Origin of the sequence: Sinorhizobium fredii USDA 257, from assembly GCF_000265205.3 — a bacterium.
Classification (GTDB): Bacteria; Pseudomonadota; Alphaproteobacteria; order Rhizobiales; family Rhizobiaceae; genus Sinorhizobium; species Sinorhizobium fredii_B.
Map to the genome: position 1 here is coordinate 4486503 of NC_018000.1, position 226195 is coordinate 4712697.

212 protein-coding genes, 1 tRNA gene, 2 other RNA genes and 6 pseudogenes (2 of these 221 only partly in view) are annotated in these 226195 nt (G+C 62.5%); 92 read left to right on the forward strand and 129 right to left on the reverse strand.

Going from position 1 to position 226195, the window contains the following annotated elements; translation table 11 throughout:
- Positions 1-690 (reverse strand): annotated as a pseudogene (locus USDA257_RS36795) (portal protein); it reaches 1363 nt to the left of the window's first position.
- On the reverse strand, positions 690-2120 hold the full coding sequence (locus USDA257_RS20990) for a terminase large subunit domain-containing protein (protein WP_014764976.1): 1431 nt from the start codon (positions 2118-2120) through the stop codon (positions 690-692). Before USDA257_RS20990 ends, USDA257_RS36795 begins: the two are co-directional and overlap by 1 nt.
- A gap of 149 nt (positions 2121-2269) precedes the next feature.
- On the opposite strand from USDA257_RS20990, the gene USDA257_RS20995 reads away from it, so the two are divergent.
- Complete coding sequence (locus USDA257_RS20995; RefSeq protein ID WP_014764977.1) at positions 2270-2611, forward strand: GFA family protein; 342 nt, start codon at positions 2270-2272, stop codon at positions 2609-2611.
- Positions 2612-2646: 35 nt separating this feature from the next.
- On the opposite strand, the gene USDA257_RS34420 is transcribed toward USDA257_RS20995, so the two are convergent.
- Positions 2647-2802, reverse strand: coding sequence for a DUF3309 family protein (locus tag USDA257_RS34420; RefSeq protein WP_014764978.1), 156 nt, complete (start codon positions 2800-2802; stop codon positions 2647-2649).
- A gap of 297 nt (positions 2803-3099) precedes the next feature.
- Between USDA257_RS34420 and USDA257_RS21005 the strand changes: the two genes are divergently transcribed.
- Complete coding sequence (locus USDA257_RS21005) at positions 3100-3504, forward strand: hypothetical protein (RefSeq protein WP_041414483.1); 405 nt, start codon at positions 3100-3102, stop codon at positions 3502-3504.
- A 43-nt stretch (positions 3505-3547) separates the two neighbouring features.
- Here the strand turns inward: USDA257_RS21005 and USDA257_RS21010 are convergent, their stop codons facing one another.
- Positions 3548-3985, reverse strand: coding sequence for a hypothetical protein (locus USDA257_RS21010; RefSeq protein ID WP_332908277.1), 438 nt, complete (start codon positions 3983-3985; stop codon positions 3548-3550).
- Between the two features lie 198 nt (positions 3986-4183).
- Between USDA257_RS21010 and USDA257_RS21015 the strand changes: the two genes are divergently transcribed.
- From USDA257_RS21015 to USDA257_RS21025, 3 genes are all read left to right on the forward strand, one after another.
- The gene (locus tag USDA257_RS21015; protein WP_014764981.1) at positions 4184-4441 is read left to right on the forward strand and encodes a hypothetical protein; all 258 of its coding nucleotides are present in this window, start codon (positions 4184-4186) and stop codon (positions 4439-4441) included.
- Positions 4442-5453: 1012 nt separating this feature from the next.
- Entirely contained in the window at positions 5454-5648 is a 195-nt protein-coding gene (locus USDA257_RS21020; RefSeq protein ID WP_014764983.1) for a hypothetical protein, read from the forward strand.
- A 106-nt stretch (positions 5649-5754) separates the two neighbouring features.
- A complete protein-coding gene (locus USDA257_RS21025) occupies positions 5755-5934 on the forward strand; it encodes a hypothetical protein (RefSeq protein WP_014764984.1) in 180 nt (59 codons plus the stop codon).
- A 33-nt stretch (positions 5935-5967) separates the two neighbouring features.
- Here USDA257_RS21025 and USDA257_RS21030 read toward each other — a convergent pair whose 3' ends face one another.
- From USDA257_RS21030 to USDA257_RS21045, 4 genes are all read right to left on the reverse strand, one after another.
- Positions 5968-6372 carry a BA14K family protein gene (locus tag USDA257_RS21030; RefSeq protein ID WP_041414484.1) on the reverse strand — a complete coding sequence of 135 codons (405 nt, stop codon included), beginning with the start codon at positions 6370-6372 and terminating at the stop codon, positions 5968-5970.
- A 203-nt stretch (positions 6373-6575) separates the two neighbouring features.
- Positions 6576-7082 carry a BA14K family protein gene (locus USDA257_RS34425; RefSeq protein WP_080605655.1) on the reverse strand — a complete coding sequence of 169 codons (507 nt, stop codon included), beginning with the start codon at positions 7080-7082 and terminating at the stop codon, positions 6576-6578.
- Positions 7083-7254: 172 nt separating this feature from the next.
- Positions 7255-7875 (reverse strand): hypothetical protein, encoded by a 621-nt coding sequence (locus USDA257_RS21040; RefSeq protein WP_014764988.1) that lies wholly within the window; start codon positions 7873-7875, stop codon positions 7255-7257.
- A gap of 135 nt (positions 7876-8010) precedes the next feature.
- Positions 8011-8511 carry a helix-turn-helix domain-containing protein gene (locus USDA257_RS21045; RefSeq protein ID WP_014764989.1) on the reverse strand — a complete coding sequence of 167 codons (501 nt, stop codon included), beginning with the start codon at positions 8509-8511 and terminating at the stop codon, positions 8011-8013.
- Positions 8512-8829: 318 nt separating this feature from the next.
- Between USDA257_RS21045 and USDA257_RS21050 the strand changes: the two genes are divergently transcribed.
- The 4 genes from USDA257_RS21050 to USDA257_RS21065 all read left to right on the forward strand — a co-directional run bounded on the left by USDA257_RS21050 (position 8830) and on the right by USDA257_RS21065 (position 10865).
- Entirely contained in the window at positions 8830-9519 is a 690-nt protein-coding gene (locus tag USDA257_RS21050; RefSeq protein ID WP_041415481.1) for a LexA family transcriptional regulator, read from the forward strand.
- 216 nt (positions 9520-9735) lie between these two features.
- Positions 9736-10062, forward strand: a complete 327-nt coding sequence (locus USDA257_RS21055) for a hypothetical protein (protein WP_014764991.1) — start codon at positions 9736-9738, stop codon at positions 10060-10062.
- Positions 10059-10325, forward strand: coding sequence for a hypothetical protein (locus USDA257_RS21060; RefSeq protein WP_041414486.1), 267 nt, complete (start codon positions 10059-10061; stop codon positions 10323-10325). The genes USDA257_RS21055 and USDA257_RS21060 overlap by 4 nt, the downstream gene beginning before the upstream one ends.
- 102 nt (positions 10326-10427) lie before the next feature.
- Entirely contained in the window at positions 10428-10865 is a 438-nt protein-coding gene (locus USDA257_RS21065) for a hypothetical protein (protein WP_223843352.1), read from the forward strand.
- Positions 10866-10967: 102 nt separating this feature from the next.
- Here USDA257_RS21065 and USDA257_RS21070 read toward each other — a convergent pair whose 3' ends face one another.
- The 5 genes from USDA257_RS21070 to USDA257_RS21090 all read right to left on the reverse strand — a co-directional run bounded on the left by USDA257_RS21070 (position 10968) and on the right by USDA257_RS21090 (position 15445).
- Positions 10968-11648 carry a pentapeptide repeat-containing protein gene (locus USDA257_RS21070; protein ID WP_041414488.1) on the reverse strand — a complete coding sequence of 227 codons (681 nt, stop codon included), beginning with the start codon at positions 11646-11648 and terminating at the stop codon, positions 10968-10970.
- Between the two features lie 238 nt (positions 11649-11886).
- Positions 11887-12885, reverse strand: a complete 999-nt coding sequence (locus USDA257_RS21075) for a Tim44 domain-containing protein (RefSeq protein WP_080605828.1) — start codon at positions 12883-12885, stop codon at positions 11887-11889.
- A gap of 210 nt (positions 12886-13095) precedes the next feature.
- Entirely contained in the window at positions 13096-14106 is a 1011-nt protein-coding gene (locus tag USDA257_RS21080) for a glycosyltransferase family 2 protein (RefSeq protein WP_048657422.1), read from the reverse strand.
- 185 nt (positions 14107-14291) lie between these two features.
- On the reverse strand, positions 14292-15062 hold the full coding sequence (locus USDA257_RS21085; RefSeq protein WP_014764997.1) for a Stf0 family sulfotransferase: 771 nt from the start codon (positions 15060-15062) through the stop codon (positions 14292-14294).
- Positions 15063-15163: 101 nt separating this feature from the next.
- Positions 15164-15445: a hypothetical protein gene (locus USDA257_RS21090; protein ID WP_041414491.1), complete on the reverse strand. Its 282-nt coding sequence runs from the start codon at positions 15443-15445 to the stop codon at positions 15164-15166.
- 1132 nt (positions 15446-16577) lie between these two features.
- Between USDA257_RS21090 and USDA257_RS21105 the strand changes: the two genes are divergently transcribed.
- From USDA257_RS21105 to USDA257_RS21130, 6 genes are all read left to right on the forward strand, one after another.
- On the forward strand, positions 16578-17789 hold the full coding sequence (locus USDA257_RS21105) for a tyrosine-type recombinase/integrase (protein ID WP_014765001.1): 1212 nt from the start codon (positions 16578-16580) through the stop codon (positions 17787-17789).
- A 306-nt stretch (positions 17790-18095) separates the two neighbouring features.
- Entirely contained in the window at positions 18096-18263 is a 168-nt protein-coding gene (locus tag USDA257_RS36655; protein WP_014765002.1) for a hypothetical protein, read from the forward strand.
- A 253-nt stretch (positions 18264-18516) separates the two neighbouring features.
- Positions 18517-19755: an AAA family ATPase gene (locus USDA257_RS21115; RefSeq protein WP_048657423.1), complete on the forward strand. Its 1239-nt coding sequence runs from the start codon at positions 18517-18519 to the stop codon at positions 19753-19755.
- A 218-nt stretch (positions 19756-19973) separates the two neighbouring features.
- Complete coding sequence (locus tag USDA257_RS21120; protein ID WP_014765004.1) at positions 19974-20216, forward strand: hypothetical protein; 243 nt, start codon at positions 19974-19976, stop codon at positions 20214-20216.
- 22 nt (positions 20217-20238) lie between these two features.
- Positions 20239-20502, forward strand: a complete 264-nt coding sequence (locus USDA257_RS21125) for a hypothetical protein (RefSeq protein WP_014765005.1) — start codon at positions 20239-20241, stop codon at positions 20500-20502.
- Complete coding sequence (locus USDA257_RS21130) at positions 20499-20840, forward strand: DUF4326 domain-containing protein (protein ID WP_014765006.1); 342 nt, start codon at positions 20499-20501, stop codon at positions 20838-20840. The genes USDA257_RS21125 and USDA257_RS21130 overlap by 4 nt, the downstream gene beginning before the upstream one ends.
- A gap of 117 nt (positions 20841-20957) precedes the next feature.
- Here USDA257_RS21130 and USDA257_RS36660 read toward each other — a convergent pair whose 3' ends face one another.
- Positions 20958-21122, reverse strand: a complete 165-nt coding sequence (locus USDA257_RS36660; RefSeq protein WP_014765007.1) for a hypothetical protein — start codon at positions 21120-21122, stop codon at positions 20958-20960.
- Positions 21123-21350: 228 nt separating this feature from the next.
- Between USDA257_RS36660 and USDA257_RS21135 the strand changes: the two genes are divergently transcribed.
- The 5 genes from USDA257_RS21135 (at position 21351) to USDA257_RS33065 (ending at position 26262) form a co-directional block, all read left to right on the forward strand.
- Positions 21351-21650, forward strand: a complete 300-nt coding sequence (locus USDA257_RS21135; protein ID WP_223843353.1) for a helix-turn-helix domain-containing transcriptional regulator — start codon at positions 21351-21353, stop codon at positions 21648-21650.
- A gap of 386 nt (positions 21651-22036) precedes the next feature.
- Entirely contained in the window at positions 22037-23152 is a 1116-nt protein-coding gene (locus USDA257_RS21140; RefSeq protein WP_014765010.1) for a hypothetical protein, read from the forward strand.
- Positions 23146-23547 (forward strand): hypothetical protein, encoded by a 402-nt coding sequence (locus USDA257_RS21145; RefSeq protein ID WP_014765011.1) that lies wholly within the window; start codon positions 23146-23148, stop codon positions 23545-23547. The genes USDA257_RS21140 and USDA257_RS21145 overlap by 7 nt, the downstream gene beginning before the upstream one ends.
- Positions 23544-23759: a hypothetical protein gene (locus USDA257_RS21150; protein WP_014764295.1), complete on the forward strand. Its 216-nt coding sequence runs from the start codon at positions 23544-23546 to the stop codon at positions 23757-23759. The genes USDA257_RS21145 and USDA257_RS21150 overlap by 4 nt, the downstream gene beginning before the upstream one ends.
- A gap of 130 nt (positions 23760-23889) precedes the next feature.
- A complete protein-coding gene (locus USDA257_RS33065; RefSeq protein WP_014765012.1) occupies positions 23890-26262 on the forward strand; it encodes a D-alanyl-D-alanine carboxypeptidase family protein in 2373 nt (790 codons plus the stop codon).
- A 129-nt stretch (positions 26263-26391) separates the two neighbouring features.
- Here USDA257_RS33065 and USDA257_RS21160 read toward each other — a convergent pair whose 3' ends face one another.
- The 3 genes from USDA257_RS21160 to USDA257_RS21170 all read right to left on the reverse strand — a co-directional run bounded on the left by USDA257_RS21160 (position 26392) and on the right by USDA257_RS21170 (position 28067).
- Entirely contained in the window at positions 26392-26586 is a 195-nt protein-coding gene (locus USDA257_RS21160) for a helix-turn-helix domain-containing protein (protein WP_223843354.1), read from the reverse strand.
- Between the two features lie 258 nt (positions 26587-26844).
- Positions 26845-26920 (reverse strand) — tRNA-Lys (locus USDA257_RS21165).
- A 229-nt stretch (positions 26921-27149) separates the two neighbouring features.
- A complete protein-coding gene (locus tag USDA257_RS21170) occupies positions 27150-28067 on the reverse strand; it encodes a PhzF family phenazine biosynthesis protein (RefSeq protein WP_041414496.1) in 918 nt (305 codons plus the stop codon).
- A gap of 488 nt (positions 28068-28555) precedes the next feature.
- Between USDA257_RS21170 and USDA257_RS21175 the strand changes: the two genes are divergently transcribed.
- On the forward strand, positions 28556-29761 hold the full coding sequence (locus USDA257_RS21175; protein WP_014765015.1) for an MFS transporter: 1206 nt from the start codon (positions 28556-28558) through the stop codon (positions 29759-29761).
- Between the two features lie 81 nt (positions 29762-29842).
- Here USDA257_RS21175 and USDA257_RS21180 read toward each other — a convergent pair whose 3' ends face one another.
- The 5 genes from USDA257_RS21180 to USDA257_RS21205 form a co-directional block, all read right to left on the reverse strand.
- Positions 29843-30571, reverse strand: a complete 729-nt coding sequence (locus USDA257_RS21180) for an NUDIX hydrolase (RefSeq protein ID WP_014765016.1) — start codon at positions 30569-30571, stop codon at positions 29843-29845.
- Positions 30572-30573: 2 nt separating this feature from the next.
- The gene (locus tag USDA257_RS21185) at positions 30574-31680 is read right to left on the reverse strand and encodes an endonuclease/exonuclease/phosphatase family protein (RefSeq protein ID WP_014765017.1); all 1107 of its coding nucleotides are present in this window, start codon (positions 31678-31680) and stop codon (positions 30574-30576) included.
- 114 nt (positions 31681-31794) lie between these two features.
- Positions 31795-32238, reverse strand: a complete 444-nt coding sequence (locus USDA257_RS21190; RefSeq protein ID WP_014765018.1) for an NlpC/P60 family protein — start codon at positions 32236-32238, stop codon at positions 31795-31797.
- 683 nt (positions 32239-32921) lie between these two features.
- On the reverse strand, positions 32922-33497 hold the full coding sequence (gfa, locus tag USDA257_RS21200; RefSeq protein ID WP_014765019.1) for an S-(hydroxymethyl)glutathione synthase: 576 nt from the start codon (positions 33495-33497) through the stop codon (positions 32922-32924).
- Between the two features lie 239 nt (positions 33498-33736).
- A complete protein-coding gene (locus USDA257_RS21205; RefSeq protein WP_014765020.1) occupies positions 33737-36655 on the reverse strand; it encodes a calcium-binding protein in 2919 nt (972 codons plus the stop codon).
- Positions 36656-37175: 520 nt separating this feature from the next.
- Between USDA257_RS21205 and USDA257_RS21210 the strand changes: the two genes are divergently transcribed.
- Both USDA257_RS21210 and USDA257_RS21215 read left to right on the forward strand, forming a co-directional pair.
- Positions 37176-39200: a BTAD domain-containing putative transcriptional regulator gene (locus USDA257_RS21210; RefSeq protein WP_014765022.1), complete on the forward strand. Its 2025-nt coding sequence runs from the start codon at positions 37176-37178 to the stop codon at positions 39198-39200.
- A 479-nt stretch (positions 39201-39679) separates the two neighbouring features.
- Entirely contained in the window at positions 39680-40804 is a 1125-nt protein-coding gene (locus tag USDA257_RS21215; protein ID WP_014765023.1) for a helix-turn-helix transcriptional regulator, read from the forward strand.
- Positions 40805-40843: 39 nt separating this feature from the next.
- Here USDA257_RS21215 and csgH read toward each other — a convergent pair whose 3' ends face one another.
- Entirely contained in the window at positions 40844-41146 is a 303-nt protein-coding gene (csgH, locus tag USDA257_RS21220) for a curli-like amyloid fiber formation chaperone CsgH (RefSeq protein WP_041414499.1), read from the reverse strand.
- A gap of 170 nt (positions 41147-41316) precedes the next feature.
- The gene (locus USDA257_RS21225; protein ID WP_014765025.1) at positions 41317-41676 is read right to left on the reverse strand and encodes a hypothetical protein; all 360 of its coding nucleotides are present in this window, start codon (positions 41674-41676) and stop codon (positions 41317-41319) included.
- Positions 41677-42266: 590 nt separating this feature from the next.
- Here USDA257_RS21225 and USDA257_RS21230 point away from each other — a divergent pair.
- Complete coding sequence (locus USDA257_RS21230) at positions 42267-43445, forward strand: hypothetical protein (protein ID WP_041415491.1); 1179 nt, start codon at positions 42267-42269, stop codon at positions 43443-43445.
- A gap of 471 nt (positions 43446-43916) precedes the next feature.
- On the opposite strand, the gene USDA257_RS21235 is transcribed toward USDA257_RS21230, so the two are convergent.
- From USDA257_RS21235 to USDA257_RS21245, 3 genes are all read right to left on the reverse strand, one after another.
- Entirely contained in the window at positions 43917-45656 is a 1740-nt protein-coding gene (locus USDA257_RS21235) for a TRAP transporter large permease (RefSeq protein WP_014765027.1), read from the reverse strand.
- Complete coding sequence (locus USDA257_RS21240) at positions 45653-46321, reverse strand: TRAP transporter small permease subunit (protein WP_014765028.1); 669 nt, start codon at positions 46319-46321, stop codon at positions 45653-45655. Before USDA257_RS21240 ends, USDA257_RS21235 begins: the two co-directional genes overlap by 4 nt.
- Positions 46322-46397: 76 nt before the next feature.
- Positions 46398-47540: a TRAP transporter substrate-binding protein gene (locus USDA257_RS21245; protein ID WP_014765029.1), complete on the reverse strand. Its 1143-nt coding sequence runs from the start codon at positions 47538-47540 to the stop codon at positions 46398-46400.
- A gap of 256 nt (positions 47541-47796) precedes the next feature.
- On the opposite strand from USDA257_RS21245, the gene USDA257_RS21250 reads away from it, so the two are divergent.
- Positions 47797-49137 carry a PQQ-dependent sugar dehydrogenase gene (locus tag USDA257_RS21250; protein ID WP_014765030.1) on the forward strand — a complete coding sequence of 447 codons (1341 nt, stop codon included), beginning with the start codon at positions 47797-47799 and terminating at the stop codon, positions 49135-49137.
- 226 nt (positions 49138-49363) lie between these two features.
- Positions 49364-51136 (forward strand): tetratricopeptide repeat protein, encoded by a 1773-nt coding sequence (locus tag USDA257_RS21255; protein WP_014765031.1) that lies wholly within the window; start codon positions 49364-49366, stop codon positions 51134-51136.
- Positions 51137-51267: 131 nt separating this feature from the next.
- Here USDA257_RS21255 and ftsZ (USDA257_RS21260) read toward each other — a convergent pair whose 3' ends face one another.
- Positions 51268-52308 carry a cell division protein FtsZ gene (ftsZ, locus tag USDA257_RS21260; RefSeq protein WP_014765032.1) on the reverse strand — a complete coding sequence of 347 codons (1041 nt, stop codon included), beginning with the start codon at positions 52306-52308 and terminating at the stop codon, positions 51268-51270.
- 324 nt (positions 52309-52632) lie between these two features.
- Here ftsZ (USDA257_RS21260) and USDA257_RS21265 point away from each other — a divergent pair, with 324 nt between their 5' ends.
- A complete protein-coding gene (locus USDA257_RS21265; RefSeq protein WP_014765034.1) occupies positions 52633-52827 on the forward strand; it encodes a hypothetical protein in 195 nt (64 codons plus the stop codon).
- Between the two features lie 54 nt (positions 52828-52881).
- Here USDA257_RS21265 and USDA257_RS21270 read toward each other — a convergent pair whose 3' ends face one another.
- The 7 genes and pseudogenes from USDA257_RS21270 to USDA257_RS21300 form a co-directional block, all read right to left on the reverse strand.
- Entirely contained in the window at positions 52882-54594 is a 1713-nt protein-coding gene (locus USDA257_RS21270; protein ID WP_014765035.1) for an HAD family hydrolase, read from the reverse strand.
- Positions 54595-54775: 181 nt separating this feature from the next.
- Positions 54776-55384 (reverse strand): glutathione S-transferase family protein, encoded by a 609-nt coding sequence (locus tag USDA257_RS21275; protein WP_014765036.1) that lies wholly within the window; start codon positions 55382-55384, stop codon positions 54776-54778.
- Between the two features lie 273 nt (positions 55385-55657).
- Positions 55658-56701 (reverse strand): ABC transporter ATP-binding protein, encoded by a 1044-nt coding sequence (locus tag USDA257_RS21280; RefSeq protein WP_041414501.1) that lies wholly within the window; start codon positions 56699-56701, stop codon positions 55658-55660.
- Positions 56689-58714 (reverse strand): annotated as a pseudogene (locus USDA257_RS21285) (ABC transporter permease). Before USDA257_RS21285 ends, USDA257_RS21280 begins: the two are co-directional and overlap by 13 nt.
- A gap of 7 nt (positions 58715-58721) precedes the next feature.
- Positions 58722-59692, reverse strand: a pseudogene (locus USDA257_RS21290) (ABC transporter substrate-binding protein).
- Between the two features lie 244 nt (positions 59693-59936).
- Positions 59937-60410, reverse strand: a complete 474-nt coding sequence (locus USDA257_RS21295; RefSeq protein ID WP_014765039.1) for a methyltransferase family protein — start codon at positions 60408-60410, stop codon at positions 59937-59939.
- Positions 60411-60431: 21 nt separating this feature from the next.
- Entirely contained in the window at positions 60432-61325 is an 894-nt protein-coding gene (locus USDA257_RS21300) for an NAD(P)/FAD-dependent oxidoreductase (protein WP_014765040.1), read from the reverse strand.
- Positions 61326-61493: 168 nt separating this feature from the next.
- Here USDA257_RS21300 and USDA257_RS21305 point away from each other — a divergent pair, with 168 nt between their 5' ends.
- Positions 61494-62141 (forward strand): TetR/AcrR family transcriptional regulator, encoded by a 648-nt coding sequence (locus USDA257_RS21305; protein WP_014765041.1) that lies wholly within the window; start codon positions 61494-61496, stop codon positions 62139-62141.
- 401 nt (positions 62142-62542) lie between these two features.
- Positions 62543-63411, forward strand: a pseudogene (locus USDA257_RS21310) (AI-2E family transporter); the annotation flags it as partial.
- A gap of 14 nt (positions 63412-63425) precedes the next feature.
- Here USDA257_RS21310 and USDA257_RS21315 read toward each other — a convergent pair.
- A complete protein-coding gene (locus USDA257_RS21315) occupies positions 63426-64238 on the reverse strand; it encodes a class I SAM-dependent methyltransferase (RefSeq protein WP_014765043.1) in 813 nt (270 codons plus the stop codon).
- A 305-nt stretch (positions 64239-64543) separates the two neighbouring features.
- The gene (locus USDA257_RS21320; protein WP_014765044.1) at positions 64544-65452 is read right to left on the reverse strand and encodes an SDR family oxidoreductase; all 909 of its coding nucleotides are present in this window, start codon (positions 65450-65452) and stop codon (positions 64544-64546) included.
- Positions 65453-65535: 83 nt separating this feature from the next.
- Between USDA257_RS21320 and USDA257_RS21325 the strand changes: the two genes are divergently transcribed.
- The 3 genes from USDA257_RS21325 (at position 65536) to USDA257_RS21335 (ending at position 68173) form a co-directional block, all read left to right on the forward strand.
- Positions 65536-66123 carry a TetR family transcriptional regulator gene (locus tag USDA257_RS21325; RefSeq protein WP_014765045.1) on the forward strand — a complete coding sequence of 196 codons (588 nt, stop codon included), beginning with the start codon at positions 65536-65538 and terminating at the stop codon, positions 66121-66123.
- A gap of 245 nt (positions 66124-66368) precedes the next feature.
- Positions 66369-67043 (forward strand): glutathione S-transferase family protein, encoded by a 675-nt coding sequence (locus USDA257_RS21330; RefSeq protein WP_014765046.1) that lies wholly within the window; start codon positions 66369-66371, stop codon positions 67041-67043.
- Positions 67044-67123: 80 nt separating this feature from the next.
- Positions 67124-68173 (forward strand): aldo/keto reductase, encoded by a 1050-nt coding sequence (locus tag USDA257_RS21335; protein ID WP_014765047.1) that lies wholly within the window; start codon positions 67124-67126, stop codon positions 68171-68173.
- Positions 68174-68232: 59 nt separating this feature from the next.
- Here the strand turns inward: USDA257_RS21335 and USDA257_RS21340 are convergent, their stop codons facing one another.
- The 3 genes from USDA257_RS21340 to USDA257_RS21350 all read right to left on the reverse strand — a co-directional run bounded on the left by USDA257_RS21340 (position 68233) and on the right by USDA257_RS21350 (position 72964).
- The gene (locus USDA257_RS21340) at positions 68233-70218 is read right to left on the reverse strand and encodes an acyltransferase family protein (protein ID WP_014765048.1); all 1986 of its coding nucleotides are present in this window, start codon (positions 70216-70218) and stop codon (positions 68233-68235) included.
- Between the two features lie 354 nt (positions 70219-70572).
- The gene (locus tag USDA257_RS21345; RefSeq protein WP_014765049.1) at positions 70573-71799 is read right to left on the reverse strand and encodes an aminotransferase-like domain-containing protein; all 1227 of its coding nucleotides are present in this window, start codon (positions 71797-71799) and stop codon (positions 70573-70575) included.
- A 247-nt stretch (positions 71800-72046) separates the two neighbouring features.
- Positions 72047-72964 (reverse strand): adenylate/guanylate cyclase domain-containing protein, encoded by a 918-nt coding sequence (locus tag USDA257_RS21350; protein WP_014765050.1) that lies wholly within the window; start codon positions 72962-72964, stop codon positions 72047-72049.
- Between the two features lie 245 nt (positions 72965-73209).
- On the opposite strand from USDA257_RS21350, the gene USDA257_RS21355 reads away from it, so the two are divergent.
- Both USDA257_RS21355 and USDA257_RS21360 read left to right on the forward strand, forming a co-directional pair.
- Entirely contained in the window at positions 73210-73812 is a 603-nt protein-coding gene (locus tag USDA257_RS21355; RefSeq protein WP_014765051.1) for a class I SAM-dependent methyltransferase, read from the forward strand.
- Between the two features lie 335 nt (positions 73813-74147).
- Positions 74148-74402 (forward strand): hypothetical protein, encoded by a 255-nt coding sequence (locus tag USDA257_RS21360; protein WP_014765052.1) that lies wholly within the window; start codon positions 74148-74150, stop codon positions 74400-74402.
- 75 nt (positions 74403-74477) lie between these two features.
- Here USDA257_RS21360 and ilvC read toward each other — a convergent pair whose 3' ends face one another.
- Complete coding sequence (gene ilvC / locus USDA257_RS21365; RefSeq protein WP_014765053.1) at positions 74478-75497, reverse strand: ketol-acid reductoisomerase; 1020 nt, start codon at positions 75495-75497, stop codon at positions 74478-74480.
- Positions 75498-75557: 60 nt separating this feature from the next.
- On the reverse strand, positions 75558-76205 hold the full coding sequence (locus USDA257_RS21370; RefSeq protein ID WP_014765054.1) for a TetR/AcrR family transcriptional regulator C-terminal domain-containing protein: 648 nt from the start codon (positions 76203-76205) through the stop codon (positions 75558-75560).
- A 449-nt stretch (positions 76206-76654) separates the two neighbouring features.
- Between USDA257_RS21370 and macA the strand changes: the two genes are divergently transcribed.
- Together macA and USDA257_RS21380 are read left to right on the forward strand one after the other, a co-directional pair.
- On the forward strand, positions 76655-77923 hold the full coding sequence (gene macA / locus USDA257_RS21375; RefSeq protein WP_014765055.1) for a macrolide transporter subunit MacA: 1269 nt from the start codon (positions 76655-76657) through the stop codon (positions 77921-77923).
- A gap of 8 nt (positions 77924-77931) precedes the next feature.
- Positions 77932-79875, forward strand: coding sequence for a MacB family efflux pump subunit (locus USDA257_RS21380; RefSeq protein WP_014765056.1), 1944 nt, complete (start codon positions 77932-77934; stop codon positions 79873-79875).
- 202 nt (positions 79876-80077) lie between these two features.
- Here the strand turns inward: USDA257_RS21380 and USDA257_RS21385 are convergent, their stop codons facing one another.
- Positions 80078-80641, reverse strand: a complete 564-nt coding sequence (locus USDA257_RS21385) for a transglutaminase-like cysteine peptidase (RefSeq protein WP_014765057.1) — start codon at positions 80639-80641, stop codon at positions 80078-80080.
- Between the two features lie 555 nt (positions 80642-81196).
- On the opposite strand from USDA257_RS21385, the gene USDA257_RS38575 reads away from it, so the two are divergent.
- Both USDA257_RS38575 and USDA257_RS38580 read left to right on the forward strand, forming a co-directional pair.
- The gene (locus USDA257_RS38575) at positions 81197-82453 is read left to right on the forward strand and encodes a hypothetical protein (protein ID WP_052316348.1); all 1257 of its coding nucleotides are present in this window, start codon (positions 81197-81199) and stop codon (positions 82451-82453) included.
- A gap of 191 nt (positions 82454-82644) precedes the next feature.
- Positions 82645-83355: a thermonuclease family protein gene (locus USDA257_RS38580; RefSeq protein WP_041414503.1), complete on the forward strand. Its 711-nt coding sequence runs from the start codon at positions 82645-82647 to the stop codon at positions 83353-83355.
- A gap of 16 nt (positions 83356-83371) precedes the next feature.
- Here USDA257_RS38580 and USDA257_RS21400 read toward each other — a convergent pair whose 3' ends face one another.
- From USDA257_RS21400 to USDA257_RS21410, 3 genes are all read right to left on the reverse strand, one after another.
- Positions 83372-84274, reverse strand: a complete 903-nt coding sequence (locus tag USDA257_RS21400) for an aminoglycoside phosphotransferase family protein (RefSeq protein ID WP_014765062.1) — start codon at positions 84272-84274, stop codon at positions 83372-83374.
- A gap of 170 nt (positions 84275-84444) precedes the next feature.
- Positions 84445-85713, reverse strand: a complete 1269-nt coding sequence (locus USDA257_RS21405) for an NAD(P)/FAD-dependent oxidoreductase (protein WP_041414504.1) — start codon at positions 85711-85713, stop codon at positions 84445-84447.
- Between the two features lie 104 nt (positions 85714-85817).
- A complete protein-coding gene (locus tag USDA257_RS21410; protein WP_014765064.1) occupies positions 85818-86282 on the reverse strand; it encodes an Lrp/AsnC family transcriptional regulator in 465 nt (154 codons plus the stop codon).
- Between the two features lie 222 nt (positions 86283-86504).
- Here USDA257_RS21410 and USDA257_RS21415 point away from each other — a divergent pair, with 222 nt between their 5' ends.
- Positions 86505-87224: an aspartate/glutamate racemase family protein gene (locus USDA257_RS21415; RefSeq protein ID WP_041415495.1), complete on the forward strand. Its 720-nt coding sequence runs from the start codon at positions 86505-86507 to the stop codon at positions 87222-87224.
- 273 nt (positions 87225-87497) lie between these two features.
- Here USDA257_RS21415 and USDA257_RS21420 read toward each other — a convergent pair whose 3' ends face one another.
- Positions 87498-87902, reverse strand: coding sequence for a winged helix-turn-helix transcriptional regulator (locus tag USDA257_RS21420; RefSeq protein WP_014765066.1), 405 nt, complete (start codon positions 87900-87902; stop codon positions 87498-87500).
- A 152-nt stretch (positions 87903-88054) separates the two neighbouring features.
- Here USDA257_RS21420 and USDA257_RS21425 point away from each other — a divergent pair, with 152 nt between their 5' ends.
- Positions 88055-88942, forward strand: coding sequence for an SDR family oxidoreductase (locus tag USDA257_RS21425; RefSeq protein WP_014765067.1), 888 nt, complete (start codon positions 88055-88057; stop codon positions 88940-88942).
- Between the two features lie 59 nt (positions 88943-89001).
- Positions 89002-89139: pseudogene (locus USDA257_RS38025) on the forward strand (DsbA family protein); the annotation flags it as partial.
- Positions 89140-89146: 7 nt separating this feature from the next.
- Here the strand turns inward: USDA257_RS38025 and USDA257_RS21430 are convergent.
- The 4 genes from USDA257_RS21430 to USDA257_RS21445 form a co-directional block, all read right to left on the reverse strand.
- Entirely contained in the window at positions 89147-89566 is a 420-nt protein-coding gene (locus tag USDA257_RS21430; protein ID WP_041415497.1) for a DoxX family protein, read from the reverse strand.
- Positions 89567-89650: 84 nt separating this feature from the next.
- Positions 89651-90442, reverse strand: a complete 792-nt coding sequence (locus USDA257_RS21435; RefSeq protein WP_014765069.1) for an HvfC/BufC N-terminal domain-containing protein — start codon at positions 90440-90442, stop codon at positions 89651-89653.
- Positions 90429-91355: an MNIO family bufferin maturase gene (bufB, locus tag USDA257_RS21440; protein ID WP_014765070.1), complete on the reverse strand. Its 927-nt coding sequence runs from the start codon at positions 91353-91355 to the stop codon at positions 90429-90431. Before bufB ends, USDA257_RS21435 begins: the two co-directional genes overlap by 14 nt.
- A 38-nt stretch (positions 91356-91393) precedes the next feature.
- Complete coding sequence (locus USDA257_RS21445) at positions 91394-91717, reverse strand: BufA1 family periplasmic bufferin-type metallophore (RefSeq protein ID WP_014765071.1); 324 nt, start codon at positions 91715-91717, stop codon at positions 91394-91396.
- A gap of 271 nt (positions 91718-91988) precedes the next feature.
- On the opposite strand from USDA257_RS21445, the gene USDA257_RS21450 reads away from it, so the two are divergent.
- Positions 91989-92516: a sigma-70 family RNA polymerase sigma factor gene (locus tag USDA257_RS21450; RefSeq protein ID WP_041414506.1), complete on the forward strand. Its 528-nt coding sequence runs from the start codon at positions 91989-91991 to the stop codon at positions 92514-92516.
- Between the two features lies 1 nt (position 92517).
- Positions 92518-93156 carry an NrsF family protein gene (locus USDA257_RS21455; RefSeq protein ID WP_041414507.1) on the forward strand — a complete coding sequence of 213 codons (639 nt, stop codon included), beginning with the start codon at positions 92518-92520 and terminating at the stop codon, positions 93154-93156.
- Positions 93157-93312: 156 nt separating this feature from the next.
- Here USDA257_RS21455 and USDA257_RS21460 read toward each other — a convergent pair.
- A pseudogene (locus tag USDA257_RS21460) lies at positions 93313-93504 on the reverse strand (DUF983 domain-containing protein); the annotation flags it as partial.
- A 97-nt stretch (positions 93505-93601) separates the two neighbouring features.
- On the reverse strand, positions 93602-94354 hold the full coding sequence (locus USDA257_RS21465) for a pyridoxine 5'-phosphate synthase (RefSeq protein WP_014765075.1): 753 nt from the start codon (positions 94352-94354) through the stop codon (positions 93602-93604).
- 189 nt (positions 94355-94543) lie between these two features.
- On the opposite strand from USDA257_RS21465, the gene USDA257_RS21470 reads away from it, so the two are divergent.
- The 4 genes from USDA257_RS21470 to USDA257_RS21485 all read left to right on the forward strand — a co-directional run bounded on the left by USDA257_RS21470 (position 94544) and on the right by USDA257_RS21485 (position 97659).
- Positions 94544-95254: a DUF899 family protein gene (locus USDA257_RS21470; protein WP_014765076.1), complete on the forward strand. Its 711-nt coding sequence runs from the start codon at positions 94544-94546 to the stop codon at positions 95252-95254.
- A gap of 214 nt (positions 95255-95468) precedes the next feature.
- Positions 95469-96572, forward strand: coding sequence for a hypothetical protein (locus USDA257_RS21475; protein WP_014765077.1), 1104 nt, complete (start codon positions 95469-95471; stop codon positions 96570-96572).
- Between the two features lie 475 nt (positions 96573-97047).
- A complete protein-coding gene (locus tag USDA257_RS21480) occupies positions 97048-97290 on the forward strand; it encodes a glycine zipper 2TM domain-containing protein (protein ID WP_014765078.1) in 243 nt (80 codons plus the stop codon).
- A gap of 12 nt (positions 97291-97302) precedes the next feature.
- On the forward strand, positions 97303-97659 hold the full coding sequence (locus USDA257_RS21485; protein WP_014765079.1) for a hypothetical protein: 357 nt from the start codon (positions 97303-97305) through the stop codon (positions 97657-97659).
- Positions 97660-97842: 183 nt separating this feature from the next.
- Here USDA257_RS21485 and USDA257_RS21490 read toward each other — a convergent pair whose 3' ends face one another.
- From USDA257_RS21490 to USDA257_RS21520, 7 genes are all read right to left on the reverse strand, one after another.
- Positions 97843-98529: a hypothetical protein gene (locus USDA257_RS21490; RefSeq protein ID WP_014765080.1), complete on the reverse strand. Its 687-nt coding sequence runs from the start codon at positions 98527-98529 to the stop codon at positions 97843-97845.
- 22 nt (positions 98530-98551) lie between these two features.
- Entirely contained in the window at positions 98552-99736 is a 1185-nt protein-coding gene (locus tag USDA257_RS21495; RefSeq protein WP_014765081.1) for a hypothetical protein, read from the reverse strand.
- Positions 99737-99771: 35 nt separating this feature from the next.
- A complete protein-coding gene (locus USDA257_RS21500) occupies positions 99772-100578 on the reverse strand; it encodes a TfuA-like protein (protein ID WP_014765082.1) in 807 nt (268 codons plus the stop codon).
- A 4-nt stretch (positions 100579-100582) separates the two neighbouring features.
- Positions 100583-101818: a YcaO-like family protein gene (locus tag USDA257_RS21505; RefSeq protein ID WP_223843358.1), complete on the reverse strand. Its 1236-nt coding sequence runs from the start codon at positions 101816-101818 to the stop codon at positions 100583-100585.
- Positions 101802-104876, reverse strand: coding sequence for an ATP-binding protein (locus tag USDA257_RS38030; protein ID WP_014765084.1), 3075 nt, complete (start codon positions 104874-104876; stop codon positions 101802-101804). The genes USDA257_RS21505 and USDA257_RS38030 overlap by 17 nt, the downstream gene beginning before the upstream one ends.
- 281 nt (positions 104877-105157) lie before the next feature.
- Complete coding sequence (locus tag USDA257_RS21515) at positions 105158-105790, reverse strand: LysE family translocator (protein ID WP_014765085.1); 633 nt, start codon at positions 105788-105790, stop codon at positions 105158-105160.
- A 36-nt stretch (positions 105791-105826) separates the two neighbouring features.
- Positions 105827-106954 (reverse strand): ATP-dependent DNA helicase, encoded by a 1128-nt coding sequence (locus USDA257_RS21520; protein ID WP_014765086.1) that lies wholly within the window; start codon positions 106952-106954, stop codon positions 105827-105829.
- Positions 106955-107249: 295 nt separating this feature from the next.
- On the opposite strand from USDA257_RS21520, the gene USDA257_RS21525 reads away from it, so the two are divergent.
- From USDA257_RS21525 to USDA257_RS21540, 4 genes are all read left to right on the forward strand, one after another.
- Positions 107250-108338: an AbrB family transcriptional regulator gene (locus tag USDA257_RS21525; RefSeq protein WP_014765088.1), complete on the forward strand. Its 1089-nt coding sequence runs from the start codon at positions 107250-107252 to the stop codon at positions 108336-108338.
- A gap of 189 nt (positions 108339-108527) precedes the next feature.
- Positions 108528-108902, forward strand: a complete 375-nt coding sequence (locus USDA257_RS21530) for a COG4315 family predicted lipoprotein (protein ID WP_014765089.1) — start codon at positions 108528-108530, stop codon at positions 108900-108902.
- Positions 108886-109440: an RNA polymerase sigma factor gene (locus tag USDA257_RS21535; RefSeq protein ID WP_014765090.1), complete on the forward strand. Its 555-nt coding sequence runs from the start codon at positions 108886-108888 to the stop codon at positions 109438-109440. The genes USDA257_RS21530 and USDA257_RS21535 overlap by 17 nt, the downstream gene beginning before the upstream one ends.
- Positions 109437-110249 (forward strand): anti-sigma factor family protein, encoded by an 813-nt coding sequence (locus USDA257_RS21540; RefSeq protein ID WP_014765091.1) that lies wholly within the window; start codon positions 109437-109439, stop codon positions 110247-110249. Before USDA257_RS21535 ends, USDA257_RS21540 begins: the two co-directional genes overlap by 4 nt.
- Before the next feature lie 14 nt (positions 110250-110263).
- On the opposite strand, the gene USDA257_RS21545 is transcribed toward USDA257_RS21540, so the two are convergent.
- From USDA257_RS21545 to USDA257_RS21560, 4 genes are all read right to left on the reverse strand, one after another.
- Positions 110264-110659, reverse strand: a complete 396-nt coding sequence (locus USDA257_RS21545; RefSeq protein WP_161623539.1) for a nitrile hydratase accessory protein — start codon at positions 110657-110659, stop codon at positions 110264-110266.
- On the reverse strand, positions 110628-111287 hold the full coding sequence (nthB, locus tag USDA257_RS21550; RefSeq protein ID WP_014765093.1) for a nitrile hydratase subunit beta: 660 nt from the start codon (positions 111285-111287) through the stop codon (positions 110628-110630). The genes USDA257_RS21545 and nthB overlap by 32 nt, the downstream gene beginning before the upstream one ends.
- Positions 111284-111928 (reverse strand): nitrile hydratase subunit alpha, encoded by a 645-nt coding sequence (nthA, locus tag USDA257_RS21555; protein WP_014765094.1) that lies wholly within the window; start codon positions 111926-111928, stop codon positions 111284-111286. The genes nthB and nthA overlap by 4 nt, the downstream gene beginning before the upstream one ends.
- 91 nt (positions 111929-112019) lie before the next feature.
- Positions 112020-112613, reverse strand: a complete 594-nt coding sequence (locus tag USDA257_RS21560; protein ID WP_014765095.1) for a LysE family translocator — start codon at positions 112611-112613, stop codon at positions 112020-112022.
- A gap of 447 nt (positions 112614-113060) precedes the next feature.
- Between USDA257_RS21560 and USDA257_RS21565 the strand changes: the two genes are divergently transcribed.
- Positions 113061-113735 carry a hypothetical protein gene (locus USDA257_RS21565; protein WP_014765096.1) on the forward strand — a complete coding sequence of 225 codons (675 nt, stop codon included), beginning with the start codon at positions 113061-113063 and terminating at the stop codon, positions 113733-113735.
- A gap of 82 nt (positions 113736-113817) precedes the next feature.
- Here the strand turns inward: USDA257_RS21565 and USDA257_RS21570 are convergent, their stop codons facing one another.
- Entirely contained in the window at positions 113818-114045 is a 228-nt protein-coding gene (locus USDA257_RS21570) for a hypothetical protein (RefSeq protein WP_014765097.1), read from the reverse strand.
- Positions 114046-114196: 151 nt separating this feature from the next.
- A complete protein-coding gene (locus tag USDA257_RS21575) occupies positions 114197-114406 on the reverse strand; it encodes a cold-shock protein (protein WP_014765098.1) in 210 nt (69 codons plus the stop codon).
- Positions 114407-114711: 305 nt separating this feature from the next.
- Between USDA257_RS21575 and USDA257_RS21580 the strand changes: the two genes are divergently transcribed.
- The gene (locus USDA257_RS21580) at positions 114712-115557 is read left to right on the forward strand and encodes an aldo/keto reductase (protein ID WP_014765099.1); all 846 of its coding nucleotides are present in this window, start codon (positions 114712-114714) and stop codon (positions 115555-115557) included.
- 160 nt (positions 115558-115717) lie between these two features.
- Here the strand turns inward: USDA257_RS21580 and ilvN are convergent, their stop codons facing one another.
- Together ilvN and USDA257_RS21590 are read right to left on the reverse strand one after the other, a co-directional pair.
- On the reverse strand, positions 115718-116290 hold the full coding sequence (gene ilvN / locus USDA257_RS21585; RefSeq protein WP_012708543.1) for an acetolactate synthase small subunit: 573 nt from the start codon (positions 116288-116290) through the stop codon (positions 115718-115720).
- A 21-nt stretch (positions 116291-116311) separates the two neighbouring features.
- Positions 116312-118090, reverse strand: coding sequence for an acetolactate synthase 3 large subunit (locus tag USDA257_RS21590; RefSeq protein WP_014765100.1), 1779 nt, complete (start codon positions 118088-118090; stop codon positions 116312-116314).
- Between the two features lie 383 nt (positions 118091-118473).
- Between USDA257_RS21590 and USDA257_RS21595 the strand changes: the two genes are divergently transcribed.
- Together USDA257_RS21595 and USDA257_RS38585 are read left to right on the forward strand one after the other, a co-directional pair.
- Positions 118474-120456, forward strand: coding sequence for an ATP-binding protein (locus USDA257_RS21595; protein WP_161623558.1), 1983 nt, complete (start codon positions 118474-118476; stop codon positions 120454-120456).
- Positions 120457-120899: 443 nt separating this feature from the next.
- A complete protein-coding gene (locus tag USDA257_RS38585) occupies positions 120900-121331 on the forward strand; it encodes a hypothetical protein (RefSeq protein ID WP_041415502.1) in 432 nt (143 codons plus the stop codon).
- A 13-nt stretch (positions 121332-121344) separates the two neighbouring features.
- Here the strand turns inward: USDA257_RS38585 and miaA are convergent, their stop codons facing one another.
- Positions 121345-122256 (reverse strand): tRNA (adenosine(37)-N6)-dimethylallyltransferase MiaA, encoded by a 912-nt coding sequence (miaA, locus tag USDA257_RS21605; RefSeq protein WP_086018022.1) that lies wholly within the window; start codon positions 122254-122256, stop codon positions 121345-121347.
- On the opposite strand from miaA, the gene serB reads away from it, so the two are divergent.
- Complete coding sequence (gene serB / locus USDA257_RS21610) at positions 122255-123142, forward strand: phosphoserine phosphatase SerB (protein ID WP_041414514.1); 888 nt, start codon at positions 122255-122257, stop codon at positions 123140-123142. The two genes, miaA and serB, sit on opposite strands and share 2 nt — an antisense overlap.
- Complete coding sequence (locus USDA257_RS21615) at positions 123139-123699, forward strand: GNAT family N-acetyltransferase (protein WP_014765104.1); 561 nt, start codon at positions 123139-123141, stop codon at positions 123697-123699. The genes serB and USDA257_RS21615 overlap by 4 nt, the downstream gene beginning before the upstream one ends.
- A gap of 109 nt (positions 123700-123808) precedes the next feature.
- On the opposite strand, the gene USDA257_RS21620 is transcribed toward USDA257_RS21615, so the two are convergent.
- From USDA257_RS21620 to USDA257_RS21655, 8 genes are all read right to left on the reverse strand, one after another.
- Positions 123809-125314: a Do family serine endopeptidase gene (locus tag USDA257_RS21620; RefSeq protein ID WP_014765105.1), complete on the reverse strand. Its 1506-nt coding sequence runs from the start codon at positions 125312-125314 to the stop codon at positions 123809-123811.
- A gap of 201 nt (positions 125315-125515) precedes the next feature.
- Positions 125516-125902 (reverse strand): ACT domain-containing protein, encoded by a 387-nt coding sequence (locus tag USDA257_RS21625; protein ID WP_014765106.1) that lies wholly within the window; start codon positions 125900-125902, stop codon positions 125516-125518.
- A gap of 6 nt (positions 125903-125908) precedes the next feature.
- Positions 125909-126094: a DUF2065 domain-containing protein gene (locus USDA257_RS21630; protein WP_012708553.1), complete on the reverse strand. Its 186-nt coding sequence runs from the start codon at positions 126092-126094 to the stop codon at positions 125909-125911.
- A gap of 7 nt (positions 126095-126101) precedes the next feature.
- Entirely contained in the window at positions 126102-127034 is a 933-nt protein-coding gene (gene hflC / locus USDA257_RS21635) for a protease modulator HflC (RefSeq protein ID WP_014765107.1), read from the reverse strand.
- Complete coding sequence (gene hflK, locus USDA257_RS21640) at positions 127031-128113, reverse strand: FtsH protease activity modulator HflK (RefSeq protein ID WP_041414515.1); 1083 nt, start codon at positions 128111-128113, stop codon at positions 127031-127033. The genes hflC and hflK overlap by 4 nt, the downstream gene beginning before the upstream one ends.
- A gap of 204 nt (positions 128114-128317) precedes the next feature.
- A complete protein-coding gene (locus USDA257_RS21645; protein ID WP_014765109.1) occupies positions 128318-128857 on the reverse strand; it encodes a dihydrofolate reductase in 540 nt (179 codons plus the stop codon).
- Positions 128850-129455 (reverse strand): glutathione S-transferase family protein, encoded by a 606-nt coding sequence (locus USDA257_RS21650; protein WP_014765110.1) that lies wholly within the window; start codon positions 129453-129455, stop codon positions 128850-128852. Before USDA257_RS21650 ends, USDA257_RS21645 begins: the two co-directional genes overlap by 8 nt.
- Before the next feature lie 148 nt (positions 129456-129603).
- A complete protein-coding gene (locus USDA257_RS21655) occupies positions 129604-130398 on the reverse strand; it encodes a thymidylate synthase (RefSeq protein ID WP_014765111.1) in 795 nt (264 codons plus the stop codon).
- Positions 130399-130576: 178 nt separating this feature from the next.
- Here USDA257_RS21655 and USDA257_RS21660 point away from each other — a divergent pair, with 178 nt between their 5' ends.
- On the forward strand, positions 130577-131008 hold the full coding sequence (locus USDA257_RS21660; RefSeq protein ID WP_041414517.1) for a gamma-glutamylcyclotransferase family protein: 432 nt from the start codon (positions 130577-130579) through the stop codon (positions 131006-131008).
- 39 nt (positions 131009-131047) lie between these two features.
- Here the strand turns inward: USDA257_RS21660 and USDA257_RS21665 are convergent, their stop codons facing one another.
- From USDA257_RS21665 to USDA257_RS21675, 3 genes are read right to left on the reverse strand one after another with little or no spacing between them, the layout of a single operon-like run.
- Positions 131048-131266 (reverse strand): hypothetical protein, encoded by a 219-nt coding sequence (locus tag USDA257_RS21665; RefSeq protein ID WP_014765113.1) that lies wholly within the window; start codon positions 131264-131266, stop codon positions 131048-131050.
- Positions 131267-131316: 50 nt separating this feature from the next.
- Complete coding sequence (locus USDA257_RS21670) at positions 131317-131559, reverse strand: hypothetical protein (protein ID WP_014765114.1); 243 nt, start codon at positions 131557-131559, stop codon at positions 131317-131319.
- A gap of 19 nt (positions 131560-131578) precedes the next feature.
- Complete coding sequence (locus tag USDA257_RS21675) at positions 131579-131785, reverse strand: hypothetical protein (RefSeq protein WP_041415503.1); 207 nt, start codon at positions 131783-131785, stop codon at positions 131579-131581.
- Between the two features lie 399 nt (positions 131786-132184).
- On the opposite strand from USDA257_RS21675, the gene ssrA reads away from it, so the two are divergent.
- From ssrA to USDA257_RS21690, 4 genes are all read left to right on the forward strand, one after another.
- Positions 132185-132542, forward strand: a transfer-messenger RNA (tmRNA) gene (ssrA, locus tag USDA257_RS34455).
- 198 nt (positions 132543-132740) lie between these two features.
- Positions 132741-133259: an SspB family protein gene (locus USDA257_RS21680; RefSeq protein ID WP_014765116.1), complete on the forward strand. Its 519-nt coding sequence runs from the start codon at positions 132741-132743 to the stop codon at positions 133257-133259.
- Between the two features lie 16 nt (positions 133260-133275).
- Complete coding sequence (locus tag USDA257_RS21685; protein ID WP_014765117.1) at positions 133276-133485, forward strand: DUF4169 family protein; 210 nt, start codon at positions 133276-133278, stop codon at positions 133483-133485.
- A 95-nt stretch (positions 133486-133580) separates the two neighbouring features.
- On the forward strand, positions 133581-133811 hold the full coding sequence (locus tag USDA257_RS21690; RefSeq protein ID WP_014765118.1) for a ribbon-helix-helix domain-containing protein: 231 nt from the start codon (positions 133581-133583) through the stop codon (positions 133809-133811).
- A 40-nt stretch (positions 133812-133851) separates the two neighbouring features.
- On the opposite strand, the gene USDA257_RS21695 is transcribed toward USDA257_RS21690, so the two are convergent.
- Complete coding sequence (locus USDA257_RS21695) at positions 133852-137583, reverse strand: AsmA family protein (protein ID WP_014765119.1); 3732 nt, start codon at positions 137581-137583, stop codon at positions 133852-133854.
- A 63-nt stretch (positions 137584-137646) separates the two neighbouring features.
- Positions 137647-139053 carry an FAD-binding oxidoreductase gene (locus tag USDA257_RS21700; RefSeq protein ID WP_014765120.1) on the reverse strand — a complete coding sequence of 469 codons (1407 nt, stop codon included), beginning with the start codon at positions 139051-139053 and terminating at the stop codon, positions 137647-137649.
- 483 nt (positions 139054-139536) lie between these two features.
- Here USDA257_RS21700 and USDA257_RS21705 point away from each other — a divergent pair, with 483 nt between their 5' ends.
- The 8 genes from USDA257_RS21705 (at position 139537) to USDA257_RS21740 (ending at position 146494) form a co-directional block, all read left to right on the forward strand.
- A complete protein-coding gene (locus USDA257_RS21705; RefSeq protein ID WP_014765121.1) occupies positions 139537-139977 on the forward strand; it encodes a DUF1772 domain-containing protein in 441 nt (146 codons plus the stop codon).
- Between the two features lie 225 nt (positions 139978-140202).
- Positions 140203-141402, forward strand: a complete 1200-nt coding sequence (locus USDA257_RS21710) for an ABC transporter substrate-binding protein (RefSeq protein WP_014765122.1) — start codon at positions 140203-140205, stop codon at positions 141400-141402.
- 119 nt (positions 141403-141521) lie between these two features.
- Positions 141522-142388, forward strand: a complete 867-nt coding sequence (locus USDA257_RS21715) for a branched-chain amino acid ABC transporter permease (RefSeq protein ID WP_014765123.1) — start codon at positions 141522-141524, stop codon at positions 142386-142388.
- A gap of 4 nt (positions 142389-142392) precedes the next feature.
- A complete protein-coding gene (locus USDA257_RS21720) occupies positions 142393-143379 on the forward strand; it encodes a branched-chain amino acid ABC transporter permease (protein ID WP_014765124.1) in 987 nt (328 codons plus the stop codon).
- A gap of 2 nt (positions 143380-143381) precedes the next feature.
- Positions 143382-144161 (forward strand): ABC transporter ATP-binding protein, encoded by a 780-nt coding sequence (locus tag USDA257_RS21725; RefSeq protein ID WP_014765125.1) that lies wholly within the window; start codon positions 143382-143384, stop codon positions 144159-144161.
- Positions 144162-144164: 3 nt separating this feature from the next.
- Entirely contained in the window at positions 144165-144887 is a 723-nt protein-coding gene (locus USDA257_RS21730) for an ABC transporter ATP-binding protein (protein ID WP_014765126.1), read from the forward strand.
- A 9-nt stretch (positions 144888-144896) separates the two neighbouring features.
- A complete protein-coding gene (locus tag USDA257_RS21735) occupies positions 144897-145652 on the forward strand; it encodes an aspartate/glutamate racemase family protein (RefSeq protein ID WP_014765127.1) in 756 nt (251 codons plus the stop codon).
- Between the two features lie 137 nt (positions 145653-145789).
- Entirely contained in the window at positions 145790-146494 is a 705-nt protein-coding gene (locus tag USDA257_RS21740; RefSeq protein WP_041415505.1) for a GntR family transcriptional regulator, read from the forward strand.
- 18 nt (positions 146495-146512) lie between these two features.
- Here USDA257_RS21740 and USDA257_RS21745 read toward each other — a convergent pair whose 3' ends face one another.
- Together USDA257_RS21745 and USDA257_RS21750 are read right to left on the reverse strand one after the other, a co-directional pair.
- A complete protein-coding gene (locus USDA257_RS21745; RefSeq protein WP_014765129.1) occupies positions 146513-149653 on the reverse strand; it encodes an efflux RND transporter permease subunit in 3141 nt (1046 codons plus the stop codon).
- The gene (locus USDA257_RS21750; protein ID WP_014765130.1) at positions 149650-150843 is read right to left on the reverse strand and encodes an efflux RND transporter periplasmic adaptor subunit; all 1194 of its coding nucleotides are present in this window, start codon (positions 150841-150843) and stop codon (positions 149650-149652) included. Before USDA257_RS21750 ends, USDA257_RS21745 begins: the two co-directional genes overlap by 4 nt.
- Positions 150844-151100: 257 nt before the next feature.
- On the opposite strand from USDA257_RS21750, the gene USDA257_RS21755 reads away from it, so the two are divergent.
- The 3 genes from USDA257_RS21755 to USDA257_RS21765 all read left to right on the forward strand — a co-directional run bounded on the left by USDA257_RS21755 (position 151101) and on the right by USDA257_RS21765 (position 155118).
- Complete coding sequence (locus USDA257_RS21755) at positions 151101-151913, forward strand: cyclase family protein (RefSeq protein WP_014765131.1); 813 nt, start codon at positions 151101-151103, stop codon at positions 151911-151913.
- A 22-nt stretch (positions 151914-151935) separates the two neighbouring features.
- On the forward strand, positions 151936-152346 hold the full coding sequence (locus tag USDA257_RS21760; RefSeq protein WP_014765132.1) for a carboxymuconolactone decarboxylase family protein: 411 nt from the start codon (positions 151936-151938) through the stop codon (positions 152344-152346).
- A 126-nt stretch (positions 152347-152472) separates the two neighbouring features.
- Positions 152473-155118 (forward strand): ATP-dependent helicase, encoded by a 2646-nt coding sequence (locus USDA257_RS21765; RefSeq protein ID WP_014765133.1) that lies wholly within the window; start codon positions 152473-152475, stop codon positions 155116-155118.
- A gap of 10 nt (positions 155119-155128) precedes the next feature.
- On the opposite strand, the gene USDA257_RS21770 is transcribed toward USDA257_RS21765, so the two are convergent.
- A complete protein-coding gene (locus USDA257_RS21770; protein WP_014765134.1) occupies positions 155129-155590 on the reverse strand; it encodes a GNAT family N-acetyltransferase in 462 nt (153 codons plus the stop codon).
- 86 nt (positions 155591-155676) lie between these two features.
- Positions 155677-156387: a phosphoribosyltransferase gene (locus tag USDA257_RS21775; protein WP_014765135.1), complete on the reverse strand. Its 711-nt coding sequence runs from the start codon at positions 156385-156387 to the stop codon at positions 155677-155679.
- A gap of 283 nt (positions 156388-156670) precedes the next feature.
- Between USDA257_RS21775 and USDA257_RS21780 the strand changes: the two genes are divergently transcribed.
- Positions 156671-157906, forward strand: a complete 1236-nt coding sequence (locus tag USDA257_RS21780; protein WP_014765136.1) for a GGDEF domain-containing protein — start codon at positions 156671-156673, stop codon at positions 157904-157906.
- Between the two features lie 83 nt (positions 157907-157989).
- Complete coding sequence (locus USDA257_RS21785) at positions 157990-158490, forward strand: CreA family protein (RefSeq protein WP_014765137.1); 501 nt, start codon at positions 157990-157992, stop codon at positions 158488-158490.
- Positions 158491-158590: 100 nt separating this feature from the next.
- Here USDA257_RS21785 and USDA257_RS38040 read toward each other — a convergent pair whose 3' ends face one another.
- The 4 genes from USDA257_RS38040 to USDA257_RS21800 all read right to left on the reverse strand — a co-directional run bounded on the left by USDA257_RS38040 (position 158591) and on the right by USDA257_RS21800 (position 162378).
- A complete protein-coding gene (locus USDA257_RS38040) occupies positions 158591-158893 on the reverse strand; it encodes a hypothetical protein (protein WP_080605664.1) in 303 nt (100 codons plus the stop codon).
- A gap of 289 nt (positions 158894-159182) precedes the next feature.
- The gene (locus tag USDA257_RS21790) at positions 159183-159566 is read right to left on the reverse strand and encodes a hypothetical protein (protein WP_014765138.1); all 384 of its coding nucleotides are present in this window, start codon (positions 159564-159566) and stop codon (positions 159183-159185) included.
- A gap of 266 nt (positions 159567-159832) precedes the next feature.
- Positions 159833-160297 carry a chemotaxis protein CheW gene (locus USDA257_RS21795; RefSeq protein ID WP_014765140.1) on the reverse strand — a complete coding sequence of 155 codons (465 nt, stop codon included), beginning with the start codon at positions 160295-160297 and terminating at the stop codon, positions 159833-159835.
- Positions 160298-160299: 2 nt separating this feature from the next.
- Positions 160300-162378, reverse strand: coding sequence for a methyl-accepting chemotaxis protein (locus USDA257_RS21800; RefSeq protein ID WP_014765141.1), 2079 nt, complete (start codon positions 162376-162378; stop codon positions 160300-160302).
- Between the two features lie 242 nt (positions 162379-162620).
- Here USDA257_RS21800 and USDA257_RS37225 point away from each other — a divergent pair, with 242 nt between their 5' ends.
- From USDA257_RS37225 to USDA257_RS21820, 4 genes are all read left to right on the forward strand, one after another.
- Positions 162621-162779: a hypothetical protein gene (locus USDA257_RS37225; protein ID WP_014765142.1), complete on the forward strand. Its 159-nt coding sequence runs from the start codon at positions 162621-162623 to the stop codon at positions 162777-162779.
- Positions 162780-162929: 150 nt separating this feature from the next.
- A complete protein-coding gene (locus tag USDA257_RS21810; RefSeq protein WP_014765143.1) occupies positions 162930-163529 on the forward strand; it encodes an SCO family protein in 600 nt (199 codons plus the stop codon).
- A 131-nt stretch (positions 163530-163660) separates the two neighbouring features.
- On the forward strand, positions 163661-164536 hold the full coding sequence (locus USDA257_RS21815; RefSeq protein WP_014765144.1) for a 50S ribosomal protein L11 methyltransferase: 876 nt from the start codon (positions 163661-163663) through the stop codon (positions 164534-164536).
- 553 nt (positions 164537-165089) lie between these two features.
- Positions 165090-166925 carry an aminopeptidase P family protein gene (locus USDA257_RS21820; protein WP_041414518.1) on the forward strand — a complete coding sequence of 612 codons (1836 nt, stop codon included), beginning with the start codon at positions 165090-165092 and terminating at the stop codon, positions 166923-166925.
- Between the two features lie 237 nt (positions 166926-167162).
- On the opposite strand, the gene USDA257_RS21825 is transcribed toward USDA257_RS21820, so the two are convergent.
- The 5 genes from USDA257_RS21825 to panC form a co-directional block, all read right to left on the reverse strand.
- Positions 167163-167402 (reverse strand): hypothetical protein, encoded by a 240-nt coding sequence (locus USDA257_RS21825; RefSeq protein WP_041414520.1) that lies wholly within the window; start codon positions 167400-167402, stop codon positions 167163-167165.
- A gap of 108 nt (positions 167403-167510) precedes the next feature.
- Complete coding sequence (locus tag USDA257_RS21830; RefSeq protein ID WP_014765149.1) at positions 167511-167819, reverse strand: AzlD family protein; 309 nt, start codon at positions 167817-167819, stop codon at positions 167511-167513.
- Between the two features lie 3 nt (positions 167820-167822).
- Entirely contained in the window at positions 167823-168539 is a 717-nt protein-coding gene (locus tag USDA257_RS21835) for an AzlC family ABC transporter permease (protein WP_014765150.1), read from the reverse strand.
- A 275-nt stretch (positions 168540-168814) separates the two neighbouring features.
- A complete protein-coding gene (gene panB / locus USDA257_RS21840; RefSeq protein WP_014765151.1) occupies positions 168815-169636 on the reverse strand; it encodes a 3-methyl-2-oxobutanoate hydroxymethyltransferase in 822 nt (273 codons plus the stop codon).
- Positions 169637-169638: 2 nt separating this feature from the next.
- Positions 169639-170514: a pantoate--beta-alanine ligase gene (panC, locus tag USDA257_RS21845; RefSeq protein WP_014765152.1), complete on the reverse strand. Its 876-nt coding sequence runs from the start codon at positions 170512-170514 to the stop codon at positions 169639-169641.
- A 369-nt stretch (positions 170515-170883) separates the two neighbouring features.
- Here panC and USDA257_RS21850 point away from each other — a divergent pair, with 369 nt between their 5' ends.
- On the forward strand, positions 170884-171288 hold the full coding sequence (locus USDA257_RS21850) for a VOC family protein (protein ID WP_014765153.1): 405 nt from the start codon (positions 170884-170886) through the stop codon (positions 171286-171288).
- Positions 171289-171396: 108 nt separating this feature from the next.
- Here USDA257_RS21850 and ligA read toward each other — a convergent pair whose 3' ends face one another.
- The 25 genes from ligA to USDA257_RS21970 all read right to left on the reverse strand — a co-directional run bounded on the left by ligA (position 171397) and on the right by USDA257_RS21970 (position 201741).
- A complete protein-coding gene (ligA, locus tag USDA257_RS21855) occupies positions 171397-173550 on the reverse strand; it encodes an NAD-dependent DNA ligase LigA (RefSeq protein ID WP_014765154.1) in 2154 nt (717 codons plus the stop codon).
- 168 nt (positions 173551-173718) lie between these two features.
- Entirely contained in the window at positions 173719-175392 is a 1674-nt protein-coding gene (recN, locus tag USDA257_RS21860; RefSeq protein WP_014765155.1) for a DNA repair protein RecN, read from the reverse strand.
- A gap of 35 nt (positions 175393-175427) precedes the next feature.
- Positions 175428-176294: an outer membrane protein assembly factor BamD gene (locus tag USDA257_RS21865; RefSeq protein ID WP_014765156.1), complete on the reverse strand. Its 867-nt coding sequence runs from the start codon at positions 176292-176294 to the stop codon at positions 175428-175430.
- Positions 176295-176631: 337 nt separating this feature from the next.
- Positions 176632-177585 carry a UDP-3-O-acyl-N-acetylglucosamine deacetylase gene (lpxC, locus tag USDA257_RS21870; protein WP_014765157.1) on the reverse strand — a complete coding sequence of 318 codons (954 nt, stop codon included), beginning with the start codon at positions 177583-177585 and terminating at the stop codon, positions 176632-176634.
- A gap of 328 nt (positions 177586-177913) precedes the next feature.
- Complete coding sequence (gene ftsZ / locus USDA257_RS21875; RefSeq protein ID WP_014765158.1) at positions 177914-179683, reverse strand: cell division protein FtsZ; 1770 nt, start codon at positions 179681-179683, stop codon at positions 177914-177916.
- 101 nt (positions 179684-179784) lie between these two features.
- Positions 179785-181116, reverse strand: coding sequence for a cell division protein FtsA (gene ftsA, locus USDA257_RS21880; RefSeq protein WP_014765159.1), 1332 nt, complete (start codon positions 181114-181116; stop codon positions 179785-179787).
- The gene (gene ftsQ, locus USDA257_RS21885) at positions 181113-182042 is read right to left on the reverse strand and encodes a cell division protein FtsQ (RefSeq protein ID WP_014765160.1); all 930 of its coding nucleotides are present in this window, start codon (positions 182040-182042) and stop codon (positions 181113-181115) included. The genes ftsA and ftsQ overlap by 4 nt, the downstream gene beginning before the upstream one ends.
- On the reverse strand, positions 182030-182956 hold the full coding sequence (locus USDA257_RS21890; RefSeq protein ID WP_014765161.1) for a D-alanine--D-alanine ligase: 927 nt from the start codon (positions 182954-182956) through the stop codon (positions 182030-182032). Before USDA257_RS21890 ends, ftsQ begins: the two co-directional genes overlap by 13 nt.
- Positions 182957-183302: 346 nt before the next feature.
- Positions 183303-184277 (reverse strand): UDP-N-acetylmuramate dehydrogenase, encoded by a 975-nt coding sequence (gene murB, locus USDA257_RS21895; RefSeq protein WP_014765162.1) that lies wholly within the window; start codon positions 184275-184277, stop codon positions 183303-183305.
- A 3-nt stretch (positions 184278-184280) separates the two neighbouring features.
- Positions 184281-185690: a UDP-N-acetylmuramate--L-alanine ligase gene (gene murC / locus USDA257_RS21900; RefSeq protein WP_014765163.1), complete on the reverse strand. Its 1410-nt coding sequence runs from the start codon at positions 185688-185690 to the stop codon at positions 184281-184283.
- A complete protein-coding gene (gene murG, locus USDA257_RS21905) occupies positions 185687-186808 on the reverse strand; it encodes an undecaprenyldiphospho-muramoylpentapeptide beta-N-acetylglucosaminyltransferase (RefSeq protein WP_014765164.1) in 1122 nt (373 codons plus the stop codon). Before murG ends, murC begins: the two co-directional genes overlap by 4 nt.
- 3 nt (positions 186809-186811) lie before the next feature.
- A complete protein-coding gene (ftsW, locus tag USDA257_RS21910; protein ID WP_014765165.1) occupies positions 186812-187966 on the reverse strand; it encodes a putative lipid II flippase FtsW in 1155 nt (384 codons plus the stop codon).
- Between the two features lie 85 nt (positions 187967-188051).
- Complete coding sequence (murD, locus tag USDA257_RS21915) at positions 188052-189443, reverse strand: UDP-N-acetylmuramoyl-L-alanine--D-glutamate ligase (protein WP_014765166.1); 1392 nt, start codon at positions 189441-189443, stop codon at positions 188052-188054.
- Positions 189444-189448: 5 nt separating this feature from the next.
- On the reverse strand, positions 189449-190549 hold the full coding sequence (mraY, locus tag USDA257_RS21920) for a phospho-N-acetylmuramoyl-pentapeptide-transferase (protein ID WP_014765167.1): 1101 nt from the start codon (positions 190547-190549) through the stop codon (positions 189449-189451).
- A 138-nt stretch (positions 190550-190687) separates the two neighbouring features.
- Positions 190688-192136 (reverse strand): UDP-N-acetylmuramoylalanyl-D-glutamyl-2,6-diaminopimelate--D-alanyl-D-alanine ligase, encoded by a 1449-nt coding sequence (locus USDA257_RS21925; RefSeq protein ID WP_014765168.1) that lies wholly within the window; start codon positions 192134-192136, stop codon positions 190688-190690.
- Between the two features lies 1 nt (position 192137).
- Positions 192138-193598 carry a UDP-N-acetylmuramoyl-L-alanyl-D-glutamate--2,6-diaminopimelate ligase gene (locus tag USDA257_RS21930; protein WP_014765169.1) on the reverse strand — a complete coding sequence of 487 codons (1461 nt, stop codon included), beginning with the start codon at positions 193596-193598 and terminating at the stop codon, positions 192138-192140.
- A gap of 67 nt (positions 193599-193665) precedes the next feature.
- Positions 193666-195414, reverse strand: coding sequence for a peptidoglycan D,D-transpeptidase FtsI family protein (locus USDA257_RS21935; protein ID WP_014765170.1), 1749 nt, complete (start codon positions 195412-195414; stop codon positions 193666-193668).
- Positions 195414-195815: a cell division protein FtsL gene (ftsL, locus tag USDA257_RS21940; RefSeq protein ID WP_014765171.1), complete on the reverse strand. Its 402-nt coding sequence runs from the start codon at positions 195813-195815 to the stop codon at positions 195414-195416. The genes USDA257_RS21935 and ftsL overlap by 1 nt, the downstream gene beginning before the upstream one ends.
- 6 nt (positions 195816-195821) lie before the next feature.
- Positions 195822-196847, reverse strand: a complete 1026-nt coding sequence (gene rsmH / locus USDA257_RS21945) for a 16S rRNA (cytosine(1402)-N(4))-methyltransferase RsmH (RefSeq protein ID WP_014765172.1) — start codon at positions 196845-196847, stop codon at positions 195822-195824.
- 14 nt (positions 196848-196861) lie between these two features.
- Positions 196862-197302, reverse strand: coding sequence for a division/cell wall cluster transcriptional repressor MraZ (mraZ, locus tag USDA257_RS21950; protein WP_014765173.1), 441 nt, complete (start codon positions 197300-197302; stop codon positions 196862-196864).
- Between the two features lie 381 nt (positions 197303-197683).
- An RNA gene (gene rnpB / locus USDA257_RS33275) (RNase P RNA component class A) lies at positions 197684-198081 on the reverse strand.
- A 72-nt stretch (positions 198082-198153) separates the two neighbouring features.
- Positions 198154-199335 carry an NAD(P)/FAD-dependent oxidoreductase gene (locus USDA257_RS21955; RefSeq protein WP_014765174.1) on the reverse strand — a complete coding sequence of 394 codons (1182 nt, stop codon included), beginning with the start codon at positions 199333-199335 and terminating at the stop codon, positions 198154-198156.
- Positions 199336-199512: 177 nt separating this feature from the next.
- On the reverse strand, positions 199513-200046 hold the full coding sequence (locus USDA257_RS21960) for a lytic transglycosylase domain-containing protein (RefSeq protein ID WP_014765175.1): 534 nt from the start codon (positions 200044-200046) through the stop codon (positions 199513-199515).
- A gap of 226 nt (positions 200047-200272) precedes the next feature.
- Entirely contained in the window at positions 200273-201037 is a 765-nt protein-coding gene (locus USDA257_RS21965; protein WP_014765176.1) for an N-acetylmuramoyl-L-alanine amidase, read from the reverse strand.
- Positions 201034-201741 (reverse strand): J domain-containing protein, encoded by a 708-nt coding sequence (locus tag USDA257_RS21970; protein WP_014765177.1) that lies wholly within the window; start codon positions 201739-201741, stop codon positions 201034-201036. The genes USDA257_RS21965 and USDA257_RS21970 overlap by 4 nt, the downstream gene beginning before the upstream one ends.
- A gap of 317 nt (positions 201742-202058) precedes the next feature.
- Here USDA257_RS21970 and USDA257_RS21975 point away from each other — a divergent pair, with 317 nt between their 5' ends.
- From USDA257_RS21975 to USDA257_RS21985, 3 genes are all read left to right on the forward strand, one after another.
- Entirely contained in the window at positions 202059-203273 is a 1215-nt protein-coding gene (locus USDA257_RS21975; RefSeq protein WP_014765178.1) for a pyrophosphate--fructose-6-phosphate 1-phosphotransferase, read from the forward strand.
- Between the two features lie 103 nt (positions 203274-203376).
- A complete protein-coding gene (locus USDA257_RS21980) occupies positions 203377-204018 on the forward strand; it encodes a LysE family translocator (protein ID WP_014765179.1) in 642 nt (213 codons plus the stop codon).
- A gap of 117 nt (positions 204019-204135) precedes the next feature.
- Positions 204136-205143: a lytic transglycosylase domain-containing protein gene (locus USDA257_RS21985; protein WP_014765180.1), complete on the forward strand. Its 1008-nt coding sequence runs from the start codon at positions 204136-204138 to the stop codon at positions 205141-205143.
- A gap of 48 nt (positions 205144-205191) precedes the next feature.
- Here USDA257_RS21985 and USDA257_RS21990 read toward each other — a convergent pair whose 3' ends face one another.
- Positions 205192-206559 (reverse strand): serine hydrolase domain-containing protein, encoded by a 1368-nt coding sequence (locus USDA257_RS21990; RefSeq protein WP_014765181.1) that lies wholly within the window; start codon positions 206557-206559, stop codon positions 205192-205194.
- A 214-nt stretch (positions 206560-206773) separates the two neighbouring features.
- Here USDA257_RS21990 and USDA257_RS21995 point away from each other — a divergent pair, with 214 nt between their 5' ends.
- From USDA257_RS21995 to USDA257_RS22015, 5 genes are all read left to right on the forward strand, one after another.
- Entirely contained in the window at positions 206774-208024 is a 1251-nt protein-coding gene (locus tag USDA257_RS21995; protein ID WP_041414522.1) for a DUF3419 family protein, read from the forward strand.
- Positions 208021-208698, forward strand: a complete 678-nt coding sequence (locus USDA257_RS22000; protein ID WP_014765183.1) for a class I SAM-dependent methyltransferase — start codon at positions 208021-208023, stop codon at positions 208696-208698. The genes USDA257_RS21995 and USDA257_RS22000 overlap by 4 nt, the downstream gene beginning before the upstream one ends.
- Positions 208699-208866: 168 nt before the next feature.
- Positions 208867-209646, forward strand: coding sequence for a glycoside hydrolase family 25 protein (locus USDA257_RS22005; RefSeq protein ID WP_041414523.1), 780 nt, complete (start codon positions 208867-208869; stop codon positions 209644-209646).
- 147 nt (positions 209647-209793) lie between these two features.
- Entirely contained in the window at positions 209794-211011 is a 1218-nt protein-coding gene (locus USDA257_RS22010) for a lytic murein transglycosylase (RefSeq protein ID WP_014765185.1), read from the forward strand.
- Between the two features lie 141 nt (positions 211012-211152).
- Positions 211153-212091: a DMT family transporter gene (locus USDA257_RS22015; RefSeq protein ID WP_014765186.1), complete on the forward strand. Its 939-nt coding sequence runs from the start codon at positions 211153-211155 to the stop codon at positions 212089-212091.
- A gap of 497 nt (positions 212092-212588) precedes the next feature.
- Here USDA257_RS22015 and metF read toward each other — a convergent pair whose 3' ends face one another.
- The 4 genes from metF to USDA257_RS22035 form a co-directional block, all read right to left on the reverse strand.
- Positions 212589-213521 carry a methylenetetrahydrofolate reductase [NAD(P)H] gene (gene metF / locus USDA257_RS22020; protein ID WP_014765187.1) on the reverse strand — a complete coding sequence of 311 codons (933 nt, stop codon included), beginning with the start codon at positions 213519-213521 and terminating at the stop codon, positions 212589-212591.
- A gap of 2 nt (positions 213522-213523) precedes the next feature.
- Complete coding sequence (locus USDA257_RS22025) at positions 213524-214543, reverse strand: ArsR/SmtB family transcription factor (protein WP_014765188.1); 1020 nt, start codon at positions 214541-214543, stop codon at positions 213524-213526.
- Positions 214544-214851: 308 nt separating this feature from the next.
- The gene (gene ettA / locus USDA257_RS22030; RefSeq protein WP_014765189.1) at positions 214852-216501 is read right to left on the reverse strand and encodes an energy-dependent translational throttle protein EttA; all 1650 of its coding nucleotides are present in this window, start codon (positions 216499-216501) and stop codon (positions 214852-214854) included.
- A 117-nt stretch (positions 216502-216618) separates the two neighbouring features.
- Positions 216619-217392, reverse strand: a complete 774-nt coding sequence (locus tag USDA257_RS22035; RefSeq protein WP_014765190.1) for a ribonuclease T2 — start codon at positions 217390-217392, stop codon at positions 216619-216621.
- Between the two features lie 257 nt (positions 217393-217649).
- On the opposite strand from USDA257_RS22035, the gene USDA257_RS22040 reads away from it, so the two are divergent.
- On the forward strand, positions 217650-218603 hold the full coding sequence (locus USDA257_RS22040; RefSeq protein ID WP_014765191.1) for an alpha/beta fold hydrolase: 954 nt from the start codon (positions 217650-217652) through the stop codon (positions 218601-218603).
- Positions 218604-218685: 82 nt separating this feature from the next.
- Positions 218686-220332: a thiamine pyrophosphate-binding protein gene (locus USDA257_RS22045; protein ID WP_014765192.1), complete on the forward strand. Its 1647-nt coding sequence runs from the start codon at positions 218686-218688 to the stop codon at positions 220330-220332.
- An 87-nt stretch (positions 220333-220419) separates the two neighbouring features.
- On the opposite strand, the gene USDA257_RS22050 is transcribed toward USDA257_RS22045, so the two are convergent.
- The 3 genes from USDA257_RS22050 to USDA257_RS22060 form a co-directional block, all read right to left on the reverse strand.
- Positions 220420-220626: a hypothetical protein gene (locus USDA257_RS22050; protein WP_014765193.1), complete on the reverse strand. Its 207-nt coding sequence runs from the start codon at positions 220624-220626 to the stop codon at positions 220420-220422.
- Positions 220627-220985: 359 nt separating this feature from the next.
- Positions 220986-221324 carry a TIGR01244 family sulfur transferase gene (locus USDA257_RS22055; protein WP_014765194.1) on the reverse strand — a complete coding sequence of 113 codons (339 nt, stop codon included), beginning with the start codon at positions 221322-221324 and terminating at the stop codon, positions 220986-220988.
- Positions 221325-221397: 73 nt separating this feature from the next.
- Positions 221398-222240: a DUF4432 family protein gene (locus USDA257_RS22060; RefSeq protein ID WP_014765195.1), complete on the reverse strand. Its 843-nt coding sequence runs from the start codon at positions 222238-222240 to the stop codon at positions 221398-221400.
- Between the two features lie 249 nt (positions 222241-222489).
- Here USDA257_RS22060 and USDA257_RS22065 point away from each other — a divergent pair, with 249 nt between their 5' ends.
- Positions 222490-223947 (forward strand): L,D-transpeptidase family protein, encoded by a 1458-nt coding sequence (locus USDA257_RS22065; RefSeq protein WP_014765196.1) that lies wholly within the window; start codon positions 222490-222492, stop codon positions 223945-223947.
- A 175-nt stretch (positions 223948-224122) separates the two neighbouring features.
- Entirely contained in the window at positions 224123-225412 is a 1290-nt protein-coding gene (locus USDA257_RS22070; protein WP_014765197.1) for an NAD(P)/FAD-dependent oxidoreductase, read from the forward strand.
- A gap of 69 nt (positions 225413-225481) precedes the next feature.
- Here USDA257_RS22070 and USDA257_RS22075 read toward each other — a convergent pair whose 3' ends face one another.
- A protein-coding gene (locus tag USDA257_RS22075; RefSeq protein ID WP_014765198.1) for a ParA family protein crosses the window boundary here: on the reverse strand, positions 225482-226195 show its 3' portion. Its footprint extends 3 nt past the window's final position; 714 of the gene's 717 nt are visible here — the last part of the coding sequence; its start codon lies beyond the right edge, outside the window; the stop codon is at positions 225482-225484.

A 226195-nucleotide genomic window follows, 5' to 3' on the forward strand; every position in this document is an offset into this window, starting at 1 on the left:
CGCATGCGCGTGGCAATGCCGGTGATCGGGCTGTCCCCGATCGAGATCGCATCCGGATGGATCAGGAATTCCTCGAGCGGAACCGCCGCCAGCCGTGGCATCCCCCGCTCCGCGCGCCGTCTGATCTTGACACCATAGCTGGGCTGATCGATCACGCCCTGCGGCGTTTCCACCTTTTCGATCGTCCGCGATTGCTCCAGCACTTCGACTTCGTCGTCGCCGACGAGTTGAACGAGCGCCGCCTCGTCGAGACCGGTATGGGTCGAGACGGCCACCGACGTGTGCTTCTCATACCACCAGCGGATCACGCCATTCCGGAGCTTCAGCGCGTCATGTGCCGCGTCCTGCACGGCGTCGTAACCGTCGCTTTCGGGAAAGACGACATAGTTGATGTAGTCGGTCGCTTGGCTTGCCGCGGCCTCGTCGCCCTCGTTGACAGGCGCATATTCCACCACTTTGTCGTTGCCGAGAATCGTGCGGATCAGCGAAGGCAGCACCTTCTTGATCGCCGCGCACGTCGCGCGAGACCACCTTGGATCGGTTCGCATCCGTCGGCACGTCCTTCATCGTGCCGTCGTAGTATTCCATTGCCTTGATGCGCTCGATCGCGAGTTCGTCGCGATAGTTTTCGCAGTCCTTCACCAGCTCGGTGACAAGGGCGCACAGGCGTTCATCGGTCATTGCGGCCATCAGAGAACCTTTCGGGCGGTGAAATTCCAGTTGGTGTTGCCGTTGTTCGCTCTCGCGTATCGCTTCATCATCAGCGCGTAGCGCGAGGCGGAGATCAGGTCGTCGCGTTCCTTGACGATCCGGCCGTCCTTGCGGTGATAGAGGCGGAATTCCTCGAACCATTCCGTACAGATGGAAAACACCTTCCAGCGGCCGGTCTGCATCCGCTGCAGCATGTCGGAGAGCCCCGCCTCGACCCCATTGGTGCCGTCGTCGAAGGTCGCCCGCTCGCTAAGAAGCGCCAGTCCCTGCGCGCGATATTGCGCCGCAAGCTGCTCGCCGCTTCCCTTGTCGTGCTGCAGGCCGTCATGCGGCCAGGCGAAGGGAAGCCAGGCGCCCCAAGGTTTCAGCGCCGCGGCGTGGATGATCGGCGTCGCCTCCCGCTCCCGATAGATCCTGGTCACGTAGAAGACGTCGGCGTCGCGATCCCAGGCGCAGCCGGCAGAAGCGAAAGGGTGGTCCCAGCCGAAGTCGAGCCCGCCAATCTGCACCCAATGTTTCGGGACATCGAAAGGATCGACGCGAATGCTTTCTTCCGTCACCGGAAAGATCCGGCCCGAGCCGAGTGCCGGGACGCCCTTGGTGCGGGCCTCCCGCTCGTGTGCGGGATAGCTCGAGATGATCCGCTGCCGCTCCTCGGCCGTATAGTGTTCCGCATCCTCGATCGTCATGTTGATGACCTCGCGATCCGGCGACTTTTCCATCAGATATCGCGTCACAACGCTGCTCAGGCCCTTGAGCGGCGTGAAGGTCACGGCAATAGAGCCACGCGTTGCGTTGGTGCGGGTGATGCCCTCGAAATAGACATCCTCCGGCGGCTCTTCGTCGAACCAGACAAAATCGACCGTGTTCGCCTGCCATTTGCCGCGCCCCTGCTCATAGGCCTTGAAGAGCAGCGTCGAAACGCCGCCGGCGACATGCCGGACCGTCACGCTGTCGAGTGCCCCGGAGGCGCCGGAGCGCCGGCTGGTGGCATTGATCGCCGCCTTCGGAATGAAGCCTGTGCCCCAGTCCTCCTCGGTAAGCGGCGGCCCGACGAGTAGCCGCTGCACGCCGTCGCGCGTCAGTTCGTAGGACTCCGAACCGGCGAGCATGACAATCGGCTTGTCGAAGCGTCTTCCTTGCCACCAACCGGGATACCGCCCGGTCAGATGCATAGCTGCTTCTGCCGCTCCGGCCAGGGTCTTGCCGAGCTGATTGCCGGCCATGAACAGCCGCTCTCGATAGCTGGCACCCGCCGCATGAAATTCCCGTTGCTTTGCGTAGGGCCGATAACGCGCCAGAATGTCGGTCCGCCGACGCCGGTCGAGCTCCGCCATGAGCATGACCTGCTCTTTCAGCAACGCCGAGATCTCAAGCGTAGGCGCCCCGGATGTGCTCGGTGGTGTCATCCGCGGGGAGGTCCTGTTTTCTGGACAAGCGCGAGCAGCAGTAGAGGCCGGCCGATGATGTCGGCGCTGGACTGCGATGGAATAAGTTCAATAATGGGTCAGGCGATTATGCCCGTTGATTACTCGGGCGCCGACCAGGAGACGCAATCATGATCGAAGGCCATTGTCATTGCAGGTCGGTCCGCATCGTCGTACCGGTCCGCCCCGAGACGCTTGGGGACTGCAATTGTTCGCTCTGTAGTCGGCTCGGCGCGCTCTGGGGCTATTACACCCCGAGCGAGGTTACGGTAAGTGACGAGAACAAGCGCCTCGTCGGCTATGTCCAGGGTGACAAGTCGCTGACTGCATTCCATTGCAGCAACTGCGGCTGTACCACTCACTGGTCGCCGATTGGTCGCGGTTCGACAAAGATGGGCGTGAACTTGCGGATGTTCGACCGCGCTGTGTGGGAAGATATCCCGCACCGCCTGATCGATGGGGTGAGTTGGTGAAGCCGGCGGGTGCCTCCGGGGGCTCCCGCCGAGCGTCATATCCTGCCCATCAACAACAGAACCAACAGCACTACGACAAGCACTCCAAGGAGTCCGGAAGGGCCATAACCCCAGCTGGCCGAATAGGGCCAGGCCGGAACGGCGCCGATCAGGAGCAGGATCAGAATAATGAGAAGGACAGTTCCAAGCATATCGCGATCCTCCGCTGCACGACTCGCTGCTCTGGCAACTAAATCATGCAGCAATGTAAGTTACTGCAGCGTTTTTATCGCGTCTTAGAGAACGAGGGCGCTGCAAACTGCATTCACATCCTATCGAATGCCGAAAGGTCTCGGTTGGTTCCGTTTTCGATATCGGCCGGAACGTCCGGAGCGAATGACGGATGTGCCGAAGGGAACAGCATGCAAGCTGCAAAGGCGTTTTTATCAGCTCGTTCTCAGCAGTTGGAGAACATGCTAAAATTCCACCGGCAACAGGGGGGAAACCAAATGCCACGTATTGCAAATCTCTATTTCAAAACAGCCATTATCTTCTTGATCCTGGGCATTTCGATCGGCCTGCATATGTCCATCGCCGGGGACCACAGTGCCACCGGTGCGCATGCTCATGCCAACTTGCTGGGCTGGGTAACGATGGCGATCTTCGGCGGCTATCACGCACTCAATCCGCAAAAGGCGGCAAGACGCCTGGCGATGATCCAGTACGCCGTCTACACCTTCGGCGTGGCCGTCCTGATCCCGTCGCTCTACCTGATGCTCTCGGGCAATGCCGCAATGGAACCGGTTGTCGCCATTTCGTCGCTCATCGCCTTTGCAGGCGTTCTCCTGTTCGCCGTGATCATCTTCTCGAGCAGCGAACCGGCTGTGGCAACCGCACCTTCGCCGGCGCGCTGAGCCATTCTCTGGAAATGGGGAAGGCGGTCGGCTCTCGCCCCGGTCATACTGTGTCCTGAGCGCTCGCCACCTGCCCATCACCGTCGTCCTCGGGCTTGACCCGCGGACGCAAACTTAAGCCACCAGCGCGCGCCGGCCGTCCTGGCCGCCGCGAGCGGGTTTTCTTTGGTTCGAGCAACGGCCGGATGACCGCATCCAGCGCGCGGATCCGCTCGATCAGCTCCTCATCGGACAGGCCATCCATGCACCCGGGAGCGGTGTTCATAACCTTTGGCAGGATCGATGAGACGAGCTTCAGGTAGGCCTCCGGCTTCTCCTCGCGGATGCGCGCGACCACAGCGGCACCATGCGCCCCGAAATCCGCTTGCACCGCGTCCAGGAATGTGCCGCCCAAACGGCCGCGGCCGTCCCTCACCCGCAGTGCCGGAACCCCATCCTCGTTGATATCCTCGGCCTCGCGCACCGTGCTTTCATCGTCCAGCATTGATCGGTCCTTCTGTTCACGTATCAGGCGCTCGCAGGGTCATTGGGCGCGCGGCGTGTGTATAGCCGCAATCGCAATCCATGATTGCACCGGAATCGCGATTCAGATTGAATCCGAGACGCGACCGGCTGCGACCCCGCGGCCCGACATTGGTAGATCGAAACATGCGTTCTGTATTTCCGTCAGCTTTTCTCATTGCCGCTTCACTTTCGCCCGCGTTCGCGGCGGGCCAGAGCGGCGAACCGCGCTACCTTTTTAAGGCTTGGCAACAGCTATCGCCTCAGTGTCTACGCCGATCCGGACGATCCCGCCCCTTGGTGTGTCTTCGCCGACAAGGTGGAAACAGCCTTCATTAATGGCGGAAATCCGCACGCCGAGCTTCTCTACTATCGACTACCCACCGGCCGCGTCGAATTCGGCACCATTTACATCGCGTTGGAAGATCTGCGGTAAACGCCGTCGCTCAACCCAACACCGGCTCCACGCCTGTAAGCACAACCCAACACGAATGATAGCAGCCGTGCGTCTGCTGCCGTCGTGCTCTCTTTTGTCGGATCTGAACAGCGCACCTCTAAGCTTTCCATATAGGCTCTTGCTTCCGCCGGACTCATGCATCCAGGCCTCGGGGCAAGCAGGGTATGTCTCTCGGCTTTGCCCGCGACCTCACTCCGACAATCCGGAGCGGCCGGCGATGCCGTCACGCTCGCATGCCATGCCGTTGTCGGCGTTGCATCGTGCGAGCATGGGGTCGACGCGTCGTGCCTCCGAGCCCCTTGCGGGTTCAGATCGACGCGAAGGCGCATCGCCGGCCGCATACAGCGCCGCGGCGTCGTGAGACGCGCAGGCCGCCGTAAGCCATGAAAGGAGAAACTGCAAAAGCCGCCGGTGATCATCGGGGCCTCGCTTAATCAGAGCTGTCTGTGCGGAAACCGGAGCAGCCGACTTGAGGACAAAATTCCTATCGTTGGTTTATGGAATACTCCACCTGCCCTCATCACGCAAGCGCCGCGCATAGACTGGAAGGTCAAATTCCCGTTTAGCCACAGATTTGTGCGAGCGGTCTGCACGGCGGAACCCATCACGTCTGTGGAAACTGTTATACAAACGTATATTATAAACTTCTTGCATAATACATTAGGCTCTGTTTCAATCCTCAAAGGGTTGATGCAGAAGGGCTGGGCCTAGATCTTTTGAAGGATGCTTTAAACCGGATAATACCACCCGATAGCCCGGCATTGCACAATTTGCGGATGCTGGGCTCATGCTCGCGCCGGGCGCGCCGTATTATGATCTGAGTGCCGGCAGTCAGCACCATTTAAGCTGACGGCCTTATTTAAACAGACTGCCAAAAACGCGGTGCGAACCGCATCTATTTTAGAACCTAAACATATTACCCGCGTCCCGGCCGCGCCGGGAACCAGAAAGGCCCCCACGCATTGCCTTCGCGGGAGAAGGAGTTGATCACATGCGCAATCATTGGATCTATGTCGCCATCGGATTTGTCGCCGGCGCTGCATTGTTTCTCTCCACCGCCTGGCAGCGCACGCCGCCGGTCCAGGAAGTCACCCTCAAGCTCGAAAAAACCAGCCGCCTGCAAGCCCCCTCCATCCAGACCTCGTTCGTAATGGAGCGCTTCGGCCCTGCCAAGGCGATAGAATAGCAACTCGACAGCTCCCTCGACCTCTCACCCCTTGCCTTTCGTCAGCGGATGAGCAAGGTACTCGCGCCGAGCCATTCGGCCGACACGAGAAGCGAGGGAGTCTGCCTTGAATTCTGACAAGAAGGCCGCTGCGACGATAACGGTCGAAAAGCGGATGAATGGCCGCTGGGCCTTCGTGCTCACCTATCGCGGCGTGACCTACCCTGCCCAAGGCCAATTTGGCAGCCAGCTTCAGGCGCAAGCCGCGGCCCAGGCCGCGATGAAGCTGCTTGAGAAGCGGGGCTGAAACGATCCGGACCCGCCGGTTTGCCTTCCGTGGTCAGTCGTAGGGCGAGTTGCACTGACGGCGGCGGCCGTTGAACGGCTGATAGCTATTGTCGTCCAGGCGATACGAGGCATAGCGCTCGAGACACCAGCGCAGATGGGCATTCAAGTCGAGGCGAATCTCGCGGCGCGGCTCCAGCACGCGCGACCCGGGTCTCCCCGGCAGAGGCCCGCCAACCGTCGCCCCTGGGCCTACTCCGATGTCCGGCCTTCGTCCCTGGTAGCGCGAGCCATAACTCGGATACCGTGGCAGGATAAATTCCCGGTATTGTCGTTCGTTAAAAAGCTCATGCTTGGTCATGCCCCCGCAGGCGCCCCCGATGCATGTCTGTGCCTCCGTCGGCACAGCACTCACCAGCGTGCTCGCAAGCGACAAAGCGATGATCGATGGTGTTTTCACTGGCTCGCTATCTTCTCGCGCAACAGTGCTGCGCGTGTGTCTTTAAGAGATCGCGCGAAGCGCGTCGTCACTCATCTTAGCAGGGTATCAACCGCACTGCGCTTCAATTTCTCGCGCCAGTAGCACCGAAAACGGCAGATCGCCTGCCCGCCTCTTTCCCGAGGCGGGCAACGACAATGGCGGGGACTTCGGCTACAGCTTGCTCACAGATAAGGTGAAACGCAGAGTCGACGCGGGCCGTAGTAGGGCTGATACGTGTTGTCGTATGCCCTATACGATCGATAGCGCGAATAGCACCACCGCGTATGGGCACTGCCCCCGGCATAGTACGCCGGTGGAGCATAGTATGGCCGGGGTGCGTAGTATCGGGGCTGTGCTAGCAGCCCGCCGATGATTGCGCCTGCCGCAAAACCGCCGAGGGCTGCACCGAAATCGTCATCGCGATCGCGGTAGCGACGATGGCGGTAATACCCACCTCGGTTCCGATACGAGCCGTACCTCGGCCAGCGGTCGCGGTCCCGCCCGCGAAAACAGGGATATCGGCATCCGCGCCCTTTGAATTGTTCACCCCGTTCGTAGGAAAACTGCACCCGCTGAACATCGGCGGTCTCCGCCCTTATCGTGGGCATTGTGGGAAACGCCTCTGCGGGCGGCGGAACGCTGCTCATCGCCGTCGCCAGCGACAGGGCAATGATTGCTAGCCTTTTCATTGCCTACACCTTTCGTAGGATATTAATCCCTTCAAAAGAGAGAATGGCCGAATTCTGTTTTTGTGCCAGCACTTAGAGACTGATCACGAAGTATTGATCGCGTTAGGCCAAGCGCTTGGCCGGCTGGTTGCAGCTCACCCTCTGCCAGCCAAACTGTTATAGGATATTTTTCCTACCGGTGATTAAATGAATACTCTCTCTCACCGTAGTCGCGCAAGCCCTTATCGAAGACAAGAGCGTTCAAGCCACGCTTCAGCCACAGCAATTGTGCCTCGGGCATCATCCGCAAGCCCTCATAGTCCATGACGCAGACATTGAAGACCGTGGTCTTGACCTGCCGCCCCTCGTCGCATCCGAGCAACAGGCCTTCGAGCCGCATCATTCTTTCCGTCGCTCGGTTGATTTGATGGTGCCGTTCCCCGTTCGTCTCGGGGGGATGCCCGTGCACCCGATCGATCGCCTGGGCGCGTACGCTCGGAAAAGGAATGCCAGTAAGGTGATAGTATCGCGCCATCACGGCCGCGTAGTCGTCGCCCGCCTCCCGCTGCGCTTCCGTGATCCGCCCATCCAGGAACAGGCGCCCAAGCGTATAGCCGGCAAAGTTGCTGCTCGTTGCTAGCCCGTGCATGCGCTTCCGCGCCGCGAGCGCCACGGCCATGACCTCCTTCTCGCTCTCGCGCTTCGACCAGTCCGGCTTGATCTTGCCGCAGGCGAAGCGCTCGGCATTCATTTTGCGCGGACGTCCGAGTTGGGCTTTGCGCTTTGCGCGGAGCTTCTGGGCTTTGCTCATCATGTTTATCCTTTCGACAATGGAGGGAGAAAAATGGCAGCGGTTTTCCGCCTCTGCCGGCTCGCGCCGTCGCGCGGCCGGCGAGGCATCAGCTTGCGCCGTGGTTGGCAGAACGAAACTGTCCTGAGCGGACGCGCGTTAAGGCACCCGGCCTTTCACCGCGGCAAGTACGGTCGTGTGATCGCGGTGGAAAATGCGACCGATCCGAGGCAGCGATAGATCCCTTCGTTTCTCGTAGACCGCGCGCATACAAGCGTGCCGGGGCTCGACCAGCCGACGATCGCGCCGGACGCTGATGACGTCCGCCCAGGTCACCCCCGGAAAGTCCACAAGCACGGCGGCCACGATCTCCTCGATCGTGGCTCGGTCGTCCTCCGGCTCCTCGTCGCCTCCCTCCGCTCGCCGACCGGAAAGCAGCGTTTGCGCCTGCGCGAGCAACCGCGCCTCCGCATCGGCCAGGTCGTCCTCAAGTGCAACGATCCGGCGTGTTTTTGCGACATTCTCCGCGGCGAGTTCAGCTACTTGCGCCTCGAGTTCGGCAATTGCCGCCGATCGGCCTGCCTCTCTCATCGCGCCGACCAGCCGCTCGCGAACGTCACGATAGTGCCGATGTTGCCTTGCGAGTTGCGAATTCGTCATACATCCCTCCCCGCTGCAGTCCCGAGCGCCGCTTGACGTTCCTCCCCGCTCCGATCCCCGGCCTCCGCAGAAACACGCGGCCACTTCAAGAGCATACGTAGGAACCAAGTCCCGCAGGGCCAGACTCGGTCGCTCCTTCTACGCTCCCATTCAGCCCGTTGCTCGATCGCACGTTGGGCGATTGCGTCCTTTCCTTCGGAGATCGGATATGGATGGTTCATAGGCGCTCGTCTCCCTTGCTGACTCACCCATAAATGCCATCATGCATGTTGCAATGTCAACATGATTGATGTTATGCGTGTTGCTATGTTCCATGTTATGAATGAAAAAGCTGAACGACTGCGGCGGGCGCGCATCAAGGCGGGATACCGCTTTGCCTCCGATGCGGCGAACGCCCTTGGCATCGTCGCCTCGACCTATCGCGCCCACGAGAATGGCCAGAACGAATTTGAGTTTGCCGAGGCCAAGATCTACGCGCGCAAGTTTAATGTCGATCCTGTTTGGCTCATGGGTGACGCAGCGGGCGCAGAGATCAGCGCTCCGATCCCAGTCCCCGAGCCGGGAGTGGTCGACCCACCGAACGCTGGCCCTCCCACCAAGGTGGTCGGACGGGGGAAGAAAATCCCTGTCTTCGGCCAAGCCGTCGGCGGTGTAGATGGTGAGTTTCTGATGAATGGTACTGTGTTGTATGAAGTCCTGGCGCCGCCCATTCTCTCGGAAATTACTGGCGCTTACGCGGTGTCAATATCTGGGGATTCCATGTATCCGCGATACGAGGACGGCGAAGTTTGCTTCGTCGACCCCGAACGCCGCGTGAGGAAGGGCGACTATGTGATCGCGCAGATCCGCTTGGAAGAGGGCGGCGCCCTGCTCGCCTACGTGAAGAAATTCGTCCGGCACAACAGTTCCGAACTGGTGCTTGAGCAGTTCAATCCCCAGAAAGAATTGCGCTTCGAGGCGCACACAGTACACTCCGTCCACTACATCGCTCTAGCCGGCAACGCCTGAAGACCTCGTCAGGAGGTACCACATCCCAAAGAACATCTTGGGCATGCCCTGCCATTGCCTGCCGTTTCGAAACCGGAGCACACGACTCCTTCCGTGATACACGCATCAACACGATTCGTGTTGACACTAAACATGTTGAGTGTCATGTTGTAGGGGCGACACACACCGCAGCCGCGGCGGGGACGCTGCCGGCTTGAGAAAACGAGGGACCCACGGATGTCCATACCAGTCATAAAATCCAATCTACACGGTCACGTGGAAGAACTCTTCTCGGCCGATCTCCTGTTATCGAGCGACGCTGAAAACCAGACGGCGCTGAAGACATTTCTCTCCTCCACCTACTCCAGTCTCGCCTCGCTGGCTTGGCATCTCGGCGCCGACGGTGACGTTTTTCAGCGCGAAGCCGTACCCGCGTCCGAAATCACCGACGATGCCTACTTCGAAAGAAATCTCGAGCACGAGTTTGCTGGCGCGCGAGACGATCAATCGCAGAATTCCCACGGAACACACAACCATCGCCAGCAGTTCGGGGGATCCTTGTGATGCGCGCCGAGACCTATGCCGTCGTCAATCTCGCTGCCTTGAACCTCATCGAGGCGGTAAGCGCCGCCTATTATGTCACGGAGGAGGAAGTTGCGGCCCGCCACGAGTTCCGTGCTCACGAGATGCTGAAGAAAATCGCGGCATCATTGGGTTACCAAGTGGCCACGGTTGTCTCCAGCGGGAAACCCGGAGAAGATCCGGATGGCAGCCCTCCCTCTACCCATCGTGGCTTGAGGCTCGTGTCCAACGCATGCGTCGAATGACTGGTATACAGTTATCCGACCTCCAAATTCGCGGCTGGAGCAAATATGACCGGCGCAGTCTCGGAAAGATCTTACGAACCTCTGGGCCCGGGGGACCTTCGAATGATCGCCTCTGTCGCTATGCGCAGCCTTCGCGCTGTTTTTGATCGCGCACCAGTGGCCGGCCTTTATCGCAAGCGTCTGCTCCTGCTGGCCCTCGCCCAAGGGAGCGCGCTCCACTATCTCAATGGAAAAAACGGCATAAAGGACGTCGACGTTTGGGCGTTCTTCGAGGCCGGTCCTGCAAAGCCGTTTCCGCATCGGAAACGATGGTGCACCGACCTCGGTCCGTCACGTTTCGGCAAGCATCCCGACGATGCCGGTTATTCCGGCCGCCGCCTCGATCTCATGGGGCGATCGATCGATGTGGTCAGCGGCGAAAACCCCGAGGACGCTGTGCGGCGATGGTTGGCTTCCGATGCGAAATCGGCCGTCGCTCTACGGCAGAAGCCGGTATTCTGCCTGTTTCCAGAGTGTTCCTTCGGCAAACGGATCAACTGATCCCTACAAGGAATTGCGGTTGTCGTCGAATTGATTCGATTTCAAGAAACATGCGTCGGTGTAACACCTGTACCCGCACTCTTTCGCGGGAGCCTGTGCCACTCAGTCGTCATCGGGAGGGCACGGCCATTTGGACGGCGCCGTAAGGCCAGCGGGAAGTTTCGTTGCAGCATCGCCGCAAGCGAGATCGACTTGGTCCTGAGTAAGACCCTTCGCAGCCGAAAGGTCCAGCCCCTCGATCCTCGTCAGGAACAGGAAGGCCCGGTCGAAGTCGAGTGGCCCTTCGAAAAGGGCGCCGCTCAAGTTGGCGCGCGAGAGATTGGCCACGGAAAAACGCGTTCCAGTCAAAACGGCCTTGCCGAAATTGGCGCGGCCGAGTTCGGCCTTTTCGAAGTCGGCCCCCGTCAGCCGCGCGCCGGTGAAATCGGCGCGCTGCAGCTCGGAACTGACGAATAACGCACCCTCGGCGGAAATACCGGAGAAGTCGCCACGATAGGCCTCGACCCTGGAGAAGTTCGCTTTGTCAGCCTTGGCGCCGGCGAGCGAGGCGCGCACCAACGTGGCCTTCTCCAGATTTGCCGCAGTAAGCTCGGCACCACTCAGGTCCGTGGAGGCAAAATCCGTATCGACCAGATGGCTGCCTTTCAGATCGCTCCCACCGAGCATCAATTGCCTCTTGTTGCACTCCCGCCAGTCCGCCCCCGGTCCCGGCAAGCTCTTGCAATCCGCCGCTGCCGCGCTGCAGGCAAAGCTCGAGGCGATAGCGACAAGACATACAGCCATGGCGCGCCGTTTAAAGCCCTTGCTTAAAGCCGCTCCGTGCTCGGCCAATGTTGGTGCCCACAAGGCCATGTCAGTCCGCCCCCGAGAGGAATGTCCATTTTATTATCCAACGCGCCGGGACGAAAGCCGGCGGTCGCTTCGAATATCTTCTCCGCCGAGCGCTGTCTTCCTACGAAGGAAAATATGACAAGCCAGCGTCTCGACGGGTTGGCAGCACCGTCCGGCCTTTGCCGCTTCCCTATTCCTCAACCGCCTGTATCGCGGAGACCTGCCAGTCGCCGCCTGCCTTGCGCACAAAGGTCCACAATTCCACGGCTTCGGTCGGACGTTCGGCATCGCCACTGACCACTCGGCCGGTCGCGCGGTCGAGCATCACGTCGATGCTTTCGTAGCGCATTGCGACCGTTGCGTAATCGGTGCCGCTCTCGTTCCAGGCCTCGGCGACATCGCCTTGGACAAGGTGAACGTCGCGGACTTCGTTCCTGATGCCCTTCGTCGCGTTCTCGCCGAGCTCTTCGGCGAGATAGGACATGGCCTCCGGCGTCGTCAGCCGCCGCAAGGCCGCGTAATCTTCGGCCGCATAGGCTCCCTGCAACTCCTTCAACATCGCTTCAAACCGGTCGCGGTCGCGTTGCTCGATTCCGATCTCGTCCGTCCGTCCACCCCCGGCGGCCGCAGACGCTGTTGCTGAGGCAGCGGCGGCGCTCGCGCCGAGCCCCTCACCGATCCGCGGCATGCGGAAGGATGCAGGCGCGGTTGCGGATGCGGAAGACTGCGCCGACGGAGATGGCGTCGAATAGGCAGGGCGTTGGCCGCGGCCAAAGAACCGCATCGCCAAGGAAACGACCAGGAAGATCAGGCCAAGCTGCAGCAGCAAACCAAGGAAACCGATGCCACCTCCAAAACCGTGGCCGAGCAGCATGCCGAACAGTCCGCCCATGAGCAGGCCGCCCAGCATCGACCCGCCGAAACTGTTGAAGAAGCCGGGACGGTTTGCCGTCCGGTTCTGCGTCGTCGGGTTGGTCGCGTTCGGTGCATTCTGCCGTGGCGTCATGGTCCGCTCGATCGGCGCGGCCGGGGTCGGCGCGGTGCGCGTTACAGGCGCCGTAGAAAAGGTCCGGCTGCCACGCGAGCCGAAGCCGCCGCCCGCCCGCCGTGCCTCGGCAGCATCAACCACCGTTAACATGACAACAAGGCCAACCGCCATTACCGACAGAACCCGTCCAAAACCGTGCATTTCCATCTCTTCTCTTTTTTACTTCCCGCCGCCCGCGCGCGGCCACGCAAGGCGCATATAGAGTTTATGTCGCGGGAGTTTAAGGGTTTGGGCCGAATTATAAGGAGCCCCAGCGTGCAATGCTGAAGCACTCCCCGGATGTCGCTCGAATTCCCTGAAGTCCTACTGCATGTTTCCTTAAATCGTAGCCGATTCCTGCCAATCGCTGCGTCATCTCTGCTTCGTTGCTTCCCGCGCCCCGTTTTGCTCAAGTGCGAAGGGGATGGGCGCGATGAAACCGAGGTCAAGCAATTGCCTTGATCCGCAAAACCGCACGGAATGCTCGTACGCAAAATCGAATTCGCCGGTTTTCTCCAGGTCGATCAACATCTTGCGGTAGATGGCAGCCCCGTCGAAATACTGCCCGTCGCTTACCGCCTGCTCGATCTTCTCACGGTAGTCTGAAAAGAATTTGAAGTGCAGGAGCACCCCGGAAATCTCCAGGAAGTTTCTCTCGCACGGCAGCGGCTGGTGAATGCTGACGCTGAGACTACAATTCCTGTCCCAGAAGATCAGCGGATATTTGATAAGTTCCAGCACATGCGCAAACTTGCGCTTTCGCGGCCCGCCCGTGATACTTATCGCCCGCTTCGTGTAGGTAAGTTCATAGCCACTGCCGTCAAAATGGTCGGCAATTTCCCAAGGCATGCGATGATCATCGGGGCCGAGGGCGGCTGAGCCGAGCGGCGCGATCGGGTACATGTCGATCATGGGAGCGGCGAGACGCTTTTCGCCCCGCCGTTCGAGTACCCGGATGAGCTTGTCGAGGCGCTGATGCTCAGAATCCTGATAGACCAGAAATTCGTCCGAATCGACATTGAGATACCATCTATCTCCCCCGTAACGATCGAACAAAGCTTCGCGCCACTCGCGACCACGGCGCGCATCGCGGTAACGCAGGGGTGATCTCCACACATCGACGTCCGCTTGCGAGAGCAGGTATTCGCGCGTCCCGTCGGATGAAACGTCATCGACGCAGATGAAACGCGACACGCCAAGCTTCCTGTAATGCGCCAGGAAGGACGGCATCAACTTCAGGTCGTTATGCGTATTGAAAACGAGCGGAATATCAGCCTTGGTGAGAGGTCGATATCCATCTTCGCGGAGGCAAACGATCTCGATCGCGCGTTTCCTTTTGCGCACCCGAGCCGTGAGCTTGTAGGTCTCATAGCGGGTCAGCAACCGGTCCAGAAGACTCCTTTGGTTCCGCTCGGTCCCAGAATGACGAAAAGGATAATCAAGATCGCCCAAAATCCGCTCCAGTCGGCCGCCACGGTACGAGCGTTTATCCATATCGCCCCGACAATTCAACTACACAGGGGGTAGGAGCGTAAGTGGCGCGCTGCCCGCGATCTCAACCTGTCCCATCAAAACGCGAAGGGGTATCGCGCCTCAAGCCTCCGGGTCGCCAGCTTGAAGAAGTTCCTGATCTTTCCGGGTATGTGTTCGCGGCGATCATATGCGTCCAACAAGTGTGCGGATCTGCAATCCTCGTGAAAACGGGCCACCCATTCGTCTGTCAAGTCGTCGCGCTGAACCGCCATCGAGGTCTGGATATTGCCCGGCAGAGGCACCCTCAGGTGTTCGGCAATGCAAGCGATAAACGGAGAAGGGTTCGGCACCAAGTCCTCGTAGACGAACTCTGCGGACTTCGCACCCGTGAGTTCCAGATAGCTCCGCCAGAAACTATAGCTGTCGCGAATATAGAAAAAGCATCTCGCAATCTCTTCAAAATCGTATCGTGGCTCAGTCCGATTTTCGATGTGAGCAGCGAAACTGCGCGTTTGTCTTGCCCTGGCGAAGGAAATTGCTTGGCGCAGCGTGTCTTCACGACGCAGGAAGACGAGCGCCACATCATGAACGGAAAGACAATATTGAATGAAGTCCATTCCGTAGGTTTCGCGCGTGATGAAAAGATGGTTGGGGAATATTTTCAGCCCAAAATTTCCATTATCGGTAGAACTCTTTCTGATGATTTCCTCGAAAAATTCCTCCCACGACAACGAGCTGGTGTCGAGGCGATGGATTTTCGGCGACAGCCATTCGCTTGACCGCCCCATATCTCCCGAATTGTTGATAAGCGAGCCAAGCCAATTCGAGCCGCTTCTCGCCTCGGTCAAAAGTAAATAACCGCGCATAGTTCTCCGTCAGATTCGTCCTGCAACTTCCCAGCCATTGGGTGAGCTAGGGAGAAATATCGGCTTTTTTAGAGCGCCGCTTTGGCGCCCCTGCTACCGGTCTAAACCTCCTCGCCGAGGCTCTTCCAGACGATCCCGGCAATTGCTGCACCGAATAGCGGTGCAATCCAGAACAGCCAAAGTTGGGCAAGCTGCTGTGCCTCTGTTGCGATCGAGGCGAAGCGATCGGTCCAGTCGTAGCCGCCGCGTGAGTATCCACACCCGGCCAGGCTCGATGTGCACGGCGAGCCGATACCTATCCCATTTAACTCGAAGGCCCATCCCGGCCCCTTCGGCGGCAGGTCGACGAGCATTGCGATGCAAGGATCGACGCGCACCGGCATGGGGTCGGGCGGAGGTGCATCAGGTGATTTTTTCGAGGGTGACTTGGCCATGCGCCATTAACACATGAAAAGCGCACCTGTTACCGACTGCCTAATGTGAGCATCTCCCGCAGGGCATCCTCTCGTCTCACGCCTGACTGGAACAGATCAATCAGCCTTTGCGCGAGAATTTCCGCCTCTTCGCTGTCAACCCGGAGCTTTCGAAACTCCAACTCGCAGTCGAAGATTTTCTGAAGCAGGCAGAGGTCATCCGGCCCGACAGGATCCTGGTACGAGTGAACACTGAAAGGATTCATGACGCGACCCTCCTCACTGGGGGCGAAAAGCGCGACGTCCCTTCTGCGCGGGACCCTTTAATCAAGGCCCCTGACGAAGCTAACTGTACACCAAAATTGTGGCAGCCCTGCCACAAACAGATAACGCTGGATTGACTTTCCGGCGCATGAAAACATATCAGCACCCCGGCGCTGTGCGGGCGCTCATCCATGACATGCGGAACCCATCAAGCCTCGAGTCGAGGAGGATTCCCGCATGCCGAAAAGGATCGCCGAGTTCACGCTCCCGCACATGGTTCTGACGTGCAACCAGGGCGGCCTTAAGGGCTACAACGCTCCCACTGATTTTCGGTGCAGCCAATCTCCAGCAAATTGATCACCGCATTCTTCCGCAGAGCGTGGAAGACGATCCGGTTTCCCAGAAGGGCTTGAAGACGATCTGCAACATGTCTGCGCAGATCGTGCAGCACTGGGAGGTGGCTTTGAGAAGCCTCGCGAAGGACGTGATGAAGCTCACGGAATCACGCTGGAGCGAGATTGAGCCGGCCGCTTTTAGGAACAAGAACGGAACGTGGAAACTATTAATCCGGAAATCCCGGATAACATGGAAATTGCGCGATGATTTCAAGAGGCTTTGGTGGGTGATCACGGGCTCGAACCGTGGACCCGCTGATTAAGAGTCACCGGCCACACCAACTTAATCAATGACTTAAACGCTTATAACTCATTGTTTTTATTGGGCTATATATTTTGGTGTGGTTTCGGGTGTTAGGGTGTGTTATAGCGACCTTGCGCGGAAATGCGCGGAAATTTTCCCGAAATCAGCAGGTCCAAACCAAAAATCAGCAGGTCCAAACATGAAGCTCACCGCCGCCTCGATCGCCACACTGCCCCCTCGCAAACTCCCCTATCCCGACAGCCTGCTTCCCGGTCTCGCGCTCTACGTCGGCGCAAAACGCCGCACCTGGCAATTGCGTTACCGGACCGGCGGCGGCGTCCAGAAAACCGACAAACTCGGCTACTTCATTCCAAGCGCGCCGGAAGGCTCGGACAGTCTCGGCCTCGCCGACGCCAGAGCTAAGGCTCGCGAAATTCTCAGTCGTGTCGAGGCGGGCGTGCCGGTCGCCGAGGAGAAGGTCCCGCATCCGAAGACGGGCGGCGAGACCGTCGAGCAATCGCTGGACAAATACGAGAAATACCGCACCCGGCAGGGCGGCAAGATCAAGTCACTGCCGAAAACGATGAAGGCGCTTCGCTCCGCGCTCGCCGACTATGCGTCGTTACCGGTCGCCAACTTCACCCGCCGCGATCTGCGCAAGGCATCCGAAGTGATCGCCGAACGCGGCTCAGTTCATGCCGCCTCGGCATTCCTGCGCTACTCGGGGCCGTGGCTGAAATGGCTCGTCGAACGCGAACTGATCGAAACCAACTTCTCGCGCGACGTCTCAAAGCCAGCCGCAACGAAAAAGCGGAAGCGGGTTTTGACCGACGACGAGATCAGGCGCGTCTGGGCCGCCGCTGGCTCAATGGAAGGCATCCGCCGCAACGCCGCCAAAAACTATGGCCGCGCCGTGCATCTGCTCATGCTGACTGGGCAACGTCTCGACGAGGTGATCAGCCTGAAACACGGCGACATTCTCGATGGTAAATGGCGGCTGAAAGACAAGGACAACAAGAGCGGTCGTGACCATCTCATCACCTTCTCGAAAACGGCGTTGAAGATCATCGGCAGTGGCGAGGCCGACGAACTGGTGTTTCCGGGCGTGCATGAGAAGATTTCCGGCTTTAGTCGCCTGAAACGCGATTTGGACGAGGCTTCCGGCACTAGCAATTGGCGAATTCATGATTTGAGAAGGACGCTTTTCACTCGCCTCGTCGAAGACCTAGAATTCCCCGAAGAGATCGCGCACGCCATTTGCAACCACAAGCAACAAGGGCTTAGCGCCGTCTATAATCAAGCCACGCGTGAGAAGCAGAAGGCGAAGGCATGGGAAGCATGGGACGACCGTTTGCGGGCGATCCTCGCGGCGGAAAAGGTCGTGCCTCTGGCCAAAAGCAAGCGCGCCTGACCGTCGAAAACCGGGACCAACACGAAACCAAGGGGCGGCAGCGCCCCTTTTTTCATGCGCGCCATCACGTATAAATCCAAATCTGCACTAGTATAAATCCAAATCTGCGTTAGCACTCTTGAGCATATAGCAAGTACAAATTTGTATTTGAACAATATAGTTGCACTCATATGTGATTGAGTGTTTTAATGGTCCATGTACCTCTGTGGGCACCATTCACGACGGAGCAGCTTGATGCCTAGTCCTTCGAAACTCCCGCTAGTTGCCGACCAAAAAGTCAAGGTCAGATACGCCGATCTTCTGCGCTTGGGCATCGTCGGTTCGCGCTTCGACCTGCATACCAAGATCAAGAAAGGCCGTTTGCCACCGCCGCACAAGGACGGCGACGACTGGCGCTCGGCTGCATGGTGGTGGGCTGACGAAATAGATGAGGCGCTGGCTCGCGAGCGCGAAATGCTCGACGCCGCCGAATAAAAGGAAACCCGCCACCAGCGATCAGGCAACGGGTCTCAGAGGCTATTATCCACGCCGCGATTATCCCGCAAATGCCTGAAAACGCAAGGTGGCTTCCCTTCGGAGGGAAACCGCGATGCACAGGACTCTCTGAGATGATCGGCGGGATTGACGCCCGCCGCACCGGTCCCCGAGGGGACACATCCCCACATGCGAGTCGATGGTGCCAAAAAGGTACCACCCATCACGGTCCCAACGACGAGGAGGACTGGCGGTGAAAGCCGATGTCATTCCCCCGAAGAAACCTCTACAGGCGCAGCGTTTCGTCTGGCATGATCCTGTTACCATCCCGCGCCGCCAATGCATCTATCCCGATCTCTATTATCGCGGTTTCGCCACTGCCACCGTCGCGCCCGGCGGCATCGGCAAGAGCGGCCTTTGCCTCGTCGAAGCCGTCGCGCTCGCCTCTGGCCGCGATCTCCTGCGCATTGGTTCCCGCTTCCGCACCGACGAGAAATTGCGCGTCTGGTACTGGAACGGCGAAGACCCTTTCGACGAACTGGAACGGCAGGTTCATGCCATTTGCCAGCATTACGGCCTCGGCAAAGACGATATCTATGGGCAGCTTTTCCTCGACAGCGGCCGAACCACGCCGATCAAGCTCGTTACGGCTTCCGGGCGTGAAGGGTTTAGAGTTAACAGCACGGCGCTCAAGGAACTTGAACATACGATCAGCGGCAATGGAATCGATCTCGCGATCTTCGATCCGCTCGCGAACTTCGTCACCGCCAATTCGAATTCCAACGAGGTCATGGGCGCGATCAGCGAAACATGTGCCAACATCGCCAGTCATTGCGATTGCGGCATCGGCATCGTCCACCATCCGCGCAAGACGAACGGCAGCACGGAAATCACCGCCGAGGATGCCAGAGGCGGCGGTGCCTTAATCGCCGGATGCCGTGTTGTCCGCGTCCTGAACCGCATGACGAAGGACGAGGCGGCAAACGCTGGCATTCCCGGCAATGGGCATCGCCGCTATTTCCGCGCCAGCCTCGACAAGATCAACCTGACACCGCCGCGCGACGACATCACCTGGCGCTTCCTCGAGGACGTGGTTCTGCCGAACGGCGACCCGGACGACCTCATCAATCCGGACGGCGATCACGTCCGCGTGGTCGTTCCATGGCGGTGGCCGAACGCCTTCGACGACGTCCAGAGCCGCCACATCATCGCCTTTCAGGATGCGCTCGAACGCGAGGAAACACGCATCCGGTCCGACCAACAGTCCACCGATTGGGTCGGTCATCTGCTCGCTGAAATACTCGACATCGATGCCGGTCGGTTCATCCGCGCCAAGGCGGACCGCAGCGATGCACAGAACGCGGCGCGCAGCCGCTGCGCCGAGATCATCAAGGAATGGATCAAGAGCGGAATACTCATTGAGGAGACCGTGAGAGATGAGAAAAAGAGCCGGGAAATTCCAGTTGTACGCGTCGGCACGCGGTACGCGTAAAAGTTACCCCACCCAAAACGGCAAAGTGGGGAATGGGTGGGGAAACACCACGCGGCGGACCATTACGGGACCAGTCCTCCCACCCGTTTCCCCACCACCCTTATACCCGTTTACGGGTAAGGGTGGGGAAACGCTGGTGGGGTGGTCCTGTTTCGGAGTGGAGACCGCAGACATCCCACCCTGCTCGGGTGGGGTGGAAGTGGGTGGGGATTGAACGGATGACGATCCACCCCGCCGACATCGAGGACGTCGAGGACCTGCGCCGCCAACTCGCCGAGGTTCAGCGCGAGCGGGACGAGGCGATCCGCGAGCGCGACCGGCTGCGGCGGCGGCTGGCGTATGTGCAGATGCAGGTCGGCTTCGCGGTCGACGAGTTGCGATGCGGACGGGTTGATCAAGCGCGGCGACGGCTGGACCGCAAGGGAGTTTCGATGAAGGAACGGCAAAGCCCGAGCCAATGATCCGGGCGAAGGAGGAAAGGCGATGAAGGTAGAGGAGAACTGGCAGCGCATCGAAGCAACGCGGATTGTAAATCGCTGGATTCGTGAGGGCGAAGCTGCTGCGCTCAAAGGGGATTTCGGGCCGGATTGGCTAGTACAACTCGGCGGCACGTTAATCGAACGTGGAAAAATGGGTGCGGAGACCTGCCGCATGCGCCTCGCTCATATCGCCGACGATGCGAGACCAGAACGGGACGCGGAACGAGCGTGGCTTGTCGAGCGGATCGAACAGGAGTTAAGGCAATGAGCGAGCGTCGCCGCATGCTCGACCAGGGTCTCACCGTTGTCGGAACCATGCGCAAGGTCGGCGGCATCCTCGTCGACCATGACCTGATCGCCTATGCGCAGGATCGCGGCCTTGTCGTCCGCATCGATCGCCAGACCGATTGGGGCAATCCCTTCCGGATGACAACAGAGACTGACCGCGATCTCGCCTGCGACCGGTTCGAAAGCTACCTGCGCGCCAATCCCGATCTGCTCGCACGCATCCCGTCACTCAAGGGCAAGTTGCTCTTGTGCTGGTGCCATCCCCGCAGGTGTCACGGCGACACGCTCGCAGCGGTGGCGAATGAAGCAGCAGCTTAAGTGTTGCCGTAGTTCCAGATCAGAACAAGGGAAACACTTATGAGCAGAGGTCACGGCAGGATCGAGCGCGCTATCATCGAACTATTCAAGACCGGTGACACGTGGACCGTCGAAGACCTATGTCGCGCCGCCTTTCCCGGCCTGAACCGGATCGAGCGCAAGCATCGCGTTGCTGCTCGTCGGGCAGCCCATAACGTCGCCGAAGAGTGCGGCGTCGGCACCGTGGAAGGTGGCATTCATTGCGGTCCTGTCCTGCTCTTCGGTCGCATCGGAGCGCCACATGACATCATCAGTCAGGCATGGCGCGCTGCCTTGGATCGTCGCAATGAGAGCGCGAGAGGTGGACGGCCACGCGCAAGACGAATGCGGTTCTCGCGCAACATCATCGATGTATGCGACATCATTGATGTATGACCATGGGGCGGCATGGCGGGGGGGCGGTCTCGACCTGACAGACGGCATCCACGGGACCGGCGGCGCAGGCAAACGCTAAAAATCGGGAAATTGTTGATGGGGGGCTATGTCTATACAAAATTGCCGTTTTTGACCGTCCCGCAACCGGCGCTAACCTCGCCTAATCCGCCGATTTCCGCTAAGAGTCGTTCTATGACACTGGAAACAATCCGCTTCGACATCCAAGACTTCCTCAAGACCCCGGAAGATCAGGCTGGCATTCTCGAAGCCGCCCTTGAAGACGGCGATCCTGATCTGATCGCAACGATCCTCGCCGACATTCGCGAAGCCCAGCGCAGGAATGGCATCGATCCCGACGCACCGAAGGTGACCGGCGCTCTTGGCGACCGGGGTTGATCCTGTCCGTCGCCATGACGGATTCGGTTCCGTGTTTGGTGATGTAGGTTCGTTCACTGGGGATATCCCCAGTGAGGATTTGGTCCATTTCGGCCCGCAACTTGCCGACAAAGCGGTGATCCACTCGACACTGCCGCGCGATCTCGCGATCCGACCAACCGCCCCCCGACAGGTTCGCCCGGTGATCGCGGTTCCGCACTTCGCCCGATAGATTGATCGTCCGGACACAAACGCGCGTCTGCGGCTCGCTATGGCCGAACAAAACGTGATCGCCATTTCAACCCTGAAATAATTTGCAGGCTATGATCCCCTTGCCGTGAGAAAGCCCCCGGCGGGCAAGCGTTGTCGATACCCGACCGCCCCGCCGAAAACGGAGGCGGTTTTTTATGGATCACCAACTTGCCCGCGTCGAGCGCGCGCTTTCCGAGCAGAAACATCTCCTGATCAGCCTCGAACGCCGAGGGCGTAAACGGGCCAAGGCACCGCAGCAAGCGATCATCCGCGCCGCCATCTGCCGCGTTCACGCCTTCCTCGGAAAAACCGAGCCCGACCAGGTGGCGGCCTCGCTCTATCCGAACGACGCCGATGTGTCCCGCGCCCTGAACGATCTCGGCGGACTATTGAAAGCCCGCGCGGCTGCGCCCCCTGCGACTACAGATGACGCTGCATCATGGGGGATCGTGCAACCCGCCTTTGCGGGTGTTCTCGAAGTCCTCGCGCCGCAATCGGTCTATGCGGCGCTTGCCTCGCGTGGGTTGCGGATTTCGCTTGCGGGCGTCTCGTCGGTTCCCGTGCCGCGGCGCGACGATAGCGTGACGCCAACGATGGCCGGTGTCTTTCCCGGCGAAGGCGACCCGATCCCGGTCCGCCGCGTTGGCCTCTCTTCGAACGTCATCCGGCCGTTTATAGCGAAAATCCTGACGATCTTTTCGGCTGAACTCGCCAAGCATTCGAATGTCGAGGCGATCCTGTCCGCGATCATTCGCGAGGACACGGCCGAGGCTCTGGACAGCGTCATGCTTTCGGACGAGGCGGCGACCGCCAACGCGCCCGGCGGCTTGCTTGCCGGCGTCGTGCCTCTGACGCCAACCGGCGGCGGCGGTGCTGCCGCTCTTGCGCGCGATCTCGGTGCGCTTGCCGCCGCCATCGATGCCGACGACCTCGTTTACCTGATGCCGCCCGCCGAGCGCATCCGGGCGCTCACACTCGCGCCGGGCCTGGCCGCCGCAACGATTATCGCCGCACCGACGCTTGCCGCCGGAACCGTCGTTGCCATCGATGCCGCCGCTTTCGTTTCCGGCGAAGGCGACGCGCCTCAGTTCGACATTTCCGACAAGGCGGTCGTGGTCAACGACGACGGCCTGCCGGTTCCGGACTTCGCAACCGCCAGCACGGTTTCGCTGTGGCAGATGCGGCTGCTCGGGCTGCGCATGCTGCAACAGGTCAGTTGGGGTCTGCGGTCCGCCGGGTCGGTCGCTTATACTGAGGCGGTGACATGGTGAGCACGTACAAGGACGATAACGGCGAAGACTACGAGCAGTGGGCCGCGCGGAAACTTCGCGAGATGGACGAGCGCAAGGCACAAGCCGGACTCGAGGCGAGGCTCGCGGCCTTGGCAAGGCGTACCGACAAACGTCTCGAGGAAATCGTCAAGGCCGTCGAACTCGCCTTCGGCGACCTGCGCACCGAGATGCAGGTGCAGCGCACCCTCTATGACGACGAAGCGCAGCGGCTCGCCGACCTCAGGGACACGCATGAGGTGAGAGTCGAGCGGCTGATCCGAAAGGCCGTGAAGGACGAGGCCCGGGCGTTCGGGAATGAAATCCAGAAACTGCGCAACTCGCTCCACTTCCTTGAGGCGCGGGTGAAGGAACTGGAAGCGAGGGCCGCGAAATGAAGGCTGAATGCGAACCGCTCGCCGACGCCATTGCGCGCCATCGGCAGAGCTTTTCCGGCGAAGGCATCTTCGCGCTTGTGACGATGCCGGACGGGACCGGCTTCTATTGCGTCCCGGACGGCGAGCAGATGAGCGCGACAAGGCTTTCCCGAGCCGAGATGCTTGAGAAGCTGATCGAACTTTACGGCTTGTCGGCGTTTCGCGGCAATTGACGGTTTGCGCCGCTGTTCACGCGGGCTCGGCGGCGCATCTGCCGGGGGCGGTCCGGTTCTCCTATTGCCGGGCCGCCTTTCTGGGCAAGCGATCACCATTGGTGATCAAATTCGGAGAAGGTGGTGAGACATGGCAGCCGAAGAAGACACCAGACTGATCCTTGCGATTAGCGCCGATATCGCCAGCCTGAAACGGGCGATGAAGGACGCCGACATCACGGTCAAGCAAACCACCAATGCCGTAAACGACAATTTCAAGAAGGTCGGACCGGCGGCGGATCGGGCGGCGAAGCAAATCACCGCGTCGATGCAGAACGCGACGCGCAACCTCTCCTTTCAGTTTCAGGACGTCACCACGTCGCTCTTGTCCGGCGCGTCGCCGTTTACCGTCATGGCGCAGCAGGCGGCGCAGGCGGGCACCGCCATCGACGATCTGCGCAAGTCGGGCGGGCTCTTGAAGGGCATCGGCTCGTCGCTCGCCAGCCTCATCTCCCCGGCATCGCTCGGCGTCTCGGCGGCAATCCTCGCCTTCGGCTACCTGACACAAGAGGCAATCGAATTCTTCTCGTCGACCGAGGAAGGCAGCGAGGAAGCGAAAAAGGCGATCAAGGCGCAGGCCGACGAACTGACGGCGATCCGCGACCGCTGGAAGGACATCAATCCCGAGGTGGCGACCTACATCGACCAGTTGCTCGAAGCGACGAACCAGACGCAGAAGCTCGCCGACAAGCAGGCGCTCCTCGACAAGGCGTGGGAACCGGTGCGCGGCCTCGTCGACGAGGTCGACCAGGCGCTCCTCGACCTGACTTTGAAGCTGGACAATCTCGGGCAACTGGACGCGATCCGCGAACTGCAGAAGGCGCAAAGGGCATGGCGCGCCGAGATCGATGCCGGTCGACCAGGTCTCGACGAGTTGAAGCGGCTGCAGGACCTCATCACTCAGGCGGCGACGCTGACCGGCATTTCGGTCGACGACCTCACCGGCAAGATCGACAGCCGGTTGACGCCAGCCCTGAAAAGGGCGGCGCAAGAGGCCGAGGGCATCAGGAAGTCATTCATCGACATGCGGCCGCCGCCCTTCGCGCCGCCGTCGATGACGCCCATTCCCGGACAGGGCGGGCCGGTCGCGGGCACCATCGAACGGCAGAATGAAATCTTCCGTCGCGAGCAGATGATCAAGCGGGGCGAGGAAGACGCGAAGGCATATCGCACCGGCCTCTTGGACTATCTCGCCAAGGACAAGCCGCTGTCGCACATCACCGAACTCGAACCGGAATTCCAGAACCGGTTGGCGCAATTCCTCGCGGCGGCGGGCGAGCAGGCGGGCAGGATCACCATCACCAGTGGCGCGCGCTCCATCGAGCGACAGGCGCAGCTGTGGCAGCAGGCTTTGCAGAAATACGGCTCACCGGAAGCGGCGCGCAAATGGGTCGCGCCGCCGGGCCGCTCGCAGCACAACGTCGGACGCGCCGCCGATTTGCAGTTCGAGTCGGATGCTGTCCGGGAATGGGCGCACGCCAATGCCGAGGCTTACGGGCTTGTCTTCCGGCTTGAGAACGAGGCGTGGCACGTCGAGCTCAGGCGCGAGGGGCAGCGCGAGCGCAAGAAGAAATCGCTGCAGGACGTTGTGCTGTCGGAGAAGCAGGCCGTCGAATTGCAGCAGGAGATCAACCGCATCAACGCTGATGCGACGCTTTCCGACGAGCAGCGCGCCATTGCCATCGACAAGTTGACGATGTCGACGAAACTGCTGCATCAGGCCGAGGCCGAGGGGATCGCCATTACACCGCAGGTGCGCGCCGAGATCGAGCGCACGGCGACGGCCTACGCGACGACCGAGGCGGCACAGCGGCGGCTCACTGCCGCTAGGCGGGAAGATACCGCCCGGACCGAGGAGCAGATGCGGCAGCAGCGGGAACTGGCCGAGGCGGTCGCTTCCACCGCCAAGACGGCATTTTCCGGTTTCGTCAACGATCTGAGGAACGGCGTCTCGGCGGGCGAAGCCTTCCGCAACATGCTGGACCGCGTCATCGACGGAATGATCAACATGGCAATCGAGGCGATATTCGCCAAGAACGCGCTCGGTGGCCTCTTCGGTGGCGGTTTTGGCGGCGGGCAGGCGGCAATTGCATTCGGCGGCGGTGCCGGTCTCTACCACGGCGGCGGCGACGTCCGGTCAACCGCGCCGCTTCGCCGGGTCTCGCCTGCCGTCTTTGCGGGTGCGCCGAGGCTGCATAGCGGACTCCTGCCGGACGAATTCCCGGCGATCCTGCAAAGAGGTGAACTCGTCATTCCGAAGGCGGCTCGGCGCGGCAGCGGTCCGGGAATGGTCGACAATTCGCAGGTCCATTTCGGCAATATCAAAGTCGATGTTCAAACCGGCATGGTCGTCGCCTCGTCCGAGGATGGCAGGCAGATTGGCGAACGGATCAACTCGGCGGTTCGATCCGTCCTCGTCGCCGAGTCGCGACCGGGCGGACTGTTGCGGAAGGTGCCGTCGTGAACATGTTTAGCGGCTAAAGAAGTTATTACCGCATGCGGCAATATTGCCCTTTGATTCCACTGCAAGAATTTCCCGACGTCGGGAAGTTTTCAAGCTGAAAGCAAAGGTGGGGGCACCCCTACTTTTGCTTCACCGCCCCGCCCGTGGCGCGCATCCCGGCGCGAACCGTTGCTGCGGCGGATCGGCATTCGGGAAGGTCTCGCCATAGAAGCGCTTGATCGAGTTGACCACCCGGAATGACGGCGACTTGGCATCGCCGAGCATGATCCGCGTGATCGCGCTCGCGCCGACATTCGCACCCTCGGCAATCGCTTTGCGCGACATTCCGGTCTCTTCCAATCGGCGAATCATTGAGGCAATTTCGGCGACATCATTCGGCATCGGCACATTCCTCGGCGGTTGGGGACGGCAAAAACGCAAAAGGCGTCTACGGTCGGTCAACTCAATCGACCCGAGACGCCCCGGCCTCTTTCGAGGCGGGCAAGGATACCACTTGCGCGGAAAAATGCGCGGAAAATGCGATTCGGCCCGCTCTGGCCTTTATCAGCGTTTTCTGTAAATCGTTGGTTTTATTGAGGTTTTTGGTGGGTGATCACGGGCTCGAACCGTGGACCCGCTGATTAAGAGTCAGCTGCTCTACCAACTGAGCTAATCACCCGTCCAGGACCGCGTCGCAGCGGTCTGGTGGGGCGTATAATGGCCTTCGCCTGGCTTGTCCAGCACCCTCTGCAAATTTGTCAGGAAAAATTTCGCGCCGCCTCCGGTCAAGCGGCGACCGAGTGAGCCGCCTCGTTTGCTGCGCATGGCGCCGAGGGTTGAGCCGCGCAAAGATGAACGGGTCCGCTGAACGACGAGCCCCGCCGGTAACCATCGATGCCCCGCTCCACCTAGACCGCCAATTCCCCCTCGGCAATCTTCACCGCATGCCCACCGATACGAGCGGTAGCGATCTTGCCGCCGGTAATGTCGAGATGCAGGTGAATGAAGGAGGGCCGGCCCATCTCCACCCCCTGCTCCACCAGGATCGGGTGATGCCCATCGACAAGCTCGTCGAACAGGTGAATCGCGCCGGAAAGCGCCGCAACGGCCGCGCCGGTTGCCGGGTCTTCGGTGATTCCCATCTCCGGCGCAAACATGCGGGCATGAAAGCGGGCCGTGTGGTTGATGCCGCCGCGACAGTAGAGATAGGCGGCGGCAAGGCGGCCTTCCGCCAGCGGCGCAAGTTGCTCCCAGCGCTGTGGGTCGAACTCCACGGCCGCGACCGCACCGATGTCGTGCAAGGGCACCACGACAAAGGGAACGCCAGCACTCCAGAAGGATATGACATGGTTCTCGAAACCGATCTGCGTCGCCTTGAGGCTAAGCGCATCGGCAATCGCCTGCCTGTCGAAACGCGCATCCAGTCGGCTCGGCTTGCGGGGCAGGTCGAATTCGGCGAAGGTCGCCCTCCCGGGCCGCAGCCGCACCGCCGTGCGCACCGGCCCCACCTTCTGTTCCAGCACCTGCATGAGATCGAGCGGTTTCTCAGTGTCGCCGTAGAGCGCTTCCGCGATCGCGACCGCCGCGCCGACGGTCGGATGGCCGGCAAAGGGCAGTTCGTGCAAAGGCGTGAAGATCCTCAGACGCACCAATTGGGTGGCATTCCCCGATCGCTGAATGAAGACCGTCTCCGAAAGGTTGAATTCCTGGGCGATCGCCTGCATGGCCGCCTCGCTCAGGTCTTCGGCATCGAACACGACGGCAAGCGGATTGCCCTCGAGAGGCTTCTCGGTGAAGACGTCGTAGATCGCGTAGCGTCGTCCCATGCATCTCCCCTTCGTGAGGCGCGTGTTTCCCCATGCCCCGTCATCCGAGATCCGGTCCGGCGCGAAGCTTGCAACGACCTCGCCCGGGCGGCAAGGCAAAAAACATCTTCTGATTGACCTGAACTGACGATGTAACGCGACTTGCGGCGGCTTTTTGGCCCATCACGCCTCAATGGCAATCGGCCGCACAACTGCTCCTCTTGCCGGTAAATCGAGGCGCTCCGCAAGTCGTGAGGTGGCCAGCCCGCGTTTGAAATGCAAACATCGAGGACAAGGCTGCAGCGCTTGAGAAAAGGCCGTCCAGCGCGACGTCGAGGCGATCGGAAATCATTACCTCGAGAGCATCAGGGTTTGCTTGAGTCATAGGCATAGCCTATGCGCCCTCCAGAACAATGGCTATGAGGAACTGCCGTCCGGCCTCACTACGCGTGAACGCGAGGAGTGGCGTAGTCCGATGGCTTGGCGGAATAGGAGGCTGCTGAGGCACCATGACAAGCGACGCGATGTCACGCAGAGGCATTCCGGCCGGGGTTTGGGCTCTCGGCTTCGTGTCGATGTTCATGGATATCTCCTCGGAAATGATCCACGCGCTGTTGCCCCTCTACATGGTCACCGCGCTCGGGACATCCACGCTCGCCGTCGGTCTGATCGAGGGCATTGCCGAAGCGACGGCCTCGATCACCAAGGTTTTCTCAGGCGCGCTCAGCGACTGGCTCGGCAAGCGCAAGTTCCTCGCCGTCCTCGGCTATGGCCTCGCGGCGATGACCAAGCCGATCTTTCCGCTCGCCACCTCCCTCGAATGGCTGGTGGCGGCTCGCTTCATCGACCGTGTCGGCAAGGGCATCCGCGGCGCGCCGCGCGACGCTCTCGTCGCCGACCTCGCTCCGCCACACCTGCGCGGCGCCAGCTTCGGCCTGCGCCAGTCGCTCGATACGATCGGCGCTTTCGTCGGGCCGCTCCTCGCCATCGGCCTCATGTGGCTGACGGCCGATCAATTCCAGGCGGTGTTCTGGTTTGCGGCGATCCCCGCCTTTGTCTCCGTTGGCGTGCTTCTCATTGGGGTCAAGCAGCCAGAGCGGCCGAAGGAATTGCGCCGGGTGCGCATGCCGCTGCGGCGTGATGAACTCGGCCGGCTCGGATCGGCCTATTGGTGGGTCGTGGCCGTCGCCGCGGTCTTCACGCTGGCCCGCTTCAGCGAAGCCTTCCTCATCCTGCGCGCCCAGTCGATCGGCCTGTCCCCAGCGCTGGCGCCAGTCGTTCTCGTGATCATGAGCCTCGCCTACTCGCTCTCGGCCTATCCCGCCGGTGCGCTCTCCGACCGCGTCAACCGCTCGACCCTGCTCGTGCTCGGCCTTGCCCTCCTGGTCTTGGCCGACCTTGTCCTCGCCTTCGCGACAGGCATCGCTGCGCTCGGCATCGGCGTGGCGCTTTGGGGGCTGCATATGGGCTTTACTCAAGGTTTGCTGACGACCTTGATTGCCGAAACGGCTCCGGCGGAACTGCGTGGCACCGCCTTCGGCATGTTCAACCTGGTCACCGGCATCGCCCTGCTGCTGGCAAGCGTAATCGCCGGCGCGCTCTGGGACATCGCCGGGCCGCAGGCAACCTTCATCGCCGGCGCCGTCTTTTCCTTCTTGACGATTGCCGGGCTGATTCCAATCAGCTCCCGGCTCGGCCAGCGTGACAGAGCATGAGTACCTTCACCCAGACACCGACTTCGGCGAAGACGTCGCACCGAGTGCGCCTCGACCAAATTCAAAGCGCCACTTGCGTACTCACCGCGTAAAAAGCCATTTGAGGATCGGCGGGATGAATTCCGGATAGTTGTGCGCCGTCGGTTCCGGGCCACGGATCGCCAGCGCCTCGTCGATCTCCGGATGCGGATCGGCGGCGACATGCGCCGCCACCCGCGCGATGACCTCGTCTGCTGTGGCGGCCAGCCGGAAAACGCGAAAAACGGTGACGGTGCCGTCCATGTGAATGGCGTGCCAGCGCGGCTCGGCGATCGCCTCGGAAAGTGAGATGCCGGTCTCTTCCTTGACCTCGCGAGCGATATTGCCGGCAACATCGCAACGCCCGTCAACGACGTCTTCCGGCTCCAGCGAGCCGCCGGGGCTGTAGACACGGCCGGCATTGGCCGTGTGCGGGCCCATGCGGATGGCGATCAAGGCACCGTCCGAGGAAAGCAGCATGGGCATGCCGAAGATATGGTAGGCGCCCGACTCGCGCGTTTTTCGCCACCACAGGAAAGTCGAGTAGGGAACGATATGCGCCCGCGCGACGATGCGTCCTTCGGCGATACGGACCGACCGCTGCAGCACCATCCTGCCATCGAAGAGATGCGGATTGGCGGCGATCTCGCGCTGCCAGCTTTCTCGCGCCCGCTCCGCCTCAGCAAGGTGGAACGGATGCGGCTCGGCCGAAACCTCTATGTCGATCTCCGAGACCGGGAAGATCGTGCCTTCCGCCGGCCAGGCTGGCCGGTTGCTTTCAAGAAAGGCCATGGTCAGATGTCCAGCGCCATGACGACGGGGCAATGGTCGGAGGCCTTAGGTCTGTCCCAGCCGGTGCGCGGATAACGCTCCACCGCCTGCCCCGCGGGAAAGATCGTTCGGAAGGGCTGGCCGGCGCGGACGATCTCCGGAACGCGGCTGGCGTTGCGCCGCGCCAGCGCCGGTGACAACCAGATGTAGTCGAGCTGGCAGAGGTGCTGTTCCTCCGGACCGCGGCTGTGGAACAGCGTCCAGCGATCAAGTACCGGCCGCCTCGACATGGGGTTCTCGACAAAGCCGTCATGGCTGAGAATATCGAGCGCGCTCATCTCTTCCGCGTGCGGCACGAATTCGTAGCCGTTGCGACGATCGCCGAGGATAACCACCTTCTCCTGATAATCGTTCATGTCACCACAAATGGCGAATATCTTGTCCGCCGTATGGCCGCGGCCGAACCGGCTTTCGATGACATGGCGTACCGCCCTCGCCTCTGCGGTGCGCATGGCCATCGTCGCCTGGCGGCCGTCGAGGCCGGCGCGTGCCGGCCCCATCGATTTGAAATGCACCACATAGAGCGTCAGCGGTCGGCCCTCGATCCGCAAATCCACTTCCAGGCAGTCGCGCTTGAAGATGCGATCGCGCGGGCGGCTGGTCAGCGCCAGTTCGTCGTTGAAGAGATCGAGATCCTCATAGGTCAGCGCCGCATGGGTCTTGACCTCCAGGCATTCGATCTGCTGCCCGTCGCGCGTTTCCTCTCGCATCAGCACCGCCACGTCGATGCCGCGCGAGTCGTTGCCTTCGATCAGATACTTCTGCCGGTAGCCGTTGCCGACCATGCGGAAGAGATAGCCATATTCGAAAGCCTGCAAGGCTGCCATGTTGTCGGCCTCCTGCAGGCAGAGGATATCGGCGTCGCAGTCGGCGATGGCGAGCGCCGACATCTGCCGCGTGTCGTCCGTATGCGCGATCGTGCGCGCCTCTTCCAGCCGCTGATATTCCGCTTCGCTGCGCACATCGAAAAGCCTCAGCACCCGGTCCTGCTTGAGCTGATTGCGGAAACCGGAAAAATCGAAGCGGCTCAGGAGGTTCTCGATATTGAAAGTGGCGAGGCGAAGCGACATCGGGCAATCCGCAATTGGAAATGCCGCGGAGATTAGTGCGGGACGAGCAAAGGTGTAAAGCGCGACCCGCCCTTTCCAGCCCGATGTCGATCAGAGCGGCAGCCCTTCTCCGGTCTATCGCCTGACGGCGACCACTTGGCCGCGGCTGAAATAGGACAGTTGCACCCTTCCGGATTGGTTGCCGCCGATCACCCGCGCGGTCGATTTCGACAGCGCGGACAGGATGCCGACGTGATAGCTCCGGCCGGCTCTGACGACGATCACGTCGCCCGGGCGTGCATAAGAGAGCTTGATCGGCGCGCCGAATCTGAGCCAGGACCGCGCAAAGCTATAGCTCTGCGGCGGTTGCCGACCGGCTTTTCGGGCGATCATGCCCATGAAGTGTCCGCACCAGGGCGTGCGTGCCGGATTGATGCCGAGGGCGGCGCGCAGCCGTTTGTTGTGCTTGACCTCGTGCAGTCCCGCATATTGCTGGGCCTGCGCCAGCATGCCTGCCGATGCGGTCTCCGGTGATGTAAGCGCGACAAATGCCGCAGTCAGAAACGCCACAACCTTCATGTGTTGGGTCTCCTTTGTGCGCGGACCGGCCTCATGCGGCTTGCGCCCGCTCTGCGCCTCCGTCCATCGCAGCAAGTTCATCCTCCACAGACGCGCAAATTTATGCGCGCGCATAGCACCGCCCGCGTCCGGAAGAGCGTCCCGAACGCAGATGAAATGCTCCGGAATCAAAGGGCTAGAGCGTCCTTTATCGAGGCGTGTCTGCGGGCCCGGCGAGCCCAAGTCACCGCAAGATCGAACCTTCGCATGACTTCGCCCGAGAGCGCTCCGCTCCGGCAACCATGCAAACTGCACCACGCCTACGCTACGACGTACGAAAGACTCTCTAGCGCTTTGAGGCTGCACGTCTCCTGTCGCTGGAACCCGATGTCGGTTTCCAGGCCCGACGTTGCAGCCGGCCCACGAACTGCAAATGGCCGTACCCCAACCTGATGGCGGTCGCTTTGCGAGATATGGAATTCCCCTGCCAGCCGTTGGTCAGCGATGAGGACTTTGCCGGTGAGGTGCAGCGAAATTGTGGCAGGGATCGCGCCCAACGTGCGCGAGGCGCTCATTTCTACGCCGATCCGCCTGGATTGGCCCAAAAATGGTGCGCCTTCGTCGCGAAGTACCGAGATTTTGCGCGCGTGTACATTTGGCGAGCCACCCGCAGCGCGCGCGTGGCCGCATGCAAAAAGGGCGCGCTATTGCTTCAGAACGCCACTCTTCTTCGCAGTCCAGGCGGCAATGAAGTCCATGAGATCGGGCGACAGGCAGTCATAGGGCTCAAGGCCGAGCTGCCTTAGATGACTGCGCACCGAATTCATCCTCGATGGATCGACGCCCGCCTCGATGATCGAGGAGACGAAGGCCGCGAAAGTGGGTTCCGGCCAACCGCGCTCCTGGAAGCGTTCCGGATGAATGAAGGCGAGCCCCTGGAAGGCGTGTTCCCGCTCGACCGGTCCATACAGGTGCACGCCGCATTCGCGGCACCGATGCCGCCGGATCAGCGCCGTCGGATCGACGATCTCCAGCTTGTCGCCGTTTTCAACCACGCTGACATTCTGCTGAGAGGTGACCGCCACGATGGAGAAAGTTGCGTCGGCCGGTTTCCAGCATTTCGTGCAGCCGCAGGCGTGATTATGCGCGATGCCGCCGGAGATCCTGACTTTGACCGGCCGGTCCGTGCAGGCGCAGACCAGCGTTCCGCCGCTGAAGCCCGGATCGCCCTTGGTCAGGCCGTTGTCGAGCGATGGATGCAGTGCAATTGGGGTTTCCATTCGTTCCTCCCCGGACTGACCGCACCCTGCGCACTGCGAAGGGATTGCGGCTTCAGCCTTGAGAATAGCACTGAACGCCCCTGTCGCCGAATGCCCAATCTCCTGGACAAGAGCATTGGAAGACGAGAGAGCGAGCACCATCGCCTCCCCTGTAAAGCTACGCATATCCTGGTGAATGACGGGGCGGGATGCTGCCGCCCCGCCCCATTTCGCAATCAGAATGGTTTTAACGAAGCCTATCAGAACAGCGAGAAATCGCTGGTCGACAGCGTCGTGACGCCCTTGAGGATCGCCACCAGTTCCAGGTCCGCCTCGGTGCCCTTGCCATCGGCATCGAACCACAACCGGCCGTTATCGGATTCGAACAGGAAGGTGCCCTTGCTGCTCGTCGCCACCGGATCGGCGCCGACGACGAGCGTGACCGTCGCGTCGGCGGCGGCAATGCCGTAGTCGCTGCGGTCGATCAGCAGCTTGTCCTGGCCGCGAGTGAAGTCGGTGATGACGTCGCCCTCGCCGTCGCGGCCGGCGCGGTCGAAGACGAAGAGGTCGTTGCCCGTACCGCCGGTCAGCCAGTCGTCGCCGGCGCCGCCGTTCAGCCGGTCCGCCCCACTGCGGCCTTCGAGAACGTCGTCGGCTCCGCCGCCATTGAGGGTATTCGCGAGAGCATCGCCGCGGATGACGTCGTCATTTGCGCTGCCGTTGATGATCTCGAAATTCTTGACCGTCAGCCCCTGTGCCATGCCCCTGTTCGAAGCCTGGTTCTGAAGATCGAGCACAACCGAGATGTCGCTGGCGTCCGCGAAGGACAACGTGTCGGTGCCGGCGCCGCCGTCGAACGCGTCCGTCCCGCTGAACACGGTGCGGGTCAGCGTATCGTCGCCGGCATCGCCGAACAGACTGTCACTGCCGGCGCCGTCGCGCAGCACGTCGTTGCCGTCGCCGCCACGAAGCGTGTCGTTGCCGCCATTGCCCTCCAGCCGGTCATTGAGCTTACCGCCGGTGACGGTGTCCTTGCCGGCGCTGCCGAGATAGTTCAGCACCTCGAATGCCTTGAAGGACGTGGTCGCGTCGACGGTGGCGCTGCCGGTCGCGAAGCTGAAGGTAATGTCCTTCGTCTGGTTGCTCGCATCGAGATCGAGCGTGTCGGTGCCGGCACCACCATCGGCCATGTCGCCGATCCCGGCATAGGCGCGGTCGTTGCCGTCCTCGCCGGAGATCTTGTCGCGGCCGCCATAAAAACCGACGCCGTCGCCAGAAAGCGTGTCGTTGCCGAGGCCGCCGGTCAGCGTATCGTTGCCGAGATTGCCGGCGAGCACGTCGTCGCCGGCGCCGCCGGTCAGGCTGTCGTGGCCGCTGCCGCCGTGCAGTGCGTCATTCAACGCGCCGCCGGCGAAGATGTCGTTGCCGCTGCCGCCGACGAGTTTCACGCGCTCGATGTTCTTGACGGTGACCGGAGCATTGCTGACGGTGACCGAGGGCGACAATTTGAATGTGATCCCGGCGGAGTACTTGGAGAAATCGATCGACGCGTAATCCGTACCCGTTCCGCCATCCACCGTCAGCTTGCCGGTCGATGCGCTCCGCTCGAAAGAGTCGTTGCCGGTGCCGAGATCAACCGTGTTGTGCGCGGCCACGCCGCTGCTGTCACCGACAGTGACCGTGTCGTTGCCGTCGCCGGCCTTGATGACATTGGTGCCGCCAAAGTCGATAAGGCGGTCGTTGCCGGCGCCGGCAGACAGATTGTCGTTGCCAGTGCCGCCGTCGAGCACGTCGGATCCGTTGGTGCCGATCAGCGTGTCGTTGCCGGCATAGCCGGCGAAGTTGACGCTTTGAGCGGCGCCGACCGACTTCACGACGTCATTGCCGGAACCGAATTGCACCTGGTAGCGCTCGAAATTCTTGAGCGAAGTCCCCTCGGAAAGAGCGGCGCTGGCGCCTGTCGCGGAGAAGGTCAGGTCCGCCGTCGCCGAGCGACGATCGACAGTCACGTGGTCGGTACCGAGGCCGCCATCGGCCTTGTCTGCCCCGCCATCGCCCAATTCCACCCGGTCGCTGCCGTCGCCGGCAACAACGCTGTCCTTGCCGAGACCGCTCCTGACATGATCGTCGCCGGCACCGGCATTGACGATGTCGTCGCCTGCCGCGCTGTCGATGAAATCGGCACCGGTGCTGGTGGTGATCGTGTTGGCGCCACTTCCCGCCGCGGTGATGGTGTAATTTTCCATGCCGATGAAGGTCGTTCCGCCGGCAATCGTACTGACAACATTCGCTGCTTTCGCGGTGAAATTGCCGGTAAAGTTCGTCAGCACGAGACGGTCGTTGCCGCTGGCGTCGGTGATCGTGTCCTTACCGTCGCCATAGCGGTAGGTGATCGTGTCGTTCCCTGCCCCGCCCTCGACCTTGTCGTCGCCGGCGCCGCCATCGAGTGCGTCGTTACCATCATCGCCGAACAGGCTGTCGATGCCCAAACCTCCGGAAACGGTGTCATCGCCCGTGCCGCCACGAACGTTGTCATTGCCGCCGTCTCCGGAAAGGAAGTCCATTCCCTGGTCGCCAGTGAGAATATCGTCACCGTCATCGCCGTTGAGGAAATCCGTGCCATAGCCACCCTTGAGAGTGTCCTTGCCGAGCCCTCCCATCAGGAGGTCGGCGCCGCGGCCACCGGTCAGCTTGTCGTCGCCGGCACCGCCGGTGAACATGTCGCTGTAGTTGCCGCCGGTGATCGTATCGGCGAAGTCGGTCCCGGTAATGCTGAAAGCTTCGACATTGGTGGTCTTGATGTTGCCTATCAGCGTCTGGGGCGCGATCCAGTCCTTGATCGCGATGTTCACGCCAGCGGCAAGGTCGGAATAATCGACCGTGAGTCGATCGGTGCCCGAACCGCCATCGACAATGTCACCGACTCCGGAAGACGGAACGTCGGCCATAATCATGTCCTGACCGGAGCCGCCGTTGACAATATCGCTTTCGCCGCCGCCGTCGAGAAAATCATTGCCGCTATTGCCGTTCAGCGTGTCCTTGCCCGTATCGCCCAAGATAAAATCGCCCTGGAACGAGCCGCTGAGAGTATCATTGCCTCCGAGGCCGATAATCTGGTCAGCGCCGAAATTGCCGTTCAGCGTATCGGCGCCGTCCGTGCCCATTATATTTGTTGCCATTAGTATCTCCTGAGGATTGCTGACATAGAAACTCCGTTCGCCGGCAGCGTCCGGCGTCGAAGCGAATTGAACTCTTTGAAATTGCTGCCGCAGCTGGGACATGGCGGCATGCGGTTGGAATGTGCTTGGCTAGCGGATTTTGATCATCCCTAATCTTTCTCTTCGAATCGGACGCCTTACGTCCATGTCCGCCATATTGTTCAGAAAAAACCGTCGCGGTGTTCCCCTGGATACAGCCGGCGATAGGCAATGAATTTACTTCAATCCTCGAAAATACCGCCTATGGAGTGAGCGGATCATGCTGAAAGACTTGAGTTTCTTTACCGTTTGTGATGCACGTTGTGCTTTACTCTGACGCGACAATGGCTGTTCACAACGTTCCTTCCGAAACCTGCTCCGTGCTGCCGCGTGCATATTTCATCGCTTGGCGCCGAGGGCGTCGCGCTCCGATGCCGCTTGTCGCACCGGTGCGCATCCCAATTGAAAATTGAACAACAGCCATTCGTGAAAAGAGCGTGAAATGAACGAGATACCGCGGTTTTCAGAGAACTTCCGTGGGTTGCAGATAGAGTTCAATCTGCTGGGAGGATTCGCTGTGCGCTCCGCCACCGGTGAGGCGCTGATCCTGCCGACCGCCAAGATTCGGCTTCTCGCCGCCTATCTGGCTTTGTCGGCGGGCCAGTATCAGGCTCGCTCCAAGCTGTGCGCGCTTTTCTGGGAGGACCGGGGCGCCGAGCAGGCGCGGGCAAGCCTGCGCAATGCGCTGGCGGCGATCCGTGCCGTCCTGGGCGACCGCGTTCTGATCGCCAACCGCGAGGCGGTCATGCTCGACCCGAATTTCGTTTCTACCGACGTCGATGAACTCAAGTCGCTCCTGGGCCGAACTCCGGCCATCGCGGACGCCGAGACGGCGCGACGCTTGGCCGCGGAGCTTCTGGAAGGCCTGACGGTCTCGGGGGAGGAGCTGACGGAATGGCTCGAGTTCGAACGCACGCGATGCCGCAATCTATCGGAAGCATTGCTTTCCAGAACTACGGAACAGCTTGCCGAGCACGGCGACGAAGCTGCAGCCGTAGCGCTCGCCCAGCAACTAGTCGCGCTCGACCCGTTTCGAGAAAAGAGTCATCGATTGCTGATGCGCCTCTATGCACGCCAAGGGGAGCGTTCGCTTGCCGCAGCGCAATTCCAGACCTGTCGCCAACTGCTTGCCGACGAGCTCGGAACCGCGCCCTCGCCGCAGACCGTCGCCCTGGCCCATGAGCTGTCGTTGGACGCAACGCCCGCGCGGGAAGCCAGACGCCTGGAGCTCGCACCCTCCCCCATCCAGCACGAGGCAGCACGCGGTGCGAATACCGATTTCCGCATTTCCATCGCTGTCCTGCCCTTTCTTCGTCCGGCGGAGGATGCCGATCAGTCGTTCCTCGCGGAAGGGCTCGCCGAGGATCTGATCACCGAGCTTTCGCGCCACAAGGATTTCCTCGTCATTGCCCGCCAATCGACCTTCGCCTTCGGCGCCGGCCCGCGGCTTGCGGAGCACGCCGCCCAAGCTCTTGACGTTCGTTATGTGCTTACCGGAAATCTTAGGCGACGAGGAGATGATCTGAGCCTCGGCGTCCAGCTCATCGACACCGCTACCCACCGGACTGTCTGGGCCGAACGCTATGCACGCAAACTCGCAGAGCTATTCGCGGTTCAGGATGAAATCGTCGGCCTCATCATCACGGCCGTCGACGCAGAAGTGCGTTCGTCCGAGCGCGAGCGGGCTCTACGCAAACTGCCCGAGACCATGGACGCGTGGGAACTTTTCCATCGCGGCCTCTGGCATGTCTACAATTTCTCCATGGATCAAATCGAGGCGGCGGAGCACTACTTCAGGCGCGCGACAGAGCTCAATCCGCGGTTTGCTCTCGGACATGCCGGCTTGGCGCAAGCAGCGGTCGTTCGCGTTGTCTGGCAGATGTCGGACGACATCCCCGCCACACTTGAGTCCGGCCTCGTGCATGCCCGTTACGCCGTAGCCCTCGATGGCGCCCACCCCTACCCGCACGTCATGCTGGGGAGGCTTCTCACCTGCCGGGGCGAACTTGGCCTTGCGCATGACCACCTTCGCATCGCGACAGAGCTTAACCCGAGCTACGCCCACGCTCATTACGCGGTGGCGCAGGTGCATATCTGGTCGGGGCAGCCGGCCGAGGCGCTTCCCCACATCGATCGCGCCATCCGGTTCAGTCCGAGGGATCCCCTTCTCAGCATGTTCATGACCGTTCGTTCGGTCTGTCTTTTTCTGATGGGCGACATGACCGGTGCGGAGGCCGCAGCCCGAGCGGCGATCGGTCGTCAGGCGCGCGAAAGCTGGTCGCGCCTTGGGCTCGCCGCAGCACTCATCGAGAGCGGTCGGACCAACGAGGCACGGGCAGCCGTGGCCGAGGCAAAAGCGCTGATGCCGAACCTGTCGATCGCCAGTCTCGACAATCTGATCGGGCGAATGGCATCAGCTCCGCGTCAGCGCATCATAGAAGTATTGCAACGGGCGGGTCTCCAATAATCAGCCTTGGTACGGGCAAAAGTCCTCCATCGCGCATCCGATCGCACTGCAGTGCAGCATATGCTAAATGCCTGAAACCAGTGGCAGTCCAGGAAGCCCCCGCGCTGCCGCGTCGCCGAATTGGTGCACTGCAAGGCAACTCCTCCTCCGAAATTTCAAGATTATTCTGGAGGAATTGCTAAAATACATGTATCTTTCGAGCTAGATCATCCTTGAGAGGGGGAAGAACTCTGGGGATTGATCGAAGTGATAAGATAAATATTTGCTGTACCGAGCCCAGAGTAACGTCTGTAGGCTGCCATATTCGCGTTCCGCAAGAGGGACATTCTGTATCTTCTTTAACGCCCTGCGAGAGCAGAGATTTTTTCTATTAGCGGCCAATTGCTACATCACCGATTCATCTCGAACAAATTGTGAACAAAGTTTCTATTGCGTGTGTCGACATTGAAAGGGGCGTTTTGTAACCGGAGTACTGGACGATGTCAGATGCGTACCAAGACAAGTTATTGCTCAGCCTCATTCAAGCGATTTACGAGACGGTGTTATTACCCTCCGCTTGGGACCGAATTGTCGCAGATCTGACGAAACTCGCGCGGGCGGAATCGGGCGCTATCCTCGGCTTCGAGGGGCCGGACAACAGGAAAATCAGCCTCGCGGTCAAGGGGGTGCAGAGGTCGGCTCTGCTGGACGTGGATACGCTTTCGGCGCTTGACGAGGCCACGCTCGCGATGGGCTTGGGAGCTATTGCGACATTGCCAGTAAACCTGGCGAACAGCGCGCCGTGGTCATCCGCGTTGCGCCGCTGCTTTGGCGAGGATGGCAAGATTCTCATTCTGCTCGTGTCGAAGGAAGGAAGCCGGCGAATTGTCGTCGCCTGTTTCTTCCCGCACGCAGCCGACAACCACCTGGCGATAGCCGCCGAAACGCTGATGAAGGTTCTCCCCCATTTCCAGACGGCGTTCGCCTTGCAGAAGGCGATGGTTAACGAACGGGAAAAGTCGACCCGCACGGAACGGGCTCTGAGAAGCTGTGCCACGTCGTCGGCCATCGTCACCGCTGATCTTCGCGTGAAATTTGCCAATCGTCGGTTTGGTCGGTTCGTCGATGCCCCAGGTTCGTTCATCGACTTCAGGGATGAGGTGCTTGAATTCCAGGACGAGGAGCTCCAGACGGAGGTCGAGGATCTGATCGAACAGGCGCGCGTCAACAAGCACGATCACCACCTGCGCTGGGCGAAGAGCAAGCGAACGGGCGTGAGCTGGATTGTCAGCGTCGATTTCTTGTCGTTTGGCAGCGACACCTATCGATTCGGCAACGTCTTCTCCAGCAATGAGCCGAGTTTTCTTCTGACGATCCGGGAATTGAGCCGAAACACCTTGTTGACCCCCGACGATATCAAGACAGTGTTCGGGCTCACGCCAACCGAAGCTGCGTTGGTGCATTCCCTTGCCAACGGCGATGCGCCGTCCGACATCGCGAAACGCCGGGGCGTTTCCAAGAATACCGTGCACAATCAGCTCGCATCGGCGATGGGGCGACTCGGCATTCGTCGACAGGCGCAGCTCCTGAGTTCGCTCGCCGTCCTGTCGTTTTTCACGAAGTGACAGCGAGCGTTCCGTACGTCCATCCTTGAGCATCGCGCGTCACGGAACCGAACTTTCGCACAGCAACGTCCCATCGGCGCGATAGACGGACAAGCGAGCGGTCCACACATCAGGTGCGGTGCTGACCAGGATTGTCGAAAGCTCCTGCCGTCCGGCCTGCTCGCTCGCGAACGCGCCGGCTTGCACATTCGTGGACGATTCCGTCGTGACCTTGAAGTGATAGGTGCCCCTTTCGCTCCAATCGCTATGCAATGTCGCGACCAAGGAGGTCAGAGTGTGGGTTTTGGAATGCTCGATGACACATTCTATCGGAGCATAAGCAATTGCATCCAGGCTGATCATGGTCTCGTCTCCGGCAGATTGATTTTCAGAACAGAGGACCGGTCGCCACTACAGCGCCGCGCGTCTTGTCCGACGCTCAAAGGCGCTGCAGCACTTTGAATTGCTACATGTTTTCCCTTAAATCGGCTGGTTTAAGGAACATGCGGTGGCGGCCGGTGGATCGAAATCGATCAGTCCTGCACCGTGATAGAGAGATTTCCTTCGCCGTCCTGCTGGGTCAGCGATTTGTTGTACACGCCGAACTGGAACGTGCCGGACGCGTTGTATTTGCCCCTCTGCAAGGTGATCGCCTTGTTGTGCTTCCCGAACTGCGCCGTTCCGGAAACATTTCCCTTGCCATCCTGGACAGACACGGAGTGGTTACCCTTGCCGACTTGTCCTGTGCCGGAGAAGTTGCCCCAGCCCGACTGGCCGGTTGCAGACATGTTGCCGAAGCCCTTCTGGCTGGTGACGGATACGTTATTGCCGGCATAGGCCGCAGAAACGGTCGAGAATGCGAGAAGTGCGGATATTGCGAGTGTCTTGAGCATGACCCTGTCTCCTTGGACGCCATCATGGCGCAAGGAAACCGTCGCAGAATTACTCTGTTTAGTACTCATCAACATCTGGCTAGAAGATGGATACGTTTCAGGCGGACACTATGCGTTTCATATCAGAACCATATGCTCGAACGTTCGTGCCCTTAGTAGAATTATACCAATGAGCCACGGAAATTGGTCCAACTTCAAGATTACAAACTTCGAAATCTGCAATCTGGATTATGTTTGCCGATACCGGTTCGTCGGTGGCGACGTGCTTCGAAGACCGAAGGCGTGCAGTCGCGCCACTCTTTTTTTACCAATTGCTGAAATACTGCCGATGAACGCCTTGTTCGCCTCAAGATGGATCCGCCAACCGCGCGCCATCCAAGCGGCACGACTGAGCAGTACTGAGTATCAGTGGATAAGGGGAAAACGTTCTGAACGCCGACGATGTGGGGCGGCATCCCTCGACCGACGGGCCGCACGGCAACATCACCGCTTTTCTTGCTCGATTGCCGAGCCACTTCGCCGGTGTTTTGGCGATGGTCGTCTGTTGGCAGCAGTCAACCAACGTGAGGGCCGACGAGCCGATCAAGACGATGTTGAGTTCATCAGACACCCCGACTTTTTCCTGGGACTTTGGCGCCAGGTGGGAAGACGTCGACACGCCGGACCTGTTCCCGAACGTCACCTTTCCCGGCGCGCAACCGAGGGGTTTTGAGCCCCCCGATATTGTTGGCACCAGAACGAATCTCTCGTTCAGGCTGCCGCTCGAATATCCTGGGATTGGTCGATTCTTCCTCGAATGGGACGGAACGATTTCGCATGCAAGTGGCTCCTCCCGGAAGGTCGTGCAGCCGACCGGCAGCAGCTTCGACTTCGTCGCCGGCGAACCAGCCGGTGGCAACATCTCCCTGGCGACGGCTACCGACCTGATGGGTGCGACCGCCGCCGGCACGATCCATTTCACGGATACCTTGGGCGACGATGCCGGAATCATGGCCTTCGCCCACTCGCCCGCGGGAAACGGCAATGCCGTCACACAATATGCCACCAGCGGCACGCAATCGGGTGCCGCGTTCCTGGCCTTGGTCACCAGCGGCAATACACCATCGGCCGCGGCTTACGCCGCCTTCGTGGACGACCGCGGCCTATTCTTTCAAGCCCTCGGCGACCTCGACGGAACTGTCATAAAATCGAAGGTCGAGCAACGGGCGAACCATTTCGATCAGACGCTCTGGCTCGGAGCATCCCTCGACCTTGCAAATGGCTGGACGATCACGCCGAGGCTGGGCCCGACGTATCGATCGACAAGGCAGGACACCGTCTATCGCACGGAAGTCGACATCGATGAGAGCATTATGTCGGGAGCCGCAATTCCGGCAATCGGCTACCATGAGACGGTGAGGCTCTCCGCCGACTATTACGGCGTCGTCTCCGGTTTCAGCGCAGAGACACCGGTTTCGGAAAACGTCTGGCTTCGGATCAATTTCAGTGCAGGTGTTGCGCATTACAAGGCTCGCCTTGACAATCGCGCTACCGCAATTTTCCCGGAGGCCGACATCGGCTTATCCTCCACCGGGCAACGGCGAAGTGGTGGCACCTTCCTTGCCGACGTCAGCGCTGCCATGATCTTTTCGTCGCATGAAAGCCTCGCGTTGAAGTTCGAGGCCGGCACCAGTTTCCTCGCCGATGTGCCGATTTATCGGTCAAGCAAGCTTGGAACGGACTCCACGCAGAGCTACTTCCTGGCCGTCGGCCTCGAACATCGATTCTGAGGAATGGCGTCACGGTCCAAAGGACGCCGATCTCCCGCTGACGCTCTCCCCGTCGCCGCATCCATCAGGTCGGATATTGGTGGCCTGACCGCTTCGGGAATAAAACGTCGGGTTGCGCAAGAATCGATCGTGCATCGTTACAATTCGCCCTGAAAAGTTACTGGACCGAAGCCGCGGATGTGGCGAAGATACGCCTGCAAATCAGCGAATTGATTTCAGTATCAATTTAGATCAGAGCTCGCTGCGAAAGCGAGCTCTGATTGGAGAAGGGAACCGGTTGAGTTCGCGGGCGGCTCTCGGGGAAACGTGCTGATCGGTATAGCCCAAGACATTCCAGGGCGGGCGCGACATTACCGCCAAGATGACTGCGCCATAGGTGGGACATTTCACCGCTGTCTTGAAGGGCCTGCTTGCTGACAGCGGGCCCTTTCTTTCTCTCCGGAGAGCTGCAACGGTTCGACGCAACTCGCTCTAATCATAGAGATAGTTCGGCAGCCACAGCGTCATGCCAGGCCAGATATACATGATGACCATGCAGAGGATGACGATCAGCATGTAGGGCATCATGCCCGCGAAAATCTGCTTCAGCGTGACGTGCGGCGGGGAAACGCCCTTGAGATAGTAGGCGGACATCGCGACCGGCGGCGACAGGAAGGCCGCCTGGAGGTTGACGAAGACGAGAACGCCCCAGACGATCGGATCGATGTCGAAGTGCCTGAGCATCGGCAGGAAGATCGGTACGAAGATGATGATGATTTCCGTCCATTCGAGCGGCCAGCCCAGGACGAAGATGATCGCCTGCGACAGGATCATGAACTGCAGCGGCGTGAGATCGAGGGCAAGCACCCATTGCTCGACCAGCGCCTGGCCACCGAGGATCGCGAAGACGGCAGAAAAGAGCGCCGAGCCGACGAAGAGCCAGCAGACCATCGCCGTTGTCTTCGCCGTCAGGAACACCGCTTCCTTGGTTCGCTTCCAGTTGAGCGTTCCGGCCTGCAACGCGAGCAAAAACGCCCCCGCCGACCCGACCGCGGCGGATTCCGTCGCGGTTGTGATGCCGAAGAGGATGACGGCAAGCACGAGGATGGTGAGGATGGCGAGCGGCATGACCGAGGAAGCCAGAAGCTTCACGACCTGGAGCCGCTCCGCAGTCATGTTGCGGTAATAGCGGACGAGCAGGATCAGCATGGCCACCGCCGCCAGCCCGAACCACAGGTAAAAGCCCGTAGCCGGGCCGTCGACGGCCGTCGGCCCGGCATCTGCCGAAGGTGCTCCGAGTTCCTCCAGACCCTCGGGCGCTTCGGCTTCAGCCCCCTCAGGATGGATGACCACATACCACCAAACGAGCGCCAGCGTGCACGCCGTCAACAGAAAGGGGACGAACGCCGCGCCCGCGTTCTTAATGAGCTTCCAATAAGTAAGCCGCCCTTCCTCCATCTCGATCGCCAGTGCCCGCCGCGGCGAGACCAGGGCGGCAAGAAGCCCGACCAACATGTTGCGCGAATAGAGCGCCTCGAAGCGCCTCATCCAGCCGGGTACCGGAACCCGCGTCTGTTCCTCAGGCAGGGCCGGCGCAATCTTCGGGTTGAGCGCCGCCCAGCCAAGAACATAGGCAAGATAGAGAAAAGCCAGGAAGAAGCCCGGGAACATCGTCGCGGCATAGAGTTTGACGACCGATTGCCCGGCGACCGCCGCATAGACGATGATCATCACCGAGGGCGGAATCAGGATGCCGAGCGTGCCGCCCGCGGTGATGACACCGGAGGCGAGCTTCACGTCGTAGCCGGCGCGCAACATGGGGTTCATGGCGATCACCCCCATCAGCACCACCACCGCGCCGACCAGACCGCTCGCGATGCCCCAGAAGGTGCAGATGATAAGCGTCGTCACCGCAAGCGATGCCGGCACGCGCCGGAAGGAGAGCTGGACGCTGTAGAACATCTTGTCGACGAGCGCGCCGCGCTCCATCACGTAGCCCATCAGCACGAAGAGCGGGATGGAGATCAGCACGTCGTTGGTCATGGCGCCGTAGGTGCGCTGGACCATCAGGTCGAAGACGCGATTGTCGATCCAGTGCTCGGTCGGGTTGTAGAAGGCGTAGAAACCGAACAGCATGCCGAGTCCCATCAGCGTAAAGGCCGTCGGGAAACCCATCATGATGACGACCACGATAAGACACAGCATTGTCAGCCCGAGAAAAGGGTCGCTCACGGTTCAGCCTCTCCCCCCATCCCGCGCTGCCGCGCCGCCCTTTCGATCTCCTGGGCGCGCTCGATGGCCGCTTCACGCGTTGCAGCGTCGATGTGTTCACTATGCGCAAGCTGTTCGGCAACGACGTCAAGCTCCTCGACGTCCTTAAGCCGCTGTGGCCACTCCCCCGTTCTGAGACAGACGACACAGCGGCCGATCTCCGCGAGCCCCTGCAGCATCACGAGCACGCCGGCGATCGGAATAACGGTTTTGAAGTAGTAGATCGGCGGCCCTTCCGCCGTAACGGTCGAGTGTTCGCCGATCCGCCAGGACAACGCTGCATAGGCGTAGCCGGCATAGATGAGGGCGGCGATGCCCGGCAGGAAGAACAAGACATATAGCAGCAGATCGAGCCCGGCCTGTGTGCGGGGCCTGAGCGAGCTATAGACGAAATCACCGCGCACGTGGGCGTTCTGCGCCAGCGCATAGGCGCCGGCCAGCATGAACAGCGTGCCGTACAGCATGTTGCTGGCGTCGAAGATCCAGGCGGTCGGCGCGTTCAGGAGGTAGCGCTTGAACACCTCCACGCAGACGAGCATCATCAGCCCGATGATCAGCCATGCGGCGGCCTTGCCGACCCAAACGCTGATCTCGTCGATCCTGATCAGAAAACGCTGAACGTCCACGCGCCCCCCCAGAATGCCTCATGCTCCGATCACGCGCCACCGGCATCGGCCCGGTGGCGCGTGAAAGGTGAGAATGTCAGAGCGACTTCGCCACTCCGTCCTTTCCGAAATAGTGGTCGAACGCCAGCCGCCGGCCGACGACGGTATCCTGTTCCCAACGAGTCGCACGCTCGGCAAAGGCGATCTGGGACTGGATGACCTCCTTGAACAGCGGGTTTTCCGCCGCCTTCTTCTTCACCACCTCGTCGTAGACCTCCAGCTGTCTCTTGAGGATCGCTTCCGGCGTCTTGTAGAACTTCACCTGGTCGGAGGTCTGCATCGCCACATAGTCCCGCGAGTAGCGGTCGATCGCCTTCCAATGCATGTCCTGGGAGGCGGCCTCCGCCGCGTTGGAGATGATCGCCTTCATCTGCTCCGGCAACTGGTCGTATCGCGCCTTGTGGAACAGGATCTCGAACTGCTCGGCATTCTGATGATAGCTCTGCAGCATGCAGATCTTCGATACGTCCGGGAAACCGAGCACCCGGTCGGACGAGGCATTGTTGAACTCCGCCGCGTCGAGCAGCCCGCGATCGAGTGCGGCGACGATCTCGCCGCCCGGCAAGGCGTTGACGGCCGCGCCGAGCCCGGTGAAGACGTCGATCGAAATGCCGACCGTACGGAATTTGAGGCCCTGGATGTCCTCGGCCTTGGCAACCGGCTTCTTGAACCAGCCGAGCGGCTGTGTCGGCATCGGCCCGTAGAGGAACGAAACGACATTGGCGCCGATCGATTCATAGAGCTTGGCAAGCAGATCCTTGCCGCCGCCGTATTTGTGCCAGGCGAGCAGCATGTTGGCGTCCATGGCGAAGCCAGGCCCCGAGCCCCAGAGCGCCAGCGCCGACTGCTTGCCGTAGTGGTAGGCGACGACGCCGTGGCCGCCGTCGAGCGTCCCTTGAGACACCGCATCGAGCAGACCGAAGGCCGGCACGACTGCGCCCGCCGGCAGCACCTCGATCTTGAGGTCGCCGCCCGTCATATCGTTCACCTTCTTGGCGAAGTCGAGCGCGAATTCGTGAAAGATATCCTTCGATGGCCAGGTGCTTTGCCAGCGCATGTTGGTCGGCCCTTGCGCCTTGACGACGCTCGGCGCCGCGACTGCCGCTGCGCCCGCCATGGCAGCGCCGCTCAGGAATTGGCGACGCGACGTTTTCCCCCGGGTCCGGGTTCCTTGCTTCATGTCTTCCTCCCAGAGCCTGCGCAGGTTAGGAACAAAGTTTCCGCAGGCGATTCAAAGTTCTAAGAGGCTGCGCGCCCACTGCGAGGCGTCGGGCCCCAGTCGTTTCGAGCTGATTGAAGAATACTCCCGAATGCTGCCCCACGCAAAGATTGCAGGAACAAGGCGGGAACGCTGCTGTTTGGTGGGTTGACGAGGAATATTGCGAAGCGGCCGCGCATCTAACGCCGAGCGGCACAAAACATTCGGAGGGCATCCGATGAAGACCGGCTTCCCGCGTAATTCAGTCATTTTCATCCTCGTAAGCGTGCTCCTTGCCGGCTGCGGCAGCGTCTCCGCGCAACGGACGGGCGCAATTGCCGGGACGGGCGGCTACGGCCCGAACCCCACGCTGCCGAAGCCGAGACCGACGCTGATCCCGACCATCAGGATTGCCGAGGCGAAGGGCTGGCCGGGAGGTGCGACGCCGAAGCCGGCGAAGGGGCTGAAGGTGAATGCCTTTGCATCCGGCCTCGACCACCCGCGCTGGCTGCATGTGTTGCCGAACGGCGACGTACTGGTCGCCGAAAGCAATGCCCCGGAAAAGAAGGATAGCGGCTTCAGCCTTCGCAAGCTGGTGATGGACGCCGCGATGAAGCGCGCCGGTGCCGCGACGAAGAGCGCCAATCGCATCACCCTGCTGCGCGACACGGATGGCGACGGCGTCGCCGACCTGCGCCGTACATTTCTCGCGGGACTGAATTCGCCCTTCGGCATGACGCTGTCGAACGGCAGACTTTACGTTGCCAACACCGATGCGCTGGTCGCCTTCCCCTATAGGAGCGGCCGGACCCGGATCACCGCAAGACCGGAGAAAGTCGTCGATCTGCCTGCGGGAGATCTGAACCACCATTGGACCAAGGACGTCATTGCCAGCGCCGACGGTCGCAAGCTCTACGTTACGGTGGGCTCCAACAGCAATGTCGGGGAGAACGGCATGGCGGCGGAGAGAAACCGCGCAGCCGTGCTCGAGGTCGATCGGGCAAGCCGTCGCACCCGGGTCTTCGCCTCGGGGCTGCGCAACCCGAACGGCCTTTCCTGGAACCCTGAAAGCGGCGAGCTCTGGGTGGCCGTCAACGAGCGGGACGAGATTGGTGACGATCTCGTCCCTGACTACATGACCTCCGTCCGCGCCGGCGGTTTCTACGGCTGGCCCTACAGCTATTTCGGCCAGAACGTCGATGAACGTGTCAAGCCGCAGCGTCCCGACCTCGTCGCACGGGCGATCAAACCCGATTACGCGCTCGGTTCGCACACCGCCTCGCTGGGGCTGACATTCTCCAAGGGCGCCTCACTGGGCCCGGGCTATCGCAACGGCGCTTTCGTGGGCCAGCACGGCTCCTGGAACCGAAGCGTCTACAGCGGTTACAAGGTCGTCTTCGTCCCCTTCCGCAATGGCGAACCCAACGGGCCGCCAAGAGACGTCCTCACCGGCTTTATCGGCCGTGACAACAAGGCCATGGGCCGGCCGGTCGGCGTAGCAATCGACAGGACGGGTGCCCTGCTCGTTGCCGACGACGTCGGCAACATCATCTGGCGGGTTAGCCGCCGCGGGAAATGACACCGAGCGGTCGGAGACTCGGTCACGTCTGAGGCTCGGCTGCCGCCCGCCATGCTTTTGAGGGTGCCGATACCACTTCACAGGCACTCGTGCGGTTGCTAGGCTCCGCCCGTGGATAAAGAACTAAAGCGGCGAATTCGCCGATATCCCGCGGCTCGGAATCGATCGCACCCATGATTTGGATTCGTGAAAGCCCATCACCGCACCAGGTCCGGGAGATTGCCGCATGAGGCGGCTGGCAGCCATCCTGGATGCAGATGTCGTCGGTTACAGCCGTTTGATGGGGCTCGACGAGGCTGGGACCTTCAAAGCGCTGAAGGCCTGTCGCAGCACGCTGATCCTCCCGACGATCGCCGCGCATAGAGGTCGGATCGTTAAGCAGACGGGAGACGGATTGCTGGCGGAGTTCGCGAGCGTTGTGGACGCCGTCGGCTGCGCGATGGCGGTTCAGGAGATGATGCTGCAGTACAACCAAAAGGTCGACGTCCAGCGTTTGGAATTGCGTATCGGCATCCACCTTGGCGATATCATCGTCGAGGACGACGACATTCATGGCGACGGCGTCACCGTCGCAACGCGCCTCCAGGAAATTGCTTCGCCCGGAGGAATTTGCGTTTCACAGCAGGTCCATGATCAGGTCGCGTCCAAACTTGATTTCCCGGCCATCGACTTCGGCAAGCGGAAACTCAGCGACATGCACCGTCCCATTCGCATCTGGCGGTGGCAGCCGGGTGAAGCGCCTGAGCCCGCCCCAGCCGCACCGCCACCGGATGAACGGCCGGTACCGGACAACAAGCGCCCCTCGATCGCCGTCCTGCCTTTCACCAACCTCTCGAGCGTCGGCGAGCAGGAGCATTTTTCGGATGGCTTTACGGAAGAACTGATCGCCACGCTGGCCCGCTGCCGCTGGCTGCGGGTCGTCGCCCGCAATTCGTCCTTTACCTACAAGGGCAAGTCCGTCGACGTCAGGAAGGTGGCCGAGGACCTCGGCGTCAAATACGTCATCGAGGGCAGCGTTCGCCGGTCCGGAGACCGCATCCGCATCACCGCCCAATTGCTGAGCGGCGAAAGCGGCATGCTGCTCTGGGCGGAGCGCTATGACCGGACGCTCGACGACATTTTCGTCCTCCAGGACGAGATTGCGGGCCAGATCACCGGCACCGTCGAGCCGGAACTCGGGATGATCGAGTTCGCGGCGCTGCGCGGACATACCGCCGCCGACATGGATGCCTGGAACATCTACCTGAAGGGCCTCTGGCACCTTTACAAGTTCAACCTCGACGACCTGAAGATTGCCAGGCAGCTCTTCGAGCGTGCCGTCGCCCTCGAGCCCAATTTCGCCCAGGCCAATGCGCGGCTCGCCTATGTCCATATCCAGCTTGGCTGGTATGGGCCGCTGGAGGAACGGGCCGAGCGGATCGGCGATGCCACCCGGCTCGCCGAGCGGGCAATCGCCCTCGACAGCCGCGAGCCCGCAGCGCATCTGGCGCTCGGCCGGGCACTGGCGCTCGGCGGTGAGCCGGCGCGCGGCATCGACCATCTGCGCAACGCGCTCCGGCTCGACGCGAGCTTCGCCCAGGGCCATTTCGCCCTCGGCCAGGCGCTATGCTATGTCGAACATCCGGAGGAAGGCATCGCCGCGATCAACGAGGCATTCCGGTTGAGCCCGCGCGATCCGCATCTCTGGACCTTCCACAACATGCTGGCGATCGCCCATTACCAATCGGGCCGGCTGGCGGAAGCAGCCGCCGCCGCCCGCGCCTCACTGCGCCAGGAAAACGTCACCTTCTGGCCGGCCATGGTGCTGGCAGCCGCCCTCGGCGCCGAGGGAGCAAGCGTCGAAGCGCGTGAAGCGGTCGCCGCCCTTCTTTGCCGCCGTCCGGACATGACAATAGAAAAGGCGCGCGCCGAATTCTATTTCGGCAACGTGCCGGCCATGTCGGTGGACTTCATCGATCGTTTCGTAAACGATCTGCACCGCGCCGGTCTGCCGGAATGATCTTCAGCAAGACCCGTCATCCGGCCTGCCGGTCTCCTTCTCCCCGCCTGCGGGGAGAAGGCTAGTCCTCGGGTTAAACCCGAGGAGAGGGGCAAATCCACGCCGCTTCCAAACCGGCTCCTGGGATAGCGCTACTGCAGCGTGCGAGTCGGCGTGGTAGCTCCCGCCTGACCGTTCATCGCCTCGGGCGCCGCAGCCTCGGTGCCGCGGCCACTGTCAAGGCCGGTTGCAACGACCGAGACGCGGAACGTGCCGTCCAGGGTGCGGTCGAAGATCGCGCCGACGACGATGTCGGCCTCGTCGTAGACTTCCTCGCGGATACGGGTTGCCGCCTCGTCCACCTCGAAAAGCGTCATGTCCATGCCGCCGGAGATCGAGACCAGCACGCCCCTGGCACCGCGCATCGAGACCTCGTCGAGCAGCGGGTTGGCGATCGCCGCCTCCGCCGCCATCATCGCCCGGCCCTCGCCGGCCGCCTCGCCGGTGCCCATCATGGCGCGGCCCATGCCCTTCATCACCGTCTTCACGTCGGCAAAGTCGAGGTTCATCAGGCCTTCCTTGACGATGAGATCGGTGATGCAGCTGACGCCGGAATAGAGCACCCGGTCGGCGATCATGAAGGCATCGGCAAAGGTGGTCTTGGCATCGGCGATGCGGAAAAGGTTCTGGTTGGGGATGACGATCACCGTGTCGGCGCTTTCGCGCAGCCGCTCGATGCCCAACTCCGCCGTCTGCATGCGCCGCTTGCCCTCGAAGCTGAAGGGCTTGGTGACGACCGCGACCGTCAGGATGCCGGCCCGCCGCGCCGCCTCGGCGATGACCGGCGCTGCCCCGGTGCCGGTGCCGCCGCCCATGCCGGCGGTGACGAAGCACATATGCGTGCCGCCGAGATGATCCATGATTTCGTCGATCGATTCCTGTGCGGCCGCATTGCCGATATCCGGCAGCGAACCGGCGCCGAGACCTTCGGTAATGGCCGCGCCGAGCTGGATCCGCCGCGCCGCCTTCGACATGGCCAGCGCCTGCGCATCCGTATTGGCGGCGATGAAGTCCACGCCCTGCAGGTCTTCGGTGATCATGTTGTTGATCGCATTGCCGCCGCCGCCACCGACGCCGATGACAGTGATTTTTGGGCGCATCTCGGTGATGATCGGCTTCTTGTACTCTGTCATGGCTCTTCTCCTTGGGCAGTTTCCCGGCCGTCGAAAGCTGCCCGTGCCCCGGGAAACGCGATCGAATGCTGTGCGGCGCGAATCACGAGCCTCCATTCTAGGAATTCAAAAAGGCCAGGGAGAAGGCAAGAGGGGCAAAATCAAGGCAAGTCCACAGCTACCTGTGCCATGGGCGAATTGGTATGCGGATTGATAGCAAGAGTTGCAGGCTCCGACGTCCGTCTCCGTCGCTGCGGCACGAATCCGAAAACCAATCCTGCGAGAAGGAACAGGAGGCTTCCCCGCACGTTCCAATACGTTCCCATCGAATGAGGAGTGGCTGCAATGGGTGTCGAACAAGCCCCGACGGCAAAGGGCAAGAAATCCGCTGGCGGCTTGCACAAGAGTGCCGCGAAAGAAGAGAAGAAAGTGGAAGCGCAAAAGGGATCCGATCTCGCCAAAGGCGCCGATCGGTTCGAGGAGCGTTCCAAGAGCTCGGACGGCAGGAGCGCCGGCACGAAGCAGAAGCCGAAACGCTAAGCGCTCGTTCCCGCCCTTCCAGTGAGACCGGCAACGCCCGTCGCCGCCGCTGCCTCAGTCCTTCTCGGACGCCGGCGCGGTGTAGCGGCGGCGGACGGCGTCGGCGAGCCTTTTCCGGCTCTCGGCGGGCGAAAGGGAGCGATCCTCTTCGATCCCTGCGGCCTCCTCAGCCAAGTCGGGATCGCCGATGCGCTCGCTGAACCATTTCGAATAGTCGCCGGCCCGCAGATGGTGCTCCCAGGTCTCGTCGTCGATCCCCTCGGCAATCTGCAGGAAGATGATCAGATTGTGGGCGCGCAGGTTCATCTTGTTCGCCGGGCCGCGGAAATAGAAGCTCGCGTCCTCGCCGAGATGACCTTCGGCATATTTCCGCGTATGGCGCTTTCGGACCTGCTTCGGCTTTTCCGCTCGGATGCGCTGAACCGGCGCGCCCGGCGCGCGCCGCCAGAAAAGCACCTCGTCGTCTTCGGGGAGTTGATCGAGGCCCAAAGGCGGCGCCTCGCCGACGGCGTCGCAAAAGGTCTCGATCACCTCGCGCGCCTTGGGACCGAGGGCGACCACCGCCGTCACCGACGCCAGCGCCCTTGGCGAGACCGCGTCCGGATGCACCGTGATCATGATCGTTCCCGAGATGTCGTCCGAAAGTGCCAGCGACGCACTGTCGCGGGACGCCGGCATGAGGTGATGGGCCTCGTCGACGATCAGCCAGTGGGGTCTGCCGGTCCGGGCGCGAAGCGCCGACAGGCCCGGCATCAGCTTGGCGAAGAAGGACGGCCGCTCCTTGAGTTCGAAGCCAAGCGCACTGACCACGACGTTGTCGTCCGGATTGGCGAGGATTTCGAGCACCTGACTGTCCGTCGGCGTGGTCGAACCGTTGCCCACGGTCACGGCGCCTTCGAGATCCTCGTAGTCGCCTTCCGGGTCGAAAACGCAGAACTGGAAGCGCCGCTCGCGCAAACGCTCCGAAAGAGCCGTTGCCAATGTCGATTTGCCGATGCCGGAGCTTCCGGCGATCAGCAAGACATCAGGCGGTCCGATCGCCACCGGCCCGTTCTGGTCCTCGCCGACCGGAACCTGGTGGCGCGCATTGGCACATGAGGCATAATCGCGCTCGATGATCTTGGCGATCAGTTCCTCGACGCCCTCGCCCCGCGCGCCATCCAGCACAAAATCGGCAGTATCCTTGAGTGCCGGCAGGGCGTTCGCGACCGCCGCGCCGCAGCCGCACATTCTGAGCAGCGCGTGGTCGTTCTCCGCATCGCCAACGGCCACGACATTAAGGAAGGAGAACTGCATCTCCTTCAGCGCCGCCTTCAGCCCCGTCGCCTTGTTGACGCCGGTTGGAAGTATCATCACCGCGCCCTTGTTGAAGATAATCTCAAGTTCGAGGCCGAGTTCATTGATCGCTTCCAGAGCTGCGGCCTGGTGCGGCTCCCAGGTGGCGACGATCGAGCGCCCGACCGATATGTTGTCGACCCCCTTCTGCCGCAGACGTTCGACGAATTCCGGTGGCGGCGCCGGTGCGACCGGCTTCTCCTCTTCGGTATCGGGCGAATAGAGCAAGGCGCCATTCTCGACCACCACCTTGTCGAACAGATCCAGATGGGAGAAGACCCGCTTTAGGTCCGGGAGCTCGCGCCCGGTGACGAGCAGCAGCTTGCGGCCCGTTTCCTTCAATCTTTTCAGAGCTTCCAGCGTCTCCGGCCGAACCGCACCGTATTCGGCCAGAGTGCCATCGTAGTCCGTCGCAAGGGCCATGAAATACATGCGCGCGCCGCCTCCGTTGCCGCCATCTTCCCCGGCATCGTCATTGCCGTGCTGACAGGGAACGTGCGAGCCTCATGCAGGTTCCCGCAGCGCGCGCGGCATCCGATCTGAACCATCTGTTCGGGGCGAACCGGCACCTTGTCAGTTTTACCCGGATGCGGTCCGACCTCCCGTTCCGCCCTCAGGCGTTCCAGCTCGGCCGGGTCCTCACACGCTCGTTCCAGCGCTGCACGTTCTGAAGCGAGTGCGGGATTTCCATGCCGAAGACCTCGCCCAACCAGCCGCACACGCCGGCGGTAATGTCGGCGATCGAGAAGCTGTCGCCGGCGAGGAATGGCCGCCCGTCGGCGAGCTCGCGGTCGAGCCAGGCCCACTTCTTCGGCACCGCCTGCCGCTCGGTCTCGGCGAAGGCCGGAAACTGCGTCAGGCGATCCTTGAAGAAGGCATCGGAGTGGACCGCGACATTGCCGATCGTGGCGAAGATTACCAGTTCCGCCCGTCTGTTCCACATCTCTACCTTGGCGCGGCTGACGGCGTCCGATCCGAAAAGCGGCGGCTCCGGGTGGGTCTCCTCGAAATAGCGGCAGATCGCGACGCTTTCGGTAATGACCGTGCCGTCGTCGAGCTCCAGCACCGGAATCTGGCCGAGCGAATTGAGTTTGAGGAATTCCGGCGCCCTGTGCTCGCCCTTGGCGAAGTCGACCTCCACCATCGGCACTTCGAGGTCCTTTTCTTTCAGGAAGATGCGCACCCGATAGGAGTTCGGTCCCATGCCCTGATAGAGCTTCATTGTCTCCTCCCTTGCTTCCCGCAGGCCTTTGCCTGCAAAAATCATGGCACAACTGATTGCAGATTACAACTGGTTTAATAGTTGATAAATTTGGTGCCGCCTGGCCGACCCCCGCGCCTGCGGAATTTCGTATAGTCCCCGTCATCCTCGGGCTTGACCCGAGGATCCATAATCAACCAATCGTCTCTGACGCGTTGTTGCACGGCTGCGCTTGGATCCTCGGGTCAAGCCCGAGGATGACCGAGGGAGAGTTGAACCGCGGCAACTCTATGGCTACAAACGCCAGCCGCCGCTCACGACGAGGGGCATCAGCTCGCCCTCTGCCATCGCCGCACTGCTATAGGCCTTCAGCCCCTGCCCGTCGGGCAGCGAGAGACTGAGCGCAAAGCGCTCCCCCTCGAACACGCATGAGACGACCCGCATCGGAATGCCGTCGGTGCCGCGGTGGACGTGCTCCGGCCGCACCAGCACGTCGGCAACTGGCCCCTTGTCGCCGGACGTCGTGCCGCTTGCGACACCAAACGCCGCCCGCAAGATCGGCCAGCCGAGCTGCCTTTCGCCGTTCTCCGGCAAGCTTAGCCGCAGAATGCTGCCGCGGCCGATCAGCCCGCCGACCACCGGGCCCTGCGGCCGGGCATAGATCTCCGCCGGCGGAGCCACCTGCAGGAGCCGACCTTCCGACATCACCGCCACTTCGGTCGCCAGCGCCATCGCCTCCGCCTGGTCGTGGGTGACATAGACCATCGTCGCGCCGGAGCGCTCGTGAAAGGCGCGGAAGGTCTCCTCCATCGCCTTCCTCAGATGCTGGTCGAGATTGGCGAGCGGCTCGTCGAGCAGCACCACGTCCGGCTGGGTGACGAGGCAGCGGGCGAGCGCCACCCGCTGGCGCTGGCCGCCGGAAAGTTCGGTCGGTCGCCGTTCGGCAAACTCGGTGAGTTTGACCAGCGACAGCGCCTCGCGGACAAGCTTGCGCCAGGTCGCACCAGATACGCCGCGCACCTTCAGGGGATAGCCGACATTCTCCGCGACGGTCATGTGCGGCCAGAGCGCATAGGACTGGAACACCATCGCCATGTTGCGCTTTTCCGGCGGCAGCGCGCGCTCGGCGTCCGAAAGCCGCCGTTCGCCATAGGAGATCGAGCCGTCCGTCGGCTGCTCGAAGCCGGCGATCATCCGCAGCACCGTCGTCTTGCCGCAGCCCGAGGGGCCGAGGAGCGCGAGGAAGGCCTGCCGGCGCAGCGTCAGCGAGACGTCCGCCACCGCCGGCCGGCCGCCTCCGAAATCCTTAGTGAGATGATTGAGGATCAGTTGCGCCACGGCAGCACGCCCTCCGGCAGGTACTTTGCAAAAAACTCCAGCGCCGCCATCAGCGCGATGACCAGCACGACGACGAGCACCGAGAGCGCCGAGGCGAGATCGGACGAGCCGCTGTCGTCGAGATTGAAGATCGCGACGCCGAGCGTCTGCGTACCCGCCGACCAGAGCAGCGCCGAGACCGTCAACTCGTTCGCCGCGATGAGGAAGACGAGGATGATGGAGGCCCCCCGCCGCCGGCGCAATCAGCGGCAGCAGCACGTCGCGCATGCGGCGGGAAAAACCCGCCCCGGCAAGCCGCGCCGCCTCCTCGAGCGAGGGGTCCATCTGCAGAAACGCGCTCATGACAGGCTTCAGGCTGACGGCGAGGAAGGAGGAGAAATAGGCAACGAGAATGATCCAGATCGTGCCGTAGAGCGAGATGCCGACGACCGGCAGGGGTGCGGCGAAGGTGAGGATGAAGGCGACGGCGAGCACGATGCCGGGCAGCGCATAGGGAACCTCGATCAGGATAGCGATGAGATTGGCGAGCGCACCTTTGCGGCGGACCAGCAGATAGGCGGCTGGCACCGTAACGGTGAGCAGCCCGAGTGCCGCGGCGGAGGCGAGGAACAGCGAATTCTTGAGCGCCGTCAGCGTGATCGACTGGCGGAAGAGGATTTCGCCATAGGCACTGAAGGAAATCGTCTCGAAATTGAGCGGCACGCCATAGGCCGGCACCAGCGAGCTTGCGACGAGCGCCAGCAAGGGCGCGACGAGCACCAGCGCCAGCAGCGCCCAGACCAGCGCCTCGAGCGCAATGCGCCAGCGCCCGAGCGCGAAGGCGGCGCGCGCGCTGGAATGGCCGATAAGGCGATAGTCGCGGCCGGCAAGGGCGCGTTGCTGCACGAGCAGCCCGGCGGCGGAGATCGCCGCGATCAGCGTCGAGATCAGCGCGATCTCGCCGAAGGTGGCGGCGCCGAAACTCGCCAGCCGGCTGAAGATCAGGGTCGGCAGCGTCTCGATACCGGCGGGAATGCCGAGGATCGCGGGAATGCCGAAATTGCCGATGCCGGAGACGAAGGCGATCGCTCCGCCGGCGATCAGCCCCGGAGTGGCCAGCGGCAGCACGATATCGCGGAAGACGCGGAACGGTCCGGCGCCCGCAAGCCGCGCCGCCTCGATGCCGTCGCGGGGGCTTGCCGCAAGCCCGGCCTTGAACGCCAGGAAGACGAGCGGCGCATGCTGCACGCCCAAAAGAAGAGCGATGCCGGAAAGCGAATAGAGCGGCTGCGGGCTGCCGAGCGGCGGCGCCAGCCCCAGCGTCTTCAGAAGCGGGCTCGCCGGCCCGGACATCTCCACCCAGGCAAGCGCCGTCACCTGCGGCGGGATCATCATCGGCAGCATGAAGGCGAAGCTTAAGATCAGCTTGCCCCTGATGTCGGTGAGCGCCACCGCGAAAGCGAAGAGCGAACCGAGGAGGAGCGAGACGACCATGCCGCCGGTGGCGGTGATGAGCGTGTTGCGGAGCGCCGCGAAGGTCGCCGGCTCGAAGATCAGCCGCGCCGCCTCCCCGTCAACAAGCCCACTCACCCCCGCCCCGGCGAGGCGGGCAAGCGGCAGCACCGAGAGCAAGAGCACGGCACAGAGCACGAAGGCCAGCAGCCAGCCCGGCTCGTCGGACGACACTCGCCGTTTTCGCGCGCGGAAGGCGAACCACCGCCCTCCCCGATCGGCATGCGACGCCAGCTTCGCCCTGGGGGATTGTTCTTCCGTAACGTAAGGCACCGCCGGCAGCTCGACGCCGCGCAACGCGCGCGTGAGTTCGCCGGGCAGTTTTGCGGGAGTCGTTTGGGGAGGCCGGCTTTCTGCCGCCTCCCCGCCGCCGAAGAGAAACCGCAATGGGCCGGAGCGCCGCGCCCTCGACAGCACGCGTCGAGGCGGCTCCAGCAACTTGAAGCCGGAGCCGCCTTCCGCGTCGGGTTCCACCGGAGCGCTCGCGCGCCGGCCGCGGGCGATCTCGTCCGCTCGCGTCATCAGGCGATCAGTTCATGCCGAAAATGCCGGAGAAGGTTTTCAGGTCCGTTTCGGAATTCTTGACCGCCGCGGCGGCATCGAGCGGCAGCAGCTTGATCGTCTCGCGGGCCGGATAGCCTTCCGGCAGCGCCACGCCGTTGCGGGCCGGGATATAGCCCATCTTTGCCGCAACCTTCTGGCCTTCCTCCGAGATCAGGAAGTCGACGAATTTCTTCGCGGCATCGACATCCTTCGCAGACTTCAAAATGCCGACCGGCTCGGTGACGGCGGAAACGCCATCGGCCGGGAAGACGAATTCCACCGGCGCGCCCTTGGCCTTCTCGCGGATCGCCATGAAATCGACGAGCATGCCATAGGCCTTCTCGCCGGTCGCGACCGCCTTCAGCACGCCGCCATTGCCGCCGGCGGCCGTCGCGCCGTTTTCGGCGAGTGCCTTGTAATAGTCCCAGCCGAGGCCGGGTATGCCGGCGAGCGTCTCGGCATGGATCAGCGCCGCGCCGGAGGTGACCGGGCTCGGCATGGTGACGAGGCCCTTCGCCTCAGCCTTGGCCAGATCCTGCCAGCCTTCCGGCTTCATCTGGGCGGCGGTGTTGTAGACGATGCCGGTGGTGATCATCTTGGTCGAGTAATAGGCGCCGTCCGCATCATAGAGCGCCCCGCCGCCTCCGGCGACTTGTGCGGCAGCAGATGCCCGCCCTCCTTCAGCCGCTGCATCGTCACAGTGTCGGCGATCAGAAGCACATCCGCCACCGGATTGCCCGCCTCGATCTCGGCGATCAGCTTGGCCATGATCTTCGTCGTCCCCTCGCGCACCCACTCGACCTCGACGCCCGGGTTCGCCGCCTTGAACGCATCCACCGTCGCCTGCGCATCCTCGTTTGGCTGGCTGGTGTAGAGGATCAGGTTCTCGGCGTAAGCGGCGGTGGAGAGAAGGCCGGCAACGGCTGCGGCGGCAACGGCGGAGAAAAGCGTTTTCATGGGGGGGCCTCGGTGGGAGAAAGATGGCGCCGAGGGATAGAGCGGGTGTTTTACAGGGGTGTGACAGGGGGAAGAGAGTGCGAATCAGCTTCGCGCCAATTGCGGTCGTCACGACGCGCATAATTAAACGACCGAAATGGGGCCGGTGGCGGTCTGTCCGCTCTTGGTTACCGCTTCTCGAAAGCAGACATCGGCGTGCGGTGCGTCGACGGCTCATTTGTGGCGGCAAGCGGTGACCAAATAGTCAGAGCCAGCGGCGAACCTCGGCCTTGTAGTGGCGGTAGTCGTCGCCGAACTTCGCTTCGAGATAGCGCTCCTCGCGGGCAATCACCTGCGTCTGGATCGCGATCAGCACCAACGGGAGCAAGGCGAAGGCGATCGGCCCGTCGAAGCCGATCGCAAGCCCGGCATAGATAAGCGCCATGCCGAGATACATGGGATTGCGGGTCCACCGATAAGGACCGGTCGTTGCGATGAGGGTCGTTGGCTGCGACGGCGGAATGTTGGTGCCCAGCCGTCGGAACAGCCCCGCCGCCAAAAGCATCATCGCCGCGCCGGCAACGAACAGCAGCGCGCCCGTCGCGACCAGCAACCGCCAGTCGATGCCGAAAGAGCGCAGGGTGACGAACCGCTCCGCCGCCAGCCCCAACAGCAGCGCTCCCAGATAGACGAAGGGCGGAGGGAAGCGCACACCCGCGCTGTCCGGTTCGACGGCCATGCTCATCTCCAATCTGTGCTCTCAAACCAGCATCGACTGCTGGGCGAAGATACCCGCCATCGCGCCTTGCCATGATGCCGTGGTGACCGAGGCCATGAGGGGGTTGGCGAGGTCGCCGGCGGCGTAGATGCCGGGCATGCTGGTTTCGCGGCGCTCGTCGACCTTGAGGACGATGCCGAGGGGCGTATCGACCGTGGCGAGACCCAGTGATTCATGCAGGCTTGCGGACGGCTTGTTGCGCGGATGCGCGAACAGGATGTCGACGGCGACATCGGGGTCGACATTGAGCTTGAGGGTGGGGTTATGGCCCCCATGACGGGTGATTTCAGTGATCCGGCCGTCGACGATGGGTGTGTTGCGGCGCGTCAGATCGGCCCGGATATCGGACGGAATGTCATGACCATCGGCGAAGACCGTCAACCTATCGGTCCAATCGTGGAACAGCCTGACCTGGTTGTGTGACTGCGGGCCGGACCAGACGAGGCCCCAATGTTGGCCTGCGACTTCAAAGCCGTCGCAATAGGGACAGGGCACGATGGACGTGCCCCAGCTTTCGGCAAAGCCCGGCACATCGGGCATCTGGTCGGTGATGCCATAACTCAGGATCAGGCGGCGCGCCGCAAGGCGTTCGCCACCGCCAGTGACGACAGAGAAATCGTCGAGAGCGCCGGAAACGCTGTCGGCCCGGGCATTGACCAAATTGATCGCAGGATAACGCGCCAACTGCCGCCGCGCCTCGGCCAGGATATCCGGCGGTGGCTTGTGATCGTGGCCGAGCAGGCCATGCGAGTGGCCGGCGAAGCGGTTGCGCGGCAGGCCTGTATCGAGAACGGTGACCTTCCGACGGGCACGGCCGAGCTGCAGGGCGGCGGCGAGACCGGCAAAGCTGCCGCCGACGATGATGACGTCATCCATGGTGATGGGCTCCGTATTGCGGATGGAGGGACTTAGGCTGGCGCGCAATCGCCTTGCGGCCAAGGCAAACCTGATCTGGAGGACACGATAAAATCACCTCTTGGAATTTCCGAGACTGCGTAGTATCGTAATTCACGAATAACGATACTGTCAAGGACTGTAATTATCGTGAGCGAAAATAGTCGAGGCAGGAGAGGCCGGCCCGCCAATGAGGCGCTCGGCCAAACCATAGTCGACGCCGCGGGCGAACTCTTTGCGGAATTGGGCTTTCAAGCGACGACATTGGACAAGGTCGCCCAGCGAGCGAAGATATCCAAGCTCAGCATCTACAGGCACTTCGAGAACAAAGAGGCGCTGTTTGGAGCGGCCTTTGCGGCCCGCTGCCAGCAGTTAATACCACAGGCCCTTTTTGAAGGCGTCGACGGCTCGGCCGAAGATCAGCTCATGGCGGTGGGATCATCGCTGCTTCGCACGCTGTTGCGCCCGGACGTCCGCAACGTCGAAGCCATGGTCATGGCCGACACGCCGAACCAAAAGTCGTTGAGCAAGGTCCATTACGAAGCCGGCCCCGCCCACATCACCGCCCAAATCGAGGCCCTGTTGCGTCAGTTGGACGCGAAGGCGGCTTTGAACGTGCCCGATGCTCTCCGGTCCGCCCGCTTGTTTGCCGCACTTTTCAAAGGCTCCGATCTCCTGATTGTCGCACGCTTCGATGAGGCGAGAGCAGAGGACGATAACGAGATCGAATCCTATTGCCGGTCGGCCGTCGCCATGTTCATCGCCGCGCACGGTGGCAGCGACCACGCGGGCGGATAGCCTAGACGAGGCCGCGAAGGAGTACTTGATATTTTGGATGCCCGCATTGACATCAACGCCTTGGGCGGTGTTCCAGGACCTGTGGCAGGCGGCGTAACCGCTACCACCCCATTCGAGGCCTTAGTGCCGGCTTAGCAGACCGTCAGCTTTCGGGAAGCTGCAACGGTGGTCTGAATGGCGGAAATGAGGGCGCAAAGCAGTCGTTCGCCAAGTGTGGCAAGAACGACTGGAACGGGCCGGAGGCGAACGAGAAGGCCCTTGTTGCGGGCAACCCATCTTCCCGCCGCCCCACCCTCGCGTACACTTCCCCTCGCCGCCTGATCCCGTTCTCACCCGGACTGCCGCGATCACCCGGCCATGCCGGCCCGTGGCGTGGGCGAACGGCGGCGGCGAGAGCCGCCATGGACGATGCGCAATCTCCAGTCAAAGCCGAGCCTGCCAGCGCGCCGGCGTCGATCGAGCCGCGGGTCACCGAGTTCCTGCGGCTCGCGTGCTGGCGCTGTTCGCCTATTGGTCGTTCACGCTTGTCGCCCCCTTCGCGATCATCGCCATGTGGGTCGGCATTCTCGCCGTCGCGCTCTACCCGCTTTTCAGGGCGCTCACAGCCCTCTTGGGCGGCCGCCCTCGCCTTGCGGCGGCTGTGATCACGCTTATCGCTTTAGCGGTGATCGCCGGCCCACTGGCGGCGATCGCCATGAGCTTCGCCGAAGCCATCCAGGCGCTTCTCGGAAAATTGGCAACCGGTATCCTTGCCGTGCCGGCCCCGCCGGATTCGGTGCGTGACTGGCCGCTGATCGGCAACTGGCTCCATACCGCCTGGGCCCAGGCCCCCGGCAATCTCGAAGCGACGCTGCAGCGGCTCGCGCCGTCGCTGCTGCAGGCGGGCGGCACGGTGCTTGGCAAGCTCGCCGGCATCGGCGTCGATCTTGCGGCCGCGACGATCCGCAATGTCGCGCGCGGCGTGATCGGCGTGGCGCTGCTGCAGGCGCTGCCTGCCGGGCTTGCCTTCTCGCTCTTCGACGTTCCCGTGGCAAGCGTGCTCGCCTTCGCTGTCCTCATATTCTGCATCATGCAAATCGGCCCGGCCCCTATCCTCCTGCCGGTCGCCGTCTGGGCCTGGATGGCGATGGAAACCCGCGCCGCCCTCGGCCTGACGCTGATCCTTGTCCTGATCAGGCTGATCGACAACATCCTGAAGCCGCTGTTCGTCGCCCGCAGGCTCAGGACGCCGATGCTCGTCATCCTCGCCGGCGTGATCGGCGGCCGCCTCGTAAGGCGGCGCCGTTAGCGCACCGCCTCCACCACATGCGCCCGGATCCGGCGCTCGATCATCCCGTTCCCGAACCGCTTCGCCAGCGCCTCTGCCACGGCCTGCGACACCGCCGCCAGCGCTGAAGCGTCGCGCTCCTCGATCTCGCTGCGGACGGGCGTTCCCTGGCAGATGGCCATCGCCGCGTCGGAAGCGGACACGGGGCCGTTCGTCTTCTCGAGCGTTTCGAGTATGATGTCGTGAAAGCCGGCAGCCTCGAGGTCGGCTCGGATAATTTCCGGATCCCCGTAACCGTGTGGCACGCGGCGCATGAAGCTCGGCGGGTTCTCCGGAAAGCGCGCCTTCAGCGCCTCCAATATCGCGTGCGCAACCTCGTTTGCCTCGATCCGATCCCACACGTTGAAGAGGAAGCGCCCGCCGGGCTTCAGCACGCGCCGCGCCTCGCGGTAGGCTTCCACCCGGTCGGGGAAGAACATCACGCCGAATTGGCACAGGACGACATCGAAGCTCTCGTCGTCGAGGGGCAACGCCATGGCATCCGCCTGCTGCCAGATGATCCGCTCGTCATCACCTAGCTTGATGTGCGCGACGTCCAGCATCGGCTGGTTTAGATCGGTCGCGACGAGTTGCGCCTCGACATCGAGCCTCGGCGCCAGCGCCCGGGTGACGACGCCGGTGCCGGCGGCGATTTCCAGCACGTCGAGAGGTTTCAGCCGCGCCGCCCGCTCGGCAAGGTCGACCGCATAGGGCTCGAAGAGCAGCGGCACCATCAGCCGCTCGTAGAGCTCGGGTATCGCACCGGCAAAGAGCTTGTCCTTATCTGCCATGAGTCCCTCCCGCCTCGGCCGGCCTAATCACGGGCCGGCGCGAAAACATCATACGCTCTTGCGCCATTTCCGCGAAGCCGCCTGGCGCAGACAACCAGAAGCTCGAACGAATTCAGAGCCCTGCCGGCCGGTCTTGCACACTCGCCGCAGCTTCACGTAGCGTCAAAGCGGCTCCCCGCCCCCTCATCCCTGTGCTTGTCACAGGGGTCCAGCCACGGTGCGTCCGCACCGTGATAAAAGCCGTCAAAGCAGCAAGAATTCTCCCGCGCCGCCGACACGTACCCTCGCTAGGCCGGCGCCCGCCTTCACCTATACACCGTCGCATCCGCAGCCTTGCCTGCCTCCATCACCTCGTCCATGTACCGCCAGCAGTCCGGCCGCGAGCCGTCGAGGTCAGTGAAGCCGTAGACCTGAGCCAGCCCGCCGCTTGAAAGCGACTGGCCGCTGAAGCGAGCCTTGTCCGGATCGGCGGCGAGCGCCGCGACGGCGCGGCCGACGAAGCGCGGGCTCTCGGAAATCACGAAATGCGGCTGATGGGCCGTCGCATCCCGCCAGTTCTCCTCCGTCACCTTGAACGCCTCGAGCATCATTTCCGAGCGCAGCCAGCCGGGGGTCAGCGAGACGGCTGTGGCGCCGTGCGGGGCGAGGTCCTTGGCATGCGCCCAGGCCATGCGGTTCGCCGAGGTCTTGGCGAGATCGTAGAAGGGCGAGAGGCGATAGTGCTCGGCATTGTATTTCGCCGTGCCGTCGGTCACCTCCACAAGCAGCCCGCCCGGCCGCCCGATCAGCAGCGGCAGCGCGTAATGGGCGGTGATCAGATGCGTGTCGACCGCCAGCCGAAGGATCTTCAGTCCGTTCTGGAGATTGTGCTCCCATACCGGCTTGTTCCATTCGAAGAGCTTCTCGCCACCCCAGATGTCGTTGACGAGAATATCGAGCCGGCCCTCGTCGCGGCGGATGCGTTCGACAAGCGCCTGCACCGCCTGCGGCTCAAGGTGATCCACCTGCACGGCGATGCCCTTGCCGCCCGCTGCCGTCGCGAGCTCCGCCGTTTCCTCGATCGTCTCGGGCCGCTGGTATTCCGATGGCTGCTCGCGCGTCGTCCGTCCCGTGACATAGACTGTTGCGCCTGCAGCACCGAGTTCTACCGCTATGCCGCGGCCGGCGCCGCGTGTTGCGCCTGCAACCAGTGCCACCTTGCCTTCGAGCTTCATCTCATCCTCCCTGAAAAAACCAACTGGCCTTAATCGCTGCACCGATATATAAACGCTTATTCGGTTATAAATAAAGGTCAAGAATGCCCCGCCCCAAAACCCTGCCGAACGAGGAGGTGCTCGACGCCGCCATTAGCATCATGCGTAAGGAGGGGCCGGAAGGCCTCACCTTCGCGGCGCTTTCCGCCGGCTGCGGCCTTTCCGCCTCGACGCTGGTGCAGCGCTTCGAAACGAAGTCGCGCCTCATCCAGGCAGCCTTGCTTCAGGCCTGGGACCGCCTCGACCGGCTGACGGCGGAACTGGCGGAAAGCACGCCGAAAACACCCGCAGGCGCGGTATCCCTCCTCGTCGGCCTCTCGGGCGACTATGGCGGCATCGAAACCTATGCGGACGATCTGATGATCCTGCGCGAGGACCTGCGCGATCCCGCCTTGCGCGCCCGGGGCGCTGCCTGGCGAGACGCGCTCTCCGCCGCGATCGGGGCGCGGTTCGAAGGCGTCGCCGCCGCCCCCACCGGCGTCGGCCTGATGATGGCCTCCCAATGGCAGGGCGCGCTCCTCTGGTGGAGCTTCGACCCGCGCTTGCCGGTACAGGATTTCGTGGAGGAAAGCCTCAAGCGTTTCGTCGCCGCTTTCGTGACGGCACCTTCCGCCGCGCCTGAGCGGCGATGATGCCCGTGCGGGCTTACGCGCATGCGCTGCGGCCCATCTCACCTGCGAAAAGCACACCCCCTCGTCATCCTCGGGCTTGCCGAGGATCCACAATCGAGCGGCTGTTGGCGGCTGGATACTCGGGTCAGGTCCGAGGATGTCGGAGCAACCGCTCGCGCGGAGGCTTACGCGAAATATCCCTTTCGTCTCCGCGTTCCTGCGCTATACTGATTGCATAATGCAACCAATCTATAGCAGGAACCCACATGGCGTTGACGCTTTACATCCATCCGCTCGCCTCCTTCTGCCACAAGGTGCTGATCGCGCTCTACGAAGCCGGCATCCCCTTCGAGGCGGAGATTGTCGATCTCATGGACCCCAAGGAACATGCCCGCTACCTGGAGGTCTGGCCCGCCGGCAAGATCCCGGTGCTCTACGACAGCGACCACGACAGGACGGTGCCGGAGACCTCGATCATCATCGAATATCTCGATCAGAACTATCCCGGCAGTGTGCCGCTGATCCCGCGCGATGACGCTTTGGCGCTCGAAGCGCGGCTCTGGGATCGGTTCTTCGATCTTTACGTGCAAGTGCCTATGCAGAAGATCGTCACTGATACCTTGCGGCCGACCGGCGAGAACGACCGACGCGGCGTCGCCGACGCCCAGGCGGCGCTGGCCGTCGCTTACGACATGGCCGAGCAACACTTCAAACACAAACGCTTTGCGATCGGTGAGAGCTTCTCGATCGCCGATTGCGCCGCGGCGCCTGCGCTGTTCTATGCCAGCATCGTGCAGCCCTTCAACGGCACTCATCGCAACCTTTCGGCCTATTTCGAGCGCCTGCTCGAGCGTCCGTCCTTCCAGCGCACGCTCGCTGAGGCGAGGCCCTATTTCGATATGTTCCCCTACAAGGAAGCGATTCCGGCGCGCTTTCTTTGACCCTCTGGCTGGGGCGCCGCTTGCTTTCGCGCCCTCTCCGGCTACCTTCTCCGGCAACGCCCACGCAAGGGAGCGACACAATGGAATATCGTCAGCTCGGCCGCTCCGGCCTCAAAATCTCGACCATCACAATGGGAACGATGACGATCGGCGGCGGCGGCAATTTTGCCAAGGTCGGCAATGTCGGTGTCGAGGAGGCGCGCCGCTATGTCGACCTCTGCCTCGATGCCGGCGTCAACCTGATCGACACGGCCGATATCTATTCGACCGGCACCTGCGAGGAGATCCTCGGCGAGGTTCTCGGCGGCAAGCGCAAGAACGGCGTGCTTGTCGCCACCAAGGCGCGCTTCTCGATGGGTCCGGGCCCGAATGACGGCGGCCTGTCGCGCCAGCACCTGATCAGCGCCTGCGAGGCGAGCCTCAACCGGCTGAAGACCGATGTGATCGACCTCTACCAGGTGCATGAATGGGACGGCCAGACGCCGCTCGAGGAGACGATGGAGGCGCTCGACGCGCTCGTGCGCCAGGGCAAGGTGCGCTATATCGGCTGCTCCAACTATTCCGGCTGGCACATCATGAAGGCGCTCGGCATCAGCGCGCTCGAGCATCGCCAGCGCTTCGTCAGCCAGCAGATCCACTATACGTTGGAGGCCCGCGAGGCCGAATACGAGCTGGTTCCGATCGCGATCGACCAGGGCCTCGGCATCCTCGTCTGGAGCCCGCTGGCCGGCGGCCTCCTCTCCGGCAAGCACCGCCGCGGTCAGGCGCCCGAGGGCACCCGCCAGTTCGCCGGCTGGAACGAGCCGCCGATCCGCGACGAGGAACGGCTGTGGAAGATCGTCGACATGCTGGTGGCGATCGCCGCCGAGCGCAGCGTCTCGCCCGCACAGGTGGCGCTCGCCTGGCTGATCGGCCGCAAGGCGGTCACCTCCGTCATCATCGGCGGCCGCACCGAGGCGCAGTTCCGCGACAACCTCGCCGCCGCCAGCCTCAAGCTTACCGACGAGGAACGCGAACTGCTCGACGCCGTCAGTCTGCCGCCGGTCATCTATCCCTATTGGCACCAGCTCTGGACCGCCAAGGATCGGCTCGGCGCCGCCGATCTGTCACTGCTCGGGCCGCATGTCTGAACGGGGGTATTTACGGGCCCCTCATGCAACCGCAGTAAGCGCCGGATCAAAACCGGTTGCTACCGCACCGCGCCGACGCGGCCGTCCCCGAAGATCGCGCGTTCCAGCCGTGGCGCAAGCGATTCCGCATAGGCCGTGGCGATATGGTGGCGGTCGCGGAAGGTGAGCTTTCCGTCGATCACCGCAGGGCACGTTGACCTGTTGCAGAAGAGATCGACCACATCGACATATGACGCATGCATCTCCAACGCCGCCTTTCTTTCCGCGGCGGGGATGGTTTCCTCCACCGCCTCGCTGCGCGGCGTGTCGCAATCGCTTGGACTGCGTTTCTGCCAAAGCGCGCGCGCCACGCATTTGTCGAGATAGGATTTGTGCACCGGCACGTCGCGCAGCAGGACGACGTCGCTGCCGGCGCGTTCCAGTGTCTCGACCGAGCGCTTGATGCCCTTCGCCCAGTCGCGCACATCCATCTGGTGACTGGATATCGAATTGATCTCGTTCCTCACATAGCTCGACGAGTATTGCGAAAGGATCACCACATCGGGCTTCAGCGCTGCGATCTCGCCGAACGTCCGGCGTTTCCACGCGTCGCACTCGTCGTAGTTCCGCATCAGCACGCCGTTCCAGGTCGGCACATCCGCCGCCGGACAGGACGACTTCAGGAAGGTCACGAGCCGCCAGCCATTGTTTTCGGCGATCTTCTTGAGCGGCGTCGACCAATGGTCAGCGTGGGAATCGCCGAGGAGCACAATCGTTTTCTTCGGGTTGGCAGCGCCGAATTTGCAGGCCTTGGGCCGGACCGCCTCCCTTTCGAGCACGCAGGCCGAATCGAATTCCCGCGCCGCCGATTTACGTTCGGCGCTTTGTTGGATCAGCCGCTGCTCGCCATCGAGGCTATAGCCCGCCAGGGCCGCACTGCCATAGGCGAGCGTCGTGCCGGCTCCGGTGAGCAGCACAGCCAGTCCTAGCGATCGGCCCGTCTTGGCCGCCAGCCAGCCGTTTTGGCGGATCGGATTTTCGATGAAATGGTAGCTGAAGAGCGACAGCAGGACGGTGACCGCCAGGCATAGGAACCGATCGACCACCGTCAGCTCGGGCTCGACGATGCCCGCATAAACGATAACCGGCCAGTGCCACAGATAGAGGGAATAGGAAAGCTTCCCGATCTCCTGGAACGGCCGAAACGCCAGAGTGGACTTAGGCCCGGCGGCCCCCTGATGTGCGCCGCTCAACAGCACCATCACCGTTCCGAGAACGGGCACGAGCGCGATCGAGCCCGGAAAGGCGATCTCCTCCGTCACTGTCAGATAGGCGGCGGCAATGAGCAGAAGCCCGAGCCAGCCAAGGGCGGGCGAAAAGCGAAAGCGCCGCGCCCATTCCTGCGGCAGCGCCATCGACGCAAGGCCCCCGATGGCGAATTCCCAGGCTCGCAATGGCGAGAAATAGAAGGCCCAAGGCTGGGACACGGCCGTCATGTGCCAGCAGAGCGCAAACGAGATGGCGGCCACAAGGGCGAGGAGAAAGAAGAGCCCGCCCTTCCCTGGTCGAAGCCGCGCGAAGACGAGAAGCAGGGCCGGCCAGACGAGGTAGAATTGCTCCTCGACCGAGAGAGACCAGAAATGGATAAAGGGATTGTTTGACGCATCCGCGGCGAAATAATCGACCGTCCACCGGATCAGCCAGAGATTGATCATGTAGGCCGAGGCGAACAATGATCCCTTCGAATAGAACTGCTGCTCTGACGGCGCGAGGATGAAATAGCCGAAAAGCAGCGTGGCCAGGATGACGAAAAGCGAGGCAGGAAGCAGCCGGCGGGCGCGGCGCGCATAAAAGCGCCAGAGATCGACTGTGCCGGTTTCTGCAATTTCCTGTTGCAGATGCCTGGTGATCAGAAAGCCCGAAATGACGAAGAAGATATCGACGCCGACAAATCCGCCGGGCAGGCTGGTCATTCCGAAGTGGAAGGCGATGACCCCGGAGACCGCCAAGGCCCGTAGTCCTTCGATATCCGGACGAAACCGTCCCGAGGATGCTTGTGTACTCATACAAACGACGCCCTGTCCCTAGGTCGCCCGGTCGGCCGAGGACATCAGCAAATCGAGCGGCAAAGTTCTCTGACGCACCGCAACAATCCTGCTGCAGCGCGGCGTAATCGGGCGTGATCCTGGTTCAGAATATGGCCTCAATAAGGGGCCTGTCGTTTGATCCCTCGCGCGACCGGTGATCTCGAACGCTCATACGGGCGTTGCGGCCACTCGCTTAGACGGCCTAAGAACCGTTGATCGATTGAGAGAATTTCATTTATAACAGAGACTTGCGCCGAAAACCTCAACTGTAGTCGTTGCTGACCGATGGTGCCTTTTGTCACGGCACCGATCAATTGTGGAAAAAATGTCGAGCTAGGCGGCTTCCGCCATCTCGCCGCGAATCAGATCGCCGAGCCGGCGGATGCCTTCATCGATCATTCTGTCATTGGCGCAGGAGAAACTTAGACGCAGCGTGTTTTCACCGGAGCCGTCGGCGAAGAAGGCGCGGCCTGGAACGAAGGCGACCTTGGCAGTCTGGATCGATTTGGCCAGCAGTTCGGCACCGTCCGTGTCCTTCGGCAGCGTTACCCAGACGAACATGCCGCCCTCCGGTTTCGTCCATGTAACGCCGGCAGGCATGTATTTTTCGAGCGCCGCAAGCATGGCGCTGCGGCGATGCTTGTAGACCCTGTGGATCTTCGCCACCTGTTCGTCGAAGCCGCGCTCGGCGACGGTGCAGATCGCCATCTGGTTGATCGTCGAGGAATGAAGGTCGGCTGCCTGCTTCAGCAGCACCAGCTTGCGGATCACCGGCTCGGCTGCGCAGACCCAGCCGACGCGAAGCCCCGGCGCCAGCGTCTTGGAGAAGCTGCCGCAATAGATTGTCCGGGCACTGTTGATGTCGCCCCTGCGGGCAATCTCCAGCGCCAGAATCGGCGGGATCGCCTCGCCGTCATAGCGCAGTGACTGGTAGGCGGCGTCCTCGATCACCGGTATGGCAAGTTCCTCGGCGAGATCCAGTACCCGCTCACGGCCGGCGCGGTCCACCGTCTCGCCGGTCGGATTGGCGAAATCGGCCGAGAGGTAGGCGAATTTGACCCGGCCGCCTGCCTCAGCTGCCGCCTGGACATAGGCTTCCGGGGTGCGGTTGCCGCCAGGATTCAATTGGTCGTAGTTCGGCTCGTAGGCGTTAAAGGCCTGCAGCGCGCCGAGATAGGTCGGCCAGGTGACGAGTGCCGTGTCCTTGGGCGAAAGAAACAGCTTGCCCAGATAATCGAGCCCCTGCTGCGAACCGGAGGTGATAAAAATGTTGTCGACCGTTGCGGGAATGCCGAGCGCGGCCATCTGCCTGGCGAGCCATTCACGCAAGGGCCGGTATCCTTCGCTGACGGAATATTGCAGAGCGGCGCTGACGGCCGGTCCGCCGAAGATCTCCGCATAGGCTTGGCCGAACTCCGCATCGGGAAAAAGCTCGGGATCGGGAATGCCGCCGGCAAAGGAGATGATGTCCGGACGGTCGAGCAGCTTCAAGAGTTCGCGGATTTCCGAAGCCTTCATCCGGCTCGAGCGCGTGGCAAAAATGCTTTCCCAATTGAGCATGCGGTCCTCCCGTTTGCGAAGGCCGGAGATGATCACAGCGCACGATTTATGTCAACATTCCTGACCTATCTTGCAATTGGCCGACTTGCAGCGCGTGAAGCGCGCGCCTCAAGCAGAGATCCGCGTTGCATGACAATTGCGATATGAAGCTAGCAGGTGCCGCGATCGAACTTCAGTATTCGCGCCGGGCATTCTCGCCTCGGGCGCGCCGCTGCCTCGATCGCTCAGGGCATTGTGCAACGCTTGACTAGCTGCCTCGCCCGCGCGTGACCCACCGAAGGGCTGCGGCGATACCCAGGCCGAGCAGCGGCCAGACAGCCCAGAATCGTCCCTCCCAGGAGAGAAGGTTGATCGTGACAACCGCGATCCCAGCCAAGGCGAGCATGGCAAAACCGCGATCGACCCGCGCGGTCCCGATCCAGAACAATGCTGCGGCCATGCCCATCGCGAAAACGGGCCAGACTGCCCAGAACTCGCCCTCCCAGGACAACAGGTTTATGGCGACGAGGCCGGCCGCGCTCACGCCGAACACGGCATAGATCCGGTTAAATCGGCGCACGGGCTCGGTGGCCGGCGCCGGCTGCACGGGCTGCGCCTGCCGGCCGAAGCCCGGGTTGGCCATCGGCGCGGCTCGTCCCTCCTCGGCCCCGATCCGAACCGCATAACTCGGAACGCCGCCCTCGATGTTTTTGACCTCGAGCTGGCCAAGAAAGTCGAAGCCAACCGCTACCTTGTTGCGCACCTGGTCATAGACGGTGTTGGATATGATGACGCCGCCGGCCGGCGCAGAGGCTTGCAGACGCGCGGCGATGTTGACGCCGTCACCGTAAATGTCGTCGCCTTCCGCGATCACGTCGCCGAGGTTGATTCCGATGCGGAAAAACATCCGCGCCGCGCTCGGTCGCCCGGCGTTCAGTCCGGCCAATTCATTCTGGACGTCGACTCCCGCCCTCACCGCTTCCACCACGCTCGGGAACTCGGCGATCAGCCCGTCGCCCCAAGTGTTGACGATCCGCCCATCATGCGACTCGATGAGGCGCGCCATGGCGTCGCGGTAGTGCTTGAGGGTGGCAAGCGTTCCCTCTTCGTCAGCCCCCATCAGGCGCGAATAGTCCTGAACGTCGGCGCAGAAGATGGTTGTCAACTTGCGACGCGCTTCCGACATGGCCCTTGATCCTCGCTCGATCTCCGCCGCGCGGGAATACAACCCAGAGACGCCGATCCGTTGCACGATTCGCCACTCGAATCCATCCCGGCTCCAGCATACAGAGTGCAAGCTGCTACGGCGACCCGCAATGATGCGAGATGGTCAAACGAGCCACAACCTAGGCACGATTCTCCAGCAGCCACTGGCTGCCTGGTATGCGGCATGGCGTCCTGATAGTTGGGGGGAGCGATGGGAGAGTGTAGATGACGACGATCGATGACGGCAACGCGCGCTTCTACCGCGACAACGCCGCCGCCTATGCGGGCCGTGCCCGCCGAACGCCTGCGGCACGGCTCGAGAAGTTCCTCGCAAGGCTCAAGCCCGGCGCCTTCGTGCTGGAGCTTGGTTGCGGCGGCGGTCAGGACAGCGCCTACATGCTCGCCCGTGGTTTCGACGTGACGCCGACGGACGGATCGCCGGAACTGGCGATGGAGGCCGAACGTCTGCTCGGCCGACCGGTGGAGGTGGTTCGCTTCGAAGAGCTTTGCTGGCGCGAGCGCTTCGACGGCATCTGGGCAGAGGCCTGCCTGCTGCATGTGCCGCGCACCGAACTTCCCGGTGTGCTCGCCCGTATCCTCGTGGCGCTGAAGGCTGGTGGCGTGCTGCATGCAAGCTTCAAAGCCGGCGAGATGGAGGGCCGCGACGGGTTCGGCCGCTACTACAATTATCCCTCGCGCGACTGGCTGTTGCGGCGGTTCGAGGAGACGGGCTGGACGGCGATCGATATCGAGGAGACGGATGGCGGCGGCTATGACGGCAAGCCGACGCGCTGGCTGCATGTGGCGGCCAGCAAGCCCGATAATTGACTTCACAAGGTGAGCGCAAGCGGGAAGTCGAAGAGCGCGCTCGAAAAATCATTGAAGACCTGGAGGTCGCGCCGATGCGCTCGCCGAGACGGCGCTCCGCTTCGTCCTCAGCCACCCGGCGGTCTCAACGATCCTTCCGGGCATGCGCTCCGTCCGCAATGTCGAACACAACTGCGCGATCGGCGATGGGCGTGGCCTTGCCGGCGGGCAGCGCGAGAAGCCACAAATGGCCGCGCAATTTCTATCGGGATTGATTGCCTCGCTGAAGGAACCGAGGTGCCCGTCGGCGGTTGGATCCCGTGCATCGCACGAAGCGATGGAACTGGAGATTTCATATGTTGAAGCAAATGTTGGTTGCAGCCGCGATATCGGCAGTTTGCGTGTCCCCCGTCTTCGCACAGGCGGATCTCGTTTGTGACCAGGCGGGCATGACGAAACTCGAAACAGATGTCGGCCAGATCACCGACTCGGGACGGAAGGAGATGGCACAGAAAGAGCTGGCCATGGCCAAGGAAGCCATGACGGCGAATGACCAGGAAAAGTGCAAGACTCACATGGCAAATGCCATGAAGGGCAAAGACCCGATGTGATGCGGTCCTCCGCCGCCAGACATGAGAAAGCCGGAGCTTTCGCCCCGGCTTTCCTCTAGCCTTGGGAGGTAAGGCTTAGTTCTTCGCCTTGTCGACCAGCTTGTTCTTGCCGATCCAGGGCATCATGCCGCGCAGCTTGGCGCCGACTTCCTCGATCTGGTGGGCGTCGTTGACGCGGCGAATGCCCTTGAACCGGGCCGCACCCGAACGGTACTCCTGCATCCATTCCGAGGTGAACTTGCCGGTCTGGATGTCCTTCAGGACGCGCTTCATCTCGGCCTTGGTCTCTTCCGTGATGATGCGCGGGCCGGTGACGTATTCGCCCCACTCGGCCGTGTTGGAGATCGAATAGTTCATGTTGGCGATGCCGCCTTCATAGATCAGGTCGACGATCAGCTTCACTTCGTGCAGGCACTCGAAATAGGCCATTTCCGGTGCGTAGCCGGCCTCGACCAGCGTTTCGAAACCGGCGCGGATGAGTTCGACCAGACCGCCGCAGAGAACGACCTGCTCGCCGAAGAGGTCGGTTTCGCACTCTTCCTTGAAGTTGGTTTCGATGATGCCCGAACGGCCGCCGCCGACGCCGCAGGCGTAGGAGAGCGCGAGATCGAGGGCGTTGCCGGAAGCGTTCTGGTGAACGGCGACGAGGCAGGGAACGCCGCCGCCCTTCTGGTACTCGCCGCGAACCGTGTGGCCCGGGCCCTTCGGCGCGATCATCACGACGTCAACCGAAGCCTTCGGCTCGATCAGGCCGAAATGGACGTTGAGGCCGTGGGCGAAGGCGATCGCGGCGCCGTCGCGGATGTTGCCGGCGATTTCGTCTTTGTAGATGTCGGCCTGCAGCTCGTCCGGCGTCGCCATCATGATGAGGTCGGCCCACTTGGCCGCTTCGGCGACCGAGAGAACCGAAAGGCCGTCGGCCTCGACCTTGGCGGCGGTTGCCGAGCCAGGCTTCAGCGCGATGCGGATTTCCCTGGCGCCGGAATCCTTGAGGTTCAGCGCATGGGCGCGGCCCTGGCTGCCATAGCCGACGATGGCGACCTTCTTCGATTTGATCAGGTTGAGATCGGCATCACGATCGTAGTAGACGCGCATTGAACTTTCCTTCCCTTTGCTTGTCCGTTTCCCTTTGACGGTCCAGACGTCCGACCGCCGTTACCCTTTTCTGCCGTAGAGCGCGAGAAAGGCGTCAACCGCCCGCTCCGCCCTTCCGCCAAAATTCTTTTTCAGCCCGCTCGGATTCTCGCCGAGCAGCATGCGCAAATGCCAGTCGGAGACGACGAGCCCGTAGAGCGCGCCATAGGCCTCCTCCGCATCGCCGAAGGTGAGAAGCCCCGCCTTGCGCCCCGCCTCGAGCAGTGCCCCTGCCCTGCGGCCGATCTGCCGGCGCCCGCGCTCCTCGAGCAGTCGACCGAGCTTGGAGCCTTCGCGGCTTGCCTGGCCGATCGCCAGCCGGTTGAGCGCCAGCGACACGTCGCCTGCAAGCACGTCCAGCAGATCCTTGGCGAAGGCGACAAGATGCGCCCGGAGGCTCGCCGCGTCCAGCGCATCGGCCGAAACGTCGAGCGTCCTCACCTTGCTCGCCTGGAAGGCGATCATCGCCGAAAGCAGCCCATCGCGATCGCCGAACCACTTGTAAAGGCTTTCCTTGGAGCAATTGGCGGCGCGCGCCACCCCCGCGGTCGTCAGGGCCCTCTCGCCGCCGTCGACAAGGAGCCGCAGCGCCTGTTCGAGCACGGCTCCCTGACGAACCGTCAGTCCGTCCCCGGCACCCGTCTCCCTGCGCTCCAAGACACCCTGCACTTCGCAATCGCTCCATCAGTACCGTACGGTACGGTTCGCATTCTTCTAGTGGCACCGCCGCTGTGCGTCAAGCCAGTTTCGAGCCGGTAGGAGAATTTCCAGGGAAAGGCCAGTGTTGTCATTGGCTCGAAAGTAGTCGAGCCCTCTTGAGCCGGACCCAAGGTCATACCTCGCCGAACTCGTTCGCAGCTACACCACCTCCGTCAAGGGCGGAGCTGGCGCCCTCGGAACATTCCGGCCATCGACTTGAGAGGCGGCGCACGCGACGGCTTCGTTTCTACCCATGTGGCATTCGGCAATGGCGCTCCGAATCGACTTCGGCGCGGCATCGGCTTGGCCAATGGCTGCGGCGATGATTACGAAAATATAATGCTCCCAACGCTGTTCCCTCGTCCCGTTCGCCCTTATTTTGGAAGGAGAATAACCGACGGCGGAAAGCCACTGCGCCGATGAGCAAGACAGCGAAGACGATCACACAGGAAGCGCCGGCTTCGGCGCCGAATGTCACCCTGATGCCGAGCCCCGTGACACCCGTCCGCCGCAAGCGACGCGGGCGCCTTCGGATCGCCGTGCCCGTCCTCATCGCCGTGCTCGGCGCCGGCTACTACGCCTGGAGCCAATACGGGACGCAGCCCGAAACCGCGATGATCACGCAAGTCGTCATGCGGGGCGACATCGAAGACAGCGTCACCGCCGTCGGAACGCTTGACGCGATCAAGTCCGTCGACGCCGGCGCGCAGGTCTCCGGCCAGCTGAAAGCGCTCCATGTGGAGATCGGCGACAAGGTCGAGGCGAACCGGCTCGTCGCCGAAATCGATCCCGCCTCGATCGAGAACAGGATCGAGATCGACCAGGCGGAACTTGCCCATCTTGAGGCCCAGCTCGTCTCGACGAAGGCCCAGCTCGTGCTGAAGGAAGCGAATATCGAGCGCCAGCGCAGTCTCGTCGCGACGAAGAGCGTTTCGCAATCGACCCTCGACCAGGCGATCGCCGACCATACCGCCGCTCAAGCAGACGTGCAGGCAATCGAGGCGCAGATCCGTAAGCAGAAGGCGACGTTGGCCGGCGACACGGTCGATCTCGGCTACACCAAGATCTATGCACCGATGGCCGGCACGATCGTTGCCAATCCCGCCAAGGAAGGCCAGACGCTCAACGCCAACCAGACGACGCCGACGATCGTCACCATCGCCGATCTCGCGACGATGACCGTCAAGGCCCAGGTCTCGGAGGCGGACGTCGGCAAGCTGAAGATCGGCATGGACGCCTATTTCACCCTGCTCGGCCAGCCCGGCAAGCGCTTCGCCGGCAAGTTGCGGCAGATCCAGCCGATGCCGGACACGGAAAACAACGTCGTCCTCTACTACGCGCTCTTCGACGTGCCCAATCCGACCGGCGAACTGATGATGTCGATGAGCGCCCAGGTCTTCTTCGTCGAGGCTGCCGCAAAGGACGTGCTCGTCGTGCCTGCCGCCGCCATCCGCACGGCCGGAGGTGATGGCGCCGGCAAACCCAGGACGGAAGTCACCGTGCTCGGCCCGTCGGGCGCCACCGAAACCCGCCCGGTCGAAATCGGCATCCGCAACCGCGTCAGCGCCGAGATCGTCAGCGGCCTGAAAGAGGGCGAGAGCGTCGTTGTCGACTCGAGCGCGGCCTCGACCGGAAGCAGCCAGCGCAATACGCGTACGCGCGGCATGCGCATGCCGCCGATGTTCTGAGCACGCCGATGCAGGTCCTCATCTCGCTCAAGGATGTCAGCAAGACCTATTTCAACGGCGACCTCGCCGTCGAGGTGCTGCACGATATCTCGCTCGATATCGAGGCCGGCGAATTCGTCGCGATCATCGGCCAGTCCGGCTCCGGCAAATCGACCCTGATGAACATTCTCGGTTGCCTCGACCAGCCGACCTCGGGCGAATACCTGATCGAAGGCGAAAGGGTCTCCGGCTTCGAAGGCGACGAACTCGCCGGGCTGCGCCGGCGCACGTTCGGTTTCGTCTTCCAGGCCTATAACCTCATCCCGACCGCAAGCGCTCAGGAAAACGTCGAGGTACCGGCAGTCTATGCCGGCGTGTCGGCGCATAGCCGGCACGAGCGGGCGCAGGCGCTCCTGAAATCCCTCAATCTCGGTGAGCGGCTAGATCATCGACCGAGCCAGCTTTCCGGCGGCCAGCAGCAGCGCGTCTCGATTGCCCGCGCCCTCATGAACGGCGGCCGCGTCATCCTCGCCGACGAACCGACCGGTGCGCTCGACAGCCAGAGCGGTCGGGAAGTGATGGCGCTTCTGCGGGAGATGAACGAGAACGGCCACACGATCATCGTCATCACTCATTCGCGCGAGGTGGCCGAGCAGGCCGATCGGCTGATCGAGATCCGCGACGGCCGTATCATCGCCGATCGCGCCAAGAAGGGCCGGAGTAATCCGGAGGCCGCATTCGGCCTTGCCCAGCGCACGCGCGAAGGCCTTGCCGCGATCGCCGACGTTTCGGAAGCGGTCAAGATGGCGATGCGGGCGCTGCGGGCCAATCTGTTCCGCACTATCCTGACGCTGCTCGGTATCGTCATCGGTGTCGGCTCCGTCGTCGCCATGTTGGCGATCGGCACCGGCGCTCAGGATTCGGTGTTGAGCCGCATTTCCTCCATGGGATCCGACCTTCTGCTGGTGCGCCCCAGCATGGCCAATTTCCGCGGCAGCGCGGGCGGCAGCAACGTGACGCTGGTGCCGGCGGACGCCGACGCCATTCTGGAATTGCCGAACGTCGCCTTCGCCGTTCCGGAGATGACAAGCACGGTGACCCTTCGGCGCGGCAATGTCGACTATCAGACGACCGCCAACGGAACCGTACCGCAATTCAGGCAGGCGAAATCCTGGCCGACCGGACGCGGTGAGTTCATCAACAGCGACGATATGGAGGGCTATGCCCCGGTCGCGGTCCTCGGCCAAACGGTGGTCAAGACGCTCTTCCCCGAGGACTCAAATCCGGTCGGCCAATATGTGCTCGTCAACAAGATCCCCTTCCAGGTGATCGGGGTAATGAGCGAAATGGGCGCCAGCGCCGGCGGCAACGATCAGGACGACGTTGTGCTCGTGCCGCTCACCACCGGCAGCATGCGCATTTTCGGCCAGCGCAACATCCGCACCATCACCGTCAAGGTGAAGGACTCCGCGGCCATCGACCTGACACAGGAGAGAATCCAGACGCTCCTCAACGAGCGCCACAAGAGGGACGACACGCAGATCACCAATATGTCCTCCGTGCGTGAGGCGTTCACCGAGACGTCGAACACGATGAAGCTCTTCCTGGGCTCCGTCGCAGCGATCTCGCTTCTCGTGGGCGGCATCGGGGTCATGAACATCATGCTGGTCAGCGTCAGCGAGCGTACCCGGGAAATCGGCGTGCGCATGGCGACCGGCGCCCGTCAGCGCGACATACTCGTGCAGTTCATCGTCGAGGCGCTGGTCGTGTCCGCCATCGGCGGCGCGATCGGCATCGTCGCCGGACTCGGCACCGCCTACGTCGCCCGCACGTTCGGCATGCCTGTCAGCTTCACCGCCGGTCCGGTAGCGCTTGCCTTTGCCTGCGCCTTCCTGACGGGCCTGCTCTTCGGTTACCTGCCGGCCCGCAATGCCTCACGCCTGCAGCCCGCCGTAGCACTGAGCGCGGATTAGCGGCCTTTGCCATCACCCGTTCGCTGTGCCCTCGTTAGCACAACGAAACCGGCTGAAACTCAGGACTCTCCGCGCGTCTTATCCGACGCGCAAAAGGGCGCTGCAGCACTTTAAATTGCTGCATCTCCTTAAATCGAGGTCGATTTAAGGAGACATTTAATAGTGCAGGTGCTCGCCCAGCTGCGGGCTGGCCGAAGGCGCTTCAGATCTCTTGAGCGCCGCCGATGAGCTCCCAGCGTCTGCCATTCGACTGCGATTGCCGCGCAAAATAGTCGTAAGGCGTTCGCGACCAGTCGCGCACGGAATTGGTCATGTTGTCGAGCACAAGGTCACCCTCGCTGGTGCGGACGGTAAGCACCGTGTGGCCCGCGCCGTGATAGCGTGCGACCGTCAACAGCAGCGCCGATGCCGGCCAGCCGCGCTTTAGCAGCTCACGCTTCTTCAGGATAGCGAAGTCCTCACAGTCTCCATAGCCCGTCGGCACCCGCCAGTCGTCGTCCTTGCCGACATTGGCGAGGTCACTGCGCTCCCTGATGCGCGCGTTGACGGCTCGATTGACCTGCTGCAATTCGCTGGCCTTGTCGGGCTGAAGCGAGACGGTTTTTGCCCCGCCTTTGGTACTGCACAAGGTGGGTTCGCGCGTGCAGAACGAGGCGAAAGCCGGCGGAGCAAAGGCCTTGCCGCCAATCTTCATGGTTGTACCCGCATGAGCGGCCATCGGGGCCGCAATCAGCAACAAACAGACATGCGCGATGAAGCGTTTCATAAAGTTCCCCCCTCAACAGTCGGCGCAGAGCCCCAGTCCGACGTAGAGTCTAGCTAATAAGGATTAACACCGGCTTGATTAAGCCAAATTGGGGCAGGGATGTGGCGAGACTACCAATATTTCGTAAATTGACCGTCAAGCGGTTCTTGGAAAAATATTGGATAATTTCTTAAGTGTTATTGCGTCGGAGTATTTCTATGCGAAGAATTGGTAAAATATCGCCTAAATTAATTCTCCTACTCTCCACCGCATCAATAGCAGCCATAATCGTAGCAATGGACGCCAACGCAGTAGAGCGCCGGCGCATGACTGCGGCTCAATGCAGTCCCCTGACGGAAGACAACTTTGCATCGTGCTGCGCTGCAATAAATCGTTCGAAGATTCTCACGCGTGCACAGATCAGGATGTGCCCGCCTCTGTCGACTGCGGCCATTGGCAAGAACACGCGCCGAGATGATCGCAGTGATGGCGCCAGCCACGGCGACGGCAAGGACGGCAATGGCGGCGGCAGCTCCGGTGGCGGGAGCGGCGGCTTAGGCGGCAGCGGCGGCACTGGTGGTGGCTCCGCCCCTGGTGGTGGCACCGGCACAGGTGGTGGCGGTGGCACCGGCGGCGGCGGTACCGGTGCTGGCAGCGGCGGTACCGGTGGTGGCAGCGGCGACACTGGTGGCGGCGGCGGCGGTACCGGTGGTGATGGTGGCGGCACTGGCGGTGGCAGCGGCGGTACCGGTGGTGATGGCGGCGGCACTGGTGGCAGCGGCGGCGGCACTGGTGGTGATGGCGGCGGCTCCGGTGGTGGCGGCGGCTCCGGCGGCGGCGGTACCGGTGGTGATGGCGGCGGCACTGGTGGCAGCGGCGGCGGCACTGGTGGCAGCGGCGGCGGCACTGGTGGTGATGGCGGTGGCTCCGGTGGCAGCGGCGGCTCCGGTGGTGCCGGCGGCTCTAGTGGCGGTGGCGGCTCCGGCGGTGGCGGCGGCTCCGGTGGTGGCGGCGGCTCTAGTGGCGGTGGCGGCTCCGGCGGTGGCGGCGGCTCCGGCGGTGGCGGCGGCTCCGGTGGTGGCGGCAGCTCCGGCGGTGGCGGTAGCTCCGGTGGCGGCGGTGGCTCCGGTGGCAGCGGCGGCTCCGGTGGTGGCGGCGGCTCTAGTGGCGGTGGCGGCTCCGGCGGTGGCGGCGGCTCTAGTGGCGGTGGCGGCGGCTCCGGTGGCAGCGGCGGCTCCGGTGGCGGTGGCGGCTCTAGTGGCGGTGGCGGCTCCGGCGGTGGCGGCGGCTCCGGCGGTGGCGGCGGCTCCGGTGGCAGCGGCGGCTCCGGTGGTGGCGGCGGCTCCGGCGGCGGCGGCGGCTCTAGTGGCGGTGGCGGCTCCGGCGGCGGCGGCGGCTCCGGTGGCGGCGGCGGCTCTAGTGGCGGTGGCGGCTCCGGTGGCGGCTCAGGCGGTGGCGGCTCCGGTGGCGGTAGCTCCGGTGGCGGCGGTGGCTCCGGTGGCAGCGGCGGCTCCGGTGGTGGCGGCGGCTCTAGTGGCGGTGGCGGCTCCAGTGGTGGCGGCGGCTCCGGCGGCGGCGGCGGCGGCTCTAGTGGCGGTGGCGGCTCCGGCGGCGGCTCCGGTGGCGGCTCCGGCAGCGGCGGCGGCGGCTCAGGCGGTGGCGGCTCCGGTGGCGGTGGCTCCGGTGGCGGTGGCGGCTCCGGTGGTGGCGGCGGCTCCGGCGGCGGCGGCAATAATGGGCATGGCAACGGCGGGAGCGACGGGACCCCAGGCAATTCCGGTAAAAGCGACGACACTCGCTAACGTATCGCGGTTTTACTGCGCGATGGCATGAAAGCCGTGCGACGTTCGCCTCTGGCAGAGCGTGACATCGCAGGTACCGAGACAGATGATGGCAAAGGGCGGGCTCCGGCGGATCCCGCCCTTTGCCGTTGAGGATGAGAGAAACGAAGGCGCCGACCTCCGTGACAACCTTTCAGCAACCCCTCGCTCCGATAATGCCCGCGCAATTGAGGACCGAATCTGATGGCCAAGGGAAATTCCAGGCGACGGAAGCGCAGCACAAATTCAAAGGGCAGCCGGGGCGGGATGGCCCCCTGGTATCTCGCCGCTATCATTCTTGTCGGCGGCATCGTCGGCTATGATCACCGAGAACAGCTCGAAAACTGGCTGAATAAGCGAGAAATCGCGGCACTCCCTTCGAAGTCTGGGGTGAAGCCAGAGACGAAGTCAAAGGCGACAAGCGTCACACCGCCTCCGAAGGAGCATACGACTTCGATTACACCGAATCGTGCATTGATCCCAGCGGCACCCGTCGGAAGACCGATGCAACAGCCGCCGGTGCGGCTTGCTTCAATTCCAACAGGGGACAACATCTTTTTCTTCTGCGGCATTCGCCACGATAACTGCGTGATCGACGGCGACACATTCCTCTTTAACGGGGAAAGGATCCTCATTGCCGATATAGACGCGCCCGAAACGAAGCTCGCAAAATGCGACGCGGAACGGTCGCGCGGTTCCTATGCAAAGGCAAGGCTGCGCGAACTTTTGAACGCCGGAGAATTCAGGCTGACTGCTTCCGAGGCCGGCTTCGCCGACGAGGAGGCGGGGAAGCCGCGCGTGGTATTGAGAGGCGGCAAATCACTGGGCGATATTCTCGTTTCCGAAGGGCTGGTGAGAAAGCGCGCCAGCCGGCCCGCAAACTGGTGCGGTCAGACGGCCCGCGCCTCCGGCTGAACCAGTCGCGGCCGCTTCAATCGTACCGCAGATGATCGGCGATAACTTCGGCGATCACACGCCGCGACTTTTCGACTTCGAGCCGATCGGTGCCGGGCATCTCGGCAGCGACGATCAGCGCCTTCCACAGGGTCCAGCCGCGGCCACGGGCCCAGGTTCCCCTGTCGAGCGGAAGTGCCGCACGAAACGCCTCGCGGCTCTCGCCGTCGAACATCGTCCAGGCAATCGAAAGGTCGCAGGCCGGATCGCCGACACCCGATGTACCGAAATCGATGACGGTGACCAGACCACCATCCTCGACCAGCAGGTTGCCGGAACTGACGTCGCCATGGAACCAGACCGGCTTTCCCGTCCAGTTGGCGCTGAGCGCCGCCTCCCAGACGGAGCGCGCCGCATCGGTGTCGATCCGGCCCTCAAGGGCCTCAAGAGCCCAGCGCGTTTCATGGTCGTACACGCTCAGCGGACCGCCACGGAAGAAATTGTGCTGTCCCGGTGGCGGTCCGCCACCGGCGTCGGCGCGCTGCAGCGCCGCCAGGAAATCAGCGAGCGTCGCCGCCAAGGCCGTCATATCGGCGATCGGCGCATGCGTCGCGATCTCGCCGCTGCGCCATTGGTAGACGGACCAATGCCAGGGATAGCCCTCGCCCGGCCGCCCCATCGCCACGGGCGCCGGAATGGGCAGCGGCAATTGCGGCGCCAAACGCGGCAGCCAGCGCTGCTCCTTCTCCACCTGGAGCGCATAGGACGCAGCACTCGGCAGACGCACCGTCAAGTCGTCACCGAGATGAAAGGTCCTGTTGTCCCAACCCCCATGCCGGACCGGTCGCACTGGCAGGTCCGCCCATTGCGGAAATTGCGCTGCGATCAGTCGCCTGACGAGGGACGTGTCGATTACGATCTTGTCGGGGGAAATGGTCATCGAAACAACTTGTCGCCGCATGGTGCATCTACAGCGCCGTGCGTCTTTTCAGACGCACAAAGGTCGCTGTAGCACTTTGAATTGCCGCATGTCTTCATCCCTAAATCGGCTACGACTTAAGGAAAGATGTGGAGGTTGCATCGGAAGCCGCCAACTTGCAACCACCGCGGCTACTCCTCCCTGTGCTGCGTCTCCTTTTGCGTGATGAGCCGTGCGCTGTGCTGGCCGCTCAGATAGATCCACAACCAGCTCCAGGCGACGGCAAAACGGCTGCGAGTGCCGATCAGGAAGTAGATGTGGGCAATGCCCCAGAACCACCAGGCAATCCCTCCTTTGAGCTTGATCCTGCCGAAGTCGATGATTGCAGCGCGCTTGCCGATCGTGGCAAGGCTTCCCTGGTGGCGGTACCGGAAATGGCCGGGTGCGGGCTTGCCCTCGAGCCGGGCACGGATCACCCGGGCCACATAGGCGCCCTGCTGCTTGGCCGCGGGTGCGATGCCCGGCACGGGCGCACCGTTTTCCTGTTTGACCGAAGCGGTATCGCCGATCACGAAGACATTCGGGTTGCCCGGCGCGGTGAGGTCCTGATCGACCATGGCGCGCCCTGCGCGGTCCGCCTCGATCCCGAGCCATTTGGCGGCCGGAGACGCCTGCACGCCGGCCGCCCAGACGAGCGTGCGGCTGGGGACGAAGCTGTCGCCGATCTTCACGCCGGCCGCCGTGCAGTCGGTCACCGGCGTGCCGGTGCGCACCTCGACGCCGAGCTTTCCAAGCGCGGTCATCGCATAGGCGGAGAGTTCTTCCGCAAAGGCCGGCAGAATGCGCGGACCCGCCTCGACGAGGACCACGCGGGCCTGGCGCGTATCGATACGGCGGAACTCGTCCGGCAAGGTTCGGTGCGCCATTTCGGCAATGATGCCTGCAAGTTCCACCCCCGTCGGGCCTGCGCCGATTATCGTGAAGGTCAACAGCGCATCGCGCCTGGCGGGGTCCTCCTCGATCTCGGCCTGCTCGAAGGCGAGCAGCACGCGCCGGCGAATTGTGGTCGCATCCTCGAGCGTTTTCAGCCCCGGCGCGACCGAGGTCCATTCGTCATGGCCGAAATAAGCGTGCGTCGCCCCGGTCGCGAGCACCAGCGTGTCGTAGGGAACTGCCTGGCCACCCGCCAGCGTCACGGCCTTTGCCGCCCTGTCGACGCCCTGCACCTCGCCAAGCAGCGTCGTCACCTCCGGTCGGTCGCGGTAAAGGTGACGGATCGGCCAGGCGATCTCGGAGGTCGCAAGAATGGTGGTCGCGACCTGGTAGAGCAGCGGCTGAAAGAGATGGTGGTTGCGCCGGTCGATGAGCGTGATGCGGACCGGGGCGCCCTTCAGGTCATTGACAAGTTGCAGCCCGCCGAAGCCGCCGCCCACGACCACCACGTGATGTCTTTCCTGCATAGCTGCTGCCTCGCTCGCTGAATGGACCACAGGCATTATGTCGGCGGCCATTCGACACGGCCTCGGCGCCGATTCTTGCAACGCGACGTGCCGCGCCGCAAGCCTTACTCCGCGTAACGGACCGGAACCGCCGTTCCGCTTTTCAGGACTTCCATGGAGATAGAGGCGGTAACGTCGAACAGTTCCACCTTTCGCACGATCTGCTTGTAGACCATGTCATACTGCTCGACCCGCGGCAGGACAACCTTGACGATGTAGTCGTAGTTGCCCGTCAAACGGTGCGCCTCGACGATTTCGGGAATGTCGCTGATCGCACGACGGAATGTCTCGATCCACTCATCGGAGTGATGCGCAGTCTTGATGAGCGCAAAGACCGTCGTTGGCACCCCCATCTTCTCCCGGTCGAGAACGACGATGCGCCTGGATACATAGCCCGCCTCTTCCAGCCGTTGGATGCGGCGAGAACAGGCGGACAAGGAAAGGTTTACCCGCTCGGCGAGATCGCCCATCGCAACGCTCGCATCTTCCTGCAGAAGTGTGAGAAGCTTTCGGTCCCTTTCATCCAGCACGCCCTTTACTCCTCACCCCACTCCAAACTGACGCCTGAAATTTGCACGAAATGAACGGATGACGCAAAAAACTTTTGAACTTCTCTTCTTAGATAGCCCTCAAAGCAAACAAATCCAACCCGACTCCGATCATAATCTTACCGGTGGAACGAGATCGGAAAGTGGCAACGCGCTCTTCTAGTTTCGGGTTCCAGTGATCGAATGCAAAAAGGGAACGACATCATGGAAATGCGCAAGATCGGCCTCATCGGCGGCATGAGCTTCGAAAGCTCGGCGGTCTACTACCGGATGGTCAACGAGGCCGTTCGCGAGCGTATGGGCGCGTTGCATTCGGCGGAAGTGCTCCTCCATTCCGTCGACTTCCAGAAAATCGTCGACCTGCAGAAGGCCGGCCGCTGGGACGAGGCCGCCCGGCGCCTGTCCGGGGTTGCGCGCGCACTTCAATCCGGCGGGGCCGATTGCGTGCTGATCTGCACCAACACCATGCACCTGATCGCCGACACCGTTGCAGCTTCCGTCGAAATCCCGCTGATCAACATCATCGACGAAACCGCGCTTCGCCTGAAGGCTGCAGGCAGCCGCCAACCGCTGCTGCTCGCCACCCGCTACACGATGGAGCACGGCTTCTATGCCGAGCGCATGAAGGCTCACGGCATCGATCTGATCGTCCCGGACGCCGACGGACGTAAACTGACCCACGAAGTGATCTTCGACGAACTCTGCGTCGGCAAAGTGCTGGACGCTTCACGCGAGGCGCTGGTGGGGCTCATTGAAAAAGCGAAGGCGAAAGGTGCCGATGCGGTCATTCTCGGTTGCACCGAGATCTGCCTGATCCTCGATCCAGCGAACCTGCCGCTGCCGGGCTTCGATTCCACGGCGATCCATGCCGAAGCCGCCGTTGATTTCGCACTCCCCGACCAAAAGGTAAATTGCGCTGCCTGACCGAACGCCAACGCTGTTGCAGGCAAGACAACGCCCGCTCCTGCCGGGCGTGCGTTGTCAATGTAACGGCGATCGCCGACGCCGATACCTCGCATCCGACGCCGGCGCGGCGTCGCTGATACATCCCCATCGCAGCACCAAGAGCAATGCCGATCGTGATGCCGAGCGGAACGTTTTCGAGCGCGGCTCCTAAGACCGCGCCAACACCGATGCCCATTGCAATACCAACTGCCATGAGTTTGGCAATACCACAGGCATGTGGCGACAATCCGCCTATGGCCCCTCGTCAAACTCAGCACGCGCCTTGCGTATCGCGTCGTGATTTTCGAGCGACCAGTCGACGAATAGTCTCAAGACATCCAGGAACGAACGGCCGAGATCGGTGAGGCCGTATTCCACGCTCGGCGGCTGCGTCGGGTAGACGGTACGGCTCAAATAGCCGTCGCGCTGCAGATCGCGCAGCGTCTGCGTCAGCATCCGCTGGGAAATGTCCGGGATCAGCCGGCGGAGTTGCGAGAAACGCAGCGGCCCGTCGGCGAGCGACAGGATCATCAGCGAATTCCACTTCCCGCCGATATTGTCCATCACATCGCGCACCGGGCAGTTGTCCATGTCGAGCGGCACGCCGCAGACGATTGCCACCCGCTTGCCCTTCACCGCGCCGGTCGCCTTGTTCATGCCGGTACCCTTTCCGTAACCACCGCAGAAAAAACTGCCTCCTTTACAGCTCTTAGCAGATTACGGGATAAGAGCAACTCTCAAAAAGCGACCAGATTTCGAAATGAGCCGATTCAGGCTGCGAAGCTGGAAAGCAGAGTGAAAGGAAGATCATGCCCCAGAGATTGCTCGTAACCGGCGCCGCAGGTCAGCTCGGCAAACTCGTACTCGATGCGCTTCTCGCCGCCGGCAACACAAAGCCGGCCGATATCATCGCCACCAGCCGCGATGTCACCAAGCTCGCCGATTATGCGGCCAAGGGCATCGAGACCCGCGCTGCCAGCTTCGACGACCCCGCCTCGCTCGAAAAGGCCTTTGCCGGCGCCGACCGCATACTCATCATCTCGACCGACACGCTGGACGAACCGGGCAAGCGGCTGAAGCAGCATCTCGCCGCCGTCGACGCGGCCAAAAAGGCCGGCGTCAAGCACATCCTCTATACGTCCATGCCCAATCCGGAAAACTCGGTCATTCCCTTTGCCGCCGATCATCTCGGCACCGAAAACGCCATCAAGGCGAGCGGCATCCCCTACACGATCCTGCGCAATGCCTGGTACATGGAGAACCTGTTCCTGGCGCTGCCGCACGCACTTCAGACCGGGCAATGGTTCTCGTCGGCCGGCGAAGGCCGCATCTCCCATGTGTCGCGCGGCGACCTCGCCAAGGCCGCTGCCGCCGCGCTGGAATCGGACGCGACGGAAAGCCGCATTTATACGCTGACTGGAGCGCAGGCCCTGACGACCGCGGAGATCGCCACCCTTGTCGCCGAAGCCACCGGCAAGAAGCTCGAAGTCGTCCACATTTCCGATGAGGCATTGGCAGGCGGTCTCAAGGGGGCCGGGCTGCCGGACTTCTTCGTCCCGATCCTCGTCTCCTTCGACACCAATACGCGTGAAGGCCATTTCGATGTCGTGACCAACGATGTGGCGAACCTCACAGCCAACGCACCGCTTGGCCTCGCCGCCTTCCTCGAGGCGAACAAGGCGGCGCTCGCCCACTAGCTTGCAGCGGTTGTTCCCCGAAGGCATAGCCCCGGCCACCGGCCGGGGCTATTTGCACCGCGACTGACGAAGCAAGGTCGCTCGGCATCTTCGGTTCGCCCTCTTTCGTTGCCGATGGCGAACTGTTCTGGGGCCACGATCGGCTGGAGAACGCGATCGAATGGCAGCACAATCTGGATCAGGGGAAGGCGGGATAAGGGACATTCACGCCTTTCCCGATCCGGAAACCAGCCACCTATCCAGCGACAGTCTCCCCGCCCCCCAGGTGATGACGGCAAGCGCCATCGCGGCCCAGGTCAGATGTATCGGCCAACCATCCGGCACCGTCAGTTGGATGACGATCGTCATCGCCAGCAGGCCGAGGGCGGCAACGCGCGTGGCCAGCCCTAGCACGAGAAGCGCCGGCAACAGGATTTCCGCGCAGGCGACTACAAATGCCAACACCGCCGGCGCCGGAAAGTCATAGGGGCCACCCGGCAGGTGCAGTTTGAGTTCCGAGGTAAAGAGCAGGATGGCGACATCGTTCAACTGCAGGAACCCATCCCACTTGCTCATGCCGGAGCGCCAGAAGGGCACGGCGAGGCCGAAGCGCAAGGCAAGCTGGGCAAGCGATACGGGCGCCATGGCGGCAATCCGCCCGTCGATCTGCCCGAGCAAGCCCCCCTCCCCACGGGCTTATCGAAGAATCTCCGTTTGGACGTCAGCATCTCATCCTCCATCTTGGATCGCCGCGACGGCGCCGGCCTCGAACATCGTGCGAATAGCGGTTGCGAGATCGAATTCCTGGCAGCAGGTGCTCGCCGTCGCCGCCGCGTTTCCGAGCGGCTCACCGGCAATGAGGCAGTCGAGAAAAGTATCCGCGCCGGGCGGGAGGCGACGAACCTCCACCTCCAGCACCGGCCTTGTTACAAGGGCGCTCTCCGGAGCCGTAGCATTGATGCGCCCCACCGGGTCGCTCGCACGGTTCGCTGAAAAGATGGTCACGGCCGGATAGGCAGAACGGACAATGCGGGTCGCCGGATGCGCCACGAACACAAGGCCGCCAAGCCGTTCTGGCGGCATTAAGGCCAGCAGACCCGCCTCCAGCACGGCGGCGTCCGCCGCATGATAGGCATCGAGCCAGGCCCTCTCGATGCGTGCGACATCCGCCAGCCAGGGCATGGATTGCGCATGTTCGTAGCGCTCGATGAAATCGGGAAAATCCCGGCCGTACTCGAACAGCAGCGGCGACGTCGGCGGCGCCTCGCGGATGTGGAACCGCGCCATGGCGCGAAAGAATGCCTCGCCGGTGATGCGCATGGTTGCGGGGAACACGGCAGCAAGTGCATCGATCAGGCTGACGGTCACGTTGTTGCGATAGACGTTGAAGCGCTTGTCGGCGGCCTTGCCGTTCGGGCCGGCGACAAGCGCAGGGGTCGCGCAACTGGGATCGAGCAGCCCTTGCGCGAGGCGCCGCGGATAGCTCAGCCCGGCAAAATCGCTCTTCTCAAGCGTTTGCATGCATCCTCTCCCATCGCAATGCCGCGCCACGATCAAGGATGGCCTGCGCTGCCTTCGCCTCGGCTTTCAGCACCGGCCATTCGGGAATCGCGCTATCCCATTCGACAAGCGTCGGGATCGGGCCGCATCGGCCGACGACGATGTCGAAGAGTTTCCACACCGCATCGGCGACTGGCCCGTCGTGACTGTCGATCAGCAGGCGATCGCCTTCGTCGTCCTCTTGTTCGGCATGGCCGGCCAGATGGATCTCGCCGACGTGCTCGAGCGGGTAGTCCGAGAGATATTCAAGCGCCGAAAAATCCTGGTTTGTCGCCGAGACGAAGACGTTGTTGATGTCGAGCAGCAGACCGCAGCCGGTCCGTCTCACGATCTCCCGGATGAAGGCTGCCTCGCTCATCGTCGACTCCTTGAAGAGCACATATGTCGAGGCGTTTTCCAGCAGGAGCGGCCGGCCGATCGCCTCCTGCACCTCGTCTATGTGCTCGGCGACGCGCCGCAAGGTGGCTTCGGTGTAAGGCAGTGGCAGCAGGTCGTTGTAATAGGTCGTGTTGTGGGTCGACCAGGCCAGGTGCTCCGAGACGAGCGCAGGCTCATAGCGCTCGACCAGCTCTGCGAAGCGGCCGAGATGGGCCTCGTCGAGTGGCTGCGGCCCGCCGATCGACATGCAGACACCATGGAGCGACACCGGATAGTCCTCGCGTATTCGCGTGAGCGCCGCATGCGGTGGGCCGCCTGCCCCCATGTAGTTTTCCGCATGAACCTCGAAGAAGCCGCTATCCCGGCCGCCGTCCGCAAGGATGGATGGCAGATGCTGGTGCTTGAAACTCGTACCAGCCCGTCCGTCGATCGGATGCGCCGGAAAGCGGAGCGTTGCCGATGCGCCGCGATCCGTATGAATTGCCAATTTCGGCATCGTTGCCTCCACTTTCCGGCTTGGAGTTGCAAGTTCGCTTAAGACGGAAGGTCGCGCGACAGTGCCTCCGGCGAGCCCTTGCGGCCGCCCGGCAGTTCCATCGTCATGCAGGTGCCGCCATCGACGAATTTCCAGGCGTTGCCCTGATAGTCGACCGTCGACGTGGCCTGGCAGGTCGTGCCCGGTCCGGCCGCGCAGTCATTCTGGCCCTTCAGCGCGACACCGAAGCATTTCTCCTTGCCGGCGTCCATCGCAGCCTTGACCTGCTCCTGCGAAAGCGGCGCGGCGATCGCCAGCGACGAAACCGCTGCCGCCACGGCGCCTGCCAGTGCAGCAGCGCTGATCATTGATTTCTTGGACATGTCATCTCTCCATGTTGATGGGTCTCGTGCACCCCTTGTTTCGGGCCGCACAAAGCCTCGTTCGCCGCCAATGGGAGAAATGTTACATTCCCACCCCACACGCTTTCGTGAGCACGGTTCCGCGCGAGATCACGTTGATTTTGGATTGACTCGACCGAAGATCATGAACGTGATCGGCGATGGGAAGTCTGCCCCGGCGTCGCGCCGGAAGGAAATTTGCGGGCCCAGATGTAACAAGCGCTCGGACCCGGCGAATAGGGAGGAAGTACAGGTGGACGACAGCGATCTCGCCCGGCTGTTCCGCGCAGCGCTCGCCGGCGATGAGCGAGCCTATGGCGACTTCCTGCATGCCGCCGCGGAGCTTGTTCGTGTTTGGGCGCGGCGCAGAACTGCCTGGGGTGGCCTGGATCCGGAAGACATCGTCCAGGAAACACTACTGGCGATCCATGTGAAGCGGCACACCTGGCGGACCGACGGTCCGGTAGCGCCGTGGCTCTATGCCATCGCCAAGCACAAGCTTGTCGATGCGATACGACGATTGGGCCGCAATCCCACTGTGGAGATCAGCGAACTGGAGGGACAGTTCGCAGCTGAGGAAGCGGAAACCGTAAAGGACTGGGAAATAGACCGCGCGCTCGAGATGCTGACACCCGGCCAGCGCTCAGTGGTGACGGCGATCTCGGTCGAAGGACGTACGATAGCCGAGGCGGCGAGAAGCCTTGATATGAACGAAACCGCAGTTCGCGTCGCTCTCCATCGCGGCCTTGCTGCCATCGCCAGACGATTTGGACGTGACTGACATGGAAACGCACGAACTCATCAAGGCCCTTGCGGCGGACGCCCGGCGGAGCGGCGTATCGATGACAGTCGCCTGGTCGAGTGCCGTTCTCGCAGCCGTCGCCGTCGCCGCCGTCGTCTTCTTCGCCCTGCTCGGCGTGAGGCCGGATATTGCCAGCGTCGCGCAAAGCTTCCGCTTCCTCTTCAAGTTCGCGGTGACCATCGTCCTTGCCGCGAGCGCGTTCGGCCTCTTGCATATGCTGTCGCGGCCGGAAGCGGATGCGCGACGGTCGCTGCCGCGCCTTGCTATTGCTCCGACGCTGCTGGCGGCAGGCGTTGTCGCCGAACTCGCCGTCTTGTCGCCGGACACCTGGTCGGCAAGGCTCATCGGGACGAACAGCCTCGTATGCCTCACCTTCATTCCGCTGATCGGTATTGGTCCGCTGGTACTTCTGCTGCTCGCATTGCGCCACGGCGCGCCCTCCCATCCCACGCTTGCCGGCGCAGTTGCCGGGCTTGCCGCCGGCGGCCTCGCCGCGACCTTTTATGCCGCCCATTGCACGGACGATTCACCGTTGTTCGTAGCGACATGGTATACGATCGCGATTGCGGTGCTGACGCTCCTCGGTGCGCTCTGCGCTAGCCGCATTGCCCGCTGGTAGCAAACAATCGAGAATATGAGGGGGCCCCATCGACGGCGTTCCCTCTGCACCGGCGGACACGGCACGGAGCTGATGCGGCGTGCCTCTCCACGCCGCGAGACAGCTGCAAGGGCGCCCTGACCTTAAATCACCGCGCGGCCCGCCACCCATGTGTCCTTAAATGGTAGCTGGAGGCGCCGCCGGTGGGGATGCCGCAGGCTTGCGCACGGGCTTGCCCTCCTCGGCCTTGTAGAAGAACTGGCTCGCAACCAGCCGGCCCTTCAGCGGCCTGAGGGGCGGAATGCAGGTCAAGAGCATGAACGGGCCCGTAACCAACAGCTGCATCCAGAACGGCGCATTGTATTGCACGGGTCGACTAGGCCGCGATTTGGGCTTCTCCGACTACAGCAATCCTGCCGCTCGCCGCCCGCCCGACCCATGGTCGTATCGCAGCTGTTGGATCGCCCTACGCCGCCTCGCCGCAGGCACGGCGGAAGCGGCGCACCGTCTCGGCCATGCCGTATTCCAGCGCGTCGGCCGTCAGGCCATGGCCGATCGAGACTTCGGCGAGCACCGGGATATGCTTGACGAGCCGCGGCAGGTTGGCGACGGTCAGGTCGTGACCTGCATTGACCGCGAGGCCAAGGTCCGCCGCGATTTCGGCGGTGCGGCCGAGCTCGCCGGCGATCCGCTCGGCCTCGTCCGAATCGTCGTGGCAGCCGCCATAGGGGCCTGTATAGAGTTCGATGCGATCCGCCCCCGCCTCCTTGGCGATCTTCAGCGCTTCCCGGTCCGGATCGCCATCGGCAAACAGCGACACGCGGAAGCCCTTCCCCTTGAGGCGCCCGACGACGTTGGCGAGCAGAACGTGGTTCTCGCGAAAGTCCCAGCCGTGGTCGGAGGTCGCCTGCGCCGGGTCATCGGGCACCAGCGTCACCTGCTCCGGTTCGTGCCGTTCAACGAGTTGGAGGAACTCCTCGTTGGGATAGCCTTCCATATTAAACTCCGCCCCCGGAAATTCATCGTCGATCAGATCGCGGATCGGCTGCAGGTCGGAAAACCGGATGTGCCGCTGATCGGGACGCGGATGCACGGTCAGTCCGCTCGCCCCCGCCTGAAGCGCGATGCGGCCGAGGCCGGTCACGGAGGGCCAGGGAAGATCGCGCCGGTTGCGTAGCATGGCGATGGCATTGAGATTCACGGAAAGCTTGGCGGGCATATCGAAACTTTCAAAGCGTGCACTCGAAGGAGTGTGTCGGCGACCAAATCGATCGTCGCAGTTCTACCGCAGATTTTGCAAGATCGGAATCGGCCTTTGCACGGTTTCCCTCGTAGCGTTTTGACAGTGCCTGATTATGTTGATATCAACACAATCGCTTCAATTGGCAGCTTGAATGAGGAGAGCACCATGACGACGCAGGCCCCACTCGTCCCCGCAACGGAACTCGCCGCACGGAACCGAGCCAGCTTCCCGAATGAGAGTGCGGAGTACCGCCAGGCACGCAACGCTTTGCTGGCTGAGGAAATCGAACTTCGACGCCATATCGAGCGCGTGGCTGCGCAACGCAGGCAACTGCCACTGGGCGGCGAGGTGCCGCGGGCTTACGTTTTCGAGGGGGAGAACGGGCCAGTAACGCTCGCTGACCTCTTTGGTGACAAGGACACGCTCATCATCTACAGCTACATGTTCGGCCCGGAGCGCGAGAAGCCCTGCCCCATGTGCACGTCGCTGATGGCCTCCTGGGAAGGGAAAGTGCCGGATATCGAGCAACGCATCGCTCTGGCGATGGTCGCCCGCTCGCCGATCGAGCGGCTGGTCGAGGCCAAGAAGGCGCGCGGCTGGACCCAGCTGAAGGTCTATTCCGACAGCGAGGGGAGCTTTACCCGCGACTATGTCAGTGCCGAGGATGCGGATGTCCCCGGCTACACGGTTCTTACCCGTCGGGACGGCACGATCCGGCATTTTTGGAGCGGCGAGATGAACGGCGAAATGGCCGATCCCGGCCAAGATCCGCGCGACGCGCCCGACCCCGACCCGCTGTGGCACCTGCTCGACACGACGCCGGAGGGCCGCGGCGCGGACTGGTATCCCAAACTGGAATATCGCCGCGGCGCCTAGGCCCAATGTCCGAGGGGGCACATCAATCTGGCACGGACCTCCATCCGTGCCCCTGGCGCTTTGGCGGAAGGCTTCGCTCCATTTCAGAAAATGCTGACACTTCTTGTTGCTAAACCTGACAACCACCATTTTTTGGGTCTAGATTTCGAATCAGGTTAAAGTTGCCGCCTTTTCAGACCCCACGGGCATAACGCCTTTTCTTCCGGAGCCATTGATGACGCCAGCCGAAAGGCCCTGCGACGAGACGATCCGGTCGGCGCTCAGCCGGATTCTCGACAGCAAGAGCTTTCAGCGCTCCGAACGGCTGCGCGCCTTCCTCACCTATGTTGTCGAGAGGGAGATCGTCGGCGAGGCCGGTCAACTGAAAGGCTATTCGATCGCCGTCGACGTCTTTGGACGCAGCCAGGCTTTCGATGCCGATAGCGATCCTCTCGTGCGCGTTCACGCTGGAAAATTGCGCAAATTGCTGAAAGGCTTCTACGAAGCCGAGGGGTCCGGCGAGGAATGGCAGATCGGCATCCCGAAGGGAACCTACGTGCCGGAGTACCGCCGGCGGCGTGACCCCGTCGCGGAAGTCCCTGTGCGGCCGGCCATGACTGCCCGAGATCGCGTCTCCAAGCGCCAGCGCGGATGGCAGCCAACTCCCTTCTCCTCGCCTTGGGCTGTGCTGACGGTACTGCCGCTGCTCTTGTTCACGCCACTGCCCTCACCGAAGATTGCGCTCGACATCGATGCAGAGGCCAAGCTTGTGAATGGTCCGATGGCCGCCGTCCGCGGGCTTCCCTCCGTGCGTTTCATCGTTGACGCGGAACATGGGAGCGCAGAGCATTTCGCCACGATATTGCGTGCAGCGGCGCTGCGCCACAAGACTCTTGGCTCGGCAGACATGGCCGGCGCTTCGCGCGCGACCGGTTCCTTGAACCCGGCGCTCGCCTTCTCCGTCACGGTTGCGTGGCACGATACCCCAAGGCCCGGCCTTCGCGTGACGCTTTCGCACAACGGAGAAGCAATGCCGCTTCGTCAGGACTTCATCAGTGCCGAACACCTCGCAAACGAATCTGACGTTCTCTACAAGACCACCTCGCTTGCAGCGCAGCTCTTCGCTCTCGATGGCGAGATTTACGCCCACGCCGCCACGGAGGGCCTGCAGAGTACATTGATGCGCTGCATGGTGACGACGGCGCGTTACAAGAAGCTCTTGACGCGCGAGAGCTTCCAGGAGGCCTGGACCTGCCAGCAGGAACTTGCCCCTCTTAAGGGCGATGAACCCCTTTTCATCCTCTCTGCAAAGAAACCGATGCAGCTCTTCGGCCACTGAGCAGTTCAAGCGGCAGCAAGGCACCCTGCCGCAACCATCGCGAGGTGCCGTTACGGCGCAATCTGCTCTTGCCAACATTTCACCCCGCAATACTAAGGGCTGTTCACTTGGCTGATTAGCTCCTACCGTGAATTCGTGCAGTTCGATGCCCAAAACCGCTTCCAGGCGGTCGCCAAGGCCGTGCTCACCGGCATAATCGCGTCGGATCAGCAACTGTCAACGCGCTGCCGCTCCACCTCTCGCGGTCTGACAAGCCCGGAGAGTTGTCATTACCCGTCGGTGGCGGTAGTATTTGCGCGCAGTTCCGGACGTCTTCGTCGACAGACTGCATGTTTCGACAATGAGCTGCTTCTGACCGATCAGAAGAGCCTCTCGCACTTCGGGAGACATACTCAGAAGCTTATTTACATCCGACGCCAACAATGGCGCCTTCGCCGATTCGTATTGCATTCGGACGAATATACTGGAGGATAAAATGAGCAAGCCTACCTTAACTCTGATTTTCGTTGGCGCCCTCGCCTTATCCGGGTGCCAATCCGCTGCGACATCCCAAGGCGGAGGCAACGAGTTCGGCTGCATTGCCGGAACGGTTGGTGGCGCGATCGTCGGCGGCGTGGTCGGCGCGACTATAGGATCCGGAACCGGTCAGCTCTGGGCCGTTGGTGGCGGCGCGACGCTAGGCAGCGCGGCCGGCAATGCCTTGACCTGTGCCTACTAGTGGAAATCCGCCATGATTCGAAACGTAGTTCTGGCGGCGGCACTTGCACTTTGCCAGCTTGTTCCAGCCGCCGCCCAGGATCGGCCTGCGGCCATGTCTCAAGGGCAAATGGATCGCCTCGACCGCGACAAAAACGGCGTGGTCGACCGTTCCGAATACCAGGCCTTCATGACAAAGGCCTTCGTAGGTCTGGACAAGAACAAGGACGGCGGCCTGCGCTCCGACGAGGTGGCGCAGGCATTGAACGCTCAGCAATTTGCCGCCACTGACACGAACGGCGACGGCAACCTTAGCCAGAGCGAGTTCCTGAACCGGGTCATGGCAGATTTCAAGGCGGCCGATCGCAGCGGCGACGGCAGCCTGCAATAGGCAGGCACTCCTGAAACGCCGGGCGCTTCTTGACGCTCAACGGTCGTGGAGGTGCCTGTGGGCTGGAATCTGTTCGGATTTGACGTACCGCACGAGATCGCCGCAGCATGAAATGAGGGCCGCCTGCGGCCCTCCGCGCAGATCAGTGATCATGGCCGCTCCCGCCATGAAACCCTTGCAAAGTCAATCGCGATGCCGTTGCGGAGCCAGAGATTGCGCTTGCGCATAAGCCAGTGGCGAACGACTGCCTGGCAGATTTTCGTCGAGGACCAGGGTTTTCACGTCATCCGAGCGAACATCAAGCGCAATGACGCGTTCAAGCTTGTCGATCTGCCAGACGGCGTAGCCGAGTTCCGGAACAAATCCGCAGTCGCACCCGCAATCGCCGCCAAGGATCGCCCTCGGCTCTGCGGGCAGATACATGATTTGCGGTTTCGGCAGTTTGTAGCAATGCCCCTCATAGGCATAACCATAGATCACGCCGATGCTTTTGATATATTTACCGTCGTCGCCGCGAAAATTGCGTGAAGGAATATTAATCTCTACCGTGAGTTTTAAGACTTCGGCTTCCTTCTCATCCACCAAAGCTAAGACTATCTGTTGCTGAAACAGGTCGACCAATTTTTTCTGCGCAACACGCCTGATAATTTCAGAAATCAGCTTCTTGTCATCATCTTTTATTTCACGACCTCGCAGTTCCTCTTCAAGACTGATGTCGAGGTCCCCGATCTCTTTGGGTGTAAATATCGACAGAGAGCTAGCTGGGCGGCCATAAAGACGCACCTCGCTTGGATTGTAGGCGTCATATTGTGGATCTTCGAGGCCCTTGGGCTCGTTACCCACGCCGGGATGGTTACAACAATCACTCATGTTCCCTCTCCTTTTCCTGGCTTCACCTTCGACCGATAATCTCACGCCATGCGAAGTTCGCCTCCAGCACCTCCGCAGCCGCGCCTTGGGCGGCGGCAACGACAGCAGTTGCCGCCTGATCCAGACGCATCGTCGTCGGGTCGAGCGTCCTCAACGATGCCGCAAGCGCCTGTCCCACCAAATCACGAGCAGCGGCCAGCGCCAGTTCGAAGACCATTGGCTTGACCTCAAAGGCCCCGGCCGTTGCCGCGCGGAAGTCATCAAAATCACGTTGATCCAGTTCGCGCAGGTCGATATCGAGAAGCCGAATGTCGGCGCAATCCCGCGCGACCAGTTCGCGGTGATAGAGCTCGACAATGGTATCGAAGATGGCGCCGACGAAGGGAAGCGCGCGGTCGTGCACCTCGCGCGTGACGTCGGACATGCGGCGAAAATTGGTCGCCAGTCGAACCTGGGCCTCCGGACTTGTCTCTGCGAAACGATTGAGCTCGTTGTACAGGAGCAGGTTGCCCCTCGTTCGCCGCAGCAGCCGGTCGATGGCCGAGCCGAAATGCAGGAAGGAGATTAACGATACGGCATCCGAAAAAGCCTCAGAAAAAGGAAAGAAGTCGGCTCCGCGTGAGAATATCGTGGGCACGCCGGTTTCGGACAGGAGGATAAGGTGTCCGACTTCGTGGGCGATAGTATCGAAATTCAACGCATACGGCCGCCGCACTCCATCGGTGTCCGTACACCCAAGTTCCAGGAATCCGTAGCCCGCCTGTGCGTTGTCCCAATTCACAAAGGCAACGATCTCGAGGCGTGGAAAGGTCTGATCAAAAAACCATCGGACCGGTCGGCCGAGATAGCTCTGCCATATATCGAGAACGAAGTGCACGCAGGCATAGGCGTGCACGGAGAGAAACTCCCGTGAGGTCGGCGATACATTATCGAAGTGACGGTCCGGACCCGGCCTTGCCGGGGATCGCATTGCCCCATTGAATGGCGGCAGGCGATCGAAGCCATACGGCTGCTTGTCGGAGAGCGGATCGACGACATACATCCGCGAGTCACTTGGCCCCGCACCGATTTCGTCTCGCAATATCGGCAGCCAGACACGATCCGGCTGCTCGTATCCTGGAATGAAAGGGGGTTGGGGGAAGATCCAGAAGCGCGTACCCAGGCGCGCATCACCAGACTCAAGGGCCTCATTCCGAAGCAAACGCATCGCAAAATCGCCCCTCGGTCGGTGAAATCCGGCAATCAGGGATTCAATTTATAAGTGTTCACTAAATTTGAGTCAATGCCACCGGCTTCCAGGTCCCGCATGAAGGTGTTCGTCGCCGTCCAGGAATCAACGTCGCCTGCCGCCTCAGCCCTTCTTATAAGGCTCGGTGCGGTATGAAGTGCGAGGAGAGCGTCCTTTCCCTTCTGCTTTACCACCGTCTGTCGCACTTCTTGAATGCGGCCATCTGGCCATCCCGCCGCGCCTAGTACAGCCGCAAGCGTGCGCTCGCGAAAGTTCATATCTCGCGCCATTGTTGTGAGCAGCGTGCGTTCGGGAGGCGTGATGGCCTTGCGGCGCATCAGGCCCGAAAAGGTCCGCTGCAGATCGACCAGCGAGTCCGTTAGTTGCAGAAAGCCAAGCTCCGCCGGCCCCGAATGCACGGCCACGGCATCATCCGGTGCCAGAGCTGGAGGCGAGCCGCGAGCCTCCCTCAGCGATGAAAGGGCCCATCGGCGATACCATCTGTAGATCAAGCCGACGCCGATCATGCCGAAATCGTGGAGTTCCGCAGCCCTCAGCGCCCCCATGCTGGAGGCTCCGACCATCACAATGCCCTGCGCCATCGCCCAGAGAATCTCCTTGTGCCTGACGGCCGGCCGATCTTCGAACTGGCCGTCGATCAGGATCATGGCTCGCGGGCGGAAAGCATGGGCGGCCAAAAGAATGTCGCCCTGCGCGGCGGGCTGCAGATAGACGGCGTCGAGCAGCGCCTCGGCGTCGGCAAGCCGAAGCGTCGGGCCAAGAAACACCAGAATCGGACCCTCTTCGCTCGCATCCGCCATCTGCTCACCGTACAACAGAGAAAGGAAGCGCGCGGGCAAGGACCGTCCTTACACACTGCACGCCGGTTTCGAGATCGTGCCCGACCTGCACGGCGATAACCGGCCCCAGCCCGGCGGAGAGTACTCCGTTCAGCAGTGACACGGGATCGGCGATCACGGGCGACAATGCTGCATCCACTGGCCTCCCGGGCCCGTCCTCCAGGATGAGTCGGCGGGTCTTTGCCACGGCGGCATCGATGCTTCTTTTGTAGTGGGCTCTCGTCTGGTCGTCGCGAGCGCCCGAGATTGCCCCTGCCCGGGCCGACAGAGCTTCCAGCATAGCGCTCACCGTTGCCGCTTCGATGCTCGGGCCGGCCGCATAGCCTTCGGTCGGCAGGGCGAGGATCGGTTCACCCGGGCCTGTCTCAATCGTCTGACACCAGATTACCGGAATACCCGCAGGTGAAGGCGCATGCCACAGGGCAAAGGATATCCCACAGGCGGCAGCGACTGATTGGATATGATCCACCCGCGCCCCAAGGCCCGTCGAAGCGATGCGCGTGCGGTCGAAGAAGCCGTGTGTCGCGAAGGCCCGGGCGATCGCATCGCGCTCGATGCACTCGAACACACCATGTAGAAAGGCGCTGCAGGCATCCATATGGCAGGCGAGGCCTGTGGTCGTGCGGACGAACAGGCCGTCGCCAGCAGGTGGCGGTTCCGTGTAGCAGGTATGCACAAGTTCGAGCGGAACCGGCTGGGGATGACCAGTCGCGATGTCTATACCAACGATCCAGGGAATTTCGCGTCGTCGCCAGTTCTCCCGGCACTCCCGCCCCAGCAACCGATCGAATAGTCCGTCGGCAAGATCGAGCTCCTCTGCCGTAGCGCGAAACGTTCGCAGCGGCGGAATGGCCTCGGCGAAATAGCGCTCGAGCGACTCCATGATCGCCCCCACTGCCGCCTCCGTCATGGCAAACCCTCGCCCCAAGGCCGTGACCTCCGAGAGCGCGGCGGGCCGAATGACCTGTACCACCGGCAGGCCGACGCGATCGAGACCGGTGAGGTCTGCGAGCCGGGTTATCCGTGCGCGGCGGCAGAGCGGCATGATCTTTCGAAAGCACTCTTCCGCTTCCTCCGGTCCCCGACACTGCGACCAAGGCCGACGGAGACCAGAAACGATCTCGTGATGAAAGGCCGAAGGTCCCTGGTTGGCGGCAGCACCGCCGCTCGTGTGGCCGCGGGGTTCAAAGCCGACCGACAAGATTGAGCTCCCGAATCGAACGCCTGGCGCGTTGCAGCAGCGCTTTCGCCCCCTGGCGTTCGGCAATCTCGACGGCCGAGCGCAAGTCGTCCACAACACGCGCCGAGTCTTCCCCAGCCCGCGCGCGAAGAACAGCACGGCACCGGAAAAGCTCGGCGAGCCAATAGGCGTGGTAGGTCTCCTGCGCCCGTTCGATCGCCTCATCCGTGACTTTGATCGCCGCATCATGCTTTGCCGCGAGGCCCAGCATTGTGGCGTGCATATAGAGATAAATCGGCAGGTCGATGACGGTGCCGAGTTCCTTCAGGAGCGCCAGACCGCCCTGAAAAGTCTGGTGGCCGGTTGCCAGGTCTTCGCGATGCGCGATGGCCCACCCGCCAAAAAGAAGGGAAAGCCCGGAGAGCGACCGCATTTCATGCTTTCTCGCGAAGTCCGCCATGCGTTCAGCCACGTCAGTGAGGCGCGCGAAATCCTCCCGATAGAATGCGGACACCGCTTCCGTGTCGAGCGAGTGCGCCTTGCTCGGTGCGTGCCCGATCCGGTCAACGAAAGTGATCATTCTTGAAAGCGCCGCATCCGATGCGCTTGTCCTGCCTGTTAACCACAGTGACAATGCCAACTGCCCCAGACCGCAAACCTTGGCGTCGTGCCCGCCATAGAGCGTCCGGTTCGTCTTTGCCGTACGCTCGTCATAAAGTGCCAGTCCCGCCAGGATAGCGTCTTGCGTCTGCCGGTGGTGGCCAAGGTTAAAATCGATTGCCCAAATGCAATGGTTGATCTGCAGCCTTATCTCCGGGTCCTCGGCCTCGGCCAGCATCGATTGCACCTCGAGTGCACGATCATGCATGACCCGAAAATCCGAACCGGTAAGCCACCATCCCCAGTGTATGGGAAACCATCTGGACTGCTCCGACATTGGCTGCCGGCGCGCAATCGCCACACCGTCCTCGTACAGCTGACGCGCCGGTTGCGAACTCATCCCGACCATCCCGATAAGAATCGGCCCCAGCGCCGTCAGCGCGGCAAGCTGCAAGGTCTCGACCGGGCGCCCATCGCCCAATTGGCTGCAAAGTCTCAGCGCATGTTCCAGATACTGTCGCGCCTCGATCATTGCCGAGCGGCTCGAACTCTCCTTTCCGGCGGCAATAAGCAGTTCGATCGCATTTTCGAGGAGACCGGCCCGCTCCGCATGTTCGGCAAGCGCGCCGGTGTCGATCCAGGCGGCCATGCCGCGGTTCTGGTTGACGGCGCCAAAGAGCCGCCGGTGCAGCATCTGCCGTTGCTTGCGCAACAGTGCATTGTAGATCGTCTCCTGGATCAGTACGTGGCGAAAGCCGTAGGCTACGCGTCCGGGCGCCCGAACGCGCGTCAGGAAGCCGGTCTCGCATAGCATGTCGGCTGCACTGGCGATTGCCTTCTTGCTGAAGTCGGGTAGAAGCAGGCGCAGCAGCGGCAAGGTCACCAGCGTACCGGCCGCAGCCGCCGCTCGCGCCACCTCTCTGGCCGGACCTAAATGCTGCAGTCGCGCATCCAGTATGGATTCGAACGCCGACAGATGAACCGGTTTCATGTTTTCCGACAGGCTCGCCTCATCTGCTTCGGCATTCTGGGACGCCCACTGGCAGATTTCCTCGATGAACAGGGGAACGCCACCGGATATCCGTTCGGCCACTTCGAAGAGCTCCGGCAGCCTCTCCAACTGATGCGCCGGCCACTTCGCCCTGATCGCCAGCTTCGTCTCGTCGCTGTCGAGTGGCCGCAGCGACAGCCGCAGCAGGTTTGCCGCGTCCAGCCATTCGACAGGCGAACCGCGACGCGCCGTCAAGATAAGGAAGATTGGAAACTGACCGATGAGACGGGCCGCTTCGCCGAGTAGGTCCCGCGAGGTCGGGTCTATCCAATGGATGTCCTCCACGGCCACGACCACGGGGCCGCTTCGGCAGATTGCTTCAAGCGTTCGCAAGAGCGCCCGGTGCGCCTTTTCGCGAATCGTCTTGGGATTGTCATTCGACAGAAGCTGGTTTCGCCCCTCTGCTCCAAGCAGATAGGCGAAGACATCGATCGCCTCCCTGTCCTCAATGCCGTTACGCCCGAACAACGTCGCCACTTCGGAAGCCGTGACGCCCATCTGGCCGCCCCTCGCCATCGAACCGGGAAAGCTGTGTAGCAGGGGATGCAGCGTCGAGCGCAATCCCCCGGGCAGGCACTGGAAGAAGAACAGCTTCGACCGCCGATCCCGCGTCCTCCTGCGGATCTCCCGCAGCAGCCGGGACTTGCCAATACCGGCGTCGCCCTCGATGAGCAGACTTGCGCCCCGCCCGGCAATAACGCCATCCCAGGTACGAACGATCGTATTCAACTCGCTCTCGCGGTTGATGAAAGGGCCGCCGAGCCGGCCATAGGCATGGAAGCGACCGACCTCGATCTTATGTCCCAGCGCCCGCCATACTTTTTCGGGCGCCGAGAAGCCCTTGAGCGCCTTGCTGCCCTGGAAGACGAAGGCATGTGATCGCCCGGCGAGGTTGCGAGTCTCTTCGGAAACCAGGACGCTGTTTGGCTCGGCGATGACTTGAAGACGAGCCGCCATGGCGAGCGCAGCACCGGTGACGGGCTCCTGGAGCCAACTCTCGCGCTCCATGTCGCGGATAAGTGCCGCCGACGTTGCGATGCCGACGCGGACCCGAAGATCGTCCCGCCCGCGCTCTTGACCAACACGCTTGCAGGCGTCGACGATATCCAGGCCGGCTCGGATGGCGAGCGAAGCCGCATCCTTGGCGTCGAGGTCGATCGGAAACAGCGCCACACCTCCATCACCAGCCTCGTGCTGCATCACGCCGGAGTGCGAGGCGATCGACTGCCTGCTCGCCCCCTGAAAGGCGGACATCAGTTCCTGATAATCCTCGATATCCATGACGTGCAGAAGGTCGGTCGACCCGACGAGGTCGTAGCAGAGTGCCGTAACGATATGGCGCTCGCTGCCATGCGCCGAAGCACCGCCGGCACGCGCCGTGCGACTGACCGATTTTCGTGGTGTATTGGTCCGGCTTTCGCGCAGCATGCACCACCACCCCATTTTCGGCAGCGCGCTCCCCTCGGACTTAAACGCGCATGTTCAACACAAATATTCTGCTTCTTGTAATTCCTGAAATATCTGGTTTGAGGAGCCGCGCTGCAAAGCCCACTTCGCTCTTTTTCCCTTAGCGTGACCAAGGCTGATCGCCGAACCGGTCTATGTCAATCGGCGGAGAGTTGCAACGATCCGATCTCTCTATTTGAGCCTGCACTATGGCATGTCGAGATCAAAGTGATCGCTGCCGTATGACGAAAGCGGCCATTCTGTCAGCTCTTCTGCAGGGCGAGATGGGCGCCCAATCCGATGAGCGTGGCGCCGCCGACGCGCTGAACCAGGCGCTGGGTGCGACTTGAATGCCTGATCCTCGATACGAGCACGCTGGCGAGCATGACGCAGAGGATGTCCGCCGACGAGAACATCAGGTTGACGATCGACCCGAGGACAACGAATTGCACCCATACGGGAAGTGTGGCAGACGTGTCGATGAACTGCGGCAGGAAGGCAACGAAGAAGATCGCGGTCTTCGGATTGAGAACCTCGACTGTGACGCTCTCGAAAAGGGCACGCCGGCCCGATTTCGCCTGCACCCCCGGCAATACCACATCGCCTTGAGCCTTGGCACGGAAGAGCGAAACACCCATCCAGATCAGATAGGCGGCACCGGCCAGCTTGACGGTCAGATAAAGTGTCGGCACGGCATGAAAGAGGGCCGAAAGCCCTGCAGCAGCCGCAGCGACGTGCACATAGCCGCCGATATGAATGCCGAGCGTCGCCATCACACCGGACCAGCGGCCGCGCGCCATTGTCTGGGCGGCCGCGTACAGCATGGCCGGTCCCGGCACATAGGCGAATACGGCGGTGGTGACGAGAAAGGTGATCAGCAATCCGGTCGACGGCATTAGCGGCTCCTTTGGAGGCAACTCTTCGCAGAACGATTACCTGACGATCGTCAGCCGCTCCGCCGCGCGGGTGATCGCCGTGTAGAGCCAGCGTTCGCGCGTATCGCGGAACGCCCAGCTCTCGTCGAAGAGCACGACATTGTCCCATTGTGAACCCTGTGCCTTGTGCACGGTCAGCGCATAGCCGTAGTCGAACTCGTCGTAACGTTTGCGGGTGGACCAAGGAATCTCGCCCTCGACCTCCTCGAAGGCCGCTTTCAACAGCTTGATCTTCGCCGCGCCGCGATCCATGTCATCGTCTTCGGGGCGGATCATCAGGTTGATCCCCGGCTTCACCGTCTCTTTCGACGAGCTCATCACCTGCCAGAGAGAACCGTTGAGCAGGCCTTTGGCCGGATCGTTCCTCAGGCAGACGAGCTTGTCGCCGGATTGAGGATACTCGCTCGAAAAACCCTTCAGCTCGCGCAGACGTTGGTTGTAGCGCCGCCGCGTCCGGTTGGTGCCGACAAGCACCTGATCGGCTTCCAGCACCAGCGGCTGGGTGACCTCACTCTTGGAGATGATCTGTGCCGTGCCGTAGTCGCCCTGCATGATCTCCTTGCCCTCGCGCACATGCATGGCGAGCTGGATGATCGGGTTGTCGCGCGCCTGGCGGTGGATATCGGTCAGCAGATAGTCCGGCTCGTGATTGGTGAAATAGCCGCCGCCCGACACGGGCGGCAACTGACCCGGATCGCCGAGCACCAGGATTGGCGTGCCGAAGCTCATCAGGTCCTTGCCGAGCGCCTCGTCGACCATCGAGCATTCGTCGATAATGATCAGCGCCGCCTTGGCGACGGGGCTCTGGCGGTTGATCGCGAACATCGGCGCCATCGAGGTCTTGCCGGTCTCCTCGTCCTCGACTTCCTCCTCGCCGCGTGGCCGGTAGATCAGCGAGTGGATCGTCTTGGCGTTGCTGGCGCCCTTCGAGCGCAGCACCTGCGCAGCCTTGCCGGTGAAGGCCGCGAACAGGACCTCGCCGTCGACATGCTCGGCGAAGTGCCGGGCGAGCGTCGTCTTGCCGGTGCCGGCATAACCGAACAGCCGGAAGAGCGGCGAACGGCCTTCCTTCAGCCAACGCGAAACGGCCTTCAGGGCCTCATCCTGTTGCGGAGCGAATTGCATGGCCTGAAGTGTCAGGATTCGGTGTCTTGGCGCAAGCCCGGATTTCTATCTGCCCCTCGACGGCGATGCCTCGGCGCTCACAATGCCGCCTGGCGGCGCTTGCGCGAAATCTTCTGCGGCTCGAGAGCCTTCAATCAGTCTCATGCGCTGCGTCCGGAAGCCCACTCTCGATGAATATCGCTGTGGCAGTTTCTTGCCTCGGCACCTTGAATCGGCGCGCGCGATGCTGCTAACAACCCGGCGGCTGCATACAGTGTGCACGCGCAGCGAAAGCCGTCCTCGCCGGAGAACGCCCTTGAAGCCGGAACAGCCCGCAACGCCGATGACCCCTGAAAGCACCGGGCTGGGTCGCTTGCCCCGCATAGGGCAATGGTGTCTGCTGGCCGTGCTTTCACTGATTTTTGCTGCCCTTCTCGAATTAGTGGGCATTCCGGCCGGGCTTCTGATGGGACCGATGGTTGCCGGCGCGTTGGTCGGCATGAACGGCGGCACGATCCGCCTGCCCCGCCAGTTCTTTTTCTGCGTGCAGGTCATCCTGGCGATGATGATCGCCGGCTCGATGCGACCCGACCTGTTCGCCACCTTTTCCAGCAATTGGCTGCTCTTCCTCGCGGTCATCCTGTCGGTGATCGGCGTCAGTACGCTCTGCGGCTGGACGATCACCCGGATGCGCATCCTGCCCGGAACGACAGCGATCTGGGGCTCTTCGGCCGGCGCCGCCTCGACCATGCTGCTCATGGCCGACGCCTATGGCGCGGATACCCGTCTGGTTGCCTTCATGCAATATTTGCGGGTCGTCTTCGTCGCCGGCGCCGCGACGATGGTTGCACATCTCTGGGTCAGCGGCACGGCAGCCGAGACCGCGACCCGCTGGTTTGCGCCGGTCGCCGGCCTGCCCTTCCTCGCGACGCTTGCCGTCGGGATTGTCGGCGGCGTCCTCGGCAAGGTCCTGCGTGTACCGGCCGGTGCCTTCCTCGTCCCCTTTGCCCTCGGTTCGGCTCTCAACGTCTCCGGCATGTTGACGATTGAACTGCCACAATGGCTGCTGGCGCTGTCCTTCGCGCTGCTCGGCTGGAACATCGGGCTGAGCTTCACCCGCAGCATCATTGCGCATGCGCGCCGCGCCTTCGTGCCGACGCTCATCTCCATTCTCGTGCTCATGGCGTTTTCCGGCGCGCTCGCACTGCTGCTCATCAGGGTGGCCGGCATCGATCCGCTCACAGCCTATCTCGCCACCAGCCCCGGCGGCCTCGATTCCATTGCCGTCATAGCCGCCTCCAGCAATGTCGATCTCCCCTTCGTCATGGCGCTGCAGACCGCGCGGCTCTTGATCATTACGCTTATAGGCCCGGTCCTCGCCCGCTTCGTCGCCGACCGCGTCTGACCGAGAAACCGACCGCCCGCTCCTTCGTCCACGCTCACAACTATCGCGGGCGGGCGGGGAATAAATCCGGCACCATTCGTGTCTCATCCGTGAACCTGAAACCGGTTCCGCGTATGGCGCATACCGTCGGCCACCCGTCGGGAGCGTGGCATAGCGCGAACTTCATCCGATTGAGGAAGGAAAGCTCCCATGAGAACGTTTGCATTGGCCATAGCGATTTCGTTTGCCATGACGGCCTCGGCTTTGGCGGCACCGCCGGTCAAAACGGTCGAGAGCGAGAAAGGTCCGGTCCTCGCCGCGGCAAACGGCATGACGCTTTACACGTACAAGGACGACCAGAAGGGTGTCTCCAGCTGCTATGATGCCTGCGCAAAGAACTGGCCGCCCTTCATGGTGGAGGGCGACGGAATGGCAGAAGGTGCCTATTCCATCGTCGAGCGCAAGGACGGCAGCAAGCAATGGGCCAAGGACGGTATGCCGCTCTATTTCTGGATCAAGGACAAGAAGATGGGCGACATCACCGGTGACGGTGTAAAGGGCGAATGGGATGTCGCACGGCCGTGACGGTTCGGAGGCGAACGTGGGTGCGGACGCTTCCGCGCCCGACGCCTTCGAAGAAAACGTCCTCACTCTGATGCCGGCGCTCAGGCGCTACTCGCGCAGCCTCGCCCGATCCGATTCGGACGGCGAGGACCTGTTGCAGGACTGCGTCGAAAAGGTGCTGGCGCGGCGTCAGCAATGGCGAGGCGTGAACCTGCGTGCCTGGGCTTTCACGATCATGACGAACCTCTATCGCAACCACCACCGCCATCGCGCGCTGCATCCCGAGGTCGAGTACGAAGAGGCGCTGGCCCTCGTTGCCGAAGACCAGGACGCCGATCCCTTGCAAAGCCGCCGGCTCGAACGCGCGCTGGACCGGCTGTCGGCGGAGAACCGCTCCGTGCTGATGCTCGTGGTGATCGAAGGCTATCGCTATCAGGATGTGGCGGAGATGATGGCCGTTCCGATCGGCACGGTGATGTCGCGCCTGTCGCGGGCCCGCCGCCAGCTCGCCGAAGCGATGAAAGCCGACAATGTGATTGCCCTGCGGAGACCGAAATGACGGACGAATTCAACACCGTCTCCGAAGACGAACTGCATGCCTATGTCGACGGCCACCTCAACCAGCCGGAGCGGGGGCGTATCGAAGCCTGGCTGGAACGGCATCCGGCCCGCGCGGAAGAAGTCCGCGAATGGCAGGCCCAGGCGGCAGCGCTGAAAGAACATTTCGCACCCTATGCCCGCGACGAAGCGGGCGATCGGCAGCTCCTTTCCGCCCGTCGGCACCAGGGCAAGGCCGTCGCCTCATCCCCCGTCCCCTTACTGCGGCGCATCGCCGCCGGTCTTCTGATCTTCGCCGCAGGAGCCCTTGCGGGCGTCTACACTCCCGGGATTCTCGCCCCGGATCGGCCGCCTGAGACGGCTGAGGGCCCCGCCAGCCTCCCCCGCCAGGCGCAATCCGCCTTCCAAGTCTACGCGAGCGAGGTGCGCCATCCGGTCGAGGTCGGCGCCGACCAACGGGTGCATCTCGCGACCTGGCTCGGCAAGCGGCTCGATTATGGACTGAAGATCCCCGATCTTTCGGCGCTCGGATTTTCGCTCGTGGGCGGCAGGCTGATCCCCGTCAACGACACGGCGGGCGCGATGCTGATGTACGAGGATGGCTCCGGCCAGCGGGTAACCGTTCTTCTTGGGCGCAACAGGGACAATCGCGAAACGAGTTTCCGTATTGCGCGCCAGGGCGGCCTAGAAACCTTCTACTGGATCGACGGCGAGATCGGCTATGCTGTCACCGGCGAAGTGCCGCGCGATCTCCTGCAGAAGGTCGCCAACGAATGCTATCGCCAGTTCGAGGGGTCTGAAGCCTCCTAGCGCCCCGACTTGACCTAATCTTGTCGCAGCGGATCGTTCTCAAGGACGATGGGCTTGCCATGCGGCGTGGCTTCGGCAGCACGCTGCCAGCTTCGGACCAGCGCCTCGAGTTCCGGACCCGAGGTGATGGAGAGCTTCGCGACCAGGTGGCTGAGCGCCGCCACCCAGCAATCATAATAGTCGCTGCCATCCACCTTTCGGCCGGGCCTATGGAGTTCCGTCGAAAGCGCCTCGGCCCATTCATGCCAGGAAAACACGCCCTGCTCATGCAGCCGGACGGTCATGGCAAAGGCGGCCGCCTGCCAAGGCTCGGCAAAGATTGGATCGCCGTCCGCCGATTTAGGCAGTTCGGCGGAGGCGACCAGCGGAGATGTGGTGTTACACGCGCTCAAGATAGCTCTCCCAGGCATCGATCGAGACGGTGAGCGTCGGATCGGCGCCCTCCCCCCAGATCTCTCCGCCATCAAAGACGACCGTGTAAACCCATTGTGGGTTCTCGCCCCTGCCATGGGCGTTATCGTCCGGGAAAACAAAACTGCCCTGCACCGCTTCCACCACGCCCGTCTTGGCACGCGCATAGCGCGGCAGGCGCGTATGAGTATCGGGATGGAAATTTTTCGTACGCACGGTTTCCCCGACGACGAAACGCGGTGGCGTTTGCACCGGTCGGTCACAGGGCCCCCCCTTGGCGAGCACGCCCGCGACCATATCGGCCTTCAGCACCCGCTTCGGCTCCCGCCCCTTTTCAAGCATTTGGCCGACATCAAGCTCCGCTTGGGTCACGAAACCGTGGCGCTTCAGAAGCGTTTCCAGCGCACGAGTCCAGATCTCGTAATAGCTCGCCGCAAGATAGGTCGCAGGCGGCAGGCTCTCGCGCGCATGACGGCTCTCATCGATCGTCCAGGCACCAAAGGCACCGCAGGAGAGCGTTATACCGAGGGCCCGCTTCTCCCAATCCGCGTGGAAATAGGGCTCATCCTTTTCCGGTGCGATCGGGCCAAGGCCGTGCTGGCCGCCAAGGTCATGCGGTCCGTTCATCGCGCAGCCTCCGGTGACAAAGCCAACCCGGTCCCAATCATCGCGTCGCGCGTGACAAGAGCGGCCAGTTCCTCCTCTCCGAAGCCTTCCGTGCCGTCGGGCCGTTCGGGGACGACGATGTATCGCAGTTCCGCTGTCGAATCCCAGACGCGGACCTTCTTCTCCGCCGGCAGCTCGAGCCCGAATTCGGCAAGCACGCCGCGCGGATCGATGACGGCGCGCGAGCGATAAGGCGGCGCCTTGTACCAGACGGGCGGCAGGCCGAGCACGGCCCATGGGTAGCAGGAGCAGAGCGTGCAGACGACGAGGTTGTGCGTATCGGGCGCGTTGAAAACGGCGCGCATATGTTCGCCCTGCCGCCCGGTGAAGCCGAGGCTGGCGATCGCGGCAGTGGCGTCGCGCTTCAGCCAGCTGGCAAAGTCCGCATCACTCCAGGCCTTGGCGACGACGCGGGCGCCGTTGCGTGGCCCCACCTTCGTCTCGTAAGTCTCGACGATCGCATCGATTGCCGCCGGGTCGATCAGCCCCTTTTCCGTCAGCACCGTTTCCAGCGCTTTCACACGCGCTTCCATATCGGTGAAACGGTTGTCGTGCTCGTGATGGCCGTGATCGTCTTCATGACCATGATGATGCTCGGCCATTCGGTCGCTCCTCTACCGGAAATCCGATTATTTCTAATGCACTAGGGTGAAGATCGGAATCACTATTTGAAGAATTTTCCGGTCATTGTCTTTACTTCAACATCGGCCAAAGACTGACGACGAGCAGTACGGCCATGGTTATGTTGAACCATTTGAGCCGCGTCGGCTCCGCGAGCCATTGCCGGAGCGCCGACCCGAAGCCTGCCCAGGTCGAGACACTCGGCACGTTGACGAGCGCAAAGACCAGACCGACGACGAAGACGCTCAAGAGATAGCTGTCGCTGCTCGTATAGGTGGCCATCGCCGAGACCGCCATTACCCAGGCTTTCGGATTGATCCACTGGAACGCGGCCGCCTGCAGAAAGGTCATTGGCGCCGCACTCGCCTTGCCCTCGCCAAGCGAGCGCGAGGATCCGATCTTCCAGGCGATCCAGACGAGATAGGCACCCCCGGCGAATTTCAGCGCGGTATGGAGCAACGGCACGGAGTGAAGCAGTGCACCAAGCCCCAGGCCGACCGCGATCAACAGAACGAAGAAACCGCTGCCGATGCCGAGCATATGTGGGATCGTACGGGCAAAACCAAAACTCACGCCCGAGGCAAACAGCATCATGTTGTTCGGACCGGGCGTGATCGATGTCGTGAAGGCGAACAGGAACAGCGCCAGTAGCGTATCCAGTTGCATGCATTTCCTCCTGCAAGCGCGGTGCGGCACGGCCGTAGCGATGCGCCCTATCTCGCTGATTTGACGTGGCATTCTGCCCGAGCCGGAATCCGGCCGCGCAATTTAGGTCAGCCTACCTGACCCAAATGCTAAGACCAGCCATTTCTTGTCATGGTAACAAACCGGATTGAAGAGACCGACTGGCTCACCGGCCGATGGGGCGATGCACGGCGCTTTCGCCATCGCAACCCCGACGCACATTTCGGCTCGTAGCGTTGTCGTTCCTTAAACGGCGGTAACGCGTTGCATAAACAAGGTGCTGGCGACTAATATGCGGTGCTCCGACGGAGACCTGACGAAATAGTGTTGATTTGGCGGCAGGCGTACTCTGAAGGAGCACGCGCAATTTGCTCGTGGGATCAAGATGATCGCGCCGTACGAGCTAGACAGCGAGCGTTCGCGGCAGCAATGGGCGTTGAAATGGGGGATGCATCTTCACGCAAGGCAAAGGCATGGCACGGCTTCGCTTGCCTGATCTTCCTGCTCGGTCAGCCGCAAGCCGTTCGTGCTTCTGACTGGTTCGATTGGTATGGCATTACAGGGCCATGCGATGGCGACTGCAGTTTCATGATCTTTGGCGGCAAATTCGTCGAGACGCCGATGGATGAAGTCTTCCTCCAAGGCAACCTGGCTCCGTCCGAATGGAATTTTGGCGACAGCGGATTGCTGGGCATTGCGGCATCCCGAAGGGTCGCAGGCCTTCTCGACAACACATTTCAAGTCGAGGCCGAACTCGGATTGGCAAAGCGTTTTGGCGCAATGGATGAGTATGAGGCATGGGCGGCAGCCTATCTGAGATATGCCTCTTTTCCCTGGAACGACTATCTCTACACCACTGTGGCCGTTTCAACCGGCCTTAATTACGCCAGTGGCATCGCGGAATTCGAGACGGAAAAGTCAGACGATGGCGATGGCAGCCGGCTTCTACATTATTTCGCACCCGAAATTACCTTCGCTGCGCCGGAGGACAAGTCCAAGGAACTGGTGATACGATTCCATCATCGCTCCGGTATCTTTGGCCTGGTGAACGATACCGGCGGTGGTGTGCAGTACCTGACTGTCGGCCTAAGGTTCAGATTTTGAGCAGGCCCGCCCGTCGCTCTCTGGTTATGGTTACAAGCCGGATCAGGCAAGCTTGCGGGGGGGAAGCGTCCGGCAGGCTCGCTTACTTGCGCTTTCGCGTATCCCTCTTCTTTGTAGGTTCGGCAACGGAATTCGCCGCCTCCGCGGCTTCCTTTTCCAGCCTCAGCTCCCTGAGGCGGGCCGTCTTTTTCAGCCGCGCCGCCGCCTCCTGTTCGATGATTGCGCGCGAAGCAAGCGTCGCCTGGTCCGCGCGGTCCGACGGATTTTTCTTTTCATTCTTGAACAGACGATTGGTAGCGGTGTCCTTCATTGCGTTCTCCTTTCCGAGAGCAATAAAAAAGGCCGGGCGAACCCGACCTTCCCTATCATCTCAACCGGCCAGTGCCAGTACATCCGTGGTCAAAGGCTGGGAGATGATAATCCTGTGGGATGCGGTGATGAGCACAATCGCGAGCGCACACTTAAAGGGCGCGCAAATTTTCCGCCGACGTCTTGCCCGTACGACGATCCTGCGCAAGCTCATAGCTAACTTTCTGACCATCCTTGAGGGTGGATAGCCCCGCGCGCTCTACCGCCGAGATGTGTACAAACACATCTGCCGCGCCGTCATCAGGCTGGATGAACCCAAAGCCCTTGGTGCTGTTGAACCATTTTACTGTACCAGAAGCCACGTGGCTACCTTTCAATCGCTTATTGAAGAACAACGCCGCATTTCAGCAACGTATTGCTACCGATTTGTCAGGATTTTCGTGACAATGCGCAGCAGCGCAGAAACAAATACCGTCGATCAACATCGTTGGTCAATATGTAGGTCAGGAGTATGTTTCTTACAAGCCAGGATATGATTTTTCTCTTGCCTCTCCATAATTGCCTTAACGGTGACGAGAGTCGTAGTGTGGCTTGAGCCTTGACCCCTCCGGTGGACTTTTTGGGACCGGATTCTAGGGGGAGTTGAACCATTCGCGGGACATCCTCCATGCACGATCCGATTTCCTCCATCACTTTCCCCGATGGACGCAAGGTTCCGGTTCTCGGTCAGGGAACCTGGCGGATGGGCGAGATCCGAACAAAGGCGGCTGACGAAATCCGCAGCCTGCAGCTCGGACTCGACCTCGGCATGACGCTGATCGATACGGCCGAAATGTACGGTGACGGCGGCGCCGAACGGATTGTCGGCGAAGCGGTCGACGGCCGGCGCGACGAAGCATTCATCGTCAGCAAGGTACTGCCCTCCAATGCCAGCCGATCGCGCACGATTGCGGCCTGCGAGCGCAGTCTGCGCAATCTCGGCACCGACCGTATCGACCTCTATCTGCTGCATTGGCGCGGCGGCCATCCGCTCGCCGAAACCGTCGCCGCTTTCGAAGACCTGAAGAAGGCCGGCAAAATCCTCGCCTGGGGCGTTTCGAATTTCGACGTCGACGACATGAAGGAGTTGCAGTCGGTTCCGAACGGCGGCAGCGTCGCGGCAAACCAGGTGCTCTACAATCTCGCCCGCCGCGGCATCGAGTACGACCTGTTGCCCTGGTGCCGGGACCGTGGCGTGCCCGTCATGGCCTATTCGCCGCTCGACGAAGGACGTCTGCTGCACGATGCCGACCTGGTCCATATCGCCAAGGCGCATCAGGCAACTCCCGCCCAGGTCGCTCTCGCGTTTCTCAAGACCCGCTCCGGCGTAATCTCCATACCGAAGACCGGCTCTGCCGAGCGTGCCCGCGAAAACCGCGATGCCATGGATATCCATCTGACCGCGGAAGACCTCGCCGAGATCGACCGGCTCTTCCCGCCGCCAAGGAGGAAAATGCGGCTCGAGGTGATTTGATTTAAGGAGTTCGAGGGGTGAGCGGCCCCTCATGCCGCTGCCGCGACCTTCTCCCCGTTTTCAGCGGGGAGAAGGAGCAAACCGCAATCACCCAAGTCCCCTCTCCCGCTTGTGGGCTAGGGGCAATACGCCAGCCCAGCAGGTCAATCGAGCACGCGCATTACATTCCCTGCGGCCCGCGGTTCATCGCGGCAATACCGGTGCGGCAGACCTCGATCAGGCCGAGCGGCTTCATGATGGCGATGAATTGTTCGATCTTCGAAGGCTTGCCGGTGATTTCGAAGACGAAGTGATCGATATTGGCGTCGATGACCGAAGCGCGGAAGGCATCGGCAAGCCTGAGTGCCTCCACGCGATGCTCGCCCGAACCGTGCACCTTGACGAGCGCCAGCTCGCGCTCGACCGGTCGGTCATGGCCGAGCCCGGCGGCCCGCACGGTGAGATCAACGACGCGATGCACCGGCACAAGCCGTTCGAGCTGGTTCTTGATCTGCTCCAGCACGTGCGGCGTGCCGCGGGTCACGATGGTGATGCGTGATAGATGCGCCTCGTGCTCCGTTTCTGAAACCGTCAGGCTCTCGATGTTGTAGCCGCGGCCGGAGAAGAGGCCGATGACACGGGCGAGGACGCCCGGCTCGTTGTCGACGAGGACGGAGAGCGTGTGCGTCTCCGCAAGTTCCGTCTCCTTGGCGATGAAATAGGCGGAGCCGGTCGGCTGAAGATGTGCACTCATTTTTTCTTTCCTACCTTTTCATCAAACGAGTTGGCGGCCCTTGGCGTCGATCGCGTTCGCTACCGCTTCGTCGGTCGCCTCGTCGGGGAGCAGCATTTCGTTATGCGCCTTGCCGGACGGGATCATCGGGAAGCAGTTGGCGAGGTTGGCGACGCGGCAGTCGAAGATCACCGGTGCCGGCGTGTCGATCATCCGCCGGATCGCATCGTCCAGGTCTACGGGCTTCTCGCAGCGGATCCCGACGCCGCCATAGGCTTCGGCCAGCTTGACGAAATCGGGCATCGCTTCCGTGTAGGAATGCGACAGGCGGTTACCGTGCAGGAGCTGCTGCCATTGCCGGACCATGCCCATGTACTGATTGTTGAGAATGAAGATCTTGACCGGCAGGCCGTACTGAACGGCGCAGGACATCTCCTGGATGCACATCTGGATCGAGGCGTCACCGGCAATGTCGATGACGAGGCTTTCCGGATGCGCCACCTGGACGCCGATCGCGGCCGGAAAGCCGTAGCCCATCGTGCCGAGGCCGCCCGATGTCATCCAGCGGTTCGGCTGCTCGAAGCCGAAGAACTGCGCCGCCCACATCTGGTGCTGGCCCACCTCGGTGGTGATGTAGGTGTCGCGGCCCTTGCTGAGCTCGTAGAGCCGCTGGATCGCATACTGCGGCATGATGACGTCGTCGTTTGGCGTGTAGGCCAGCGAATTACGCGCCCGCCACTTCGCAATTGAGCCCCACCAATCGTTGAGGCGTGCCTTGTCGACCGTCTTTGCGGCAGCGCGCCACAAGCGAACCATATCCTCGAGAACGTTCGCGACATCGCCGACGATCGGGATATCGACGCGGACGTTCTTGTTGATCGAGGACGGGTCGATATCGATGTGGATCTTCTTCGAGTTCGGCGAGAAGGCGTTGAGTCGACCGGTGATACGGTCATCGAAGCGCGCGCCTATACAGACCATGACGTCGCAGTCGTGCATCGCCATGTTGGCTTCGTACGTGCCGTGCATGCCGAGCATGCCGAGCCAGTTCTTGCCGGAGGCCGGATAGGCGCCGAGGCCCATCAGCGTCGAGGTGATCGGGAAGCCGGTGAGCTCAACCAGTTCGCGCAGGAAATGCGAGGCCTCAGTCCCGGAATTGATGACGCCGCCACCGGAGTAGATGACCGGCTGGCGCGCCGACTTCATCAGCGCGATCGCTTCTTCGATCTTCTTCAGGTCGCCCTGGGTCTTCGGCTGGTAGCTCTTTTGCGTCGGAACGGCTGATGGCGGCGTGTAGGTGCCGGTCGCGAACTGGATGTCCTTCGGAATGTCGACGACGACCGGGCCGGGACGGCCGGACTGGGCGACGCGGAACGCCTCATGGATGATGCGGGCGAGATCATTGACGTCCTTGACCAACCAGTTGTGCTTGGTGCAGGGCCGCGTGATGCCGACCGTGTCGCACTCCTGGAAAGCATCAGAACCGATCAGCGGCGTCGGAACCTGACCCGAGATGCAGACGAGCGGGATCGAATCCATCAGCGCGTCCTGGAGCGGCGTCACGGCGTTGGTGGCGCCTGGACCGGAGGTGACCAGCATGACGCCGACCTTGCCGGTGGAGCGGGCATAGCCTTCGGCCATGTGGCCGGCGCCCTGCTCGTGGCGAACGAGAATGTGCTGAATGTCTTCCTGCTGGAAAATCTCGTCATAGATCGGAAGCACGGCGCCACCGGGATAGCCGAAGATGTGTTCGACGCCATTGTCCTTCAGAGCCTGGAGAACGATCTCCGCCCCTGTCATCTGGTTTTCAGTTCCGCTCATTGGCCTGCTTCCGTCCCTTTTGTAAGGTTTGGGGTGATTAGCTTGTTTGAGGACATAAAAAAAGGCCCCATCAGGAGCCTCGTTCAGCGCATGGGTGGCTACCGCCGGATGGTTACACCATCCTGCCCATGCGCCGTCCCACCACAAGAATAACCGCGAAGTTTTTCATGGGCCGATTTGATAAACAGAAATCCGTGACCCGTCAACGCCGATTTGCCGGGTTTCTCCCGCCACACGTTTGTCGTGAACCGAGTGGAAGGGACACCGCAACCACTTATTAAAGCCGCTCCACTATTCTGGAACGCTATTAGTCGAGGTGTGCATTGCCCAACAGTGAAACTCAAGCGCCGATCAGCGCCGGAGAACAGGAACGCCGCGACGGCATGAAGCCGGGAAACCGTTTCCTCGGCCGGGTCGTCGCCTGCAGCGGCTCGCGCGCTACGATCGCGGCGATCGCCGAGCAGGGAGAGACTTCGCTCACCGAACTCTGGTCGGTCGGCCGGCTGATCTCGATCTCGGTCGGCACAAACCGTGTCGTCGCTCTCGTCTGTTCCATGCAGACCGCCGCCGAAGAATGGAGCGAGGAGACCAACAACACTTTTCGCATCGAAGTCGAATTGATGGGCGAAGTCTTCAAGGGCCCCGACGGACGCGAAGAGTTCTCAGCCGGCATCAGCCGCTATCCCTATCTTGGCGCGATCGCGCATCGGATCCGAGCCAGCGACCTGGCACGCATCTATGATTCCCGGCAGTTGGACAGTTGCGTTATCGGTAAGCTGACGCAGGACGAAAGCCTCGATGCCACCATCCACGTGCCTTCGATGCTCGCCAAGCATTTCGCCATCGTTGGCACGACAGGCGTCGGCAAGTCGACGGCAGTCACCCTGCTCCTCAACAAGGCGATCGCCGCCGATCCGAAGCTGCGCGTCTTGATCCTCGATCCGCATAATGAGTTCGCCGCTGCCTTCCCGGAGAACGCGGTGGTCATCGAGACCGACACGCTCGACCTGCCCTTCTGGCTCTTCCGCCTGGAGGAATTCGCCGAAGTGATCTTTCGCGGACGGCCGCCGGCGGCGGAAGAGCTCGACATCCTGCGCGACGTGATCCCGGATGCGAAGAAAGCCTTCAAGGGCGGAGAGACCGGCCTGATGCGCCGCCAGACCGAGAAAAGCTCGATCACGGCCGACACGCCGGTCCCTTACCGCATCGCCGATCTCCTGGCGATGATCGACGAGCGCATCGGCCGGCTCGAGGGCCGCACCGACAAGCCGCACCTGCGCTCGCTGAAGGTCAAGATTGTCTCGGCAATCAACGATCCGCGCTATCATTTCATGTTCTCGTCGAACACGATCACCGACACGATCCAGGATACGATTGCCAAGATCTTCCGCATACCCGGCGAAGGCAAGCCGATCGCCACCTTCGAACTCGCCGGCATCCCTTCCGAGGTTGTCAATTCCGTCGCTTCGGTGCTCTGCCGCATGGCGTTTGAAATTGGCCTCTGGAGCAATGGCGGCATCCATATGCTGGTCGTGTGCGAGGAGGCGCATCGTTACGTGCCGGCCGACCCGACGCTCGGTTTCCTGCCGACGCGCCAGGCGATCGCCCGCATCGCCAAGGAAGGCCGAAAATACGGCGTGTCACTCGGCATCATCACGCAGCGCCCCGGCGAGCTCGACCCGACCATCCTGTCGCAGTGCTCGACCGTTTTCGCCATGCGGCTGGCCAATGACCGCGATCAGGAAATCATCCGCTCGGCGATTTCCAATTCGTCGATTTCGACCACCAGCTTCATCTCCTCGATCGGCAATGGCGAGGCGATCGCCTTCGGCGAGGCCGTGGCGGTGCCGATGCGCATGCGCTTCAGCCGGGTCGAAGAGGAGCGGCTCCCCCGTGCTCACGGCATCATCGACAAGGTCGACGAGGATGCGCCGCCGGTCGTCGACCTTCGTTCGATCGTCAGCCGCATGCGCGCCATGAACGGACCGGATATTACAAACTTCCAGCAAAGCTACCTCGCCGCACAAGGCAGCCCGCCGCCGCTCCACGAGGATGATGCCGCCGATGCCCTCGACAACGCCGAGCCTGCCGAGTTCGGCTACGATCCGCCGGAGCGCGCACTCGAATCCTATCGCCCGGACATGTTGCCGCGCAGGCCGGAGCCGACCGATCCGCAACTCGACCGCTTCAATCAGATCCGCGAGCAGATCCTGTCCGGGCAGGCGGAAAGAGACGCCGCGCGATCGCTGCACATGCCGGCACAGCTGGAACGTGGCTTCACGGCGCCCCCAACCGAACCGCATCGCCCGGGATCATTGCGCGAAAGCCTGCTGAAGCGCCCTCTCGGCAGCATCATCCGCAAATAACAGCAATATCCACGGATCGGATTTCGACCTCCGACGTTGTTGCATAGGCGCCTGGCGTGACCAACACGACGGAGGATCTCATGGACGACCGCGAGGCCTGGGAACTGGAACGCAGGCTGTGGCTCGAAGGAGCCGGAGCATACCAGCACCTGCTCGATGACGAATGCCTGATGGCCTTTGCGCCGGTGGGCATCCTCGTTGGGGTGGAAATCATCCGGGCTCTTGATGGCGCCCCGCGATGGAAGAATGTCGAGATGACGGAGCAGAGGAGCGCTCGGCCCAACGATAGCGTCCTGGTGCTCGCCTACCGGGCCGAGGCCCGACGCGAACCCGATGTCTTCTATGCGGCTTATTGCACGTCGACCTATGCACGAACCGGCGAGGACTGGCGCCTCATTCAGCATCAACAGGCGTCGATCACGCCATCGCAACAGGAGGAGGCGATGGACGACGTCCTTCGGAGCTTTTTCGCACGCTATGAAAGCATGGCAAATCGGGTGCTCGCCAGGAAAATGGATGTAGGCGATACGACCTTTGCCTTCGCATCGGATTTTATCGCGGCTTCGCCGGTGGGCGTCATGGCCGGAAAGAACGACGAGAGCCTGAAAACGTCGATGGAGAAGGGCTATGCCCGTTACCGGGCGATTGGCACCAGGGAGCTCAAGATCCGCGACCTCAAGATCACGCCGATCGATGCGCTGCATTTCCTCGTCCGGGTCGACTGGCGTTCGGTCTATGAGCGGGATAAGAAGCCGGATGTCACAATCGATTTCGAGGTCCACTATTTCGTTCAGCTGCGCAATGGCGAGCCGAAAATCTTCGGCTGGGTGAGCGGTGACGAGGAGGCGGTGCTCCGGGAACATGGGATAGGTTGAGAAAAACCGCCCGCTATAAAACTTCATCTGGTTGCGCAATCCGCTGCCAGCTGTCATCGAGTTGGTTGCGGAACCAGGTCATCTGCCGCTTGGCATATTGCCGTGTCGCCGCTGCTCCCGTCGCGATCACCTCTGCCTCATTCATTTTGCCCTTCAGCATCGCGGCGATCTGCTGCACGCCGATCGCCTTCATCACCGGCATGTCCGGCGGGAGCTTCAGACCGAGGAGCGCCCGCACCTCTTCCACGGCGCCGCTTGCAAGCATCATCTCAAAGCGCCGGTCAATGCGGCTGTGGAGAAGCGTACGGTCCGGCAGGACGACGATCTTCTGCGCTCGGGTCGGATCGACGATCACCGGGCCGCGGCTCTGCTGATAGAGACGAATGGGCTTGCCGGTCGCCTCGACGACCTCGAGCGCCCGCACGATCCGCTGACCGTCGCCGGGCCGCAACTGTTCTGCCGTCTGCGGGTCGCGCCGCTCAAGCTCGGCGTGGAGGGCCGCCGCCCCCTCTAGCTTTAACCGCTCTCGCAACCCCTCGCGGATCTTCGCAGGAATCTCGGGCATGTCCGACAGGCCGCCGGTCAGGGCCTTGAAATAGAGACCTGTTCCGCCGACGAAGACGGGCAACCGGCCCTCGCCGCGCAGCTTGGCGTTCAGCGCCTCGGCGTCCCGCAGCCAGGCGCCGGTCGAATAGAGCCGCCCCGCCGGCACATGGCCGTAGAGAAAATGCTCGATGCCGCCCATCTCGGTCTCATCCGGACGCGCGGTCAGCACCTTCAGGGTGTCGTAGACCTGCATGCTGTCGGCATTGACCACCACCCCGCCGTGCCGCTTAGCCAGCGCCACCGCAAGCGCGGACTTGCCGCTGGCGGTTGGCCCGGTTATCAGGATCGCATCCATATCTCGATCAAGGTTTTTCATCATGGCTCTCGTTGCCACGCTTATCGCCAATCCGTCAAATCCTGTCTTGACGCCCGCGCTGGCGGAGGCGGCGGCCGAAGCCATTCAGGCGTCCGGGCTCTACTGGCTGGCCGACGGCATTGCCTGCGACCTCGCGCTCAAGGACGGCACCGATCCACATGAGGCCGAAGCGCGGCTGCGGGCTTCAGTGGATGGAGCGGCCGTCGACGTCGCCGTGCAGGACGCCGAAACCCGCCGCAAGAAGTTTCTGATCGCAGACATGGATTCGACCATGATCGGCCAGGAATGCATCGACGAACTCGCCGCCGAAGTCGGTCTCAAGGAAAAAGTCGCGGCGATCACCGCCCGTGCCATGAACGGCGAGATCGCCTTCGAGCCGGCGCTGATAGAGCGCGTGGCGCTTCTGAAAGGCCTCCCCGCCACGGTCATCGCCGAGGTGATCGCCAAGCGCATCACGCTCACCCCCGGTGCGCGCGAGTTGATTGCCACCATGAAGGCGAAGGGCCACTACACGGCGCTCGTTTCCGGCGGCTTCACCGTCTTCACCGGTCCGATCGCCGAAAAGCTCGGCTTTGACGAAAATCGTGCCAACGAACTCCTGGAAGAGGACGGAGCCCTGACCGGCGAAGTCGCCCGTCCGATCCTCGGCAAGCAGGCCAAGGTCGACGCGCTTATCGAGATTTCCGAACGGCTCGGCATCTCGACGGCGGATACCATTGCTGTCGGCGACGGAGCCAACGATCTCGGCATGTTGCAGCTTGCCGGCAGCGGCGTGGCGCTGCACGCCAAGCCGGTCGTTGCCGAACAGGCGAAGATCCGCATCGATCATGGCGATCTCTCCGCCCTTCTCTATCTCCAGGGTTATCGCAAGTCGGATTTCGCGAGGTGATCATCCGCGAGACCGAGCGTCTGAGAATCCGCAGCTGGTGCGAGGGCGACCGCGATCTCTTCGCCGAGATCAACAGTGATCCGAAGGTAATGGAGTTTTTTCCGTTTCGACGCAGCCGCTCGGAGTCCGACGCACTGTTCGACCGCAACGCTCGGAGGATCGGCGAGACCGGTTTCGGGTTCTTCGCTCTTGCGCTGCGTGACAGCGACTTGCCGATCGGCTTCTGCGGCCTGGCGCGGACCGATCTTGAGCCGCATCTGCCCGACGGCACGATCGAGATCGGCTGGCGCCTCGCCGTCTCCCATTGGGGCAAGGGCTACGTGACCGAGGCGGCGCTGGCGCTTCTCGAGCACGGTTTCGGCGAAAGGAGGCTGAGCGAGATCGTCTCCTTCGCGGTGGCGAAAAATATCCGCTCGACGGCCGTGATGAAGCGAATAGGCATGCGGCCGGACCCTCTGCGCGACTTCGATCATCCAAGCGTGCCCGACACGCATGCGCATCTGAAGCGTCACGTGCTTTATGCGATCACAGACAAGGAGTGGAAGCGCCGAGCGTAGACGGAGACTCCCGCGCCGACGTGCCGTGATTGACGCACAGCGCCACGCTTTTCTCGGACTTGCAAGCTTGCCAGCTCTTCACCGATGTCCAGGGTCGACTTTCGCCTGGCTACTCCATCCGCACCGTAACGAAGCGCAGCTCGCCGGTCTTGTTGGCGATCATCAGCAATGCGTTGCGGCGGCCGTCGGACTTCAGTGCCTCGACGCGCGATGTGACGTCCTCCGGTTTGTCCATAGCCTCCTGGCCGACTTCGACGATGACGTCACCCGCCTCGACGCGGCGCTCGGCCGCCGGCGAATTCGGCTGGACTTCGGTCACGACGACGCCGTTGACGTTTTCGGCAATGCCGAAGCTCTTACGGCGATCGGCGTCGAGCACGGCGAGTTTCATGCCGAGTATGACGTCCGTCGCCGGTAGTGTGGCGGCGGGCGGTTCGCTTGGCTTGACGCTCTCACCCTTCAGTTCCCCGCTGCCCCCCGCGCGCGCCAGGTGTTCGCCATCCTCAAGCCGGCCAAGCGTCACGCGCACCGTCTGCTCCTTGCCGTCCCGGATGATCACCACCTCGACCGCCTTGCCGACGGGGCTTTCTCCGACCGCGCGCATGAGATCGCGCATTTCTCCGACCTCGTTGCCATCGAAGCGGATGATGATGTCGCCCGCCTTGATTTCGCCATGCGCAATCGGGCCGCCCTCGATGATGCCGGAAACCAGCGCTCCCCGGGGCGCCTCCATCTTCAGGCTTTCGGCGATGTCGTCGGTGACCGGCTGAATCCGCACGCCAAGCCAACCGCGCCGCGTCTCGCCGAACTCCTTGAGCTGGTTGACGACGTTCATCGCAAGCTCGGTGGGCACTGCAAAGCCGATGCCGACCGACATGCCGGTCTGCGAAAGGATCGCCGTGTTGATGCCGATCACCTCGCCCTGCATGTTGAACAGCGGTCCGCCGGAATTGCCGCGGTTGATGGCGGCATCGGTCTGGATGAAGCTGTCATAGGGTCCGGCATTGATGTTACGGCCGCGCGCCGAAACCACGCCGACCGAGACGGATACGCCGAGGCCGAAGGGGTTGCCGACGACCATCACCCAATCGCCGATCCTGATCTTTCGTGAATCGCCGAAGGACACCGCCGTGAGCGGCTTCTTCGGTTCGACCTTGAGCACCGCCAGATCGGTCTTGGTATCGGTGCCGACCAGCTTCGCCTTCAGCCTGGTTCCGTCGGAGAGGTTGATCTCGATATCGTCGGCATCCTGGATCACATGGTTGTTGGTGACAACGTAGCCGGACGGGTCGATGATAAAGCCGGACCCCAACGAGTTGACCGTGCGAGGGCGTCCGCCCTCGCCTTGCCCCTTGAAGAATTCGTCGAAGAACTCCTGATGCGGCGATCCCTCCGGCACCTGAGGCATCGGCGCATTGTCATCCTCGCCCTTGACGTTCTGCGAGATGGAGATGTTGACCACGGCGTCGAGCAGGCTTTCGGCAAGGTCGGCGACCGAGGGTGGGCCGGCGGCCGGCCGCGGCAGCGCCGTCTCGGCAAGAGCCGTATTGGAAAAGAGCAGTGCCGTCGCAGCCGCCAGCATCAGGCCGCGGAAGATTTCAGGTCGTTTCGACAAGTCGCTGTGCTCCTCATTCCATCACGCCGACCATAGCTTTCGGTGGTCCGCGATCACTGCGCAATCCGTTCCATCCGTTTCGGCGAATTATACCACTGCCGCAAGGCGTTGCGGCGGCTACTTTGCGCAGCAAACGATCGTCTTCTGAAGATACGGCGGATTTCCGGAGCGTCCAGACACGATTTCCTGATCTTTGACAGATCAGGTGGTGATTTCGTGGCCGTGTTCCTTCAGCGCCTGCACCGCCTTCTCGAGATCGGAGCCGGCAACGAAGATGTAATCGGTGCTGAAGGTCGAATTGGCGAAAACGCCCACACTGGCTGCCGAGAGCGGGCGAAGCACCGAAGACAGGACACCCGGCACGTCGAAGCTGAAATGCTGCTCTATGCGGAAACAGCGCCAGCCAAGCGAACTTTGAACGCTCGAAGGGACGCGGGCGGCGCGGCAAACAAGTGTCATTTCCTCGCGCGAACTCGAAACTGTCCAGAACCCCGGGCCGGGCAGCCACTCCGGAATAGCGGACCCGATGTTCAGGCGGGTAATCGCATATTCGGCATCGACCAACCGGATCAGCAGTCTATGTGTCATTTCGCATTACCCTCGAAGCAACCAAACAAGTCCGACGCCAACGGCCACAGATGTGAGTCCGGCGAGGCGCAGCTGATGCTCCGGGACATACGGCAAACGCTTCGCCAATTCCACAAGAACCAAAGGGGCCAGTGCGTACACCAGCCCCTCGATGATCAGGAAGAATGCAAAGCCGGTCAGAAGATCGGACATTGCCCGCTCAATCTGCGGTCGCAGGTGCCGCCGGCACGGTTGGCGACAGCGGCGGCGTTGCCCCGTCCGCGCTGTTGAAATAACGGAAGAATTCCGAATGGGGCGACAGCACCACGGTTGTATCGGGATTTCCGATCGCCTGGGCATAGGCCGCCATCGAGCGGTAGAACTCGAAGAAGCCGGGATCGCGTGTAAAGGCGTCGGCAAATATTCCCGTCCGCTCGGCTTCGCCCTCGCCTCGAAGAATTTCCGAATCACGCTGGGCTTCCGCGACGATCTCGACCACCTGGCGGTCGGCAATCGCGCGGCGTCGCTGGCCCGCTTCATTGCCGCGGGCGCGGATCAGTTCGGCTTCAGCCAGGCGCTCCGCCTTCATCCGCTCGAAGGTCTGTTGCGACACTTCCTGGGTCAGGTCGGTGCGGCGGATGCGAACGTCCTCGATATTGAGACCCAGCGATTCGGCGTCTGCCCGAAGATCGGTACGGACCTCGCGCATCATCGATGCGCGCTCGTCCGATAGCGCCGCCTCGAAGCCCCTCAGGCCGTAGACGCGGCGCAGCGACGCATCGAGACGCGTGCGAAGGCGCGCTTCGGCAGATTCCCGGTCGCCGGAAACCGTTTCGCGGAAACGGCGAGGGTCGGCGATCCTGTAGACCACGAAGGCATCCACCTCATAGAACTTGCCGCCGGAAACCTGCACACGGATATTGTCGAGGTCGAAGCGAAGTGCCTGGTCCTCGACATACTGCACGCGGTCGGCATCCATGAAGGCGAAGGGAAGCTTGAAATAAAGGCCCGGCTCGGTCTTCACGTCGCGGATTTCGCCGAAGCGAACGACGATCGCCTGCTGGCGCTCATTGACCACGAACACCGACGAGTAGACGACGACCAGTACCGCTGCGACAACGATGAGGATGATTGAACTGCGATTGTTTATCATTGGGTACCTCCCGACTGCGAGGGTCTACCGATTTCGTTGAGCGGCAGATAGGGCAGCACGCCCTGGCCGTTCTTCTCATCGAGAATGACCTTCTTCGACTTGCCGAGAACATCCTGCATGGTTTCGAGATAAAGCCGCCTGCGCGTGACTTCCGGCGCCTTGGAATAGGCGTCATAGACCGAAATGAACCGCTGCGCCTCACCCTGGGCTTCCTTGACGACGCGGTCCTTGTAGGCGGCCGCCTCTTCACGGATCTGCGCTCCCTGACCTCGCGCCTTGCCGAGTATCTGGTTGGCATACTGATTGGCTTCCTCGAGGAAACGATCCTCGTCCTGCTCGGCGCGCTGCACCTCGTCGAATGCGTCGGCCACTTCGCGTGGCGGCGCCGCGTCCTCGATCGCAACCGTGTTCACCGAGATGCCGGCACCATAGGTATCCATGGTCGCCTGGATCGTGTTCTTGACGTCGGCAGCGATCGCCTGACGGTTGTCGCGGAAGATGTCCTGCGCCGGGCGACGGCCGACGACCTCGCGCATGGCGCTTTCGGCCACCTGCTGCAACGTGTCGGCCGGGTTCTCGACGTTGAAGAGATAGGACTTCGGATCGGTGACCGAGAACAGCACGGAGAACTGCACATTGACGATATTCTGGTCGCCGCTCAGCATCAGGCCCGCACTCGACTGGGCGCCGACGCGGCTACCGATATTGAGCTGCTGCTCCGTCACCTTGACGATCTCGACGGTCTCAAGCGGCCAGAAGTGATAGTGCAGGCCAGGCATGGAGATTTCCTCCTTCGGCTTGCCGAACCGCATTTCGACGCCGCGTTCATCCGGTTGGACGGTGTAGATCGAATTGAGCAGCAGGAAGCCGACGATCAACAGGCCGACGATGACGAAGACGCCGCCGTTGAAGCCGCCCGGAACCACGTTCTTCAACTGATCCTGGCCGCGACGGATGATCTCTTCCAGATCCGGCGGCCCGCCTCGGCCGCCGCGCGGCTTATTCCCCTGACCCCATGGCCCTTGATTGCCGCCGCCGCCCCAAGGGCCGCCGCCGCCATTCTGATTGCTCCAGGGCATCAAAACCTCTCTTCAAAGAAAATTCTCTCGCTCAACGCCCCGCAGATTTGCGGCCGGTCACGACGTGATCCCGTTATAGGTATCATGTGCATTGCTTTCAACGCGATACGGGCGAGTTCACGGTAAATGGCTAAAAATAGTTGACGGCTTCTCGACGCGACCGGAAAGGAACGAAGCGGGGATGCTCCGCCGCTGAGACTTCTGCTATTTTGACAGCGCTTCGCGTCGCCGCCACGTGACAAAGTGCATCGCATGGCTGTCCTTCTCGCCACGCGGCAGGTCCTCTTGGAATACCTTCTCGAAAGACCGAGGATCGATCGGCGGGAAACGCGTATCGCCCTCCACCTCCGCCTGCACCTCCGTCACGTGCAGCACGTCGGCGAGATCGACCGACTGCCGGTAAATCTCACCCCCGCCGATGATACAGATCTCGTCGGCATCGAGCGCCGCGGCATGCGTCCGCGCCCTCTCGAGCGCTTCCGGAACTGACGAGACAGTCTCGGCTCCGGCAGCCGTGAAACTGGGGTCGCGGCTGATGACGATGTTCGGCCGGCCGGGTAGCGGACGACCGAGCGACACCCAGGTCTTGCGTCCCATGATAACCGGCTTGCCGATCGTCAACGCCTTGAAACGCTTCAGATCCGTTGAAAGCCGCCACGGCAGGTCGCCCTCGCGTCCGATCACGCCATTGGTCGCGACCGCAACGACGATGACGATCTTCGGGTCCGGTCTTGCATCAGTCATGGAAGCCACTCGGTTTGCTGTCGATTTCGCGGGCCCGCAGAAGCGCCGGGCGATCGGTGACGACGCGAATGTAATGATCGATGACGTCGCTTTCCGGCAGGATCTTGCGCATCCATTGCAGAGCGCTTGCGAGCAGCAGGTCGGCCGCACTCATCCTCTCGCCAATGAGATAGGGTTGGCGCGTCAAGACATCGATCACATGCGCGCACATCTCGGTGTAAAGGCGCGCCAGCGCCGGGTTGTTGACGGTCACGCCGGAAATATGCGCAAGCGCCGTCGGCTCGATCACGCCGGCATAATAGGCGAGCCAAGACAGGTAGGCGCCGCGATCCTGGTGACCGGGCGGTCGCCCAAGGCTGCAGTCCGGGTAGAGATCGGTCAGATATTGAGCCACCGCGGCCGACTCCCAGACCAGCGTCCCGTCGTGCAGGAGGGCCGGCACCTTCTTGTGCGGATGCGGATTGTTCTCGTCCGGCCCGCCGGAGCCGTCCCAGCGGCGAATATTGACGTAGCGAATTTCGTATTCGGCCCCGAGTTCCTCGAGCAGCCAGATGATCCGCGACGAGCGCGACAAGGGTGCATGGATCAGCGTCAGCATCAAAACCTCCCGTCCCCGCCGGTCGTCGCCGGCTTTTCGGAGCATGGCCGGGTCGATCAGGCGGCCCCATGCTTCGCTTATTCGCAGAACATATGGGCCGCGCTCGACAAATCCAGTCCGGATGCCACCTGTCACGTTCGCGTCGTGATCAGACCGCGACGGGCGCCTTTATATGTGAATCGGCTTCGTAGCCAACGAGCGTAAAGTCTTCGAACTTGAAGGAAAATATGTCCTTCACCGCCGGATTGATCTCCAACTTCGGCAGCGCCTTCGGCGTTCTCGTCAGTTGCAGCCGCACCTGTTCGAAGTGGTTATGGTAGATATGCGCGTCGCCGAGGGTGTGCACGAAGTCGCCGGGTTTCAGCCCCGTCACCTGTGCCACCATCATCGTCAGCAGCGCATAGGACGCGATATTGAAGGGCACGCCCAGGAAGATGTCGCCGGAGCGCTGATAGAGCTGGCAGGAGAGCTTGCCGTCCGCCACGTAGAACTGGAAAAGGCAGTGGCAGGGCGGCAGCGCCATCTCGTCGACGAGCGCCGGGTTCCAGGCCGAGACGATGTGCCGGCGGGAATTCGGATTGGTTTTCAGGCCCTCGATCAGCCCGGCGATCTGGTCGATGTGGCCGCCGGCCGGCGTCGGCCAGGACCGCCACTGGTAGCCGTAGACCGGACCGAGTTCGCCCCGTTCATCCGCCCATTCGTTCCAGATGCTGACGCCGTTTCCCTTGAGATAGGCGATATTCGTTTCGCCCTTCAGGAACCAAAGGAGTTCGTGAATGATCGAACGCAGGTGCAGCTTCTTGGTCGTCAGCACCGGAAAGCCTTCCGAGAGATCGAAGCGCATCTGATAGCCGAAAACAGAACGCGTGCCGGTGCCCGTCCGGTCGCCTCGGTCGGTTCCATTGCTCATCACGTGGTCGAGAAGCTCGAGATACTGCCGCATGGTCCTTCGCACCGCCGATTCGTTCGTGTCTTGAAAATAGGACGAAGCCACCGGGGAACCAATGGCGCGGCGACGTTTTCCCGCAATTTGGCGTTCCATGGGATGTGGCGCTGTGCGAAGGACCGCGGAACAGCCGGTAGCCTTACGTGTTGGGAGGACCAACGCTCGGAGCTTACGCTTGATAGCCACACCTCAGCTCGTCTTCGTCTTCGGCACATTGAAGAAAGGCTTCCCACTGCACAGGCGGCGCGGCCTGGCCCATGCCAACTTCATTGGGCTTTATCGCACCGCCGCGAGCTACCCGATGTTGATCGCCGGTCCCTGGTTCGCCCCGATGATGTTTTTTGAGCCGGGCTGTGGCTTGCGTGTCAGCGGCGAACTCTATCAGGTCGACCCCGCTACGCTCGAGCGTCTCGATCGCATGGAGTCCATCGGCAGGCCGGGCAATTTCCGGCGGCGTATACGCATCGTGCCGAGGCGGCCGGGCCGCAGTTGCCGGGCCCTCGCCTATTTCAAGGCGAGGTTCCTGGCTGCCTCGCTCCACAGCGGATATCTGCGATCCTATGAAGACAGACGCTTCGTGCCGCCATGGCGTCGTGAAGCTCCTTAACGTCCGTGCGCCGGACGCGCGCCTGTTCCGACAGGCCGCCTATTTCGCAGGCCGCCGGTTACCGGCATGATCCTGGTATTGCTCTGTCTTCGTCGCGTTCTGGTCGAGGCCTCGCGCTTCTGAGTGTTGTGCCTTGTCGCGGTTGGACAGGACATCGTTCTCGCCAAGCATCCCTTCTTTCAGGTCTGTCCGGGCGCCGCTGCCGGCGCCCTTTCCCTTATCCGGTTTTCCCATGTTCTTGCGACTGGCATTGGCCATGGCCATCTCCTTTCGCCGTAAAAACTTTCGAATTTGTCGAACCCGGCGATCTATCGGCCGGTGTCCTTGTGGTGCCTGCTTTCCTGGTTTTCTCCTCTCAGGATGCTGCGGTCATTCTCCTCGCGCGCATCCGCATGCGCCGTGTCGAGCTTGTGCCCCTTGCGCTCGGCCCTGCGCAAGGCATCGGAACGTTTGAGCTCCGCTTCGGCATCGAAGTCCTTGCCGGCATTCGATGTGTTCTCGCGGCCTTGAATGATACGTTGCTGCTGTTCGTGCGTCTTCCTGCCGACCATGATCAGATCTCCTGATTGCTCATTTGTTCGTTCGGCCGCGGTGGCCAGGATTCGCGCCGCCTTGGGGCGTCGGGTCGTTCGCCACATCGCCTTCGATCGTGTTGTCTCGCTTGAGGCTTTCGTATTCCGATGGTCCGCGAATGCCCTTGGATTGACCGATTCCGGGATCCTGCTTGAGGTCCTTGTCGCTCGGCCGCTTTGTTTTCGGATGCTTGGAAGATGTCATCAGCGTGCCCTTCCCTTCCTGCCGATCTTGCCGCACCAACGAGGTCGTGGCCCGGTCTCCCTTTTTAACCGGAGCCGGCAGCGAATGTTCCGAGAATGGCGCGCCTCGCAGAAACGAACACGGAAGCGTTTCCGTCCACTTGCGATTAGAGTTTTGAGGAGAACGGGGATTGAAAGGATGACGATGCGCGAGGTCGGTGTCGACGTCTCGACAAAACCCTGCACGAGACGAGTGCCTGGCTCCGGAGGATCTTCGCCATGCCGCAGGGTAGGCGCCCGAGCAAGGGGGTGGGTAATGCCCCATCCCCTTGCCTCTTCCGATCACTCTTTTCGAGCATGTCAAGCAATTTGGAGGCGGCCGCGGACGGCGAGAACTATCGCCCTCATTTCCCTTTCCCCACCCCTTTTCTTGGGCGTCGGAAAGACCTATATGACAGAAGCCGTCTTCGGGCGGCTATGGCAATAAACGGGCGATGCAATAAACCCATTGGACCCGGGGGCGGTACCCGGCGCCTCCACCAAAAACCGGTCGGCTGGACCGGCTTTTGATGGGGGCGAAATAGGATCGACAAGGGCGTAAAGATCGACTTTTTGCTCGGCATTGTACCACCGTTATCGGGCTAAACTTATAGTTGCAAACGACAACTATGCTGAAGCACGTCTCGCTGCCTAACGGCGGTGCGGCACTTCAAATCAAGCCCTTCCGGGTAGCACCGTAAGGCGGGGTCCGAAGGCACCTGGCAACAGAAGCCTTCACCTTCTCCCCCGTGCTGAAATGGTCTATAGATGCCTCGATAATTGACTCGTCACAGACAGACGGGCAATGAGACGAGAAACGGCTAGGGCATTCGCCCTTACGCCGACAGCCCGAACAGGGCATTGAATTGCTGTATGAAACGCGATTTCGATCCGAGCCATCATGCGGTACAGTGAGTTTGAAGAGAGACGGGGATCACATGGGCCAGGACCACATCCGCTACGACATTCTGGCGCAGGACGCGCTTCGCGGCGTCATCCGCAAGGTGCTGACCGAAGTTGCCGCTACCGGCCACTTGCCTGGTGACCACCATTTCTTCATCACCTTCCTGACCGGGGCTCCCGGCGTACGCATCTCCCAGCACCTGAAGGCGAAGTACCCGGAACAGATGACGATCGTCGTCCAGCATCAGTTCTGGGATCTGAAGGTTTCCGAGACCGGATTCGAAATCGGCCTCTCCTTCTCCGATACGCCGGAGAAGCTGGTGATTCCCTTTAATGCGGTCCGTGGTTTCTACGATCCATCCGTAAATTTCGAGCTCGAGTTTGATGTCGCCGCCGGCGAGGAAGACGAGTCGGAATCGGCGGAGATCACCGCTTACCCGGTCAGCGAAGCCGATGAGCCGACTTCGCAGAATGGCCCCGAAAAGCCGGGCGACAGCCCGAAGGGCGGCGGCGGCTCGGTCGTCTCGCTCGATTCCTTCCGCAAGAAGAACTGATCACTGGAGCGTCGTAATGACCGGCGACGTCGTCAATCTGCGTCAGTTCCGCAAGCGCCAGGCCCGGGCCGAGCGCGAGAAGCAGGCCGAACAGAACCGGCTTTCATTCGGCCGAACGAAAGCGGAGAAGTCCCTCACGACGGCGTTGAACGAAAGGGCATCGAAGACGCTTGATCAGGGCCGCTTGGAGGCGCACCGGCCTGTCTCGGACGGGGACGAGGACTGACCCGCCCGAACGGAAAAGCGATTCTCCCACAAGGGCTTGGAAACGTTTCCGGAATCGGTTTGCCAACGCGCTCAATCGACTTGTGAGGCCAGGGGATGATCGCCAAGCATTCGGCGACACTGCACGGACACCGCACCAGTTTCACGCTTGAGGAACCCTTTTGGCAGGAACTGAAGTCGATCGCCAAAAGCCGCGGCCTGCCGCTCGCGCGATTGATCGCGGAGATCGACGACGGCCGCGACCCCGACGGAAACCTGTCCTCTGCATTGCGGCTTCACGTGCTCGCTTGGATCAAGGCCAAGGCAAAAGCCGCGAACGCCCTTTGAACTGCCGGGCTTCGGTCGCCTGCAAGCTCCATTCTTAGACCTACCGCACCGTGATGTCGGGCAGCATGTCGAAGTTCAGCCCCTGCCCCGCTGGCGGACCTGCGTTCTGCCTGGCGGGGGGTAGCGCATTCCGCTGAACGTCTTGGGCCGGCGCTCCTTGAGGCGGCGCAGCGCGCGGCGGGAGTTGCCGCAAGCGCTGGCGTTCCTCTTCGGCCATCCGGCGCGCGGCTGCTGCCTCGGCCTTCATCCGCGCCGCTTCCACCGCCGCGGCCTGGCGTCGGCGTTCTTCAACTATCGTCCGCCGCCGCTGGAGCTCGCGCCCGGCCGCCCGTGCCCTGTAAAGCGCGACCTCGCGGCGCAGGCGCTGCTTTTCAAGAACGTTCGCCTGCAGTATCTCCACCCGCCGGCGCTCCCGTTCGTAAGCACGAAGCGACAGGAAATTGGCAAGGTCGGTGACATCCACGCTGACACCCGGCGCCGCAAGGAGCCCGGCATAGCCGAAACGCACGCGCGGCTCGGCGCCGGCAAGGGCCTCTTCGCCTGGCCGGAAGGTAAGGTCGATCGCGCCACTCATGCGTTCGGCCGGAAGGTCGAAGGAGACTTCTCCGGAGAAGGCGGCGTTGCCGTCCGCAGCGGTTACGTTCTGCGCCCTGACGGTCCCACCGGCGATGCTGAAAGGCACCTTGACCGCACCGACGACCGATTGCCCGCCGAAAAGAATGTCTTCAGCGGCTTTGCGGATGGCATCCGGCGAGATCTCGGTTTTCATCGCGTCGGCCGCTGCCATCAGCTGCGGCAGCGCCGCCGTGTTGATGCCATTGAGCGTCACGCCATTGAACGTCGCCGTTCCCGAACCACTGACCGAACTTGCCATCGCCTTCGGTGTGGCACCTGAAGCTTCCATCGCGACGGAAAGGTCGAAACGACCGGTCGCCACGGGCCCGTTCTGCCGCGCCCAGCCGGCAGCAGCCAGATCGCCGCCCTTCAGGTCGAAGCGCGAGCGCAGGAAACCCGAGCCGTTTGCATTGCCCACTTGCAGCCGCCCCTCGAGCTTGCCCCCCAGCCAGTCTCCCGCCGCATCGGTCAAGGCGACCTCATCGCCCTTCCATGCGAGCTTTCCGCTGAAACCGGCAACGTCACCATAGAGCCCGGGCCAAAACCGCTTCGCCGTGAGGTCGAGGGCGACATCGAGACCGGTCCAGGCGGGCTGTGCCAGCGGCGCCGTCGACAATCCGCCGACCGAGGCGTCGTGAACCTGTCCGAGAATCCCTTCGCCCAGCCAGCCGAGATCGAGCATATCGAGCGCCAGTTCGCCTCGCGCCGTCCCCTGAATCTTGCGGTCGATGGTCAACGCCCCGGTAAATCCGTTCTGGTCGGCTTTGCCTTCGATGGCCGAGAACGCGACCTTCTCCGGATCGGCAACGAAGTCGGCGGACAGCTTCATTGGCAGCCCGCTGCCCATCTGCGGCAGTGCGATGCCTTGCAGCAACAAATAGGGCTCGAAATCCTCCGTCTGCAGCGTCAGCTTGCCCTGCCCCTCCAGATAGTGATCGCGCGAAAGGTCGACGGTACCCTTGGCGGCGACCTGCGTCTTTTCGGTCGTGAAGGTCAGCGAGCCATTCGCCTGGGACCCTTCCGTGCTCTGCAGTTTGACGGCGAGAATACCGTTGGCGTCCGCATCGAACGGCAGCGGGTCGAGTCCGGCCTGGCCGAGAAGAACGGGGGTCTGCGGGTTCTCGAGCGTCGCCTCCAGCAGCATGCCTTTGCCGGCAAGGGCCTGCGCGACGTCCGGCGCCTGGTAGCTGGCGGCAATCTTGCCGCCATTGGCTGTGCCGATCACCCCGAAGGTGAAGGGCGCGTTCCCCTCCTTGCTGCCCGCCGTCAAGGTCATGTCGAGGGCCGCGTCCGAATAATAGGGCCCGGCCTTGACCAACCGGGCCAAGGCCGGGTGAGCGATCGTGTGCCGTCCGACCAGTTCCAGGAATGGCGTCAGCTCCTCGGCGGCAAGCTTCATCTTCGCCGAAATCACCGGCTTCTCGAAGCCGCCGCTCATGCGACCGGAAAAGGCGAGCTGGGCGCCGGACAGATCACCGATTGCCACCCGTTCGGCCTGCAACTGACCGTTCTTCAGCGTCAGGACCGCCTGCACCTCGCGCGCCTCCTCGCCGAAGGCGGAGAACGTCTCGGCGGAAAGTTCGGCGGCGATGGCATGACTAAGCAAGGTTGCGGTCGAAGCATCCCCGGCGACGAGACCGGCCAGCGCCTGCAGCGCCTCCAGGTCGATACGGTTGCCCTTGAGCTGCAGCGACAGCGTCGGCTGCTGTTCGGCAAAGGACTGGCGCTCCAGCCTCCCCTTGAGCGTCGCCGGGCCCGCAGCCACTTCGAGCTTTTCGAATTGCTGCAGGGTGTCGGTGAGATTGACGGTCGCGGCAAAGCCCGCCGTCTTCAGCTGGCGGATGGCGGGGTCGACCGAGCCGGCCAACCAGTTGGCGAGCCCCGACGGTTGGTTCGAGGCGACGACGATGTCGCCGCGAAAGGCGCGCTGTCCCTTGAGGTTCAGCCGGCCCTTGGCCTCGAGTTGGGTACGGCCGGGCAGGAGCGCCACCGCGTTGTCGATGACCCAACCCGCACCGTCAGGCCTGACATCGAGACGAATGTCGCGCACCGTGGTGTCGCCAATGACGATTGCCGGAAGTTTCAGGCTCGCACGGCCGGGCACCTGCGGAACGGGAATATCCGCCGCGATCGCCATCATCCTTTCCACCCGCTGTCGCAGGGAAACAGCCGGATCGCGGCCGGTCTTGCCGCCTCGGCCGGAATTGCCGATGCGGCTGACGTCGATCTGCTGCCCGTCGGCGATCAACAGGAACTTCTGATCCTTGCCGGTGTCGAGCGTTGCCTCGCCGGTGACGATATAGGGATCGTCCGGCGGGCCCACTTCGAAGTGATATTCCGGCACGCGGATGCTTTCATTGGTGAGCTGGAATTCGCCGTTGATGCGCAGCGCCCGGGCGGTCTTCGCCTCGTCGGCCGGCCGATTTTCCGTCAGCGTGAACCGGCCCGCGTAGAGCGGCCTGAAATCGACGACCTTGAGTTCGCCCTCGAGTTCGACCCCGAAGGGCCGCTTGTCCGGCGTCAGCCGCGCCCGGAGGCCAAGCGCCCCTTCCTCGTTTACCGCGTTGCTCGTGAAGGAGAAGCTGCCCGCCTCGCCATCGAGCGCGGCACGGCCCTCGACCTTCCAGGGACCCGCCAGCGAGCGTGCCGAGACATCGGCGGAAAGGTCGCTGACACGGCGCGTCCGCCCGGTCTGCTCGTCGACGAACTCGATCTCGCCGTCGGCGATCTCGACATTTTCCAGCACCACGGTGTTGGCCGGGATCGCCGCGCGCGGCCCACGCGCCCAATCGAGCGTACCATCCGGCTGCAGCCGCAGTCTCGCCTTGGGGCGGTCGAGGCGCATATCGAAGATCAGCGCCTCGCCGCTCAGAAACGGTGCGAGTTCGGCGCTCATCGAGAACTGGGCGACCTGAATCAACGGCGCCCCGCCGTCTTCAGCCCCGACGCGCACGTCATTGAGCGTCACCGTCGGGAAGGGAATGAGGCGCGCATCGACGCTGCCGTGCACGACCACGGGCTTGCCCATGATTCGGCTCGCCTCACGCTCGAAATCGGTGCGGAAATCGGTCCAGTTTATGAACAATGGTGCGATCAGCGCCACGAAGAGCGCGACAACCAACAGGCCGCCAATGATTACGAAGATTCGCGCCAGCACCGTGTCACATTCCCATCTGTTCCGTTCGCGCCCCTCTTGCGAGTTTCATCCCATCCGCCTGGATCACGCAAAAATCTTGCCTGGGTTGAAGATGTTGTCCGGATCGAGCGAACGCTTGATCTGCCGCATTAGATCGAGCGCCCCGCCAAGCTCTGCTTCCAGGAACGGCATCTTGCCCTGGCCGATCCCGTGCTCACCCGTACAAGTACCATCCATCGACAACGCGCGGCTATTCAGCCGTTCGACGAAGGCCTCGACCCGCGCCACGTCGGCGGCGTCCTTGTCGTCGAAAAGCACGCCGACGTGGAAATTGCCGTCGCCGGCATGGCCGACGATCGGCGCGATCAGCCCATGTGCCGCGATATCCTCGTGTGTCGCCGCGACGCAATCAGCAAGACGCGAAATCGGCACGCAGACATCGGTCGCCAGGATGGCGGCGCCAGGCTTGAGGCTCTTCTGGGCCCAATAGGCGTTGTGCCGCGCCTTCCAGAGCTGCGCGCGCGCTTCCGGGTTGGTGGTCCAGACAAACCCTGTAGAACCGAATTCCGACGCTATTTCGGCGAACTGGCGTGATTGCAGCTCGACGCTCTCGGCGCTGCCATGAAACTCGACGAAGAGCGTCGGCGTCTCGGCATAGTTCAGGCCGGAATAGGCGTTGCAGGCCCTCATCTGCAGCGCATCGAGCAGTTCGATACGGGCCACCGGTATCCCGGACTGGATCGTCAGGATGACTGCGTTGCAGGCGTCGGCAATCGTCGGGAACGGGCAGACGCCGCCCGATATCACCTCCGGAATGCCTTGCAGGCGCAGGGTGATCGAGGTGATGATGCCGAGCGTTCCCTCCGCCCCGACGAAGAGCCGCGTCAGGTCATAGCCGGCCGAGGACTTGCGGGCCCGGTGCGCGGTTCTGATTTCTCGTCCCCCGGCGACGACCGCGGTGACCGCAAGCACGTTCTCCTTCATGGTGCCGTAGCGCACCGCGTTTGTCCCGGAGGCACGCGTCGAGGCCATGCCGCCGATCGAGGCGTTCGCGCCGGGGTCAATCGGAAAGAAGAGGCCCGTGTCGCGCAGATAGGTGTTTAGTTCCTCGCGCGTCACGCCCGGCTCGACGGTGCAGTCAAGGTCTTCGGCATTGACCGAAAGGACGCGGTTCATCCGCATCATGTCGACCGATATGCCGCCATGGGGCGCATTGACATGGCCTTCCAGCGAGGAGCCGGTGCCGAAGGCGATGAGCGGCACGCGATGCGCCGAGGCGACCTCGACGATCGCGCGGACTTCGGCGGCGTTTTCGGGAAAGACGACCGCGTCCGGAAGCTGTGCCGGGATGTAGGTGGTCGTGTTGGCGTGCTGGGTCCGGATTGCCTCTCCCGTCTGGAAGCGATCACCGAACCGTTCACTGAAAAGCGCCTTGGCCGCAGCGATCCCGCTTTCGTTCCTCGACCCTGCCTTGATCGCCTTCAACGGCACGACATGTCCCTTCCCATGCGACGTACACCCTGACAACGCAGATCGTCGCAACGTTTTGAACGCCCGCACAATCTATCCTCAATTCGATGCCGAATTAAGGAATTATGTGGTCGCCGCATGCGGAAAGGCTCCGGCTGCCCACCCGCATGCGAGAATCGATCGCGACGGCCACGAGCCCTCCGGCAACCGTCTTGATATGGCCGTTCCCCGAAGAGGCTCAATCGACCTCCCGGCGGCCAACTCCCAGCGCCGATCGCGAAGCGCTTTCATTTCAAGGCGCTACTGTGCAAATCGGAATCGGTTTGTCCAGCAATTACGTCATCCCATGCGGTTCACGCACATCAAATCACCGGCGCTGATACCGGCTTGTCACAGCCCCCGCAGCGCTTGCGCAACGGAATATTGGCGGACGGCCATCGGCCTATAATGCAGCTTTTGTTTGCGAGGCCTTCGGGTATCATGTCTGAAAACGGGAGAACGTCGATGTTCGGCCTGCTCGCTTTGCTCACGGCATCCGTCTTCTTCGGCGCCGCCATCTATATCAACATTGCAGAACAGCCAGCCAGGCTTCGTCTCGACCACCGCGCCGCCCTCGCAGAATGGGGCCCGGCCTATCGCCGCGGCTTCGAGATGCAGGCTTCGCTGGCCATCATATCGGGCCTCCTCGGCGCCGCCGCCTGGTGGCAGAGCGGCAACGCCCTTTGGGGCCTCGGCGCGGCAGTCATCATCCTGAACTGGCCCTATACCCTGCTGCTGATCATGCCGATCAACAACCGCCTGGAGAACACGGCGCCGGACCAGGCGAGCGAGGCGACCCGCGAGCTCATCATGCGTTGGGGCAAGCTCCATGCCGGACGCAGCGCCCTCGGCGCTGTCGCGGCGGTGATTTATCTCATCGCCGCTGCCGACGGAATGTCGAGCTGACGTCCTGCATGGACTGACGCATATCCTTGCGACTGACCCAACCGCGTCCGTTTTCTCACATCTGCTTAGTGCAACGAGTTTGCTGGCTCTTCAGCGCGTTCGGTGAGGCGCCGTTAGTTTTGTATACAAAAGTTCGCAGAAAAGTTGACAATAATGTATTTTAGGATTTCCCTTACTCATCCGCATCGCGACAGCGCGCGCAGGATCGGAAAGATGGGGAGTGAGATGATCAACAGACGCTCGACATTGAAATCGCTGGCGCTTGGCGCCGTTTCGTTGCTCGCAATAACGGCCGGAGGTACTTTCTCCGCGCAGGCCGAGAACAAGGAACTCAAGATCGGGTTCGTCGGTGTGACCAGCGGTCCCGCCGCGGCTTGGGGGACATCGAATGTCCGCTCGATGCAGACGCGTGCCGACTGGCTGAATGAGACCGGCGGCGTGAAGATCGGCGACGATACCTACAACATCACCATCGTCACTTTCGATGACCAGAAGGATCCCAAGCGTGCCATCGCCGGCATGGAGAAGATGGCCCAGGAAGGCATCCACTATGTCGTCGGGCCAAATGTCGATGACGGCGCGGCCGCTGTCCGTCCGGTGGCGGAGTCCAAGGGGATAATCTATTTCCCCTACGCTTTTCCAAAGGCACTCTACACGCCGCCCGCCTCCAACGCGGTGCTTGGGATGGTCGCCAACTATCAGTCCGGGCCTGCGATCTACAAATACCTGAAAGAAAACAAAGGCGTGAAGAAGGTCGCGTTCATTGCCGCCAATGAATCCGATCCCCTGAGCCAGCGCGACAGCGGCGTCGCCGCCGCAAAGGAACTCGGGCTCGAAGTGGTTGCCGAGAAAGATACATACCAGAATGACACCCGTGATTTCACGCCGGTGCTGACGCCTATCGTCCAGTTGAAGCCGGATCTGCTCGTGCTCTCCGGCGTCGCTCCGGCAAATGCACCGCTCTTGATCCGCGCGGCGCGGGAGCTCGGCTATGAGGGGCTGATCTCGGCGGAAACGGCGCAGGACGCGACCGTGCTGCAGGAAGGCGCGGGCGAGCTCGCTAACGGCTTCATCTCGGTCGGTGGAGCCTCGACGCCGGAAATCCGCACGCCGGTGATGGAAGAGTTCATCGATCGGTACACCAAGAAGTTCGGCGAGTACAACGACGAGTCCAACACGAAGGTCTATGCGCTCGAATACATTATCGAAACGCTCAAAGCGAACCCGAAGGCGGTCGATAACGTAGACGAGTTCAAGAAGACGATGGACACCTTCTCGGCGCCCAATCCCTACGCCAAGGACAGTACGCTGAAATATGTCGGCACCACCTCGTTCGGCCAGAAGCGGCAGCTCTCCGTGCCGATGGTTGTCACCGAGTTCAAGGACGGCGCCTTCCAGACGCTGTTCGTCGGTGAAGTCGACTGACATACGCCCAATGAAGCAGCGATAGGGGCGCGGACGAGACCCAACCGGTTCGGCCGCGCCCTGGCACCTCAATCGAGCGCTCGGCAGTGCCCGAGTCTTCATCGGCTGGATCCGCCGCCATGGAACAGGTGATTGCCAACGGACTTTACCTCGGCGCTCAATACGCGCTGATCGCGCTTGGGTTGACGCTGATCTTTGCACTGATGAACGTGCTGAATTTCGCGCACGGGCAGATGTATGTGCTGGGCGGCTTCGTGACATACACGATCTATGGCCAGCTGAAGCTGCCTTTCGTCGTTGCGCTGATTTGCTCGGGCGTGACCCTCGCGGTCATCGGTGCGCTCATGGAAAGGTTCCTCTTCCGGACGGTAATCCGTCGCAGCAAGCGCGAGGAAAGTACGATGCTGCTTGCGGCGGCGACGGCGTTTTTTCTGGATGCCGTCATGCTGCTTCTTTTCGGCGAGAAGCAGCGCGGTGTACCTAAGATCATCAGCGGCGTCTTCGTCTCCGAGAGGGTAATCCTGCCCTACGACCGCATCCTCGTCGGCGTCATCGCCATCCTGATGATCGCAGCCTTTATGCTCTTCATGCAGTACAGCAAGCCTGGCCGCGCTATGCGGGCATTGGCGCAGGATCGCGTCGCCGCCCAATTGATGGGCGTTAAGGTCGAGCGCTATTCGATGATCGGCTTTGCGTTGGGCGCCATGCTTGCAGGGGTCGTCGGCGGATTGCTCGTCAGCATCACCGGTGTCAATTCCGGCATCGGCGGACCGATCTCCATCAAAGCCTTCCTGATGGTCATGATCGGTGGCGCCGGGGTAGTCGGCGGCGCGATTGCCGGGGGTTTCATTCTCGGCATGATGGAATCCGTCGGCCTCACCGTGCTGCGCGAATATGGCGACATCACCTATCTCGTCATTTTTGCCCTGCTGATGATCTTCCTGAGCATCCGCCCCCACGGGCTGATGGGAAAGCCGTGGGGCTGATCTCATGCGCAAGACTCGAACCGCCATCTTCAAGATCGTTTCGGCAGTGCTCTTTCTGCTCTGCCTGCTCGTCGCAGTACCGCTACTGATCAACGCCACCGGACGAAGCGATCTCTATTACACGCTGACATCGGTCGCGCTGCTCAGCATCATCAGTGCGGGCGTCTGGATCACCTTTTACATCGGTCGAATCAATATCGGCCAGGGCGCCTATGCGCTGATGGGAGGCTATGTCTCCGCCATTCTGGTCATGAAGTACGATACGTCCTTCTGGCTGACCTTGCCGTTGGCGGGCCTCTTCTGCGCCGCCGCGAGCGTACTCATCGGGCTGCCTATCCTGCGGCTGCGCGGCGTCTATTTCGCCATGGTGTCGCTCGTATTGACCGAAGTTGCACGCCTTCTCGCTCTCGCCCTGCCGATTACCAACGGCGCCAGTGGCATCGTCAGCATTCCGCTGCCGTCCCGCCTCAGTCTTTTCGGCCTCACACTCATTCCGGATTTTGCGACATTGGCAAATCCTCGCCTGGCCTTCTACATCGCGTCCGTGCTGCTGATGGCGCTTTGCTTCCTCGGCCTCTATCGACTCGCCCACTCGCGTATTGGCCAGCTTTGCCAATCACTGCAGCAGAACGAGGAGCTCGCTTCGTCGATCGGCGTCAACATCGCCTATCTGCGCGTCGTCGCCTATGCGCTCTCCTCGTTCCTCGGCGGCGTCGGTGGAGCGATGTTCGCCTCGATCTCCCAGTCGATCTATCCATCGAGCTTCACCGTCGCCGATTCCGTCAATTTCATGCTCAACTGCTTCCTCGGCGGTCTCGGTTACGTTCTAGGACCGATGCTTGGCACCTTTGTCCTCTATTTCGGCTGGGATCTGCTGTTCCAGACGGGTGAATTCCAGTTGCTGATCTTCTCGACGGTGCTGATCGTGCTGATACTGGCGCTGCCGAACGGCCTCCTGAGCCTGGCCCTGCCGCGAAAGAGGAACCTCTAGCGATGCCGGATATCCTGGAAATCCTTGCGCTCACCAAGCGTTTCGGCGGCCTTGTCGCGGTAAACGACGTCTCCTTCTCTGTCCGCGAAGGCGAGATCCTCTCGGTCATCGGGCCGAACGGCGCCGGCAAGTCGACCTTGTTCAAGCTGATCTCGTCCTTCCTCAAGCCCACCGACGGCGAGGTGCGCTTCAAGGGAGAGCGCATATCCGGATTGGCGCCGCACATCACCGCTCGCAAGGGCGTGGTGAGGACCTTCCAGGAAACCACGATCTTCAAGAACATGACCGTGCGAGACAACGTCGTGACGGCCCATCATCTGCGCTCACGCGCCAGCCTTGCGGGCTTCTACTTCGCCAGTGCTGCCGCGCGCACCGACCTTGAGGCGTTCGGTTCGTCGGCGGACGAAATCCTCTCCTTCCTCGGCCTTGCGCCAATGGGCGGCGAGATCGCCAGTACCCTACCGCATGGCCATCTGCGCGCGCTCGGCATCGCGATCGCGCTCGCTACCAATCCTTCCGTCATCCTCCTCGACGAACCTTTTGCCGGGATGAACCACGATGAGACCCGGCGTGCGGTCGAGATCGTGCGCAAACTCCGTGAACGCGGCATCACGGTGCTCCTGGTCGAGCACGATATGCCGGCCGTCATGAATATTTCCGACCGTATCGTGGTGCTCAACTTCGGCCAAAAGATCGCCGAGGGCACGCCGGCCGAAATCCAGCAGAACCCTAAGGTGATCGAGGCCTATCTCGGTGCCGAAGACGAATCGATCGGAATGTAACCCATGGAACCGCTGCTCAAATTCGATGGCGTCGAGCTCTATTACGACCACGTCTATGCGCTGAAGGGCGTCTCCATTGAGGTCCATGAGGGCGAGACCGTCGCGCTGATCGGCGCCAACGGCGCGGGCAAGTCGTCCATCCTGCGCGCCATCACCGGCCTGCGGAAAATCCGCAAGGGCGAGATCCGCTACCACGGCAAACGCATCGACGGGGTCGCCCCTGACGAGATCGTTCGGATGGGCATCTCCATGGTGCCCGAGGCCCGCCGTGTCTTTCCTTTCATGACCGTGCGCGACAATCTGCTGATGGGCGCGTTCACCCGCAGCGATAAGGCCGAGATTCAGCGGAGCGTCGATATGGTGCTGGCGCGCTTCCCGCGTCTCAAGGAGCGATATTCGCAGCAGGCCGGGACGATGAGCGGTGGCGAACAGCAGATGCTCGTCATTGGCCGGGCGCTGATGGCGCGCCCGCGTCTACTGCTGCTCGACGAGCCGTCACTCGGCGTCGCCCCTAAGCTGGTTCAGGACATTGCCCGTTCGATCGTGGCGATCAATCGCGACGAAAAGGTCAGCGTCCTGCTTGTCGAACAGAACTCGCGCATGGCTCTGCGCATTTCGCAGCGCGCCTACGCACTGACGACCGGCAAGGTGGCGCTCAGCGGTAAGTCGGCCGAGTTGCTGAGCGACGAACGGGTCAGGCATCTTTATCTCGGCGGCGAATTCTAGGCGGGTGACATGCGCATTCTCGTTATAAACCCAAACACCACCGCTTCAATGACCGACAAGATCGGCACAGCGGCGCAGGCTGCGGCCTCGCCGGCAACTGAGATCGTGGCGGTGAACCCCGAGGACGGCCCCCCGAGCATCGAGGGTTATTTCGACGAGATCTTCGTCGTGCCCGGCATCATCGCCGAAATGGCAAAGGCGGGCCCAGTCGATGCCTATGTGATCGCCTGTTTCGACGACACGGGGCTCGACGCGGCGCGCTGCGCCACGGAAGCGCCGGTGATCGGCATCGGGGAGGCGGCCTTCCACCTCGCCACGCTGGTTGCGGGCAAGTTCAGCGTCGTCACGACGCTCGCGCGCTCGGTGCCGGCGATCGAGCACAACCTGTCGAAATATGGACTCGCCGCGCGCTGTGCCAAAGTCCGCGCGTCGGACGTGGCCGTTCTGGATCTCGAGTTGCCGGGCTCGGACGCGCGCCACAAGATTTCCGCCGAAATCGCGCGCGCCGTCGTCGAGGACAAGGCGGAGGCAATCGTCCTTGGTTGCGCGGGAATGGCAGATCTCGCTCACGCTCTCTCGATCGAGCATGGAGTACCGGTGCTCGACGGGGTGGCCTGCGCCGTCAGGCTGGCGGAGACGGTATCGGCGCTCGGGCTCAGGACATCGAAGATCGGCGGCTATGCCGAACCGCGCGCGAAACAATTTTCCGGACGTTACGCGCCATGGTCTCCGCCGATAGGAAAGAAATCGGTCGGCGCCCCGTAGGCCGACTCCGTCCGAGGCTGCCCCATTGGCTGGATTGACCGACGAGGGCACCCTGTGAGAATTCTCGAGCTTCGAGTCGGAAGCGCAGAACGTATTGGTCAGCGTACCGCATGAGGCAAGCTCACCAGACGATGAACATGTTGACAACACTCAGGCCCGAAAGAGATCACAAGAAACCGGCGGCGCGCTGGTCACCGATCTATCACGGTCTGCGGGATGCAATCGTCAGCCATCGACTGGCACCAGGCACGAAATTGCCGGAGGATGAACTCGCCTCGATCTATTCGGTAAGCCGCACTGTCATCCGCGCCGCGCTTCAGGCCCTTGCCCACGACTGGCTGGTGCGCCTGGAGCCAAATCGGGGTGCCTTCGTCGCGCAGCCGTCGCCAAAGGAGGCACGCGAAGTATTCGAGGCCCGTGCGCTGATCGAGCCCCGAGTAGCCGCACTCGCCGCCCAGGTTGCCAGGACCGAGGACGTGACTCTACTCCGCGGCCATCTCGAAAGGGAGCATGCGGCGCTAGACGCCGGCCGCGACAGCGACGCCATCATGCTGTCGGCCATGTTCCACGTCGGAGTTGCCGAAATCGCCGATCAATCCGTCCTGACCGGTTTCGTGCGCGATCTCGTGTCCCACTCCTCACTGATCATCGCTCTTTATTGGCGGCGTAGGGACACGACCTGCGAGAGCCACGCACATCATGCCCTTGTCGACGCCATCGAGGCCGGCGATTCCGACACGGCCGCCCAACTGATGAAGGATCACCTGCACGACCTGCTCTCCGGCCTCGATCTCAATCGCACGGGCCGAAAACCGGAGAATCTCGCTGACATCCTGAGCTGACGTCTCGGAGTCCGTCCCTCAACCTTTGAACGCCGCCGCCGCATCCATTTCCTCGTGCAGCTTGCGCTCCTCGTCCGCATGCGGGCTGGTGAAGCGGGCGATGACGAGATAGGCGACCGGGGTCAGATAGAGCGTGACGATCACCGCAAGTCCAAGACCGCCGACGAGCACCCAGCCGAGGGCGATGCGCGCTTCCGCCCCCGCGCCGCTCGCCAGCACCAAAGGCACGGCGCCGACGATTGTTGCGATCATCGTCATCATGACCGGCCTGAGGCGGATATTGGCGGCGTTCTCGATGGCGCTGCGCACGTCTTGACCGCGGTCACGCAGCTGGTTGGCGAACTCGACGATCAGAATGCCGTTCTTCGCCATGATGCCGACAAGCATGACGAGGCCGATCTGGCTATAGATGTTCAGCGTGTTGCCGGTCATGATCATCGCGAAGACGGCGCAGGCAAGGCCGAGCGGCACCGTCGACATGATGATCAAGCCACTGACGAAGCTTTCGAACTGCGCCGCCAGCACCAGGAAAATGATGACGATCGCAAAGCCGAAGGTGATGAACAGGCCGCTGGCGTTCTCGTCGAGCGTCGCGGCTTCCGCAAGCGGCATGATCCGCGACCCCGGCGGCAGCAGCGGCTCGGCCATCTCTTCCACCATCGACAGCGCCTCGCCCAATGCCAGGTCCGATTTCAAGCCGGCCGACAGCGAAACGGCGCGAAGCTGGGATTCACGCGCAAGCTGCGGCGCCACCGCCTTCTCCTCGACCGTTGCGATCGACGACATCGGCACGATCCGACCGTCGCCGGCCTTGACGAAGATGTTCTGAAGGTCGGTCGGGTCGTTGAGCGGCGTGGTGGAGGAGAGCAGCTTGACCGGATAGGCCTCGCCCTCGACGAAGATGTCGACGACGCTGCTACCGTCGAGCATCGCCTGCATCGCCCAGGAAAGGGCACTGATGTCGACGCCGAGGTCGGAGGCGCGCTCGCGGTCGATCGTCACGGACAATTGCGCCTGGTTGGCCTCGTAGTTCAGCCGCACGTTTTCGAAGCGGCCGGTATCTTCCATCGCCCGGACGAGCTTGGCCGACGCATCGCCGAGCTTCGTGTAGTCGTTGCCGACCAGGGCCACCTGGAGACCACTGCCCGCACCTCGAATACCGAGGCTGTTCGCCTGGATGGTGGAGGCCCGCACCGAGGGAACCGTGGCGGTCACCTTGTTGATGTCGGCGACGATCTGCTGTTGGGCTCGGTCACGCTGTTCCCAGGGGGCGAGCGTCAGCACCATGAAGCCGCTATTGGCAGAGCCGCCCTGGCCCGAAATCGAGAACACGTTGGTGATCTCGCCGGATTTGACCAGCGGCTGCAGGCCATCTTCGATGCGGCGCATCTGTGCCTGCGTATATTCCAGCGAGACGCCTTGCGGCGCGTTGATCCTCAGCATCACCTGCGAGCGGTCTTCGTTCGGCGTCAGCTCCGACTTCAGCGTCATGAAGCCCGCCGCCCCGGCCACAGTGAAGAAGGCGGCAACCGTGAAGACGACAAGCGGCGCATTGAGGCAGGCCCGGAGCGTGACGCGATAGAAGGCCGCTGCGCGCTGGCCGAAACGGGCCATCGGACCCTGGTGCGGATGCGCCTCGCTGGTCAGCATGCGCGAGGCAAGCATCGGGCAGAGCGTCAGCGAAACGAAGGAGGAGAGCAGGATCGAGAAGGCGAGCACGAAGCCGAATTCGCGGAAAAGCCCACCGGTCTGCCCCGGCAGGAAGGAAAGCGGCACGAAGACGGCCGCCAGTGTCGCGGTGGTCGCCAGAACGGCGAAGAAGACCTCGAGCGTCCCGTGCACGGCGGCCGCGCGGGGACCCAGCCCCTCCGCCCGGCGGCGCACGATGTTTTCCAAGACGACGATCGCGTCATCGACGACGAGGCCGGTCGCAAGCACGATCGCGAGCAGCGTCAGGATGTTGATCGAAAAGCCGGCGAGATAGATCGCCGCCACGGTGCCTATCAGGGCGATCGGCATGCTGATCGTCGGTATCAGCGTCGCGCGCCAGTCGAGCAGGAAGAGATAGATCACCAGCGTGACGATGAAGACGGCGACGCCGAGTGCAATCTCCACCTCATGGATTGCACCATTGATGAACACCGCATCGTCGCTGGTGATCTTGAGCTCGGTCCCCGGCGGCAGGATGTCCGAGGAGATCGTATCGACCACCTTGCGCACGCCTTCGGAAATATCGACGGTGTTCGACTGGGCCTGGCGGATGATGCCGAGGCCGATGCCCTGGCGGCCGTTGGAGCGCAGTGCCGAGCTGCCCGTGTCCGGGCCAAGGGTCACCGTCGCTACATCGCGAAGCCTGACATTGCTGCCGAGGATCAGGTTCTCGAACTGCTCGGGCGTCTGCAGGTCCGCCGTCGCGCGCACCGAAATATCCTGGCTGGCGCTCGTCAGCGACCCGGCAGGCACATCATAGGAGGCATTGGCAAGCGCCTCGCGCAGATTGGCGACGGTAACGCCGCGCCCGGCGAGCTTGGCCTGATTGAGGTCGATGCGGAAGATCTTCTCCTGGTCGCCATAGACGGTGACATCGGCGACGCCCTCGACCGCCGCCAGCCGGTCGCTGATCTCGTTCTCGACCAGCAGAGTCATGTCTTCCATCGACATGGTGTCGGAGGTCAGCGCCAGACGCATGATCGGCTGGCTGTCGGAATCGGCCTTGACGATGCGCGGCTCCTCCGCGTCATCCGGCAATTGGCCGGTGATCCGCCCGAGCGCGTCGCGGATATCGTTGGCCGCCTGGCCGATGTCGGTCGTGTCGGAAAATTCGAGCGTCACGCGGCTGCGGCCGAACGACGACGAAGAGGAGATGCCCTTGATGCCCTGGACGCGCGACACAGCGCCTTCGATGACCGAGGTCACCTCGCGGTCGATCGTCTCGGGCGAGGCGCCCTCGAACTCCGTCGTGACCGATATGACCGGTTGGTCGACCTGCGGCAGCTCGCGGATTTCGATGCCGTTCCAGGCGGCAAGACCCGCGACCACGATCAGCATGTTGACGACGAGCGCGAAGATCGGCCGGCGGATGAAGAGCGCGGTGAAGCCGGTCTTTCCGCCCTGCCCGCCGGCCGAACTGCCATGGTGGCCGCCTATGCCGATGTTCATTGCGTGTCCTCCGCCACCTTCTGCTCGCGCTCGGACCTCGCTTCACCGGCGATGCGGACCGCGCCGCCATCGCGCAGCCGCTGCACACCCTCCGTCACGATACGGTCGCCCTCGGCGACTTGCGCCTCTACGAGTACCCTGTCGGGATTGCGCTGGATGATTTTGATCGGCACCCGTTCGCTCTTGTCGCCATTGACGCGCCAGATATAGGACCCTTCCGAACTCCACTGGACTGCCAGCGGATCGACGGTCGGGTAACGATCGCCGTCAAAGGCCATCATGACGGAAAAGGACATGCCGGCGCGCAGCATGTCGTCCGGATTCTCCAGCCGCGCTCGCACCCTGAGCGTCCTACTCGCCTGATCGAGACGGTTGTCGATCGCATGGATGGCGCCGTCCAACTGCCGCCCGGGCTGCGCCACTGCATTCGCCGTGACGGGCTGCCCGACGGAAATCTTGCTGGCAAAGCGTTCCGGCACCCAGAAGTCGACAAGGATCTGCGATCGGTCGTCAACGACTGCGATCGGCGTCGATGTGGTGACGTAGTCGCCGACATTGATGGTGATGATGCCGACGATGCCCTTTGAAGGCGCGACGATGTCGCGCCGCTTGAGATCCAGTTCTGCCGTCCTGAGCGCCAGTTCGGCCGCCTGCATGGCGATCTCCGCGTCGCGGACCTCGACCGCAGTCACCGCGCGCGCCGTTCCGAGATTGCGATAGCGCTCGACCTTTTCCCGGGCGCTGTCACGCGTCAGCCTGGCCTGCTCGGCGGCAATCATCTGCTCGTCGTTGTCAAGCCGCGCGATGATCTGGCCTTCCTCGATCCGGTCGCCGGATTTTACCAGGATTTCCGTGAGATTGCCCGTCGAAGCAGGCGTCACCGTAACCGAACGGATGGCTTCGCCGTTGCCGATGGCGTTCAGGCGGTCGTTGACGATCGCGCTTTCCGCCGGCCTCACGACCACGAGCGCCCCGTCCGAGAAGCCGCCGCGCCCACCTTCTCCGCGCCCGCCATTGCGCTGTCCTGCGGCGCCTTCCCCCCCTTGCGATCCCGAAAGCGCATCGATCAGCGGATGCGAAACACCGATCGCCCCCAGAGTTTCTCCCGCTCCGGGTACAAAGCGCACCCAGACGACGCCCCCGACGACGAGAACGACGAGGCTGATCGCCAGTTGCTTCAAAAAGCGCATTCATGTCTCCGAATAAGATACGCGCTCCAGCGCGGCGCGTACCGGCGGAACGTTCCGAGTTGTCGAGAGTATCGTTATTAGCGCGCCTTCGGGCAATCTCGGAACGCCATCATTACGCATTTGTAATGAAAGCAGAATTTGATGTCCGCATCATGGCGCTCCAGCGCTCAGCTCCACCGGATAACCAGGGTTTACAGCCGCCGCGGCTCGGCTATTCTGCCGCTGAAGCCGGACGTTGAAGCGCGGGGAGAAAGCACATGTGCGATGCATGCGTGATCGAATCGGTAAAGCAGCAGATGTTGTCGCGACGCGGCTTCTTCCGCGCCACCGCAGTGGGAACAGCGGGCGTTGCAGCCGCCGGGATGGGAATAGCGCCGTCGGCGCTCGCAGCCGGCCATGCCAGCCTCACCGACCTCACCCATGAAGAGTTCCCGACCTTCTTCGGCCAGCAGCAATTCTTCCGCGAGCAGAAATTCAACTATGCCGAACACACGTTCAACCTGTTCGAACTCCGGCTGAACGAACACACCGGCACGCATGTCGACGCGCCGCTGCATTTCTCTGTCGATGGTCTTTCGGTCGCCGAACTGCCGGTCGAGAAGCTCGTCGTGCCGCTCTGCGTCGTCGACATTCGCGAGAAGGCCGCGGCCGACCCGGACGCGCAGGTGACGCCGGACGATATCAAGGCATGGATCGCCACCAACGGCGACATCCCGGAGAACGCCTGCGTCGCCATGCTCTCCGGATGGTCGGCGCATGTGAGTACGGACAAGTTCCGCAACCCGGACAGCGAGGGCAAGCTGCACTTTCCCGGCTTCCATGTCGAAACCGCCAAGTTCCTGCTCGAGGAAACGAAGGCGGCCGGGATCGCCGTCGACACGCTCTCGCTCGATCACGGCATATCGCCAGATTTCGCCACCCACCGCGCTTGGCTGCCGGAGGGCCGCTGGGGGCTGGAGGCTGCTGCCAATCTCGACAGGCTGCCGGCCAAGGGCGCGACGCTCGTTCTCGGCGCGCCGAAGCACCGCGGCGGCACCGGCGGTCCGGCGCGCGTGTTCGCCCTCGTCTAGGAACCGGCGAGAAGGAGGAAGCATGAGCACCGTCGCCCCGCCGTCCGATCCGGAAGCCGACCCGCGCGTGAAGGCGGTTTTCGACGATATCCGCGCCACCCGGAAATCGGACTTCGTCAACAATATGTGGCTCTGGCTCGCCTTCGATCCGGACCTCCTGGAACGCACCTGGGCGGAGGTCAAGGCGGTGATGGCGACGCCCTCGGCGCTCGATCCGCTGGTGAAGGAAATGCTCTATATCGCCGTCTCCGTCACCAATGGCTGCGGCTACTGCATCCATTCGCATACGGCCGCCGCCAAGGCGAAGGGCATGAGCGAGGCCGCGCACGCCGATCTGCTGCGCGTCATTTCGCTGGCCGCCAAGACCAACCAGCTGGCGACCGCGCTGCAGGTTCCTGTCGATCCGGTCTTCGACGCCATGGCCGATCGATAGCGACGTCAAAGCGCGCTCCTGAAAACGCCAGTCTTTCCACAGGCTTGCTCGGATGCGACGAGACTCCGGAATAAAAGAGGAACATCCTTTCTGGCCTTTCGGTCCCGAATCACTACATTGGGCCGCATGAGCAAAGGTTTCGACGACATTCCCTTCTTCGACGAGGAGCCGGCGCCGCGCAAACCCGCGCCTGCCGCCGGCGGCATCGCCGCGCGCGCCATGGCCGCCCGCGACAAAACCCAACGGCCGGACTATTTCTCCGGACTCAATCCGGAACAGCGCGAAGCCGTCGAAACGCTTGAGGGGCCGGTCCTGGTGCTCGCCGGCGCCGGTACCGGCAAGACGCGCGTGCTGACCACCCGCATCGCTCATATTCTTTCGACCGGCCGCGCCTACCCGTCACAGATCCTTGCCGTGACCTTCACCAACAAGGCGGCGCGCGAGATGAAGGAGCGCATCGGCGTGCTCGTCGGCCATGCGGTCGAAGGCATGCCCTGGCTCGGCACCTTCCACTCGATCGGCGTCAAGCTCCTGCGCCGCCATGCCGAACTCGTTGGGCTGAGGTCCGATTTCACCATCCTCGATACCGACGACGTGGTCCGCCTGATCAAGCAGCTCATCCAGGCGGAAGGCCTCGACGACAAACGCTGGCCGGCCAAGCAATTCGCCGGCATGATCGACACCTGGAAAAACAAGGGCCTCGATCCGGCGCATATTCCCGAAGGCGACGCGCGCGCCTTCGCCAACGGCAAGGGCCGCGAGCTCTATGCCGCCTATCAGAACCGGCTGCTAACGCTGAATGCCTGCGACTTCGGCGACCTGCTCCTGCATCCGATCCGGATGTTCCGCGCCAATCCGGACGTGCTCAAGGACTATCACGGCAAGTTCCGCTACATCCTCGTCGACGAGTACCAGGACACCAATACGGCGCAATATATGTGGCTGCGGCTCTTGGCGCAGCGGCACCAGGGGTCGCGGGGAAAACACCAAGTTTCGCCTCAAGAACACCCCTCCCCAACCCCTCCCCACAAGGGGGAGGGGCAAGCCCGTGCGGCCTCCTCCCTTTCCACATCGCACGCGAGAGATGAGGACACGGCGGCGCGTCAGTCTAGCCCTTCCCCCTTGTGGGGAGGGGTTGCGGAGGGGAAATCCCACGGCACGGCGGAAGGGAAGCCCCACGTCAACATCTGCTGCGTCGGCGACGACGACCAGTCGATCTATGGCTGGCGCGGCGCCGAGGTCGACAACATCCTCCGCTTCGAGAAGGATTTCCCCGGCGCCAAGGTCATCAAGCTCGAGCGCAACTACCGCTCGACCGAACATATCCTCGGCGCCGCCGCGCATCTGATCGCCCACAACGAGGGCCGGCTTGGCAAGACGCTCTTCACCGAGCGCAGCCATCCGGACGACGAGAAGGTGCATGTCCACGCCGCCTGGGATTCGGAAGAGGAAGCACGCGCCGTCGGCGAGGAGATCGAGCAGCTCCAGCGCCAGAAGCACAAGCTGAACGACATCGCGATCCTGGTGCGCGCCTCCTTCCAGATGCGCGAATTCGAAGACCGCTTCGTCACCCTCGGCCTCAATTATCGCGTTATCGGCGGCCCGCGCTTCTACGAGCGGCTGGAAATCCGCGATGCCATGGCCTATTTTCGCCTCGTCTGCCAGCCGGCCGACGACCTCGCCTTCGAGCGCATCGTCAACACGCCGAAGCGCGGCCTGGGTGATACCACCGTTCGCAACCTGCACGACTATGCTCGCGCCCGCGACATTCCGATGCTTGCCGCCGCAACCGAGATCATCGACACCGACGAGCTGAAGCCGAAGGCACGCAAGGCGCTGTTCGACGTCGTCACCGATTTCCGCCGCTGGCAGACTTTGCTCGAAACGACGCCGCATACGGAGCTTGCCGAGCAGATCCTCGACGAGAGCGGCTACACCGCCATGTGGCAGGCCGACAAGTCCGCCGAAGCGCCGGGGCGGCTCGAAAACCTCAAGGAACTCATCCGCTCGATGGAGGCCTTCGAATCGATGCGCGGCTTCCTGGAGCATGTCGCGCTCGTCATGGATGCCGAGCAGAACGAGGACATGGATGCCGTGTCGATCATGACGCTGCATTCGGCCAAAGGCCTGGAATTCGACACCGTCTTCCTGCCGGGTTGGGAGGAAGGGCTGTTCCCACACCAGCGCGCCCTCGACGAAGGCGGCCGCGCCGGCCTCGAGGAGGAGCGCCGCCTCGCCTATGTCGGCATCACCCGGGCCAAGCACCGCTGCCATATCTGGTTCGTCTCGAACCGCCGCATCCATGGCCTCTGGCAGTCGACGATGCCCTCGCGCTTCCTGGACGAACTGCCGATTGACCATATCGAAGTTGCCGAGCAGGACGTCTCCTATGGCGGCTACAATCGCGGCGGCTACGGCCAATCGCGCTTCGACAAGGCCGACCCCTTCGAGAACACCTACCAGACGCCCGGCTGGAAACGCGCCCAGCAGCACCGCACAGACGCCACCCGCGACAACTGGGGTACCCGCTCCGGTCACGCCGTCGAGCGCATCGGCTACGGCGAGTCAGGTCCCCGCACCCGCACCATTGAAGGCGAACTCATCGCCAAGTCGACGACTGCGGAACCCTCGCGCTTCAGTGTCGGCGACCGCGTCTTCCATCTCAAATTCGGCAACGGCAACATTGCCGCGATCGAAGGCAACAAGCTGACGATCGATTTCGACCGCGCCGGTCAGAAGCGCGTGCTGGATGGATTTGTCGAAAGAGTGTGACGGGGCGACCTCAAATCACCATCCGATACATCACGAAGCCGGACTTCTCGGCGACCTTGTCGTAGAGGCGCATCGCCTTGAGGTTCGTCTCGTGGGTCAGCCAGTAGACGCGCGACGTGCCGGCTCGTCTTGCCGCTTCGAAGACCCCGTTGATCAGCGCCTCCCCGACCCCGCTGCCGCGCGCCGCCTCGTTGATGAAGAGGTCCTGGAGATAGCAATTCGGCTGGATTGCCGTGGTGGTACGGTGAAAGATGAAGTGCGTGAGCCCGACCAGCCGGCCCTTGCTCTCGGCAACCAGGGCATGCATTGGTTCATAGGCATCGAAGAAGCGCGACCAGGTCATGTAGGTGATGTCCTGAGCGAGAGCGCTTTCGCCCGAGCGTCCGTAAAAGGCGTTGTAGCCTTCCCAAAGCAGCAGCCACTGGTCGTAATCGCTCCGGACGAGCGGGCGGATGGATAGGTTTACGCTCATTGCAGACCCCACCGGAAAGGCCGTTACGGGGGCGCAGCATAACCGTTGATATCGGCGAGGTCTATGTGCCAGCCGCGTGCCGTTCATCACTCAATTTCATCTGAACCCGTCGAGCCGTTTCCCTCTGCGCTTCCTGGGCCCTCCCCCTTGGCGCGCCCCATGAGGGCGATCACCTCGGCGTCGGTGGTTTGCTCGAAATCGTCGTAGTAGATGCTGACGGCATGGAAGGGATGGGGCGTCGCGAGGCAGACGACCCGGTCGACTTGACGGCGGAGGCTGGCGATCGCACTCGGCGGAGCCACCGGAACGGCGATCATCAGCGCCGCAGCGCCCGCCTTCCGGAGTGCCTGAACGGCAGCGCTTACTGTCCCGCCGGTGGCAATCCCGTCGTCGACGATGACGACGTTGCGTTTCTCCGGCGAAATGCGCGGCCGATCCCCCAGATAAAGCCTGCGGCGGCGCTCCAGTTCGAGGCGCTGACGCGCCGTCTCGGCTTTGAGATATTCCTTGGAAGGACTGACGAGGCGCATCGCTTCGGCATTGAGGACCAGCTGCGGCTCGTCGCCATCGACGAGCGCGCCGAGACCGAATTCGGCATGTCCGGGAGCACCGATCTTCCGCACGATCAGGAGTTCGAGCGGGGCACCGAGGATCGCCGCCACCTCGAAGGCAACCGGCACGCCGCCGCGCGGCAGCGCCATCACCAGCGGATCGGCAAAGCCCTCCGGTCCTATCGCCGCGGCGAGTCTTCGGCCGGCATCGACCCTGTCTGCAAAGCAAAGGCTCTCATGGGACATGGCGTACGCTCCGGACCATCGTCCGACGAGTTGAACCGAGGCACTTCGCGAAACGTGATCGGCCCTTCGCCGTCCATGCATTGAGCGAAAGCCCAGCCCTCCTCGACCCGAATCCATTGTTCCGTTCAAAAATTTCATCGCAACCAATGCGAGAAAAGCTAAACGCTAAAATTGCAGCGAATTTGGCCGGCCTTCGTTAACACGGCCCCGCTACGAATTTCATCACGCATACGGCTGGCCCGAAAGCCATCCGCTTCATTTTAGCACGACAGGCCGTTTCGAAATGAGCATTTTCCCTGCCATATCGGTCATTGCGCATTTGGCACTTCTGCCCGCCCTTCTAAGCCTGCGAAGCTCCGAGACAGCAGGGGCGCGGGAATTCTCGATCGCCTGTGCACTATCGGCGATTGCAATTGCTCTGCTGACGGCGGCGACGTCGTTCAGCGTCCCCCTGGTCGCGATACCCGGCCATGCGGCGATGACAGCTGCCTTTTTCGCCATTCTTCTTGGCCTTCGCCGGCTCGTCGACCAGTCGGTCTCCATCGGCTTCTGTGCCACGCTCGCATTTGCGGCCGCCGCGGCCGGCCTTCTCGTCGATCTGGGCGGTCAAGACAGCTTCGGCGTACGCATGTTCGTCATCGCCGGCTGCGGCGCGGCTCTCCTTGTCGTCATCGGCCTGCCAATCCTTGACGGAGGGGCCAGGGAAAAGCCGGCATTTCGAGCCGTGGCAACCGGCTTGCTGGCGGTTGCCCTTACGGGGCTCGTTCACGCCGTCGGGTCCGCGCCCGAAGCGTCCCCTGACGCCCCCTTCTCCGCCGCAGCGCTCGCCTTCGAATTCTCCCTCGCCTTCCTGCAGATATTCTTCCTCCCCGCCCTTTTCGTCGCCGTGATCCTGACGATTGACAACCGCGTTATCGCCAGCCTGAGAACAATGCTCGCCCGCGACCCTTTGACGGGCGCCTTGTCGCGCAGAGCGCTTATCGAAGACGGAGAACGCACGATCGCCGACTGCCTTGCCCGTCATCGCCCGGCTGCCTTCCTCCAGCTCGATCTCGACTATTTCAAGCAGATCAACGACCACTACGGCCACGCTTGCGGCGACATGGCGCTCGCCCATTTCGTCGAGACCGTTTCCGCATTCCTCGACGGGCGCGGAATCTTTGGGCGGATCGGGGGCGAGGAATTCGGGATCGTGCTGCCGGACCATACGGAGGAGCGGGCGACAGCCGTCGCCGAGGCGATCTGCCGCGCCGTACGCGATACGCCAGTCGGCCGCGCGCATCAGCGCATCCGCTTGACGGTCAGCATCGGCATCGCTGCCGCATTAGCCGGCGACACGATCATGGACGTGATGATCCGCGCGGACCTGGCACTTTATGACTCCAAGGCCGATGGCCGCGATCGCTGCTCGATCGCCAGGCATCGCCAAGTCGATGCGAGCGCCCGCGCACTTGCAGCGGCTGCCGCGCAACTCAGAGAAGCCGACACTCACCGGGAGCAGTTGCGCCAGACTGCATGAGAGGCCAAGCAGCACGGGATCCGGCGTCTTGCATTGCCGACGCGACCACCTATGTGAACGATGCCGTTCATTGGAGGATACCCATGTTCCGCCGCACCCGCACCCTGCTTATCGCTGCCTCGCTGTCCTTGCTGGCCGCGACCACCCTGCCTGTTCGCGCCGAGACGGTGGGCAAAGTCGGCGTCGACTGGCTCGGCAACGATATCAAGATCGACGCCGTGCGCGATCCGAAGGTGAACGGCGTCACCTGCCACGTCACCTATTTCGACCGCAGCGTCATCGATCGCTTGAAGAACGGCAACTGGTTCGAGGATCCCTCGAATAATTCGATCGCCTGCCGCCAAACCGGGCCGATCGCCATCGGCGATATCGATCTGTCGAACGAGGGAGAGGAAGTCTTCCGTTCCGGCCTGTCGCTGATCTGGAAGGATCTGCTCGTGACCCGCATCTACGACAAGGCCAATGACACATTGATCTATCTTGCGCACTCGCGCCAATTGACCGACGGGTCTGCCAAGATGTCGATCACGACCGTGCCGCTCTTCGGCCAGACCGTCACTTGGGAAAAGGGCCGCCCCCAATAGACACTGCCGCCGCGATCAATCGCGGCGGCAGTAGGGGTGCTTCAAAGCGAACCTGGCTGAACCACCCGGTCCGGAGACCAGGCCCGATAGCTCCAGACCTTCAGGGTGTCGGCGGGAAGATACCGCGGTAATATTGACCCTCGCCCGTCTCGTACCTTTCCCTATAGGTAGCACCGCCACTCGGATAAACACGCTGGCCGTCGATACTACCCGTAGGCATGACATCGACATTCGACGGGGCGGCCCTTCGGGGCATCAGCACTCGCGTACGGTTCTGCGTTCCCGGAGGATTATTCGTATCGATCCCTTGGTAATAACTGTCTGCAAAGGCCGGTACGGCAACACTAGCAAGTGCGGACGAGAGGGCGAATGCGGCGAATGACGTTTTCAGAGAAAATCTCATGACGTTAACTCCTATCTCCGTTCAGCATCCTCGCCTCCTGACGGATGCAACAGTAGCAGCATACGGCCTCCTAGCGGATGCTGCAGTTACCAGGATAACACCTTTCGGAGCCTCGGCTTCCTCCGCACAGTCAATGTTTCGTCACGTTTGCTCATGCTACCGTGATACAGATTAAGCAACTTTAACTTGACGACCCATGGCAGACGACGGCTCGTCGACGTCTGGTCGTCGAGTGGCAAGTTCGTTGTTTGACGGCAGGGGTCGGCGTTGCTTGCCGGCCTTTGGCCGCTCAGGGAACTGGTGCCGGAGGGATGATACCCTGGTAGTAGTCGCCCTGACCGCCACCCTGGTACTCATTCTCGTAATGCTCACGGACCTGGGAAGGCGATCCGCCGAAGCGGCGCATAGGCACCGGCTCGACATAGATGCTGCCCGTCGGCGCCGGATCGACGTAGATGCTGCCGGTCGGCGCTGGATCGACATAGACCCTGGGCTCGACGTAATACGGGCTCTCAACCATAGGGACGTACACCGACCCACTGTTCTGGGTCCCCGGAGGATGATGCGGGTCGATGCCCTGATAAAAGCCATTCGCAAGGGCCGGCACGCCAGCCCCGACGAGGGCGGATGAAAGGACAAATGCAGCGAAAGATGTTCTCAGAAAAACTTTCATGGCATTGCTCCTGTGTCCGTTGCAGCATCCAGCTCCAACGGATGCTGCAACTATCAATATAGGACCTCCTCACCGATGCTGCACTTGCCATAACTCGTTTCCCGTGCAGGTGTTCCTCGCCAGCGCTCGACAACTCGTCACGCTCGCTCATCTCAGCGCGATCCGGAATTGCCCCTCGCTCGACCTGCGCCGCTGCGATGAGGCTCATGCAAAAAGGGGCCTGCTTTAGCAGGCCCCTTTGGGGAAAACATGGCTTGCGTTCAAGCCTATGCGGCCTGGGACAGTTCCTCGGCAATGACGGTATCGAGGTTGAGGAAGCAGACCATCGATTTCTCGAGCGCGACGATGCCGCGGCAGAAGGCGCGCTGGGCTTCGGGGATGATTTCCGGCGCCGGCTGCAGGTCTTCGCTGCGGATCGTCATCATGTCCGAAACCTGCTCGACCAGAAGGCCGACGAGCTTGCCGGCGATGTCGGTGACGATGATCGCCGAACGTTCCGACGGCTCGGTCATCTTCATGCCGAGGCGGCACGCCATGTCGATGACGGGGATCACCGCGCCGCGGAGGTTGATGAGACCGAGCACGTAGGGCGGCGTGTGCGGCATCGGCGTCACCGGTGCCCAGCCGCGAATTTCGCGGATCGCCATGATATCGATGCAGAATTCCTGGTCTCCGAGGTGGAAGGAGACGATTTCGAGATAGGCGCCAGACTGCTTGATTGCGTTGCTCATGATCAGAATTCTTCCCAATTGTCACCGGAGGCCGTGACGGAGGGCACGGAGGCCGATGTGTTGCCGAAAGCGCCCGCCAGCTTGCCCATGAGAGCCTTGGCGGGAGATGGAGCCGGACGGGCGGATGCCTGCGCTGCCGCCGGCTGACGAAGCGCAACGGACTTTGCGGCCACTGCCTTGCTTGCGCCGGGTTGAGCGTTCGACCTTGCCGGGCTTGGCTTGATCGACGGCGCTGCCGTCGCTGGAGCGGCAACCCGCATTGCCGTCTCGCTGACCCGTCCGTTGCGGAATTGGCTGAGAAGATCGCTGAGCTTCTCAGCATCCTGTGCGAGGGTATGGCTCGCCGCATTGGTCTGTTCGACCATTGCGGCGTTCTGCTGCGTCATCTGGTCGAGTTGGCTGACTGCGGCATTGATCTCGTTGAGCCCGGTCGACTGCTCGCGCGCCGCCTGCACGATAGAGCTCATATGTTCGTTGATGCGCACGACATTTGCGCCGATGCGTCCGAGCGCGTCGCCGGTCGCCTGGACCAGCTTGACGCCGGTTTCGACCTCGGTGCCTGAGCGCGACACCAGCGCCTTGATGTCCTTCGCGGCACCCGCCGCACGTTGCGCGAGTTCACGGACTTCCTGGGCGACAACGGCGAAGCCCTTGCCAGCCTCGCCGGCCCGCGCGGCCTCGACGCCGGCGTTCAGCGCCAGGAGATTGGTCTGGAAGGCAATTTCGTCGATGACGTTGATGATCTTGCCGATCTCGTTGGATGCCCCCTCGATACGAGCCATGGCGGAGATGGCCTCACCGACGATACGGCCCGATTCCTCGGCGTTGACGCGCGTCTCGCCGACCATACGACTTGCCTCTTCGGCGCGGTCGGTCGCCGTTTTGACGGTAACTGTGATCTCTTCCAATGCTGCCGACGTCTGCTCAAGCGATGCCGCCTGCCTTTCCGTCCGGCGCGCCAGGTCGTCGGCGGCGCTGCGCATCTGTCGGCCGTTGGAGTCAATCGAGACCACATTCTCCTTCACATTGCTCAGAACATGGCTGAGCCGTTCGACCGTGTTGTTGAAGTCGCGGCGCAACGTGTCGAGCCCCTCCTCGAAAGGCTCGCGAATCGCGACTGCGAGATTGCCTTCGGCAAGCTGATTGAGCGCCCGGCCGAGAGCATCCGCTGCGGCCTTTATGCGACCGACCACCTGCTCTCGCTCGACGGCCTGGCGCTCGCGGTCCTTTTCCATCTCGTCTCGGCTTGCGGCGGCATGCTGTTCGAGGGAGCGCTTTTCCGTCGCCGCGGTCCGGAACAGGTCCACCGAGCGGGCCATCTCGCCGATCTCGTCGCCACGATCGAGGGCTGCCACGGCCGATGTGAGGTCGCCCGAATGGATGCGCCGCATGCTGTCGCGCAGGCCAAGGATCCCGCGGCGAAGCGCGTTTCCGTGGAACCAGATCAGCGCCAGCATGCCACCCATGGCCAGGAAACCGACGACCGTTTGCAAAATGAGTGCGTTGCTCGAGGCGACCCGCGCCTCCTCGGTCCGCTCCGTGGCGAGGCTGGCCGCGGCGTTCGTGATTTCCGTCAGCAGGGAATTCATGCGCTCGCCGCCGCCGTCGATCGCGTCGTCCAGACGAGCGAAATCCCCCGCCGGCGCACCCGCCTCCACCAATCCTTTCAGGTCCACTTCGATCGCCTTGCGCAGTGCGGCGAGATCGGATTCGAAGCTCGCGAGAAGCTCGGACTTGCCGAGCAGCCGCGCCAGGATTTCAAGTTCTGGCGTCTTCGCGTCGAGCAGTTCGAGAGACGCTTTTATCTGTGCTGCCCGTTCCGGCTGGATCTTGCGCTCGTCGCGATCGATGATCGAATCCATCGCGATCAGCACCAACCCTATGCTCGCAAACCGCATTGCCCCGGCCGTTTTCATGCCGTCCTCTGCGACGATTGCCTTCTGGAGCGCAACTTCCGAGCGGCTATTCTGGTAAAATCCGACTCCAAGCAGGGAGCCAAAGCCGAGGAAGGCCGCAGCCGCGAGCGTCGCCAGCCGCTGGCTGACCGAGAGGGTGCGCTTTTCAGAAGGAGAAGTGATCATTGAGTGGCAGTCCGTGGCAAATGGACCTGCCCGACGCGAGCGCGGTCCTCCGTTGCGATCGATGCGGATAGCCGGGCTCGATCAACCGGATGACCTCATGTCATGTCGAAGTGGTGCACTTCTCCGCGTCTGCCGACAGTGGCAAAGAGACCTTAAACATTCGCTAATACAAGGGGCCATTTCCTCCAATGGGTTGATCGGACCACTCTTTCCTTGCCGTTTCAGGATGCTATGATCGTCTCATGCGTACGGACATCAAAAAGTCGCTCTCGCCTCTCGTCCTCGCCCTCCTCACGGGCGCGCTCGCGCTCGTCTTCCTGTTCGCCTTCCAGGGCTGGATCGCCCATGGGGCGGATATCTTCCTCTCGCTCGCGCAGGCGGGCATTTCCTGGTGCTTCTGAAAAAAAGGGGCAAAGGGCGGGAGTAGCCGCCACCGCTGAGCGAGGAAACGCCTGCGGCAATTGTGCCTTTGCACCGCCGCTGCCGAAGCGCTATCAAAGCCTCGTGTTCATCGACGGCCGACAATCGGCCGCAACAGTCCGGTGGCAATGATGAAGTCAATACGCATCGCCCTTTGGGCAGCCATCCTCGTCATGGTGGCCCTCCTGGGTTGGCTCACCTACGACATGACCCAGTCGAAACAACAGGCGTCTGCCGGCCCCTTCGGCGTGCCCTTCACACTGGTCGCCCAGAACGGTCAGCCGATCACCGAGAAGGCGTTCGCCGGCAAGCCGACCGCCCTCTTCTTCGGCTTCACCCATTGCCCGGAAGTCTGCCCGACAACGCTGTTCGAATTGAATGGCTGGCTTGAAAAGGTCGATCCCGAGGGCAAGAGCCTGCAGGCCTATTTCATCACGGTCGATCCGGAACGCGATACGCCGGAAATCCTCGGTCAGTACGTCTCCAACGTGTCGAAACGCATCACCGGCATTTCCGGCCCGCCGGACAAGGTGCTGGACATGGTCAAAGGCTACCGGGTCTACTACAAGAAAGTCCCGGTCGACGAAGCCAAGCCCGACGGCGACTACACCATGGACCATACGGCCTCGGTCTTCCTGCTCGACGCCGACGGAAAGTTCCGCGGCACGATCTCCTATGGCGAAAACCCCGAGACGGCCGTCACGAAGCTTGAAAATCTCGTAAAGAGCTGATGGCAGCGTCATTCCATCCAAAGCGCCGGTCACTCCGGCGCTTTGCGTTTGTGCGCCAATCATGTTAGCGGCGAAACCCGCGCGCCTGATCGAGACGCGCAATTGCCGCCAGGCAGCCAAAGGAAAAAACCTTGAGCGAGATACGTCTTTTCGTCACCACCACCGAGACGCAGGCGGGAGCCGTTCTCGACGTCATGAGCGTGAACTTCGAAGACGAGGGTTACGCGGTCGCGACCATGGAGATCGACGAGAAGCGCGACGTCTGGGAAGCCTCTGTCTATATGATGGCGGACGAAGAGGCGAGTGTGAGGGCCCGCCTTGCCGATGCGCTCGCCGCCGATTTTTCCCACCTTCCCATCGAGCGTGAGGTCCTGCCGGAGATCGACTGGATTGCCAGGTCGCTGGAGGGCCTCGCCCCGGTGCGCGCCGGCCGTTTCGTCGTCCACGGCTCCCATGACCGGGACAAGGTGAAGACCGGCGAGATCGCCATCGAAATCGATGCGGGTCAGGCCTTCGGGACCGGCCATCACGGCACGACCGCCGGCTGCCTGGAAATGCTTGCCGGCGTGGCACGCTCGCGCCGTATCGGCAACGTCCTCGACCTCGGCACCGGGAGCGGCGTGCTGGCGATTGCCGCCTGGAAGCTCCTGCGTGTGCCGGGGCTTGCGACCGATATCGATGCGATCGCGACCCGCGTCGCCAGCGAGAATGCGCGCCGCAACGGCGTCGTCGCCGGCCTGACCTTTGCTACCGCGCCCGGCTTTCATTCGACCGCCTTCGGCGCGCATGGTCCTTTCGATCTCGTCATTGCCAATATTCTGGCGCGGCCGCTGATGAAGATGGCGCCCCAACTCGTCGCCAATCTCGCGCCCGGCGGCTCGGTCATCCTTTCCGGCATCCTCGCCGAACAGCGCTGGAAGGTGCTTGCAGCTTATAACGCCCAGCGGCTCAAGCATGTGCGGACGATCTGGAGAAACGGCTGGGTGACGATCCACCTGACGAAATAGGCTTCCTCCATATCCTCGACAGCACCGCCTCGCGTGGCGCTTCCTACCGTGGTGCAACTTCGGCGCTCGATAGACCAACAAACGAAAAAGGCCGCCCGATCCATCATGGCGGGCGGCCTTTTCGAAACAAAGGCGATGCCGAAGCATCGCCTGCTGGCCGGCTTGTGACCGACCATGCCCGCGAGCTTGAGGAGGAGGAGCGCTCGAGCGGGCTCTACCGTTCCGAAATTGGCCACCTTGAGGGAGGAGGAGAACAGACGACCAATTATCTCGGAACTGCAGTCTTTTGAACTGCCGGACGTTCGTCCGTGTTCGTTGGCGCGCTTATAACCCATTATTTCAATAGAGAAAGATACATTGGCGCATGGGAGCCATGCACCTCACGCATATGTATGATAAATGCGCGATCCCAAATCATCATCCTGCACGCGTTGAAGCGCCCGGCGAGCGGGTTGTTCATGGCAGGATGTCGCCTCTTTCCCCCGAAGCGACCTTTCCGCTAACATGGCGCCACATTCCCTGCGGTTCTCCGCCAAACCCTATGGAAATAACCATGTTTCAGTCCTTCGAAGTCACCTCCACGCCCCAGTTCGGCAAGGAGCGGGCCACCGCCTTGCGTGCCGCTTTCGCGCCGCTCGGGATCGACGGGTTCCTCGTACCGCGGGCCGATGAGTTTCAGGGCGAATATGTGCCGGCCTCGTCCGAACGGCTCTCCTGGCTGACCGGCTTCACCGGATCGGCAGGTGTCGCCCTCATCACGCAGCGTGAAGCAATTGTCTTCGTCGACGGCCGCTACGTGACCCAGTTGAAGGAGCAGGTGGACGGCAACGTCTTTACCGGCGGCGACCTCGTCGGCGAGCCGGCGCATGTCTGGCTGGAGGCGCACGCACCGAAAGGTTTCCGTCTCGGCGTCGATCCCTGGCTGCACACCGCGGCCGAAGTCCGCCGTCTCGAAAAGGCGCTTGCGACAATCGGCGGCGCGCTCGTCGTTCTCGACCACAATCCGCTCGACTGGCTCTGGACTGCCAGGCCTGCGGCTCCCCTCGGCCGCGTCACCATCCAGCCGATCGAGCATGCGGGACAATTGGCAAAGGACAAGATCGCCGCGATTGCCGAGACCGTCGCAAAGGCCAAGGCGGCCGCCGTGGTGTTGACCGACCCCTCCTCCGTCGCCTGGACCTTCAATATCCGTGGTAGCGACGTGCCGCACACGCCGCATCCGCTGGCGCGGGCCGTCATTCATGCGAATGGCCGCGCCGAGCTTTTCCTCGACAAGCGCAAGACCGGCATCGAACAGGAAGCTTACCTGACCCAGCTTGCGGATATCGTGCCCCCCGGGAATTTCGACGAACGGCTGGCATCCCTCGCCTCGGACGGCGCCGCGATCATGATCGATCCGGATCTCGCTCCCTTCGCAATCGGCGAACTGATCCGCTCCAAGGGCGGCTCCGTCATCGAGGCCGCCGATCCCGCGCGCCTGCCCCGCGCACGCAAGAACGCCGCAGAGATCACCGGTTCGCTGCGCGCGCATCTGCAGGACGGCGCGGCGATGGTCGAATTCCTCGCCTGGCTCGACAGAAGCGAGCCCGGCAGCGTGACGGAGATCGGCGCGGCGGAGAAACTGGAGGCAGTGCGCGCCACGGTCGGCGAGCGCATGCAGAACCCGTTGAAGGACATTTCCTTCGACACCATCGCAGGCGCAGGCTCGCACGCCGCGATCATGCATTACCGCGTCACCACGGATACCGACCGGCCGATCGAGGCGGGGACCATGTTCCTCATCGACTCGGGCGCACAATACGTCAATGGCACGACCGACATCACCCGCACCGTTGCAATCGGCAGCGTGCCGGAGGAGCAGAAACGCTTCTTCACCCTGGTGCTGAAGGGCATGATCGCGATCAGCACTGCACGATTTCCCAAGGGCTCTCGCGGCGTCGATCTCGATCCGCTCGCCCGCATCGCGCTCTGGAAGGCCGGTGCCGACTATGCGCACGGGACCGGCCACGGAGTCGGCTCCTACCTTTCGGTCCATGAGGGCCCGCAACGGATCGCCCGGCTTGCCACCCAGGAACTGCTGCCCGGCATGATGCTTTCCAACGAGCCAGGCTATTACCGTCCAGGCGCCTTCGGCATCCGCATCGAAAACCTAGTCGTCGTCCGGGAAGCCTCGGAAATCCAAGGCGGCGATCAGCCGATGCTCGGCTTCGACACGCTGACCTACTGCCCGATCGATCGCCGGCTCGTCCTGCCGGCTCTTTTGACGGAAGAGGAACTCGGCTGGCTGAACGACTACCACGCCGAGACCCGGGAAAAGCTGCTGCCGCTCATCGCCGATGATGAAACGCGCGACTGGCTGAAGGCCGCAACGGAACCGGGTTCACGCTGAGTCAGAGGGCGCGTATGGCGGTTGCTAAGGGAGGCCCGGCGGCGTGGGCTGGGGCTACAGGGGGGCAGCCGGGCCTCCGTTGGGAGGTTCGATGTCTCTACCAACAACGCCGTTATAGGCACCCCGGCGCCCCCGTGTAACCCGAGAATTTTACTGGATTGCACGCGAGCTACCGAATTTTCCCGGGACAAACTCTAAAAAGGAAGCGGAAATGCCGGGACGGGCCTGCCTTTCCATTCAGATTCCCAGCATTTTCTTTGCTTCGCCGAGCGCCGCCTCCGAACCGGCGTGATCGCCGGACTGGTGAAGCTGTTCACCCTTCTGCCGCAACTCCATGACCTTCGCCTTGTCAGCTTCGGAAAGAGAGGCGTTGGGCATAGCCGCGTCGATTGCGGCCATCGTCGTGGGGCACTGGTTGGCAAAGGCGGCCATAGGCGCGAGCGCCAACATAAGGGCAATTGAGATCCTGGTAATCATTGTCGCTCCTCCACAGCCGGAGGGCACATGCCTCTCCGGCATTGAAGGAATGATAGGACCGTGCCTGCGCCAATGCACCGCCTTCCCACCCGCGCGCCGGCGCTTGATCTACAGGATCAGATGCCGGACCACCATCACCGCAACCCAGCCGACGAGCAGCATCCGGAGCGTCGAGAAGCGGAGCCCGGCCGCAAAGGCGACAAACATCGAAGCGGCGACGTCGAAGCCGCCATAGACGAAGGCCGGTGCCACAAGTGTCGTCAGCACGGCGGCCGGAACGGCGTTCAGCGCCGCCTCGAGGCGTGGCGGGATCTGCTTGAACTGCGTGATCAGCACATAGCCGCCGACCCGGGTGGCGAAGGTGGCGACCGCCGCGGCGATGATCAGATAGATCAGGTTGAGATGCTCAGCGTCCAAGGTTCAGGCCCCCTTTTCCACGGCATGCATCTCACGCGGCTCCCGTTCCAGCGGCAAGCAGGCGGCGAGCAGGACGCCGGCAAGCGCGCCGATGCTGACATGCCAGGGCGAACCGACGAAATGCATGGCAGCAACCGAGGCGACCGAGCTGGCTGCGACAACGGGCAGGAAGCGGTCGCGCTTGCGGAAGCCGAGCACCAGTCCGAGGAAATAGATGGGCAGCAGCACGTCGAGGCCGATCGCCTTCGGATCGCCGATCAATTGCCCGAAGGCTGCACCGATTGCTGTATTGATAAGCCAGGGGAAATAGATGACTAGGCCGAAGCCGAGATACCAGGAAAAGCTGACCGGGAGGCCATGCTCGGCCCGCCTTTCGCTCTCCGCATATTGCGGATCGATCAGGAGGAAGAAGGCGAAGAACTTCTGGACCAGCGTGAAGTGGCGGATGTGCCTGGCGATAGAAGCCGAATAGAGCACGTGGCGGAAATTGACGGCGAAAACCGAAAGCACCACTAACCAGGGCTGGACATTGTTGCCGAACAGCTCGATGCCGACCATTTGGCTGGCGCCGGCATAGACCATGGCGCTCATGAACACCGCATCGGCGATGGTGAAACCGTTGTCGACGGCCAGCGCCCCGAACAGAGCGCCGAAAGGCGATGCCGCCACCATGATCGGGAAGCCGCCGCGAAGCCCCTGACGGAACTCGTTTCTGTCCATGAAATGCTCTCCCGTCGGAGCACGATGCGCGACCAACGCACCCGAAAGCTCTTGTGCGGGACAGATAGGCCTTGTGGCAGGCTGGGACAATTCAATTGCGCTGATGCAGTGATTGAAATTTATGATGGCTGGAAGAGCAGGCGCGCCCCGGACCGTGAACCGCCAAAGGCGGCGTAGCTCCCGCTCACCCTCATTCCTGAGCTCGTCACGGGAAGCCAGCCACGGCGCGTTGGCGCCATGAATGACCCGCTGCCCAGTCGCCATTCAAGACCGGTCTAGCGCTTCACCTGGAACGTATGCTCGATTCCCGGGAAGGTGCGAGCCTTCACCTCGTTGGCATAGGCTTCCACCGCCTTCGAGATCGCCGGAGCGAGCTCGGCGAAATGCTTGACGAAGCGCGGCTTGAAATCGTTGAAAATGCCAAGCATGTCGTCGGAGACGAGGATTTGGCCGTCGCAAGCCGGCGATGCGCCAATTCCAATGGTCGGACAACGCAGGGTCGCGGTGATCTCGCGGGCGACCGGTTCCACGGTACCCTCGACCACGATTGCAAAAGCGCCGGCGTCGTCGATCGCCTTGGCATCGCGTCGGATCTTCGCCACTTCCTTCTCGTTGCGTCCGACGGAGCGATAGCCGCCTGTGGTGTTGACCAGTTGCGGCATCAGCCCGACATGGCCAAGCACCGGAATGCCGCGGCTGACGAGGAAATCGACCGTCTCAGCCATTTCTGCCCCGCCCTCGAGCTTGACCGCGCTGCAACCGGTTTCCTTCAGGATGCGTGCGGAAGTGCGGAAGGCCTGCTCCTTCGATTCCTGATAGGATCCGAACGGAAGGTCGATGACGACGCAAGCGCGCTCAGAGCCGCGCATCACCGCCTGGCCGTGGGCGATCATCATGTCCAGCGTGACGCCGACGGTCGTGTCGAGACCGTAGAGCACCATGCCGAGCGAATCGCCGACGAGCAGGAAATCCACATGCGGGTCGAGCAGCCGCGCGATCGGCGTCGTATAGGCGGTGAGGCTGACGATCGGCCGTTCACCCTTCAAGGCTTCGATACTGGCGGGGCTGAGCCGCCGCTTCGTGGTCTGGACGCTCATTCTCAGGCAACCTTTGCAAAACGGGCGGATTTCGGAGCGATGACGCGATTGTCGAGCAGCTTCGTCGCGCCGAAGCGGACGAAGAGCAGGAGCAGCACCGGCTTTTCGCCGATCTCGCTGACCGGCTCAAGCGATTGCGGATCGCGGAGTGCCACGACCTCAGGTCGCGCCAACGGCTCGCTCGATAGGAATTCGGTGACGCCCTTCTCGACAGCCGCCGGATCGGTGACGCCGCTGGCGATCAACCGCTCGGCCTCGTCCAGCGCCTTCGGCACGATCGCGGCGGCCTGGCGCTGATCCGCAGTGAGATAGACGTTGCGTGAAGAACAGGCGAGCCCGTCGGCTTCGCGCACGGTCGGCACGCCGATGACGGTAACAGGCTGAGCGAGATCCTCGACCATCCTGCGGATAATCTGGAGCTGCTGGAAATCCTTCTCGCCGAAATAGGCGCGATCCGGCTGGACTATATTGAAGAGCTTGGTGACCACCGTCGCAACGCCGGCGAAATGCCCGGGGCGCACCGAGCCTTCCAGCTCGGAGCCGAGCTTCGGAAGGTCGACGACGGTTTCCATCGGATGCGGATACATATCGGCAACACCCGGAGCGAAAAGAAAATCGACGCCGCCTTCGGACAGCATCGCCTCGTCGCGGGCGAGATCGCGCGGATATTTGGCGAGATCCTCATTCGGGCCGAACTGCAGCGGATTGACAAAAATGCTGGCGACGATCACGTCGTTCTCATCGCGGGCGCGGCGCACCAGTTCCATGTGGCCGACATGAAGATAGCCCATGGTGGGAACAAGGCCGATCGATTTACCGCCGCGCCGGTGCTCTGCAAGGGCTGCGCGCAACTCGGCGATGATGGTTATGGTCTTCATCTCCGGACCCTCCAATCCGCCGGGACGGGAAAGAAACGTCCCGTTTCGCTGATATGGCGAGCGGCCAGCCCCGCGAAAAGGCAATTGCACAAATTTTGGCTGCAAGGTCTATCTTGTGCAGCGCAAAAACACAAATGGAAATGGTGCGAAGGGGGATCGCCGAGAGGGACAGCAGGTCGATTGCCGGCGGCCTGCCTTGGAGCAGTGGATATTATCCTCGCTTCGTAATTACACGCCGATGCCGGACCGATCTCGATGCTTGACAGTCGGTGCCGGGACGCCAGTTAGATCTCACTTCCGCCTGTCGGCCGGCGAGGTCGTGTTTCGTCCTTGTCGGCAGAGACCAACATCAGTCACGAGGAGCACCCCATGCGCATGATTTTCGTCAATCTGCCGGTCAAGGACCTGAAAGCCTCCCGGGCATTCTTCTCCTCCCTCGGCTTCACCTTCAACGAGCAGTTCTCGGATGACTCGGCCGCCTGCATGGTCATCGACGACAACATCTTCGCCATGCTTCTGACCGAGCCGCGCTTCCGCGACTTCATCATCGGTGAGATCAGCGACACGGCGAGGGCCACGGAAGTTATCACCGCGCTTTCCGCCGGGAGCCGGGCCGAATGCGACGAAATGTTCGACAAGGCGATCGCCGCCGGCGGCAAGCCGTGGAAGCCGGCGATCGACTACGGATCAATGTACGGCGTGAGCTTCCAGGATCCCGACGGCCATGTCTGGGAGTTCATGTGGATGGATATGTCGGCGCAACAACAGGGCTGATCAGCCGAGTATTTTCGTCAGAGGACAGTTGGATCCAGCCGAGGGCATAGTACTCAAGCGGCGCGTCTGCGCCATGGAGCGCTGCCACACCTAATTGAAAGCCCGGAGTTAACCACCAATCAGCGCCAGCCACTCGTCCTCGTCCATGGTCTGGATGCCGAGTTCGCGGGCCTTATCGAGCTTCGAGCCGGCGCCGGGGCCGGCCACCACGATATCGGTCTTCTTCGAGACCGAGCCCGCCACCTTGGCGCCGAGGCTTTCCGCCTTCGCCTTGGCCTCGTCGCGCGTCATCTTTTCGAGCGAGCCGGTGAAGACCACCGTCTTGCCGGCGACGGGGCTGTCCGTTGTGACTCGCGTTTCGGCACTTTCCGGCGTCACCTCTTCGAGCAGGTCGGAGACGACCTTGAGATTGCGCGGCTCCTTGTAGAATTCGACGATGGCGCGGGCGACGACCTCGCCGATCCCCTCGATGCTATTGAGCTCGTTCCAGGCGTCGCCGACGAGGCTCCCCGCCTCGACCATCGCCGCGCCGAAATGTTCATAGCTGCCATAGGAACGCGCGAGCAGTTTGGCCGTCGTCTCGCCGACATGGCGAATGCCGAGCGCGTAGATGAAGCGGTGGAGCGCGATCGAGCGGCGGGCATTGATCGCCTCATAGAGTTTCCTGACGCTGACCTTGCCGAAACCCTCGATGTTTTCGAGCTTGGCCAGCGACGCCTCCTGCCGGCGCTCCAGCGTGAAGATGTCGGGCGCGGTGCGGATCGACAGCGCCGAATCCTCGCTTTCGAAGAAGAATTCGATCTGCTTCGATCCAAGCCCCTCGATGTCGAAGGCGTGGCGCGAGACGAAATGCTTCAGGTGCTCGACGGCCTGGGCCCGGCAGACGAAGCCGCCGGTGCAGCGGCGCACCGCGTCCACCTTTCCGGTCTTCTCGTTGATGTCGCGCACCGCATGGCTGCCGCAGACCGGGCATGTGGTCGGGAACCTGTAGGGCTCCGCCGCCTCCGGCCGCTCGTCCATCACCACGTCGACGATCTGCGGGATGACGTCCCCTGCCCGCTGGACGATGACCATGTCGCCGATGCGGATATCGCGCCGCTCACGGATCGGCTCGCCGCTGTTGCCGACGCCACGGATATAGTCCTCATTGTGAAGCGTCGCATTGGTGACGACGACTCCCCCCACTGTGATCGGCTCCAGCCGCGCAACCGGAGTCAACGCACCGGTGCGGCCGACCTGGATGTCGATGCCCCTGAGCCGCGTGAAGGCCTGTTCGGCCGGGAACTTGTGCGCCGTCGCCCAGCGTGGGCTCCGTGAGCGGAAACCGAGGCGCGCCTGCAGATCGAGCCGGTCGACCTTGTAGACGACGCCGTCAATATCGTAGTCGAGATCCGGCCGCTCGCGCTCGATGTGGTGATAGTGCTCGAGCAGTTCGTCGGCCGAGGATATTCGCTGCATCAGCGGATTGACCGGGAAGCCCCAGGCTTTGAACGTCTCGACCATGCCGAACTGCGTATCGGCCGGCATGGCCGACATCTCCCCCCAGGCATAGGCGAAAAAGCGCAGCTTGCGGCTCGCCGTCACCTTGGCATCGAGCTGCCGCAGCGACCCGGACGCAGTGTTGCGCGGATTGACATAGAGCGGCCTGGCCTGCGCCGCCATCTCCGCATTGAGCGCAGCAAAATCGGATTTCGCCATATAGATCTCGCCGCGGACCTCGACGACATCGGGCGCATCGGCCGGCAATGTCTGCGGGATCATCCGGATCGTGCGGATATTGGCGGTGACGTTCTCGCCCGTCGTACCGTCGCCGCGCGTTGCCGCCGTCACCAGCCGCCGGTTCTCGTAGCGCAGCGACATGGAAAGCCCATCGATCTTCGGCTCGGCCGTAAAGGCAATGGAATGGTCCGGCAGCTTGCCCAGGAAGCGGTAAATGCCGGCGACGAAATCGCGGGCGTCCTCATCGGAAAAGGTGTTGTCGAGCGACAGCATCGCCCGGGCGTGGACGACGGGCTTGAAGGTCAGCGACGGGGCCGCACCGATCTTCCTCGAAGGGCTGTCATCGCGAATCAGCGCCGGAAAGTGTGCCTCGATCGCGTCATTGCGGCGCTTCAGCGCATCGTAGTCCGCGTCCGAAATTTCCGGCGCATCCTGCCCGTGATACAGCGCATCGTGGCGCGCAAGTTCCGCCGCAAGGAAGGTGAGTTCCTCCGCTGCTTCGACTTCGGTCAGTTGCTCGACGGGCTTCTTCTCATTCAGCATGGATGGCGACTCCGGATCTGCGAGTCGTTTTTACTGCATGATTCCTCAAATCGGAATCAATTTGAGGAGAAAATCATCCAGCAATTCAAAGTGCTACGGCGAGCTTTGCGCGCCTGAAAGACGCGCGGCGCCGTAGAGTAAACCTGCGCGAAAGAAAGGTGGTTGCGGTCAGCCGTTGCCCGCCAGCAACCGCGCTGCCGCCGCCCTCGCCTCCTCGGTGATCGAGGCGCCGGCGAGCATGCGGGCGATTTCCTCGGTGCGCGCCTCGTCGTCCATGCGGGCGACGCGGGTGGCGATCATTTCGGCCCTTTGCGCCGACGGCCCCTTCGAGATCAGCAGATGTGTCGCGGCGCGCGCGGCAACCTGGGGTGCGTGGGTGACGGAAAGCACCTGAACGGTCTTCGAAAGCCGCTTCAGCCGCTGGCCGATGGCATCGGCAACGGCGCCGCCGACGCCGGTGTCGATTTCATCAAAAACAAGCGTCGGCGCCGAACCGCGATCGGCGAGCGCCACCTTCAGCGCCAGGAGGAAACGCGAAAGCTCGCCGCCCGAAGCGACCTTCATGATCGGCCCCGGCCGCGTGCCGGGATTGGTCTGAACATGGAACTCGACGACATCGATGCCCTCCGCCGACGGCGAGTTGGAATCGCTGGCGACCTCGACCATGAAACGGGCGCGCTCGAGCTTCAATGCTGGCAGCTCTTCCATGACGGCGGCCGAGAGCGCGGTCGCCGTGTTGTGGCGCTTTTCCGAAACAGCGCGTGCCGCCGCGTCGAAGGCCGCTTTGGCGGCGGCCACTTGCACTTCGAGCTGTTTCAGTTTCTCCTCGCCGGCGTCGAGATCCGCAAGCTCCGCGATCATCCTAACGGCAAGCGCCGGCAGTTCGGTGACGGGCACCGAATATTTGCGGCTGGCGGCGCGCAGCGCGAAAAGCCGCTCCTCGACGCGCTCCAGTTCCTTCGGGTCGAATTCCGTGTCGCGCAGCGCCCGTTCCACCGCCATCTGCGCGTCGGAGAGCTGGTTCAGCGCCCCGTCCAGAAGCTCGACGGTCTCTTCCAGCAAGCCCGGCGCCTCGTGGCTCTTGCGTTCGAGGCGCCGCACCAGGGAGGCGATCAGCGGCACCGGCGAAGCGTTGCCGTTCAGGAATTCGGATGCTTCGCTGATGTCGCCGGCGATACGCTCGACCTTCATCATGCGTGCCCGGCTTTCGGCGAGTTCCTCCTCCTCGCCATCCCTTGGCGCCAGCGCCTCCAGTTCCTCGACGGAGGAGCGCAGATAGTCCGCCTCCCGTGCTGCCGCCTCGACGCGCTCGCGGTGCTTCCTCAGCCCCCGCTCGGCGTCTCGCCAGGCGCGATAAAGCGTCCCGACCTCTTGCGCCGCCTCGGTGGTCCCGCCGAAGGCATCAAGCAGCGCGCGGTGCGCGTCGATGTCGACAAGCGCCCGATCATCGTGCTGGCCATGAATTTCGACGAGCACCTGTCCGGCCTGGCGCATCAATTGCACGCTCACCGGCTGGTCGTTGACGAAGGCCTTGGTGCGGCCGTCCGCCGACTGCACCCGGCGGAAGATCAGGTCGCCGTCATCGTCGATGCCGTTTTCGCGCAGCAGAAGCCGCGCCGCATGACCGGGCGGGACGTCGAAGACGGCAGTCACCTGCCCCCTCTCCTCGCCATGGCGCACGAGCGAACCGTCACCGCGGCCGCCAAGCGCCAGCGACAGGCTGTCGAGAAGAATGGATTTGCCCGCGCCGGTTTCGCCGGTCAGCACCGAGAGCCCCGCGTCGAAGCTGAGGTCAAGCCGTTCGATCAGGACGATATCGCGGATCGAGAGCTGGGCGAGCATCCGGTGTCATATCTTCCTTGGCAGCGCTGAGACAGTCAGGCGCCGATGAGTTTCTTGCCCGCCCGCGCGATCCAGGACGTGCCGCTTTCGCGCGGTTCAAGACCGCCCGACTGCAGCAGCTTATAGGAATCGGCGTACCACTGGCTGTCCGGGTAGTTGTGCCCGAGAACCGCTGCCGCCGTCTGGGCTTCTGCCGTCACGCCCATGGCGAAATAGCCCTCGACGAGACGCGCCAGCGCTTCCTCGACCTGGTTGGTGTTTGGATACTGCTCGACGACGACGCGGAAACGCGAGATGGCGGCAAGATATTCCTTGCGCTCGAGGTAGTAGCGGCCGACCTGCATCTCCTTGCCGGCGAGCTGGTCGCGGGCGAAGCGGATCTTGGCCTGCGCGTCGTCGACATATTCGGAGTCCGGATACTTGTCGACGACCACCTGCATCGCGTCGATCGCCTTCTGGGCCGGCTTCTGGTCCTGCGTCACTGCCGGAATCTGCTTCGTGTAGGCGAGGCCCTGGATATATTGTGCATAGGCCGCGTCTTCCGACTGAGGATAGAGGTTCAGATAACGGCTGGTCGAGTTGATGGCGTCCTGATACTGGCCGTTGCGGTAGGCGACGAAGGCGTTCATCACCAGCGCCTTGCGGGCGTATTCGGAGAACGGATGCTGTTTGTCGATGGCGTCGAATTTGCGCCCCGCTTCCGTCGTCTTGCCGGCGTTCAGGTTGGCGAGGCCCTGGTTATACAGCACTTCCGGCGGATCGGTTTCCGCGGTGAGCTTGGTGATATCGATATCCGGGTCGTTCTGGCAGGCGGTGATCAGGCTGCTGCCGGCGATAGCCGCAAGGACGACCGCGACGACGCGCACTGATTTTCTCATGTCAACAGAAACTGCAAGGACCATCGGATATTCCCGTTTCACCTACAGCGTTGCGCGTCTTATCAGACGCGCAAAGGTCGCTGTAGCACTTTAGATTGCTGCATGTCTTTGTCCTTAGATCGAGGTCGATTTAAGGAGACGTGCAGTAGCGGTTGGCATCCGCCAGACTTGCGCGTTTTAGAGCAAGTTGCCTCAAGACCGCAACGTCATGATCGGCAATTCATGCAAATTTGTGGCGCTTCGGGTGGGTTTCCGAGGCGTATGCACTCTTTTCCACCGAGTTCCGCCGCGCTTCGCTGAGACCGGCCACGAAAAAGCCGGCCTTTCGGCCGGCGACTGGAGAGGTAGTGTGCTTTTTTTCTCAGGCAGACCAGGGCGCAAAGCCCGGAGCCGCGACCGCCACCAACTCGCGCGAGCGTGTGCGCTGGCGCTGCGACGCAGTTTCCACCACCTCGTAGGCGGTCGGGTCGCTCAAGAGTGCCTTGAGAGCATTGGCGTTCATCCTGTGGCCACCCCGATAGGAACGATAGCAGCCGAGGAACGGCGCGCCCGCCAAGGAAAGGTCGCCCACGGCGTCGAGCGTCTTGTGGCGAACGAACTCGTCCGTGTAGCGAAGACCTTCGACATTGACGACCGTGTTGTCGTCCGAGATCACCACGGAGTTTTCGAGCGAAGAGCCAAGTGCGAAGCCGGCAGCCCACAGCCGCTCGACGTCACGCATGAAGCCGAAGGTCCGCGCCCGCGACAGTTCCCGCTTGAAGACCGCCGGCGTCATGTCGCCCTTCCAGGCCTGACGGCCGATCAGCGGGCAATCGAAATCGATCTCGACTTCGAAGCGCATGCCGTCATAGGGCGTGAATTCAGACCAGGAAGCACCGGATTCGATGCGAACCGGCTTGAGGATGCGGATGTACCGGCGCTTGACCGCGAGCGCCCGGATCCCCGCCTGCTCGATGGCGTCGATGAAAGGCTCGGAACTGCCATCCATGATCGGCATTTCCGCGCCACTGACTTCGATCAGCAGGTTGTCGAGGCCAAGCGCATAGACCGCCGCCATGACGTGCTCAATCGTTGCGATCGATGTCGCAGGCGAAAGTCCGAGGACGGTGCACAGGTCGGTATTGCCGACCTGCGACGAGACGGCTCTGAACTCGCTCACCCGCCCGCCGGGAAGCACCCGCTGAAACACGATGCCAGCATCCGCCTCGGCCGGATGGAAGGTGATCTCCACCTCGACGCCGGAGTGGACGCCAATTCCCTTGAGGGTTATCGGGCTTGCGATCGTCGTCTGAAACCCGAGCAGTTCGATTCCCATTCTCTTCGTCACTTTCAATCAACTAGGGCCGAAGCCAAACTCTTTCGGGACGCCGCGATATCAGCGCAGACCAATCAATCGTGGCCCGGCAGCTGTCGGCCGAAGCCAAGTTCTTCGAACTAACAGCGTCCGATGGAATCGCATGCGTCCCCTTTCCGCTGCTGAAAATAAGAGTTCGGAGGCACCATTCCAAATCACTGTTCGTTTCGCTTTGTTACGCAATTCATATGCGCACAATGGAATGTTCAACCTATTGAGACAAAACGACAAAGTGAAAATGCCCGGGCTGTCGCCCGGGCATCGGCAAGGTGAAGGAACGGACTGCGAATCAGTTCGATTGACGGCGCAGGAACGCCGGGATCTCGAGCTGATCGTCCTCATTCGAGCGTATCTGCGCCGCCGCGCGGCCATGATCGTCGAGCTGGCCGCGGCGCGGAGCGTAGAGGCTCGCCTCCGGAGACAGCGGGCGGCGCTGCTGGGAAGCGGCGCTCGGTGCCGCCGACGTCATGTCGGAGGAGACGTTCTGGCTTTCCCGCTCACGCAGCCCAAGCGAGCTGGTGATCCGGTTGAGAAGGCCCATCGGACCACGCTCTTCCTGAAGCGCCGCCGCTGGCTGTGCGCGATGGTCGATCTCGGCCTTCACGACGGGCGGAAAGTCCTCGACTTTCGGCATGCGCACCGGCTCGGCCTGCTGGCGAACGACCGGAGCAGGCTCCTGGCGAACCGGCTGCGGTTGGACCTGCGGCTGAACCTGAGCCTGCATCGGAGTTTCGACGGGCCGCGGCATCGGCTGCGGCGCGCGTGCTACGGGAGCGGCTTCCACCGGAGCGGCGCCGGCAAAGAGTTTGCTCTGCGGGCGAAAGGTCTCTTCCTGGACCTGAGGAGCCGGTACGGCGACCTGGGCGCGCGTAGCGATATCGAGCTCCCGCTCCATTTCCGCTTCGCGGATCGCCAGCGCGATGTGGTCGACCGTGTTCTGTTGAACCGGCTGCTGCACCGGTTGCGGCTGCGGCGCCGGCTGTTGAGCGACGATCTGCTGCTGCGGCTGGGCCTGAACGGCTGCAGACGGACGGACGATCGGCTTCGGCGCTACCGGACGAAAGTCGGCAGAGCGGCCGGAGACCTCCGCAGCTCCACGATCGATGCCGGTTGCCACCACGGATACGCGGATCAGGCCTTCGAGGTCTTCGTCGAAGGTCGCGCCGAGTATGATGTTGGCGTCCGGATCCACTTCCTCGCGGATGCGCGTGGCTGCCTCGTCCACCTCGAAGAGGGTGAGGTCGCGGCCGCCGGTGATCGAGATGAGCAGGCCTTGAGCGCCCTTCATCGAGGTTTCGTCGAGCAACGGATTGGCGATCGCGGCTTCTGCGGCGGCCATGGCGCGGCCTTCGCCAGAGGCTTCGCCCGTGCCCATCATGGCGCGGCCCATTTCGCGCATCACCGAGCGGACGTCGGCGAAGTCGAGATTGATGAGGCCTTCTTTGACCATGAGGTCGGTGATGCAGGCAACGCCCGAATAGAGAACCTGGTCGGCCATGGCGAAGGCGTCCGCGAAGGTCGTCTTGTCGTTGGCGATCCGGAACAGGTTCTGGTTCGGGATGACGATCAGCGTATCGACCGACTTCTGCAGGTCGGCGATGCCCTGGTCGGCGATGCGCATGCGACGCCCGCCTTCGAATTGGAAGGGCTTGGTGACGACGCCGACGGTCAGGATGCCCTTGTTGCGGGCGGCCTGGGCGACGATCGGCGCCGCGCCCGTGCCGGTGCCGCCGCCCATGCCGGCGGTGACGAAGCACATATGCGTACCCTGCAGATGATCGATGATCTCATCGATGCATTCTTCGGCGGCCGCACGGCCGACTTCAGGCTGCGAGCCGGCGCCGAGACCCTCGGTGACGGCAACACCCATCTGGATGATTCGTTCGGCCTTGGTCATGGTGAGCGCCTGCGCATCCGTGTTGGCGACGACGAAATCGACGCCCTGGAGGCCCGCGGTGATCATGTTGTTGACGGCGTTGCCGCCGCCGCCGCCGACGCCAAAGACCGTGATACGGGGCTTCAGCTCGGTAATGTCCGGCTTTTGCAGGTTGATGGCCATAGTACCGTTCCTTCTCTTTTTCTGGCCGCCTTGCCGAGCCGGCCAAACCCTTCAAACTCAAATACCTGTCTTGCCCGGCGCCTGACTTGCGCCGGCGAAACTCAGAAACTCTCTTTCAACCACTGGCCCATCCGGGCGATACGGCTGTTGCCGCCGCCGAGGGCTGAGAACACGCCGCCCTGGGTGGCATGCGTCTCGAGATCGGCGACCTGCGGATAGATCATCAGCCCGACGGCCGTGGAGAATGCCGGACCCTTGGCGGCGGCCGGCAGGCCGGAAACGCCGAGCGGGCGACCGATGCGAACGTTGCGCGCGAGGATTCGACGCGCGGCTTCCGGAAGGCCGGTCAACTGGCTGGCACCGCCGGTCAGCACGATCCGCTTTCCGACGATCGGACTGAAACCGGACCGCTGGATGCGGTCTCGGATGAGCTCCATCGTTTCCTCGATCCGGGCGCGGACGATGCGCGAGACAAGCGCGCGCGGCACATGGGTCGGCTGGTCGCGGTCGTCCTCGCCGATCGGCGGAACAGAGACGATGTCGCGCTCGTCGGCGCTGTTCGGAAGCGCCGATCCATGCACGACCTTCAGTCGCTCCGCATCCTCGATTCGGGTCGAAAGTCCGCGCGCCAGGTCGGTCGTCACATGATGGCCGCCAAGGCTGACGGCATCCGCATGGACGAGCTTGCCTTCGGCGAAGACCGAGATGGTCGTCGTGCCGCCACCCATGTCGATCGCCGCGCAGCCGAGCTCCACCTCGTCGTCGACGAGGGCGGCAAGACCGCTGGCATAGGGCGTGGCGACAATGCCTTCGACCGAGAGATGGGCGCGATTGACGCAAAGCTCGAGATTCTTCAGGGCCGCCCGTTCGACCGTCAGGACATGCATGTCGACCCCGAGCGCGTCGCCGAACATCGCCAGCGGGTCGCGGATACCGCGCTCTCCGTCGAGCGAAAAGCCGGTCGGCAGCGAATGGAGGACGGCCCGATCGGTTCTGAGCGACTGCTGGCCCGCGGCGGCAAGCACCTTCTTCAGATCGTTCGCGTCAACTTCCTGGCCGCCGAGGTCGATCGTCGCCGTATAGACGTCGCTCTGCAGGCGGCCGGCGGAGACATTGACGATGAGGCTGTCGATCGTCAGCCCCGCCATCCGCTCCGCCGCGTCGACAGCGAGCCGGACGACGCTTTCGGCGGCATCCAGATCGGCGATCACGCCGTTCTTCACGCCGCGCGACTTCTGGTGGCCGATGCCGATGATCTCGATATTGTGGGTGCGGCCGGGCAGTATCTGGCTCTCGGCGCGCGGCGTCAGCCGGCCGATCATGCAGACGACCTTGGTCGAGCCGATGTCGAGCACCGAAACGACATGCGACCGCTTCGAGGACAGCGGCTTCAGGCGCGGAAGGCCGAAACTGGCGGAACCGAACAGACTCATATCCGCTTCTCCTGCGCCTTCAGCATCTTCTCCCTCGCCTTCAATGCCACTTCCCGGCGCGCAACCGCTTCCGGTGTGAGTTGTACGGTCGTGCGGTCCTCGAGCCTCAGATCGACGGCAGCGATATCGCGCTCGAGAAGCTGATGACCCTCTTCCATCTCCGCGAGAACCCGCATCGCCTGGGCGACGTCCTTCTCCGGAAGCTTCACGACGATGCCGTTGTCGAGACGCAGATCCCAGCGCCGGCTGGCGACACGCACGAATGCCTTGACGCGCGCACGGAACTCGGGCCAGCGAGAAAACTCGTCATAGAAAGCAGCGGCAGCGGTTTCGGCATCGCGGCCGACGAAGAGCGGCAGTTCGGCGAACTTGTTGTCGCGAAGAGGGGCAATCACGCTGCCGCTACGCTCGATGAGCGACAGATCCGACCCGTGCTGCCATATGCCGAAGGCCTGGCGCTCTTTGAGATTCACCTCGATGGTAGCCGGGTAGATCTTGCGTACGGTCACGCTCTCCACCCACGGCAATTCACTGATCAGCCGACGCGCCTCGGCGATATCGAGGGCCACAAGCGAGGTCGTTCCGTCAAGACCGAGCTGCTGGAGAATGTCGATCTCGGAGGTCTGCTCGTTGCCGGAGACCCGGACGTCTTCGATGGCAAAGCCGGCGGCCGTCGTCGAAACCTGCGCGAAGTTCTGCGTGTGACCGCCGAGCGACATGCCGTAGAGCCCGGTCGCCAGGAGAAAGGCGACGGCAGAGACCGTGCCGGTATGAGCAGGAAAGCGGACGCGGCCGGCGCCAAGGCTGACCAGAAAACGGACGCCCTTGCGCAGCGGGCGCGGCAATACGAGCGCATCGTCACCCTCGGCCGCAACGCCGAGCGCAGGACGAACCCTTCTGCCCCTTCTGCCCCTCAACGCAAGCACGATGCGTCCTCCACCATCCACCTTAGAAACTCACCAAACTGAAGGCCCGCATGTTGCGCCATTTCTGGCACCAGGGAGGTCGGGGTCATGCCGGGTTGCGTATTGATCTCCAGCCAGATCAACTCGCCCTCGCCATCGCCACGATCATCGAAACGGAAGTCCGATCGGCTGACGCCGCGGCAACCGATCGCCTGATGCGCCTTCACCGCTAAGGATTGTATTTTTTGGTAAATATTTGGTGAAATCCGCGCCGGAATGACGTGTGTTGAACCACCTTTTACATATTTGGAATCATAGTCGTAAAAGGCATGCCCCTGCGGAATGATTTCGGTGACGCCGAGTGCCACGTCGCCCATGACGCCGCAGGTGAGTTCGCGGCCGGCAATGTAGCGCTCGACCATCACGCGGTCGCCGTAGCGCCATTCGCTGGATGTGATGACCTGGGGCGGATGCGACTGGTCTTCCTTGACGATGACGACGCCGAAGCTCGACCCTTCCCGCACCGGCTTCACCACATAAGGCGGCCGCATAGGATGGACGTTCCCGAACTCGCGGCGGTCCATAATCAAAGCGTCGGCAACGGGAATGCCGGCGGCCTTGGCGACATGTTTCGCCTGCGCCTTGTCCATCGCTAGCGCCGAGGCAAGGACGCCGGAGTGGGTATAGGGAATCTCGAGATATTCCAGGATGCCCTGGATTGTCCCGTCCTCGCCGAAGGGCCCATGCAGGGCATTGAAGACGACATCCGGACGCAAATCGGCGAGCACGGCGGCAACGTCACGCCCGACATCGACGCGCGAAACCCGGTAACCCTCGGCCTCCAGGGCATCCGCACAAGCCGCCCCGGAAGACAGGCTCACCGGCCTCTCCGAGGAAAATCCGCCCATCAGGACAGCAAGATGCCTGCCGCTCATTCAGACCCCCAAACAGTACGCCACTATCGCAAAGCTTGCTTGCGCCTGGCTGTTTCCGACAGCCCGAGTCGCGAGATCTCCGCGTCAGGCCACTACAACGACATTATGGTTAATGAATCGTTTACTTTGGTTAATTCTTCTTGCGGGAGCACTGTCTTCCGCCTCAGGAGAATCAACCAACATCAAGGGCTTCACGACTGAATCGGCGCTTTCTATGGCGACACGTAAAATGCGCAGAGTTGCAGGTTTCATTTGCGAAGCTGCGCTAACTGATGGGGCTCAGCTACAAGAATGAAAAGGCCGCGGCGGTTTCCCGTCGCGGCCTTTTTCACTCTTCCTTCTCGCCTCAGCCCGCGGCGCGGCCGAGGAATTCCTTGATCTCGTAGCCCGGCATGAAATTGCCGATGCGCTTGATCTCCCACTCCAGCTTGATGCCGGAATGCTCCAGCACGCGGGCGCGCACCGTCTCGCCGAGATATTCGAGCTCGTAGCCGCTCGCCTGGCCTGTATTGATCATGAAGTTGCAGTGGAGCGGCGACATCTGGGCTCCGCCGATCATCAAGCCGCGGCCGCCGGCCTCGTCGACCAGCTTCCAGGCCGAATGGTCTTTCGGATTCTTGAAGGTCGAACCGCCGGTCTTCTCGCGGATCGGCTGCACGGTCTCACGATGCTGGCGCACCGCATCCATGTCGCTGCGGATCTTCGCCGTGTCCTCCGGAAAACCTTCGAAGATCGCATGCGTGAAGATCAGATCCTTGGCGGCGGCGGTGTGCCGATAGGCATAGCCCATGTCGGCATTGCTCAACACATGCTTCTTGCCCTTGCGGTCGACCGCGTGGACCTCGACGACGCGTTCCCGGGTCTCGCCGCCATTGGCGCCGGCATTCATCCTCAGCGCGCCGCCGATCGAGCCAGGAATGCCGTAGTAGAAGTAGAAGCCGCCGATGCCATGGTCGAGCGCCATCGCCGCGATGTTCTTGTCCGGGCAGATCGCCCCCGCCATGATGCGGTTCTCCCCGACGATCTCCAGATCGCCGAAGCCCTTGGCGGAGAGGCGAATGACGACCCCCGGAATACCGCCGTCGCGCACCAGCAGGTTCGATCCGACGCCGATCACCATGACCGGCACCTCTTCCGGCACCAGCTTCAGGAAAGCGACGAGATCATCCGTGTCGTGCGGCTGGAACATCAGCTCGGCAAGCCCGCCCGCACGAAACCAGGTGACGCGGTCCATCGGGGCATCGGGCGTGATACGACCGCGAATTGCACTGACGCCGCTTCCGAGCGCGTCCAGGAGTTTCTGACCGTTAACCTGCTTCATGCTTCAACTTCCTGAAATATCCGCGAGTTCCTTGGGAAGCGCCGCGGCCCAATAGGTGATGCTGCCAGCCCCCAAGAGAACCACAAAGTCACCCGGCTGCGCAATCTTCGAGACGGCCGGCGCGAGTGCGTCCTGACCGGCGAGGTAGCGGGCGTCGCGATGGCCGGCAGCCTTGATACTGTTGACAAGCGCTTCGGAATTGACGCCGTCGATCGCGTCCTCGCCTGCCGCATAGACCGGCGCGATCAGAATAGTATCGGCATCGTTGAAGCAGGCGGAAAAATCCTCGAACAGGCTCGACAGGCGCGAATAGCGGTGCGGCTGGTGAACGGCGACGATGCGCCCCTGGCAGGCCTCGCGCGCCGCTCTCAGGACCGCCTTGATCTCGACCGGATGATGGCCGTAGTCGTCGAAGATGCGTGCCCCGTTCCATTCGCCGGTGAGCGTGAAGCGCCGCTTCACGCCGCTGAAGGAGGCAAGCCCCCTGGCGATCGCCTCCCGCTCCATGCCGAGGCGCTGAGCGACGGCGACGGCGGCCGTGGCGTTCGAGACATTGTGCCGGCCGGGCATCGGCAGGCGCAGGTCCTTAAGCTGGATCACCTGGCCGGTGCGCCGGCGGCGGATCTCGACATCGAAGACAGAGGTTGCGCCGTCCATTCGGATATTGTGATAGCGCACGTCCGCCTGCGGATTCTCGCCATAGGTCACGACCTTGCGGTCCTCGATCTTGCCGACCATGGACTGGACTTCCGGATGATCCAGGCAGAGAACGCCGAATCCGTAGAAGGGCACGTTCTCGACGAATTGCCGGAAGGCAGCACGCACGGCGTCGAAATTGCCGTAGTGGTCGAGGTGCTCCGGGTCGATATTTGTGACGACGGCGATATCGGCCGGGAGCTTCAGGAAGGTGCCGTCGGATTCGTCCGCCTCGACGACCATCCACTCGCCGGCGCCCATGCGCGCATTCGTGCCGTAGGCATTGATGATGCCGCCATTGATGACCGTCGGATCGAGACCGCCCGCGTCGAGCAGCGCGGCCACCATCGAGGTGGTCGTCGTCTTGCCGTGCGTGCCGCCGATGGCAATGGCATTGCGGAAGCGCATCAGTTCGGCCAGCATCTCGGCACGGCGCACCACCGGCAGGAACTTCTCGCGCGCCGCAATCAATTCGGGATTGTCCTTCTTGATCGCCGTCGAGACGACCACCACCTCGGCGTCGCCGAGGTTTTCCGCCTTGTGACCGACGGAGATCTTGATGCCCTTTTCGCGCAGGCGCTGCACATTGGCGCTGTCCGACTGGTCCGAGCCCTGCACCCGATGGCCGAGATTGTGCAGCACCTCGGCGATGCCGCTCATGCCGATGCCGCCGATCCCGATGAAATGTACGAGCCCGATCGTCTTCGGCATTTTCATGTGCGTGCTTCCTTGAATTTGGCGACTGTCGAGCCGCTGGCAATAGCCTCTACCAGGGATGCAAGCAAGCGCGCGGCATCCGGTTTCCCGGTTTCGCGGGCGTTCGCCGCCATCTGCGCCAGCGCCCCAGGGGTGTTCATGGCGTCGGAGAGGATGCCGGCCAGCCGTTCGGCGCTGAGCTCCTCCTGGGCGATGACCCGCGCTCCGCCCTTGGCGGCAAGCGCCGCGGCATTCGCTGCCTGATCGTGGTCGAGCGCGTAAGGATAGGGAACGAGAATGGCCGGACGGCCGATCACCGACACCTCGGAAACGGTCGAGGCGCCGGAACGGCAGACCACCAGTTGCGCCGATGCGATGCGGGCGGCCATGTCGGTGAAGAAGGGTGACACCTCGGCCGGAATTCCGAGCTTGTCGTAGGCGGCGGCGACACCCTCCCGGTCTTCCGGCCGCGCCTGCTGCGTCACCTTGAGCCGCCGGCGCTGAGCGTCGTCGAGCCGGCAGATCGCCTGCGGCACCGCCTTCGAGAAGAATTGTGCCCCCTGGCTGCCGCCGAAGACGACGAGATGGAACGGCCCGCCGTCCGGCGCCGCGTAGGCGACGCTGGCCGCCTCCAATACGGCGGGGCGGACCGGGTTTCCGGTCGTCACCGTCTTCGCCGCGAACTCTCCGACCCCTTCGGGAAGAAAGCCACCGGCAATCGCCTGTACCCGCGACGCGAGCAACTTGTTGGCACGCCCCATGACGGCATTCTGTTCGTGAATGAGCGACGGAACACTCATGCCGGTCGCGGCCAACAGCGGAGGCACCGTCGGATAGCCGCCGAACCCCACGACCGCCTTGGGCTTGTGGCGGGCAATCAGGCGCCGCGCGGCGCGTAAACCCGTCCAGAGCTTCCAGGCCGATTGCGCCAACTTGATCGGATTCTTCAAGCTGATCGTGGCGGAAGGCACGACATGCACCTCCTCGGCCGGGAATTTTCCGGCATAGCGCTCGGCACGGCTATCGGTCACGAGATGCACGGCATAGCCCGCCGCCTTCAGTTCATGCGCAAGCGCCTCCGCGGGAAAGAGGTGCCCGCCGGTCCCCCCGGCGGCGAGAAAAATGATGCCCTTGTCCATGTCTTACTCCGCCGGCACGCCGACGCCGGATCGAAAGAGGCTGCGCTCGACCGCGCGTTTCTCCGGCCGATGACGGGTGAGCGCCAGGACGAATCCGGCGGTCACGCAGATCGCCACCATCGACGAGCCGCCATAGGAGATCAGCGGCAGGGTCATGCCCTTGGCCGGAAGCAGTTCCAGGTTTACGCCGATATTGATCATCGACTGGATGCCAATCTGCAGCACCAGGCCGGCGACTGCAAAGCGGTTGAAATCGTTGCGTTCGCGGAAAGCATGGTTGAGCCCGCGCATGACCAGGAAGGCGAAGATCACCACGATGACCATGCAGAAGACGATGCCGAACTCCTCCGCCGCCACCGAGAAGACGAAGTCAGTGTGGCTGTCGGGGATGATGCGCTTGACGATGCCCTCGCCCGGGCCCCGGCCGAACCAGTCGCCGCGGATGATCGCGTCGCGCGCCGTATCCACCTGGAACGTATCGCCCTCACCGGTCATGAACCGGTCGATACGGCCGGCGACGTGCGGCAGCATCGTATAGGCGACGAAGAAGCCGCCCGCGGCCGCCCCGGCCAGCACGATGATCCAGAGCCAGGGCATGCCGGCCATGAAGAACATGCCGCCCCAGACCGCCGCAGTGAGGATCGTCTGGCCAAGGTCCGGCTGGGCGACAAGCAACGCGCCGACGATGCCGAAGAGCAGGATCGACAGCAGGTTGCCGGGGATTTCCGGCTGCTTCGCATGCTCGGCAAAAAGCCAGGCGCAAACGACGACGAAGGCCGGCTTCATGAACTCGGACGGCTGAATCGAAATGCCGGCGATCGAAATCCACCTGAGCGAGCCCTTGACCTCTTCGCCGATGAAGAGGACGAGAACCATCATACCGAGCGATGCAGCAAGGAGAATGATCGCCGCGCGCCTGACCTGTCGCGGCGACAGAAAGGATATGCCCACCATCACCACCAGCGACGGGAGAAGGAAGACCGCGTGACGCTTGACGAAGTGAAAGCTGTCGAGCCCGAGCCGCTCGGCGACCGGCGGGCTGGCCGCGAAGGAAAGCATGAAGCCGACGCCCATCAGGAGGATGAAGGTCGCCAGGAAGAACCTGTCTATCGTCCAGAACCAGTCGGCCACGGGGCCACGTTCGGCTCGGCTTACCATCTGTCTGTCCTCTTTTCCGGCGCACTATACGCCAAGTTCCGAATTCCCGGCTCCGCCGCGCCGATCCCGTCCAGGAAATCTCGCCTCAGATGAGCATGGTCACGCCTTCGAGCGCCGCCACATGGCCGACAAAGGCATCGCCCCGCATCTCGAAATTCTTATACTGGTCGAAGCTTGCGCAAGCCGGGGAAAGCATCACGGCGCCAGGACCCTGGCGATCGCGCGCCGCATCTGCCGCCGCGTGTGCGACCGCCTTTTCCAAGGTGCCGGAAATCTCGTAGGGTACCGCTTCGCCGAGCGTCGCCGCGAATGCGGGCGCCGCCTCACCGATCAGGTAGGCCTTGACGATCGCCGGGAAGAACGGCGTCAGCGAGGCAATCCCGCCTTCCTTCGGCAGTCCGCCAGCGATCCAATAGATCCGCTCGTAACTCGAAAGTGCCGGGGCCGCCGCATCGGCATTTGTCGCCTTGCTGTCATTGACGAAGACGATTTCGCCTCTCTTCGCGATCGGCTGCATCCGGTGCTTGAGGCCGGGAAAGCTCTCAAGCCCGTTGACGATGTCCTGCTCGTCGACACCGACGGCAAGGCAGGCGGCAACGGCCGCCGCCGCATTCTGGGCGTTGTGTCCGCCCCGCAGCGTCTGGATGCCGGAAAGGTCGGCGAAGCGCGCCGACGAGCCGCCCTCGGCCCGCATGAGTGACGACCCTTCGGCATAGATCCCATCGGCCAGTACATGACGGCGCGAGATGCGCACGACCCGGGTTCCGGCCCGCTGCACGCGGTCGGCGACCAGGCTCGAGAAACTGTCGTCGACGCCGACCACGGCCGTGCCGCTTCCCGCCACCAATCGTTCCTTGATGTCGGCATAGTGCTGCATGGTACCGTGCCGGTCCAAATGGTCGGGGGTCAGGTTGAGAAGAATTCCCGCCGTGGGGTCAAGCGTCGGCGCAAGGTCGATCTGATAGGATGAGCACTCGACCACGTAGAAGCGCCCCGCCATCGGCGGATCGAGCGTCAGCACGGCCCTACCAATATTGCCGCCAAGCTGGGTGTCCCGTCCGCTGGTCTTCAGGATATGGGCGATCAGCGCCGTCGTCGTCGATTTGCCGTTGGTGCCGGTGATGGCGATGAAAGGGCATTCGGGCGCATGGGCGCGCCGCTCGCGCACGAACAGCTCGATGTCGCCGATGATCTCGACACCGGCTTGGTGGGCGAGATCGACGGTCCAGTGCGGCTTCGGATGCGTCAGCGGCACGCCCGGCGAAAGCACGAAAGCGGCGAAAGCGTTCCACTCGACATGGCGCAAATCCGCCGTTGCGATGCCTGCCGCGGCCGCCTTGGCGACGCTGTCGGGGTTGTCGTCCCAGGCGGTGACCTTTGCGCCGCCCGCTACCAGCGCCTCGGCCGTCGCCAGCCCAGAACCGCCGAGGCCGAAGAGCGCGACCCTCCTGCCCTTGAATGTGGTGACGGGGATCATCTCGCTTACCTGAGCTTGAGGGTCGAAAGACCGACCATCGCCAGAATGACCGCGACGATCCAGAAGCGGATCACTATCTGGCTCTCCGTCCAGCCCTTCTTCTCGAAGTGGTGGTGGATAGGCGCCATCAGGAAGACGCGCCTGCCAGTGCGCTTGAACCAGAAGACCTGGAGGATCACCGAAAGCGTCTCGATGACGAAGAGGCCGCCGATGATGATCATGACGATCTCGTGCTTGGTCGCGACGGCAACGGTGCCAATCAGGCCGCCGAGCGCAAGCGAACCGGTGTCGCCCATGAAGATCGCCGCCGGCGGCGCATTGAACCAGAGGAAGCCGAGGCCGGCGCCGATGACGGCACCGAGGACGACCGCGAGTTCGCCGGTGCCGGGCACGAAATGGATCTGCAGATAGTTGGCGAACACGGCGTTACCGGCGAGATAGGCGATCAGTCCGAAGGCTGCGGAGGCGATCATCACCGGCACAATGGCGAGACCATCGAGACCGTCCGTCAGGTTCACGGCATTGCCGGCGCCGACGATGACGAAACCACCGAAAAGCACGAAGAAATAGCCGAGATTGAGCATCAGGTCCTTGAAGAAGGGGAAGGTCAGCGACGAGCCGAAGGTCGAGCCCGCGCTACCGGCAGACTGCGCCGCCTGCATCATGAAGAAGACCGCGATGGCTGCGATGACGAATTCGATGCCGAGGCGCGCCTTGCCGGAAAAGCCTTTGTCCGACTGCTTGGTGACCTTGAGATAGTCGTCGTAGAAGCCGATGGCGCCGAAGCCCAGCGTTACCAACAGCGTCGACACGACATAAATGCTTGAGAGATCGGCCCAGAGCAGTGCCGAGCCGACGATGCCGGCGAGGATCATCAGTCCGCCCATGGTGGGCGTGCCAGCCTTCTTGAAGTGCGTCTGCGGGCCGTCGGCGCGTATCGGCTGACCCTTGCCCTGGCGAATGCGCAGTGACGAGATTATGGCCGGCCCGAACAGGAACACGATCAGCGCGGAGGTGAAGAGAGCTGCACCCGTGCGGAAAGTGATGTAGCGGAAGAGATTGAAGAATTGAAAGTGGTCCGCCAGTTCCACGAGCCAGATCAGCATAAGGGACCTTTCCCCAAAGGTTTAGACTTGGACATCGCCCAACAGAATCATCTGATGAACGATACCCACTTGCGCATGACTATGTTAGGCCAATTCCCCTGGCCCAGGCCTTATCCACCAGCATTGGTGGCACTGCCTCTATACTTCGCCTCTATACTTCCCCCGCGCTTCGGCCTTCTCTTCGGGATAGGCATCGAGAAGAGCCTGAACGATCTTGGCGCAGCCGGTGCCCTTCGATGATTTGACCATCACCACGTCGCCGGCAGCAACCGCGCCGAGTGCGTAAGAGGTGAGATCTCCGACCGCCTCGCGGTGAACGACCGTAACCTCGGCCGGCAAAGCGTCACGCAGATGCGCCATGTCGGGCCCGGCGAGCCAGACGTCGGCAATGCCCGCCTCTACGATCGGCTCCGCCAAAGCGGCATGTACAGCCGCGGCGTGCTCGCCCATCTCCAGCATGTCGCCGAGAATCGCGATACGGCGGCCGCCGGCCGCCGGATCGGCATCGCGCAGGAGGGAGATCGCCGCCCGCATCGACGCCGGGTTGGCATTGTAGCTTTCGTCGATCAGCGTCAGGTGACCCGCGCCAATCTTCAGGCGGTGCCGCAATCCCCGGCCCTTTTCAGGCTGCATGGTCGCGAGCGAGGCAACGACGCGATCGAGGTCAGCGCCGGCGAGTTGCGCGGCGGCAATCACCGCCAGGGCATTCTCGGCAATATGCCTTCCCGGAGCGCCGATCGTGACTTCCAGTGTTCGGCCGCCGATGCCGGCCCAGAGGACGGATCGATCCGCGCCCGCGGCGAACTCGATCAGCCGATATTCCGATTTTGGGTTGGCGCCGAAGGCGTGGATGTGACCAACGCCTGCCGCCGCGGCTGCCCTTTCGAGGAGATCGAACTGCGGACTGTCGCGGTTGATCACCGCATGGCCGCCCTTGACGACGCCCTCGAAGATCTCCGCCTTCGCCGAGGCGATCTCGTCAAGACTGGCGAAGTTGCCGAGATGGGCAGCGGCAATGCTGGTGACGACGGCCACATGCGGACGTACCATCGCGGTCAACGGCCGGATCTCGCCATGATGGTTCATGCCGATCTCGAAGATGCCGAAATCGGTCGTCTCCGGCATCCGCGCAAGCGTCAGCGGCACACCCCAATGATTGTTGAACGATGCGACGGAGGCATGGACGCGCCCGAGCGGCGACAGAACGTGCCGCAGCATCTCCTTCGTCGTCGTCTTGCCGACCGAGCCGGTGACGGCGATGACCTTCGCGGCACTGCGGTCGCGCGCGGCGCAGCCGAGGCGGATCATCGCCTCCAGGACGTCATCGACGACGATCATCGGCGCGATCAACCGCCCGAGCGCCGGAAGCTTGCCTTCACTGACAACGAGCAGCGAGGCGCCGTTGGCAAGCGCGAGGCCGGCATAGTCGTGTCCATCGACCCGATCGCCCCTGATCGCGAAAAAGGCCTCGCCCTTGGCGATCGTGCGGCTGTCGATCGAGATGCCGATAATCCCATCCGGCAGGCTTCCGACCGGGCGGCCATTCATGGCCGCAAGCAGATCGCTGCATGTCCAGAGCCAGCTCACATCACAGCCCTCCCAGCGCCTTGCGTACTTCCGCGTGATCGGAGAATGGCAGCGTCACGGAGCCGATTGTCTGCCCCTCCTCATGCCCCTTGCCGGCAACTATCAGCGTATCGCCGGTTTGCAGCATGCCGACGGCGGTCCGGATAGCCTCGGCGCGGTCGGCGATTTCGGTCGCTCCTGTGGCACCGGCCATGATCTCCGAGCGGATCACTTCGGGGATTTCCGAGCGCGGATTGTCGTCGGTGACGATGACGACGTCGGCGAGCCGCGCGGCAACTTCACCCATGATCGGCCGCTTGCCCTTGTCACGGTCGCCGCCGCAGCCGAAGACGACGATAACCCGTCCGGTGGTGAACGGGCGCACCGATTCGAGCACGTTTTCAAGCGCGTCGGGCTTGTGGGCGTAGTCCACATAGGCAAGCGCGCCGTCCTTCGTCTGGCCCACCAGTTCCAGCCGACCGGAGGCGCCCTGCAGTTTTTCGAGCGCCGAGAAGGCCGCCTTGGCGGCGATCCCGGTGGACATCGCAAGGCCGGCGGCGACAAGCGCATTGGCCACCTGGAAATCGCCGGCGAGCGGCACATGGATTTCGAAGATGTCGTCGCCGACATGGACTTCCGCCGACTGCTTGTGGCGGAAATGCTCGACCCGCTTCAAGCTGATGAAATCGCCGTTACGGCCGACGGTGCGCACGTCGTGCCCGGCCTTGCGGGCCGCGGCGATCGCCTCGGTCGACCATTGGTCGTCGGCAAAGATCACCGCCGGCGAACCTTTCGGCAACAGTGCGCCGAAGAGGCGCATCTTCGAGGCCATGTAGTGCTCGACGGTCGGGTGGTAGTCCATATGGTCGCGGCCGAGATTGGTGAAGGCGGCGGCGGCGAGCCGAACCCCATCGAGCCGGCTCTGGTCGAGACCGTGGCTGGAGGCCTCCATCGCCGCGTGGGTAATGCCTTCGTCGGCAAGTTCGGCAAGCAGCTTGTGAAGCGACACCGGGTCCGGAGTGGTCAGCGAACCATAGTCGTTGCGTCCCGGCGCCGTGACGCCTGTGGTACCGATCATCGCTGCCGAAAGCCCGGAATGCGCCCAGATCTGACGCGTAAACGAGGCGACCGAGGTCTTCCCCGCAGTGCCGGTCACCGCCACCATCGTCTCGGGCTGGCGCCCGTAGAGGCGGGCCGCGGCCTGTGCCAGGAAGCGACGCGGTTCGACAAGCTCGAAGACCGGTGTGCCGGCCTCCCCGCCAGAGCCCTTTGCGGCAATTACCGCCGCCGCGCCGCGCGACAGGGCGTCGGCGATATAGGCGGCGCCATTCGCTTTCGTGCCGGCGACGGCCACGAAAAGATCGCCCGGCTTGACCTGCCGGCTGTCGGCGGTGATGCCGGCAATGTCGATCTCCGCGTCATTGCCCTTCAGTTGCGCCAAAAGTTCCGGGAAAGTCGTTCCCGCCAGGTCCCTGATCTTCATGAACTGCACGTCTCACACCGATATCAATCCGCCGAAATCGCGAATCGTCCGCATTCTCATTTCACGGTCAATAAGACACAAGCAAGGCAGAACCGTCTTCTCCGAATTTCGGTTCGACACCGAGCAGCGGCGCCGAGCGGCTGATAATGTCGCGGACCATCGGCGCGGCATTGGAGCCGGCGGTGCGCCCGCCGCCCTCGCCGGTCTTCGGCGCGTCGATGAAGGTCAGCACGATGTACTTCGGATCGTCGATCGGAAACGCCGCCAGAAAGGCGTTGAAGTTCAGGTCATTGGCGTAGCGGCCATTGACGACCTTGTCGGCCGTGCCGGTCTTGCCGCCGACATTGAAGCCCGGGACGAGCGCCCGCTTGCCGGAGCCGGCAATGCCATTCCAGCGAAGCAGGTAGCGCATGTCGTCGCTCGTGCTCTTCTTGACGACCGCAGTGGCGAGTTCGCTCGCCTGCTCCTCGGTGCGCGGCAGGAAGGTCGGCGGGATAAGCTTGCCGCCATTGACCAGAGCAGCGCCGGCTACCGCCGTCTGCAATGGCGTCGTCGAGACGCCATGACCGAAGGAAATGGTGATCGAGCTGATCTTCTTCCACTCACGCGGCTGGCTTGGCGTTTTGACCTCCGGAAGCTCCGTCGGCAGTTTCGTGAGAAGGCCCAGGCGGGTCAGGAATTCCTTATGCCCCGGAATGCCGACGAGATCGGCGACCTTGGCCGTGCCGATGTTGGACGAATACTGGAAGATCTCCGGCACGGTCAGCACGCGGCGCTTACCGTGGAAGTCCTTGATAGTGAAGCCGCCGATGCGGATGGGCGCCGTCGCGTCGAAGCTGTCGTTGAGCGTTACCTTGCCGGAATCGAGACCCATGGCGATGGTGAAGGTCTTGAAGGTGGAACCCATCTCGAACGTGCCGTTCGACATGCGGTTCATCCAGCCCTCTTCGGCCCCTTCGGCGGGCTTGTTCGGATCGTAATCCGGCACCGATGCCATCGCCAGCACTTCGCCGGTGCGCACGTCCATGACGACGGCGCCGGCGGCGATCGCCTTATAGTTCTTCATGCCGGAATCGATGACGTCGCGCACGATGTTCTGGACGCGCACGTCGATCGAGAGCTTGACCGGTTCGAGCTTGGCGTCGCTGGTCATGCCGATCGCCGCCAGATCGGCAAGCCCCTGGCTGTCGATGTAGCGCTCCATGCCGGCGACGCCGCGGTTGTCGATGTTGACATGTCCAAGGATATGAGCGGCCGTCGGGCCGCCGGGATAGAAGCGGCGCTTCTCTGGTCGGAAGCCGATCCCGGGAATACCGAGCGCCAGGATTTCGCTCTGCTGCTTCGGCGTCAATTGCCGGCGCAGCCACTGGAAACGCGAGTTCGATTTGAGCTTGTTGTAGATCTCTCGCGCGTTGAGGTCGGGCAGAACCGTCGCGAGCCGCTCCACCGCCTCGTCGGCATCGACGATCTTGTGCGGCTCGGCATAGAGCGACACGGTGCGGATGTCGGTCGCGAGAATCTCGCCGTTGCGATCGAGGATGTCGGGACGCGAGGCCAAAAGGTTGTCGGCGCGCCCGATCGAGGAAACCGTCTCCGGCTGCGCGACACCGTATTGCACCAGCCGCCCGCCGATCACCGCATAGGCGATGCCGAAGCTCGCAATGACGATCGCAACGCGGCTTTTCGCCTGGCTGGCGCTCTTCTTGCGCGTGCCCTGGAACGTGACGCTGACGCCCGCCTCCGCGGGGCGGTTGTTGCCACCGGCCGAGAAATGCGCCTTGCTCTTCAGCACCATGATACGGGAGAGAAACGACATCAGCGCGCCACCGAACCTGTTTCGATATTATCGGCATTGATGACGGCGGCGACGCCATCGTCCTTCTTGCCTTTCCCCTTCTTGTCCTTGCCCTCCTCCGGAGGCGGCACATCCGCCTTCAGCATCGGCAGTTCCTCGGGTCTGGCGAGTTGTGTCGAGGGCGTCGGCGTGAGCTGCAGGTCGACGGCGAAGGCGCCGACGAGCCGCTCCAGCCGGTTGGGCTGGGTCAGCAACGCCCAGTCGGCCTTGAGCAGGTCGATCGTGTCCTCCTCGAGCTTGATCGCAGCATCAAGTCTGCGGACCTCCTCGAGCTTGTTCTCGGCCTGGTGCTTGATCGTGTAGGTGACCGTGGCGGCCCCCGTCATGATGACAATCAGCACGATATCCAGCGTTCTGAGCATCGTCTCTTAGCCCCCTAGTCTGGCAAGGCTCGCCAGCTCCGGCAGGTTGAAAATGGACAGATCGGTTCCCGGCGACGGAGCCTGCGTGCGGATACCGGCCCTGAGTTTCGCCGACCGGGCGCGCGTATTGCGGGACGATTCTTCCTCGCTCGCCGCAACCATAGGCTTGCCGACTGGCGTGAAGGTTGCGTCGCGTGCCGTCACCAGCGGAAGGTGGCGAGAACCGCCCGCCTTTCCGGAGCGGTCCTGGAAGAATGTCTTGACGATCCTGTCCTCGAGAGAGTGAAAGGTGACGACGACGAGCCGCCCGCCGGGCTTCAGAGCCTGTTCGGCGGCAAAAAGCGCATGGGCGAGTTCGCCGAGTTCGTCGTTGACGAAGATGCGCAGCGCCTGGAAGACGCGGGTCGCCGGATGGATCTTGTCCTTCGCCTTGCGCGGCGTCACCGTCTCGATGAGATTGGCGAGATCACGGGTCTTTTCGAAGGGCTGCTCGGCGCGACGCTTCTCGATCGCACGCGCGATGCGGCCCGCCTGCTTCTCCTCGCCCAGAAAGCCGAAGATGCGGATGAGGTCGGAGACCTTGGCCCGATTGACGACATCGGCGGCCGAGACGCCGGCACCCGACATTCGCATGTCGAGGGGACCCTGCCTCTGGAAGGAGAAGCCGCGCTCCGCCTCGTCGATCTGCATGGACGAAACGCCGATATCGAACACGATGCCGTCGAGCCCGCCTTCCGGCACATGATCCGCCAGCTCGGAAAAGCGCGAATGAATGAGCTTGAGCCTGCCGCCGGCGGCGGCAACCATTGGCTGGCCCGCCGAGATCGCCGTCGGATCCCGGTCGAGCGCGATCACCTCGGCGCCCGCATCGAGGAGCGCCGACGTGTAGCCACCGGCCCCGAAGGTGCCGTCGAGAATGATCTTGCCGGGCGCCGGATCAAGAGCCGCCAGCACTTCGGCAAGCATGACGGGAATGTGACGAACCGGTCCGCCATCGGCTTCAGAAGCTCTGCCGCCTTGATCCGTCACCATTCCGCCTCTCCACTCTAATCCGGACGCAGCCCCCGTCGCTTGCGCCCTTCCCGGGCCTCCGCCTGCGCCCTCGCAAACGCTTGCGGCTCCCAGAGCTGAAAATGATCGCCCCGCCCGACGAAAGTCACGTCGGTCGAGATGCCGGTGAAGTCGCGGATGAAATCCGTCACCATTAGCCGGCCCTCCGGGTCGAGCTTCACGAAGACGCCGCCCCCGTGAACGAGGAGCGACATCTGGTTGGCCGCATCCGAGAACGGATCCTCGGCCGCCATCTGTCTCTCGAACCGGTCCAGAAGCTCCGGCCCACCGACGCTGATCGCCGGAAAGACGAAGTCCTGGAAGCAGTATAGCTCCCGCACCCCCGCCTCCGAAAGCGCGGCGCGGAAAGCCGAAGGCACGGAGACCCGCCCCTTGGCATCGACCCGGTTCGTAGCATGTGACAAGAAGCGGTTCATGACGCGAAACGGCCGCCCCCGACTGACGGGCCCCGTTCATCGGCCCACTCGAACACTCGCCTGCGCTCGCAAAAGACCCCCGCCGGGCACGAGCGCGCCCGCCTGAACCTTCCGAGGAAGGGACCCTGGAATTTCGCGATGAGGGGCCACGACGCGGCCCTTGCGCAGTACCATTATGGGATAACATGGGACCATATGGGCGTCAATGGGAGAAGCTCTTAAACAGCCTCGCGGATGAACCAATATTGATCTGTTGTTAAGTTTAACGAAAGGTTACGATCAGACGCCTATTAGGTTGAATCGAAAGAAAAAGTGCCCCGCAACGGCCGCGGAAGGGACGTTGGCGGAGCACAGTTCATGCATCAAATTGGTTCAGCGAAAAACGCCAGTTGGCCTGTAAGCCGGGTTCTGTATGGCTCCGCCTCCGAGGAAGCGGAACGTGGCAGCCATTCATCTGGGACTGCGCTTGCGCACAGCCTCGTGCAACCCACCCGGATGACCGGCCTGGAAACCGGCTGGGCGCTTGCGCGCCCGTGTCATCCCTATTCGGTTTTGCTCCCGGTGGGGTTTACCGTGCCGTCCATGTCGCCATGTCCGCGGTGGGCTCTTACCCCACCCTTTCACCCTTACTCCGCAGGCGGAGCGGTTTGCTTTCTGTGGCACTTTCCCTGGGGTCGCCCCCGCCGGACGTTATCCGGCACCGTGTTTCCGTGGAGCCCGGACTTTCCTCACCCCGCGGCCTTTCGGCGCTTGCGAGGCGCGGCTGCCCGGCCAACTGACAGAGGCTCATTAACCGACCCGGGCAGCAAGCGCCAGAAAAATCGGCGCTTTCGCTTCCGTGTACCGGTCGCTCATCGATAGGCGATCGCGAAATCGGTCTCGTATTCGCCGACATCGACCCTGCCGCCCATCACCAGCGCCGCACCCAGCCGCCCGATTTCGTCGGAACTCTTCGCTGCCTGACCATTGCCGCCGGTGAGCACGGCAATGCGGTCGCTCGCAAAGCCGATATAGGGATAGCCGTGTCGCGTGAACGAGGTGACGCAGGGTGAAAAATGCGTCGAAACGGGCTTGAAGCCCGCGACCACCTCGGAGAGACCCCCGCGCAGGTGATCGGCCGCCTCGCCGCTGGCGTTGCCACGGAACCATTCCCTGATTGCCGGTTCGCTGGCAAGGATCCGATCCGTCGGATCGCCACCGATCTTGATGTAGTGTTTGCCGTCGGCATAGGCAACCGGGGGCAACAGGTAATAGCTTTTCTCCTGCTCGAATGCCGCGCCGATCAGCGACGGCATGCCGGCAAAACGGGCGAGGTCCTCAGCGCCGACCTCCGCGAAGAGCACCGTGCGTGCCTTGACGGTGAGATCGATCGGCCTCGGCAGCAGCGCAGTCGAGAGCGAAAAGCCACCGGCGGCGACGATGACCCGCCCCGCCTGAACCGATTGACCGTCTTTGGTCGTCACAATCACGCAATCGACAGCCTCTTCGAGCGACACGACCTCGGCGCGGATCACTCGCGCACCCGAATTCTCTGCCGCAATCGTCTGCGCACGGACGAGGGCACGAGGATTGACGTAGCCGGCACCGCGGGCCTCAAGGATGCCGGCATAGTGCTGTGGAAAGCGGAACCAAGGAAAGCGCTTGGCGAGTTCCTCGCCGACGATCAACGGCGCGTCGACGTCGAGCCCGTCACGTGCAAGCACAACTTTATCGAGGTAGTCGAAACCGCTGCTGGGCGCGGGAGCGGCGATCAGGCAGCCCACCTCGTAGTAGAATTCGATTCCGCTTGCCTCTTCTATCTCCCGATAACGCTCGATCGATCGGCGGGCGAGACGCGCCCAAATTGGATCGTTGTCGATCGTACGGGTGATGCGGGCATTGTCGTAATGGCTGGCGAAAACACCACGGTGCTTCGCCCAATCGCCCGGCTCGCCGACAAGAGCGACACGGGCACCCCCCAGACTCAAGTGGCGCGCCGCCGCAGCGCCCATCATGCCCTTGCCGACGATTACGAAGTCAAAGCTTTCCGACATGGATATCCCCTCGACGCTTCGCTGCGGGAATAGCATGCCGCCCGGGCAATGACACCGAGCTCTTGCAAAAACAACTCATGCCGGAACGCGAGACCTATCCGGCCATGTCCTCGAACCCACAGGAGTTCCAGAACGCATCATTTTGACGGCCGCCACTTGCAGCGGCTCGGTTCGATTTCAATTGAGAATGCTCTGGACCTTGCCGCAATAGCGCTTCGACACCGGATTCATCCGCTTGGCGCCATGGCCGGCATTGTATTTGAGGATGGTGCCGCAGGTCGTGCCGTCGGAAAGCTCCTGAGCCTTCGCCAGATACATCATGCCGAACTTGATGTTGGTTGCCGGGTCGTAGAGGCCCTTGGCGGTACCGGAATAGCCCATCATCCGGGCCGTGGCCGGCTTGATCTGCATGAGGCCGATTTCACCCGCGCTGCCCCGGGCGCTCGCATCGAAATTGCTTTCGACCTTGACGATCGCATGAGCCAGATCGACAGCTACGCCGTATTGCTTGGCGTAGGACTGGATGAGGATCGTGAATTGGGAACCGCGCGTGAGGTCGAATTGGGGAGCAGGATAGCCTGTCGTCCTAGTCACCGACGGTAACGCCGAAGTCTTGATGGTCTTGTCGACACCCCCTGCATACGACGTACCAATCCCGGCGATGGACATGCCAAGGCATGCCGCCGCCGCAGCAGCAAACGATATTCTCATGTAGTTTGAAGTCTCCGGTCTGGGGAACTGGTCGGACGGCGCACCCCACCGTCACGACCGATTTCCTGATCGTTTTTATTGACAGGAGCATGGGCGCCAGACGCCGCATCTCCTGCGTTGATGCACCGGAAATGAAGGGGCTATCATGGTAAACATGTGGCAAACGCAAAAAAATCGCGCAGCAAAGGTTCGAGGGCGCTAAATAAGGGCGAGCGAAAAGAGCCGCCTAGGTACCGAAATTCGGCAGTGCCGAAAGCAATCTGTGTAGCGTATCAATGGTGGAAACGTCGGCGATGCCGTCTACCCGCGATTGACGGAAATGCCGCTGGAACGCGGCCACCACGCCTTCCGTCCTCTCGCAGAAATCTCCCGTAACTTCAATGTTGTACCCGTAGAGAGAGAGCATCGACTGGAGCGCGCCAACCGGCTGCCCGTGATCGCCACGCTGAAAAAAGCGGCCGCCGCCGACAGGCGCCGGTTCCACCCAGTGGCCGACCCCGCGGCAATATAGCATATGCCAAGGAAAATTTTCTCCGGGATCGACCTTGCGAATCGGTGCGACATCGCTGTGTGCGAGCACCCTTTCGGGGGCGATTTGCCAGCGCTCGCCACAGTCCCGACACAATTCGGCGACCGCCTCGATCTGCGCTTCAGGGAAGCCCGGTAGCCCTCCCGGGTGGCCTGCATTGGCGATCTCAATGCCGATCGAACAGGAATTGATGTCGGCCTCGCCTTTCCAGAAGCTCTTGCCGGCGTGCCAGGCGCGGCGTTCCTCTGGTACGAGCTGATCGATGCGGCCGTCCTCATGAACGAAGTAGTGGCTGGAAACCTGGCTTTCCTCGCGGCAAAGCCAATCGAGCGCCGAGAGCGCCGTTTCCATTCCGGTATAGTGGAGCAGGATCATGTTCGGCCGGCGTCCGTCGGCCCGCTCGCCGTGGTTGGGCGACGGTACGAAACGAGCGCCTGAAAAATCGCAGTTCCTCGCGGTCATGCGGCGCGGCGTTCTCTCTCGATCGCCTCGTAGGCTGCATTCAACGCGGCCATGCGATCGTTGGCGATCGCGTGGAATTCCGCCGGCACGCCCCGCGCGACAAGCATGTCGGGGTGGTTCTCGGAAACGAGCACCCGGTAGCGCCTGCGAATATCGGAGAAATCATCCTTCGGCGAAACACCGAGAACCTGATAGGGATCGCGGTCGTCGCCATGGACATGGCGCGCCATGATGCGCTCGAAATGCGCCTCGTCCATGTTGAAGATATCCGCTACGCGCATCAGAAAGGCGAGTTCCTTGTCGTGCACCGCACCGTCGGACTTCGCGATATGGAAGAGCCCGTCGACGATGTCCTCGAGAATTGGGCAGTTGCGTTCGCAGGACGAGCAGAGCGACGCCATCTTCTCCGCATAGGCCTCGTAGCCTGCCACGTCCTGGCGTGCGAGGTTGTAGAGCCGAGCGACGTTCTTCCCTTGGTCCGCGGGGAACTTGAAGATATCGCGGAAAGCCGCGACTTCGGCTTCGTTGACGATGCCATCGGCCTTCGCCATCTTGGCCGACAAGGCGATCATGGCCACCGAAAAGGCCACCTTGCGGCGGGTCTCCGGATCCCCTTCGAAGAGTGTACGGACCGCCTCGACCACGCCGGCGAGCGCATTGCCGGTGGCCGTTACGATCTTGAGGAGGCTGTCCCAGAATGACATAAGTGCGATTGTTCCCTGTCCCACGACCGAGCATGGCCCGATGTGGTGGCAAATTGCAAGCGGCCGGCTGCGCCAAACATCACGGATGACGGAATTGTGATGGCCCCTCAATAAATCACTTCGCCGTAAATCTCAAGTGAATTGCTCTGATCATGCCTTTTGCTGGACTGATAGTCACTTTTCAGACATCCACAGCCCTGTCATTTTATTTCCATCGGAATTGCGTTAGACCAACCGCGGTCTTTGACCTGCGCAAATTGAATAGGCGGCCGATCTCCTGAAACGATCGCCTGATGCCGAAAATCCGAGGAGGACACATGGCCAAGAAGAAAGTCGCAATGCTGACGGCGGGCGGGCTCGCGCCCTGTCTTTCATCCGCTGTCGGCGGACTCATCGAACGCTATACGGATATCGCCCCCGACTACGAACTCGTGGCCTACCGTTCCGGCTATCAGGGCCTGCTTCTCGCCGACCGCATCGAGATCACGAAAGACATGCGCGAGCGGGCGCATGTTCTTCACCGCCACGGCGGATCGCCGATCGGCAACAGCCGAGTGAAGCTCACCAACACGGCCGACTGCGTCAAGCGCGGCCTGGTGAAGGATGGCGAAAACCCGCTTCGCGTCGCAGCCGAAAGATTGGCTGCCGATGGGATCACAATCCTGCACACGATCGGCGGCGACGACACCAACACGACCGCCGCCGACCTGGCCGCCTATCTCGGCGCGAATGGCTATGACCTCACCGTTGTGGGCCTGCCGAAGACCGTCGACAATGACGTGGTGCCGATCCGCCAGACTCTCGGCGCCTGGACGGCGGCCGAATACGGCGCACGCTTCTTCGACAATGTGAGCAATGAGCAGAGCGCCGCGCCGCGCACGCTCGTCGTCCACGAGGTGATGGGCCGCCACTGCGGCTGGCTGACGGCAGCGACAGCGCGCGCTTACATTCAGATGGCCGCAGGCAAGGACTATGTCGACGGTTTCATGATGAATGCGCAGTTGAAGAACATCGACGGCCTTTATCTGCCGGAGGTGAAGTTCGATCTCGAAGCCGAAGCAGAACGCCTGCGCCAGACCATGGACCGGAATGGCTATGTCACCCTGTTCGTCAGTGAAGGTGCCTGCCTCGACGCAATTGTCGCGGAGCGTGAGGCCGCCGGCGAGACGGTCAAGCGCGACGCCTTCGGCCATGTGAAGATCGATACGATCAATGTCGGCAACTGGTTCTCGAAGCAGTTCGCCGCACTGCTCGGCGCCGAGCGCTCCATGGTGCAGAAGTCCGGCTATTACGCCCGCTCCGCGCCGGCGAACGGCGACGACCTGCGGCTGATCCAGAGCATGGTCGACCTTGCGGTCGAGAGCGCGCTCAACAAGGTCTCCGGCGTCACCGGCCACGATGAAGACCAGGGCGGCAAGCTGCGCACCATCGAGTTCCCCCGTATCAAGGGCGGCAAGCACTTCGACACCTCCGCCAAGTGGTTCGGCGAGGTCATGGGGGCGATCGGCCAGAAGTGGCAGGCCGCGGACTGATCTGCCGCTCGTTGTAGAGGCCAACTAGCAGTTGACGGCTTCGCGTTTACATGGCTCCCTCCCGATCTCTCGGCTGGAAGCTGTTCAAACGCGGAGCTGTTTCATGTCTTTCGAACACTGGTTTGCATTCGTCGCGGCCTCGGCCGTGCTGCTCGCCATCCCCGGCCCGACGATTCTCATCGTCATCTCCTACGCGGTCAGCCACGGGCGCAAGGCAGCGGGCGCAACCGTTGCCGGCGTGGCACTTGGCGATTTCACGGCGATGACTGCGTCCATGCTGGGCCTGGGCGCGCTGCTGGCCGCCTCGGCCACTATTTTCACGGTCCTGAAATGGATTGGCGCCGCCTATCTCGTCTGGCTCGGTATCAACCTCTGGAAAGCCCCGGTTGCCGGGAGCGGTGAGAATGATAGTCACAATGAACCGCCCGCGGCGGAGCGGCCGCTGCGGATATTCCTGCACGCCTATGCCGTCACCGCGCTCAATCCGAAAAGCATCATCTTCTTCGTCGCCTTCCTACCGCAGTTCTTGGATCTGTCGCGGCCGCTTCTTTCTCAGATGGTGATCTTCGAGACGACATTCCTCGTCCTCGCGGCAACGAACGCCATGCTCTACGCATCGCTTGCCGCTGCCGCGGAAAGCACGATTCGCAGGCCGAATGTCCGGCGGATCGTGAACCGCACCGGTGGCACGCTGCTCATCGGCGCGGGGCTCCTGTCGCTCGGCCTGAAACGCGTGACGGCGTGAAATTCGCCCCCGCGCTTGCCGCAACCGGCGGCATGGGTTAATGGAGATTCAAGCGCAGCGGGTGGCAACCGCTGATTTGCATGGGGCTACGGGGCCCAGAAGCACGAAAGTGACCGCATGGCGAAGATCCGTATTTCCCTTTCGAAACAGGCATTTACGGCCATCGCACTGACATCGGCACTTGCTTCGGGGTGCTCCACGGTCGAGCGCACGTCGCTCGAAGAACTGACCGCCGTGCAAACCGTCACGCCCATCCCTAAACCCGGAACGGAGATGACGGCTTACGCGCTGCCGGCACCGATCGGCGCCGCGTCGCCCGCCTCGGCGGCGCTGAACACGCAGACGGCCTCAGCCACCGCCGGGCCGGCGGACGCCGTTACGGCCGCAGTCACCGCGGCCCAAACGGAAACCGTGCCGGCAACGGATGCGACGCTCGCCTTCGCGGCCCCCCAAACTGTTGCGGTGCCCACGGCCAAGCCCGGTCAGGCCTTCGAAGTGGCCATGGCGACGCCCGCCTCAGCCAATCTCTCACCGGCCGCAGCTTCACCCGCCGCTGAAAGCGCCGAGTCGCCCGCTGCCCCCTCCCTCGGGATTGCCGCCCTGTGGGAATCGGATTTCGACACCGGCGAACCGGTCGGCCTTGAAACGCTGGTGGCCAAGCGCATGATCGTTCCGACGGAGCGGCCCAGGACCGGCGTCATCGGCTCGGCGGTGGGCGCGGTCGCAAGCGTCATTCCCAATTCGCTGAAGCTGACGAAATCCCCGACCAGTTCCAAGCCGGAGCTCGACCGGCTGATCAAGTACTATGCCGAGCTCAACGGCCTTCCCCTCGAACTCGTGCATCGGGTCGTCAAGCGCGAGAGCAACTACAATCCGCACGCCTACAGCAGGGGCAATTACGGCCTGATGCAGATCAGGTACAACACCGCTCGGGGCCTCGGCTACGACGGATCGCCGGAGGGCCTCTTCGATGCGGAGACCAACCTCAAATACGCGACCAAGTATCTGCGTGGTGCCTGGATGGTCGCCGACAACCAGCACGATGGCGCCGTGAAGCTCTATGCCAGCGGCTATTATTACCACGCCAAGCGCAAGGGCATGCTCGACATGCTGGATATGCGGTAGGGCGGACTCGCCCTTTAAAACCCGCAACGTTCCTGATCTGTGCGCCGCTCAATCGAGCGCCGCGATCACCGCGGTATGCAGCTTCTGCACATCGTAGCCGCTGCCTCCCGGCGTGAGCCCAAGCCGGACGACGGCAAGGCGGAGCGAAGGAACGAGCATGATCGATTGCCCGTCATGCCCGAGCATCCAGAACGTATCGGACGGGAAATTGCCCGTCCCGGCGCGGATCCCGTTCTCGGTGAGCCAGACCTGGCCTGAGCCATAGTCGCCGCCCGAAGCCGCAGTCGGAGATCGCATGAAGCGCACAAATCCCTCCGGCAGAAGCGCCCTGCCCTTCCAACGGCCATCGTCCAGCAGAAACTGCGCAAAGCGCGCCCAGTCCTGCGCCGTGGCATACATGTACGAGGAACCGACGAAGGTGCCGCTCGCGTCCGTCTCCATCACCGCGCTGGTCATGCCGAGCGGACCGAACAGCGCCTGCCGAGGATAGGCTAGCGCCGCAGCGGAGCCGCCGAAAGTCTGCATCCACAGGCGTGACAAAAGGTTCGTCGTGCCCGTCGAATAGTTGAACCCGGAGCCAGGTGCGGCTTCAAGCCGCTTCGATGCTGCGAACCCGGCCATGTCGCTTTCGAGAAAGAGCATCCGCGTCACGTCGGTGACGTCGCCATAGTCCTCGTTGAAGGCGAGCCCGCTCTGCATCCCCAGGAGATCGGCAAGCTTGATCCGCGCTCTTTCGTCGCCACTCCATTCTGGAATGAGATTCGCCTTTTCCAGATCCATGCGCCCGTCGGCAATCCGCAGTCCCACGAGTGCCGCAGTGACCGATTTTGCCATCGACCAGCCTAGCAGAGGCGTATCGCGGTCGATACCGCGGCCATAGGCCTCCGCTATCAGGCGCCCGTCCTTGATGACGGCGACCGCCCGCAGGCCAGGACCGGCCAGTTCGGAGTCATCCACGAGTTTCTGGAATGCCGGATGGATCTCCGCCCTGCTTCCCTCGGGCCAGTTGATGTCGGGGCTCTGTGGAGCGGTCGCCGCGCCGCCGACCGCGTTCTCACCTGCCGGCGCGGCCAGCGCCTGCATGGCTCCGCCTGCCGTTACGGTGCAGCCAAATCCCGGACGATGGACAGCCCGAACGGGGGCGGCGAAACCGAAGATGCGTGCCGTCACCGATTGCTGATCGCGATCGACCGACACGCCGACGAACTTGAGCAGCGGGTGACCGGGTGCCTGTACGTCCTCGGCGAGGACCGCCTGCGGGTCGCGCCCCGCCAGGAAAACATTGGAACAGACGATCTTGGCGGCATAGCCGTCACCGACCTTGAGCAGTTCCGGTGGAAAGAAGGCCAGCCAGCCGGCGACCGCCGCCACTACGGCCGCGGCCAATGCACCGGTTTTCCGCAAAACACCCTTCATAGCCCGCCTCCTGCCGACGACAGGAAAACAGGTTTCGCGAGAAAGGAAAAGCCTCTTCCGCGCTTAGGCTTGCCTGTGGACGACGGCCTGTTCCCCGCCTCTCATTCGCTGCGTGGTCTCGTGGCGGAACGCGCCAGGCCTGTGGGAATCCCGTCATCAAAGTGTAGTCGAGTCACACTAGAAGCGCCTCAGTTTCAACTGGATGGCAGACAAAATGACGGAACTCGCCCCCGATGCCGGTTTTGGCGGAAAGAATGCGAAGCTGAAGAGCGCGCTCCTCCAGCACAAGGCCCTGTCCTTTGCCGGGCTATCGGAGCGCCTGTTCGGGCTGCTCTTTTCTGGGCTTGTCTACCCGCAGATCTGGGAAGATCCGATCGTCGACATGGAAGCGATGCAGATTGGGCGCGGCCACCATATCGTGACGATCGGTTCCGGCGGCTGCAACATGCTGACCTATCTCTCCGCCGGACCGGCGCGCATTGACGTTGTCGACCTCAACCCGCACCACATTGCCTTGAACCGGCTGAAGCTCGCCGTGTTCCGTCACCTGCCGAGCCACAAGGATGTCGTGCGGTTCCTGGGCAGCACCGGTACGCGCTCGAATGCCCAGGCCTTCGATCTCTTCCTTGCTCCGAAGCTCGACCCAGTCTCGCGCACCTATTGGAACGGCCGTGACCTGACGGGCCGCCGCCGGATCGGCGTCTTCGGCCGCAATATCTATCGGACTGGCCTTCTCGGCCGCTTCATCGCCGCCAGCCATCTTCTGGCGCGGCTCCACGGCGTCAACCCGGCGGACTTCGTCCAGGCCCGTTCGATGCGCGAGCAGCGGCAGTTTTTTGACGACAAGCTCGCGCCACTCTTCGACCGCCCCATTATCCGCTGGATCACCGGCCGCAAGAGTTCGCTGTTCGGGCTGGGCATCCCACCGCAGCAATTCGACGAGCTCGCCAGCCTCAGCGATGAGAAGTCGCTCGCCGCGGTGCTGCGCCATCGCCTCGAGAAGCTCACATGCCATTTTCCGCTGCGCGAAAACTACTTCGCCTGGCAGGCTTTTGGCCGGCGTTACCCGCTTCCGCACGAGGGCGAGTTGCCGCCTTATCTGCAGGAATCGAGCTATGAGGCGATCTGCAACGGCGCCGATCGCGTCGCGGTCCACCACGAGAGCTTCACGGATTTGCTGGGCCGCAAGCCGGCGTCTTCGGTTGACCGCTACGTGCTCCTCGACGCACAGGACTGGATGAACGACCGGCAATTGAACGACCTCTGGGGTGAAATCACCCGCACCGCCGCGCCGGACGCCGTGGTGATCTTCCGCACGGCGGCTGAGGAGAGCATTCTGCCTGGCCGTCTTTCCGCCGCACTGCTCGACCAGTGGCACTACGACGCCGAAACCTCATCGAGGCTCGGCGCCAAGGACCGGTCGGCCATCTATGGCGGTTTCCACGTCTACCGGAAGAAAGCATGAGTGCCGCGCAGTCCGCCGGCAACAGCCACGCCCGGCTCATGGATCGGATGTATCGCTACCAGCGCTACATCTACGACTTTACCAGGAAATACTATCTCTTCGGGCGCGATACGCTGATCCGCGAATTGGGCGCAGCGCGAGACAGTTCGGTGCTGGAGGTGGGCTGCGGCACGGGGCGCAACCTGGCGATGATCGGGGACCTTTATCCCGAGGCCCGCCTCTTCGGTCTCGACATCTCCGCCGAGATGCTCGCAACCGCAAAGGCGAAGTTGCGGCGCCAGGGCCGAGCGGATGTAAACCTGCGCATCGCCGACGCTACGAACTTCACCGCCGCCTCCTTCGGTGAAGAGGGCTTTGACCGCGTCGTCATCTCCTATGCGCTGTCGATGATCCCCGACTGGCAGGAAGCGATCGACGCCGCGGTCGAAGCGCTCAACCCGGGCGGCTCGCTGCATATCGCCGACTTCGGGCAGCAGGAGGGATGGCCCGGCGGCTTCCGTCGCATCCTGCAGGCCTGGCTCGAGCGCTTTCACGTCACGCCGCGCGAATCGCTCTTCGACGTCATGCGCGCCAAGGCCGAGCGGGACAGCGCCGTGCTCGAGCTCAAGTCGATCGGCAGGGGCTACGCATGGATCGCCGTGTACCGCCGCCCGGCCGCAGAGCGGGTGCCGTGATCCACAGGCGCTTGAAAGCGGTCGCTCCAGCGATGCAATTGACGCTTGAGCTAACGCAATTTTTACGATGATATGGTGAAAAGGAGGTCAAGCCTCCCTGGGGGACATCACCGTTATGGAAACCATCGCGTGAGGCAGGATCGTCGTTCGTCTCGTAACGGAACCCCCATGCGCCGGCTTCTCCTGGCATTGCTGCCCCTCGCCACCATTCTCTCCGCCTGCACGTCGACCGACTATGACCTCGTGCGGACGGCTTCCATACCGCCGCGCTTCCGGGACACCGATCCGCAGGATTTCGGCGGTCGCACGCCGCACAACCACAGCATCCACGGCGTCGACGTTTCCAAATGGAACGGCGACATCGACTGGATGAAAGTCAAGAGCTCCGGCGTCTCCTTTGCCTTCATCAAGGCCACCGAAGGCAAGGACCGGGTCGATTCGCGCTTCCCGGAATATTGGCCGCGGGCTCGCGCCGCCGGGATCGCCTACGCCCCCTACCATTTCTACTATTTCTGCTCGAGTGCGGACGCACAGGCCGACTGGTTCATCGCCAATGTGCCGAAGAGCGCCGTCCATCTGCCGCCGGTTCTCGACGTCGAGTGGAACGGCGAATCGAAGACCTGCCGTTACCGCCCGTCGCCGGAGACCGTGCGCTTCGAAATGAAGCGGTTCATGGATCGCCTGGAAGCGCATTACGGCAAGCGGCCGATCATCTACACCTCCGTCGACTTCCACCGCGACAATCTCGTCGGCGCCTTCAACGACTATCACTTCTGGGTGCGTTCCGTCGCCAAGCATCCCAAGGACATTTACGTCGACCGGCGTTGGGCCTTCTGGCAATACACCAGCACGGGCGTAATACCGGGCATCGAAGGCCATACGGACATCAACGCCTTCGCGGGCTCCGCCAAAAATTGGAAGAAATGGGTGGCAGCCGTTTCGCAATAGGCGGGATACGCCTTGCGTATCGAAGCGCGGCGGGCCGATTTCTTCATTCGGTCATAATGCTCTGAGAAAGCACCGGCATATTGACCTGCGACATATCGCAAGCCCGATGACTACGCCATGCCGTCCGGGCCATCGAAAGGACTTATGATGATCGACAAGGCCCGCAGCGCCCTCCTCACCCTCGGCCTGTTCGCACTCTCCAGCACCTCCGTTCTGGCGCAGACGCAAGCTCAGCCGCAGACCCCGCCGGTTCCCTGTGGTGGCGATCTCGCGACCTTCCTGGAGGGTGTCAGGGCCGAGGCGGTTGGCAAGGGCATCCCAGCGGACGCCGCGGACCGGGCGCTCGCCGGTGTTGCAGTTGACCAGAAGGTGCTGAGCCGCGACCGTGCCCAAGGTGTCTTCAAGCAGACCTTCACGGAATTCTCGAAGCGCACCGTCAGCAAGGCGCGGCTCGACATCGGTGCCCAGAAGATGAAGGAATATGCCGACGTCTTCGCCCGCGCCGAAAGTGAGTTCGGCGTGCCGGCGCCGGTGATCACCGCTTTCTGGGCCATGGAAACGGACTTCGGTGCCGTTCAGGGCGATTTCAACACCCGCAACGCCTTGGCGACGCTGGCGCATGACTGCCGCCGGCCGGAAATGTTCCGGCCGCAGCTCATTGCCGCCATCGAAATGGTACAGCACGGCGATCTGGACCCGGCGACGACCACAGGCGCCTGGGCCGGCGAGATCGGCCAGGTACAGATGCTGCCGGAGGACATCATCGCCTACGGCGTCGATGGGGATGGCGACGGCCATGTCAATCTGAAGAAGAGCGCCCCGGACGCAATCCTCACGGCGGCGAAGTTCATCCAGAGCCTTGGCTTCACGGCGGGGCAGCCCTGGATCCAGGAAGTCAGCTTACCGGATCAGCTGCCCTGGGAAAAGACGGGGCTGCAGCCGGGCACGACGGCTGGCGACTGGTTCGCTCTCGGAGTCGCGCCACGCGACGGCAACACGTCCCACAGCGCGCTCGAAGCAGCGCTGGTCCTGCCGCAGGGACGCAAGGGCGCTGCCTTCCTGACCTATCCGAACTTCAAGATCTATCTCGAATGGAACCAGTCGTTCATCTATACGACGTCGGCCGCCTACTTCGCGACCCGCCTCGCCGGTGCACCGCCCTATCAGGTCGGCAATCCGGAGCCGGGGCTTGGCGACGCGGAAATGAGGGCCTTGCAGACCAAGCTGCAGGCGCTCGGCCACAACGTCGGCAAGATCGACGGTATTCTCGGCTCCGGCACACGCACCGCGTTGCAGAAGGAGCAGTTGAAGCTCGGCCTGCCGGCCGACGGTTGGGCGACGCCGGATCTACTCCAGGCGCTCTGACGTGAATTTCGGAAGCAGGTCGATATTGCAAGAAGCGGGTGGCAACGCCCGCTTCTTCGCATTAACGCTTGCACAATCGCAAATTGCTGGATTGGATACGCACCGCGAATCCAATCCGGCTTCGATTGCAGCAGGGCCGACATGCTTTCATCCGCCAGAACCGCCACCACGCACATGACCTTACGCCTTTGGCTGCTGCTGGCGCTGCTCGGTCTAATTTGGGGCGGTTCTTTCTTTTTCGCCCGCGTCGCGGTTGCCCATGTCCCGCCCTTCACGCTCGTGTTTTTGCGCCTGAGCCTCGCCGCGATCGCCCTGCATGTTTACTTGCGCGGTAACCACGGTCTTTACCCGGCCCTCGTTAGGCGTTGGCGGGAGTTCCTGGTCATGGGCCTCATCAACAACGCCATTCCGCATGCTTTCATCTTTCTCGGCCAGACGCATATCGGCGCCGGGCTTGCTGCCATCCTGAACGCGACGACGCCGGTCTGGACGGTGCTCATTGCCAATATCGCAACCGAAGATGAGAAACTGACGACCGCCAAGATCAGCGGCTGCCTGCTCGGGCTCGCCGGCACGGTCGTGCTCATCGGTCCGAGCGCACTCGCCGGGCTCTTCGGCGCGGCGGGCGACGTGCCGCTCTGGGCGCTCGTCCTGCCGGTTCTGGCGGCCGTGAGTTATGGTTGCTCCGCCACCTACGGCAAGCGTTTTCGCAGTCTGGCACCGCCAGTGACGGCTGCCGGGCAATTGACGGCATCGACGATCGTCATGCTGCCGGTAGCGGCCTTCGCGGACATGCCCTGGACCTTGCCACTGCCGCCCCTCTCCGCCGTGCTTGCGATCCTCGGTCTGGCGCTCGTCTCCACCGCTTATGCCTATATTCTGTTCTTCCGCATCATGGCGGAAGCCGGCGCCACCAACACGTCGCTGGTTACGCTTCTGGTACCGCCAAGCGCCATTCTCCTCGGCTATCTTTTCCTCGGCGAGACGCTGCAGGCGGCGGATGTTGCCGGCATGGCCCTGATCGCAGCGGGCCTCGCAGTCCTTGATGGGCGCATTCTGCGGCCGCGCGCATCGACCTGAGGGGGAATCAAAAGAGCTGCACGGTACGGCTTTGGGACCTTCACAGACCGTTACAGACGTTTATATTAACCTTACGGCAGCAATTGTGAGTAAAATGTGGCAGGACGAATTCTGCAAATGATTCATGCGCTTAGGGCCGTGAATATTCGAAGCGGGCGAGGCGGATTTCGCAGTGCAGCACAAGATTTGCTTTCAAGCGCCGCCTTTTGGCCCTATGTTTTACCCGTCAACGCAGGGAGGATCCTATGGGACTGACACATTCGTTGAATGTCCTCATGATCAGTGCAGCGTTCGCATTCGTGGCCGTGATGCTTTTTGTCTGATGAAAGGCCGCTGAAGGTCCAAGCCGAAGGGGACTGTAACTTTCGGAAGTCCAATTTGCAGCAGAAGGGATAAGGCAGGCCGCTCTTAGAGCACCCGGTCTTGAGCTGCGATTACAGATGAGCCCATGAACGAAGTTCCGTTCATGGGCTTTTGCTTGGATCTTCGCTTCGGGCCTATGCCGTGGCAACCGCCCGGTAGGAGGATACTGTGGCGCGCTTGGCCGGTCGGCGCGCATAGCCGACCAGATCGCAGACAGCGGCGATAAGCGGCGAGCGGTTCATCGTGTAGATGTGGAAGTCGCGAACACCCCGGCGTGCGAGATCGACGATCTGTTCGGCAGCGATATGGCTTGCCTCCTTGAAGCGCTCCTCCGGCTGGTCGTCGAGATGAGCGAGCCGCGAGATGATCGCCTCGGGCACCTTTGAACCGCAAAGCCCGGCAAACCGTATGACCTGCGTGAGGTTGTTGATCGGCAGGATGCCCGGCACGACCGGGATATGCACGCCGGCGCGGCGCACGCGCTCGAGGTAACGCTCGAAATCGTCATTGTCGAAGAAGAACTGCGTGATCGCGCGGGTGGCGCCGCTGTCGACCTTGCGCTTCAGCATGTCGATGTCCGCCGCGACATCCGAGCTCTCCGGGTGCTTTTCCGGATAGGCGGAGACGGAAATCTCGAAATTGCCACGGGCACGGAGCGCCTTCACGAGCGCCGCCGAGCTTTCATAGCCGCCTGCGAAGGGCTGGTAGGCACTTCCGATGCCCCCCTGGGGGTCGCCCCTCAGTGCCACGAAATGCCGGACACCGCAGGCGACGAACTCGTCGATGACCGCATCGACTTCGGTCTTTGGCGCGCCGACGCAGGTGAGGTGCGCTGCCGTGTTCTGCAGACCCATCTCCCCGATCATGCGCTTGACCGTCGTCAGCGAATGCGCCTTGGTCGAACCGCCGGCGCCATAGGTCACGGTCTGAAATGCCGGCGCAAAGATCGAGAGATCCGCCACCGTCTGGAAGAGCTGGACTTCCATCTCTTCGTTTTTCGGCGGGAAGTACTCGAAAGATAGTCTGAGATTGCCGCGCTCCGCGGGATAAAGCGTCCGTGCGTTCATTCTCAAACTCCCCCTGCATGCAGGCGCTGGCGCGGCAAATCGGCCACGTCGGCCACCCGCTGGTCGCGCGCCAGCCATATCGTAACCGTCAGTTTTCCCTCCTCCCCGCCTTCCGGGGCAAGGTCTGTCGTCTTCTCGAGCATCAGGCCCGCCTTCTCCAGCCAGTCGGTCATCGTCTGGCGCGCAAACCCCAGACGGGCGTGAGCATGCTCATTGCGCAGATATTCGAGACCGTGCGGAGCGAAATCGATGATGACGAGCCGCCCTCCCGGCATGAGCATGCGCGCCGCCTCGGCAATCGCCGCCTCCGGGTCCTCCAGGAAGTGCAGCACCTGATGGATCGTCACGAGATCGAAGGACTGGCCATCGAGCGGCAGGTTGAAAATGTCGCCGTGGCGGATCGAAGCCTTGGTGATGCCGGCCCTGTCGAGATTGGAACGCGCCACCGCCAGCATGTCGCGGCTGGCGTCGACGCCGATGCCGCGCCGGTAGAGCCCCTCGAAGAGCTGCAGGATGCGCCCTGTGCCGGTGCCAAGATCGAGCAGGCTGTCGACCGGCTCGTCGCCGACCATCGTCTTCAGGGCCGTCTCGACGTCGCCTTCACTGACATGCAGGCGCCTGAGTTCGTCCCACTCGGCCGCATTGCGGCTGAAATAGGCCTGGGCCTTCTCGGCGCGCGCCTTCTTCAAGGTCGCAAGACGCGTCGAATCCCTGGCAAGGATCGCATCGTCCAGTGCCGCTGCGGCAAGAAGTTCACGAACGAGCGCAACGCGTCCACCCTCCTGCCGCAGACGGAAATAGGCCCAGGCGCCTTCCTGGTAGCGATCGATCAGGGCCACTTCGGCAAGCAGCTTCAGATGCCGGGAAATGCGTGGCTGCGACTGACCGAGAATTTCGGTAAGATCGGTAACGGTGAGGTCGCCGGCCGCAAGGAGCGCCAGAAGACGCATGCGCGTCGGCTCGCCCGCCGCCTTCAAGACGTCGACCAACGCATCCAAGCCAAGTGATCCAACGGTTGCCATTGCCGACCCTCATCAACACATAAAGATATGTTTATGTAATTTACGGGCGTCGCGCAAGCGAGATTTGCGCGGAAAGGCAAGGAGATGGCGTGGAAAGACATGGAAGCGGGCGGACCTTGCGATCCGCCCGCACAAATTTTCTGACGGATGCGGCCGCCTTCGAGATCATGGCGGCTGCCTGACATGAACCTCGGACCCACGCAGGTGCGTTGCCCCCCAAACCCGTTCGGCGGCGTGCCCAGCCTGAGCCGTGAACACCCCCTCACGCGCACCCGCCGTTTCTAGCTCAGCGTCGCCGCGAAGGCTGGTTACCGGGTCAGGCGCTTGTAGGTTACCCGCTTCGGGTTGACCGAGTCCGGGCCGAGGCGGCGGATTTTGTCCTTCTCGTAGTCCTCGAAGTTGCCTTCGAACCACTCGACATGGCTATCACCCTCGAAGGACAGGATGTGGGTCGCCAGGCGGTCGAGGAACATACGGTCGTGGCTGATGATGACCGCGCAGCCGGCGAAGTTTTCGAGCGCATCCTCGAGTGCCGCCAGCGTTTCGGTGTCGAGGTCGTTGGTCGGCTCGTCGAGCAGGATGACGTTGCCGCCGGCCTTCAGCATCTTGGCGAGATGCACCCGGTTGCGCTGACCGCCCGAGAGCGTGCCGACCTTCTGCTGCTGGTCACCGCCCTTGAAGTTGAAGGACGAGCAATAGGCCCGTGAATTCACCTCGTGCTTGCCGAGCTTGATGATGTCGTTGCCGCCGGAGATTTCCTCCCATACCGTCTTGTTGCCGTCGAGGGCATCGCGGCTCTGGTCGACATAGCCGAGCTGCACGCTCTCGCCGATGCGGAACGCGCCCTCTTCGGGCTGCTCTTGGCCGGTGATCATCCGGAAGAGCGTCGTCTTGCCGGCGCCGTTCGGGCCGATGACGCCGACGATACCGCCCGGTGGCAGCTTGAAGCTCAGCCCTTCGATCAGCAGCTGGTCGTCATACCCCTTGGAAATATTCTCCGCTTCGATGACCACCTGGCCGAGCCGTTCGCCGACCGGAATAATGATCTGGGCGTCGCCCGGACGCCGGTCGGCCGCTGCCTTGACCAGCTCGTCATAGGCGCGGATACGCGCCTTGGACTTGGCCTGCCGGGCTTTGGGGCTTGAGGCGATCCACTCCTGCTCGCGGCTGATGGCCTTCTGGCGGGTCGCCTCTTCACGGCCTTCCTGAGTCATGCGCTTGGATTTTGCCTGCAGATAGGCGGAATAGTTGCCCTCATAAGGAATGCCGCGGCCGCGATCGAGCTCGAGAATCCAACCGGTGACGTTATCGAGGAAGTAGCGATCGTGCGTGATCATCAGCACGGCGCCCGGATATTCGCGCAGGTGCTTTTCGAGCCAGGCGATCGTCTCGGCGTCGAGATGGTTCGTCGGTTCGTCGAGCAGCAACAGGTCCGGCTGCGCCAGCAGCAGCTTGCAGAGCGCGACGCGGCGCTTCTCACCGCCCGACAGGTTGGTGACCTCGGCGTCGCCCGGCGGGCAACGCAGCGCGTCCATTGCCATCTCAACCTGGCTGTCGAGGTCCCAGAGGTTCTGGCTGTCGATGATGTCCTGGAGCTTCGCGCCCTCTTCCGCCGTCTCGTCGGAATAGTTCATCATCAGTTCGTTGTAGCGGTCGATGATCGCCTTCTTCGCAGCCACCCCTTCCATGACGTTCTCTAGCACGTTCTTCTGCGCATCGAGTTGAGGCTCCTGCGGCAGATAGCCGACCGTCGCGCCCTCGGCGACCCAGGCCTCGCCGGTATATTCGTGGTCGAGCCCGGCCATGATCCTGAGAACGGTCGACTTACCGGCGCCGTTGGGGCCGAGAATGCCGATCTTGGCGTCCGGGTAGAACGACAGATGGATGTTCTCCAGGACCTTCTTGTTGCCATAGGCCTTGTTGAGCCCGGCCATGTGATAGATGAACTGACGTGCCATAAAGGAATGCTCCGCATCGGAAGGAAAATTTGCCCGCTATGTAGGCGAATTATGGTGGCGGGGCAATCGCCAAAGGCCTGCCCCGCGCCGTTCCTTCGTTGCGATGAGGCCTTCCGCTCAGCCTCGTCCGGCTGCGTCGGCGATCCCCTTGGCGCATTTGAACTCGGTCGGCCCGGCCGCTTTCATCAGGCTTCCAAGGTCCGCCCTGTCAGAGAGATCACCGGAAAGTCCGATGGTCAGTCCGGTGATCACGCTGCGGCCGTCGACGGTCTGGCAGCGCATGCGTACCCGGTCGCCAGCCCCCGCCCCGAAACTCTGGTCGAAGGCCGCTTTGATCTGCAGCTCGCCGATCTCCGAACCGATCTTGTCGGCAAAGAGGGCTCTCACTGCCGATCCGTTCAGCTGGTCGAGAAGACGCAACTGCAGCGAGAAATATGCTTCCGCATTCTCGGTCTGGCAGGTGCCGCTGCGCAGCCATTGGTGCCGGTCGAGGCCGGACTTTACTCCCGGCATGGCGACGAGCAGACGCGCTGCGGTCTCGTCCGCCATGGCGAGCTTCGGCAGGTCGAGCCAATCGCCCTTGCGGTCTTGCGCCTTCAGCTCCGCCTCCACGCCGCAATAGCTCTTCTTCAAAGGCCAAAGGCCGTGAAGCGAAAAATGCGTGGCATCGAACCGCTCGGACGTCTGGTCGACGCCTTCCTTGCGCGTCGGCCGCGTCTCGCAAAAGCCCGGCTGCCAGCTGACCGCCAGCACATATTGCGTCGTCCCGATTGCCGGCGCCGTCTTCGCCTCTTCACCCGGCGCCTCCTCCGCTGCGGCGAGGGACGACAGCCCCAAACCCAGAGCAAGCGTTGCAACTCTCACCACCTGTATCATAGCCCGCACTGCCATATTGGCCTCCAGCAAAACAAAACAAGAACAAAATATCAACAAAAGCGGGAAACTTGCAACCCCCAATATATCTCTCCGGATTCGTTCTGATCTCATGCGCAAGAAGCAACAAGCAGCGATTGCCTTTGCCAGCCAAATCGATTTGATATCTCGCGGAGTGTTCGGCGCACTGGAGTCTCCCGCCCTGTCAATGAGCAAGGGCTGCCTCAACTTGGCGAGCGCATTCAGGCCTGGCGATTTGTATGGGAGTGAGGCACATGTTCGGGCAACTAAGGACGCTTCAGAGCCCGACAGGCGCGACGCTCGGCTGGCGCCACTGGCCGGTTTGCGATGCAGCGGAGGGCATCCTGCTGATCAGCCACGGGCTGGCCGAACATTCCGGCCGCTACGCCCGCTTTGCCGAAACCATGGCCAGGCATGGATTCCATGTCTATGCACACGACCATCGCGGCCACGGCGAGAGCCGCGCGCCGGATGCGCAGCTTGGTCTATTCTCCCAGCGCGGCGGCTTCGAAAAGGTGATCGCTGATCTGCGCCACATGCGCGAGATGGCCGTTACCAATCATCCCGGCCTGCCGATAGTACTTTTCGGCCATTCGATGGGCGGACTGATCGCCCTCAACGCCGCCGAGAGCGACCCAGAACTCTATGACGCTCTGGCCGTCTGGAATTCCAACTTCCGCCCTGGTCTCGCCGGCCGAGGCGCCCTGGCGATCCTTGCGATCGAGCGGATGCTGAAGGGCTCGGACGTTCCAAGCCCGCTGCTGTCGAAGCTCACCTTCGGTGCGTGGAGCAAGGCCATTGCCGACCGGAAGACGGATTTCGACTGGCTGTCGCGCGACCAGGATGAAGTTTCCAAATATGTCGCCGATCCGCTTTGCGGCTTTGATGCCAGCGTGTCGCTCTGGATCGACGTTTTCGAACTTGCCTTTGCCGGCGCGCGGTCCGACCGGCTTGCCCGTTTGCCCGCGAAGCTGCCGGTCCATCTGGTCGGTGGTAGCGCCGATCCTTCAACCATGAACGGCGACGCCATCGGCTGGCTCGGCCGACGCATGAAGGCGCGCGGCATGACAGATGTGACGGTCACGATCTACCAGGGGATGCGCCACGAGACGCTCAACGAAATCGGCCGCGAGACCGCGACGGAAGACTTCGTCCGCTGGTGCCTGGAAGCCGTCGGCGCGGAAAGCCGCGCAATCGAACGAATGTGACATAGATCGTCCGGTCCGACCTTGATGGTGGCGCGCGGCGATCTGAACTCGGAATGAAAGAAACGCATTGGGAGGTGCTGACATGAAAACGGGTGGGCAACTGGTGGTGGAGGCGCTGGTCGCAAACGGTGTGAGACGCATCTCCTGCGTGCCGGGCGAAAGCTATCTGGCCGTGTTGGATGCGCTCTACGACACCGACATCGACGTCGTCGTCTGCCGCCAGGAAGGCGGTGCGGCGATGATGGCGGACACATGGGGCCGGCTGACCGGCGAACCGGGCATCTGCATGGTCACGCGCGGCCCCGGCGCCACCAATGCCTCGGCCGGGCTCCATGTCGCCCGCCAAGATTCGATCCCGATGATCCTCTTCATCGGCCAGGTGCAGCGCGACGCCCGCGAACGCGAGGCCTTCCAGGAGATCGAGTATCGCCGCGCCCTGACGGAGGTCGCAAAATGGGTGGGCGAGATCGACGACCCGGCGCGCATACCGGAATTCGTGACGCGCGCCTTTGCCGTCGCGACCTCCGGCCGGCCCGGGCCGGTGGTGTTGACGCTGCCCGAAGACATGCTGACCGAGAGCGCCGAAGCCCCTGCCGCACGCGTCTACCAGCCGGTCGAGAGCCATCCGGGATCCAGCCAGATCGCCCGGTTTTCCGCGCTCCTCGCGGACGCGAAGCGGCCGATCGCTATTCTCGGCGGCACCCGCTGGTCGGCCGAAGGCGTTGCCGATTTCCAGCAGTTCGCCGAACGCTGGCATCTACCCGTCGGCTGCTCCTTCCGCCGTCAGATGCTCTTCGATCACCTCAACCCGATGTATGCGGGCGACGTCGGAATCGGCGTCAATCCGGCCTTGGCGAAGGAAATCAAGGAGGCCGACCTCATCCTGCTTCTGGGCGGCCGCCTCTCGGAAATGCCCTCCTCCTCCTACACCCTCGTCGACGTGCCCTATCCGAAGCAGACGCTGGTGCATGTTCATCCCGATCCGTCGGAACTCGGCCGCGTCTATCGGCCGGATCTCGCCATCGCCGCGAGTCCCCGCGATTTCGTCGCCGCCCTCGCCGAGGTCGAACCCGCCGGCACGCCGGCCTGGGCGCAACGCACGGCCGCCATGCACGAGACCTATCTCAAATGGTCGACACCACCGGAAACGGGACCGGGCGACGTGCAGATGGGCCCGATCATGAACTGGATCGAGGCGAATACGGCGCCGGACACGATCTTCACCAACGGCGCCGGCAACTACGCCACCTGGCTGCATCGCTTCCACCGCTTCCGCCGCTACGGCACTCAGGCCGCGCCGGCCTCCGGCTCGATGGGCTACGGCCTGCCGGCGGCGGTGGCAGCAAAACACATCCATCGCGACCGCGAGGTCATCTGCTTTGCGGGTGACGGCTGCTTCCTGATGCATGGCCAGGAATTCGCCACAGCGATCCGCTACGGCCTGCCGATCATCGTGCTTGTCATCAACAACGGGATCTATGGCACGATCCGCATGCATCAGGAGCGGGATTATCCCGGCCGTGTCAGCGCCACGGACCTGACGAATCCGGATTTTGCTGCACTTGCCCGCGCCTATGGCGGCCATGGCGAGACAGTCGAGCGCACCGAAGAATTCGCCGATGCCTTCCTCAGGGCGCGCGCCAGCGGCAAACCGACGATCATCGAGATCAAGCTCGACCCGGAGGCGATCACGCCGACGCGCACGCTGAGCGAAATTCGCAATGGCTGAGGGGGGAGCAAACGGTCAAAGCCGGAACTCCGCAGAGCGTCTCGGCGCGGATGCGCCGTGGCTCGCCGAAGGCAAGCTCGTCGCTCCTTAGATTGTCCGGATCATCTCCCACATCTGGCCCGGCTCTCTGATGCCGCTCTGATAGAGCTTGACAATCCTCCTGGCGAGTTGGTCGGCCTCCTCGCTGCCGAACGATAGGTTGCGTTCCTCCAGCGCCCTGGTGAGAACGCCTTCAAGGATCGCGACGTGGCCGGGAAGGATGGGGTAGTCTCGAAAACTGTTGAAGGGATCCATGGCCGATCTCCTCTCTACTGCATGTTTCCTTACGTCGAGGCCGATCTAAGGTCAGCAGTTCAACGCGCTGCAGGTCTGCCCCTTGAGACGCTCTACGCGCGCTCGAAGGGACTGCGAGCACCAAACAACCATACGACGGGGGCAACAACGGCGTCAGAAACGCGAAAGCGCGCTTGTTTGGGCCAAGCGCGCTCCAAGCGATCGATCATTTGAGGGTTGCCGGCACCCTCGATCGAACAAATGAATTATAGCACCAATGCCGACGGCCAACAACAAAATGCGGCGGTTCGAGCTGCACGGGCTCCGCTATTCCTTTGCGGCATAACGCGGAGCGATCGATCGGCGGCGGACACGCCGTCTCAGCTGCGAATGTGCTGCGTCTGCTGGTAGACAGCCGTCGAGCGAGCGCCGGAACGGCAATAGCCGAGCATCGGGCGCTGAAATTCGTCGAGCGCGTCGACCATGCGGGTCACCGCGTCGGCCGTCACGCCCATCGGACCGACCGGGATATGAGCAATGTCCAGGCCGAGCTCCTGGGCGCGCGCGGCGATCGCGTCGAAGGTCGGCTGGTCGGGAGCCTCGAAATCCGGACGGTGGCAGACGATGGACTTGAAGCCGAGCGCCTTGATCTGATCGAGGTCTTCGACCGCGATCTGGCCGGAGACCGAGTATTCATCGTTGATCTGGCGAATGTCCATGATGTCGTTTCCTCACGAGTATTCTGGCCTTTGTGTAGGCTCCGCGTCCGGCGGCGTCAATCGCCAAGCACGTTCAGCCCACCCGGAAGGAGAGCGCATAATCGCGCGACTGACCGGGCGCGATCAGATCGAGTTCGCCGCCTGCCGAGAGATCGACACGCTTGGCAAGACGGTGCGATGCCGGCTCGATGCTGATGACATTCGCCCTGCCGCGTTGGCAGCGCCACATCTGCAGGAAAGGCAGCGTGGTGGTCAGGAACCGCACATGGAGGCCGCGTCCTTGAAGCCCTGGCAGCGCAGACAGCGACACCTCCGCCCATCGGTCGTCGCCGGCTACCGCAGTTCGACAGAAATGTGCGCTCTCCCCTTCGTCGAACCACCAGCCCAGCGAGCCGCCCTCCAGCGAAGCGCTTTCGATCCGGGTCTCATCTCCAAGCAACCGGCCGGCGATGTTCATATGGTACATCATCATCGGCGCGAAGGCGGAAGCGCCGATATTGACGACGCGGTCCTCGAGCATCACGCCCTGCCCATTCCCATCGACTTGCCAAACCCGCTCGATCGCCGCCCTGCCGCCGCAGGCGAGGTCGACTTCCGTGACCGCCGAGCAGCGCAACCCATCGGGAGACATTTCCGTTCGACTGACCGGCGTGCCGGCGAGCGACCCATGCAAGGGATAGCGCACACGGTCGCCACGCCCCTCGATCGGCTCCGGATGGCGTATGTGATCGGGACCGCAGGTGAAAAGAAAGCCTGAAAGTGCACGTTCGATCCGCGGGTCGCCGTCGGAGGGGATCGCGTCGCCCGGCGACAGGTCGATGCCGGCGGTGACGAAGGCAGCGATGTCGAGCGCCGAGGAGCGGTCAAACAGGAGATGGCCGTCGACGCCGTTATCGGCGCTGAAGTTGGTGTGCATTCTCGTCTACGGCCCCGCCCCCAGAATCAGGATGACGAGGGCATGATAGCGCAGAGCCCTCCCCTTGTGCGCCGATCCGTCAAATTGAACCATCCAAGAGGAAAAACGTTATGAATTCAAGGCGGTCGAACCGCAAGCGGCGTCTACCGGAAGCAGCGGCTGTTGCAACGGCGGGAAGGCTCGCTTAATTAGAATTTAAGGGACCGTTCATGATGAATTCATTTTTTTCACATTAACGTCGGAATCGGTATGTACCGCCGCAAAGCAACCACCATGAAAACAGGTTCTCTCGTGTCAGCGACCCGCACCGGCCTTTCGCTTTTTGCCGCACTCGGCCTTCTGGCCGTGGAGCTCGTGCCCGCCCGCGCCCAGGACGGCTACGGAGGCTATGGGGGAGACGGCGATGTGATGCTGGTTACGCCCGAGGGCGACATTCTCGACTATATGCCCGGACCGGACGAAGTTCGCGCGGTGCGCGATCGCCGCGGCCGCACGGTGCTCGTGGACCCTTGGGGCAATATCGTCGCCACGGTCGTGCCGAATGACGGCTACGGCGTGCGGCGGCGCGAATACGGGGACGACGGCTATTCCAATCGCCGCGACCGCGGCTACGGCTATTCCGAGCCGGGCGAGTTCACCGGCACCGTGCCGGATTATCGCGACGCTACGCCTGCCCCGGTGGAGCGCGAAGAGCTTCCGAACAGCCTCCCCTCCCTCTCCGAGGGCGAGCAGGCAGCCTATGATCCGCAATACCAGGACCCGCTGAGCCAGCCGATGCCGCCGGCGATCGAGATGAAGGGCAAGTCGCGCGCCGAAATTACCGCCCTTCAGGTTTTCCTCGACCGCGAAGGCTTCTCGCCGGGCGTGATCGACGGCAAGATGGGCTCGAATGTCACCAAGGCGCTTGAGGCTTGGCAGCAGGCGACCGGCGAGAAACTCGACCCCAACAATACCGAGGACATTCTCGAACGGCTGCGCTTCAACGGCGGCCTACCGATCACGACCTACACGATCACTCCTGCCGATGCCGCCGGCCCCTACGTTGCCTCGATCCCTGAAGACTATGCCCACAAGGCGCAGCTTCCGCATCTTTCATTCACGTCCACCGCCGAGATGCTCGGCGAGAAATTCCACATGGACGAGGGTTATCTGCGCGAACTCAATCCGGGCGTCGATTTCTCCATTCCGGGCACCACGATCAAGGTCATAAACCCCGGCTCGAACAAAGCGGGCAAGGTAACGCGGATCATCGCCGACAAGGGCCGCAAGCAGGTGCTTGCCTATGACGAGGCGGGCAAGCTTGTTGCCGCCTACCCAGCGACCATCGGTTCGGCCGATACGCCCTCGCCGTCCGGCACGGTTTCGGTCGAGCGAATCGCCTTCAATCCGGGTTACACCTACAATCCGAAGATCAATTTCCAGCAGGGCGCGAACGACAGGATCCTGCAATTGCAGCCGGGGCCGAACGGGCCGGTGGGCACCGTCTGGATTGCGCTGTCGCGGCCGACCTATGGCATTCACGGGACGCCGGATCCGTCGAAGATCGGCAAGACCCAGAGCCACGGCTGCATCCGGCTCACCAATTGGGACGCGACCGAGCTTGGCAAGATGGTGAGCACCGGTGTCACCGTCGAGTTCGTCGACGAGCCTGGGGCGCCGATTTCGGCGGATATGTCGGACCCTTATCAATCGGAACCCTATCAATAAGTCGCCTACAGCCTGAGTTAGACGAAGCCGCGGGAGAGCGCTTGCCCGACTTCTTGCGCTGCGCCCGCCATTGTCGGCCCTTCATGACCTCATGATACATTGTCATGAAAAACTTTGCTTCGATGGTTCTATCAAAGGCAAGGAACCCTCAATCACCGCAAAGGAAGGTCCGCGAATGGCGACGGAGCGCCCTCTTCCCAATCTCTGGCACGCAACGGCTCCAGCCGCTCCCGAAACCGGTCCGCTCGACGGTGACCTGACGAGCGATGTGGCGATCATCGGCGGCGGCTTCACCGGCCTTTCGGCCGCCCTGCATCTGGCAGAAATGGGCGTAAATGCCGTGGTAATCGAGGCGCGCATGATCGGCTTCGGCGGCTCGGGCCGCAATGTCGGCTTGGTCAATGCCGGCATGTGGGTGAAACCCGATGATCTCATTGCCACGCTCGGCGCGCAGGCCGGGGGTCGCTTGCTCAACGAGCTCGGCGATGGCCCCTCGCTCGTCTATGACCTTGTCGCCCGGCATGGCATCCAGTGCGAAGCGGTGCGCAATGGGACGCTGCATATGGCCGTTGGAGCCGATGGCGTGAAGGACATCCAGGAGCGCGAGGCGCAATGGAAAAAGCGCGGCGCGCCCGTGGAGGTCCTTTCGGCCGAGAAGGCACAGGCACTTTCCGGTGCTGAAGGCTTTGCCGGCGCACTGCTCGACCGGCGGGCCGGCACGATCCAGCCGCTCGCCTATGCGCGTGGACTGGCACGCGCGGCACTGGCCGCAGGGGCCCAGATCTTCACGGAGACGCCACTCGTTGCCGCCGAGCGTCGCGGCGACGCCTGGAAGCTGACGGCCGGCCGAGGCACGCTTACGGCCCGGCATGTCATCGTCGCCACCGAGGCCTATGGAGCGCTCATCGACGGTGCACCGTGGAGGACGCAGACGCAGGAACTCACGGTCCTTCCCTACTTTCAGTTCGCGACCAATCCGCTGCCGGACCATGTCGCCGGCCGAATTCTCCCCGAGCGCCAAGGCGCCTGGGACACGGGCCTCGTCATGACCTCATTCCGCATGGACCAGCAGAACCGGCTGATCTTCGGGTCGATCGGCCGCCTCGACGCGATGGCCGCCGGCACGCACCGCGCCTTTGCCGCACGCTCGGTCCGCAAGCTTTTTCCATTTATCGGCGATTTTCGCTTCGAATATTGGTGGGACGGCCGAATCGGCATGACCACCAACAACCTGCCGGTCATGCATGTGCTCGCGCCTAACGTCGTTTCCATCAGCGGCTACAACGGCCGCGGCATCGCCCCCGGCACCGTCTTCGGCCGCGCCCTCGCCCGCCATGTCACGGGCGACAGCTCGGCGATCCCGCTCGCCGAGACCCCGATCACGCCGGACCCTTGGCGTAACCTGAAATCCGCCTTCTATCACGCCGGCGCCCAGGCCAAGCATCTCATCGACCGGCGCTTCTAGATCTAGAAGAATTTCGACCGGAATGACGAAGGTCAGTTCCGGTCGGCCTTGGGAGGCATTCAGTGTAATTCAAGCGGCGCGCGGCAAGGCCCAGCGCAGGCGTGACATCACGACATGCCGTGCCGACACCGGGAGCAGCGCTTGCACCTCGCCGGCTAGAGCGAAGGCGTTCTCGCGGGCCTTGTCGAGGTTGCTGACACGGCCTGCGTCCATCGTCTGCAAGGTGCCGCCGCATTCGAAGATTTCACGATAGGCGGCGCGTTCGATGATCGGCGTATCGAGGACCGAAACGCCGCGCGAAGCAAGCAAAGCCTTGATCGCCTGCAGCGCTCGCGTCGTCACCAGTGAGTTGACGCGCGTCAGGACCACCGAGTGATTGATGCGCACTCTTGCCTTCTGTTCGATCTGGCGAATGAGTTCCAGGATCTGGACCGCGCCGCGCGCGTCCATGGCACAGCCCTGAACCGGGATCAGCACCTGGTCGGAAAGCCCGAGCGCCAGCGCAACGATCGCGTCCTTTGCGCCGGCAAGGTCGATCACGATGTAGTCGGCCTCGCCCTTGAGCTCGCGGATATGACAGGGAAGCGACGCGGGCGTGATATGCGAGATCACCTCTAGATTGGCGATTTGGCCGGAAATCTCCGACCAGCTGGTGATCCACTTCTGCGGATCGGCATCCAGGATCACCACACGGTTGCCCTGACGGGCTAGTTCCGTCGCCAGGATCAGGGCAGCCGTCGTCTTGCCGGCGCCGCCCTTTGCGTTGGCCAAAGTAATGACCGC

Bases quoted from the DNA above. Each gene is read 5' to 3' on its own strand.
- USDA257_RS34420 (WP_014764978.1), bottom strand. From the start codon at position 2,802: ATGCTTGGAACTGTCCTTCTCATTATTCTGATCCTGCTCCTGATCGGC.
- USDA257_RS21020 (WP_014764983.1), top strand. From the start codon at position 5,454: ATGCGCAATCATTGGATCTATGTCGCCATCGGATTTGTCGCCGGCGCT.
- USDA257_RS21345 (WP_014765049.1), bottom strand. From the start codon at position 71,799: ATGCTCAATTGGGAAAGCATTTTTGCCACGCGCTCGAGCCGGATGAAG.
- USDA257_RS36660 (WP_014765007.1), bottom strand. From the start codon at position 21,122: ATGTGGCGCTCCGATGCGACCGAAGAGCAGGACAGGACCGCAATGAAT.
- ftsA (WP_014765159.1), bottom strand. From the start codon at position 181,116: ATGAGTCTGTTCGGTTCCGCCAGTTTCGGCCTTCCGCGCCTGAAGCCG.
- USDA257_RS21210 (WP_014765022.1), top strand. From the start codon at position 37,176: ATGAACGAGATACCGCGGTTTTCAGAGAACTTCCGTGGGTTGCAGATA.
- USDA257_RS21810 (WP_014765143.1), top strand. From the start codon at position 162,930: ATGAAGTCAATACGCATCGCCCTTTGGGCAGCCATCCTCGTCATGGTG.
- USDA257_RS21755 (WP_014765131.1), top strand. From the start codon at position 151,101: ATGTGCGATGCATGCGTGATCGAATCGGTAAAGCAGCAGATGTTGTCG.
- USDA257_RS21425 (WP_014765067.1), top strand. From the start codon at position 88,055: ATGCCCCAGAGATTGCTCGTAACCGGCGCCGCAGGTCAGCTCGGCAAA.
- murD (WP_014765166.1), bottom strand. From the start codon at position 189,443: ATGATCCCCGTCACCACATTCAAGGGCAGGAGGGTCGCGCTCTTCGGC.
- USDA257_RS21570 (WP_014765097.1), bottom strand. From the start codon at position 114,045: ATGAAGGACACCGCTACCAATCGTCTGTTCAAGAATGAAAAGAAAAAT.
- USDA257_RS21140 (WP_014765010.1), top strand. From the start codon at position 22,037: ATGGATCACCAACTTGCCCGCGTCGAGCGCGCGCTTTCCGAGCAGAAA.
- USDA257_RS21835 (WP_014765150.1), bottom strand. From the start codon at position 168,539: ATGGACAGAAACGAGTTCCGTCAGGGGCTTCGCGGCGGCTTCCCGATC.
- USDA257_RS21480 (WP_014765078.1), top strand. From the start codon at position 97,048: ATGAGCAAGCCTACCTTAACTCTGATTTTCGTTGGCGCCCTCGCCTTA.
- USDA257_RS21150 (WP_014764295.1), top strand. From the start codon at position 23,544: ATGAAGGCTGAATGCGAACCGCTCGCCGACGCCATTGCGCGCCATCGG.
- USDA257_RS21685 (WP_014765117.1), top strand. From the start codon at position 133,276: ATGACCGGCGACGTCGTCAATCTGCGTCAGTTCCGCAAGCGCCAGGCC.
- USDA257_RS21040 (WP_014764988.1), bottom strand. From the start codon at position 7,875: ATGATGAGCAAAGCCCAGAAGCTCCGCGCAAAGCGCAAAGCCCAACTC.
- USDA257_RS38580 (WP_041414503.1), top strand. From the start codon at position 82,645: ATGGCCAAGGGAAATTCCAGGCGACGGAAGCGCAGCACAAATTCAAAG.
- USDA257_RS21850 (WP_014765153.1), top strand. From the start codon at position 170,884: ATGCGCATGATTTTCGTCAATCTGCCGGTCAAGGACCTGAAAGCCTCC.
- metF (WP_014765187.1), bottom strand. From the start codon at position 213,521: ATGAACGCACGGACGCTTTATCCCGCGGAGCGCGGCAATCTCAGACTA.
- USDA257_RS38040 (WP_080605664.1), bottom strand. From the start codon at position 158,893: ATGAGATTTTCTCTGAAAACGTCATTCGCCGCATTCGCCCTCTCGTCC.
- USDA257_RS21340 (WP_014765048.1), bottom strand. From the start codon at position 70,218: ATGAGTACACAAGCATCCTCGGGACGGTTTCGTCCGGATATCGAAGGA.
- USDA257_RS21350 (WP_014765050.1), bottom strand. From the start codon at position 72,964: ATGTCGGAAGCGCGTCGCAAGTTGACAACCATCTTCTGCGCCGACGTT.
- USDA257_RS21475 (WP_014765077.1), top strand. From the start codon at position 95,469: ATGACGCCAGCCGAAAGGCCCTGCGACGAGACGATCCGGTCGGCGCTC.
- USDA257_RS21070 (WP_041414488.1), bottom strand. From the start codon at position 11,648: ATGGCTGTATGTCTTGTCGCTATCGCCTCGAGCTTTGCCTGCAGCGCG.
- USDA257_RS21435 (WP_014765069.1), bottom strand. From the start codon at position 90,442: ATGCAAACGCTTGAGAAGAGCGATTTTGCCGGGCTGAGCTATCCGCGG.
- USDA257_RS21130 (WP_014765006.1), top strand. From the start codon at position 20,499: ATGAGCGAGCGTCGCCGCATGCTCGACCAGGGTCTCACCGTTGTCGGA.
- USDA257_RS21680 (WP_014765116.1), top strand. From the start codon at position 132,741: ATGGGCCAGGACCACATCCGCTACGACATTCTGGCGCAGGACGCGCTT.
- USDA257_RS21175 (WP_014765015.1), top strand. From the start codon at position 28,556: ATGACAAGCGACGCGATGTCACGCAGAGGCATTCCGGCCGGGGTTTGG.
- USDA257_RS21190 (WP_014765018.1), bottom strand. From the start codon at position 32,238: ATGAAGGTTGTGGCGTTTCTGACTGCGGCATTTGTCGCGCTTACATCA.
- USDA257_RS21250 (WP_014765030.1), top strand. From the start codon at position 47,797: ATGAAGACCGGCTTCCCGCGTAATTCAGTCATTTTCATCCTCGTAAGC.
- USDA257_RS21330 (WP_014765046.1), top strand. From the start codon at position 66,369: ATGGCGTTGACGCTTTACATCCATCCGCTCGCCTCCTTCTGCCACAAG.
- USDA257_RS21385 (WP_014765057.1), bottom strand. From the start codon at position 80,641: ATGAAACGCTTCATCGCGCATGTCTGTTTGTTGCTGATTGCGGCCCCG.
- USDA257_RS21985 (WP_014765180.1), top strand. From the start codon at position 204,136: ATGGCGAAGATCCGTATTTCCCTTTCGAAACAGGCATTTACGGCCATC.
- USDA257_RS21075 (WP_080605828.1), bottom strand. From the start codon at position 12,885: ATGCACGGTTTTGGACGGGTTCTGTCGGTAATGGCGGTTGGCCTTGTT.
- USDA257_RS21495 (WP_014765081.1), bottom strand. From the start codon at position 99,736: ATGCGTTTGCTTCGGAATGAGGCCCTTGAGTCTGGTGATGCGCGCCTG.
- USDA257_RS21675 (WP_041415503.1), bottom strand. From the start codon at position 131,785: ATGACATCTTCCAAGCATCCGAAAACAAAGCGGCCGAGCGACAAGGAC.
- USDA257_RS21160 (WP_223843354.1), bottom strand. From the start codon at position 26,586: ATGTCGCGCAAAGCGATTGCCGAGGGTGCGAATGTCGGCGCGAGCGCG.
- USDA257_RS21545 (WP_161623539.1), bottom strand. From the start codon at position 110,659: ATGCCTGGGAGAGCTATCTTGAGCGCGTGTAACACCACATCTCCGCTG.
- USDA257_RS21975 (WP_014765178.1), top strand. From the start codon at position 202,059: ATGGCCAAGAAGAAAGTCGCAATGCTGACGGCGGGCGGGCTCGCGCCC.
- USDA257_RS21780 (WP_014765136.1), top strand. From the start codon at position 156,671: ATGAGCATTTTCCCTGCCATATCGGTCATTGCGCATTTGGCACTTCTG.
- ilvN (WP_012708543.1), bottom strand. From the start codon at position 116,290: ATGAGTGCACATCTTCAGCCGACCGGCTCCGCCTATTTCATCGCCAAG.
- USDA257_RS21665 (WP_014765113.1), bottom strand. From the start codon at position 131,266: ATGGCCAATGCCAGTCGCAAGAACATGGGAAAACCGGATAAGGGAAAG.
- USDA257_RS21170 (WP_041414496.1), bottom strand. From the start codon at position 28,067: ATGGGACGACGCTACGCGATCTACGACGTCTTCACCGAGAAGCCTCTC.
- USDA257_RS21595 (WP_161623558.1), top strand. From the start codon at position 118,474: ATGAAGCCGGGAAACCGTTTCCTCGGCCGGGTCGTCGCCTGCAGCGGC.
- USDA257_RS22000 (WP_014765183.1), top strand. From the start codon at position 208,021: ATGAGTGCCGCGCAGTCCGCCGGCAACAGCCACGCCCGGCTCATGGAT.
- USDA257_RS21965 (WP_014765176.1), bottom strand. From the start codon at position 201,037: ATGACCGCGAGGAACTGCGATTTTTCAGGCGCTCGTTTCGTACCGTCG.
- USDA257_RS22055 (WP_014765194.1), bottom strand. From the start codon at position 221,324: ATGGACATTCGCCAGATCAACGATGAATACTCGGTCTCCGGCCAGATC.
- USDA257_RS21825 (WP_041414520.1), bottom strand. From the start codon at position 167,402: ATGATTACCAGGATCTCAATTGCCCTTATGTTGGCGCTCGCGCCTATG.
- USDA257_RS22050 (WP_014765193.1), bottom strand. From the start codon at position 220,626: ATGGATCCCTTCAACAGTTTTCGAGACTACCCCATCCTTCCCGGCCAC.
- USDA257_RS21265 (WP_014765034.1), top strand. From the start codon at position 52,633: ATGGGTGTCGAACAAGCCCCGACGGCAAAGGGCAAGAAATCCGCTGGC.
- USDA257_RS21275 (WP_014765036.1), bottom strand. From the start codon at position 55,384: ATGAAGCTCTATCAGGGCATGGGACCGAACTCCTATCGGGTGCGCATC.
- USDA257_RS21730 (WP_014765126.1), top strand. From the start codon at position 144,165: ATGGAACCGCTGCTCAAATTCGATGGCGTCGAGCTCTATTACGACCAC.
- USDA257_RS21485 (WP_014765079.1), top strand. From the start codon at position 97,303: ATGATTCGAAACGTAGTTCTGGCGGCGGCACTTGCACTTTGCCAGCTT.
- USDA257_RS21230 (WP_041415491.1), top strand. From the start codon at position 42,267: ATGTTGAGTTCATCAGACACCCCGACTTTTTCCTGGGACTTTGGCGCC.
- USDA257_RS21750 (WP_014765130.1), bottom strand. From the start codon at position 150,843: ATGCGCTTTTTGAAGCAACTGGCGATCAGCCTCGTCGTTCTCGTCGTC.
- USDA257_RS21735 (WP_014765127.1), top strand. From the start codon at position 144,897: ATGCGCATTCTCGTTATAAACCCAAACACCACCGCTTCAATGACCGAC.
- USDA257_RS21765 (WP_014765133.1), top strand. From the start codon at position 152,473: ATGAGCAAAGGTTTCGACGACATTCCCTTCTTCGACGAGGAGCCGGCG.
- USDA257_RS38030 (WP_014765084.1), bottom strand. From the start codon at position 104,876: ATGCTGCGCGAAAGCCGGACCAATACACCACGAAAATCGGTCAGTCGC.
- USDA257_RS21970 (WP_014765177.1), bottom strand. From the start codon at position 201,741: ATGTCATTCTGGGACAGCCTCCTCAAGATCGTAACGGCCACCGGCAAT.
- USDA257_RS21955 (WP_014765174.1), bottom strand. From the start codon at position 199,335: ATGTCGGAAAGCTTTGACTTCGTAATCGTCGGCAAGGGCATGATGGGC.
- USDA257_RS21800 (WP_014765141.1), bottom strand. From the start codon at position 162,378: ATGATCACTTCTCCTTCTGAAAAGCGCACCCTCTCGGTCAGCCAGCGG.
- USDA257_RS21360 (WP_014765052.1), top strand. From the start codon at position 74,148: ATGTTGAAGCAAATGTTGGTTGCAGCCGCGATATCGGCAGTTTGCGTG.
- USDA257_RS21315 (WP_014765043.1), bottom strand. From the start codon at position 64,238: ATGGCAGATAAGGACAAGCTCTTTGCCGGTGCGATACCCGAGCTCTAC.
- USDA257_RS21420 (WP_014765066.1), bottom strand. From the start codon at position 87,902: ATGAACAAGGCGACCGGCGCGGTGAAGGGCAAGCGGGTGGCAATCGTC.
- panC (WP_014765152.1), bottom strand. From the start codon at position 170,514: ATGAAGACCATAACCATCATCGCCGAGTTGCGCGCAGCCCTTGCAGAG.
- recN (WP_014765155.1), bottom strand. From the start codon at position 175,392: ATGCTCGCCCAGCTCTCGATCCGCGATATCGTCCTGATCGAACGGCTT.
- ettA (WP_014765189.1), bottom strand. From the start codon at position 216,501: ATGGCACGTCAGTTCATCTATCACATGGCCGGGCTCAACAAGGCCTAT.
- ligA (WP_014765154.1), bottom strand. From the start codon at position 173,550: ATGCTGAATGAGAAGAAGCCCGTCGAGCAACTGACCGAAGTCGAAGCA.
- USDA257_RS21990 (WP_014765181.1), bottom strand. From the start codon at position 206,559: ATGAAGGGTGTTTTGCGGAAAACCGGTGCATTGGCCGCGGCCGTAGTG.
- serB (WP_041414514.1), top strand. From the start codon at position 122,255: ATGGCTCTCGTTGCCACGCTTATCGCCAATCCGTCAAATCCTGTCTTG.
- USDA257_RS21655 (WP_014765111.1), bottom strand. From the start codon at position 130,398: ATGCGGCAGTATCTCGAGCTTCTCGACCACGTGATGAGCAATGGAACC.
- USDA257_RS33065 (WP_014765012.1), top strand. From the start codon at position 23,890: ATGGCAGCCGAAGAAGACACCAGACTGATCCTTGCGATTAGCGCCGAT.
- USDA257_RS22070 (WP_014765197.1), top strand. From the start codon at position 224,123: ATGGCGACGGAGCGCCCTCTTCCCAATCTCTGGCACGCAACGGCTCCA.
- mraZ (WP_014765173.1), bottom strand. From the start codon at position 197,302: ATGAACCGCTTCTTGTCACATGCTACGAACCGGGTCGATGCCAAGGGG.
- USDA257_RS21560 (WP_014765095.1), bottom strand. From the start codon at position 112,613: ATGCAACTGGATACGCTACTGGCGCTGTTCCTGTTCGCCTTCACGACA.
- USDA257_RS21490 (WP_014765080.1), bottom strand. From the start codon at position 98,529: ATGAGTGATTGTTGTAACCATCCCGGCGTGGGTAACGAGCCCAAGGGC.
- USDA257_RS21090 (WP_041414491.1), bottom strand. From the start codon at position 15,445: ATGCCGGTGCGCGTCGATCCTTGCATCGCAATGCTCGTCGACCTGCCG.
- hflC (WP_014765107.1), bottom strand. From the start codon at position 127,034: ATGATAAACAATCGCAGTTCAATCATCCTCATCGTTGTCGCAGCGGTA.
- USDA257_RS21125 (WP_014765005.1), top strand. From the start codon at position 20,239: ATGAAGGTAGAGGAGAACTGGCAGCGCATCGAAGCAACGCGGATTGTA.
- USDA257_RS21725 (WP_014765125.1), top strand. From the start codon at position 143,382: ATGCCGGATATCCTGGAAATCCTTGCGCTCACCAAGCGTTTCGGCGGC.
- murG (WP_014765164.1), bottom strand. From the start codon at position 186,808: ATGGACAAGGGCATCATTTTTCTCGCCGCCGGGGGGACCGGCGGGCAC.
- USDA257_RS21865 (WP_014765156.1), bottom strand. From the start codon at position 176,294: ATGGTCCTTGCAGTTTCTGTTGACATGAGAAAATCAGTGCGCGTCGTC.
- USDA257_RS21205 (WP_014765020.1), bottom strand. From the start codon at position 36,655: ATGGCAACAAATATAATGGGCACGGACGGCGCCGATACGCTGAACGGC.
- USDA257_RS21715 (WP_014765123.1), top strand. From the start codon at position 141,522: ATGGAACAGGTGATTGCCAACGGACTTTACCTCGGCGCTCAATACGCG.
- ftsW (WP_014765165.1), bottom strand. From the start codon at position 187,966: ATGGTAAGCCGAGCCGAACGTGGCCCCGTGGCCGACTGGTTCTGGACG.
- bufB (WP_014765070.1), bottom strand. From the start codon at position 91,355: ATGCCGAAATTGGCAATTCATACGGATCGCGGCGCATCGGCAACGCTC.
- USDA257_RS21335 (WP_014765047.1), top strand. From the start codon at position 67,124: ATGGAATATCGTCAGCTCGGCCGCTCCGGCCTCAAAATCTCGACCATC.
- USDA257_RS21590 (WP_014765100.1), bottom strand. From the start codon at position 118,090: ATGAGCGGAACTGAAAACCAGATGACAGGGGCGGAGATCGTTCTCCAG.
- USDA257_RS21415 (WP_041415495.1), top strand. From the start codon at position 86,505: ATGGAAATGCGCAAGATCGGCCTCATCGGCGGCATGAGCTTCGAAAGC.
- USDA257_RS21430 (WP_041415497.1), bottom strand. From the start codon at position 89,566: ATGGCGCCCGTATCGCTTGCCCAGCTTGCCTTGCGCTTCGGCCTCGCC.
- USDA257_RS21795 (WP_014765140.1), bottom strand. From the start codon at position 160,297: ATGAGCAACGCAATCAAGCAGTCTGGCGCCTATCTCGAAATCGTCTCC.
- USDA257_RS21670 (WP_014765114.1), bottom strand. From the start codon at position 131,559: ATGGTCGGCAGGAAGACGCACGAACAGCAGCAACGTATCATTCAAGGC.
- USDA257_RS21185 (WP_014765017.1), bottom strand. From the start codon at position 31,680: ATGTCGCTTCGCCTCGCCACTTTCAATATCGAGAACCTCCTGAGCCGC.
- murB (WP_014765162.1), bottom strand. From the start codon at position 184,277: ATGAAGCAGGTTAACGGTCAGAAACTCCTGGACGCGCTCGGAAGCGGC.
- ftsZ (WP_014765158.1), bottom strand. From the start codon at position 179,683: ATGGCCATCAACCTGCAAAAGCCGGACATTACCGAGCTGAAGCCCCGT.
- hflK (WP_041414515.1), bottom strand. From the start codon at position 128,113: ATGCCCTGGAGCAATCAGAATGGCGGCGGCGGCCCTTGGGGCGGCGGC.
- USDA257_RS22005 (WP_041414523.1), top strand. From the start codon at position 208,867: ATGCGCCGGCTTCTCCTGGCATTGCTGCCCCTCGCCACCATTCTCTCC.
- USDA257_RS22015 (WP_014765186.1), top strand. From the start codon at position 211,153: ATGCTTTCATCCGCCAGAACCGCCACCACGCACATGACCTTACGCCTT.
- ilvC (WP_014765053.1), bottom strand. From the start codon at position 75,497: ATGCGCGTCTACTACGATCGTGATGCCGATCTCAACCTGATCAAATCG.
- USDA257_RS21960 (WP_014765175.1), bottom strand. From the start codon at position 200,046: ATGAGAATATCGTTTGCTGCTGCGGCGGCGGCATGCCTTGGCATGTCC.
- USDA257_RS21995 (WP_041414522.1), top strand. From the start codon at position 206,774: ATGACGGAACTCGCCCCCGATGCCGGTTTTGGCGGAAAGAATGCGAAG.
- lpxC (WP_014765157.1), bottom strand. From the start codon at position 177,585: ATGGGAATCGAACTGCTCGGGTTTCAGACGACGATCGCAAGCCCGATA.
- USDA257_RS21515 (WP_014765085.1), bottom strand. From the start codon at position 105,790: ATGCCGTCGACCGGATTGCTGATCACCTTTCTCGTCACCACCGCCGTA.
- USDA257_RS21720 (WP_014765124.1), top strand. From the start codon at position 142,393: ATGCGCAAGACTCGAACCGCCATCTTCAAGATCGTTTCGGCAGTGCTC.
- USDA257_RS37225 (WP_014765142.1), top strand. From the start codon at position 162,621: ATGCGTACGGACATCAAAAAGTCGCTCTCGCCTCTCGTCCTCGCCCTC.
- USDA257_RS21565 (WP_014765096.1), top strand. From the start codon at position 113,061: ATGGGCGTTGAAATGGGGGATGCATCTTCACGCAAGGCAAAGGCATGG.
- mraY (WP_014765167.1), bottom strand. From the start codon at position 190,549: ATGCTGATCTGGCTCGTGGAACTGGCGGACCACTTTCAATTCTTCAAT.
- USDA257_RS21215 (WP_014765023.1), top strand. From the start codon at position 39,680: ATGTCAGATGCGTACCAAGACAAGTTATTGCTCAGCCTCATTCAAGCG.
- murC (WP_014765163.1), bottom strand. From the start codon at position 185,690: ATGAAAATGCCGAAGACGATCGGGCTCGTACATTTCATCGGGATCGGC.
- USDA257_RS21105 (WP_014765001.1), top strand. From the start codon at position 16,578: ATGAAGCTCACCGCCGCCTCGATCGCCACACTGCCCCCTCGCAAACTC.
- USDA257_RS21820 (WP_041414518.1), top strand. From the start codon at position 165,090: ATGTTTCAGTCCTTCGAAGTCACCTCCACGCCCCAGTTCGGCAAGGAG.
- USDA257_RS21380 (WP_014765056.1), top strand. From the start codon at position 77,932: ATGCAGGTCCTCATCTCGCTCAAGGATGTCAGCAAGACCTATTTCAAC.
- USDA257_RS21320 (WP_014765044.1), bottom strand. From the start codon at position 65,452: ATGAAGCTCGAAGGCAAGGTGGCACTGGTTGCAGGCGCAACACGCGGC.
- USDA257_RS22010 (WP_014765185.1), top strand. From the start codon at position 209,794: ATGATCGACAAGGCCCGCAGCGCCCTCCTCACCCTCGGCCTGTTCGCA.
- USDA257_RS21055 (WP_014764991.1), top strand. From the start codon at position 9,736: ATGTCCATACCAGTCATAAAATCCAATCTACACGGTCACGTGGAAGAA.
- macA (WP_014765055.1), top strand. From the start codon at position 76,655: ATGAGCAAGACAGCGAAGACGATCACACAGGAAGCGCCGGCTTCGGCG.
- USDA257_RS21500 (WP_014765082.1), bottom strand. From the start codon at position 100,578: ATGGCGGATGCGAGCGAAGAGGGTCCGATTCTGGTGTTTCTTGGCCCG.
- ftsZ (WP_014765032.1), bottom strand. From the start codon at position 52,308: ATGACAGAGTACAAGAAGCCGATCATCACCGAGATGCGCCCAAAAATC.
- USDA257_RS21770 (WP_014765134.1), bottom strand. From the start codon at position 155,590: ATGAGCGTAAACCTATCCATCCGCCCGCTCGTCCGGAGCGATTACGAC.
- USDA257_RS21145 (WP_014765011.1), top strand. From the start codon at position 23,146: ATGGTGAGCACGTACAAGGACGATAACGGCGAAGACTACGAGCAGTGG.
- USDA257_RS20990 (WP_014764976.1), bottom strand. From the start codon at position 2,120: ATGACACCACCGAGCACATCCGGGGCGCCTACGCTTGAGATCTCGGCG.
- USDA257_RS21785 (WP_014765137.1), top strand. From the start codon at position 157,990: ATGTTCCGCCGCACCCGCACCCTGCTTATCGCTGCCTCGCTGTCCTTG.
- miaA (WP_086018022.1), bottom strand. From the start codon at position 122,256: ATGATGAAAAACCTTGATCGAGATATGGATGCGATCCTGATAACCGGG.
- USDA257_RS34425 (WP_080605655.1), bottom strand. From the start codon at position 7,082: ATGAAAAGGCTAGCAATCATTGCCCTGTCGCTGGCGACGGCGATGAGC.
- USDA257_RS21400 (WP_014765062.1), bottom strand. From the start codon at position 84,274: ATGACCATTTCCCCCGACAAGATCGTAATCGACACGTCCCTCGTCAGG.
- USDA257_RS21050 (WP_041415481.1), top strand. From the start codon at position 8,830: ATGAATGAAAAAGCTGAACGACTGCGGCGGGCGCGCATCAAGGCGGGA.
- USDA257_RS21180 (WP_014765016.1), bottom strand. From the start codon at position 30,571: ATGGCCTTTCTTGAAAGCAACCGGCCAGCCTGGCCGGCGGAAGGCACG.
- USDA257_RS21445 (WP_014765071.1), bottom strand. From the start codon at position 91,717: ATGTCCAAGAAATCAATGATCAGCGCTGCTGCACTGGCAGGCGCCGTG.
- nthA (WP_014765094.1), bottom strand. From the start codon at position 111,928: ATGGCCGAGCATCATCATGGTCATGAAGACGATCACGGCCATCACGAG.
- USDA257_RS22025 (WP_014765188.1), bottom strand. From the start codon at position 214,543: ATGGCAACCGTTGGATCACTTGGCTTGGATGCGTTGGTCGACGTCTTG.
- USDA257_RS21295 (WP_014765039.1), bottom strand. From the start codon at position 60,410: ATGGCCGTCGAACCGGACAGCGCGGGTGTGCGCTTCCCTCCGCCCTTC.
- USDA257_RS21325 (WP_014765045.1), top strand. From the start codon at position 65,536: ATGCCCCGCCCCAAAACCCTGCCGAACGAGGAGGTGCTCGACGCCGCC.
- USDA257_RS22040 (WP_014765191.1), top strand. From the start codon at position 217,650: ATGTTCGGGCAACTAAGGACGCTTCAGAGCCCGACAGGCGCGACGCTC.
- USDA257_RS21540 (WP_014765091.1), top strand. From the start codon at position 109,437: ATGACGGACGAATTCAACACCGTCTCCGAAGACGAACTGCATGCCTAT.
- USDA257_RS21980 (WP_014765179.1), top strand. From the start codon at position 203,377: ATGTCTTTCGAACACTGGTTTGCATTCGTCGCGGCCTCGGCCGTGCTG.
- USDA257_RS21625 (WP_014765106.1), bottom strand. From the start codon at position 125,902: ATGACACATAGACTGCTGATCCGGTTGGTCGATGCCGAATATGCGATT.
- USDA257_RS21790 (WP_014765138.1), bottom strand. From the start codon at position 159,566: ATGAAAGTTTTTCTGAGAACATCTTTCGCTGCATTTGTCCTTTCATCC.
- USDA257_RS21355 (WP_014765051.1), top strand. From the start codon at position 73,210: ATGACGACGATCGATGACGGCAACGCGCGCTTCTACCGCGACAACGCC.
- USDA257_RS21530 (WP_014765089.1), top strand. From the start codon at position 108,528: ATGAGAACGTTTGCATTGGCCATAGCGATTTCGTTTGCCATGACGGCC.
- USDA257_RS21520 (WP_014765086.1), bottom strand. From the start codon at position 106,954: ATGCAATTCGCTCCGCAACAGGATGAGGCCCTGAAGGCCGTTTCGCGT.
- USDA257_RS21245 (WP_014765029.1), bottom strand. From the start codon at position 47,540: ATGAAGCAAGGAACCCGGACCCGGGGGAAAACGTCGCGTCGCCAATTC.
- ftsL (WP_014765171.1), bottom strand. From the start codon at position 195,815: ATGCTCAGAACGCTGGATATCGTGCTGATTGTCATCATGACGGGGGCC.
- USDA257_RS21535 (WP_014765090.1), top strand. From the start codon at position 108,886: ATGTCGCACGGCCGTGACGGTTCGGAGGCGAACGTGGGTGCGGACGCT.
- gfa (WP_014765019.1), bottom strand. From the start codon at position 33,497: ATGGAAACCCCAATTGCACTGCATCCATCGCTCGACAACGGCCTGACC.
- nthB (WP_014765093.1), bottom strand. From the start codon at position 111,287: ATGAACGGACCGCATGACCTTGGCGGCCAGCACGGCCTTGGCCCGATC.
- USDA257_RS21470 (WP_014765076.1), top strand. From the start codon at position 94,544: ATGACGACGCAGGCCCCACTCGTCCCCGCAACGGAACTCGCCGCACGG.
- USDA257_RS21300 (WP_014765040.1), bottom strand. From the start codon at position 61,325: ATGGATGACGTCATCATCGTCGGCGGCAGCTTTGCCGGTCTCGCCGCC.
- USDA257_RS21935 (WP_014765170.1), bottom strand. From the start codon at position 195,414: ATGTCGTTTCTCTCCCGTATCATGGTGCTGAAGAGCAAGGCGCATTTC.
- USDA257_RS21690 (WP_014765118.1), top strand. From the start codon at position 133,581: ATGATCGCCAAGCATTCGGCGACACTGCACGGACACCGCACCAGTTTC.
- USDA257_RS38585 (WP_041415502.1), top strand. From the start codon at position 120,900: ATGGACGACGTCCTTCGGAGCTTTTTCGCACGCTATGAAAGCATGGCA.
- USDA257_RS22060 (WP_014765195.1), bottom strand. From the start codon at position 222,240: ATGCACACCAACTTCAGCGCCGATAACGGCGTCGACGGCCATCTCCTG.
- USDA257_RS21255 (WP_014765031.1), top strand. From the start codon at position 49,364: ATGAGGCGGCTGGCAGCCATCCTGGATGCAGATGTCGTCGGTTACAGC.
- USDA257_RS21225 (WP_014765025.1), bottom strand. From the start codon at position 41,676: ATGCTCAAGACACTCGCAATATCCGCACTTCTCGCATTCTCGACCGTT.
- USDA257_RS21650 (WP_014765110.1), bottom strand. From the start codon at position 129,455: ATGCTGACGCTGATCCATGCACCCTTGTCGCGCTCGTCGCGGATCATC.
- USDA257_RS21455 (WP_041414507.1), top strand. From the start codon at position 92,518: ATGGAAACGCACGAACTCATCAAGGCCCTTGCGGCGGACGCCCGGCGG.
- USDA257_RS21270 (WP_014765035.1), bottom strand. From the start codon at position 54,594: ATGTATTTCATGGCCCTTGCGACGGACTACGATGGCACTCTGGCCGAA.
- USDA257_RS21745 (WP_014765129.1), bottom strand. From the start codon at position 149,653: ATGAACATCGGCATAGGCGGCCACCATGGCAGTTCGGCCGGCGGGCAG.
- USDA257_RS21760 (WP_014765132.1), top strand. From the start codon at position 151,936: ATGAGCACCGTCGCCCCGCCGTCCGATCCGGAAGCCGACCCGCGCGTG.
- USDA257_RS22045 (WP_014765192.1), top strand. From the start codon at position 218,686: ATGAAAACGGGTGGGCAACTGGTGGTGGAGGCGCTGGTCGCAAACGGT.
- USDA257_RS21465 (WP_014765075.1), bottom strand. From the start codon at position 94,354: ATGCCCGCCAAGCTTTCCGTGAATCTCAATGCCATCGCCATGCTACGC.
- USDA257_RS21065 (WP_223843352.1), top strand. From the start codon at position 10,428: ATGATCGCCTCTGTCGCTATGCGCAGCCTTCGCGCTGTTTTTGATCGC.
- USDA257_RS21085 (WP_014764997.1), bottom strand. From the start codon at position 15,062: ATGCGCGGTTATTTACTTTTGACCGAGGCGAGAAGCGGCTCGAATTGG.
- USDA257_RS21645 (WP_014765109.1), bottom strand. From the start codon at position 128,857: ATGACTGATGCAAGACCGGACCCGAAGATCGTCATCGTCGTTGCGGTC.
- USDA257_RS21930 (WP_014765169.1), bottom strand. From the start codon at position 193,598: ATGAAGATCAGGGACCTGGCGGGAACGACTTTCCCGGAACTTTTGGCG.
- USDA257_RS21890 (WP_014765161.1), bottom strand. From the start codon at position 182,956: ATGAGCGGCAGGCATCTTGCTGTCCTGATGGGCGGATTTTCCTCGGAG.
- USDA257_RS21710 (WP_014765122.1), top strand. From the start codon at position 140,203: ATGATCAACAGACGCTCGACATTGAAATCGCTGGCGCTTGGCGCCGTT.
- rsmH (WP_014765172.1), bottom strand. From the start codon at position 196,847: ATGGTGACGGATCAAGGCGGCAGAGCTTCTGAAGCCGATGGCGGACCG.
- csgH (WP_041414499.1), bottom strand. From the start codon at position 41,146: ATGATCAGCCTGGATGCAATTGCTTATGCTCCGATAGAATGTGTCATC.
- USDA257_RS20995 (WP_014764977.1), top strand. From the start codon at position 2,270: ATGATCGAAGGCCATTGTCATTGCAGGTCGGTCCGCATCGTCGTACCG.
- USDA257_RS21045 (WP_014764989.1), bottom strand. From the start codon at position 8,511: ATGACGAATTCGCAACTCGCAAGGCAACATCGGCACTATCGTGACGTT.
- USDA257_RS21405 (WP_041414504.1), bottom strand. From the start codon at position 85,713: ATGCAGGAAAGACATCACGTGGTGGTCGTGGGCGGCGGCTTCGGCGGG.
- USDA257_RS21580 (WP_014765099.1), top strand. From the start codon at position 114,712: ATGCACGATCCGATTTCCTCCATCACTTTCCCCGATGGACGCAAGGTT.
- USDA257_RS21775 (WP_014765135.1), bottom strand. From the start codon at position 156,387: ATGTCCCATGAGAGCCTTTGCTTTGCAGACAGGGTCGATGCCGGCCGA.
- USDA257_RS21705 (WP_014765121.1), top strand. From the start codon at position 139,537: ATGTTCGGCCTGCTCGCTTTGCTCACGGCATCCGTCTTCTTCGGCGCC.
- USDA257_RS21120 (WP_014765004.1), top strand. From the start codon at position 19,974: ATGACGATCCACCCCGCCGACATCGAGGACGTCGAGGACCTGCGCCGC.
- USDA257_RS21740 (WP_041415505.1), top strand. From the start codon at position 145,790: ATGTTGACAACACTCAGGCCCGAAAGAGATCACAAGAAACCGGCGGCG.
- USDA257_RS22035 (WP_014765190.1), bottom strand. From the start codon at position 217,392: ATGGCAGTGCGGGCTATGATACAGGTGGTGAGAGTTGCAACGCTTGCT.
- USDA257_RS21135 (WP_223843353.1), top strand. From the start codon at position 21,351: ATGGGGGGCTATGTCTATACAAAATTGCCGTTTTTGACCGTCCCGCAA.
- panB (WP_014765151.1), bottom strand. From the start codon at position 169,636: ATGAGCGTCCAGACCACGAAGCGGCGGCTCAGCCCCGCCAGTATCGAA.
- USDA257_RS22065 (WP_014765196.1), top strand. From the start codon at position 222,490: ATGTACCGCCGCAAAGCAACCACCATGAAAACAGGTTCTCTCGTGTCA.
- USDA257_RS21630 (WP_012708553.1), bottom strand. From the start codon at position 126,094: ATGTCCGATCTTCTGACCGGCTTTGCATTCTTCCTGATCATCGAGGGG.
- USDA257_RS21005 (WP_041414483.1), top strand. From the start codon at position 3,100: ATGCCACGTATTGCAAATCTCTATTTCAAAACAGCCATTATCTTCTTG.